The following is a 230686-nucleotide window of genomic DNA, read 5'->3' as shown; positions in this document are numbered from 1 at the left end:
CGAGCAGGAACACGAGCACGGGCGAGAACCAACGCGGGCCGCACCAGATGATCGCGATCGACGCCGCGAGGGTGATCGCCGTGTGGCCACTCGGGAATGTGTTCTCCACGTACGCGAAGTCGCCGAGGTACGGCCTCGGCAGAAGCTCTTTGAGCGCAATGGATGCGACGGCCACGATCCCGACGAGCAGTCCGGAGTAGATGACAGGCTTCCAGCGCCGCTCGAGCATGACCGTGAGGGCGGCGACGAGAGCGCCGACCAGCACCCCGTAGAGGACGATGTCTCGTCCGTCGTAGAACGCGAGCCAGGCGTCGCCGCGGAGCCACCCGAGCACGCCCAGCGAGGCGGCGTCGATGAGCTGCCCGTCGGGAGTGCGGACCGCCGCGAAGTAGAGCGCGACGAATCCCCCGAGGAACGCCGCACTCAGGATCGCGAGGTTGCGAGCGCGCCGAGCGGACTCAGACACGTGCGGCCTCCTCGGCGACGACCGCTGCCAGTCGCGCAGCGAACCGCTCTTCGGAGAACCCCGCTGCGTGCTTTCGGATCGCCCGTTCCGACCACCTGGCACGCAGCATCCGCTCGACGGCGGCGGAGATCGCCGCCGCGTCCGCCGAGTCGAAGAAGACCCCGTTCGTGTTCTCGATCACCGTGTCGAGGTACCCGCCGTCGCGCAGCGCCGCCGTCGGCTTGCCGAAGGAGCCCGCTTCGAGCGGGGACAGACCGAAGTCCTCATAGGACGCCGCGACGAGTCCCGCGCTGTGGGCATAGAGCCACTTCAACTGGGCGTCCGACACCCGCCCGAGGAGATGAGTGCGGCCGGATCTCCGGGCGAGCTCTGCGAGCCTATTCCGCTCGGGACCGTCGCCGACGATGACCAGCTCCACTCCTCCGACGGCCGTCACCGCCTCGATCACGACGTCGACGTTCTTGTAGGGGAGCAGTCGAGCCACGCACAGCAGGAAGGGCGCCGTCACCTGTTCGACCGGCTCGACCGCGCCCTCGGCGGCAATCGGGGCCGGTGGCGGAGCGAGCACCTCCGCCTCGATGCCGTAGACGTCGCGCACCGCCGCCTGTACGACCGTCGAGTTAACGAGGTAGCGATCGGCGCTCCGCGCCGCGGCCTGATCCCAGTCCCGCAGTCCCGGTCCGAGCACGCGGATGGCTGCGCCGACGGCTCGGGCCCGCATCCCGGCGTCCTGGGCGCCCGCATAGCGGTCGGACTGATAGAGCCAGCGTGCCGGGGCGTGGCAGTACACGATCTTCCGTCCGGTGACGGGGATGCCGTGCGCCCAGCCGCTCGAGCTCGCGAGAAGCACATCGGCGTCGACGCGGTGGGCTGACACCGCCTTCGCGAGGAACGGCAGAGCCAGCCGATGGTGACGCCGCAGGAGTCCCCACCTGTTGATCGGCATCGTGCGGATGTCCACGGCTGCGAATTCGGGGAACGTCCCGGCGGGATCGTAGAGGGTGGTATGCAGCGCAGCGCCCGGGAACGCGCGCGTCATGGCGAGTGCCACCCGCTCCGCGCCACCGCGCTGCGTCACATAGTCGTGCGCGAGAGCGACGGTCACGTGGCCACCCTTTCCACGAATGCGTACCGAAGCAGTACGGCTCGTCGGCCGGCAAGCCCCAGGCCGGTCCTCGGTCAGGATATCGGCCTGTCGAGGAGATGCGCATCGCGTCGGCTATTCTTCTGCCACCGGTCGATCGACCGGCCGCGGAACGGCAATGGGGAGCGCCGCATCATGGGAACCAACACGAGGCGCGCTCTCACCGTCGCGGCGTGGATCGTCGTCGTCGCGATCGGCGTGATGCTGAGCATCCAGCGCTTCCGGGATGCCGTCGGCAGCGACATCGGCACCGACCTGCGCACCTTCGTGGCGGCCGCCGAGCACATCCGCAACGGCCGCAGCCCCTACACGGAGTTCGGGTACGTCTACTCGCCGCTCGTCGCGTGGCTGCTGCTTCCGTTCCCGGACTTCGACGCCGCCGTCGGCCCATGGACCGCCGCGTCGATCGCGGCACTGTGGGGCGCTGTGGCCGCCGTCACCGCGACGTTCTGGCGCGCCCTCTCGTGGTGGCAGCGCCCGGTGCTCGCGGGAGTGGGGATCGTCACCGCCCTGTACAGCGCGCTGCTCTCCCTCGACCTCTGGCTGGGGCAGACGGACACGTTCCTCCCCCTGGTGGCGGCGCTCGCCGTGTTCTTCGCCTCGCGCAATCGCCAGATCGCGAGCGGTGTCTCACTCGCCTTCGGCGCGATCATCAAGAGCTGGCCGGTCGGCCTCGGACTGTGGATGTTCCGCCGCGGTGTGCAGCAGCGCGGACGCCTCATCGCGGCGACGGTCGGCACCGGCGCGGCGTTCCTCCTGCTGGCCCTGGTGATCCACGGCCCGCAGATGTTCTCGGAGTGGATCGACCGTACGCTCGTGCTGAGCGAGCAGGACCTCGTCGCCTACTCCGTGTGGGGCGCCGGCCGGCACCTCTTCACCCAGTCGGCCGCCCTGGAGCCGCTGTTCGTGGCTCCGATCGTCGGCACGATCGTCTCGTGGACGCTCGCGGCATTCATCGTCGCCCTCATCGTGATCACCCTGCGGCGCCCCGGCGACGATGCGCTGTCGATGTGGAACATCGCGACCGCCGTCGTCCTGCTGATCCCGGTCTGCCACCTCTGGTACTTCGTGCTCGCACTCCCCCTGCTGTGGACCTGGGTGGCGCACGCCCTCAAGGGCACTCGCCGACTCGAGTCGCTCATCGCCGTGGCCGTGATGGCGGTGTGGTGGGTCATCGTCTTCCGGTTGCCGCCGCTCGACAATCAGTTCGGCGAGAGCACCCCGCAGTACATCGCCGTGGTCGGCTCGTCGCTGGTCGCCCTCACGCTCTCCGTCGTGCTCTCGGCGCGGCGCGACGCGGATCGCGCCGTCGTCGTCCGCGAGGCGGTCCCGGCGTAGTCCGATCAGCTGCCGGCGAGCAGGACGCCGACGCTCGCAAGCGCAGAGATCAGCAGCATCCCGCCGATCGCGAATCCATACGTCCGGGGCAGGGGCTTCCAGAACGCGGAGGTGCGGAACGGGTCCTCGATGTACCGCTTCGAGAGCCAGCCGAGGAGGATCGACGCCGCGACGACGGCGAGCGCTCCGACGGAGCGGACGTTCTCCCCCGTGCTCAGGAGCAGGATGACGTAGATCGGCTGGTGCCACAGGTAGATCCCGTACGACACGTCGCCGACGAATTGAACAGGCGGAAGGGCGCCGTAGCGAGTGGGGCTGAGCCAGGACCGGCGCGTCTCACCCCAGATCACGAGCGCGGCACCGACGACGGGAGCGACGGCGCCCGGAGCGGGGTGCAGGAACAGGTGGGGCACCACGGCCGCACCCACGATGAGAGCGAGGCCACCCCATGAGGCCGCGTAGTGCAGCGCGGCCCGGGCTCGCTCCGACACCGGCAGATCGGGCAGACGCGGCACGAACGCGAGCAGGCCGCCGACGGCGAACTCCCACACCACCGACGGAGTGGAACGCGCGGCGTGCAGCGGGTGCTGCAGAGTGAGCCACAGGGAGTAGAGGAACGACAACGCGAGCGCGCACACCAGCATGATCGCGATGATCTGCAAGCGACCGTGTCGCGTCGACCGCTTCCCGCCGAGAGCCGCCCCGATGCCGAGGGCGGCGAGGATCAGCAGCGGCCAGATGAGGTAGAACTGCTCCTCGACGGCCAGGGTCCAGAAGTGCTCGACCGGGAGCGGGTAGTCGACCCACGGCAAGAAGCCCAGATGGCGGGCGAGCGACGCCCAGTTCTCGACGTACAGTGCGCTCGCCGCCGCCTCGATGAGGCTGGGCGCCCACATCGAACTCGGGAGCACGATCACGACGGCGAGCATCGTGACGATGATGACCACGAACGCTGCGGGGAGCAGCCTCCGGATGCGCCGCGCCCAGAAGTCCAGCAGACGGATCGTGCCGGTGCGCTCGACCTCGCGAAGGAGCTGAGCCGTGATGAGGAACCCCGAGATCACGAAGAAGACGTCGACCCCGATGTAGCCGCTCGGCACCCGCGATTCCCAGAGGTGGAACAGCAGGACCAGCGTGACGGCGACGGCACGGAGTGCCTGGATCTCAGGTCGCACGCCGGCGTGGACGTCCGACTGCCCCTGCGCGGCCCTCGACGGCTGTGCCTCGGCGGTCATCGCGGCCTAGATCTCGCCCGGCTGCATCGCCTGCTCGTCGATCTCCTCCAGCACCTCGCGCACGGCGGACGTGTGCGCTCCCGCCTTCCTGGGCGCGTAGACGACGAGCGAGTGGAAGACGAATCTCACGAAGAACGCCACGACCAGGGTGATCGCCGTGGCCAGCACCGCGGAGATGTGTCCGGAGCTGACCATCAACGCCACGATGGGGATGCGGATCACCGCCTCGGCATTGTTGAAGGCGAACGACTTCGCGAACCGCGACCAGACGCCGGATGCCGCGTGGCGCATGTCGTGGAAGACGAAGTGCTCGATCAGCAGGAAGTTGCCGATGATCGTCACTTCGGCCGCGATCACCGCGGCGACGATGTAGTTCACGCCGACCGCGGTGAGCGCCCACACGATCAGGATGTTCGCGACCGCCCCGAAGCCGCCCACGACTGCGAACAGCGACATCTTGCCGAATCGAAGTGCGGCGAGCTGCGCGAGGAAGTGCATGCCCTGCAGGAAGGAGGCCTTGGACTCTCCGGCGTGCCGATCGCCGAAGTCGAACGGCACCTCGGCGACTCGGAAGACCTTGCGCGCGAGGATCTCGAGCAGGATCTTGAACCCGCGGGGCTTGAGCGTCTCGAGATCGATCGTCCGTCGGTCGACGAGGAAGAAGCCCGTCATCGGGTCGGTGACGTCTCTGAGCTTCACCGGGAACATCGCCTTGGTGACGGCCGTGGACACCTTCGAGACCAGAACGCGCGTGCGGTCGGCGAGACCGTGCGCGGTCCCGCCGCCGACGTAGCGCGAGGCGACCACGATGTCGACGTCCGAGCGGGCGAACCGGTCGAGCAGCTCGGGGATCTTCTCGGGCGGATGCTGCAGATCCCCGTCCATGACGAGGCAGGCGTCCGACTCCGCCGCGCGCATGCCCTCCACCACCGCACCGCCGAGGCCGCCGATCTTCTCATCACGATGGATCAGCCGGACGGGGAGCACGGCCGACTTCGTGACCTCGCGGATGACGTCGGGGGTGTCGTCGGTGCTGTCGTCGACGAAGATGATCTCCGCGCGCCGGCCCTCGAGCGCGGCGGACGCGCGACGGACGAGCTCCGCGACGTTCGGAGCCTCGTTGTACGTCGGCACGATGATCGAGACGTCGATGAGCGTCCCCGTTCTCCCCTGTATGTCCTGCCTACCCCAGGTGACCATGGTGACATAACACCTCATCGGTGAGATAGCACCCTTGCCCGGAGCGAAGCGAATCCTGAGGCGGCCGGTCGGAGGCTGACGCTGCCGGTGCATCTGCGTGCCGCGCCGGCCCGCCGCGTGATGACCGCGGCATCCACCTCCCACCCAGCATCCATCCGCGAGAATGGAGGGATGACCTCCTCCCCCTCGACGATCACGATGTTCGGCGCCGACTGGTGCCGCGACTGCGTCCGCACCAAGCGTCAGCTCGACTCGCTCGGCATCACCTACACGTACGTCGACCTGGTCCAGGACCCGTCGGCCGCGGATGTGGCCCGCGAGATCTCGGGGCGCACCAACATCCCCGTCGTCGTCTACCCGGATGCCTCGCACCACGTCGAGCCGTCGAACGACGACGTCGAGGCCAAGCTCCGCGAGCTCGAGCTCATCTGACGACCGCCCCGGACTCCGGCCGCTCTGCGGCCTGACGTCCGAGGCATCCGCTCGCATAGGCTGACTGCGTGAGCGAAGGCGTCGAACGCAATACCCGGGCGATCGAGGGCACGGTCGTCACCGACTTCGCCGATCGCATGAGCTACGGGGGCTATCTCGACCTCGGCACCCTGCTGGCGGCCCAGCGACCGCTGAGCGATCCCGAGCATCACGACGAGCTGCTGTTCATCATCCAGCACCAGACCACGGAGCTGTGGCTGAAGCTGGTGCTGCACGAGCTGTCCGCCGCCTGCCGGCTCCTGCGCGAAGACCAGCTCGCCCCCGCGCTCAAGTGCATCGCCCGCGTCAAGCACATCCAGAAGACGCTGACCGAGCAGTGGTCCGTCCTCGCGACGCTGACCCCCGCCGAGTACGCGCAGTTCCGCGGCGTGCTGGGCAACGCCAGCGGGTTCCAGTCGGCGCAGTACCGCGCGGTCGAGTTCACCCTCGGCAACAAGAATGCCGCGATGATGCGCGTGTTCGAGGCCGACCCGACGGCGCAGGAGCTGGTGCGGTCGGCACTCGAGGCGCCGAGCCTCTACGACGAATTCCTGCGGATGCTGGCGCGCTCGGGATATCCGATCCCCGAGGCGATCCTCGAGCGCGACGTCACCGAGGCATGGACGTTCGCCCCCGAGCTGGTGCCGCTGTTCGCCGACATCTACGCCGACCCGCAGTCGCACTGGGCGGCGTACGAGACCTGCGAGGAGCTCGTCGACCTGGAGGACAACTTCCAGCTGTGGCGCTTCCGCCATCTCAAGACGGTCGAGCGGATCATCGGGTTCAAGACCGGCACGGGCGGCTCCAGCGGCGTGCCCTTCCTGCAGCGGGCGCTGCAGCTCACGTTCTTCCCCGAGCTGTTCGCCGTCAGGACCGAGATCGGGCGCTGACATGCATGCGGATCCCTTCGCGCTGCGGGCGCTGCTCGGGCCTTCGGCCGCGCTGTGTCGGCGCGCCATCTCGGGCGAGAGCGGCGTCTCTCTGCCGCCGCTGATCGACCACCACGTCCATGTGCACCTGATCGACGAGCATGCGCTCCCGCAGGGCGGGATCGCCGGCGTGCTCGACCTCGGCGGCGATCCCATCGGCTTCGCCCGGCGCAGCGGCGGCGGCATGCCGCGTGTCGCCTACGCCGGCGCGTTCCTCACCGTCCCGGGAGGTTACCCCTCCGGTCGGCCGTGGGCGCCCGACGAGATCGTTCGACTCGTCGCTGACCCGTCGGCGCGCCCCGGGATCGCCGGGGGCGCGGCGACCGCGGTCGACGAGCAGGCCTCGTTCGGGGCATCCGTCATCAAGGCGTCGCTGAACTCGACGGTCGGCCCGGTGTTCGATGCGGCGACGCTCGAGGCGATCGTGGTCGCCGCCCACAGGCACGGGCTGCCGGTCGTGGCGCACGTGGAGGGCGAGGGGATGACGCAGCTGGCGCTCGATGCCGGCGTCGACGCGCTCGCGCACACGCCGTTCACCGAGGTGCTCGACGACGACCTGATCGGCCGGGCGGCCGCAGCGGGACAGCGGTGGATCTCCACCCTCGGCATCCATGACGACCCGGCCGCTGCGGCGAACGCGCTCGCGAACCTCGAGGCGTTCGTCGCCGCCGGCGGCACCGCCCTGTACGGCACCGACCTCGGCAACGGCGAACGCCGCTTCGGAGTGCTCGTCGACGAGGTCGCCCTGCTCGGCCGCGCCGGAGTGCACGGCGAGGCGCTCGTCGAGGCGCTCTGCGACCCGTGGCCGGCCGACGTGCCCGCCGGCGTCTCGACCTTCATCCCCGGTCCGCCCCCGATCTCGCTCGACGATGTCGTCGCGTGGCTCGGGCGGGCGACCGTCGTCCCCTCCGAGGAGCTCATCCATGACGACCACTGAACCCACGGCACCGCCGACGGCGGCCGACCTCGAGGCCGAGGCATCCGCCCTCGACGCGGCCGATCCGCTGCGGCACCACCGCGACGCGTTCGTGGGGGCCGAGACGTCGCTCGTGTACTTCGACGGCAATTCGCTCGGGCGCCCGCCGCGGGCGAGCGTCGAGCGACTGGCCGCCTTCGCGCGCGACGAGTGGGGCGGGCGCCTCATCCGCGGGTGGGACGAGTCGTGGATGCAGCTGCCCTTCACGATCGGCGACACCATCGGACGTGCGGTGATCGGCGCCGCACCGGGGCAGACGGTCGTCGGCGACTCGACCACGGTGCTGCTGTACAAGCTCGTGCGTGCGGCGTTCGACGCCCGGAACGCGGCCGATCCGGCGCGGGTCGAGATCGTCGTCGACCGCGACAACTTCCCCACCGACCGCTACCTGGTCGACGGCATCGCCCGCGAGCGGGGCGGGGTCGTGCGCTGGATCGACGTCGATCTCGACGCCGGAGTGACCGAAGACAGCCTGCGTGCGGCGGTGGGCCCGGCGACGGCGGTCGTGCTGCTCAGCCACGTCGCGTACCGCTCCGGCTATCTGGCCGATGCCGCGGCCTTCACCGCGATCGCGCACGACGCCGGCGCGCTCGTCGTCTGGGACCTCTGCCACTCCGCGGGCTCCGTGCCGGTGCTCGCGGACGAGTGGGGCTTCGACCTCGCCGTGGGATGCACGTACAAGTACCTCAACGGCGGGCCGGGCTCGCCCGCCTTCGCCTACGTCGCGACCCGGCACCAGGATGCGCTGGCGCAGCCGATCCAGGGGTGGATGGGCACGGCCGACGTGTTCGCGATGGGCCCCGAGTACCGCCCGGCCGAGGGCATGCGACGCTTCCTCTCCGGCACTCCGCCGATCGTCGGCATGATCGCGATGCAGGACACGCTGGCCCTGATCGAGGACGCCGGAATCGATGCCATCCGCGCCAAGTCCGTCGCCCTCACCGGCTTCGCGGTTCACGCGGCCGATGAGCTGCTCGCGCCGCTGGGCGTGACGGTGGCCTCCCCGCGCGACGCGGGAGCGCGCGGCGGGCACGTCACGCTGTCGCATCCGGCGATGCGGGCGGTCACGGCGCGGCTCTGGTCCGAGGACGTCATCCCCGACTACCGCGACCCCGACGGACTCCGCATCGGGCTGTCGCCTCTCTCGACCAGCTTCGCCGAGACGCTCGCCGGGATGCGGGCCGTGCGGGCCGCCGTGGCCGACCTCGCCTGACGCGCTCGCCACGGCGCCGACGCCGGTCGGTGGGTCCCCGGGTCGGAGGCGTTGTGCACAGCGGCGCGGCGGTCGTGAGCAGCTGACCTACACTGGCGCGATGAGCACCGACGCTCCCGACGCCGGCGCGGCCGAGGCAGCCTCCCGCGCCCCCCACGACCGCCTGAGCAAGGGCACCATCGCCCGCTATGCCATCGGATCGATCGGCACGGGCGGGTTCGCGACGCTGCCCGGCCTCGTCCTGACGTACTACCTGACCGACTCGCTCGGCGTCGCCGCGCTCGCGGCGGGCGTCGTCATCACGCTCGCGAAGGTCTGGGACGTCATCGTCGACCCGATCATCGGAGCCCTGACCGACCGCGATCTCGCCCGGCACGGCACGCGGCGACGGCTGATGCTCATCGGCGCGTTCAGCATCCCGGTGCTGTTCGCCCTGACCTTCGCCGTGCCGCCCGCGCTCGGACCCGCGGTCGCAGCCCTGTGGGTGTTCCTGGCCTTCACCCTGACGGCCACCGCGTTCAGCCTGTTCCAGGTGCCCTACATCGCGCTCCCGGCAGAGCTGACCCCGGACTACGACGAGCGGACGCGTCTGCTCACGTGGCGCGTGGTGGTGCTGACGCTGGCGATCCTCCTGTTCGGAGCGGGGGGCCCGGCGCTGCGTCGCGCGGCCGACGACCCCGTGGCCGGCTACCTCGTGATGGGCATCGTCGCCGGCCTCGTGATCGGCCTCGGCATGCTCGTCGCGACGACGGTCGCCCGTCGGCCGGTCACGCCGACGACCCTCGGCGCCACGACGGACGCGCCCCTGCCGGCCGCCGCGCGCGCGAGCCTGCGCGAGCACTACGCCGACGGCATCCGCGCCCTCCGGCGGAGCCGGCCGTTCCGCACGCTGCTGTCGACCTTCGTCCTGCAATCGCTCGCGACCGGGCTCATGCTCGCCGGAGCGCAGTACGTCGCCACGTGGGTGCTGCACTCCGAGGCGGCCGTCGAGCTGCTCTTCGTCGCCCTCATCGCCCCCGCGCTGTTCGCGGCGCCGGCGTGGGGCGTGCTCGCGCGGCGCATCGGCAAGGAGCGGTCGTTCACCATCGCGAGCACCGTCTTCGGGGCCGCGGCGCTGTCGATCCTGGGCGTGCTGTGGGCCCCCGGCGACTGGATCTACGTACCGGTCGGCATCGCGGGCATCGCGTACGCGGGCATGCAGTCGCTCCCGATGGCGATGCTCCCCGACGTGATCTCGCACGATGAGCGCACGCACGGCGCTGGACGCGCCGGGTCGTTCAGCGGGGTGTGGACCGCGGGCGAGACCGTGGGCTTCGCGCTGGGCGCGACCGCGCTGTCGATCATCCTCGCGGTCACCGGCTACATCTCGTCGACGGCGGATCAGACGGTGGTGCAGCCGGATGCCGCGGTCACCGGCATCGTCGTCAGCTTCAGCCTGGCTCCGGCCGTGCTCATCGCACTGAGCCTCGTCGGCCTCGCCCGCTATCCGCTGCGTCGCCGCGACATCGAGTCGCAGCCTGCCTGAGATCGCGTTCCAGGCGAGCGACGTACACTGAGAACCCCGCCCGAAGGAGAGCGCCCGTGCCCAAGGCCGCCCCGGCAACCGCCGCCCCTGCTCGCGCGAAGGCGCCCGCCCTCCCCGAAGAGGTGAGCGGCCCGCTCGACATCGCGATCGCCGACCTCGACGTGGGCGCCCGCACGTGGAGCCACCTCACGCTCGACCAGCGAGCGCGTCTGCTCGATCGCATCCGCGCGTCCGTGGCCGCCGTGGCGGAGGAGTGGGCAGACGTCGCCTCGACGTCGAAGGGGATCGAGCCGGGGCATCCGCTCCGCGGCGAGGAGTGGCTGTCAGGACCGTACGCGACCCTCGTCGCGCTCGACTCCTACCGCTCGACGCTGGCGGCGCTCGCGAAGGGCGAGAGCCCGTTGAAGGGCGTGAAGACGGATGCCGCACCCGGCGACCGCGTGCGCGCCCACGTCTTCCCGCTCACGCCCGTCGACGGAATGCTGCTGTCGGGCTACACCGGCGAGGTGTGGTTCGAGCCGGGCGTGACCGACGCCGAGGCGCGCCGCGGGGCCGGCCTCGCACAGCTGACCCCGACCGAGGCCGGCGGTGTCGGGCTCGTGCTCGGCGCGGGCAACGTCACCTCGATCCCGGTGCTCGACGTGATGTACGAGCTGCTCGCGCACAACCGCGTCGCGATCCTGAAGGTGAACCCGACTCAGGACGCCCTCGTGCCCGTGTACGAGCGCGCGCTCGCCCCGCTCATCGAGCCCGGGTTCCTGCGAATCGTCCGAGGAGGCGGAGATGTCGGCGGCTACCTCGCCGAGCACCGCGGCATCGCGCACGTGCACATCACCGGGGCTGCCCCCACGTTCGACGCGATCGTCTGGGGTCCCCCCACGGGCTCGGGTGCGGCGGCCACCGCGCGTCGCAGGCGCGAAGACCGCCCGAAGCTCAAGAAGCCGATCACCGCCGAGCTCGGCGGCGTCTCGCCGATCATCGTCGTACCGGGCGAGTGGAGCGATGCCGATCTCGCCTTCCAGGCCGAGCACGTCGCGACGATGCGGCTCTACAACTCCGGCCACAACTGCATCGCCGGCCAGGTCGTGCTCCTCAGTGCCGAGTGGCCGCAGCGGGAGGCCTTCCTCGACGCGCTGCGCACGGCGCTCGACGCGGCCCCGGCACGGCCGGTCTGGTATCCCCGGTCCGACGCGAAGCTCGCGGCCGCGGCATCCGACTACCCCGCCGCGGAGCGGTGCGGCGACGGCACACGCATGCTCGTGGAGGTCGAGGCGGGCGGTGACGCCACGGCGCTCGAGACGACGGAGTACTTCGCCCCCGTGCTCGGGGTCGTGGCGCTGCCCGGCAACGGGCAGGAGTTCCTCGACGGCGCCGTCGCCCACGCGAACGACCGGCTCGTGGGCACCCTCGGCGCCAACGTCATCATCGATCCGCTCACCCAGGCCGCGCTCGGCGACGGCTTCGAACAGGCGATGGCCGACCTCCGGTACGGCACGGTGTCGATCAACTCGTGGACGGCCTTCGGATTCCTCACCCCGACGCTCCCCTGGGGCGGATTCCCCGGCGCGACGCTGCAGAACGTCGAGAGCGGCATCGGGGTCGTGCACAACGGCCTCCTCCTCGATCGCATCGAGCGGTCGGTGACCCGTGGCCCGTTCCGGCCGTTCCCGCGCTCGGCGGCGCCGCGTGCGCTGGGCGCATCGAAGGGGCGGTCGTTCTCTGTGCTGCCGAAGCCGCCGTGGTTCGTGACGTCGCGCACCGGCGCGGCCGTGAGCGAGGGCTTCACGCGCTTCCGCATGGACGGCAACTACGCCAAGCTCGCGGCGACGCTCGTGCAGGCGTTCCGCGCATGACCACCAGCCCCCCGCTCATGTCCCACTTTGCCCCGCTATCCGAGGCGCAGAGCGGTTCAAACCGGGACATGATCGAAGACGAAGTGGGACACGCATGACCCGGCGAGGGCGGGGCGCCGCACCCCGAGGCACACGCGGGGCGACGGAGCTGACAGCGGACTATATCGTCGTCGGAGCAGGATCGGCCGGAGCCGCCCTCGCTGCGCGCCTCAGCGAGGACCCCTCGGTCTCGGTGCTGCTGCTCGAGGCGGGCGCGCCCGACACGGCGCTCGAGCTGCACGTGCCGGCCGCGTTCTCGAAGCTGTTCCGCGGTCCGTACGACTGGAGCTACGACACCGTCCCCCAGGAGAAGCTCGAGGGGCGCACGATCTTCTGGCCCCGGGGCAAGACGCTGGGGGGCTCGTCGTCGCTCAACGCGATGATGTGGGTGCGCGGCTTCGCCGCCGACTACGACGAGTGGGCGGATGCCGCGGGCCCGGCCTGGTCGTGGGACTCGCTGGTGCCCTACTTCCGCCGCGTCGAGCGCACGCAGGATCCGGCCGACGCGACTCAGGGGTCGGACGGCCCGCAGTCCGTCGAGCACCAGCGCGACCCGAGGCCGCATACCGCGGCGTTCCTCGCCGCGGCGCGTGAGGTCGGGCATCCGGTCACCGCCCCCAACCTCGCCGAGGGTCAGGGTTTCAGCCAGACGATGGTGTCGCAGCAGCGCGGCGCGCGGGCCTCGACCGCCGACGCGTACCTCCGGCCCGCCCGGAAGCGCCGCAACCTGCGGGTGGTCACGGGGGCGCTGGTGCGGCGGGTGACGTTCGCCGGCTCGGGTGCGGCCACCGAGCCCGCCGAGGCTCCCGCTGCCACCGGCGTCTACGTCGAGATCGACGGCGTCACCCGGCACGCACGCGCCCGGCGCGAGGTGATCCTCTCGGGCGGCGCCATCAACACGCCGCAGCTGCTCATGCTGAGCGGCATCGGCCCCGCCGAGCACCTCGCCGAGCACGGCATCCCGCTCCTCGTCGACGCGCCCGACGTCGGGGCGAACCTTCAGGACCACCTCGTTGCGGGGCTCGCACCCGAGGCCGACGGCGGCACGCTGTTCGGCGCCGAGAGCCCGGCCCAGCTCGTGCGCTACCTCACGAAGCGCACCGGGATGCTCACCTCCAACGTCGGCGAGGGCTGCGGGTTCGTGCGCACCGACGTCGCCGACCGCGCCGGCATGACCGATGGCCTGCCCGACATCGAGATCATCTTCGCCCCCGTCCCCTACGTGGGCGAAGGGCTCATCCCGACGCCCGGCGAGGGCATCACGCTCGGCGCGATCCTGCTGCGGCCGCGCAGCCGCGGGACGATCCGCCTGGCGTCGGCGGACCCGACCGCGAAGGCCGTGATCGACCCGGGCTACCTCACCGACCCCGAAGGGATCGACGAGGCCACGATGCTCGCAGGCCTCGCCGCGTGCGAGCGCCTGATCGACACCGACGCTCTGCGCGCCGTGACCACGGGTCGCTGGATCCAGCCCGACGGCGGCGAAGCCATGACCCCGGGCGAGCGCGCCGAGCTGTCGCTGCGCCGCTACTCGCACACGCTGTACCACCCCGTCGGCACGGCCCGGATGGGGACGGATGCCTCCTCCGTCGTCGACCCCGAGCTCCGCGTGCGCGGGGTCCGAGGTCTGCGCGTGGCCGACGCATCCGTCATGCCCACCGTGATCCGCGGCCACACCAACGCCCCCGCGATCGTGATCGGCGAGGTCGCCGCCGACCTCATCCGAGGTCGCTGAGCCGATCCGTTCGCCCGACACGTCCCCGGTGAGACCGGGTTCGGGGCGCACCACGTCATACGGGGCGTCCCGGGCGCACCACGTCATTCGGGGCGCGTCCCGGGTTCGGGGCGCGCCACGTCATTCGGGGCGTGCGACACCCGCCCCAAAGACCGAAACACGCCCCAAACCCCCGCCAGGCCGGGACCGGGCCACCCGGACCCCCGGCACCCCGGACCACGCCGCGCCGGGCGCGGGAACGCCGAAGGGCAGGCCCCGCGGATGCGGGAGGCCTGCCCTTCGAGAAGACGTGCGGAGTCAGCGACCGCCGGCGCGCCGGTTGCCGCCGTTCTGACGGACGACCGAGCCGACCATCAGCTTGCCGCCGCCGGCGCCGCCGCCCGAAGCGCGACGGTTCGGCGTGCGCGGGTTGCCCTGCGCCGGCTGAGCCGAACGGGTGTGCCCGGCGCTCTGGTCGGCGCGCTGGTGCCCGCCCTGCGCGCGATCCGACGCCTGGCCGCGACCTGCGGACTGACCGCGGCCCGCGCCCTGGCCCTGCGAACGACCGGAGGCCGAGGCATCCGATCCGCGGCGCTGGCCGTTGCCACGACCGCCGCCGCCCTCGCGCGCGGCGCGCTTGCGCTGGGCGTTGGCGCCCTGGCTCGTCCCGCCGCCACGGGTGGGGTGCTGGACGGGCTCGGGCTTGACGTACGCGGCGACCTCGCCGACGAGCGCGGCGACCTCGGCCGACTTCGCCGTCACGCGGACGGGCGTGACCGTGATGGCCGCCTTGCGCAGCAGCTGCGCGACGTCCTTGTCCTGGCCCGGGAGCACAAGGGTGACCACGGCACCCTCCGCCCCCGCGCGGGCCGTGCGGCCCGAGCGGTGCAGGTACGCCTTGTGCTCGGTGGGGGGATCGACGTGGATGACCAGCTCGACGTCGTCGACGTGCACGCCGCGGGCGGCGACGTCGGTCGCGACGAGCACCTTGGCGGTGCCGGCCGAGAACGCGGCGAGGTTGCGGTCGCGCTGCGGCTGCGACAGGTTGCCGTGCAGGTCGACGGCGGGGATGCCGTCGGCGGTGAGCTGCTTCGCGAGCTTCTTGGCGTGGTGCTTCGTGCGCATGAACAGGATGCGGCGGCCGGTGCCCGAGGCGAGCGCCGTGACGACGTCCTTCTTCGAGTCGGTGTCGCTCATCGTGAAGACGTGGTGGGTCATCGCGGCGACGGGCGAGTTCGCCTCGTCGACGGAATGGAGCACCTCGTTCTGCAGGAAGCGGTTGACGAGCTTGTCCACGCCGTTGTCGAGCGTGGCGCTGAAGAGCAGGCGCTGACCGCCCGACGGCGTCGCGCCGAGGATGCGGGTCACGACCGGCAGGAAGCCGAGGTCGGCCATGTGGTCGGCCTCGTCGATGACGGTGATCTCGACGGCGTCGAGGTGGGCGTAGCCCTGCTTCATGAGGTCTTCGAGGCGGCCAGGGCAGGCGACGACGATGTCGACGCCGGCGTTGAGCGCCTGCACCTGGCGGCTCTGGCTCACGCCGCCGAAGATCGTGGTCGTGGTCAGGCCGTAGGCCTTGGCGAGCGGCGCCAGGACGGCGTCGATCTGGGTCGCCAGCTCGCGCGTCGGGGCGAGCACGAGTCCGAGCGGGCGGCCCTTGCGGCGCGAGCCGCCGGCGAGCTTTCCGCCCAGGCGCGCGACCATGGGGATCGAGAAGGCGAGGGTCTTGCCCGAGCCGGTCTTGCCGCGGCCGAGCACGTCGCGGCCTGCGAGCGTGTCGGGGAGCGTGTCGACCTGGATCGGGAACGCGGTGGTCTTGCCCTGGGTCGCGAGGACGGCGACGAGGGGCTGGGGCACGCCGAGCGTGCTGAAGGAGACGTCAGTCATTGAGGAGTTTTCTCCGGGCGCGCATACGCACCCTGGTCGGTGGCCGGTGGCGTATCTCGCCCACGGGTCGCCGTACGAAAGTTTTCAGCCGACGGCATCTGGTCGGGCATGGCCCGGAGACGGCGGCGAGGGAAGCGTTCTACGACGCAAGAAGCGCATGATGCGCTGCAAGTGCTTCCACCCTACCAGGGCTGGGGCGCCGCTTCCTGGGCGACCGCCTCGCCCGGTTCGTCCCCCGTGTCGTCGGCGGACTCCTGCTCGTCCTCTTCGCCCGTGTCGGAGCCGGATGCCGCGAACCGGTCGGTTGCGGCGCGCAGCGCGGCGGCGATCCCCGGCTCGGACGCGGAGTGTGAGGCATCCGGAACTATCACGAACTCGGCCTCCGGCCACGCGCGATGCAGATCCCACGCGGTCATCGGCGGCGTGCAGACATCGTAGCGGCCCTGCACGATGACCGCCGGGATGCCTCGGATCGCGTCGACGCCGGCGATGAGCTGGCCGTCCTCGAACCATCCGCCGTGCATGAAGTAGTGGTTCTCGATGCGCGCGAACGCGGTCGCCGCGGCCGGCTCCGTCATGTCGTCGACGAGCCCCGGGTCGGGGAGGAGGGTCAGGGTCGACGCCTCCCAGCGCGACCACGCGATCCCGGCCTGCGTGTGGACCGCCGGGTCGGGGTCGAAGAGCCGGCGGTGGTACGCCTCGATCATCCGCGACCGCTCGAGCACCGGGATGGGCGCGATGAAGTCCTCCCACAAGTCGGGGAAGATCGCCGAGGCTCCGCCCTCGTAGAACCACTCGAGCTCGTGGCGGCGCAGGGTGAAGATGCCGCGGAGCACGAGCTCGGACACCGATTCGGGGTGCGCCTGTGCGTATGCGAGCGCCAGGGCGCTGCCCCACGATCCGCCGAACACCTGCCACTGCGCGATGCCGAGGTTGCGGCGCAGCAGCTCGATGTCGGCCACCAGGTGCCACGTCGTGTTGTGCCGCAGGTCGGCGGTCGGCTCGCTGGCGTGAGGGGTCGAGCGGCCGCACCCCCGCTGGTCGAACAGCACGATGCGGTAGCGCTCGGGGTCGAAGTACCGGCGATGCCACGACGACGTGCCCGCGCCCGGGCCGCCGTGGAGGAACACGACCGGCTTGCCGTCGGGGTTGCCGCTCTGCTCCCAGTAGACCCGGTTGCCGTCGCCCACGATGAGCTCGCCGGTCTCGTGCGGCTCGATGGGCGGATAGAGGATGTCGTCGAGGTGTTCGTTCACAGGCTTCCCCCCGGAATGCCGAATGTCTCGCAGGCGCTGACACCGCTCTGCATGCCCTTCTCGAACCACCGCTGCCGCTGTGCGCTCGAGCCGTGCGTCCAGCTGTCGGGATTCACGACGCCGCCGGACTCCTGCTGGATGTGGTCGTCGCCGACCGTCTGCGCGGCGTTGATCGCGTCGGCGATCTGCTGCGGGGTCGGCGCTTCAAGGAAGGGTACGCCGTTCTCGTCGACCTGGTTCGTCATGTCGCCCACGAACGCGCCCGCGAAGCAGTCCGCCTGCAGCTCACGCCGCACGCCGTTGCTGTCGGGACCGGTGCCGTTGTCCGGATGGTCCTGGATGATCCCGGCGATGTTCTGCACGTGGTGCCCGTACTCGTGGGCGAGCACGTAGAGCTGCGCGAGCGGACCCGCGGTCGCGTCGAACTGCTGCCGGAGCAGGGCGAAGAACGTCGGGTCGACGTACACGGTCTGCTCCGGCGGGCAGTAGAACGGACCGGTCTGATTCGACGCGGTGCCGCACTGCGTGCCGGTGGCACCGTCGACCACGATCAGCTGGGGCGGGGTGTAGCCCTGCACCTGGCTGTCCCAGAACTGGTCGAGGACGACCTGTCCGGCCGCGAGCCGGCAGTCGTCGCGCTCGTTCGCGTCGGCGCCGGTCTGGCACTGCTCGATCGTCGACTCGTCGCCGTTTCCCGTCGTCGCTCCGCCTCCGAGGAGACCCGAGAGGTCGGTGCCCGTGAACAGCTGGAACAACAGCACCGCGATCGCACCGATGCCGGCGATGCCACCCCCGGCGAGCGCCGCGCCGCCGCCCCGACGCCGCGCGGTGCTCCCCCCGACGCTGGCGTTGTCGTTGAACGTCATGGCCTCACGGTACCCCCGGCACCCATTCCCGGCGAGGAGCCTTGACACGGCAATAGGCTCGGAACATGGCGAGCGCACCCACGACCGTGACGATCACCGGCGCCGGCGGGCAGATCGGCTACGCCCTGCTCTTCCGCATCGCGGCCGGCGACATGCTCGGCGCCGATCGTCCGGTCCGGCTGCGCCTGCTCGAGATCCCGCAGGGCATGCGCGCGGCCGAGGGTGCCGCGCTCGAGCTGCAGGACTGCGCGTTCCCGCTGCTTCACGGCGTCGAGCTGAGCGACGATCCTCGTGTGGCCTTCGACGGCTGCGGCATCGCCATGCTCGTCGGCGCACGCCCCCGCGGACCGGGGATGGAGCGGGCCGACCTGCTCGCGGCCAACGCCGGGATCTTCGGCCCGCAGGGCGCAGCGATCGGCGAGGTCGCCGCAGACGACGTGCGCGCGGTCGTGGTGGGAAACCCCGCGAACACGAACGCGCTCATCGCCGCGGCATCCGCTGCCGGCGTTCCCGCCGACCGCTTCACCGCGCTCACCCGCCTCGACCACAACCGGGCCGTCGGACAGCTCGCCGAGGCGCTCGACGCCAACCCCGGCGACGTGCGCGGGGTGGCGATCTGGGGCAATCACTCTGCGACGCAGTTTCCGGATGTCGCGCACGCGGCCGTCGGCGGCGCACCGGTCGTCGAGGCCCTCGCCGAGCGACTGGGCGGGCACGACGCCGCCCTGGCCTGGCTCGACGACGTGTTCATCCCCCGCGTCGCGAAGCGCGGGGCCGAGATCATCGAGGTGCGCGGCTCGTCGTCGGTCGCCTCGGCGGCCAACGCGGCCATCGAGCACGTGCGCGACGAGCAGCGCGGCACAGGCGGCGCGACCACCTCGGCGGCTGTCGTCTCGCGCGGCGAGTACGACGTTCCCGAGGGCCTCGTCTGCTCGTTCCCGGTCACGTCCGACGGCGCCGGCTACCGGATCGTCGAGGGTCTCGCGCTCGATGACCGGTCCCGCGCCCGCCTCGACGCGTCGGTCGCCGAGCTGGTGGCCGAGCGCGACGCCGTCCGGGCGCTCGGAGTGCTGTAGGCCATGGAGTACCTGGTCCTCGCGATCCTGGCCGTCGTCGTGATCGCGCTGGGCACGGCGATCGCGCCGAAGCTCAACGTCGCCGGTCCGCTGGTGCTCGTGCTGATCGGCGTCGGGGTCGGGCTGCTCCCCTTCATCGACATCCCCGAGATCGACCCCGAGTGGATCCTCGTGGGCGTGCTGCCGCCGTTGCTCTACTCCGCGGCCGTCGCGCTTCCGGCCATCGAGTTCCGCCGCGACTTCGGTCCGATCGCCGGACTGTCGTTCCTGCTCGTGATCATCAGCTCCATCGTGCTCGCGTTCTTCTTCGTGCTCGTCATCCCCGGCCTGAACCCCGCGATCGCGGTCGCCCTGGGCGCGATCCTCAGCCCGACCGACGCCGTCGCGACATCGATCGTCAAGCGCCTCGGCGTCTCGCGGCGGGTCGTGACCATGCTCGAGGGCGAGAGCCTGCTCAACGACGCGACGGCCCTCGTGCTGCTGCGGACCATGGTCGCGGCCGCGGCTCTCGCGACGGCCGGCATCGCGGCCGAGGACGGCGTGGGCGTCGGCTTCCTCCCGGCGTTCGCGTGGGGAGTGATCGTGGCCGTCGTCGTGGGTGGACTCGTCGGCTACCTGAACCTCCGCTTCCGCTCGCTGATCGGGCACTCCGCGGCGAACACCGCGGTCGGCTTCGTCATCCCCTTCGTGGCGTACCTGCCGACAGAGGCCCTCGGCGGCTCGGGACTCGTCGCGGCGGTCGTCGCCGGCATCGTCACCGGCCAGGGCTCGGCTCGGTGGTTCACGCCCGAACAGCGGATGTCGGACGAGCACAACTGGCGCACGATCGAGCTCATGCTCGAGGGCGCGGTCTTCCTGCTGATGGGCCTCGAGCTCAAGCAGATCGTCGAGGGAAACATCGAGAACCACAGCGGCATCGGCACGGGGATCGGCATCGCGCTGGGCGCCTTCGCGATCATCGTCGTGGTCCGCGCCGCGTACGTGAGCGTGCTGGTCTGGCTGCAGAGCCGCCGCGCGCGCGGACGACAGCGCCAGCGCCTCGAACAGATCGGGGAGCGCATCGACGAGATGGCCAGCGGGGCTGCCGCGGTGATCGACTCGCGGCTCACCGGCCGACGCCGCGGCCGCGATCGCCGCGGCGAGGCATCCCCCGACGACCCGCGCACGCAGCGGCGAGTCGCCTCGATGCGCACGCGGGTCGCGCGCGCGATGAGCGACCTCAACTACTACCAGGCGTCACCCCTCGGCTGGAAGCACGGCGCGGTGATCGTCTGGGCGGGGATGCGCGGAGTCGTGACCCTCGCCGCCGCGCAGACGCTGCCCCGCGACACCCCCGAGCGCGAGCTGCTCATCTTCGTGGCGTTCGCGGTGGCGATCGGCAGCCTCATGCTGCAGGGATTCACCCTCCCCTGGCTCGTGCGGATGCTGCGCCTCCAGACCTCCGGAGACAACCAGCTCGACCGCGCCGAGCAGTCCGCCCTCGACGACGAGCTGCGCGAGGCCGCCGTGGCTGCCATCGCCCATCCGAAGCTGAGGCGGCGCAACGGCGAGCCGTTCCCCGACGAGCTCCTCGGCACCGTCAGCGCGCGGATGTACGACCCGCCCGACGACGACGCGACCACGACGGCTCGCGACTTCCTCGAACTGCGGCTCGTCCTCATCGAGGCCATGCGTCGCCGGCTCAACGAGCTCTCGTCGGGCGGCGAGTTCAGCACGCCGGCGCTCCGCCACGCCCTCGCCGAGCTCGACGCCGACCAGCTGAGCCTCGAGCTGCGCCTCGACGACCAGGACTGACGCGGGCGCCGAGGTTTTCGGGAGAGAATGGGCACGGCGAAGGAGCGTGGCATGAACGGTGCAGTCCCGGGGGACGCGATGGCGACGGATGCCCCGACCCTGCGCGCCGCGTTCACACCCGACTCGGCATCCGCCCAGACGAGCCCCGTCCACCTGCCGCACGCGGCGGCGGAGTGCCCCAAGTGCTTCACCGAGCTGCAGCGCGACCGCGACTGGTGGCTCGCCCGGCCGGCCGGCTCCCGGCTCGTCGGGCTCGTCATCTCGCGCGACGACATGCCCTCGGTGGTCGAGCAGCGCAACGACCTCACACGGTTCGGCGTGCCGATCGAGGGGTTCCGCCACCCCGCGCCCGAGACGCTCGAATCGTGGGAGGAGCGCCTCGTGCGCCTCTTCGGCACCCTCGTGCGCGGAGACGTCCTGGTCGTCTCGAACGTCCATGCGCTCGGCCGCGACATCGACGAGGAGACGCGCACGGTCGCCGAGCTGCATCGGCGCGGCGTCGTCGTCAAGGTCATCAGCCACGGCGGACGCCACCTCTACGACACCGGTCGCTGACCCCGTCGGGCTCAGTCCTCTTCGAGGCTGGCGTTGCGCTCCTGGTCGAGCAGCGGCAGGTCGTCACGCGTGACCAGCCGTGCCGCGATCGCGTGCTCGACCAGGCGCACCCGGCGATTGGTGGCGTAGGAGCTCACCCCACCGCGCAGGCCCGGCACCCCGATGCGGTCGAGCTTGTCGCACACGTTGTCGAGCTTGCGGTTGAAGCGTGTCAGCGTCCAGCCGAGGCGCTCGGCCGCCTGGGCCGAGGTCGGCAGCTCGCTCATGCCGGTGCCTTCGCGCCGGATCACCGGCTCGGCGAGGGCGAGGATCATCACGCGCTGGCTGTGCGTCAGCGGGACGTCGCCGATCGTGCTCAGTCCGTCGTCGTCGCCGAACGTCTGGGTCTCGCGGAACGCCGGCTCGGACACGTTGATGGTGAGCTCGTACGTCGTCGGCCCCGCGCTGAAGATCACGGCCGTCGCCGCGAACACGAGCGGGAGCCGGGCGCCGGGCGCGAGCCAGGCCTGCACGCGCCCGCCGGCGTCGGTGACCGTGGCCGACAGCCGGCTGCCGACGTTCGAGAGCAGCCAGAGACCGTCGATGTTCTCGATGGTCAGGAAGTGGCGATGCAGGAAGAGGTTGTCGTCGATCGCGAGGTCGCCTTCGCGACCGACCGTGAACACGGCGTCGGGTTCGACCGTGAAGGCCTCGCCGGCGAATTCGATCGTCAGCTCGTCGGCCGCACGGGCGGTCATGGCACGCATCCTCTCACCGGATCGGAGGACTGCCCGTTCTCGCGGACGAGCAGCACGTCGATGCACGTGGTGCCCGACGGGTCGGCGGGCACCGTGGCCTCGGTGGCCGTGATCGGCTCGAACTCGGGCTCCTCGTCGGGACGCGTGACGACGCCGACGAGATACCGGTCGCCGTCGCGCGGTTCGGGGTTGGTCCAGGTGAAGGCGACGCCGCCTGTGACGACCGTGCCGGTGACGTCCTCGGGCTCGGGGACGACCGCGGAGATCGGATCCTGCGGGTCGGAGGACGTGACCGGCGTCGGCTGCGTCCCTCCGCCGAGCAGGCCGGGGAGCGAGACGCCCACGACCACCGCGAGGAGGAGCACCAGTCCGCCGGCGCCGAGCCCGATCCACAGGCCCCGGCGCGATCGCGTCGCGGAGGCGGTGGTCGCGGGAGCCGGGACGGGGGCGACGGGGGGCTGGGTGAAGACGGATGCCGGGGCCCGGGCCACGGTCTCGTCCACGGCGGCCGCCACCTCGACGGGCGCCCGGCGGCGGGTCTCCGCCGCCGCCGGTGATGCCGAGGCGCGGATGACTGTCTGGGAATCGGCGGGCTCGTACACGGGCGGCGCGACGGGCACCCGGGCGGCGCTCGGAGTCGTGGCCGCCGACGGGCGGGTGCGGCCCGCGGCCGGCGTCGTCTGCGGCGAGATGCTCACGACGCCGCGGACGCGCGTGAGGCCCTCGTCCTCGTCCTCCACAGCGTCGTCGGCGATGCCGTCGTCGAGGATGTCGATCGGCGTGACCGAATGCGACAGCTCGATCTGCACCTTCTGCAGCGCCCGGGCGAACGCGATCGCGGAGTCGTAGCGGTCGACGGAGGACTTGGCCATCGCACGCCCGAGCGCATGCTCGAGCGACGCGGGCACATCGGCGCGGCCGAGCGGCGGGAGCGGCATCGTCTCGATCCGCTGGATCAGCTCCGCCGCCGTGTTGCGCTGGCCCGGCAGCTCGAAGGGCGAACGTCCTGCGAGCAGCGTGTAGACCGTCGCGGCAAGGGCGTACACGTCCGACTGCGGATCGCTCCGCGGCACGTCGGCGAACGACTCCGGCGGCGACCATGGGATCGACAGGCCCGCCGACTCGGCGGCCGCGCTCGTGGTCGACGCGATCCCGAAGTCGGTGAGCGCAGGGCGGTTGTACTCGGTGACGAGGATGTTCGCCGGCTTGATGTCGCGATGGAGCACACCGGCACGGTGAGCGGTCTCGACGGCGGCCGCCACCTGCACGCCGACGCGAAGTGACTCGGCGATCGAGAACGGCTCCCGCCGGTACCGCACCTGCAGGTTGGGCTTGGGGCAGTACTCCATCACGAGATACGGCCGGCCGTCACGGGCGACGCCCGCCTGGTAGATCGTGACGATCGCGGGGTGCGTCGAGAGCATGGCCATGACGTTCGCCTCGGCGGTGAACTCGCTGACCGACCCGCTCGACATCCGCTCGGTGAGCAGCACCTTCACGGCCACCCGGCGCTTGGGCAGCGCCTGCTCGTAGAGGTACACGTCGGCGAAGCCGCCCGAGCCCAGCACGTCGACGTAGGTGAAGCCGGGCAGGTCCGGCGGCGCCATGGGCGCGCGCTTGGAACTCACGGGAGATCCTCGATCGCCACAGTGATGCCGTCGCCGAGATCGATGACGTCACCGGGCACGACGACGGTGCCCTCGCCCGGGTGCAGGCGCATCGGATCGACGCCGGGGCGGAGGAGGGTCGTGCCGTTGGTCGTATGCAGGTCGGTGGCCAGGATGCTGTCGCCCTCGACGCGCAGCTCCACATGGCTGCGCGAGATGTCCTGCTGCGGGCTGTCGACCGCGACGAGATGCGGCAGGTCGGTGCCCGACACGCGCGTCGACCGCGGCCGGCGGCCGATGACGACCGTGCGGTCGAGCGTCATCACCTGACCGGTGGAGACGCGGATCCGCCCGGGAGCGGGTGGGCGAGGCGGGGCGAGAGGCGGGGGCGCCGAGTCGCCGTTGCGCTGCGCGCGGGCCTCGGCCAGCGAGATCGTCTCGCCGTCGTGATCTCCCTGCACGATCGCGGCAGGCTCGTCTCCGCGGACGATCGTGGCCTCGAGTGCCGGATCCGGCGCGGGCACGGGCGCATCTGCATCGGGCTGCGATGTCATGGTCGAGTCGGCCGGCAGGAGCGTGTCGGCGAGCGACATCACGGCCGCCGAGTCGATGAGCCCGGGTGTCGTCGTGATCGGCGTCGCCGTGTCGGCTGGCGCCGGGGAGGGGACGGATGCCACGGCCGACGCTCCCGGCACGAAGGCCTCGCGGCCACGGCCGGGTGAGGCGGCGGCTGCCTTCGCCGGCGGCTCGGGTGCGGGATCGGGGTCCACGGCGGGCTCGGCGCGGAGCGCGGCGACATCGGGCCCCACGTCGTCGGGCTTCGCAGGCTCGGCCTTCGCGGGCTCGGGCTCCGCGGGCGCGGGCTTCGCAGGCTCGGGCTTCGCAGGCTCGGGCTTCGCAGGCTCGGCCCTCGCGTGGACCGGGCTCACGACCACGTCGGCCGCGCGCTCGGCGAGAGCCGCCCGGGTCGCGCCCGGAACCCACACCAGACCGGCGGCGAGCACGACGCCGTCGGCCACGGGGAACTCGGCGGGCGCGGCATCCGCTTCGCCCACGAGTGAGACCCGCGATGCCTCGGCGATCACCCGCTCGGTCCACGTGGTGACGCCCTCGCCGGAGACGTGCTCGGGAGTGGGCGCGTCGACGTCCAGCGCGAACCCGCCGCGCACGGCCAGGCGCACCGAGCCTCGTTCGGCCAGCGCGACGGCGAACGGCGGCACCGCGGACAGCGACGTGCCGTACGCGCCGGTGAGCGCCTCGAGCACGCCTCCCAGACCACGGCCATCCGCCACGAGCGCGTGGATGCGCGCCGCGAGAGCGGGCGACGTGTCTTCCGCCAGCACCACGATCCCGTGCGGGGTGACCGCGACGGGGTGCGCGCCCGGCGAATAGTGGACGGACATCAGTACCCTCCTGCGGCGACGACGCGGGGAAGCGTGTCTCCGTCGATCTCGTCCGCGACGATCGCCGACGGCGCCGTGTGGTCGCCGGGACGGCTCGCGCGCGAGCGGACCGCCGTCGCATCGACCACCAGCGCCGTGATGTTATCGCGTCCGCCCCGGAGCATGGCTTCGTGGACGAGGCGCGTGGCGGCCGACTGGGGGTGCGTCTCGGCCACGAGGATCGCGTGGATCGCCTCGCCGTCGAGCTCGGTCGAGAGGCCGTCCGAGCACACCAGGATGCGGTCGCCGGCCTCGGCGGGGATGAGCCAGTAGTCGGCGTCGGCGTCGCTGCCGGCGCCGATCGCACGCGTGATGACGTTGCGACGCGTGTCGCGCGCGGCGGCATCGGGGTCGAGCTGACCGGCGTCGATGAGCTCCTGGACGACCGAGTGGTCGACGCTGATCTGCTCGAGGTGCCCCTCGCTCAGGCGGTACGTGCGCGAGTCGCCGAGGTTGATGGCGAGCCAGTAGCCCTCGCCGTCGACGTCTGCGATCACCACGCCGGTGAGCGTGGTGCCGGCTCCCGCGCCCTCGCCGGGAGGGAGGCCCTCCACGCGACGACGTGCCCGCGCAAGCGCGGCGCGCACGTCGTCGATTCCGAGGCTCGCGCGACCGGCGAAGCCTGCGAACTCATCGATCACGGTCGCACTGGCGATCTCGCCCGCGTGGTGACCGCCCATGCCGTCGGCGACGAGGAACAGCGGCGGCGCCGCGATGTACGAGTCCTCATTGATTCGACGACGAAGACCCGGATCGGTCGCCGACCCGAACGCCACCGTCATCGGCGCGGTCATGATCCGGTGCCGATGATCGCGGTCCGGTCGCCGAGCTCGAGGCGGTCGCCTGCCCGGAGGAGCGTCGGAACTCCGGCGGTGAGCGGATGCCGTCCGCCGTCGCGCACGAGCACGGTGCCGTTCGTGGAGTGCCGGTCGGCGACCCACGCGCCCGACGCGTCGCCTCCGATCTCGAAGTGCGTCTTCGACAGCGACAGCGTCTCGTCGCGAACCGGCACGCTCACGATCCCCGGCTCGACCGCGGGGTTGCGGCCGTACCGCGTGCGTCCGTACACGGCCATGCGCGTGCCGTCGTCCCAGGTGAGCACCGCGATGACGGGCGCGTCGTCGAACAGGGCCGCGCGCTGCGCCGGCGGCGGCGCGATCGCCGCGGTCCGGGGCTGGTCGACACGGCCGACGGTCGTCGCGATGGGTCGCGTGGCAGGACCGGGCACCTGCGGGATCAGCACCGCAGGTGGAGCGGATGCTGGGGCCACGGCGACCGCGGACGGTGCTGTGTGAGCCGGCGCCGCATGTGCCGGCGCCGCGTGGGCCGGAGCGGAGGTGAACACGCGGGACGGCGCGGGCGCGGCGATCGACGGCGCCGGGGCGGGCACGGCGTGCGCCGGTGACGGGGGGGTGTGGACCGGGCGAAGCGGGGCCGGAGGCAGCGCCGCATGTGCCGGAGCCGCGTGGGCCGGCGGGGCGAGGAACCACGGGTGTGGCTCGAGGGCGGGCGACGCCGCGGCGGTCGGCGGCGCGGCCAGGGCGGGGCGCGCTGACGCACGGGGCGAGGCATCCGTCCCGCGCATGTCGACGACGATCGCCCCTCCGGCGCTGTCGTGCCAGCCCTGGCGGCGCGGGGTCGCGTCGAAGAGCGGCGTGAACCAGCCCACGAAGATCGCGCACGACAGCACCCACACCACATTGCGCCAGAGGGCGCGCCAGAATCCGACCACGACCGGCGCGGCCGAGTCGAGGAGCCGCAGGTCGAGCGCGCGCTGTCCGACCGAGCCCCGACCGCCCTGCATCGCCGTGCAGACGACGGCCCAGGCGAGCATCCCCGCCCAGGCCGCGACCAGGGCGAGGGCGAGCGCCAGGCCGAAGGTGCGCGGAGCGGCGGCCGCGCCCATCGCGAGGGCGACGCCGACGGCGACTCCGGCGAAGGCGACGCCGACGCCGTACGCGACGGCGAGATCGATCGCGCAGGCGCCCGCGCGCCTGCCGATCGACGCCGACACGGCGGCGAGGGGTGGGCTCGTGGTCATTCGCTCTCCTGGGGGGCGTGGGGCTCGGGTGCCCGACTGGACGACTTCTCACCGCGCTCGCGCGGCGCGCGGGCGGCCCGCGGCTCTCTCGGCGCCCGGGCGGGGAGCGCGAACCTGGTCCCGGCGAGGAGCGACCGCACGTTGAGGCGGGCGGTCACGCGGTTCCACACCGAGCGTCCTTCGCCCATGTCGCCGACGATGTCGTCGACCTGGCGCCAGAACTCCGCGACGTCCTCGGGGGTGGGATCGGCGGGGCCGAAGACCTCGAGATCCGCCCGCGCCGCGAGCGTGACCACACGCGGCTCGGCGAACGCCGTGCCGACCGCGCCGGCGTCCTCCGCACGCGTGCCGCCGGGGCGGACCGCAGTGCCGTAGTCGGTGGCGCGATCGACGAGCTCGTCCCACCCGCCGCTGATGCGGTCGGCCGCGCGCTCCGCCTCGCGGCGACGGCGGCGGCGGGCCGCCTTGAGGGCGCCGATCACGACGAAGGGCGCCGCGAGCAGGGCCAGGAGTCCGAGCACGCCGACCCCGATCGCCGCGATCAGCGCGAGGAGGGCGGCATCGAACCCGCTCTCGTCCTCGGACTCGCGATCGTCGGGCACCGTCGGCGGCAGATCGACCGGCTCCTGCGGCGGAGGCGGCGGCTGCAGCACCTGCGGCTTGGGGTCGGCCCGCGGCTTCGTCGTCTGGTCGTTCGGCACCTGGTCCTCGGGCGGCGTCGGGTCGAAGGTCACCCAGCCGTGATCCTCGAACGCCACCTCGACCCACGCGTGGAGCGTGTCGCCGGTCGCCGTGAACACCGGGTCGCCCGAGGCATCCTCCTCGGGATAGAACCCCATGACCACCCGCGCCGGGATGCCGATCTCGCGGGCGAGGAGCGCCATGGCGGTGGCGTACTGCTCGTCGTCGCCGACCATCTGATCCGATCCGAGCAGCGTCGAGATGCGCTCGGCGCCGTGCCCTGCGCGCGAGAGCACCTCGCCCTCGAGCCCGTGGCTGAAGAACCCGCCCTCGGCGAGCATCGTCTGCAGCGCCCGCACCTGCTCGACCGGCGTCGTCGCCTCGGCGACGGCCTCCGAGGCGATCTCGGCGAAGTCCTGCGGCACGCCGTGCTGGTCGGGGAGCGACACCGGAGCGAAGTCGTCGTCGGCGAGCGCGTCGTCGCTCGGCGACCCCGGGACGACGGTCTCGAGCGTGTACGCGTCGCCCGCACCCAGCTGCTGGGTGACGACGGCCGTCTCGGTGCCCTCGTTGTAGTAGGCCGAGCGCCGCAGATCGTCGGCCCGATCGCCGTCGAACGCGATGGTGCGCACGGCGCCGACCTCGGGCATCCAGACCCCGTCCAGGGCGGCGACCTCGACGCGCACCGTCGCGGGCGTGCCCTCGGCGTCGGCCGACATGTTGCCGCGCACCGGGCTGAACGCGCTCGAGGTGCCGGCGCCGTCGTCCGACACGTTGTACACGGTGCCGTCGTACGCGTCCATCGTGGCGAGGCGCACGCGCGCCTCCTTGGGCATGCCGGAGACGGTGAACAGCGGCTCGTCGGGGAAGTCGCGCACGAACGCCCGGAAGGACTGCATCGGGCTCGGGTACTCACGCACGTCGAACGGCGGGATCACGACGTCGCGCAGCACGTATCGCGGACTCTGCGGCGCGGCCAGCGCGCTCGTGGCCACACCGATGAGCGTCGCCACCACCACCACGGCACCGCCGAGGAGCAGCCGGCGCGCCGCCACACCGCGCACCGGGACAGCGTCCTCACCGAGCGGGACCGCACCGGTGCCGTGCTCCCAGCTCTGACGCACGGCGAGCCACACGGTGGCGACGAGCGCGAACACGACGCCCTGCACGACCGGCGCCGCAGGCTGCGAGGTGCCGAGTGCGATCTGCACGCCGAGGAACGCCCCGGCGGGGAGCAGCGCCCACGCCGGCGAATGCAGACGCAGCGCGAACGACGTCGTCAGCACCGCGGCGACGAGGGCCAGGAGGAACGGCACGACGAGATGGCCGTCGGATGCCGCGACCGGCGCCACGGTCGTGAGCAGCTGCTTCCATGACGTCACGATCCCGAGGCCCAGCTGTCGCAGGGTGTCGAGGGTGGGCACGACGCCGAGCACCGTCGTGTGTGGGAGGGCGAGCGCTCCGCCGAAGACGAAGTACGTCAGCAGGGTGAGCCCCGCGAGGGGGAGGATGCCCCAGCGAAGCCACGTGCACAGAGCGGCGAGCCCCACGCCGATCAGCGCGCCGCCGACGGCGGCGGGCAGGTAGGTCGGTCCGCCGAATGTGGGCCAGAAGCCGATGAGCGGCACGGCGAGGAGGGCGGCGACGGCGCTGAGATCGAGCACCCACCGCCGCGTCGGGAGCATCGCTCGGGCGGTCACGAGAGCACCTTCCGCAGCGCCGCGGGAAGCTGCTCGAGCGAGCCGACGGTCACGACGTCCGCGTCGCCGATCCGGCGCAGCGCCGGGGTCGACCCCGCCTCGGCCACGACCGCGAGGGTGCGGGCCCCGAAGGGCAGTCGCGCGCAGGCCGCGCGGAGGCTGTTGGCGTCGACGCCGCTGCCGCACACCAGCACGACCACGCTCGCCAGGGGCAGGGTCGCCGCCACGTTGCCGGCGAGGTCGACGACACCGCCGGCGCGGGGCCGCGAGTGCACGACCCCCGACAGCGAGTCGAGGAACTGCTTGCCGGTGCCCGACGGCAGCGCGCGCTCCTGCACCCGCACCTCGACCCGCTGCGAGTCGCGCAGGGCGCGCAGGCCCAGCGACCCGGCCGCCGACACCGCGAGCTCGAACTCCTCGTCGTCGCGGTACTCGCCCGGATGCGTCGACAGGCCGATCACGAAGTGCGATCGGCGTGTCTCCTCGTACTGGCGGACCATCACGGTTCCGGTGCGGGCCGTCGACTTCCAGTGCACGTGGCGCAGGTCGTCGCCCGGCTGGTACTCGCGCAGGGCGTGGAACGACACGTCGTCGCGCGACAGATCGGTGGCCGGGAGCCCCTCCAGGTCGCGGAGGAAGCCGAGCGACTGCCCGTCGAAGCGCACCGTGCGCGGGTGGACGAAGAGGTCGACCGGCTCGTCCTTGCGGTGCACGCGCTCGAACAGCCCGAGGGGGTCGCCGCGCACGACGCTCACCGGACCGACGGCGACGACCGCCCGCCGTGTCGTCGGGATGGCGAAGAGCTCCTCGGCCGACGCACCCGGGGCGAGGCGGTTCACCTCGAACTCGCCGCGCCCGGCGCCGACCGGCAGCACCACGCGGGACGGGAGGATGGCGCGACCTCCGGAGTTCGACAGCGTCAGCGCCCCGACCGCCCGCTCCCCCACGATGACGCGGGTGCGCGTGAGGTCGAGGGTCACGTCGTAGGCGGTCCGGCCGATGAGGAACAGCGCGCACAGCGCGAGAAGCACGGTGAGGACGACCGCGGCGACGGTGAGCTCCCACCAGCCGAGCGAAGGCCCCGCGATCCACAGCACCGCTGCACCGGCGATCAGCACCCAGGCGGCAGGGCGGACGACGCCGAGCACGCCGCGCAGCCGTCGCGCGACGCGGGCGGCGATCTCGCCCCACCACTCCCGGCGGTCCTGCGAGCGGACCGCCGAGCCGAGTGCTTCCGTCGTCATCAGGCCGCGGACCTCGCCTGCGGCGCTGCGACGTCCTCCATCACGCGCGAGATCACGGTCTCGGCGGACGTTCCGGCGAACTCGGCCTCGGGGTCGAGCACCAAACGGTGCGTCCACACCGCCGCGGCGAGCGCCTTGATGTCGTCGGGAGTGACGAAGTGACGGCCCTGCGCCGCAGCCCAGACCTTCGCGATGCGGATCATGGCGAGCGAGCCTCGGACCGACACCCCCAGGCGGGTCGCGGCATCCGCTCGGGTCGCCTCGGCGAGCTGCGCCGTGTAGCGCAGCACCGCTGCCTCGACGTGCACCGTCGAGGCCAGGTCGGCCATGTCGGCGACGGCTCCCGTCGTGATGATCGCGGACAGGCTCGCCGACGGGTTGCGGTCGGCCGCCCCGGCGAGGATGCGCTCGGCGGCCGCGAGGTCGGGGTAGCCGATCGACGTGCGGATGAGGAAGCGGTCGAGCTGCGCCTCGGGGAGCTTGTAGGTGCCGGCCTGCTCGATCGGGTTCTGCGTCGCGATCACGAGGAACGGACGGCCCGCCTCGTGCGTGACGCCGTCGACCGTGACACGGGACTCCTCCATCACCTCGAGGAGCGCCGACTGCGTCTTCGGCGAGGCGCGGTTGATCTCGTCCGCGAGGACGATCGACGCGAACACCGGACCCTTGTGGAACTCGAATCGGTGCGAGGTCTGGTCGTAGATCGTCACGCCGGTCACGTCGGAGGGCAGCAGGTCGGGGGTGAACTGGATGCGGCTGCTCGTGCCCTGCACTGTCGCGGCGAGCGCCTTGGCGAGGCTCGTCTTGCCGGTGCCCGGGGCGTCTTCGAGGAGCACGTGACCCTCGGCGAGCATCGCGCTGAGCGCCAGGCCGACCACCTCGCGCTTGCCGAGGAGCGCGCGGTCGACGTTGTCGACGAGCCGGGCGAAGGTCCCCTGGAACCAGGCGGCCTGTTCGGGGGTCATGGTCATCGTGTCGTCCTGTCCGTTCTCGTTCTCATCGTCTGGCCGCTAGTACCAGGTGATCGGATCGGCGGCACCCCAGCCGTCGATCGACACCCACGCCTTGCGGCCGGGGTTGCCGTAGTAGCACGTGAGCTGCACCGTGCCGTTCTCCGGCACCGCGTACGTTCTGGTGCCCCACGTCCCCGAGGCGTCGTCATTGCACCGCATGACGTAGTTGCCCGCCGGGAAGTCCGACACGGTCACCTTCATGTAGGCGCAGGAGTACGTCGTGCACTCGCCGGGCCAGTCCCCGGACTGCCCCTTGCCGGTCACGGCTTTCGGCACGGGCGCCGCGACCGTGGTCGCCTGGTCCGCCACGACGTTGGACCACTGGCCCGCGGCATCCTGCGCGCGAGCCTCGATCCTGTGGGTCTCGCTGTAGCCGTACCGGTTGTCGCGTGACCCGTTGTTGTTCACGTTCTGCCAGTTGCCGCCGTCGATGCGGATCTGCATCTGCGAGATGGCGCGGCCGTTCGGATCGGGAGCCCGCCAGGTGAACGTGATGTCGCGCCCGTCCCCGCTGCGCGCCGCCGTCACCGTCGGGTTGCGCACCGGACCGTAGGGTCGTGCGACGCCCGACGGCGCCGACTCGGCACCGTCGTAGCGGACGCCGTCCAGGGCCGTGTACGCGCGGACGCGGACCGTGTAGTCGGTGCCGTTGTTCAGGCCGCCGATCGTGCGGCCGTCCCAGTTCGCCTGCCAGCCGCCGCCGTTGAGCGAGTACTCGTACCCGAGTTCGCTGGCGTTCGCGCCGTTGCCCGGCGCCGGGTCGTAGGTCACCACGATGGCGCTGTCGCCGCTGGGCGTCGAGGCCTGGACGTTCGTCGGCGCTCCCGGCGGCGTGAAGGCCCGGCGCGGTGCGGACGGCGCGCTGTCGGCGCCCCAGCCCGCCTTGTTGCGGGCCGCGACGGTGAAGGTGTAGTCCGTCGTCGAGGCGTCGATCGCGAGAGCCTGCGACGTCTGGCCGCCGGGGATGCCGGCAATCGTGTTCACCACCGCGCCGCCGCGGATCACGTTCAGGCGGTACTCGGCGATGGCATCGCCGTTGTTGGCGGGAGCGCTCCACGACACGCGCATCTGCGCCTGGGCGCCGACGGGGTCGAGGCGCTCCGTGGTCGGGGCGGCTGCGGCATCCGGTGCCCGCGCGGGGATCTCGGAAGCCGACCACCCGCTCCAGCTCGAGGGGTCGGGCGCGCGGTTGTGCGCCCGTACGCGCACCTGGTAGGCCACGCCGTTCTCGAGGCCGTCCCACACGACGGAGTTGCCCGTGAGCTCGCTCTTCTGCACGATGCCCGACGGCGGGGCCGGCGAGATCTCGAGTGTGAACTTCTCGACGGGCGAACCCGGGGTCGTCGGCGTCACCCACGACACGGTGAGACTCTGGTCGCCGAAGACGAGCGCCGGCGGCTGCGGCGTATCGGGGCGCGCGTCGGGACGTGCGGGCGGCGACGCGGCCGAGGGGTCGGACGAGCCGACGCGGTTGACGGCTATTACGACGAAGTTGTACTCGACGTTGTTCGTCAGGCCGTCGAGGGTGCACGTCGTCGACGCGCACTCCTTCGTGTACGTGCCAGCCGTCGACGACACCTCGTAGTGCGTGATCTCGGCGCCGTTGTTCGCGGGAGGCGTCCACGACAGCACCACCGTGCGGTCCTGCACGCTCGACACGCTCGGCGTGCCCGGAGCATCGGGCCTGCCCTGCACGGTCAGACGGATCCGGCCTTCGACCTGCCGGTCGGGGTCTCCGGTGGCATCCTCCACGCGGTAGCGCACGACCATGGTCCCGAAGAAGTCGGCGTCCGGGGTGACGCGCACCTCGTCGCCGGCGATCTCCGAGGCGCCGTCGCCCGTCTCGGTCTGGACGTCGATGATCTTCAATGGCGTCTCGGGGAACGGGTTGACGTCGTTGCCCAGCACCGGCACGGACACGGTGTCGCCCTGGTGGGCCTCGTCGACGATGTCGTCGTTGGCCGTCGCGAGCTCACGCGTCGACGCGGTCACGCGCACCGTGACAGTGCCCTCGACGGGGTCGGTCTCGCCGTCCGACACCCGGACGGTCAGTCGCTCGATCGTGCCCTTCGGCGTCGCGGAATCGGCGCCGACGCGCAGGTCCTGACTGTCGATCGACGCCGACAGCCCGTCGGGCGCGCCTCCGACGATCTCGTAGCGCATGCCGTCGAGGTCTTCGGGGTCGGGGTCGGTGGTGAGCGCGCGCAGGTCGAGCGAGGTCGGGTCCTCGCCGGGCGCGACCTCCACCGAGCCGTCGGTGAACTCGGGCTGCTGGTTGTCGGGCGGGAGCACGGTGATCGGGAGCGTGAGCGTCGCCTTCCGGCCCTTCGGGTCATCGGGGCCGGTGCCGTCGGTGACCTCGAAAGTGAGCGCGTCCTGACCGAAGTAGCCCTTCTTCGACGTGTACTCGAGCGTCGTCTGGTCCTTGACGAGAGGCGCTCCGTCGGCGTTGACGGCGCTGACCTTGGCCGCCTCGGTGATCACCACGCGTGCATCGCCCGCGGCCTGTACGTACTCGCTGAGCGGGATCTCGATCGTCTCGCCGCTCTTGACCTCGATCGCCTCGGTCGAGATGAGCGTGGGCGGCAGCGACGAGAGCGAGGGGACGTGGATGAAGGCGGATGCCTCGAACCCGTCGCGGTCGGTGATCTTGTACGTCACCAGGCGGTCGGTGTCGTCGAGCGTCACGCGGATCCGGCCGTCGGAGAGCGCGCGCGCCGACGCGTCGTCGACCGACACCGAGAGGTCGTCGACGGTTCCGTCGGGGTCCTCGTCGTTGACGAGCACCTCCAGGTCGACACTGTCGCCGTCGACGTCCGCGGCGCGCACGTAGTCGTCGCGGGCGATCGGCCGGAGCAGAGGAACATCGTCGGCCACGGTGATCTGCAGCACCGCCTTCGCCGTCGCCCCCCGCGCATCGCGGATCGTGTACTGGAGCGAGGTCTCGACCTCTTCGTCCGGCGCGGTGACGATCACGCGGTCGCCGAGGACCTCCGCCTCGAGCCCGTCGACGTCGGGAACGATCAGCCCGCTGCTCACCAGTGCGATCTCATCGCCGTCCGGGTCGGAGTCGTTCGCCCGCACGGGCACCGCGACCGTGCGGCCCGGGCGCATGACGACCGCATCCTTCGCGGCGTACGGCGCCTGGTTGGCGCTCTCGGCGGGGGCGATGCCGACGCGGATGCTCCCGGTGGCTTCGGCGCCGAGCCGATCGCGCACGCGGTACGTGAACGCGTCGACCCCGCCGACCCCGTCGAAGGCCTCGTACACGACGTAGTTGGACCCCACCTCGACCACGCGGCCCTTGCCGGGAGGCGACGCGATGCCCTCCAGCCGGACGGAGTCTCCGTCGGCGTCGATGCCGTCGAGCGGGATCGCGATGCGCACCTGGCTGCCGTCGAGCGTCCGCGCCACGATGTCGTGCGGGCGGGGTGCGGCGTTCGTCTCCTCGTTGACGGGGAGCACCTGGATCGTCACGTACCCGGCGTCCTTCTGGCCGGTGCTGTCGATCACCTCGTAGGTGGCGTAGACGGTGCCCGGCTCATCGGACGCGCGGAAGCGCAGGACGTCCTGAGAGACGAAGATCTCGCCGTCCTGCGGGTCGACCAGCGGAGCGACGAGGTCGGGGGCGACGTGGATCGCGTCGCCGTTCGGGTGGTAGTCGTTGTCGAGCACGGGGATGTTCACGACGTCGCCCGCCCGCACCACGATCTGGTCGTCGTTCGCGACGGGTGGCTGAAGCTTGGTGGGGGCGGGGATCGGGATGACGATCACCTCGCCCTCGGCGGACTTCGAGCCGTTGGACACGCGATAGGTGATCCGCACCTGCGCCCCGAGAGCGGCCTGGTCGCTGATGCGCAGCGTCTCGTGGTTGATCACGGCGACCGAGATGCCGGAGTTCGGCTCGACCGTGACGGACTGGACGACGAGGATTCCGCCTGCCGGGTCCGAATCGTTCACGAGCACGTTGACGAGCACCTCGCCGCCGCTCGGCAGCAGCGCGACGTCGCGCACCGCCACCGGGGGCGCCGTCGAGTCCTTGTCGGGGAGCACCTGGACGCGGACCAGCCCCTCGGCGTTCTTCGAACCGGCGGCGACGAGGTACTGGACGTAGTAGTCGCCCGGGACGTCCGAGACGAACGCGAAGGTCTTGTTGGCGAAGTCGGGGGTGATGGTGGCACCCGGCACCTCGTCGACCCGGACGAGCCGAAGCGGTTCGCGGCCGGAGCTGGTGTCGTTGGCCACCGGCGCCACCGTGGCGACCTGTCCGGCCTGAACGACGACGCGGTCGGCGTTCGTGACCGGGTCGGTCGAACCCACCGGCCGCACATCGAAGCGAACGGTGCCGGATGACGGCTCTGTGCCGTCCGACACGACGATCGGCACGTCCTTGCGTCCCTGGGTGCCGCCGACGGCCCGGTAGGTGATGCGTCCGTCGGCGGTGAAGTCGGCCTCGTCGCCCTCCGCAGGGGCCACCGACAGCAGGAACACGTCGTCGCCGTCTGGGTCGATCCAGTCGGGCAGCACGTTGTACGACGCGACGCCGCCGGCCTCGACCACGACGGTCGTGACGCGCTTCTGCTTCGGGGGCGAGTTCTCGCTCCAGTCGTGCACGTTCAGCGTCACCTTGGCCGTGTCGGTGCCGCCGCGACCGTCGTCGATCTCGTAGGTGAACGAGGTCGACCCGGAGGCGTCCTCGGGAACCGACACCTGCAGCGCGGCCCCGTCGTCGATGGTCGAGACCTCTCCGAACGACGGCCCGTCGTCGGCCACCGCGGCGATCAGCACGTCGCCGTCGGGATCGCTGTCGTTGTCGAGCACCGGCAGCAGGGTGGTGCGGCCGGGACGCACTCCGAACTTGTCGTTCGTGGCGACCGGCGGGGTGTTGACCTCGGAGCGCTCGGGGAGCGTCGTCTCGACGGTCTCCTCGGTGGTCTGCTCGTCCTCTTCGGCCTCACCCTCGGGCGGGGTGATCTCGTTCCAGTTGTCGACGCGCTGCATGCTGTCGCTGGCCATCCAGGCCGCGCCGCCGACGATGTCGTTGAGCACGACGACATCGCGGTTGACGCGGAAGCGGAGCACGGACGAGGCCCGGACGCCCTCGACATCGGTCGCGAGGTCGTCGGCGTCGCCGACGCAGTCGCGGACGAACTTGGCCGACCCGTTCCAGGCGGCGTACGCGCATCCCTCGAGGAAGACGGGGGCCGCCGGATCGCCCTGCGCCCCGGCGGCCTGGACCACCGGGTCGGAGCCGTCGAGGGGTACTCGGACGAGAGCGGAGTCCGTCGCCAGGGTCACAGCGTCGCTCTGCGCGGACGGCTGCTGCAGGACGGCGGTGCGGCCGCCGTCGATCTCGGTGCGCCGGCCGTCGACGAACAGCGCGCCGCCGTCGGCGTCGAGGATGGCGGCACGGTCGCCGACCGCGGAGACCGTGACGGCCGACTTCGGGTCGAGGCCCTCGACCGCGGAGCGGGACGGCTCGGCCGGGGACCCCTCCGCGTCGGTGCGGATCGTCACGAGCTCCGCGTCCTCCGCCGAGACGGCGTAGACGGTGCCGTCGACGCCGGCCGCGACATCCGCTCCCTCGCCGAGGGTCGCGATCGGCTCGGCGCCTTCGACCTCGAACGAGCCCACGGCTGCCGCAGGCACGACCCACAGATCGCCCGCCGACGGGTCGAGGATGGCGACGGTGGACCCGCCGAGCACGACCTTCGCGCCACCGGGGACATCGGCCGACTCGGTCAGAGCCACCATCGCGGGGTCGATCGAGGTGATGCTCGAGTCGGTCTCGTCGACGACGAGGATGTCCGCCCCGGACTGGAGGATGTCGTACTTCCCACCGGTGGTGCGCAGACCCCCGTCGAGCACCTGCGACTCGTGGTTGAAGTGTCCGACGAGGAGCGCGGACTGCTTCGTCACCCAGACGCCGCCGTCATGGAGGTCGACCTCGGTCGTGGGATTGCCCTCGTAGACGAAGGCCATGGTCGTGATGGCCACGGCGGCGGCCGTGAGGACGCTGACCGACGCCACAGCGCGCGGACGCGAGCGGAGCCACGCGAATGACTTCATCGGACCTTCGGCCTCCTCCGTCGGTCGGGGCATGCGTGGCGAGCGCAGCGGCAAGACGTCTCAGCCTAACCCGGCGACCCGGACACCCTCCCCGGCGCGCGTCGCCTCGGAGATCGTATTCCGGGACCGGCCCCGACGCCCATGGGGAGATTCACCCATGGGCGCCGGGACTCAGCGGGCGACGTACTCGCGGAGGTGGTGCGCCGTGAGGCTCTCACCCGAGGCGACGAGATCTTCCGGCCTGCCCTCGAACACCACGAGGCCGCCGTCGTGGCCCGCTCCCGGTCCGAGGTCGATGATCCAGTCGGCGTGGGCCATCACGGCCTGGTGGTGCTCGATCACGATGACGCTGTTGCCGGCGTCGACCAGGCGGTCGAGCATCCCGAGCATGTTGTCCACGTCGGCGAGGTGCAGCCCAGTGGTGGGCTCGTCGAGAACGTAGATCGCCCCCTTCTTCGCCATCGAGATCGCGAGCTTGAGACGCTGCCGCTCACCCCCCGACAGGGTGTTGAGCGCCTGTCCGAGGGTGATGTAGCCGAGCCCGACGTCGATCATGCGCATCAGGGTGGTGTGCGCCGGCCCCTTGGTGAAGAACTCGGATGCCTCGCCCGCCGACATCGCGAGGACCTCGGCGATGTTCTTGCCGTCGAGGCGGTACTCGAGCACCTCGTCGCTGAAGCCGGACCCGTCGCACAGTTCGCACAGCGTCTCGACGGTCTGCGTGAATCCGAGCGTGGTGATGATGACGCCCAGGCCCTTGCACGCCGGGCACGCGCCCTCGGAGTTCGCGCTGAAAAGACCCGGCTTGACGCCGTTCGCCTTGGCGAACGCCGAGCGGATCGCGTCCAGGATGCCCGTGTAGGTCGCCGGGCTGCTGCGTCGCGACCCCTTGATGGGCGCCTGGTCGACCACGACCACGTCGTCGAACGCGGGGACGTTGCCGTGGATGAGCGACGACTTGCCCGAGCCCGCCACGCCCGTCACCACGGTGAGGATGCCCAGCGGGATGTCGACATCGACCTTCTTGAGGTTGTGCTGCTGCGCGCCTCGGATCTCGAGCACGCCCTTCGCGGCGCGGGTCGACTCCTTCAGCCGCGCGCGGTCGTCGAGGTGCCGGCCGGTGATGGTGCCCGACGCACGCAGGCCCGCGACATCCCCCGTGTACTGGATCTCGCCGCCGGCGCGGCCCGCGCCCGGCCCGAGGTCGACGATGTGGTCGGCGATCTCGATGACCTCGGGCTTGTGCTCGACGACGAGCACGGTGTTGCCCTTGTCGCGCAGGAGCTTGAGGAGCGCGTTCATCCGCTGGATGTCGTGGGGGTGGAGCCCCGCCGTCGGCTCGTCGAACACGTAGCTGATGTCGGTGAGCGCCGATCCGAGGTGGCGGATCATCTTGGTGCGCTGCGCCTCACCGCCCGAGAGGGTGCCCGACGAGCGGTCGAGCGAGAGGTACCCGAGGCCGATGTCGACGAAGGAGTCGATCGTCGCGCGCAGGCTGGCCATCAGCGGGGCGACCTCGGCGTCGTCGATCGTGCCGAGCCACTCCGCCAGGTCGGTGATCTGCATGGCCGCGGCATCCGCGATGTTCACGCCCTTGATCTTCGACGAGCGCGCGCCCTCGTTCAGACGGGAGCCCCCGCAGTCGGGGCACGCGGTGAACTTGACGGCCCGGTCGACGAACGCCCGGATGTGCGGCTGCAGGGCGTCGCGGTCCTTCTGCAGCACGGACTTCGTGAGCTTGGGGATGAGTCCCTCGTAGGTCATGTTGATGTTCTGGATCTTGACCTTCGTGGGCTCCTTGTAGAGGAAGTCCTCGCGCTCCTGCGCCGTGAAGTCCTTGATCGGCTTGTCGGGGTCGAAGAACCCGGACTCGGTGAACCCGCGCACCATCCAGCCGTCGACGTTGTAGCCCGGGATCGTGATGGCGCCGCCCGCCAGCGACTTCGAGCTGTCGAACAGCTCGTCGAGGTCGATGTCGCTCGCCTCGCCGAGGCCCTCGCAGCGGGGGCACATGCCGCCGGTGACCTCGAACGAGCGGCGCTCCTTGACGGTCTTGCCGCCCTTCTCGAAGGTCACCGCACCGGCGCCCGACACGGACGGGATGTTGAACGAGAACGCCTGCGGCGACCCGACGTGCGGCTGGCCGATGCGGCTGAACAGGATGCGCAGCATCGCGTGGGCGTCGGTGGCCGTGCCGACCGTCGAGCGCGAGTTGGCCCCCATCCGCTCCTGGTCGACGATGATCGCCGGGCTCACGTTCTCGAGGGCATCGACCTCGGGGCGGTTGAGCTGGCCCATGAACTGCTGCACGAACGTGGGGTAGGTCTCGTTGATGAGCCGCTGCGACTCGTTCGCGATCGTGGCGAAGACGAGCGACGACTTGCCCGACCCGCTCACACCGGTGAACACCGTGAGGCGCCGCTTGGGGATGTCGACGTCGACGTTCTTGAGGTTGTTCTCTCGGGCTCCGACGACACGGATCTGCTCGTGCGAGTCGGCGATGTGGGGGACGGATGCCTCGGCCATGGGGTCCTCTCGATCGAATGCGACCCTACATTCTGGCCGCGATCGCGGACACCGCGCTTCCTGAATCCGGTCAGGACCCGGGTTCGGGGCGGATCTTGTCGTTCGGGGCGCATGACGGCCGCCCCCATCGACGCAGCGCGCCCCGAACCGCCGGCGGCACGGTCAGGCCGCGTCGACCGCCGGCTCGATCGCGAAGTTGTCGCGGAAGACGCACGTCGGATCGACCCGCGCCTTGATCGCGCGCAGCCGCGCGAGCGTCGCGGGCGGGAACGCCTCGCCGATGCGCTCGGGCCGCTCCGACGAGTCGAAGCTCAGGTACATGCCGGCGATGTGCTCGGCGAGCGCCCGCCACTGCGCGTCGAGGCTCGCCGGGTTCGATCCCAGCGCGACGACGGAGAAGTTCGCCGACCGGTGGGCGTAGGCCGTCGCGTCCTCGGGCACGTCGGCCACCGCGCCGCCGACCGCGCGCAGCTGGAAGAAGGGAACGGCGCCGGATGCCAGCATCCGGGCCGCCGCCTCGGCGAATGCGGGCGTCACGTGCTCGATGAGTCCCGACCTCGAGTGCGGCTCGCCCGAGCCGTGCTGCGGACCCAGGTCGGCGTTCGCCATGACCTGGGCGTACGGGGCGACCTGGACGGACTGCTGCACGAGCGGCGCGAGCTCGGCGAAGGGCTGCAGCCGGGCGATGATCGTGTCGGGATCGTCGGAGTCGACCACGCCGTAAAGCTGCACGACCTGCGGCTGTCCGGGGCGCGGGCCGCCGGCGAGGAGGAAGACGGTGAGGTCGCGCGGCGCGTCCTCCACGATCCGCCCGTACCCCTCGAGGAAGCCGGGCAGGTCGTCGACCTGGAACGCGAGCTGCGCCCAGCCGACCTCGCCGACCTCGTCGACCTCGAACTCGAACGACGTCACGACGCCGACGTTGCCTCCGGCGCCGCGGATCGCCCAGAACAGGTCGGCATGGGTGCCGGCGTCGGCGCGCACGATCGAGCCATCCGCCAGCACGATCTCGGCGGCGCGGAGGTGGTCGATCGTCAGGCCGTGCTCGCGGGCGAGGAACCCGATGCCGCCAGCCGTCGCGAGGCCTCCCACGCCCACGCCGCCGTAGTCGCCCGACGACAGTGCCCAGCCGTGCTCGGCGAGTGCCGCCGCGACCTCCATCCATCGCGCGCCCGGCCCGATGCGCACGAGCCGGCGATCCACGTCGAGCACCTCGATCGCGTCGAGTCGGCGGAGGTCGATCACGATCCCGCCGTCGTTCGTGCTGCGGCCGCTGATGCCATGGCCGCCGCTGCGGACCGAGAGCGAGGCATCCGGATGGCGCCTCGCGAAGGCGATCGACTCGGCGACCTGCGCCGGCGAATCCGGCTGCAGGACGAGACCGGGCGAGCCGCCGCGCATGTACGTCGAGCGCACGTCGGCGTATTCGAAGTCTCCGGGCTCGATCGCTCTCACCCCCGCGGGCACGTCGTCGTAGGCGATGCCGTGACGTCGGGCGGCGAGGGCCGCGGATGAGCGGGCGGATGCCGTCGTCGTGCCGCGCTCGCCGCGCTCGCGCGCGACGAGCTCGCGCACGGCGGGAGCCACGTCCGCGCCGAAGGTCTGCAGCAGGCGCGGGTCGTCGCCCGCGAGGATGAACGTGCCGATGCCGTCCTCGATCGCGAGCCGGACGAGGCGCTCGGCGAACTCGCGCGGATCGGCGGCGAGCTGCCCGACGTTGAGCAGGCGGCGGATCTCGCGCGGATCACGGCCGACCGATGCGGCGGCCTCGTCGATCGCGGTGTTGCCGCGGCCGAGGTCGCCGGGCTTCATGTAGCCGAGCGAGGGCAGCCAGCCGTCGCCCTTGCGTCCGGTGAGGGCGAGCATGCGGGGCTTGTAGGCGCCGATCAGGATCGGGATGTCGTGGGCAGGGCGCGGCCCGCGCTTCGCTCCATGGACGCGGTGGTACGCGCCGTCGGTGAAGGCGCCGCGGCGCTCGCTGGTGTTCCACAGCTCGCGGATGACGTCGATCGCCTCCTCGAGCGCGGTCACCGCCTGACCGGGGGTCAGGCGTCCACCGCCCATGGCCTCGATGGCGTCCCAGAAGCCGCCGGCGCCGAGGCCGAGGTCGAACCGGCCGCCCGAGAGCAGGTCGAGGCTCGCCGCGCTCCGCGCGACGACGGCCGGCGGGCGCAGGGGCACGTTGAGCACGTTCGGTGCGATGCGGATGGTGTCGGTCCGCGCGGCGACGAACGACATGAGGGTCCATGTGTCGAGGAACGCGGGCTGGTACGGGTGATCCTGGAAGGTGACGAGATCGAGCCCGGATGCCTCGGCGGCCTGCGCGAGCAGGACGGGGGCGTCGGGGTTCGCTGCGGATGGGGTGATGAACGCGCCGAATTCGAGCACGTGGCCGTAGTCCATGTAGATCCTCCGAGTCCCGGAACGCCTCGGCCGGCCGGATCATTCCGGGCCGAAGGATGCCGCGAGCGCGATCGAGTCGAACAGGCTGAGCATCGCGTGGCGGATCTCGCCGAGCGGCGTCGCGAAGCTCGCGAGCGCGACGTGCTTCGAGCCGGGCACGGCGAACCAGTACTCCGCCTCGAGGCGGGATGCCACGGCTTCGACGCCGTCCTCGGCGACCGTCTCCTCGCGCACGCGGTCGATGCGCAGCATGCTCGCGCGCGGGCCGTCGAGGCGGCGTGCAGTGTCGATGCCCTCGACGCCGAGCACCCGGAAGCTCTCGCGCAGCACCCCGAGCACCGCGTCGGCCGACGTGCCGACCGCCGGCGTCATGCGCATGCCGGCCGGGGAGTGCACGGTGAGCGACGCCGGGGTGGCGAGGTCGGGCACGATCTCGAGGCACAGGAAGATCGCGTGGGCACCGGCATCCCTCCCGGCGTCGACGGCACGGCGGAGGTGGTCGCGCAGGCGCCGCCGGGCTGTCGCCGCATCGTCGGCGGTTCCGACGAGCTCGCGCACCGCGGCATCGACCTGTGCGGCGGCGACCGCCTCGTCCCGGGGATCGACGGCCAGCCACCGCCCGGGCAGCTGGAACGTCAGCTGCGGCGCGGCCGCCGTCGGGGCGTCGGTCGTCACTCGCCCGTGAGCCGGCGGAGGTCTTCGGGCGTCAGCCGAAGAGACTCGCCGGCGCCCGCCGCGATCCCGAGGCTGTCGGCGACCTCCGACGTCACGATCACATCGTCGGCCAGGGCCGACGAACGGGTGTCGTAGTCATCGCGGTCGCCGTCGATGAAGATGAGGCTCACGGGGTTGCGGGACACGGCCGCATCGTCGGCGAGCACCGGCGCGGCGCCGCGGACGGACGCGATGATGCCCTCGTCGGAGGAGTCGTCGAGGAACAGCAGGATGACCGTCGCGGTGTTCCACGGGGCGCCGGAGTGCTGCGTATCCGCGATCGCGCCGTTGATCCCGTCGACCCCGGCGAGCTCCGACTCGAGCCCGCTCAGATCGGGGTCGGAGGTGCACCCCGCGAGGGCCAGCGCACCGATCGCGATCGTCAGGGCGAGTGTCGTCCGCAGCAGTCTCATCGCGCCTCTACGACCCTCTCGTGTACGTGTAGGTGTGCACTTCCTCGTAGCTCGAGCCGCCTTCGGAGGCGAAGAAGATCTCGTCGCCGGGCCGCGGTTCGGGGAGGTAGCGCTCCGCCTCAGCACCATACATGGTCGCATCGTGCATGGGCGTGGTGAGCGGACGGTAGGTCTGCCAGTCTTCGTCGAAGCGCACGTAGTCGACGGGGTCGAGGCCCAGCAGCTCCAGGGTGTGCACCGGATCGATGCCGTTGTTGATCTGCGTGACGCGCACGTCGGGCGGCATGTCGCTGTAGTGCTTGTCGATCGCCGAGCCGGCCGTGAAGACCGACTCCACCCGATCGGCGACGCGCGGGTTCGTCGCGAGCTCCCCCGCCATCATCCCGCCGAGCGACCAGCCCGTGAACATGATGGGCGCGTCGCTCTCGAACACCCCGGCGTCGGTCATCGCGTCCCACACCGCCTCTTCATACTGCGTGGGCACGCCGGGGAACATCGACAGCATCACGTCGGCACGGACGTCGTTGAGCGCGCCGTCGGTGTTCGTGACGCTCCAGTTCTGCGTGCTCGGCAGCTGGATCCGCCACGACACCACGTTGCCCGCCGCGTCGCGGATCGCCACGACGCGGATCTCGGTCTCGGCGTCGAGGCCGTTGGCGTCCTGCTGCGCGAGGTCGACCATGAGCCCCTGGTAGTCGCGCGCCTCCAGATCGTCGAGCGCGGCATCCTTCTCGGCATCACCCGTCGGCGCCGTGTCATCGGTCTGCGAGCCGATGCGCTGGGGACTCCCGACCATCTCGGCGATGGCCAGCGTCAGCAGCGCGGCGGCGAGGAACGCGCCGAGCACGAGCAGCCCGACGACGCCGAAGATGACGAAGACCAGCCCGATCACGAGCGCCGCCGCCAGCAGGATGGCGATCACGACGAGCGCCGAGATCAGCGCGCTCAGTAGCTCCTGCAGCATCTCGACCACCGCGGCCAGCACCTGCGACGCCCACTCGCCGACCATCTCGAAGAAGTCGCCGATCGGATCCCAGAACTGATTCCAGTTGTCGCCGAACGAGTCCGCGCCGTGCTCGACGGCCGTCTCGATGGCGTCGATGGCCCGGTTCGCGGCATCCCAGATGTCCTGCCTCGCCTGGTTCAGCGTGCGGCGAGCGTCCTCGACCCGGCCCGCGGAATAGGCGGCGCCGTCGCTCGTCGACCAGAGCTCCTCATACAGCGCGTCGGTCGGCGCTCCCTCGGCCTCGGCGAGGGTGATATCGTTGCGCAGATCGTCGAGGTCGCCCTGCAGCCGGTAGCTGCGCGCCTGGTGGAAGTCGGCGTCGTCGACCGCGGCCCGCGCGGTCGACTGGATCGGCCCGAGCTCGACGGCGTACGTGGTGAGCGCCGTCGCGGTCCCCCCGTACCGCTTGCGGGCGCGGCGAAGCCCGGCGGCCGCCTCCGTGGCCGACTCCTCGAGCGCGTCGGTCGCCTCGCTGCGCTGGGCGTCGACCAGGTCGCGCAGGGCGTCGGCCGCGCGCTCGATCGCCTCGGCGGTGCTCTGCAGGCGTCGGGCGCGCGTCTCGAGCTCGGACGGACGTCCGGCGAACACGTCCTCGAACTCCCCCTCCAGGCCCGAGGTCACGGGGTCGTCCCGTGGCCCATGGATTCGTCGAGCTCGGTCATCGTCTCGTCGATCGCCTCGAGCCAGTCGCGCACCGTGACGAGCTGCTCCTCGAGCTTGCCGCGGTTGTAGTCCCAGTTGCCGGCGAAGTCGCGCACCTTGCCCGCCAGACGGTGCTCCCCGGTGAGGTCGGCGAGATCGTCGCCGACGCGATCCGCGCTGCGGAAGGTCGAGAGCGCGCCGGCCACCCGCCCCCGTGCGGCGCGGATCCCCTCCAGATCGAGCTGGATGTCGCCCATCGGCCCCCCTCGGTGATCGAATGCGCCGTCATCGCGAGCCTAGGGCGGCGGGCCGAGGCATCCGATGGGGACAATCCCCCATGCGGTCAGGCCGCGCGCCAGCACCCCGCCACGTGATCGTCGACCATGCCCGACGACTGCATGAGCGCGTACATCGTCGTGGAGCCGACGAAGCGGAACCCGCGCTTGCGGAGAGCCTTGCTCAGGGCGTCGGACTCGGCGGTGGTCGCCGGCACGTCGCCGAAAGACGCGGGACGCGCGTGGGATGCCGGAGCGAACGACCACATGAAGGCATCGAGCTCGCCCGGCTCCATGTCGAGCACCAGTCGGGCGTTCGAGATCGTCGCGAGGATCTTCGCCCGGTTGCGGATGATCCCGGCGTCGGCCATGAGCCGCTCGACATCCGCCTCGCCGAACCCTGCGACCGCCACCGGGTCGAACCCGGCGAACACCTCGCGGAAGCGCGGCCGCTTGCGCAGGATCGTGATCCACGACAGCCCGGCCTGGAAGCCCTCGAGGCTCATCTTCTCGAACAGCGCGCGGTCGCCGTGGAGGGGGATGCCCCACTCCTCGTCGTGGTACCGGCGGTACTCGGGGTCGTCGCCGACCCACGCGCACCGCGCGACGTGGTCGGGTCCGGGGCGGGTGTCGGTGGTCACCCGTTCACCCTAGGACCGGCCGCCGACGGTCACGCGCGCGGTTCGCGCAGGTACGCCTGGATCTCGTCCGTCGCGACGGCCTCGCCCGGAAGCGGAGTGCGTTCGCCGTCGGCGCGGAGCCCGTCGAGGAACACGACGATCTGTCGGGCGACGATCCGCTGGCGCGCGACGTCGGGCAGGTAGCCGTAGTCGCCCAGCCCGAAGGCGGCGAGCGAGATGTCGTTCGCCTCGACGTCGGGGCGGAGCATCCCCTCGTCCTGCGCCCGGCGCGTCACCTCGCGGAGCGAGGCGTCCCAGTCCGCGCCGTGACGGATGTCGGGATCGAGCTCGGCCATCCGCCGGATGACTCTCGGCACGGCCGGCCGCGACAGCGTGAGGAGAGCCAGGCCGGTCACGAGCGCGACGACGCCGTCCCAGCCGGTGTCCTGGCTCACCATGTCGTCGATGACTCGCTGCTGCTCCACGGTGTGGCGATCGTAGAGCGCGCGCACGACGTCGTCGACCGACGCGAACCTCCGGTAGAGCGTCGCATTGCCGACGCCGGCGAGGCGGGCGAGCTCGCTCATCGACAGGTCGGGCTCGTTGCGCGCGAAGTGACGCTCGGCCGCGGCGAGGATCTGCTCGCGGCTGCGCTGAACCTCGACGCGCTCCGCGCGGACCCGTCCTGCACCCTCCACGGACCCAACGATACGTTCACGCGGGGCGGCCCGGGGGACGACGCGAAGCCCGGTCACCGCGGTCGGCCTGGATCCCCAGAGGCCGACGACGTCCCACACGTCCGCGTGGCGCCGTGCCGAGGCATCGGCACGGTCGGGCTCCGCGTCGGTTGTCCCCGGGGCGAAGCTAGCGGAGTTCCTATCCGGACACAAATCCCCAGTTAATCGAGGACGCCGGCACCCTCACTTCTTCTTGAGCGACTTCTCCGACACGGGAGCGTCGCCCGACGCGGCGAGCGCGGCGTAGTAGTCGCGCGCCTCGTTCTGACGCTCGAGCTCCGCCCCCGACGCGATCGGCGCGCGCACGTGCTCGGGCGCGAAGCCGTAGGCGTCGACGAGGTCCTGCGCGTGCGGACGCAGGCGGGCGGCGAGGCGGTCGATGTACCGGGAGACGGATGCCGCGCGCTGCGCCGACAGACGCCCGTTGATGAGGTACCAGGCGAGGTGCTTCTCGATGAGGTGCAGGCCGAAGAGGTCGCGCAGCCAGGTCAGGACCTGCTTCGTGCCGTCGTCGTCGACCTTGTTGACGCCGTCGGTGAACGCCTCCCACTGCAGCAGCTCGGCGTGTGCGCGCGCCGCCTCGATGAGTTCGGCCTGGTGGCCGTTGAACAGCGCAGCCGCGTCGGCGGGCGAGAGCTTCGACGCCGGCCGCAGCGCTCCCGCGATATCGGAGACCATCTGCTGCACGCGCCCGGCGAGCAGCTCGTGCTGCTGGTCCTCGCGGAGCCCGAGCTCGACCGAGCGGGCGGTCGAGCCGAGGTCGGCGACCGACTGGCCGAGCTGACGCAGCCCCGCGCCGTGGAAGAGCTTGCCGGCGGTCTGCTTCGCGGCGTAGCGGGCGAGGGCCGCGGCATCCTTCCCCTTGAACTGCTGCGCGAAGTCGGACAGCAGCCGCTTGCCGACCAGCTGCAGGAGGACGTTGTTGTCGCCCTCGAAGGTGACGTACACGTCGAGGTCCTGGTGGAGGCCGACCATGCGGTTCTCGGCCAGGAAGCCCGAGCCGCCGCAGGCCTCGCGCGCCTCCTGGATCGTGTCGAGGGCGTTCCAGGTCGACAGGGGCTTGAGCGCGGCCGCGAGGGTCTCGAGGTTCTCGCGCTCGGTGGACGTGTCGTTGCGTCCCGAGAACACGCCGTCGAACGCGCGCAGCAGCTCGTCGTGCGCGAAGAACTGGGCGTAGTTCTGCGCGAGCAGGGGCAGAAGGCGCCGCTGGTGCTTGCCGTAGTCGAGCAGCACGACCTCGGCCGTCCCGGCGCCGGAGTCGAACTGGCGACGCTGGTTCGCGTAGGTCAGCGCGATGTAGAGCGAGAGCGCGGTGCCCGTGGTCGCGGCGCCGTCGAGCGACACACGTCCCTGCACGAGCGCGCCGAGCATGGTGAAGAACCGGCGACCAGGGGTCGGGATGTCGCTCGAGTACGTGCCGTCGGCGGCGACGTCGCCGTAGCGGTTGAGCAGGTTCGTGCGGGGGATGCGGACGTGGTCGAAGTGGAGGCGGCCGTTGTCGATGCCGTTCAGCCCGCCCTTGACCCCGTCGTCCTCGCCGCCGATGCCGGGGAGGAAGTTCCCCTCCTCGTCGCGCAGCGGCACGAAGAAGCAGTGCACGCCGTAGTTCACGCCGCCCGTGATGAGCTGCGCGAACACGGTCGCCGCCTTGCCGTGGAGCGCCGCGTTGCCGAGGTAGTCCTTCCATGCGCCGCGGAACGGCGTGTGGATGACGAACTCCTCGGTCTCGGCGTCGTACGTCGCCGTGGTGCCGATGGCCGCGACATCCGATCCGTGCCCCGTCTCGGTCATCGCGAACGCGCCCGGAAGGCTCATGTCGATCACGCCGGAGAGCCACCTGTCGTGGTGCTCCTTGGTGCCGAGTTGGAAGATCGCCGAGCCGAACAGGCCCCACTGCACGCCCGACTTGATCTGCAGGCTGGGATCGGCCAGCACGAGCTCCTGGAAGCCGGCGAGGTTCGCGCCGTTGTCGCCGAGGCCGCCGTACTCGGCGGGGAATGCGCGACGCGAGCCGCCGTGCTCGACGAGGAGGTGGAGCTGCGTGAGCGTGCGCTCCCGGTGCTCGGCCATCGGCTGACCGTCGATGCGCCAGAACGCCGGGTCCTTGATCATCTCGCGCGCCTCGCGGCGGGTGTCTGCCCACGTGCCGAGCAGCAGGTCGGTGACGGCGGCGACATCGATGCGGGGATCGGATGCCTCTTCCGCGGTGTGCGGGGCGGTGGGAGCTCCGCCGGCAGGCGTGCGCTTGCTGGTGGCGGGCTTGTGTGAGCGGACGGCGGCGTCGGCCATGTGCGTCACCTCTCGGTGTCGGTGGGCGGAAAAGTCATCTCCGACGGTAGGACTCCCACAATGACCGCCCAAACCGGTTGGAGCACTACGACAACGCGACCGCGTCACGGGTCGCCCCCACGTTGTGCCCTCCCCACACCCGCCCCTCCCTCCCCCGTCGCCCGTTCCCCGTCGCCCATTCCCCGTCGCCCGTTCCCCGTTCGCGTCCCCCGTGCCCCGTCCCCGTCCCCCGTCGGTTTGTGTGGAGAAGATCACGCTTCGACGCTCGGAAAGCGGAACCTTCTCCACACAAACGGACGCGTACGGAGACGGAGGGAGGGGAGGATGGGGGCATGCAGATCACGCTCGAGCCGTGGGGCGAGGGCGACCTCGAGCTGCTCCGCCGCGCGAACACGCCGGAACTCACGCGCTACCTCGGCGGGCCCGAGACCGAGGACGCTCTGGCCGAGCGGCACGCCGAATATACGGACGGCGGCGAGGCCGTCCGCATGTTCCGCGTCGAGGTCGACGGTGCGGCGGCCGGGTACGCGGGCTGGTGGGAGCAGGAGCATGACGGGGCTCCCGCCTACGAGGTGGGGTGCGTGATCGAGCCCGCGTGGCAAGGGCGCGGCGTCGCGTCGACCGTCCTGGCCGAGGTCGTGCGGCGGGCCGCCGACGCCGGCGGCGGGCGCCCCATCGTGGGCTACGGGCACGTCGGGAACGAGGCATCCCATGCGCTCTGCCGTCGCGTCGGATTCACGCTCGAGGGGACCGGCGTGTTCCCCGCGGCCGACGGCGGCGAGCCGACGACCGTGAACGTCTGGGTGATCCGCCCTCGGGGGTGAACGGCGGACGGATGCCTCGCCCGCAGCCGCGTCGGTGTCAGAGGCCCTTCGCACAATGGTGAACGAAGGACGGCGGTGCGATGCAGGTCACGCTCACACGATGGGGTCCCGACGACCTCCCGGTGCTCGAGCGCGCCAACACCCCCGAGATGACCGCGCACCTCGGCGGTCCCGAGACCGACGAGCAGCTGCGCGAACGGCATGCGCGGTATCTGCGGCTCAACGCGAGCCGCGAGGCGTGCATGCTGCGCATCGACGTCGACGGCGTGCCCGCCGGCGGCATCGGGTACTGGCAGGCCGAGCACGACGGCGTGCCCGCCTTCGAGACCGGGTGGAGCGTCGAGCCGGACTGGCAGGGGCGCGGGGTCGCGAGAGAGGCGCTGCGGCAGCTCATCCGGCTGGTCGTCGCCGACGGTCGCCGCGGGCTGCTCGTCGCATATCCGGGCGTCGACAACGCGGGGTCGAATGCGCTGTGCCGCGGAGCCGGGTTCGAGCATCGCGGATCGGCGACCGCGCCCTGGCGCGGCGGCGAGCTCACGTTCAACAACTGGCTGCTCGACGTGTCGCCGCTCGATCTCGCTGGGCGGCAGCCCGGGGTCGACGAGCAGTTCGACGGCGACCTGCTCGATGAGGCGAGGTGGTGGCCGTTCTACACGCCGCACTGGGCGTCCCGCGAGGCGACGCGGGCGCGCTGGAGCCTCGGCGGCGGTGGGCTCGAGCTGCGCGTCGGCGAAGACACCCCGCCCTGGGCGCCCGAGCTCGACGGCGACCTCCGGGTGTCGCACCTGCAGACCGGTCAGTTCTCCGGGCCGGTCAGCAGCGACGTCGGCCAGCACCGATTCCGCGACGGGCTCGTCGTGCGCGAGGAGCAGCCCGAGCAGCGGGGCTGGCTCGTGCGCCACGGTGTGATCGAGGTACGCCTGGCCGCCGTCAAGCACCGCGATGTGATGGTCGCGTTCTGGCCGATCGGCTTCGAGGAGCGTCCCGACGACTGCGGAGAGCTGTGCATCGCCGAGATCTTCGGCGGCGAGCTCGACGACGACGGAGGCTGGGTGGGCGTCGGCGTCAAGCCGCAGAACGATCCTCGACTCCGCGAGGACTTCGAGAAGATCCGGATCGACGGCGACCTGACCGCGATGCACGACTACGCCGTCGAGTGGACGCCCGAGCGGGTGCGCTTCTTCATCGACGGCACCTGGGTGAAGACGGTGGTGCAGTCGATCGACTATCCGGTGCAGTTCATGCTCGACGTCTACGAGTTCCCGCGGCCCGACGGCATTCGCGACACCGCTGCGCTGCCGCACGTGCTCCGGGTCGAGCGGGTGCGTTCGTTCCCGCCCGCCTGACTCTCGCTGTCCACAGGTGGCGAGCGCCGCGACCCCGTTGCCTTAGCCTCTCTGAGGCGAGTCGAAACCGACCGTCGGTGGTGGCGGTCGAGCGGAGACAGCGGATGGCAATGTCGGACAGGTTGAAGAAGGGTCTCGCCGCGGGCGCGGTCTTCCTCGGTGTGGGAATCGGCGGCCTCGTGGTCAACGACGTCGTGAACGGGCCCGACGCCTCGCGCGACGACACGACACAAGAGGTCGTCGAAGCCGGCAACGAAGACGTCTTCGCCCTCCGTGTTGGCGACTGCTTCGACGACGTAGAAGCCGCGGAGTTCGCGAGTCTGCCTGTCATCCCGTGCGACGAGCCGCACACCAATCAAGTCTTCGGCTCCTACGCGCTCCCCGACGGGGACTGGCCCGGCGACGAGAGCATCGGAGAGGGGAGCATCGCCGAGTGCGACGCTCTGTTCGAGAAGTTCGTCGGGATCGGCTACGACGAGTCCGCGCTCGACTGGTGGACCATCAGCCCGACCGAGGAGAGCTGGACCACCGAGGACGACCGCGAGGTCCAGTGCGTGATCTTCGACCCAGCCGGCGAGGTCACCGGCACGCTCGAGGCCGCAGCCCGCTGACACCGGAGGGCGCCGACCCGATCCGGATTGACGCCCTCACCGGTGCGGCCTACATGCTCAGCCCGCGGCCGGGCCTGCGGCAGTGGCCGACGGCGAGCCTGCTGCCCCGCGTCGCGTCCGTCTAGACGTAGCCGAACAGCGTCGGCTGCTCGCGGAACGAGACGGCGTCGGGGGCGCTCCGCGAGACCCCGAGCCATGTCTCGGCCACGACGTCGAGCGCGTGCTCGGCGCTGACCGCGGCGTCGACCAGCTCGACCGCGATCACGTGGGGACCGGGGTCCACCTCGACGACGAGGGCCGCGGCGAACCCGGTCTGCATCCGCGTGCGGGGCTCCAGCTCGGCCGGGAGGGCGTCGTCGACGCGGACGAGGACGCGGGTGCCCTCCCAGCCTTCCTGGAACTCGATGTGGATCGGGATCACTTCTTCGCCGTGCCCTTCCGCGCGGTGGTCGACTTCGCCGCCGGGCGCTTCGGCGTCGCCTTCGCAGCCGACGACGTCGACCTCGTCCCTGCCGACCGTGTCCGCGCCGGCTCGAACGACTCGGCCTTCTGCTCGACCTCCTCGAGCACTCGAGGGAGGACCCCGCGCGCTGCGAACACGTCGTGCATCTCGCGCTGCATCGCCGCGGCCGAGGCATCCGCCCCCTCCCGCGCCGCGTCGGCGGTGATCGAATCGACCAGGCCGTGCATGCGGATGTGGCCGAGCGACTCGGCGGCCGCCGGTGTGACGAGCGCGCGCTCCGACAGCGCCAGGGCCTCGTCGAGGTGAGCCGCTCGCGTGCGGATCGCACCGCCGGCGTCGGCCACCGAGCTCTGCGCGTCGGCCCCCTCGGGGATCTGCAGCACCTTGAAGTCCCGCGCGAGCGGTCGGGCGATCGCCGCAGCCGCGTGGATCGCGATGCGTGAGTCGGGCAGCCGGTCGATCGCCTCGAGGAGCGTGTCGTTCGCGACGGTGTCGACTGCCGTGCCGTCGAACGCCAGCGCACGACCGACCCTCTCGGTGAACACCGCACCCGCGAGCCCGGCCTCCTCGTACGACCGCGGCGACGCGACGCGCAGCGAGAACGGCTCGCTGCGCAGCGGCCGTCCGTCGATCTCGACCACGGCGATCACGTCGTACGAGCCGGGCTCGGAGACGTCCCAGCCGTTGAGGCCCGCGAACACCGGCAGCGACGCGTAGACCGCGCCGCCCGCGGGCAGCACGCTCGCCGCCGCGTCGGCGCAGGTGCGGGCGTACGGCATCCACTGCCGCGGCTCCTTGCCCGGCGACGACACGATCGTGAGCACGTGCTGCGGGTCGAGGAGGTCGGCGTGCACGATCTTCGGCTCGCCGCTCGTGTTCGTGAGCTTCAGCTCGAGCACGACCGGCTCCAGGAAGTCGAACACGGCCGTCTCACGGTTCGCGCGCACCTCGAGCCGATACTCGGCCGGCGGGAGCTCGCTGAACGCCTGCTCGAACGAGTGGTTGTCGAACCAGTCCGCGTTGCCCATCTGCACGAAGCGCGACGGCGCGTGCCGCATGAACAGCAGCTCCTCGTCCGAGAAGCGGTACGCGAAGTCGGAGAAGAACGCGGCCTGACCGCCCGACACGAAGTACGGGTAGTTCATGAACGAGCGCGCCTCCGGCTGGTCGGCCATCGGGATCCATGGCGTCCCCAGAGACTTCTGCCATGCGTGGGCGAGATTGAACGCGTGGCCCATCTCGTGCACGGCCGTCCAGAACCTCATGCGGCTGTCCCACGCCGCGGGCGCGGCATCCCCCGCCGGCACGTCCCTGATGAACGAGTCCGTGAAGATCGCCGTGCCCTGACGATGGTTCGGCCCGATGTCGTCGAACATGATGCCGCCGAGGCTGTGACCCTGATCGTGCTGGCGCGCCCAGAAGGTCCAGAGCGCCCACTGCGGGGCGTCGGCGAAACGCGACCAGTACGTCTGCATCGCGTCGTGCATCTCGGCGTCGCTCCACGTCGTGTTCGCACCGGCGCCGCTGATGGGCACGCTGCCCGCGGCCGCCGTGCTGACGTCGAAGCCCGCCCGCCGGAACACGGTCTCGATCGACAGCGTCTCGGAGGCGAGCGAGGCCGGCCGGTTCGGGTGGTCGTGCGTGCCGATCTGCGTGACCGGCTCGGAGTCGCTGGTCGAGTCGAACTCGAACTGCACCGGGTGGAACGACGCGGTCTCGAACGGATACTTGCGGGTGAGCGACTTCCCCCCGGGACCGGTGAACACGACGGTCGCATGACCGCCGAGGCCGAAGAACGACGGTGTCACCTTGATGTCGACGCGGTCGTACGCGAAGCCTCCGGCACCGAAGCCGTCGGTGTACCAGATGGGTCCGGCGTACCGCCACTTGCCCGTCTTGGCGACCTTCGCGATCCACGACTTCTGCTTCGACAGCAGCGAGATCGTCGTGCCGCTCGCCGTCATCTGCGGGAAGTGACGATCGACGTCGAGCCGGAGCTCCTCGCGGAGCACGAGAGGCGAGAACGCGATCGGCGGCCCCTCGACCGCGTCGGCGGCATCGGCGGTATCGGCGGCGCCGTCGGACTCGGACGTGGTGCGGGTGAACGGCAGGGGCAGCCGTCGGATGACGTAGGTTCCGCTCGCGGACGCGAACCGCCGCGGGAAGAAGTCCAGGTCGTCGGTCGGGATCGGAATCCGATCGAAGAGCGCGGCGTCGATGCCGGACTCGTTGTCGATGATGGTCATGTCTCCTCCTCGGATGACCGGGGGCGGGCGCCCCCTGATGAGGAGGGGCTCCGCTGAGGAGGAGATACATCGCCGACGGATGCCGCAGCCCGCGGCACCGGCCGGTGGCCGCACCCGCGGTCAGGCCGCGCGGATGACCTCGAGCACGGCGTCGCCGTAGGCCTCGCGCTTCTTCGCGCCGATGCCGGTGACTCCGTCGAGGTCGGCGAGGCTCGCCGGGCGGATCTCCGCCAGGGCGCGAAGCGTGGCATCGCCGAACACGATGTAGGCAGGCACGCCGAGCTCCTTCGCGATACCCGCGCGCCACTCGCGCAGCGCCTCGAACAGGCTCCGGTCGCCTTCGGCGAGCGTGTCGGAGGCCGACGTCTTGCGCACCCGCGTGGTCGTGGTGCGCCCGAGCACATCGCGCCGCAGCGGCACTGGCGTCTCGCCGCGCAGCACGCCCCCGGCCGGCTCACCGAGGGCGAGCGTGCCGTACTCGCCGCGGGAGACGAGGATGCCGCGCGCCAGCAGCTGCCGGATCACGCTGCGCCAGTCCTGCTCGCTGAGGTCGGAGCCGAGACCGTAGGTCGACAGCGCGTCGTGACCCTGCTGGCGGATGCGCTCGGTCGACGATCCGCGCAGGATGTCGATCAGGTGGCCGGCGCCGAACGCCTGGTTGCGCTCGCGCTGCAGTCGCACGATCGTCGACAGCAGCTTCTGGGCGGGGACGAGGCCGTCCCACGTCTCGGGGGCCTCGAGGCAGGTGTCGCAGTTGCCGCAGGGAGCCGAGTCCTGGCCGAAGTAGGCGAGGAGGTTCTGGCGGCGGCATCCGATCGTCTCGCAGAGACCCAGCATCGCGTCGAGGTGCTGCCCCAGGCGGGTCTTGTAGGCGCGATCGCCGGGGCTCTGGTCGATCATGCGGCGCTGCTGCACGACGTCGCCGAGGCCGTACGCCATCCACACCACGGACGGGTCGCCGTCGCGGCCGGCGCGGCCCGTCTCCTGGTAGTAGCCCTCGACCGACTTCGGCAGGTCGATGTGCGCGACGAACCGCACGTCGGGCTTGTCGATGCCCATGCCGAAGGCGATGGTCGCGACCATCACGACCCCGTCGTCGCGCAGGAACCGCGACTGGTTCGCGGAGCGGATGGAGGAGTCGAGGCCCGCGTGGTACGGCAGGGCGTCGAAGCCCTGCGTGCGGAGGAACTCGGCCGTCTGCTCGACCGACTTGCGACTCAGGGCATAGACGATGCCGGCCGACCCCTCGGGCTGCGAACGGATGAACGCGGCGAGCTGGCGTCGCGGATCGGTCTTGGCGTCGATGCGGTACTGGATGTTCGGCCGGTCGAAGCTCGACACGAAGTGCCGGGCGCCGGGCAGCCGGAGCCGCTCGGTCATCTCGCGGTGCGTGGCCGGCGTCGCGGTGGCCGTCAGTGCGAGGCGGGGCACGCCGGGGAAGCGCTCGGCCAGGTCGCCGAGCGCGAGGTAGTCGGGACGGAAGTCGTGGCCCCACTGCGATACGCAGTGCGCCTCGTCGATCGCGATGACGCTGAGGCGACCCCGCGCGAGGAAGCGCAGCGTGGCCTCGGTGTTGAGCCGCTCAGGCGCGACGTACAGCAGGTCGAGGTCGCCGGCGAGGTAGGCCTGCTCGACCGCAGCGCGCTCGGGCGGCGACTGGGTCGAGTTGAGGTACGCGGCGCGCACGCCGTTGGCGACGAGCGCATCGACCTGGTCGTGCATGAGCGCGATGAGCGGGCTCACCACGAGGCCCGTTCCCGCACGCACCAGAGCGGGCACCTGGTAGCAGACGCTCTTGCCTCCGCCGGTCGGCATCAGCACGACGGCGTCGCCACCGGCGATCACGTGCTCGACGATGGCCCCCTGCTCGCCGCGGAACGTGTCGTAGCCGTAGACCTCGTGGAGCACGGCGCGCGGATCGGCGCCGGCGAAGTCGCGGCGCGGCGCCGCTGCGAACGCCGGCTCGGGCGCCCCGAGGCTCGGCGCGGGTGGCGCGAACCCGCGCGACGGCTCGACGTAGGGCGGCTCGTCGAACTCGGGCGGCGGAGCGAGCTCGTCGGGGTCCCACACGAGGTCGGCGTACGGGTCGCCCTGCGGAATGCTCATCGCTCCCAGGGTAGCCCGGGCGTCCGACGGCGCAGGCGGCGCCGACCGACTCTCGGACGTCCGCGCGACCCCGCCGTCTGGGGAGGAACCGCCGACCGCTGTCGGGGTTCGGGGCGCCCCACCGGTCACCGCGGTGCCCCCGAGGTATTGTCGGGGTCATGCAATGCCGTTGACCCGCCTCCGCCACCCTGTCAACCGGCGCCGTCGCGCGCCCGCTCGGCCCCGCCGCTCGATGCACTGCCGTCGGCGCGGGACGAGGCATCCGAAAGGCCCTGCATGTTCTCCTCGGCTCCCCTCCCTTTTCACGGGAAGACCGCCCTCGTCACCGGCGTCTCCCGCCGCCGCGGCATCGGCTTCGCCGTCGCCTCGAAGCTCGCCCGCCTCGGTGCGAGCGTGTTCATCCACCACTACAGTCCCCACGATGCCGATCAGCCGTGGGGCGGAGACGATCTCGACGCAGTCCGCGCGGGGCTGCGCGAAGCGCTGACGCCCGAGGCATCCCTCGGCGATCTGAGCGCCGACCTCCGCGACGCCGCCGAGATCTCGCGCCTGGTCGATGCCGCTCGCGGACTCACCGGCCGACTGGACATCCTCGTCTGCAACCACGCGCAGAGCGGCGGAGACGGGTCGATCCTCGACATGACGGCCGAGCGGCTCGACGGCTTCTGGGCGGCGAACACGCGGTCGACCCTGCTGCTGACCCGGGAGTTCGCCGCGTTGCACGGCTCGCCCGCTCCCGGCGCACGGCCGGGCGAGCGCACCGGGCGCACCGAGCCCTTCGCCGAGCCGGTCGGGCGCGTGTTCTGGATGACCTCCGGCCAGATCCACGGCCCGATGCGCGGCGAGGTCGCCTACGCCACGAGCAAGGCCGCGCTCGCCGGCATCACCAAGACGGTCGCCGCCGAGCTGCTCGACCTCGGCATCATCCTCAACACGATCGACCCCGGGCCGGTCAACACGGGCTACCTCGACCCGGAGACGACCGACCGGCCGCTCGAGGAGCTCACCGAACTCGTGCGCGCGACGCCGTTCGGACGATTCGGCCACCCCGACGACCCCGCGCGGCTCATCGCGTGGCTGTCGACGCCGGACGGCGCCTGGGTCGTCGGGCAGGTCCTCAGCAGCGACGGAGGGCTCGGGCTCGCCTGACCGGTTGCCCCGGCCCGAGGTGTCCCTGCGGTGAGCGGGATGCCGCAGCCCCGGGTCGTCCCTGCGGTGATCGGATGCCGCAGCCCCGGGTCGTCCCTGCGGTGATCGGATGCCGCAGCCCCGGGTCGTCCCTGCGGTGATCGGATGCCGCGGCCCCGGGTCCAGCGGACCGGCTCCGGCGTCGCCGCCGCACCCCTGTGCCATGACTCCGCCTGCGCCGCGCCCCGGTGGGGACAATCGGCGTGTTTCCGCACGGGCCCGCCGGCCCGGGGGAAACCAGGCGGAGTCATCGCACATGGCGCCCGCTCGCCGCCCGGCCCGCGCAACCCCGGCGCTCGCCGCCGGGCACGCGGCTACAGCCGCACGACCTCGGTGATCCGCACCACGGCGGTGCCCTCCTCCTCGGACGCGGCGAGGTCGACGACCCCGCGGATGCGCCAGTCGTGGTCGCCCGCGGGATCGTCGATCGTCTGCTCCACCTTCCAGAGACCGGATGCCTCGGCATCCGTCTCGTCGATCGTCACGAGCCGCGGCGACCTCGCCGGTCCGCCCGTGCGGAGCTCGTCGTGCTCGTCGAAGTACGCGTCGAGGGCGGCCGGCCAGTCGACGTCCGGATCCAGGGCGACGAGGTCGTCGTCGCGCTGCAGGGCCGCCAGCTGCACGCGGCGGAAGAGCTCGTTGCGCACGAGCACGAGGAACGCCCGGCGGTTCGTGAGCACCGACGGCGGCGCGGGCGGCACCACGGGCGCCGTGGGGTCGTCGACCGGGTTGATCAGCGCCTCCCACTCGTCGACGAGGCTCGAGTCGACCTGGCGCACGAGCTCGCCGAGCCATGCGACGAGGTCGAGCAGGTCCGGGGTCTGCGCCTCGGTCGGCACGGTCTGGCGGATCGCGCGGTAGGCGTCGCTGAGGTAGCGCAGCACCAGTCCCTCGCTGCGGGCGAGCTGGTAGTGGTTGATGAGCTCGGCGAACGACAGGGCGCGCTCGAACATGTCGCGCACGACCGATTTGGGCGACAGCTCGAAGTCGCGGATCCACGGCTGGCTCGACGCGAACACCTCGTACGACTGCGCGAGCAGCTCCTCCAGAGGCTTCGGATACGTGACGCCCTCGAGCAGCTCCATGCGCTCGTCGTACTCGATTCCGTCGCGCTTCATCGCGGCGACGGCCTCGCCGCGGGCGAGGAACTGCTGCTGCGACAGCACGGGGCGCGGGTCGTCTAGCGTCGCCTCGATCACGCTGACGACGTCGAGCGCGTAGTGGCCGGTGCCGGCGGTTCCGGGCGCTCCGGCGGCCGCCGCACCGTGGCGCAGCTCGACCTCGGGGTCGAAGAGGCCGATCGCGGCGAGCGCGAACGGCGACAGGGGCTGGTTGAGCGCGAAGTTCGGCTGCAGATCGACGGTGAGCCGGATGCCGCCGCCGGGCAGGATCTCGACCACGTCGGCGGCGAGCAGCGTGCGGAAGATGGCGAGCGCCCGCCGGGCGAGCTCGAACTGCCGGGCGCGGGGCTCGTGGTTGTCGCGCACCAGCGAGCGCACGTTGGCGAACACGTCGCCGCCGCGCGCGATGACGTTGATGAGCATCGCCGCGGTGAGCTGCAGCTGCGGCACGAGCGGCTCGGGCTCGGCATCCACGAGCCTCTCGAAGGTGGACTCGCTCCAGTTGACGAAGCCCTGCGGCGCCTTCTTGCGCACGACCTTCTTGAGCTTCTTCGGGTCGTCTCCGGCCTTGGCGACCGCGGCGGTGTTCTCGATCTCGTGGTCCGGCGCCATCACGACGACCGTCCCCGCGGTGTCGTAGCCGGCCCGGCCTGCGCGGCCGGCTACCTGGTGGAACTCGCGGGCGCTGAGCTGCCGCATCCGCTGTCCGTCGTACTTGGCGAGCGCGGTGACCATGACCGTGCGGATCGGCACGTTGATCCCCACGCCGAGTGTGTCGGTGCCGCAGATCACCCGCAGCAGCCCGCGCTGCGCGAGGGTCTCCACGAGACGCCGGTAGCGGGGGAGCATGCCGGCGTGGTGCACGCCGATCCCGGCGCGCACATAGCGCGACAGGGTCTTGCCGAAGGCGGTCGTGAACCGGAATCCGCCGATCGCCTCGGCGATGGCGTCGCGCTGCTCGCGGCTGACGACGCGGGTGCTCGACAGCGCCTGCGCCCGCTCCATCGCGGCCGCCTGGGAGAAGTGCACGATGTACACCGGGGACTGCCCGGTGTGCAGGAGGTCCTCGACGGTCTCGTGCACGGGCGTGCGCGCGTAGGAGAAGTGCAGCGGCACCGGGCGCTCGACGCCGGTGATGCGCGCCGTCGGGCGGCCGGTGCGCCGGGACAGGTCGTCGGCGATCGCGGTGACGTCGCCCAGGGTCGCCGACATCAGGATGAACTGCGCACGCGGGAGCAGCAGCAGCGGGACCTGCCAGGCCCAGCCGCGGTCGGGGTCGCCGTAGTAGTGGAACTCGTCCATCACGACCTGGTCGACGGCCGCATCGGCTCCCTGGCGCAGCGCGAGGTTCGCCAGGATCTCGGCCGTGCAGCAGATGATGGGGGCCTCGGGGTTGACCGACGAGTCGCCGGTGACCATGCCCACGTTCGCCGCCCCGAAGATGTCGACGAGGGCGAAGAACTTCTCGCTCACGAGGGCTTTGATCGGCGCCGTGTAGTAGGAACGCCCCCCTCGCGAGAGCGCGGCGGCGTGGGCCGCGACGGCGACGAGCGACTTGCCCGTGCCGGTCGGGGTGGACAGGACGACGTTCGACCCCGAGACGATCTCGATGACCGCCTCGTCCTGCGCGGGATACAGCGTCAGCCCGCGATCCTCCGCCCACTCGACGAACCCGAGATAGGCGGTGTCGTCGTCGGCGCCGCGCGGCACGGCGTCGAGGAGGGAGAGGGGCATGCCCCGAGTCTGCCAGGCCGACGGCGAGCGGCCCCGCCTTCGATGTCGTTCACCCAGGCCGTGAGCCTCGCCGGACCCGCGCTGGCGGAACACCTGCACCGGCGCCTACGTTGACAATGACGACGAAAGGATGCCGATGCCCGCCTCCACAGATGAGATCACCGTCGTGCGCAACGACGAGGACCGCCGCTACGAGATCCACGTGGGCGACATCCTCGCAGGATTCACCCAGTTCAGGGTGGATCGGCTCGGGCGCTACCTCTATCCCCACACCGAGGTCGACCCGGCCTTCCGCGGCCGCGGCCTCGCCCAGAAGGTCGTGGCCGAGGCGATGGCGGACTCGGCCCGCCGGGGCGAGACCGTCGTGCCGCACTGCCCGGTGGTGGCGAAGTACCTCCACGAGAACGACGTGCCCGGCCTGACGGTCGAGTGGCCGTCTCACGCCCGCCCCGAGTGACGGGTCCGCGATGACGAGGCTCGACACCGACGACGCGGTCGCGACCGAGGCATCCGCCGACTGCGACGGACCTCGCGCTCTGCTGCTCGAGGCCCGCGAGGTTCCCCTGGGCGGCGTCCGGGCGATGTCGGTGCGGCGCGCTCTGCCCCAGCGCGACCTTCCGCTCGTCGGGGCCTGGTGCTTCCTCGACCGGTTCGGGCCGCAGGTCGCGCGCATGCGCGTCGAGCCGCATCCGCACATCGGGCTGCAGACAGTGACCTGGCCGTTCGCCGGAGACGTGCGCCACCGCGACTCGGTCGGCAGCGACGTCACGGTGCGCCGCGGTGCGCTCAACCTCATGACGAGCGGCGCGGGCATCTCGCACTCCGAGTACTCGGTGGGCGAGGATGCCGCGCCCCTCGACGCCCTGCAGCTGTGGGTCGCCCTGCCCGAGTCGCGTCGGCACGGCGCTCCGGCGTTCGAGCAGCATCCGGAGCTGCCGGTGGTGGAGCTGCCCTCCGTGTCTGGTCCACCGGGGGCGGCGGCCGTCGTGCTCGGCGACTTCGCCGGCGTCTCATCGCCCGCCACGACCTACACCCCGATCGTGGGTGCCGAGATCCGCGTGTCCGCCGGATCGCGATTGCGCCTGCCGCTCGATCCGGCGTGGGAGCACGCCGTCGTCGGGATCGATGGCGATCTGGCCGTTCACACGGGGCCGGATGCCGCGACCGCCGTGGACAGTGAGCATCTGCTGTACCTCGGGATCGGCCGAGAGGGCGTGGAGGTCTCCAGCGAATCCGGCGCGACACTGTTCCTCCTCGGTGGCGAGCCCTTCGAGGACGACATCGTGATGTGGTGGAACTTCGTGGGCCGCACGCACGAGGACATCGTCGAGGCGCGCGACGCGTGGGAAGCGGGCGGCGAGAGGTTCGGCCGGGTCGTGGATCACGGCGACGAGCGGATCCCGGCGCCGCCACTGCCTGCGGTACGCCTCACACGGCGTCGCCGGCGGCTCTGACGACCCGGACCACGGGCGGGACGCGTCCGCGCGGACAGTACTCTTGGCAGGTGGCTGCCGCTTCCCGACTCTCGACGAGCGTTCTGCTCACGTGCGCGGCGATCGGCGTCGCCGCGGGCGTGCTTCAGGCCGGTGCCGGCGCGATCAGCGCGCCTGTCTCCGCCGCGGTGCCGATCCTGTACGGACTCGTGCTCGGCGTCCACGTCCTCCCCGGCGTCATCGCGCAGGAGCTGCTGCGCGCGCCCTGGGTCGCGCTGATCACCCACCTCATCGCGGCCCTCGTCGCGAGCGCCGTCGTTCCGGTGTGGATCGGCCGCTACGTCGGAACCGCACTGCTCATCGGCGGCCTGCAGGAGCTCATCGCCGCGGCATCCCGCTACCGCAGATGGGAGCCGTGGCGGTTCTTCCTCTCGGCGGTGATCATCGGCGTCGTCATCGCGGCGGCGATCTGGTTCGCCGCCGACGCAGCGCGATTCCCGCTGTGGGCGCAGATCGTCTACGTCGCGCTGTTCGTCATCGGCCCGGTGCTGTGGACGGCCGTCGGTCTCGCAATCGGCCGTGCTCTGCGTCGGGCCGGCGTCCCGCGGCGTCGAGCGCACTGAGCGCGGCCTCGGTTAGGGTCGGCTAAGTTAGGAGACACTTAGCTCACTCCAGCCAGGAAGCCCCGTGACCGCACCCGAGCGCGACCCTTCCGCCGCGCTCGCGGCGGAAGCCGGCGTGCCCCTGGTGAGGGTCCGCGATCTGGCGATCACGCATGACGGCGAGACGACGGCGGCTCCGGCATCCGTCACCTTCGACATCGCCGCGGGCGAGGTCGTGCTGCTGCTCGGGCCGAGCGGGTCGGGCAAGTCCACGCTCACGCTCGCGCTGAACGGGCTGATCCCGCACGCGGTCCCCGCTGACGTCGACGGCACGGTCGAGGTCGCCGGAGTCGACACCGTCGCGACGACGGTCGCCGAGCTCAGCACGCGGGTCGCGATGGTGTTCCAGGATCCCGACGCACAGCTCGTGACGGGAACCCTGCTCGACGAGGTGGCCTTCGGCCCCGAGAACCTCCGGATGCCGGTGGCCGAGGTGCTCGCGCGCGCCGAGGCCGCGCTGCGCCGCGTCGGGCTGTGGGAGCGTCGCTCCGAGAATCCCGACCGGCTGTCGGGCGGCGGGCGACAGCGTCTCGCCATCGCGTGCGCCCTCGCGATGGGCTCGCCGCTGCTCGTGCTCGACGAGCCGACCGCGAACCTCGACCCGCGCGGGATCGAGGAGGTGTACGCCGCCCTCGCCGAGCTCGTCTCGTCGGGCGACCGTGCGATCCTGCTCGTCGAGCACAATCTCGACGCCGCCGTCGGCTTCGTCGACCGCGTCGTGGTGCTCGACCAGGACGGCCGGCTGGCCGCCGACGGCACCGTCGACGACGTGCTGCGCCGCCGCGCCGACGAGCTCCACGCGATGGGCGTGTGGCTGCCGGTCTCGGCGATCGCCGCGCTGCGCCTCCGCCGCGCCGGGTACGCCCTCGATCCGCTGCCCCTCACGCCCGACGAACTGCGCGCGGCCCTCGAGGGGCTCCCTGCCGCGCCCCCTTCAGTGGTCGAGCGAGCGCCGCGCGACGCATCCTCCCGGGCCGAGGCATCCGCTCCCCTCATCACGGTGCGCGGCCTCACCCTCCGCCGCGGGCGGACCGAGGTGCTGCACGGCATCGACCTCGACATCGCCGAGGGCGAGTTCGTCGCGGTCGTCGGCGCCAACGGCGCAGGCAAGACGACCCTCATCCAGGCGCTCGCGGGCGTCGTGCCGCCGCCGAAGGGCAGCGTGCACGTCGGGGGACTCGACGTCGGACGCTCCGACGCCCGCACGCTGTCGTCGCGGATCGGTTTCGTGTTCCAGAACCCCGAGCACCAGTTCATCGCGCACACGGTGTTCGACGAGATCGCGCACGGCCTTCGGCGGCAGCACCTGTCCGACGATGAAGTCCGAATCCGCACCGTCGCCCTGCTCGAGCGCTTCGGGCTCGACAGCAGGGCCGGCGCCCATCCGTTCCTGCTGTCGGGCGGGCAGAAGCGGCGCCTCTCGGTAGGCACCGCTCTCGTCGCCGGCGCACCGGTGCTGGTGCTCGACGAGCCGACGTTCGGGCAGGATCGCGCCCGCGCCGACGAGCTGCTGAAGCTGCTGGGCGAGCTGAACGCCGAGGGCACCACCGTCGTCGTCGTCACCCACGACATGCAGCTCGTGACCGAGTACACGCATCGCACGATCGTCCTCGCGGACGGACGCGTGCTCGCCGCCGGACCGACTCCCGAGGTGTTCGGCGACACCGAGCTGATCGAGCGCGCCGGCCTGCGGCTGCCGCCGCTCCGGCGAGCGCTGCACGGCATGGAGGGGCATCCCGAGCTCTCGGGTGTCGCGCGCCTCGCCGATCTTCCCGACGGCGTCGGAGGATCGGCATGACCGCGACCGGCCCCATCACGGCGGCACAGGGCCTGCATTCGACGGCCGACCCGTACGCCCCGCGCGTCCCGGCGTCGCCGATGCGGTTCCTTTACGGGATCAACCCGCTCGCGAAGCTCGCCGCGCCGCTTCCCGCGATGGTGCTGCTGGTGTTCGTGCGGGATGCCGCGACCCCGCTCGCGTTCCTCCTGCTGAGCTACGTCGTCCTGCTGATCGGCGTGAGCTTCACGCGGCGCCTCATCGCGATCCTGGTCGCGCTGCCGATCGCGGCGGCGATCATCGGCATCGGCTTCTCGCTGTGGACGGATGCCTCGCGCGTCGACCAGTCCGTGATCGTGTGGCAGATCGGCTCGTGGACCCTGTACGGCGGAGCCCTCGCGATCGGTCTCGCCACCGGCCTGCGCATCGCCGCGATCGTCGCCCTGACGCTCATCGTGGGCCTGTCGACGACCGGCCCCGACCTCGTGCGGTCGACCGTGCAGCAGCTGCGCGTGCCGTACCGCATCGGCTACACCGCCCTCGCGGCGTTCCGGTTCGTGCCGCGGTTCGGGCACGAGCTCGAGGTCATCCGTCAGGCGCACCGCGTGCGCGGCGCCCACGGCGGACGCGGTCCCTTCGCGGCGATCGCGCGCTGGTTCGGCTACATCGTGCCGCTCATGGCCGGCGCGATCCGTCACGCCGAGCGCGTCGCCCTCGCGATGGACGCCCGCGCGTTCGGCGCCCACCCCGACCGCACCGAGCGGCACATCGTGCCGTTCCGGGTGCGCGACGTGGTGTTCATCGTGCTGTTTCTGACGGTCTCGGCCGTCGTCTTCTGGATCTTCTTCCCGTGGGGCCTTGCCTAGTCCGCGCCCCGAACCGATCGACCGACGGAGAAATCGATGGCCCTCGCCAGCAGACTCGTGAAGCCCGAGACCCAGGGACTCGTGCACCTGACCGTCCTGCGCCGCGAGCGGATCGCGCCTCACTGGATGCGCGTCACCCTCGGCGGAGGTGAGATCGACGCGTTCCGTCCGATGGGATTCGACCAGTGGTTCCGCATCTTCCTGCCACTGGGCGGCGACGAGGGGCTCGACCGGCTGCCCGCGAAGGCGAACAAGCTGTTCGGCTACCTGAAGTACCTGCGGATCCCCGACGGCGTCCGTCCCGTGATGCGCAACTACTCGGTGCGCGCGTTCCGTCCGGCGACGGCGGAGTCGGATGCCGAGCTCGACGTGGACTTCGTCCTCCACGGCTCGGCCGAAGACGGCACAGCGGGTCCGGCGTCCCGGTGGGCAGAGACGTGCGCCTCGGGCGAGAGCGTCGTGCTCATCGACGAGGGGCTCGCGTTCAATCCGGAGCGCGGCACCGACCGGGTCGTGCTCGTCGCCGACGAGACCGGGCTCCCCGCGGTCGCCGCGGTGTGCGCCTCGCTTCCGTCGCACACCTCGGGTCTCGCGATCGTCGAGGTGCCGTCGGCCGAGGACGCCCTCGAGTTCGAGCATCCCGCCGGCATCACCGTGCGCTGGATCGTCCGCGACCCCGACGTCAAGCCGGGAGCTCTCGCGCTGCAGGCGCTGCGCGAGGCGTCGCTGCCGGATGACCCGTTCCACGCCTACATCGTGGGCGAGCAGGCGCTCCCGACCGAGGCGCGGCGCCACCTCGTCGCCGAGCGCGGCGTCTCGAAGGATCTCGTCAGCTTCTGCGGCTACTGGCGTGTGGGGGCGGCGTCCCCCACCCCGAAGTCGCAGGCGACCGCGGAGGCCCGCGCATGAGCCGCGTCACGACGGCGTACCTGCTGACGTGCGCCGCGCTGGCTCGTCGACGGAGGGACGTCACATGCTGAAGCAGGTCGCGGAGGGCGTTCTCGTCCACGAGAGCGCGTTCATCCAGAGCAATTCCGTGGTCGTGGAGGGCCGCACCGGCGTCCTGCTCATCGACCCTGGGATCACCCGCGACGAGCTGGCGGACCTTGCCGACGACCTGCGCGAGCGGAACCTGACCGTCGTCGCCGGCTTCTCGACGCATCCCGATTGGGACCACGTGCTGTGGCACGCGAGGTTCGGCGACGCGCCCCGTTACGGCACGGCCCCCTGTGCGGCCGCGATGGACGAGCTGTTCTCGCACGCGGACTGGAGGGACCTCGTCGCCGACGGGCTGCCGCCGGAGCACGCCGACGAGATCCCCATGGAGCTGCTCGGCCAGATCACCGGCCTGCCGGCCGGAGCGGTGCAGGTGCCGTGGGACGGGCCCCGGGTCCGGATCCTCGAGCATCGGGCCCACGCGCCGGGCCATGCGGCGCTGCTGGTCGAGGAGAGCGGCGTCCTCGTCGCCGGCGACATGCTCTCCGACATCCTGATGCCGTTCCTCGACCTTCGGGCCGAGAACCCGATCGACGACTACCTGGCGGCGCTGCGGCTGTTCGACGGGGTGGCCGGCGATGTGGATGCCGTCATCCCCGGTCACGGCTCCGTCGGCGACGGCGCGCAGCTGCGCTCACGCATCGACCTGGATCGCGCGTATGTGGAGGCCCTCCGCGACGGCGACGAACCCGACGACCCGCGCATCGGTCCGTCGGCGCCGCTCGAGTGGCTGACCGACGTGCACGACTGGCAGGTTCAGCGGCTCGCCCAGATGACGGACGACGAGACGTCGAACTAGGGTGAGGCCCGTGAAGCGAATCTGGCCGTTCCTCGTGCCCGGCATCATTCTGAGCGCCGTCGGTCTGGTGTGGACGCTGCAAGGTCTCGATGTGCTTCGGGGTTCGGTGATGAGCGGCTCGCCCCTGTGGGCGATCGTCGGTCCGATCGTCCTCGTGGTGGGGCTCGTTCTGATCGGCATCGCGATCGCCCGGCGACGCCGCAGAGTGCAGTGACCCGCGACTCCGACTCGGCGCCGGGGGCCGGCGATACTCGACCGTCGGCCGGCGCCCGGTGGGTCGTCGTCGCTCTGTTCGAGCCCCTTGCGGTCGGGACGACATTCGATCGGAGCGCGTGGCCCGAGCACGTGACGCTCGCGTCGAACTTCGCCCTGGACGTGCCCGTCGCGTGCCTCATCGACGCCGTGCTGCGCGCGTGCCGGCCCGCGGGACCGCTCCTCGTGGAGTTCGCCGGCGGCGCCCTCTTCGGGCCCGATCGGAACATCCCCGTGCAGCTCGTTCGATCCACCGCGATCGTTGCTCTGCACCACGGCCTCGCCGACCGGATCGAGTCATTGCCGGGATTCGTCGCCGACGCGCCCGGCTATTGGCGTGACGGCTACCGCCCGCATGTCACGCTCCGTCCGTCCACCCGGGTCGCCGAGGGAGACATGTGGGCTGCCACCGGCATCGCCCTCGCGGGACTGCGCGGCTCGACCGCGAGGGTCATGGCATACGCCCGCCATCCGAACGACGGCATCGCTTCGGCGACCGCGCCGGGCTGACCGGGAACGGGACTCCTCCTCCCCGACATCGCCCGCGCCGTCCGCCGGGTTCCCTCCGGTTTCTCCACAGCTGGCCGTAATCACCTCTTCCGAGCACCCCGTCATGAGAGTGTGGCGGCATGCGTGGTGTCACCGGTCCGTCGACCCTGCGGCGCACCGCGCGCGGCTTCACCGCATTCCGTCGCATCGCACTCGGCGAGGGCGCCGCACGATGACGACGCAACAGGACTCGCCCGATGAGCTCACCGAGCTCGCAGAGCTCATGAGCGACGAACGCGAGTTCTCCCCTCGCCGCACCCCGAAGATCCGGCGCGCCCGCCGGCGGCGGGGTCTCATGATCACCGCGATCGTGACGGCCGTCGTACTCGCGGTGGTCGGCGGCTACTCGGGCTGGGCGCTGACCGCTCCGATCGCCGCACCCGTCGAGTCGTCGCACGAGCCCGCGATCCCTACCACCACCGCAGCCGCCCTTCCCCTCCCGCAAGCGGATGCCTCGGCGATCAGCGTCTCCGGCGCCGACCCGTACCTCGGTGCGACCGCCGACGAGATCTGGACGTCGAGCGGAACGGACGAGCCCCTCCCCCTCGCCAGCATCACCAAGCTGATCACGGCGCTCGTCATCCTCGACGCGAGACCACTTGCGAACGCCACCGATCCGGGGCCCACGATCACGTTCAGCAAGGCCGATCACGACCTCTACGACAAGTACTACGTCATGGGCGCCACGATCGCCGAGATGCCCACCGGCAGCGCGATGTCGCAGCATGATGCCCTCTCGACGATGCTGATCCCGTCGGCCAGCAACTACGCCGAGGCCGTGTCGACCTGGGCATTCGGATCGCAGTGGGCATTTCTCGGCGCGACGCGCGAGTGGCTCGCCGCCCACGGGCTCACCGGCACCACCATCGTCGAGCCCACGGGCATCAGCCCGCTGAACACGAGCACGGCCCGCGACCTCATCACGATCGGAAAGCTCGCCGCCGCCGAGCCGACGATCGCGAGGATCGTCGCGACGCCGTCGCTGGGTCTGCCGGGTCCGGGTGCCATGTCGAACACCAACGTCCTGCTGGGCAGCGGTGGGATCACGGGGCTCAAGACCGGCAACCTGGGCGCGGGCCGCTACAACCTTCTGTATTCGGCCTCACTCGACGTCGGTGCCGCCGAGCCGCTCGGCGTGATCGGCGTGGTGCTCGGCGCATCCTCCCGCGAGTCCGTGAATCGTGACGTCCTCACGCTGCTGGACGGCGTCCGCGCCGGCTTCCACGAGGTGCCGCTGGCCGAACGGGGTCAGCGGCTCGGCTCGTACACGACCCCCTGGGGCTCGAGCGCGGAGATGGTCGTGAGCGAGAGAGCGTCGATATTCACGTGGTCCGACACCCCCATCACCGTGACGATGAAGACGGCCACGCCGGCTGCTTACGAGGACGGCGAAGTGATCGGGACCGTGACCTGGACGGCCGGCCCGCACACGGCGACCGCCGACATCGAGATCCAGGGGAGCATCGCCGCACCGACAGCGTGGTGGCGGCTCACCCATCCCTCCGAACTCGGGACCCCCTAGCCCTCCTTGTCGCCCTGCGGAAGACCACCGTGCTCTGCGGGATCAGTCGTGCGGCGGTCGCCGCAGCCGCTTCACATCGGTGCGCTGCTTCTTCGCCTTCAGACGCCGCTCCTTGGCCCCACGGCTGGGTACCGTGGGCCGTCGCGAGGGGGAGGGCGGTCTCAGCGCATCCGCCACAACGGCAGCGAGCCGGGCCCGCGCGGCGTCTCTGTTCCTCAGCTGTTCGCGGTGCTCGGATGCCGCGATCGTCAGCACTCCGTCAACGAGGCGACCGCTCAGCCGCTCGAGGAGCCGCTCGCGCTGGATCGGTGAGAGCACGGCCGAGGACGCGGCGTCCCACGCGAGTTCAGCCCGCGAATCGGCGGTGTTCACGCCCTGACCGCCGGGCCCGGACGATCGCGAGAACCGCCACGAGAGCTCGGACTCGGGGATCGTGATTCCCGAGTCGACCCGGAGGCCGGGACGATGGACGGCAGGCATGGATCCATCATCCTCCCCCGTTCCGTGTGCGCTCGCAGGGGGCTGACCACGATGATCGCGGGTCAGCTCTTCCTGAGCTCCTCGGCGAACATCACGATGATGCCGCTCGGACCGCGGACGTACGTGAGCTTGTAGACGTCCTCATAGGTCGCGACACCACGCAGCGGATGGCAGCCGTGCCGCGCGGCGATGGCCAGGGCTTCATCGATGTCGTCGACGGAGAACGCGACTCGGTGCATGCCGATCTCGTTCGGGAGAGTGGGATCCGTCTCGATCGCATCGGGATGGATGTACTCGAAGAGCTCGAGGCGGCCGTTGCCGTCGGGCGTCTGCAGCATTGCGATCTTGGCGTGGTTCCCGTCGAGACCGACGGCGGTGTCGGCCCATTCGCCGCTGACGGTGTCGCGACCGAGGACCGTGAGCCCGAGGTCGGTGAAGAAGGCGATCGTCGCCTCGAGGTCGCGGACGGCGATGGCGACGTTCTCCAGCTTGATGGGCATGGAGGCATGCTACCGAGCCGGTCCGACGATCAGAGTTCGCGGAGGTAGTAGAAGGCGCGGTCTCCGGTTTCGGGATCGGTGCCGGCGAAACCGTGCCGTTCGTAGAAGCGCTGCGCGTCGACATCCTCCTCATCGACGTTGATCTCGATCGCGGAGACGCCGAAGTCGACAGCGTCCTGGAACAGTCGGAGGATGATCGCCGTCCCGAGGCCCCGCCCACGGTGCGCAGGAGCGACGTACAGCTCATCGAGGAGCGCCACAGGCCCGTCGTACCAGACGTTGCTGCGGAGGGTGATGAGCGCGACGCCGACAGCCGGCTCGCCGGTCAGGTAGGCGACCGTGCCGGGGCCGGCCAGCAGCGACTCCAGGCGCGCGGTCAGCACGACCGGGCCGGGAGTCGCCGTGTCGAACTCCGTGTTGAAGTCGTGCAGCAGCCGGGCGACCTCGTGGGCATCGCCCGGACCCGCACGGCGCACAGCGGCTTCCGCGGCAAGCTCGGACATACCGGCGATGGTACCCGCCGGGGAGCGACCCGTCCCAGCCGCTCCGCCGGTACATCCTCGCGTCAGCCGCGAGCCGGCGGGACCGTCTTGCGCATCACCGTCTTGCTCTTGCCGATGTGCCGCTCGAACGTGAATCCCGCCTTCTCGAACATCGCCCTCGTGCCGTTGTGGAGGAACGACGAAGACGTCTTCTTGCCGGGCACGAGCTCGTTGGGGAACGAGACCACCTCGCCTCCGCCGGCACCGGCGATCAGCTCGAGCGCGCCGTCCAGCGCCTCCCGCGCCACTCCCGAACGGCGATGGTCGCGGTCGACGAAGAAGCACGTGATGCGCCACGGCGCCGGCTGGGTCTCCCCCGCGTCGTACTGCTTGCGGTGGTAGATGTTCGGCAGCTCGATCGGACTCCCGTACTCGCACCACGCGATCGCGTCGTCGCCGTCGAAGACGAGTGCGGCGTGCGCGACCCCCTCCGTCACGAGCCGCTGCTTGAACGTCGCCCTGTCGTAGTCGTCCTTGACGGTGTGCTCGGTGTCGCCGTGGAAGTACGAGCAGAAGCATCCGCCCCAGACCCCGTTGTGCTTCTGAGCGAGCGCCAGCCACGCCGGGAAGGTCTCGGGGGTGAGCGGCTTGATGACGTGCGACGTCGTCACGCTCACGCCGGTCGGAGCGTCTTCATCGGTCATCGCGGACTCCTCGCGTCGGTGCTGCCAGTCTGCCGACCCCCTCCGACTCTCGACAGGCCAGCGCGTGCCGGAGCTCCTCGATCGAGTGATGTAGCGTTCCCCAGACATCGCCGCGCCTGAGATGAGGGAACCGGATGAGAGCCGATCACTACGACGCGTTCGCCGTCAGCTACGACGCCGAGAATGCCTCGAGCCTGCTCAACGAGTACTACGAGCGACCCGCGATGATCGCCCTGGCGGGTGACGTGAGGGGCCGGCGCATCCTCGATGCCGGGTGCGGATCCGGGCCGCTGTCGGCGGCGCTGCGCACCCGGGGCGCCGCCCTGACCGCATTCGACGGCAGCCCCGCGATGGTCGAGCTCGCCCGCCGGAGGCTGGGCGACGATGTGCCGGTGTCCGTCGCCGATCTCGCCGAGCCGCTGCCGTTCGAGGACGACGCGTTCGACGACGTCGTCGCATCGCTCGTGCTGCACTATCTGGAAGACTGGGCCGGCCCGCTCGCCGAGCTGCGCAGGGTGCTCAAACCCGGAGGGCGACTCATCCTGTCGGTCAATCACCCGCTCGTTCGGGTCTTCACCCACCCGGACGAGGACTACTTCGCCACGAGGCCGTACTCGGAGGAGTACCGGTTCGCCGGCGAGGAGGCGATGTTGACCTTCTGGCACCGGCCACTCCACGCGATGACGGATGCCTTCACCGCGGCGGGATTCGACATCGCCGTGGTCGACGAGCCGGCTCCGTCGCCGGACACTCCCGCAGAGCTCCTCACGCCGCGCATCCGCCGCGGCGAGACGACGGCGTTCCTGTCGTTCATCTTCTTCGTTCTCGAGGCACCCGGCCCGCGCCGCGGGTAGGCGAGTGGACGCGGCGCGAATCACACACCCGCGGCGGCGACCCTGCCGGTGAGCTCGTGCCGCACCCGCGAGACCGCATCCGCCGAAGCTCCGGCATGCAGGGCGGCAGCGATCGCCGCCCCGAGGATCGGCGCCGCCGCTGGCAGCACGATCCGCGCGCGCGGCGCGACCCGCGCGATACCCGCGACGATGCGGTCGTCGAGCATCGCATGACCCGCCTGCAGGATGCTTCCGCCCAGGACCACCGGGAATGCGACCCGGTCCAGCCCGAGCCGCGCGACGATGGCGCGCACGAAGGCGACGATCTCGTCCGCCTGCCGGTCGACCAGCCCGCGGGCCACCGCGTCACCGGCGGCCGCCGCGGAGAACACGACGGGGGCGAGCGCGAACAGGTCGGCGTCGTCACGCTCCCCGAAGTGCAGCTGCTCGATGAGCTCCGCGACCGATCCGACCCCGAGCGCTTCGCAGATCGCCGGGGTCAGTGCGGTCCGCTCACCACGGCCGTCGACATCGCGGGCGGCGAGCCACAGCGCCTCCGCACCCAGGCCGGAGCCCCCGCCCCAATCGCCGGACAGCGGCCCGAGAGACGGGAACCGCACCGTCGCTCCGTCGGCCCGCACTCCGACGGCGTTGATGCCGCTGCCGCAGACGACCGCTGCGGCATCCGCTTCGTCCGTCCCGGCACGCAGCAGGGCGAACAGGTCGTTGTCGATCACGAGTCCGCGCTGCGCCCACGAGAGGCCCGACACGGCCGCCCGGTACCGCTCGATCTCGACGGGGAGGTCGAGACCCGACAGGTACAGGTCGACCTGCCCGATCGCCTCACCGCCGGCGACGTCGCGAACGATGGCGTCGACGATCTCGACCGAGCGGGCGAGACCCTCGAAGTGCGGACTGCTTCCCGGGCCGCGTCGACGGGCGACGACCTCCCCGTCGAGAGTCAGGGCGACGGCATCCGTCTTCGTCCCTCCACCGTCGACGGCGACGATGAGCTCGGTCACGATGCCCACTCGAGGAGGTCCCGGTTCTCGGCGAGGAGGAGGTCGGTGAGCTTCTGGGCGCGGTCGTGCTGCAGCACGAGGGGGTGCGCGCGCATAGCCCGCACGACGCGGTCGCGGCCTCCGTGCACCGCGGCGTCGAGGGCGAGTCGCTCGTAGCCGGCGACGGCGGCGACCAGGCCCCGGATGTCGTCGTCGAGCGGAGCGACCGGCTCGGCGACGAACGCCCCGTCGGCGAACCGGGCCGGCACTTCGATCACGTGGTCGTCGGGGAGGAACGGCAGCACGCCGTCGTTGCGCAGGTTCACGACCCGCGACGGTCCTCCGGCGCCCTGGATCTGCGCGAGCAGCTCGATGGCGGCCTCGGAGTAGAAGGCTCCGCCGCGGCGCTCCAGCGCCTCGGGCTTCTCGTCGACGGAGGAGTCGGCGTAGAGCCCCAGGAGCTCGTTCTCGATCGCCCGCACCGCCTCTGCGCGCGAAGGCTCTGCCAGCTGCTCGGCGAGCACCTCGTCGTGCGCGTAGAAGTAGCGGAGGTAGTACGACGGCACCGCGCCGAGCTGCGCCAGCAGCGACGGGGCGAGGTGGACGTCATGGGCGAGGTCACCGAGACGATCGATCAGCAGCCCGGGGAGGATGTCGCGCCCCGCGACCGTGACGCTCCGCTCCCACGTGAGGTGATTGAGGCCGACGTGTCCGAGCGACACATCGTCGGGCTGAACGCCGGCGATCGCGGCGAAGCGGCGCTGGAACCCGATCGCGACGTTGCACAGGCCGACGGCGCGGTGCCCGGCCTGCAGCAGCGCGCGCGTGACGATCCCGACCGGGTTCGTGAAGTCGACGATCCACGCTCCCGGAGCGGCGTGAGCGCGCACAACCTCGGCGATGCCCAGCGCCACCGGCACCGTTCGCAGCGCCTTCGCGAGCCCACCCGGCCCCGTCGTCTCCTGTCCGATGCAGTGCACTTCGTGCGGCCAGGTCTCGTCGGCCTGCCGTGCGTCCTGACCTCCGACCCGCAGCTGCAGCAGCACGGCATCGGAGCCCTCGACGCCCTCGCGCACGTCGCTCGTCGTGACGATGCGCGCGGCGTGCCCGGCCCGCGCGAGCATCCGGCGGGCCATGCCCCCGACGAGCTCGAGGCGGTGCGGATCCGGGTCGACGAGCGCGATCTCCTCCAGCGGCAGCACGTCGCGGTAGCGAGCGAATCCGTCGATCAGCTCCGGCGTGTACGTCGAGCCTCCGCCGACGATGGCGAGCTTCATCCGAGTCCTCTCTGGTGGGGGTGGCCCCCGCGTGTTCAGGCGACGATGGCCGCTTCGAGTCGTGCGCGGATATGGGCGACGAGAACCTGCCGGGCGCCGAGCAGGATCGACTCGCTTCCCGTCGTGCTCGCCCGCACCGCGATGTGGGGCCGCGCGCCGTGTACGTCGGAGCGCGGGTACTGCACACCGTCGATCCGGTGCTGGACCAGGGCGGAGAGTCCGTCTCCGCCTGCGACGCCGGTGGGGCCGCCCAGGACGATGGATGCCGGATCCAGCAGCGCGACGATGGGCGCGAGCGCGAGGGCCACGCGGTCGGCGACGGACGTCCATGCCGGTTCGTCGGCGGCGACGCGGTCGAGCGCCTCCCGGAGCGGCCGACCGGGCGAGCCGACGAGCGCCGCGACCGCCGGCCCGCCGAGGAGGTCGGTGAAGTCGGCGGCATCGGGGTCGAGCGCGGCGGCCGAGCGCGGCACCTCGAGGTAGCCGATCTCGCCGGCGCTGCCGGAGGTGCCGCGCTGGATGTCGCCGTCGATGTCGATACCGACGCCGAGACCCTCGCCGATCCAGAAGTAGGCGAAGCTCTCGGCGTCCCTGGTGACCCCGAGGGCGCGCTCGGCGATGGCCGCCAGGTTGACGTCGTTGTCGAGGATGACGGTCATTCCGGTCGCCTCCTCGATGCGGCGGCGCGCGCCGGACTGCGGCCAGCCGGGAAGCGTGTCTGTGAATGAGAGCTCGTCGGACGCGACATCCACCGCCGCCTGCACACCGACGGCGACGACGCTCACCGACGAGCGGGCCACGCCGGCCGCTGAGCAGGCCGCATCGATCGCGGCGCTCACATCGTGCTCGGGCGACCGTTCGACGCCGGCGACCGGCAGCACGACGACCGGGCGGTCGGAGTCGACCGGGTCGGTCAGCACCGCCTCGATCGTGTCGGCCAGGATGCTGATCGCGACGCCGGTCATGACGTCGCGGCGCACGCCGTACACCGTCGCGTTGGGACCGCGTGTGGCGGCGACCTCACCCATCGCCTCGATGAGCCCCACCTTCTCGAGGCGCTGGATCATCGCGCCGGCGGTCGGCTTCGACAGCCCCGACAGCTTGCCGAGCTTCGAGCGGCTCAGCGGCCCGTGCTCGAGCAGCAGCCGGAACGCGGTCCGGTCGTTGTGGGTCCGCATCCACGTGGGCGTGCCCGGGTCGACGGTGGTCATCGTGATGCGCTCCCCTGTTCCGCGCGAAGGCTGTCGCGACGGACCTCGTCGCGCAGCACGCCGAGCCGATCGGGGTCGGCCGCGGCTTCCCGCAGCGACCGCGTGTACTCGTGACGCGCATTCAGGATCACATCATCCGCGCCGCCGCGCTCGACGATGTCGCCGCGCAACATCACCAGGATCTCGTCCGAGAAGTGTCTGGCCGTCGCGAGATCGTGCGTGATGTACAGCACGCCGAGCCCCTCTTCGCGCTGCAGGTCGGCCAGGAGGTTGAGCACGCCGAGCCGGATCGAGACGTCGAGCATCGACACCGGCTCGTCGGCCACGATGAACCGCGCGCCCGGCGCGAGAGCCCGCGCGATCGCCACCCGCTGCCGCTGTCCGCCCGACAGCTCGTGAGGACGCCGGTCGGCGAAAGTCGCCGCGGGGCTCAGGCGCACGCGATCGAGCAGCTGCAGCGCACGCGCACGCACCTCGGCCGCCGACAGCTGCGGGTAGTGGAGCCGGATGGGCCGCTCGATGTGGTGACGGATCGTGTGGAACGGGTTCAGGGAGGCGAACGGGTCCTGGAACACCATCTGGACCTCACGCCGGTACGCGGCGAGCGCAGCACCCCGGGTGGCCGACGGCTTTCCGTCGAGGAGGATCGTGCCGGATGTCGGATGCTCGAGCTTGGCGATCATGCGGGCGATCGTCGACTTGCCCGACCCGCTCTCGCCGACGAGGGCGATCGTGCGCCCCTGCTCGAGGGTGAACGAGACATCCTTCACTGCGTGCAGCTTCGAGACGGCCAGACCCGATCGGAGGCGGAAGTCCTTGACGAGTCCGCGGGCCTCGAGTGTGCCCCGCCGGGTGTCCTCACTCATGCCGCTCCCTCCGCATTGCCCGCGACAGAGCCGCGGATGAACGCGCCTCGATCCCCGGTGAGACTCGGGAAGCTCGCCAGGAGTCGCTTCGTGTAGTCCTCGACCGGACGCCGGTAGATGTCTTCCGCGGTGCCCTGCTCGATGATCCGGCCGTCGCGCATCACGGCGATCCGATCGCTGATCTCGATGAGGAGCGGCAGATCGTGCGTGATGAAGACGACGGCGAAGCCGAGCCGCTCTCGCAGCCGCATGATCTCGCGGATGATCCCGCGCTGCACGACGACGTCGAGCGCGGTCGTGGGCTCGTCCATGATCATGACCTGGGGGTCGAGCGCGAGCGCCATCGCGATCATCACGCGCTGGCGCATCCCGCCAGACAGCTCGTGAGGGAAGCTCGACAGCCGCGACGGGTCGACACCGACGAGCTCGAGCAGCTCGGCGCTGCGCGCCTCGCGCTGAGCCTTCCGCATGGCGCGGCGGTGGGTCTTGAAGACGTCGTGGAGCTGATGGCGGATGCTCATCACGGGGTTGAGCGAATTCATCGACCCCTGGAAGACCATCGACACCTTGTCCCACCGGAATCGCCGGAGACCCTCGCCCGACAGCCCGGCCACGTCGATGTCGTCGCCCGACGCGTCATGGAAGACGACCCCGCCCTGCGTCATCACCGCCGGCGCCTTGAGGAGCCGGTTCATGCCGTACGCCAGAGTCGTCTTGCCGCAGCCGGACTCGCCGGCGAGCCCGAGGATCTCGCCGCGATGGAGTGTGAGCGACACGTTCTTCACGGCTTCGACGGGCGGGTCGACCTCGTACCGGATCGACACGTCCCGCGCGGTCAGCACTGCTTCACCGGTCATGCGAACGCACCTCCGTCGGCGATGCCCTCGCCGCGGCGGGTCGCGCGACGCTGGCGGCGCGCGGCCTGCGGCGCGAGGCGCAGCTTGGGATTCACGACCTCGTCGATCGCGAAGTTGATGAGCGACAGACCGGCGCCGAGCAGCGCGATGACAGCACCCGGCGGGACGAACCACCACCACGCCCCGGTGCCGACCGCCTGGCCGGTCTGGGCATCGTTGAGCATCGTGCCGAGCGTGATCGAGCCGGTGGGACCGAGACCGAGGTACGAGAGCCCGGCCTCTCCGAGCACGGCGAAGATGATGCCGAAGATGAACTGCGCGGCGATGAGCGGCACCAGGTTCGGGAGGATCTCGACGAATATCACCCGCCAGGGCTTCTCGCCGGCGACCCGGGCCGCGGCGACGTACTCGCGCGTGCGGAGCGACTTCGCCTGCGCTCGCAGGACCACGGCGGACCCCGCCCATCCCGTGATGCCGAGGACGATCGCGACGAGGAGCGAGCTGCGCGCGAGCGGTCCGAGCCCCGGGGTGTTCTGCACGTAGGCGGCTATCACCATCACGAGAGGAAGGCCGGGGATGACGAGCATGATGTTCGTGATCACCATGAGGATCTCGTCGAGCACCCCGCCGAAATACCCGGCGAAGATGCCGAACAGGATCGCGAGGATGAGTGCGACGAGCCCTGCGACGATGCCGACGTAGAGCGACTCGCGCGTGCCGTAGACGAGCTGGGCGAAGACGTCGTAGCCGAGCTTCGTGGTGCCGAGCCAGTGCTCCGCGCTCGGCGGTTGCAGCGACGGGTTGTCGGAGTTGCGGGGGTTCTGCGAGATCAGCGGGCCGACGAGACCCAGCAGTGTGATGAACCCGACGATCACGATGCCCCACACGAGCTTGGCCGACCAGCGCGGGAGCAGGTGGCTCACACCCGCGAAGCGCGAGGTGGCCAGGGTCGCGGTCGACATCTCGACAGCGTGGGTCTCGCGCCCGGTCTCACGCACGGCCTCGACAGCGGCCGGAGACCCGAACGGGGTGTCGGCGACGAGCTCTTCGGTCTCGGTGGGCTCAGCCATTGTGTCTCACTCGGGGATCGATCAGACCGTAGAGCAGGTCCATGATGAAGTTCGCGGCCAGCACGGTGAGCGTGATCACGAGGAACACGCCCTGCATGAGGGCGTAATCGAGGCCCTGGACCGCCTGGATCATGAGCTTCCCGATGCCGGGGTAGCTGAAGACCTGCTCCATGACGATCGAGCCGGCGACGACGAACCCGAGCGCGATGCCGAAGCCGGCGAGGCTCGGGATCGCCGCGTTGCGGGCGGCGTAGCGGGTGCGGATCCTGCCCGCGGTGAGGCCCTTCGCCTCTGCCGTGACCACGTAGTCCTCCGACATCGTCGACACCATCATGTTGCGCATGCCGAGAAGCCAGCCCCCGATGGAGGAGAGCACGATGGTCGTCGCGGGGAGGATCGCGTGCTGCACGGCGCTCACGAAGAACGCCCAGCTCCACTCGGGCCCCGCGGGGAACTCGAACACGTCGTAGCCGCCGACGATCGGCAGCAGGCCGAGCTGTACCGAGAAGACGGCGACGAGGACGAGCGCGAGCCAGAAGTACGGGATCGACTGCAGGAGCGTCGTCGCCGGGACGAGATGGTCGAGGGCCGTGCCGCGCTTCCATCCCACCCAGGCTCCGATGAAGAGCCCGAGTCCGAACGAGATGACGGTCGCCGTCCCGACGAGGATCACCGTCCACGGCAGGGCGCTGGCGATCAGGTCGCCCACTGGGGCCGGGTACCGCGTCGACGAGACCCCGAGGTCTCCGTTCAGCAGCCGGCCCCAGTAGGCGAGGTACTGGTCCCACAGCGACATGCCCTTCTCGGCGCCGAGGATCGAGGTGATCGTCTGCACGGTCTCCTCCGAGAGCGGCCGTCCGCCGTTGGCGCGCCGCAGCTTGCCGAGCATGATGGCCGCCGGATCCCCGGGGAGCATTCGCGGGAGGAAGAAGTTGAGCGAGATGGCCGCCCACAGCGTCACGATGTAGAAGGCGACGCGCCGTACGTAGAAGTTCATCCCGCCTCCTCTCGCGGCCGATCCGGGCATGTCGTCACGGTGCGCTCCTACTCGACCGGCTCGAGGTTCGCCAGCACGACCGCCGACGCCACCGACAAGTAGGGCAGCGGGTTCGCGTACAGGTCGGACTCGCTCGGCCAGCCCGAGAACTTCGTCACGTTGAAGAAGGCCTGCGAGGCGTTGAGAACCACGGGGATGTACGGCAGGTCGCTCGCGATGTGCTCCTGGATGGTCGCGTAGGCGGCCTTCTTGGTCGCCTCGTCCTGCGTCCCGGCGGCGGCCGCGATCGCGGCATCCACCTCGGCGTTGCTGTAGCGCGAGTAGTTCTGACCCGCGATCGGGCTCTCGCCGACCTTGGCCGTCGACTTCCCGAAGAAGTACTGGTCGTAGTTCGAGTACGGGTCGGGCACGAGCGACTGGGTCAGCCCGTACAGCGCCATCTGGAAGTCGCCGTTGCCGATGGGGGTCCAGTACTCGGCATCCGAGACGGTCCGGGCATTGATCCGGATGCCGGCATCCGCAGCCGACTCGCTGATGAGCTTGGCGGTGTCGTTGTAGTCCGTCCAGCCGTCGGGCGAGAACAGATCGAGTTCGATGGTCGTGCCGTCCTTGCCGTAGAAGCCCTCGGCGTCCTGCGTGTAGCCGGCCTCCTCGAGGATCGCCTGCGCCGCCGTGACGTCCGGCGACTGCGGGCTCTCACCGTTCGCCGGGTCGCCGAGCCACTGCTCGTCACGAGGCAGCAGCACGAACGCGGGGTTGCTCTCGGCCGGAAGCCCGGCGAATGCCTTCTCGGCGATGGAGGCGCGGTCGATGACGAGGTTGATGGCCTGACGGACGGCAGGATCCGTCTGCGGTCCCGTGCAGCCGAGATCGGCGTTGGAGCACGTGATGATCGTGGTCGGGTCCTGCTGGTTGTTCATCGTGACGATGTCGCCGCTGGCCGTGACCGAGTCGGGGTTCGCGATGAACTGGCCGACCCAGTCGATCTTGCCGGTGGTCAGCAGGTCCTGGGCGGACTGGTTCGAGTCGAGGCCGACGTACTGCACCTCCTTGACCGCCACCTCGCCGTCGCGGAACTCGGGATTCGCCTCGACCGTGTACGCGGCATCCGAGAAGTCCTTGACCATGTACGGTCCCGAGCCGACCGGCTCGGTGTTGGTCTCGGCGACGTAGTCGTCGATGGACTCCCAGATGTGCTGCGGGATGATCCAGGTCGAGCCGAGCGTGAGCGACGCGGAGGTGAACTGCGGCTCGGTGTACGAGAGCACGACGGTGGTCTCGTCGGATGCCTCGGCCGACACGAGCTTGTCGCTCTTGTTCGAGCCGTACCCGAAGGTGAACACGACGTCGTCGGCGGTGAGCGCCTCGCCGTCGTTCCACTTCAGGTCGGGCTTGATCTTCACCGTGAGGACGGTGCCGTCCTCGTTGAACTCGTAGCTGTCGCCGATCATGCCGACCGGGGCGTCGCTCGAGAGCTGGTTGAAGAAGAACAGCGGCTCGTAGATCGCGCCGAACGTGGCGTGGACGGCGGTGTCCACGGCGAACGGGTTGAAGTTGTGGTTGATGGGCGTGGCACTGCCGGCCCAGACCCGCAGCACGGCATCGCCGCCCGACGACGCCTGCGACGACGGGGAGCAGCCCGCAAGGGCGAGGGACAGTGCGACGGCGCCGGCCGCGATCACGGCCGTTGCCTTGCGCATTTCACGTCTCATGTTTCCGGCGTTCCTTTCGACTCTTTGGTTCGGGGGGAGGTGCGCCGGACGGGAACATGCTCCGGTGCATCGCGGAACACGTTATAGGAAAGACACTTACCAATAACAGTCTTTATTGTTACGGTCTGATGAAGGTGAGGCAGGCGCGCGAACGCAGACGCCGCAGGCCGAGAGGGCGTGCGGCGTCTGGCGGAGCTGAGCTACCGCGTGAGGTCTTCGAAGCGGGCGAGCGGCACGATGCCGTCGGCGGCTGCGCGAAGCGCCGGATCTTCGGCGATCAGGGCGTCTGCCTGCAGCGACGCCACGGCGAGGTACTCCGCCGGCGCCGTGTCGTCGAGCCCGAGCTGGAGCGCGAGCTTCCATGCCACCGAGCGGGACACGCGATCGCCGAGCAGTCGGATCCTGACGCTCGCCAGCTTCTCGAGCTGCGCGCGGGCGCTCTTCTCGTCGAGCTCACCCTGCCGGACATCCCGGTAGAGGAGCGCCAGGGCGTCCGACCGGAGCGCCGCCGGGCCGACCAGTCGGTGGTGCTCGGCGATCTCGAGATCTTCGCGGATGATCCGGAGGGCCGTGGCCGCGTCGATGCTGAACCTCGTCATCGGCTCATCGTGACAGAGGGGGCGGACACCCCGGACCCGGACGACGTCCCCGGGGTGTCGCACTGTCGGCGGCGCGTCCTAGGCTCTCGTCGTGGCCGACCTGGATGACCTGCGCCGCACCGCCGGCGGACTGCCCGGCAGTGAGGAGCGAGCGACGACGGGCGGCGCCGCGTGGTTCGTGCGCGGCAAGCTGTACGCGTGGGAGTGCCATCCGTGGCCGAGCATCCCGGACGACATCCGCGCGATCATCGCGCGGGAGCTCGTCGTCGGCGTCAAGGTCGCCGACCGCGTCGACGCGCTCGCTCTGGTCGAGATGGCGCCCGACGTGTTCCTGCGCACCACGACCCCGTGGAGCGAGCCGAAGGTCGCGTTCCGCATGTCCGGCATCGACGACGACCACCTCGCCGAGCTCGTGACCGAGGCGTGGCGCGTGCAGGCTCCGAAGTACCTGCGTCGCGAGCTCGACGACGGGTCGTGAACGACGGATGCCGCGACCCCCTCGCTCCGAAGAGGCGGGGTCGCGGCATCCGGCGCACTGAGTCCGCTCTTAGCGCTTGCCGACGATCTGTCGGCTGACGAGGTCGCGCATGATCTCGTTCGTGCCGCCGTAGATGCGGTGCACACGGGCGTCCAGGTAGGCGCGGGCGATCGGGTACTCGGTGATGTAGCCGTAGCCGCCGTGCAGCTGCACCCCGACGTCGAGCAGCTCCGCCTCGCGGTCGGTCGTCCAGAACTTGACCTTCGCCGCCTCTTCAGGCGTGAGCTTCTCGTCCTTGTAGAGCTGCATGGCGCGGTCGACGTAGGTCCACATGACGTCGACCGTCGTGGCCATGTCGGCGAGCTTGAACCGGGTGTTCTGGAAGTCGGCGATGCGCTCGCCGAACGCCTCACGGCTGAGTGTGTAGTCACGCGTCCAGACGTAGGCCGCCTCGCCGGCCGCGGCCGCGGCGACACCGATCGACAGGCGCTCGAGGGGCAGGTTCATCATGAGCTGGATGAAGCCGAGGCCCTCCTTGCCGCCGATGAGGTTCTCTTCGGGGACGAAGACGTCGACGAACGACAGCTCGGCCGTGTCCCAGCCGTGGAAGCCCATCTTCTCGAGCTTCTTGCTGTGGTCGAAGCCTTCCATGCCGTCCTCGAGGATGAGGAGGCTGAAGGCGTCGGGACGGTTGCCCTCGCCCGTCTTGACGAAGGTCACGACGATGTCGGCCGTCTTGCCGCTGGAGATGAACGTCTTGGCGCCGTTGACGATGTAGCCGCCGTCGACCTTCTTCGCCGTGGTCTTGATGCCGCGGAGGTCGGAGCCGGCGCCCGGCTCGGTCATCGCGAGGGCGCCGAGGATCTCGCCGGTCGCCATGCCGGGGAGCCACTTCTCCTTCTGCGCCTGCGTGCCCATGTGCACGATGTAGGGCACGGCGAGGTCGTCCTGGATGCCGAACGCACCCGCGAGCGAGCCGTGGCCGGCGCCGATCGTCTCCTCGAGCACGATCGCGCGGAAGCGATAGTCCTGCAGCATGCCGGCGCCGCCGAACTCCTCGGGGACCGACAGTCCGATGAGGCCCGACTCCCCCGCCGCGAGCATGGTGGCGCGATCGATCTCGCCGTCCGCATCCCACTGCCTGCGCTTCTCTTCGGTCGCGTACCGCTTGATGAACTCCTTGACGACGTCGCGGAACGCCTCGTGGTCCTCGTCGTAGATGTCGCGCTCCATGTGCGCCTTCCTCTCGTCTTCGAGCGTTTCGCCGGCGGCAGGTCGCGTGCGACGTCACCGGATGGCCCGACTCGATCATACCGGGTGCAACATTTTCAGACCGGCTGGTATGTGAGATCCGATCCTAAGTATCGTGAAACTGCGTCCCGCGCTTTGTGGGATGCCTCAATCCGGCCGTCGCGGGCCGTCGCAGCCGGGTCGGATCGCGCGTCAGCCGACGTAGCCGGGCGCCGCTTCGAGCCCGAAGAAGTCCTCGAGCGAGGTCCACCCGCCGTCGTGATAGGCCCGTGCGAGCTCGGGTCCGATGTACCGCAGGTGCCACGGCTCGGGCGAATACCCGGTGACATCGGTCGCCCCCTCCACGTACCGGACGATCCAGCCGTGCTCCCAGGCGTGCGCGGCGACCCACTCGCCCTGCGGCGTCGCGGCGAGGTCGTCGAGGGTCCCGCAGCCGCCGGCGCAGGCGACCACATCGCCCGCCAGGCCAGACTGATGCTCGCTGAAGCCGGGCCGGGCGCTGACGAGGTCGGCCTCCTCGACCCCCTTCGCGTCGACCTGCCGCCCGTACGAGCCCTCCTGCGTCTGGTACGAGCGGAATCCGCTCTCGAGCGCCACCTCGCCGACGCCGGCCTCGCGCGCACCGGTGACGAGCGAGGTGAGCGCGGATGCCGCATCCGACCGCAGCGACCCGCCCTCGACGCTGCGCACACCGTCGGGCATGACCAGGTCCGAGGGCCGGTAGTCGACCGGCGTGTAGGGACGTGCCTTGTTGACGACGGTCCACACGCGCGTCGGATCGGAGAGGTCGACGCAGGGCGCGTGCCCCTCGGCCACGGCGATGCGGAACGCCTCGGCGCCGCCCGCCGCCGCGATCGCGGCGGCGTCGTCGTGCGCCTCGAGAGCGGTCATGACCTCGTGTTCATCGCAGATGTCGATCGACACCGCCGTCTGCTCCACGACCGGCACGGGGAGCGCAGCCACAGGCTGAGGTCCGGCGTCCATGCGGGTCGCGGAGTCGTCGCCGGCGGCATCGGGCGCTCCCGAGACCATCGCCGTCATCGCCGCCGCCGACCCGAGGAGGAGCATCCCGCCGACGGCGATCAGCGCGACGACGCCGGTGCGGGCGAGGCGACGCGGGCGCGCATGTCGAGGCGCCGGGCCGTCAGTCTCCTGGGCCGAGAGCAGCAGCTCGGCCCGCGCCGCTCGGCGTGCACTGTGACCGCGGTCGGGCCGCTGCCGGGTGCGACCCGGACGGGGGCGGGGCTGCTCCGACGCGGACGCCGGAGGAGCCTGCCGTGCCGCGCTGGCGGCGACCGCCGCTCGAAACTCGGCGGGGAGGTGGAAGGGACTCGCGGCCGCGAGGGGCATCGCGAGCTCGAGCGCGGTCGGGTCGTCGGGCGGCACGAACGATGCGCCGTCGTCGGCGCCCGCCTCGCGGGCGCGACGATCAGCCTCCTCGCGCAGCGCGCGGGCTGCGCGACGAGACATCGGGGGGTTTGACGATCCGGGCGCCGTCACGGTTCCATTCTCACCTGCGCGGCACCCAGGCGGCGAGAAGCCGCGGCATCCTCGCCGCGTGTTCGATGCGGATGTGTCGAATCTTGACAGAGACTCGAACATCTGTTCCCATTGATGCATGCGATGGCAGGGTCAGGAGCTGGGCGTGGCGGATGCCTCCGCCCTGCCCGGCCTTGAGCACCTCAACGGCCTCGTGCAGTCCGTCACCACTCCCGAGTTCGCCGGAGTCACCTTCCACGAGGTGCTCTGCAAGACCGCGCTGAACCACGTGCCGGGAGCGTCGGCGATGCCGTTCGACTGGACGGTGAACCCCTACCGCGGATGCAGTCATGCCTGCGTCTATTGCCTGCACCCCGACACGATGATCTTGATGGCGGACGGTCGGAGCAGGAAGCTCCGCGAGGTCTCCGTCGGCGATGTCGTCGTCGGCACGACGCGAGAAGGCGCCCACCGGCGCTACTCGCCTGCGACCGTCTCGGCGAAGTGGTCCACTCGCAAGCGTGCCCATCGGGTCACGCTGGCCGACGGCACACAACTCGTGGCGAGCGGCGACCACCGCTTCCTCACCGAGCGAGGGTGGAAGTACGTCAGACCTGCCCCGTCGGGCAGTCCCCAGCGCCCGTTCCTGACGACGAACAACAAGCTGCTCGGATTCGGCATGGGCGGCGCGGTTGTCGAACGTGTGGAGACAGACGACTTTCGCCGGGGTTATCTGTGCGGGATGATCCGCGGCGACGGGATGATGCTGAAGCGCGAGTACCGGCGTACCGGCAGCGAGCACACCTATGTCGCGCACCGCTTCCGGTTGGCTCTCGCCGACAACGAGGCCCTCGATCGCTCGCGCAGGTATCTCGCGCTTGCCGGTGTGGAGACGACGACGCGGAGCTTCGCTCCCGCGACGCCGACCCGACGCGCCATGGAGGCGATCTTCACCTCGCGCGCCGCCGACTTCGCCACGGTCGGCTCGGTCGTCGCGTGGCCCGACGTCGCCTCGGATGAATGGCTACGGGGATTCCTCAGCGGGATCTTCGACGCTGAGGGAAGCTGCAGTCGGGGGATCCTCCGCATCTCCGACAAGGATCCCCGAATCCTCGCCATGATCGATGCCGCGCTGCGCACCCATTCCTTCGACTTCGTCGCCGAACCGGCGCGGGCGAACGGAGTGGTCGCCATCCGGCTGCGCGGTGGTCTGGGCGCACGTCGCCGGTTCTTCGAGCTGACGCAACCGTCGATCACGCGAAAGCTCGGTCTGCTGGGTGCTGCGGTGAAGTCCGATGCCCCGCTGAGGGTCGTCTCGATCGAAGACCTCGAGGAGCCCATCGATCTGATCGATATCACCACTTCCACCGGTGACTTCATCGCGAACGGCGTGGTCAGCCACAACTGCTTCGCCCGCGGAACGCACGAGTATCTCGAGCTCGACGCCGGACGGGACTTCGACACCCAGGTCGTCGTGAAGATCAACGTCGCCGAAGTGCTCGAGAAGGAGCTCCGGCGCGGCTCGTGGGCCCACGAGCCGGTCATGCTCGGCACCAACACCGATCCGTACCAGCGGGCCGAGGGCCGCTACAAGCTCATGCCGGGGATCGTCGGGGCGCTGACGGAGTCGGGCACGCCGTTCTCGATCCTCACGAAGGGCACGCTGCTGCGCCGCGACCTGCCGCTGCTCCGCGACGCGGCCCAGTCCGTGCGGGTGTCGATCGCGATGTCGATCGCCGTGTTCGACGACGCGCTGCAGCACCTGATCGAGCCCGGCACGCCCACGGCGGCCGCGCGGCTCGACACCGTCCGCGCCGCAACGGAGGCCGGGTTCCGCGTCACCGTTTTCCTCATGCCGATCCTCCCGCACCTCACCGACTCGATCGCGGCGATCGACGATGCCCTCACCCGCATCAAGGCGGCAGGCGCGACCCGGGTCGTGTACGGCGCGCTCCACCTGCGTCCCGGCGCGAAGCAGTGGTTCATGGAGTGGCTCGGGCAGCAGCATCCCGAGCTCGTCTCGTCGTATCTCGGTCTGTACCCGGGCGCTTCGACCACCGCACCGAAGGCCTACCGGGCCTGGCTGGCCAAGCGCGTGCGACCGCTTCTGCGCGTGCACGGCCTCGACGGGCACGCCGAAGACGACCACCCGCGCGGCACACCGGTGGCCGGACTCGCCGCGCGGGCCGACGCGCGCGCCGTAGGGATCGTCACGACGTCGCGTGGTCGCGCCGCGACCGCTATGGCGAGCGAACCCCGGCTGTTCTGACGGCGGAAGTCGACGCGTGCGGAGCGACCGGCCACGAACGTCAGGCCGCGGACTCCGAGAGTGCTGTCGACACGGCCGACGCGGGGGCGACCGACTCGCCGACGAACTCCAGCACCGCGTCGAGGACGACGTCGGCCTCGAGCACGCGATTGTGGCCGTACCCGCGCGTGGTGACGAGGCGGGCACCCGGGTTCGCACCGGCGACGCGGGCGAGCTCGCCGAAGGGCACCACGCGATCCGCCTCGTCGTGAACGGCGAGCAGCGAGACCCCGGACGGGAGCGGCCGCGCCACGGGCGAGAGCCTCGCGAACGGGTCGGACTCTCCAGGGAAGTAGCGCTCGGCGAAACGCGTGCGAAGTGCCGCCGCCGTCGAGTCGCCGTAGCGGAGCATGCCCTGGAACTGCGCCAAGAGCAGGTCGGCGTCCGCCGGCGCCGCGATCGTGACGACCCGCTCCGCCGCAAGTCCGCCTGCTCCGGCGACCAGGCCCGCAAGACCGCCGAAGGAGTGACCGACCACCGCGCGCAACCGGCCATGGCGACACTGGACCTCGGCAAGCACGTCGGTCCAGTCGATCAGGTAGGTGCTCCGGCCACCGGAATCGCCGTGGGCGGGCGCGTCGAAGGCGACGACCCGATAGCCCTCTGCCACGAGCTCGCGCACGAGCACCGCGAACTGACTCGCCCGCCCGTTCCAGCCGTGGACGAGCACGACGACCTCGTCGCCGTGCCCCCAGTCGTAGACGACGACGTCGGCGCCCGCGCGGGCCAGCCCCGGGATGCGGACCGTGGAGCGGGAGGCGCTCCACATCGTCGGCAGCTCGGCGACGCCGACCGGTCGAGGCCTGGCGACATGGCCGAACATCGGCAGCGCCACGGCGGCCCCCCACCGCGGCGAGATCGATCCGGCCACGCGGACAGCGGCTCCCGCCGCGGAGAGTGAGAGGCTCACAGCTGCTCCGATCACCGAAGGAACGAGAAATACGAACGATCGTACGTATGAATACGAACGATCGTACGATAATCTGGAGTCATGGCGCAAGAGCAGCTCGACGGCCGCCGCGCACGGGGCGACGAGTCTCGTCGCGTGATCCTCGCCCATGCGATCGACACCGCGTCGGTCGACGGCCTCGAGGGACTCACGATCGGTCGCCTGGCGGATGCCGCGGGGCACAGCAAGAGCGGCGTCGCGACCCTCTTCGGCTCGAAGCAGCAGTTGCAGCTCGCGACGGTCGCCGCCGCCCGCGAGGTCTTCATCGAGCGGGTGATCGTCCCCGCACGAGAGCGATCCGAACGAGGGCTGGCGCGGGTGTGCGCCCTGATCTCGTCCTGGCTGGACTACTCCGACGAACGCGTGTTCCGCGGCGGATGCTTCTTCGCTGCGACCTCGGTCGAGTACGACGCCCGGCCGGGCCCGATCCGCGATGCCGTCGTCGCGGCGTCGAGCGACTGGGAGGACTACCTCGCACTCTCGATCGAACGCGCGATGGCCGCCGGCGAGCTCCCGGGACTCGATGACGCCCGCCAGCTGACGTTCGAGATCGTCTCGTTCCTCGAGGCCGCCAACACCCGCTCGCTCCTCTACGCGAGCGTCGAGCCCTACGACCGCGCCGCGACCGCTCTGAGGTCACGACTGCTCGGCCTCGGCGCCGATCCCGCACTGGTGGCCAGGGTGACTCGGATCCCGGCCACGGCCTGACAGACCCCGGTCGCACCGCCGAGCCGCTCGTGCGGCTCGTCTGGCGACACCATACGACGGAGGGCCCGGTCCGCCAGGACCGGGCACTCCGTTCCGACGGCTACGCGTCGACGTTGGACAGCTGACGTCCGGAGATCTCCTCGATCAGGTCGTCGCCGGGACGGACCTCCTCGAAGGGCGCGTCGATCTCGGCGCGGTCGAGCATCTCGGTCATGCGGCGGCGGCGCTGACGCGTGATGAGCGTGACGACGGTGCCCGAGCGACCGGCGCGGCCGGTGCGGCCGGAGCGGTGCAGGTACGTCTTGTACTCGTCGGGCGCGTCGGCCTGGACCACGAGATCGATGTCGTCGACGTGGATGCCGCGTGCCGCGACATCCGTCGCGACCAGCACCTGGACGCGACCGGACGTGAGCTTCTCCAGGTTGCGCGTGCGCTTCGCCTGGTTGAGGTCGCCGTGAAGGGCGAGCGCGTGGATGCCCGCGTCGTCGAACTGCTCGGCGAGCATCTCGGCGTACGCACGCGTGCGGGCGAACACCAGGGTCTTGCCCTCGCGTGCGACGAGCGAATCGAGGATCTCGGCCTTGTCTCGGTGCTCGATCACGAGCACGCGGTGCTCGATCGTGCCCGAATCCTGGTCTTCACCGGCGACCTCGTACACGGCGGGCTCGACGAGGAACTCGTCGACGAGCGCGGCGACCTCACGGTCGAGCGTCGCCGAGAAGAGCAGCTTCTGGGACCCGTCGGCGGTGAGGCGGAGGATCCGCTGCACGGGCTCGAGGAACCCGAGCTCGCACATGTGATCGGCCTCGTCGAGAACGGCGATGCGGATCTCGGACAGGTCGAGCTTGCCCTGCTTGACGAGGTCCTCGATGCGGCCCGGGGTGCCGATGATGATGTCGACGCCCTTGCGGAGAGCGCCGACCTGGCGTCCCTGGGGCACGCCGCCGTAGATCTGCGTGGTGAAGAGGCCGACGCTGCGCGCGATCGGCTGGATGGTGCGGTCGATCTGCAGCGCGAGCTCACGCGTCGGCGCGAGGATGAGCGCCTTCGGCGCGCGGGCGAACTCGCGGCGCTGGCCGCGCTGCGAGCGCAGGACGCTCTCGACGAGCGGGGCGCCGAACGCGATGGTCTTGCCCGAGCCGGTGCGACCGCGGGCGAGGACGTCCTTGCCTTCCAGGATCGACGGGATGGTCGCGGCCTGGATCGGGAACGGGCTCGCCGCACCGAGGTCGGCGAGGACACCCACGATGTTCTCACCGAGGCCGAGGTCGCCGAATGTCACATCCGCGACCTCGCCGGCCTGGACGGCCTCCGCCTGCAGGCGCTCGTGGACGACGTCGACGTGCGCCTCGTGGGCCGCAGTCCGCGCAGGGGCGTTCCAGTCGGAGCGCGTCGCACCGTCGTTGCGGCGGGGCCGGTCGTCGCGCTTCGGACGGTCGTCGTAGGAGCGCTTCGGACGATCGTCGTACGAGCGGGCCGGACGGTCGTCGCGCTTGGGGCGGTCGTCGTAGGAGCGCTTCGGACGGTCGTCGTACGAGCGGGCCGGACGGTCGTCGTACGAGCGGGCCAGACGGTCGTCGCGCTTGGGGCGGTCGTCGTACGAGCGGGCCGGACGGTCGTCGCGCTTGGGTCGGTCGTCGTACGAGCGCTTCGGACGATCGTCGTACGAGCGGGCCGGGCGGTCGTCACGGCGGTACGACGGACGCGCGTCTCCGAAGGAACGGCGGTCGTCGCGGTCGACGCGGTCGAGGTGCGACGGGCGCGCGGGACGGTCGCCGTACGAACGCTGGGGGCGATCGTCGAACGACCGAGCCGGACGGTCGTCACGCTGCGGGCGATCACCATACGAACGCTTCGGACGATCGTCGAACGACCGAGCCGGACGATCGTCACGCTGCGGGCGATCACCATACGAACGCTTCGGACGATCGTCGAACGACCGAGCCGGACGATCGTCACGCTGCGGGCGATCACCATACGAACGCTTCGGACGATCGTCGAACGACCGAGCCGGACGATCGTCACGCTGCGGGCGATCACCATACGAACGCTTCGGACGATCGTCGAACGACCGAGCCGGACGATCGTCACGCTGCGGGCGATCACCATACGAACGCTTCGGACGATCGTCGAACGACCGAGCCGGACGATCGTCACGCTGCGGGCGATCACCATACGAACGCTTCGGACGATCGTCGAACGACCGAGCCGGACGATCGTCACGGCGAGCCCGGTCGTCGCGACCCCCGTGCGCATGGGTGCGGATGCCGCGCGACTCGTCGCGACCGGCGCGCTCCTGCGCGGTCCAGCGACGCTTGGGGGCAGCATCCGTCGCCTCTTCGGCACGGTAGCCGCGGTGACCCGCGCTCTTGCTGCCCGGCTTGCCCGCAGAGGCCTCACCCGGACGGCGCTTGCGGTCCTGGAAGCTCGTCTTCGCGGCGTAGCGCGGCTCGAAGTTCTTGGCGGGGCGGCCGCCGGCCGCCTTCTTGTTCTTGGGCATGGTCGTGTCCTTCTGGGTTGTTCTGTGAGAACAGCACTCCGAGGGATCGCACGCGTGCGAGGCCGCCGTGGCGGCGTGGAGTAGCCCGGACTATCGTCGGCCGGGGGCCATTCAACTGATGGTCGTCGAGACGGAATCGTCTCCACCATCGGCCCCTTGGACTCACAAACCCATCCGCGCGCAGCGCAGTGTCCAGAGCCGACCGCTCCAGGCTAGCGGACGCTCCTGAGAACTCGCCCGCCCCTGAAAACCTCGCACCCTGTAGGTTCTCATCAGGAGAGCGTTATCATAGTGCCCAGCGGCCCTGTCCGCTGATCTGGGGATCCCGTCCGAGCAGCGCGCGACGATCTCCGAGGCGTACGGCTTGGGGGGTCGGCGTGGTCGGAGTATCGACGCACACACAGAACGTGAGCCCGTTGACCCTCCTCGCCCTTCCCGAACGCTCGGGCGTCACCCAGCACCCACGGCCGGTCGCCCGACCGGTCCCGCGGCATTCCGCCCATCACTTCAGCCATGGCGCCATGGCGGCTCTCGCCGTCGGCGTGGCGATCGCCGTCGTCACCACGCGCGATCCGCAGTGGTGGCAGCTGCACTTCTCGCAGCTCGGCACCTTCGACGACTTCTCCGCCCACGTCTTCAACTCGACCGCGATCGTCGCGGGATTCCTCCTGGCGACGTACGGGGTCGTCGTCGTCACCGTCCTGCCCTCCGCGACCGGCCGCCGCACCGCGCGCGCGTTCCGCGTGTCGGTGATCTCCGCCGGACTCCACCTCACCGTCGTCGGCCTCATCCCGATCCCGGTGAGCGTCGAACTCCACGACCTCGCCGCGGCCGGGCTCGGTCTGTCCCTCCTCGCGCTCGTGGCGACGAGTCTGGGCATCCCCGGGTTCCGCCGTCGCTTCCGCGCGTCCTCGATCGCGTGCGTCGTGCTGCTCGCCGCCGGCATGGTCCTGCTGACCGTCGGCGTCATCACGCTCGCCTGCTTCGAGTTCTTCGGCTTCGCGTCGGTCGGTGCATGGCTGACGGTGCTTCCGCGCGCTCTGGCGGCGTGCCCGCACCCCGCCCCCGCCCCCGCCGCCGCCGAGCCGCAGGCGACGCCTGAGCCCCATGATCGTGTGGAATGGATGACATGGCAGAACCCGTGGCCCACCCCATCACCGTCGCGATCGAACGACGGATCGACCCGTCCCGCACTGTCGAGGCCACGAGTTGGATGCAGGCGGGCACCGACCTCGCGACCGGCTTCGCAGGCTTCCTCGGCTCGGGCTGGGTCCGCGCCGGGGAGGGGAGCGACCTCTGGTACATGCTCTACCGCTTCCGCGACATCCCGACCCTCGAGGCGTGGGAGCAGTCCCCTCAGCGCTCGTGGTGGCTCGACTCGGGCCGCGCGTTCGCTGACGAAGTCCGCGTCGAACGCCGCACCGGCATCGAGGGATGGTTCGACGCTCCCTTCGCGACACACATCGAGACTCGCGATTCCGGCGGGCAAGCGGATGCTTCGGCCCCGACCGGCCCGATCCAGCAGCCGATCCCCGCTGCGCCGCCGCGCTGGAAGCAGGCCGTCGCCATCTGGCTCGGATTCTTCCCGACGAACCTGCTCGCGTCGTGGCTGCTCGGCTTCGTCCCCGGTTTCGCCGACTGGCCGCTCGTCGTCAGAGTGCTCTTCGCCACGGTGCTGCTGACGCCGATCATGACGTACCTCGTGCTGCCATGGGTGACGCGGATGCTGCGCCCCTGGCTGCACCGCGCCCGCTGAACCTGCGCCGTGGCGCGCCGCGGGGACGCGGCATCCGTCGGTCCTACACTGGCGCCATGACCTCGCCCCGCACGGCGGCTCTCCCCGACGGAGCCGCGCCAGCCCCCACCCGCCGCACGGAGTCGGAGGCCGTCTACCTCTCGCTCGGCGCGGGGGTTCTCGGCGCGGTGTACGGCTTCGTCCTGTCGCTGCTCGCAACGAACCTGATGCTCGCCGACGACGACCCTTTCGCGCTGTGGGCGGCGATCGGCGCGGCCGTGGTGGCGATCCCGGCATCTATCGCCGGGTACTGGCGCGCCCGGGGGCGACCGGGCCAGGAGTGGCGCCGCTCGCTCCCCTCGTGGAAGTTCATCGTCAACACGGTCTCGGTCGTGATCGTCCACACCGTGCTCGCGTTCCTCGCGACCTACGCCCTCTTCCGGGTGCTCGCCCTCGGCTTCATCGGGCTCCCCGTCATCACGTTCTGGGCGGTCGTTCTCATGGCCGTCACACTCGGCATGACGACCTACATCGTGTACCTCTCGGTGTCGAGCATGACGACGCAGCGCATGTCGTCGCTGCTCATGGCGTTCATCGTCATCGGCACGCTCACGGCGATGGTGACGACACCCGACCCCGAGTGGTGGACGATCCACTTCAGCCACCTCGGCTCGTTCGACGCGCTGTCGAGCTGGGTCTTCAACGGCACGCTCATCGCCGGCGGCCTGCTCGTCACGACCTTCGCCGTCTACATCGCCAACGACATGGAGGCGCTCACCAAGGCGGGCGTCCTCACGAATCCGCGCGGTGAGACGGTGGTCCCGGCGCTGTTCGTCGTGATGGGGATCATGCTGGCGTGCGTCGGAATCTTCCCCGTCGACGTGAACCTGGCGCTCCACAACATCTCGGCCTCGGGCATGGCGGCGATGTTCCTCGTGCTGCTGATCGGCGGACCGGCGCTGCTTCGGGGGATGCCCCGCACCTACTTCGTCTCGTCGTGGGCCTTCCTCGGCGCCCTGATCGCATCGATCATCCTGTTCATCCCGGCGGTCGGGTACTTCTCGCTCACCGCTTTCGAGATCATCGTGTTCGCGCTGATCTTCGGATGGATCTCCGTGTTCATCCGCTTCCTCGGCGCCGCCGGCCGGACGGACTGACCGGCGCCGCTCCAACGCCAAGACCCCCCGACGCCGGCGTGAGCCGGCCGGGGGGTCTTGCGTCGGGGATGGGAGTCATCCCGCGAAGGGTCAGTCGCGCCCGCGGTCGCCCTCTTGGTTGTGGTCGGAGTGGTCTTCCGAGTCATCCTCGCCGGAGTGGTCGTGGTCGGAGTGGTCGTGGTCGTGGTCGGAGTGATCCTCCGTCGCATCGACGTCCTCCGCAGCCTCGCCGGTGTCGGAGTTCTCGTCGGCATCGCCTCCGTCGTCGACCGTGGCGTCATCGGAATCGGTGTCCGTGTCCGCGCTGCCGTCGTCGTCGGCGGGCTCCGCCTCCTCCGCGTCGACGCCCGGGTCGTGCTCGGCCGTCGGGTCGTCGGCGTGTTCAGCGGCCGGATGGTCGGTGTGGTCGACGGTCACGGCGTCGGTCGCGAGTTCGCCGCTCGCACCCGCCTCGTGCGACGAGTCCTCGCCCTCGGCCTCGGATGCATCCGCGACGTCGGACTCGCTCGCGACCTCGTCGCTCGCCGTGACGGCCACGTCGGCGTCCTCGGACGCCCGTGCTTCGCCGTCGACGAGCCCCTCGGCGGAGGCATCCTCCGGCGAGGCGTCGACTTCGCTCGCGACAGCAGTGTCGACGTCGGCCGCCGGCTCGCCGTGCACGGCGCCTCCGTCGGCCTCGGAAACCTCGATGTCGGGGCCCTCCTCGATGACGGGCACGGCCACGCCCGCGAGCGCGGCGGCCGGCACCGCTCCGGTCGACGACTCGAGTTGACGACGCTCTCGGCGGGTCAGGACCGCGCCGGCGGTGGCACCGACGAGCACGGGCTCGGCCGCGGCATCCGCTCCGTCAGGGCTCGGCGCAGCGATCGGGCCACCGGCTCCGCCGCCGTCACCGTCGTCCCCGCGACGGCGCGCGGCACGGCGCTCCTTGGCGCCCTCGACGAGGTTGTAGAGCGTCGGCAGCACGAGCAGTGTGAGGACGGTCGACGACACGAGGCCGCCGATCACGACGATCGCGAGCGGCTGCGAGATGAAGCCGCCCTGGCCGGTGATGCCGAGGCCCATCGGGATGAGCGCGAAGATCGTCGCGAGAGCCGTCATGAGGATCGGACGGAGTCGGCGCGAGCCGCCGGCGACGGTGGCGTCATGCGCGGTCAGACCCTTGACGCGGTACTGGTTCACGAGGTCGACGAGCACGATCGCGTTGGTCACCACGATGCCGATGAGCATGAGCACGCCGATCAGCGACGCGACGCCGAGCGGCACGCCGGTGACGATCTGCAGCAGGATCGCGCCGGTGGCCGCGAACGGCACCGAGATGAGCAGCAGCAGCGGCTGTCGCAGCGACTTGAAGGTCGCGACCATCACGATGTAGACGATCAGGATCGCCGCGAGCAGCGCGAGTCCGAGCTGCGAGAACGCGTCCTGCTGCTGGGTGACGACGCCGCCGAGGGTCGCATCGGCCGAAGCGGGCAGGTCGGCGTCCGCGAGCGCGGTCGTCACCGAGCCGCTCGCCGCGGCGAGGTCGTCGGTCGACGGCGTGACCGTGACCGTGGCCGTGCGCTGGCCGCCTTCGGTCGTGATCGACGTCGGTCCCTCGCTCTCCTCGACGGTCGCGACATCCTCGAGCGGGACAGGACCGGCGGCGCTCGGCACGGGCAGCTGGCGCAGCTCCTCGAGCGTCGCCGGAGTCTCGGAGGCGGCGAGGTACACGGTCAGCGACGTGTCGTCGATCTCGACCGATCCGATCGACTGCGGCTGCATCGTGTTCGAGACCAGCGCACCCACAGCGACCTCCGACAGGCCGAGCGACGCTGCCTTGTCGCGGTCGACGACCACGGCGATGAAGGGCAGCGAGGCCGAGAGGTTGCTCGAGACCTGGCCGACCCCGTCGGCGCCCTCGACCGCGGCGACGACGGAATCCGTCGCCTCCTGCAGCGTGGCCGAGTCCGGAGCGGTGACGTCGATGGCGATGTCGCTCGACCCGAACCCGCCGCCGGACGACGCGACGGTGATCGTGCCTGCGTCGTCGAGATCGGCGACGGCCTCCTGGACCTCTTCGCGCAGGGCGACCTGGTCGACGTCGGGGTCGGTGGTGATCGAGTAGGTGATGCCGCTGCCGCCGCCCGAGAAGGCGTCGCGCAGCGCGGAGCCGCTCGACCCGATCGAGACCTGCACGGTCTCGATGCCGTCGATGCCCTCGAGCGCGTCCTCGACCTGCTCGGCGGCGGCGCTCTCGGCCTCGAGGCTCGGCGCGGAGCCGATCGACTGGGTCATGGTGAACGTGTTCTGGCCGGAGTCGCCCAGGAAGTTCGTCTTCAGGAAGCCCTGCTGCAGGCCGATGCCCGCCAGCACTCCCGTGCCGACGAGCACGAGCAGGGCGAGCGAGAGGGTGGTCCACGAGTGCTTGAGCGTCCAGCGCAGGATCGGCAGGTAGCTCTTCTGCAGCCGGCTCGGCGGAGCGTCGGGGTGCTCCGGGTCGATCGCGTCGCCGTTGGCGTCGAGCAGCGGCTTTCCGGGGCGGAGGAACCAGTAGGCGAGCACCGGCACGATCGTGAGCGCCACGAAGAGCGATGCCGTCATGGCGATCGTCACGGTCATCGCGAAGGGCCGGAAGAGCTCGCCCGTCACATCGCCGACGAAGGCGATCGGGAGGAACACGGCCACGGTCGTGATCGTCGAGGCGGTGATGGCCGCGGCGACCTCGCGAACGCCGAGCAGGATCGACGACATCTTGCTCGCGTCGCCCACGTAGTGGCGCTTGATGTTCTCGATCACGACGATGGAGTCGTCGACGACGCGTCCGATCGCGATCGTCAGGGCGCCCAGAGTCAGGATGTTGAGCGAGTAGCCGAACGCCTGGATGCCGATGAAGGTGATGAGCACGCTCGTCGGGATCGAGATCGCCGTGACGAGGGTGGCCCGCACCGACATGAGGAAGATGAGGATGACGAGCACCGCGAAGAACAGGCCGAGCAGACCCTCCTTCGCCAGGGTGTCGATCGACTCCTGGATGTAGGGGGCCTGGTCGAACACGACCGTGAAGGTCGCTCCGTCGAGGGAGTCCTCCAGCTCGGGAAGGATCTCGAGCACGCCGCGCGACACGTCGACGGTGTTCGCCGCCGGCAGCTTCGTCACCGCGATGGTCAGGGCGGGCTCGCCGTTCACACGGGAGACCGTGGTCACCGGGTCGGCCTCCTGCGCGACGGTGGAGACGTCGCCGATCGTGACGGTCCCCTCCTGGAACTGCTCCGCGTCGGAGGGCACCAGCGGCAGCGCGGCGATCTCGTCGACCGACTCGATCTTCGTGCCGGTCTGGACGGTGAGCGTCTCGCCGTCCTCGGTGATCTGGCCACCGGGGAAGAGCACGCCGTTCTGGTCGAGGGCGTCGCGGATGTCCTGCTGCGTGTAACCCGTGGCCGCGAGCTCGGCCTGATCAGGCGTGATCGTGACGCGCTGGCCGACGCCGCCGACGATCGCGGCGGCGTTGACACCCGGCACATCCTCGAGGTCGGGGACGACGGATGTCTCGAGCTGCGCCTGGATGGTCGATTCGTCGTCGTAGCCGGTCACCGCGATCTGGATGACGGGGAAGTCGTCGATGCTCGCCGAGATGACGTTGGGCTCGACCCCCTCCGGCAGCTCGACGCGGTTGATCGCCTGTGTCAGCTTCTGCTCGGCGGTCGCGAGGTCGGTGCCGTAGGTGAACGACGCCTGCACGATCGATGCGTTGGTGGTGCTGGTCGCGGTGCTCGATTCGAGCCCGGGCACTCCCTGGATCGCGTTCTCGATCGGGGTCGACACGTCGTTGTTCACGACCTCGGGCGACGCGCCCGGGTAGGTCGAGACGACGATCAGCGCAGGGAACTCGATCGACGGGATCAGCTCCTGCTTGAGGTTCACGAGCGCCAGGCTGCCGAAGATGGCGGCGACGATCGTGATGAGCGCGATGAGCGCGCGGTTCTTGAGACTCAGGACGGCGAGGTTCGACACGGATGCCTTCGCTGGAATGGGAGCACGGGATGCACGCCGGAGCGCGACGGATACGGGAATGTATCGGCTCAAGTATCTCATCCGGAGCCCGGTACGCCGCCTGCCTCCGTCCGGTCAGCCGGACAGCCCCCCAGCCGCCCACAGCCCGATCCCGACGCCCGCAGCGGCGGCGGCCACCGCGAGCGCGAGCGTGCCGATCAGGTTCGCCGCGGCATCCCTCCACCGGCGACGTTCGGCGAGCAGGACGGTATCGACCGAGACCGCGCTGAAAGTGGTGTAGCCGCCGAGCAGGCCGGTGCCCAGCACGACAGCGGCCTCGGGCGCGACGACGGCGCCCAGACCGGTCAGCAGGCCGAGCGCGAACGAGCCCGTGACGTTGACGACGAGGATCCCGAGCGGGAAGCTGCCGGGGCCCCGCGTACCGATCAGCCGGTCGATGATGTAGCGCAGCCCGGCGCCCGCGCCGCCCGCCAGGGCGACGACGAGCAGAAGCAGCGGCCGGCTCATTCCGCCTCTCCCTCCTCGGGCACGCCCAGCGGGCGTCGCGCGATCCGGCGTCCTGCGAGCAGTCCGGCGAGCGCGCCCGCGACGCCGGCGGTGACGGATGCCGCGGCCAGCGCCACCGCGAGCCACGGTGTCGTCAGCCACAGCGCGGTGTCCACCGCGAACGCGCTGTACGTCGTGAACCCGCCGAGCACGCCCGTGCCCAGAAACGCCCGCGCGTGCGTTCGGCGGCCGTCGAGCGCTCCGACCACGAGGCCGAGGAGGAACGACCCGATGCCGTTGACGGCGAGTGTCACCCACGGCACGAGATCCGCGTCCTCCACCGGTGCGAGCAGCGCCGCGCGCGCCAGAACGCCCAGCGCACCGCCGGCCACGACGTACCCGAGGGTGCGCTGATCGACGGCCTGCCGCATCCCCTCACGCTACCCCGCCCCCCTCCCCCCGCCCCCCTTCCCCCCTCGCGCCGTTTCCGTTTGTGTGGAGAAGACGCGCATTCCGGGCCGGGGGTAGCGGCGTGTTCTCCACACAAACCGAAAACGGGGGCGGAGCCCGGGGGCGGAGCCCGGGGGCGGGGGTCAGCGAGTCGGCTGGATCAGAGCCAGGATCGCCGACTCCGGCGAGACAGAGAGGTCGAGCACGTGCCCGTCGCGGTAGCGGGCGAACACGCGCGGATCGATGTACGAGCCTCGGGCGACGGCGGGGGTGTTGCCCAGCGCCTCGGCCGTCGCCCGCACGGCAAGCTGCTCGGCCCGCTTGCGCTCGGCGGCGGTGCCGACCGTCCCGATGCGGGAGAGCGCCTCCGCCGCGAGGATCGTGCCGCGCAGCGTCCGGAAGTCCTTCGCGGTGAAGCGGCCGCCCGTCAGGGAGCGGACGTAGTCGTTGACCTCGGTCGGGGCGAGCGGCACCCTGCGTCGGCCGCGATCCCACGCGAGGAGGGCAGAGCGCGGGCGGCCGGCGGCGAGCAGCTCCACGACGACCGCGAGGTCGTCGTCATCGATCTCGAGCAGCTGCCTCTTGCCGCTCTTGCCGGGGAACGTGAGGGAGACGACGGATGCCTCGACCGAGGCGTCCCGGCGCTGCAGGGTCGTGAGACCGCGGCTGCCGTGCGCGGCGAGGTAGCGCTCCGATCCGATGCGGGGTGCGGCCTGATCGAGCAGCCGGAACGCGACCGCCAGCACGCGCTCGCGGTCGAGCGCGCTCCGTCGCAGCGACGTCGTCACGCGCGCCCTCGCACGGGGGAGCGTCTCGGCGAGCTTGAGGGCGCGTGCGTACTTGCGGCGGTCGCGCCCGGCGGTCCAGTCCTGGTGATAGATGTACTGGCGCCTGCCCGCCTCGTCGGTGCCGACGGCCTGGATGTGCCCGTCCTGCCGGACGCTTATCCACACGTCCTCCCACGCCGGAGGGATCACCAGCGCGCGGATGCGCTCGACGTGGCGCTCGGTCACGGCGGCGCCCTTGGCGTCGACGTAGCGGAACCCCTGGCCCGCGCGCACCCGCCGGAAGCCGGCGTCGTCAAGAGGACGCACGCGCGTGAGCTTCGGCATCCGTCCCCCTCGTGCTTTCGGTGTTCGCGGCCGCGTCGGGCGCGCCAGATGCGGTCAGTGGTTGCGGAGCATATCGATGAGCTCCGACTTCTTCTTGCCCGAGTATCGGGTGAGGCCGAGCTCCTTCGCCCGCTTGCGCAGGTCGTCGACCTTCCAGTCGTCGTACGACCCGGACTCGCCGCCTCGCTCGCCGACCTTCTTCTGGCCGTCACGCGCCGCCGCGTTCGAGATGCGCGCCGCCTTCTCCTTGGAGGCCCCGTCATCGCGGAGCTCCTCGTAGAGCTCCGGATCCTTGAGGCTGTTCGAACCGCGTCCGCTTGGCATCGCCCCTCCTCGATCGGTGTGTCGACGTCACGCTAGATCGACCGCCGGACCGCCCCGGGGGGCTTGACAGAGCGGCGAGCGAGCCCTACATCTCTCCCCGATCACGCGGCTATCACCGCCGAGGAGGGGCCGTCAAGCCCCTGCCTGCGCGGAATCACCGGTGCCAAAGTGTTGTGCGTGCCCACAAGGCATCCGATGCGCCACCCCCGCGCATCGACGAAGGAGAAGGAGAACCTCCATGAACCTCGCCCTGATCATCATCATCGTCGTCGCCGTCGTCCTCGCGATCGTCGGTGGCCTCAACAGCGCCCTCAGCTGGCTGCTGTGGGTTGCGCTCATCGTCGGAGTGATCGCGCTGATCGCGTTCCTCTTCCGCGTCATCAGCGGCAGCAAGCGCGTCTAGCCCGAACCCCCGGAGCCATCCCTCCGGAAACACGGATGCCGCGGCCTTTCCGGCCGCGGCATCCGCGCGTCTGCGTCCTAGAGGTTCGCGTCCGCGAAGACGCGCAGCGCGTCGCGGACGAACTCGGCCCCGGCCGTGCCGCCCTCGCTCGTCGCGTAGTTCGCTCCGAATCGCGGGTCGGCCACGTACATCTCGCCGAGGCCGATCACGTAGCCCTTCACGTCGCCGCCCGGCGCCGCGGCGGGCGTGCCGGGGATACCGGTCAGCCACTCCACGTGACGCCCGGCGATGGCCTGGGCCTCGTCGCTGTCGGGCGCGATGCCGCTCTCGGCGGCCGCGATCCAGTCGCGGCCGAGGTCCGAGACCTGCTGCTGCCACGCCTTCTTCGCATCGGCGCTCATGCCGCGCCACCAGCGGTCGCTGTCGGCGTAGGCCTTCTTGCCCCAACGCTCCTCGACCTCCTCCTTGTACCGGGTGTGGTCGAAACCGTCGAACATGTTCTCTGCCATCAGTCGTTCACCTCCTCTCAGTGCTGTGATGGTGCTCTCGACCGACGCGACCTGTCGCGCCAGTCGGTCCTGCTCCTGCCGCAGCCACGCGAGGTGGCTCTCGAGCGCGTGGGCTTCGGATGCCTCCCGCCCGAGCACGTCCGCGATCTGCGGCAGCCCGAGACCGAGGTCGCGCAGCAGCAGGATGCGCTGAAGTCGCACGAGCGATGCCTGGTCGTAGTAGCGATAGCCGTTGTGGCCGACGCTCGACGCGGGGAGCAGTCCGATGTCTCCGTAGTGGCGGAGCGTGCGGCTGGTGGTACCGGCGATCTTGGCGATCTGCTGGATCGACCACTCCTGCTGTTCCTCGTTCATGACGACCTCCTTCCCTGTCTGCGTCGTCGTCATCACCACGCTAGAGGTTGACGTTGCGTCAAGGTCAAGGCGCCTTCACCGATTCTCTGTGCGAAGTACTTGACACAGACGCGATATATCGTGTTAGCCTGGATACACGCGATATATCGCGATCACCCTCAACCCCTGGAGTACACCATGACCCTGGAGAAGTGGATCATCCACCCGGGCGAGACGCGCGTCATCGACATCGAGACCGTGAGCAAGCTCAAGGTCGGCCTCGTCGGAGGCCAGATCGACGTCATCGCCCACGACGAGCCTGGCGCCCGCATCGAGGTGCACGGCGTCACCATCAAGGACCTCCGCATCGAGGTCACCGGCGATGTGGTCGAGATCGACCACCCGCAGCTGCGCTGGGACAACTTCCTCGAGGTGTTCCGCAACTTCGGCGACGGTGGGCCCAAGGCCGAGATCAGCGTCGCCGTCCCCCGTTCCGTCGCTCTGACCCTGGGCGTCGTCAGCGCCAGTGCGCTCGTCGCCGGCCTTCGCACCGACGCCCGACTCAACACCGTCTCGGGCGACATCATCGTCGACGGCCTGAACGGCGACCTGACCGTCAACGCGGTGTCGGGCGACGTGCAGGTGCGCGAGCTCGTCGGATCGCTCAGCGCCAACAGCGTGTCGGGCGACGTGGCAGCGACCGGCTCGCTGCGCAAGGCGGCGATCGACACCGTCTCGGGCGCGATGCTCATCGACTCCGAGGGCGACGTGCACTCGGTGAACCTCAACACCGTGAGCGGCTCGACCACGATCCGTCTCGATGACGGATACCCCGCCAACTATGCCGTCCGCACAGTCAGCGGCCGGGTCCAGGTCGACGGAGTCGTGCGGTCGGGCAAGGGCATGGGCCCGACGACGAACTTCGTCGGTTCGGTCGGAGAGCTCAGCGGCAGCTTCGCCGACGTGCGTGCGAACTCCGTCTCAGGTGAGATCACCGTGCTCCGCCGCCCGGCGGTCGACGCCGCCCCGACCGCTCCCGCGTCGGGCGCCGAGACGGCGACCGACACCGGAGAGGAGTGGTGATGAGCCCCGTCTTCTCCCACGGCGATCTGCGCCTGTACCTGCTGAACCTCCTCGACGAGGGCCCGCGGCACGGCTACGACATCATGCAGGCCCTCTCCGACCGGACCGGTGGCACCTACACCCCCAGCGCCGGCACCATCTATCCGCGCCTGGCGAAGCTCGAAGAGGAGGGTCTCGTGACGAAGTCGGTCGACGGTCGCAAGACCGTCTACGAGATCACCCCCGCGGGACACGCTGAGGTGGCCGCCCGCGCAGGAGACCTCGAGGGCATCGAAGCCGGCCTGGCCGATTCTGTGCGACTCATAGCCGACGAGGTGCGCGGCAGCGTCCGCGAGGCGATGAAGAGCCTGCGCGCCGACCTCGCCGCTGCGAGCGCCGACCAGCGACAGGCCGCGTCGCAGCAGCCCGCGAGCGACGACCCGCGCGTGCTCAGCCGTGAGCAGCTGCATCGGGCGGATGCCGTGATCAGCGAGTTCCGTGCTCGCCTGCGCAGCGACCTCCGCTCGCACGTCGCGCGCGGCGGCGACCTCGCGACGTCGTTCGTCGACGGTCTCACCGACGACCTGGACCGCATCGCCCGCGACGTCACCCGCACCCTCCGCGGCTGACCGCGAGAACACAGAAGGGGCGGGATGCCGGTCGAACCGGCATCCCGCCCCTCTCAGTGTCTGTGCTGCCGTCTACGCGGTGGGCCAGATCTCCTCATCGTCTGGCACGGGCTCGCCGAGCGGCACCACGAGGATGGAGCGGTGCTGGCGATGCGCCAGTCGAGCGGCCACAGATCCGGTGAAGAACTCTCGGATCGACTCGCCGATGCCGCGCTTGCGGGTGCCCACCACGATGAGCTTCGCGTCGACCTGCTCGGCGAGGTGCTTGATCGCCATCGCCGGGTCGCCGACGAGCTGGCGCACGCTCCACTGCACGTCATGACCGGCGAGGAATGTCTCGGCCGTCGCCGTCACCTTGTCGAGGTCGCCCTCGCCCGCGGCGATGTTGATGTCGATCGGTGCGGAGTGCACGTAGCCGTCGGGGTCCTCGTAGGTGACGAACCGCGTCACGTCGACGTGGACGACCAGCAAGGGTGCGCCCAGCAGCTTCGCATAGCGCGCGCCTTCGCTCAGGACACGCGTCGGCTGGCCGGGGATCACGCCCACGATCACCGCGCCGGTTGCCGCCTCGCCGGCCGCAGCGGCCTCAGTCGCGTCCGATGCCTCGTCCGTCATACGTCTTCGCTCCTCTTGCGCCCGATGCCGCATCAGATCCCACAACCATGGAGGAGCCGCCGGGGCACGGAGGCTCCGTGTTATCCTGAATGCTACTCTTACCGGCCTCGAGCCGGCGTCGTTGCGGCGGGCTCTCCGAAGTCCGCGACTCACATATGAGGGGGTCTCGCATGGGGCGTGGCCGTCAGAAGGCGAAGCACACCAAGATCGCCCGCGAACTCAAGTACGACGTGCACAGCGTCAACTACGGTGCACTCGAGCGCGAGCTCGGGCATCCGTCGGATGACGCGTACGTCGACAAGTGGGCGGACCAGTACACCGACGAGGACGAGGACGAGCCCTCGACCGTCTCGTCGTCTCAGGCGTAGACCTCTGCGCATGCCCTGACGTCGTGGCTTCGGCCGCGGCTCCGCGTGCCCGGCGCACGCCGGGGACCCGACTCAGTCGAGTGGATGCCTCACCACGCCCCGTGGCGACGCTCCCAGTCGTCCTCGACCGTGTGCGGGCGAGCCGCCACGATCCCGGCGGGGCTCGCCGCAGCGATCACCACCCCGACGAGGATGAGCGGCAGCGTCCACGAGTCGGTCCAGCCGTGGATCAGCCCGATGCCGAAGGGGAAGAGGGCGACGATCGCGTACCCGATGCTCTGCACGAAGGCGCTCAGCGCGACGGCCGTCTCATGCGAGCGCGTCCGGAGGCCGAGCAGCACCAGCGTCAAGGGGAACATGAGCGACGCCGTGCCGAGCAGCACGATCCACAGCCAGGGCACCGCCTGCGGGGCGAAGAGCAGACCGGCGATCCCCAGGAGTCCTGCGACGACGGCGACGCCGAAGAGCGCGCGGGTGGCGTTGTAGCGCACCACCAGCACCGGCACCAGGAGCGAGGACGGCAGGCCCATCGCCGCGAAGAGCGACAGCAGCGCGCCCGCCGCGGCCGGGGTCACCCCGGCGATGTCGACCAGGATCGCGGGCATCCACGCGAACGACGTGTAGGCCAGCACGCCCGCGGCGGTGAACCCGACCACGAGCGCCCACGAGAGCGGCAGCCTCCACAGGCGGCCGAACGCACGCGGACTCGCCGCCTCGATATCGGCGTCGGGATCATCCGAGCGCCGACGCACCAGGATCACGACCCAGGGGATCATCGCGACGAGCGCGAACACCGCCCACAGCCCCAGTGAGACGCGCCAGCCCGCGGCATCCGCGACCGGAACCGCGACCAGCGGCGGCAGGAAGGTCGCGACCGCGAGGGTCGTGGAGTAGATCGTCGTCATCAGGCCGATGCGGTCCGGGAAGTACTTCTTCACGAGCGGCGGGAGGAGGATGTTGCCGACGCCGACCGCCGCGAAGATCACGGCAGTCGACAGCAGGAGCGTGGTCGCGTCGGATGCCAGTCCGCGCCAGGTCATACCCACGACCGCCACTGCCATGGCTGCGAGCGCGAGCCGCTCGAGCCCGAACCGCCGCTCGAGCTGCGGCGTCAGGATGCCGAACACGGCGTAGCAGGCCGGCGGGGCGGTTCCGATGAGTCCGATGACCGCCGAGGGGACGGTGAATCCCGCTTCTATGAAGCCGAGGACGGGCGAGAGGGAGGCGACCGCCGTCCGCAGCGAGAAGGCGAAGAGGACGATGCCGATGACGGCGAGAGTCCTCCCCTGCCACAGCGGGCGGGAGGGAGGTGTGCTCACCGGTCAAGCCTAGGTGCGTGCCGGCAGGCGGGGGTCAGGACTCCTGCGATCCCTCGACCCACGCGAGGTACTCGTCGGTGACGGTGCCGGTGACGTAGCGGCCGTCGAAGCAGCTCATGTCGAGGTCGTCGACGTCGGAGCCCTCGAGGATGGCCGCCTTCAGGTCTTCGACCTCCTGGTAGACCATGTAGTCGGCGCCCAGCTCCTGCGCGATCTCGGGGATCGTCCGGCCGTGGGCGACGAGCTCGTGGCGCGACGGCATGTTGATGCCGTAGACGTGCGGGTACCGCACGGGCGGCGCGGCCGACGCGAACGTCACGCTCTTGGCCCCGGCATCCCGCGCCATCTGGATGATCTCCTTCGACGTCGTGCCGCGCACGATCGAGTCGTCGATGAGGAGCACGTTCTTGCCCTTGAACTCGCTCGACATGGCGTTGAGCTTCTGCCGCACGCTCTTCTTGCGCACCGCATGGCCCGGCATGATGAACGTCCGGCCGACGTAGCGGTTCTTGTAGAAGCCCTCGCGGTACTCGATGCCGAGCTTGCGGGCGACCTGCATCGCGGCGGGCCGCGAGGAGTCGGGGATCGGCATGACGACGTCGATCGAACCCATCGGGGTGTACTTCGCGATGGTGTCGGCGAGGCGCTCGCCCAGGCGCAGGCGCGCCTCGTACACCGAGATGCCGTTCATGATCGAGTCGGGACGCGCGAGATACACGTACTCGAACGAGCACGGCACGAGCTTCGGGTCGACCGCGCACTGGTGGGTGTGGAGGTGCCCGTCGAGGTCGATGAAGACGGCCTCGCCCGGGTCGACGTCGCGGACGACCTCGAACTCGCCGTTCTCGAGCACGAGCGACTCGCTGGTGACGACCCACTCGTAGCTGCCGTCCTCGTTCTTGCGCGTGCCGAGGATGAGCGGACGGATGCCGAACGGGTCACGGAACGCGAGAAGACCGTAGCCGGCGATCAGCGCGATGGCGGCGTACGAGCCCTCGACGCGCTCGTGCACGCGGCTCACGGCCTGGAAGATCTGCTCGGGCTCGAGCTCGACGCCCGAGATCGACCCCTGCAGCTCGTTGGCCAGCACGTTGACGAGCAGCTCGGTGTCGGACGACGTGTTGAGGTGACGGCGATCCTTGTGGAAGAGCTCCTCGGTGAGCTCTCGCGTGTTGGTGAGGTTGCCGTTGTGCACGAGGACGATGCCGTACGGCGCATTCACGTAGAACGGCTGCGCCTCCTCCTCGTTCGACGCCGTGCCCTTGGTGGCGTACCGCACGTGGCCGAGACCGAGGTTTCCGAGGAGCGCCCGCATGTCGCGCGTGCGGAACGCCTCGCGCACCTGCCCGCGCTCCTTGTGCACGTGGAAGACGCCGCTGGTCTCCGCGGTCGCGATGCCCGTCGAGTCCTGCCCGCGATGCTGCAGGAGGAGCAGCGAATCGTAGATCTCCTGGTTGACGTTGCCCCGACCGACCATCCCGACGATTCCGCACATGGGGTGTTACTTCGCTCCGTTGTTCTCGGCGTATGCGCCGACGAGACGCACTGCGCCGCCGTCGACGCCCTTCGCGCCCTGCTCGAACTCGCCGGCGGGGCGCGATCCGCCGCGGACCACGCCGACCTGCCAGGTCGCGATGCCTTCGCGGGAGAGAGCGGATGCCGCGGCATCCGCCTTCTCGGCCGCCACGACCGCCAGGAATCCGATGCCGAGGTTCCAGGTGCCTTCGGTCGCCACGAGGTCGAGGTCGCCGAGGTCGGCGAGAACGCGGAAGACCGGCGGCGGAGACCACGTGGAACGGTCGACCTCGACCCACACGTCCTGCGGGAGGACGCGCGCGAGGTTGGCGGCGATGCCGCCGCCGGTGACGTGGCTGAGGGCGTGGACGGCGTCGCCCGTCTCGGCGATGAGGCGCAGCAGCGGCTGGGTGTACAGACGCGTCGGCTCGAGCAGGGCCTCGCCCCACGTGGTGCCGTGCGCGCCGAGGTCGGGAGCGCGGTCGCCGTACTGGATGCCCGCCCCGGCGACGATGTGACGCACGAGCGAGTAGCCGTTGGAGTGGAGTCCGCTCGACGCGAGCGCAAGCACGACGTCGCCGTCGCGCACACGGTCGGCGCCGAGGACGCGATCGGCCTCGATGACGCCGGTCGCCGCGCCGGCCACGTCGTAGTCGTTGACTCCGAGGAGTCCCGGATGCTCGGCGGTCTCGCCGCCGACGAGTGCGGTGCCGGTCTCGTGGCATCCGGCGGCGATGCCGCGGACGATGTCGGCGATCCGCTCGGGGAAGACCTTGCCGCACGCGATGTAGTCGGTCATGAAGAGCGGCTTCGCGCCGACCACGACGATGTCGTCGACGACCATGCCGACCAGGTCGAGCCCGATCGTGTCGTGCTTGTCGATCGCCTGCGCGATCGCGACCTTGGTGCCGACGCCGTCGGTGCTCGTCGCGAGCAGAGGCTTGGCATAGGCGCGGAGCGCGCTGGCGTCGAAGAGTCCGGCGAAGCCGCCGACGCCGCCCAGGACCTCGGGCCCGTGCGTGCGGCGGACGGCCGACTTCATCAGCTCGACGGCGAGGTCGCCGGCGGCGGTGTCGACCCCGGCGGCGGTGTAGGGGTTCACCGGCGGGTTGACGGAGGAGGGGGCATCGGGCGAAGAGGAGGCCACGACTCCAGCCTACCGGCGGCACGCCGCCGCGGATGCCGCGTGATCCGCGTGCGCACGTCCGGCCCGGTGGGGGTCCCCGGTTCTACAATGTCGGCATGGGCAGCGCCGGTGCTCCGGAGTGGCTGATCCGCGAAGACGCAGGTCAGCCCGTTCTGCTTGCCCTCTACGTGCGACAGGTGCTGGGCATCCGCTCCCCCGACGAACTGCCGTACCTGCGAGGCATCCCTCCCCGCACGAACGACCGGACCGAAGACGCCCAGGCGCTCCTGGAGCGGCAGTGGCGCGAGTACTGGGCCATGACCGTCGAACCGCAGGCCCATCCGTCGCCGGTCCCGCTCGACCTGGTCGACGGGTACGACACCCTGCTGGCGCTGCCGTCCGAGGGGGCGGACGAGCTGCGGGCCGCGCTCGCCCCGCACGGAGCCGAGGCGCTCGCCTTCACGCAGTCGGCGCATGCGCGCTACCGCCGCGACGCCAGCCCCGGCACCGGCACCGCCTACCGCGCGTACGCGAGCGCGATCGCCGAGCACGAGCGCCAGGTGGGCCGGAGGGCGCACTCGTTCGAGCTCAACGTCCAGGTGCTACCGCTGAACCAGCGCGGCGTCTGGTGGATCGGTTCGCTCACGATCGCGGTGACCGACGGCCTGCGGGGGGATGTCGCGGCGTTCGACGCGGCGATCCACCCGATCATCGCCGAGCTCGCCTAGGGCGGAGCTACGGGAGTTCGTCCTCGTCGATCTGCACGGACTCGTGGTCGACGGTCACCTCGCGCGTGTGCCGGCGGGAGCGTCGATCGAACGCGAGCGCCACGACGGCCGCGAGTGCGAGCCCGGCGGGGATGCAGACGAGCAGCAGGAATCCGAAGACCTGCCCCTGCGAATAGACGAGACCGGTGTTGGGGCTCTTGTCCGCGGAACCGTCGAACGCGAACGTGAGGATCATCGCGACGACCACCCCGAGCGCGGCGCCGACGATCATGAAGACCGAGATCTTCGGCGCGCGGCGGACGCGCACGGTCTCGATGTGGTCGTCGACGTGCTCGGGCATGTCTCCATTCTCCCACCCCGCACGCGGGCGCGGGCACGACTCCGACTCGCGGTCAGGGACGCAGCGGCAGCAGGTCGGAGATGTCGGCCCGTGTGCCCGACGCCGCGATGCGGCCCTGGGCCGCGGCATCCGCCCATGCCTCCTGGCCGGTGGCGAGCGCGATCCACGTGGCGGCGTCGGTCTCGACGACGTTCGGCGGCGTTCCGCGGGTGTGCCGCGGGCCCTCGACCACCTGTACGGCGCCGAAGGGCGGCACGCGCACCTCGACCGAGTTGCCCGGCGCCTTCTCCGCGAGGAGCTGGAGGAGGTAGCGGACGGCGGTCGCAAGGTCGGTGCGGGAGGGGAGGGATGCCTCGCCCGCCGCGCGCACTCCTTCGAGGGCTGATCGCCCTTCCTCAGTCGTGATCCTGCGCGGCATGCGTCAACGCTACGCCGTGCAGAACTCCTTCGATCCGGCCACGCCGCGCGAACGGATACGCGTGATCGCGCGCCCGGAAGGCGGTCCCGGTCGATTATGGCGGAGTTCTGCCCACCGCTCGGCCGGCACTCGGGGCACGGGCGCCGCCGAAACGCGGCGCACACCCCTCGGTAGGCTGGACGGGTGAAGATCCTGGTTCTCGGCTCGGGCGCGCGCGAGCACGCCATCATCCTCGCGCTCCGCTCCGAGGAGGCCGCGCACGAGATCTTCGCCGCGCCGGGCAACGCCGGCATCGCGCAGGACGCGACCGTCGTCGACCTCGACGCGAACGATCCCGCCGCGGTCACGGTGTTCGCGAACGGGAACGCGGTCGACCTCGTCGTCATCGGGCCCGAGGCGCCGCTGGTCGCCGGCGTCGCGGACGCCCTTCGCGAGCGCGGCATCCCCGTGTTCGGTCCCGGCCGGGCCGCCGCGCAGCTCGAGGGCTCGAAGGCGTTCGCGAAGCGGATCATGGATGTCGCGGGTGTCCCGACCGGACGCGCGCTGCGCGCTTCCACCCGCGTCGAGCTCGAAGCCGCCCTCGACGAGCTCGGTGCCCCGTACGTGGTCAAGGCCGACGGGCTCGCCGCCGGCAAGGGCGTCATCGTGACGGGCGACCGCGACGAGGCGATCACGCACGCCGAGACGTATCTCCCCTCGGGCCCCGTCCTCGTCGAGGAGTTCCTCGACGGCCCCGAGGTATCGCTGTTCTTCCTGAGCGACGGCGACCACGTCCTTCCCCTGAGCCCCGCACAGGACTACAAGCGCCTGCTCGACGCCGACGCCGGCCCCAACACCGGCGGCATGGGCGCCTACTCGCCGCTGCCGTGGCTGAGCGAGCGGTTCGGCGGCGAGGACGAGTTCGTCGACCTCGTCACGCGCGAGGTCGCCGAGCCGGTGATCCGCCGGCTCGATGCCGAGGGCACCCCGTTCATCGGGCTCCTCTACGCGGGCCTCATCCTCACCGAGTCCGGCGTCAAGGTGATCGAGTTCAACGCGCGGTTCGGCGACCCCGAGACCCAGGTCGTGCTCCCCCGGCTGGTCGACCCGCTGTCGGAGCTGCTGCTGGCCGCGGCATCCGGCAATCTCGAGAGCCACCCTCGGCCGGCGTTCGCCGACGCCGTCGCGGTGACGGTCGTGCTCGCGAGCGAAGGGTACCCGCAGGCTCCGGTCACGGGTCGGCCGCTCACGGGACTGGATGCCGCAGCCGCCGTCGACGGCGTGCACGTCGCGCATGCGGCCACCGCCGAGTCCGACGCAGGCCTCGTCGCGACCGGCGGCCGCGTGCTCAGCGTGGTCGCGCTCGGCACGACGTTCGCCGAGGCGCGCGGCCGGGTGTACCGGGCCGTCGCCCAGATCGGCCTCGACGGCGGGCAGCATCGGACCGACATCGCCGCACGCGTCGTCGAGGACTGAGCCCGACTCGCGGCCGCACTCCCGCACAGCGGCCGTCAGGTCGAAGCCGTCAGGTCGAGGCCGCGAAGACGAGGACGAGCGCGAGCACGCCCACCAGCCACACGAATGCGGCGACCACGAACAGGAGATGCGCATCGGGTGCCGCCTCTTCGATGCGGCCGGTGAGCACCCGCGCGAAGCGCAGGTAGCGCGCGTGCGCGCGCACCCAGAGCCAGACGGCGAAGGCGGTGCCGAGCAGGCCCGGCAGGATCCACAGCGCCGATCCCATCACCTCAGGGAGCACCCGGATGGTCAGCAGCGACCCCACGCCGATCGCGAGCGCCGTGCGTCGCCATGCGAGCTCGGTGCGCTCGGGCTGGATTCCCGGGTCGAAGAGCGACTCCGCTGCGCTCATGGCACGAGCACGCCCAGCAGCACGAGCACCCCGACCACGATCACCACGACGGCGAGAACGGCGCTCGTGCGCGCACCCGGCAGTGGCCGCGCCAGGCGCAGCGCGCGCTCGGCCGCCATCCACTCGAACCACGAGAGCATCGGGATCACGATCCCGGCGACGATGAGGGTGATGGATGCCGCGAGCCGCAGCGCCTCGTTGAGCCCGAGCTCGAACCCTTCCAGGACGACCCCGCCCGCGAGGAGCGCAAGCGCCGTGCGGGTCCAGGCGAGAAACGTCCGCTCGTTCGCGAGGCTGAAGCGCGGGTCGGGGTCGGTGCCGATCTCGTAGACCGATCGGGGGAACCGTGGGCGCGTCACGCGGTCAGTCTAGGACCGGACCGCGCGAGTCACACGGCGTCTTCGGCCGCCCGCCATTCGGCCGTCGGGGTCGGCACGGGCTTGCGCAGGAACAGCACCGCGACGACTCCGACGAGCATGACGGCCGCCGGCAGCAGGATCGACTGGGCCATCGCCGTCGAGAACGCCTCGGCGATCATCGGCGGCAGCTGACCCCCGCCGAAGCTCGCGTCGGCGTCGGCCGCGCCCGGGATGTTCGCCTCGAGCCGGTTCTGCATGAACACGGCGATCGCGGCGGAGCCGAGCACCGAGCCGATGGTGCGGGTGGTGTTGTAGATGCCTGCGCCGGCTCCGGCCTGCCGGGGGGCGAGGTTGCGGGTCGCCGTGGTGGCGAGCGGACCCCACATCCCGGCGTTCCCGACACCCATGATGAACGACGGGATCAGGAACATCCAGATCGGGGTGTCGAGGTTCATGAGGAACGAGTAGAGGACGAGCGAGCCGGCGACGAGCAGCAGTCCGGGCACGAGCAGGACCCGCGGGTCGGTGTGGTCGAGCCAGCGTCCGGCGAGCGGCGAGAGCACTCCGGCGGCGACGGCCATCGGCACGAGCAGGAGGGCCGCCTCGGTCGGCGTCAGGCCGCGGCCGAGCTGGATGAAGAACATGAGCGGCAGCGACATGCTCGTCACCGTGAAGCCGACCGTGGCGATGCCGATGTTCGCGACCGAGAAGTTGCGGTCGCGGAACAGCTCCATGGGTACGAGCGCCTCGCTCTTGGTCTTCGCCTGCTGCCAGATGAACAGACCGAGCACGATGACGCCGGTGATGATGAGGCCCCACACGGTGATCGGGCCCCAGATGACGCCCCAGTCGTAGGTCTCGCCCTCCTGCAGGCCGAACACGATCAGGAACAGCGCGGTGGCGCTCAGGAAGACGCCGACCAGGTCGAACTTGTGCGGGTGCGTCTCGAGTCTGGGAACGAGGATCCAGGCGAGGACGAAGCCGACGATGCCCACGGGGATGTTGATGAAGAAGATCCACTCCCACCCGAGGCCGTCGACGAGCAGGCCGCCCGCCAGCGGGCCGACGAGCATCGCGACGCCCGAGGTCGCGCCCCACAGGCCCATGGCCGCACCGCGCTTGTTCGGCGGAAACGTGCGGGTGATGACGGCCATCGTCTGCGGGGTCATCATCGCCGCGCCGAGGCCCTGCACCGCTCGGAACGCGATGAGCGCGCCGAGTGTCGGCGACAGCCCGCACGCGAGCGACGCCAGGGTGAAGACGGCGAGGCCGATCAGGTAGATGTTCTTCGGACCGAAGCGATCGCCGAGGCGGCCGGTGATGAGCAGCGGCACGGCGTACGCGAGCAGGTACGCCGAAGTGACCCACACCACGTTGTCGAGGTTGTTCGTCTCGGGGTCGAGCGCCGCCTTGATCGCGGGGTTGGCCACCGACACGATCGTCGTGTCGACGAGGATCATGAAGAACCCGATGACCAGAGCCCACAGCGCGGGCCACGGGCTGCGCGGTGCCTTGTCGGGGCGAGCGGATGTCGTCGCCCGGGTGGTCTGTTCCGTCATAGCCGTGCGGCCTTTCGTTGGGAGAGATAGCGTTCCGAGGGCTCCCCGTGGGGGCCCCAGAGGAAGTCGGGGTGGACGAGCCGGGTGAGCAGGCCGTCGAGCCAGTCGAGCTCGGCCGACAGGAGCGTCAGCTCGCGATCGACCTCGAGCAGGTACTGGGCGGGCACGCCCTTCGCACAGGCGAGGTCGTGTCCGTCGGTGAGGGCGGACTGCGCGGCGGCGAGGGCTTCGCGGCGGCCGCGCAGCAGGTCCACCACCTCGCCGCGCTCGAGGTTGTGCGCCTCGGCGAGCGCGACGCGGAACTCGGCGGGGTGGTCGACGCGGGGAAGCTCTCGCCGCACCCATTCCGTCACGGCGGCGGCTCCGGCATCCGTCACCGTGTACGTCGTGCGCTCGGGCCGGTTCCCGGCGCGGTCGACACCCACCTCGGCGAGGAGGCCGGCCCGTTCGAGCCGCCCGACCGTGTGGTACATCGTGCCGTTCGTGATCGCGACGAGGCGGTCGTCGCGGCGGATCCGCAGCAGTCGGATCATCTCGTACGGGTGCATGTCGCCTTCGGCGAGCAGCGCCAGCACCATCACGCCGAGCGGCGTGAGGCGATCGACCGCGTCCTTCATGGTTACTCCGAGCTGGTTAGTCCACATGGACTATACACCTCGCCGGCGTTCTCGACGTCGGATGCCGCGGCTACGGTGGCGGTCATGACGGATGCCGCGGCCGTGGCCCAGGCCCACACGATCTTCGATCCGCTCGCCGACGAGTACCTGTCGCGGCCGGGGGTCGACATCGGCCCCATGTTCGGCAGCGAAGGTCTGCGGATCCGCGGGAAGGTGTTCGCCTTCGTCGGGTACCGGGGTGCCCTGGTCGTCAAACTCCCCGCCGCGCGGGTGGACGAGCTCGACGGAGTCGACGGCCTCGAGCGCATGGTCATGCGCGAGCGGGCGATGAAGGAGTGGATGCTCGTGCCCGCCGGCGCAGCCCCACGCTGGGAGCCCCTGCTCGCAGAGGCCTTCGGCTACGTCGACGAGATCACGCCGTGATCCGCGGCGACCGGCCCGCGCCGGGATAATGGGCAGGGTGACGACTCCCCTCGAACTCTCCGGCTGGCGCCATGTCTACTCGGGCAAGGTCCGCGATCTGTACATCCCGGCCGACGCCGCCGACGCCACGACCGCGGAGCGCATGCTCGTCGTCGCGAGCGATCGTGTGAGCGCGTTCGACCACGTGCTGTCGCCCGGCATTCCCGACAAGGGCGTGCTGCTGACGGCGCTGAGCCTGTGGTGGTTCGACCGGCTGGCGGGCACCGACGGGGGGCGCGGCATCCCGAACCATCTCGCGGCGTCGCACGCGCTGACCCTCGGCCCGGACGGCGAGGCGAACACCGCCGACGACCTGCGATCTCTCATCCCAGCCGAGGTCGTCGGGCGATCGATGGTCGTGAAGAGCCTCGACATGCTGCCGGTCGAATGCGTCGTCCGCGGCTACCTCACCGGCTCGGGCTGGGCCGAGTACCGCGCGAGCGGCACGGTGTGCGGCATCGCGCTCCCCGCCGGCCTCGCGAACGGCGACCGCCTGCCCGAGCCCATCTACACGCCGGCATGGAAGGCGCCGATGGGCGAGCACGACGAGAACATCTCGTACGAGCGCACGATCGAGCTCGTCGGGCCCGAGCGCGCGGCCGAGCTGCGCGACCTGTCGCTCGAGATCTACGCCCGCGCGGCGCGCACGGCCGAGGAGCACGGCGTGATCCTCGCCGACACCAAGTTCGAGTTCGGCGTCGACGACGACGGCGTGCTGACCCTGGCCGACGAGGTGCTCACGAGCGACTCTTCGCGGTACTGGGATGCCGCGGCCTGGGTCTCGGGCACGACGCCCGAGGAGCGCATGGCGAGCTTCGACAAGCAGATCGTGCGCGACTGGCTGGCCGCGAACTGGGACAAGCAGGGCCGGCCCCCGGCGCTGCCGAACGACATCGTGGAGCGCACGGCCGACCGCTACCGCGAGCTGCTCGGGCTGCTCACCGCCGGCTGACACGGCCCACGTCCTCGCGTCCGGTGGATGCCGAAGGGAATGTGGGCTCGACGCCGGGTGTTCCCATTCACATGAATGAGACGCTCGCGACCGCCGGCGACAGGCTCGCGGCCGGCACCGCCATGGGCGCGGTCACTCTGCTGGTGGGAGACCTCGACGGCATGACCGCGTACTACCGCGACGTCGTGACCCTCCAGCTGCTGCACGCCGACGGCGACATCGTGACGCTCGGCCGGGCGGGCCGGCCGGTCGTCGTGCTCCGGCACGAGCCGGCGCTGCGACACGCGACTCCCGGATCGGCAGGCCTCTTCCACACCGCGATCCTGTTCGAGACGCAGACGGCCCTCGCGGCCGCCCTCTACTCCGTGGCCCGCCACGCGCCGGGAACGTTCACCGGTTCCGCCGACCACCTCGTGAGCCAGGCGTTCTACTTCACCGACCCCGAGGGCAACGGCATCGAGCTGTACTGGGACCGCGCGCGCACCGACTGGTCGTGGACGCACGGCCAGGTGGAGATGGCGACCCTCTATCTCGACCCGAACGCGTTCCTCGGCGAGCATCTCACCGAGGAGGCCGCGCTCGGAAGCACCACAGGGGACGCGGCATCCGTCGGTCACGTGCATCTGTCGGTCGGAGATGTCGCGACCGCCCGCGCCTTCTACGTCGACGCGCTCGGGTTCGACGAGACGGCCGGGCTCGGCGACCAGGCGGTCTTCGTCAGCGCCGGCGGCTACCACCACCACATGGCGATGAACGTGTGGAACTCCCGTGGCGCGGGCCCGCGCATGCCGGCGCTCGGCCTCGGCCGCGTCGACCTCTCGCTGCCCGACGCGGACTCCCTCGGCGAACTCGCGGAGCGGCTGCGTCACCACGGCTTCGCGGTGCGCGACGACGGCCGCACGCTCTCGTTCGACGATCCCTGGTCGAACCGCCTCGTCGCCGAGGTCACGCCTTAGTCGGCTCCTGGATCGGTCCCGCGACGCCGAACGGGCGTTCGCGGCACGAGCGGGCAGCCTCATCGCGGGCGGACCATGCCCGCTCGTGCGAACCATGCCCGCTCGGCGTTTCGTGCAGGCGAAGGGTGCGGGGTCAGACCGACTCGCGGACCACCAGCTCGGTCTCGAGGATCGTGACGTGCCGCGGATGCCGCCCCGCGAGGAGGTCGAGCAGCACCGTCGCCATGCGCTCCCCCTGCGCGAAGGACGGCTGGCGCATCGTCGTCAGCTGCGGGGTGACGGATGTCGCGACCGGCGAGTCGTCGAACCCCATGATCGCGACGTCCTCGGGCACCCGCAGACCGGCGCCCGCCAGGGCACTCAGCGCTCCGCGCGCCATGAGGTCGCTCGCGACGAAGACCGCGTCGGGGCGGTCGCCCGACTCCAGGATGCTCCGCATCGCCTCGGCCCCGCCGTCTGCCGTGAAGTTGCCGTCCACGATCGCCCCTTCGGGCAGCTCCCACGCGCGCAGCGCGTCGCGGTATCCCTGCAGACGGTCGACCCCCGCCGGCATCGTGAGCGGACCGGTGATCGTCGCGATGCGGCGGTGGCCGCGCTCGATCAGGTACGTCGTCGCGTCGTGTCCACCGCGCACGTTGTCGACGTCGACGTAGTAGTCGCGCTCGCGCTCGCGCACGGGCCGACCGCCGTAGACGACCGGGACGGCGTTGGCGATGCGGTCGATGAACGTGTCGCTGGTGTGATGCGACACGATGATCGCACCGTCGACCGCGCCGCTGCGAACGTAGCTCGTCGTCTTGTCGCCCGGGTCGTCATTCGCGATGAAGAGGTTGAGCACGTAGTCGGACCGACTCAGCCGCGCGTTGATCCCCGAGACGATCGCCGCGAAGAACGGGTCGCCGAAGAAACGGGTCGTGTCCTCGGGGACGACGAGGGCGATCGCGTGCGTCTGCCTGCTCGCGAGGGAGCGGGCAGCGCGGTTGGGCACATAGTTGAGATCCGCGATCGCGCGCGTGACCGACTCGAGCGCTTCGGGGCTCACGGCCGTCGAGCCGTTCACGACGCGGGACACCGTCGACCGGGATACGCCCGCCGCAGCGGCGACCTCCTCGATCGTGACCGATCCGCGCATCGCGTCCGCCGTCATGCCCCCTGCCCTTCTCTTCGGGATGCTACGACCCGACGATCGCCGTGTCGCGATCGAGCGACCGCGCGGCGATGATCCGGCTGTACTCGCGGCCGCTGTCCTTCACCGACCGCAGCTGGGTGTCGTAGTCGACCCGGACGATCCCGAACCGCTTCTCGTACCCCCACGCCCACTCGAAGTTGTCGAGGAGCGACCAATAGAAGTATCCCCGCACATCGACCCCGGCCTCGACCGCGTCGAGGATCGCCCCGAGGTGGGAGCGCACGAAGTCGACGCGCTCGGCGTCGTGCACGCGCACCTCGCCGTCCTCGACCACGCGCTCGTCATCGTAGGCAGCGCCGTTCTCGGTGACGTAGAGCACGGTGCCTGCGGGTTCGGCGAACTCCTCCCACACTCGGCCGAGGAGTCGGGTGAGCCCCTCGGGCTGCACCTCCCACTGCATGGGCGTGCGGGGCAGCCCGCGCTCGTGCCAGTGGATGCCCTCGTGGGAGGGGAACGGCGATGCACCGGGACGGTCGGTCGGGGCGTCGCCGCCCCGGGGCGCGACCTCCGGCTCGCGGCCGCCGACGAACTCGCCGTGGTAGTAGTTCACGCCGAGCGAGTCGAGGCGCGTCGACATCGCCTCGAGGTCGCCGGGGCGGATGGCCGCCTCGAGCGACTCGATCGCGCGCGGGTCGACGGCGCGGATGTCCTCGACCACGTCGGCCGGGTACTCGCCTCGGAAGATCGGGTCGAGGAACCAGCGGTTGAACTGCCCGTCGATACGGCGTGCGGCGTCGAGGTCGGCGGGGTCGTTCTCGTCGACCGGGTCGGCGACCGTCAGGTTCAGGGTGATGCCGAGCGTGAGCGACTCGTCGCGCTTGCGGAGCTCTCGCACCGCCTGGCCGTGGCCGAGCATGAGGTGGTGCGCGGCGAGCACGCCCTCCTCGATGCTGTAGTGGCCGGGCGCGTGGAGGCCGGCGGTGTAGCTGAGGAACGACGAGCACCACGGCTCGTTGAGCGTCGTCCAGACGTCGACCCGATCGCCGAGAGCGTCGTGCATGTCGAGCGCGTACTCGGTGAACAGGTCGGCCGTGTCGCGGTTCGTCCAGCCGCCCTTCTCCTGCAGCGCCTGGGGAAGGTCCCAGTGGTAGAGCGTGAGCCAGGGCAGGATGCCGGCATCCAGCAGCTCATCGGTCAGCCGCTTGTAGAAGTCGACCCCCTGCAGATTGAGCGCGCCGCCGTCGGGACGGACCCGCGACCACGACGTCGAGAAGCGGTAGGTCTGGAGCCCCATCGACTTCATCAGCGCCACATCCTCGCCGTAGCGGTGGTAGTGGTCGCACGCCACATCGCCGTTGTCGGCGTTGATGACAGCCCCCGGGACGCGGCAGAAGGCGTCCCAGATCGAGTCGCGGCGGCCGTCCTCGTGAGCGGCCCCTTCGATCTGGAAGGCCGCGGTGGCCGCCCCGAAAAGGAAGTTCGACGGGAATTCGCGCGCAGTGGTCGCGGTCATGCGGACAGCGTCCTCTCTGGGTTCTTGGGGTTCGGAATCGATGTTGCCAGGGCCGCGCAGCGCGCGTCAGCCCTTGACGGCGCCGGCCATGATGCCGCTGACGAGCTGTTTGCCCGCGAAGGCGAAGAGGATCAGCAGCGGGATCGTCGACAGGAGGACGCCTGCCAGCACGACCGAGTAGTCGACGAAGTAGTTGGACTGGAGGAGAGACAGGGCGACCGGCAGGGTCGGGTTCTGACGGTCGAGCACGATGAACGGCCAGAAGAAGTTGTTCCATGCACCGACGAAGGTGAAGAGGAACAGCATGGCCGCGGCCGGGCGGGCCGCCGTCACTCCGACGACCCAGAAGGTGCGGATCATCGACGCGCCGTCGACGCGAGCGGCCTCGATGAGCTCGTCGGGTACCGACTGCTGCAGGTACTGCGTCATCCAGAACACGCCGAACGCGCTCGTCAGCGCCGGGATGATGATCGCGCCGATCTGCCCGGTCCAGCCGAGGTCGGCGAAGAGGATGTACAGCGGCACGACGCCGAGCTGCATCGGAACGGCCATCGTCGCGACGACGAAGACCAGGAGCGCCTTGCTTCCCGGGAAGCGCAGCTTCGCGAATGCCCACCCCGCCAGCGTCGAGGTGATCACGACGGCCGCGGCGATCAGGGTCGAGCTGTAGATCGAGTTCCACAGCGCCGGCCAGAAGTTCACGGCCGGGTCGTTGACCACCGACGACGCATTGGCGATGAAGTTGCCGCCGGGGATCCACGACATGTTCGGGTCGTTGATCGTCGACGCGTCGCCCGAACCGATGAGGAAGGACCAGTAGTACGGGAAGACGGCCGACAGGAGCACGACGCCGAGGCCGGCGTAGACCCAGAAGCCGGGGCGGAACCCGCGGATCTTGGTCGTGCGGTTGCGCTTGCGGTCCGAGGTCTGCGGAATGCCCTCTTCGATGATCGCGAGCGGAGGAGGAGTGCTGATGCTCATCGGCGGAATCCCTTCTTGCGCGGCGACACGACTCCGCGGCCGCCCTCGTCGCGGACGAGCCGGCGGGTGACCAGCAGGTTGATGAGGCCGATCACGAGGATGATCAGGAACAGGATCCACGCGAGCGCGGCCGCCCGCCCGAAGTTCCATTCGCGCCAGCCGATGTTGTAGAGGAACAAGGTGATCGTCAGCCACTGCTGCGCAGCGCCGCCCTCACCGGTGTTGTCGTACATGCGCGGCTCGTCGAAGATCTGCAGGCCGCCGATGGTCGACGTGATGATCACGAAGATCAGGGTCGGGCGCAGCGACGGGACGGTGATCGAGGTGAACTGGCGGAACGCGCCGGCCCCGTCGACGGTCGCGGCCTCGTAGTAGTCGCGAGGGATCGCCTGCATCGCCGCGAGGAGGATGAGGGCGTTGTACCCCGTCCATCGGAAGTTGACCATCGTGGCGATGGCGACGTGGCTCCAGAACGGATCCTTGTGCCACGGGATGGGCTGCAGGCCGATGTCGGTGAGGATGTTGTTCACCAGGCCGTGGTTGTCGCCGAACATGTTGCTGAAGATCAGCGCGACGGCGACGGGGGCCATCACGTACGGCAGCAGCACGCCCATCCGCCAGAACGTCTTGGCGCGGATGTTGCGGTCGAGCATCGCGGCGATGAAGATCGCGAGGACCAGCTGCGGGATCGTCGACAGCAGGAAGATGCTGAACGTGTTGCGCAGGGCGGTCCAGAACTGCGGGTTCTCGAGGATCCAGATGTACTGCTGGAATCCGACGAACTCACCGGAGTTGCGGACGAGGTCCCAGTCCTGGAACGAGATCACCGCGGTGTACGCGATGGGGAAGAGCCCCACGATCGCGAACACGATGAAGAACGGCGAGATGTAGAGGTACGGGGAGAGCTTGAGGTCCCACTTGCTCAGCTTGTGGGAGAACGACAGCACGCGGGGTGCGCGCTCGGGAGAGGGCCGGCCGGCCGGCCCGGATGCCGTGGGGCGGGTTGCGGTCGAGGTCACCGGTGGCTCCGATTCGATGTCGAGTGATGAGAGGCGGGGGGTGAGGAGGAGTGCACGCGTGCCGGGAGCGGCACACGCACACTCCTCCTCGTGTCAGACCACGGCCGGGCGAGCGGCCATGGCGTCTAGACGTCGCCGATCAGAAGGCCTCGACCTCGGCGACCCAGGTGTCCCACGAGGTCTGCTGGTCCTCGACACCGTCGAAGACTCGCGTGACCGCGTTCTGGAGCGCGTCGTGGTACTTGAAGTAGCTCGCGTCCTTGTACGGGGCGACCGTGACGGCCTCGGCACGCGTGCTGAGGATCTGTCCGGTGGGAGCGTCGTTGAAGTACGGGTTGACCGCGTCGGTGAGCGCCGGGTCCTCGTACGCCTCGAGCTGGCTCGGGAACGTGCCGGCCGCGGTGAACGCCTTGACCTGCTGCTCGGGAGCCGTCAGCCAGTCGGCGAGCGCGAGGGCCGCGTCGACGTTGGCGCCGTTGGCGGGGACGGTCAGGTACGAGCCGCCCCAGTTGCCGCCGCCGTTCGGGAAGACGTCGGCGATGTCCCAGCCGGTGACCTCGGGGGCGCCGCCCTCGATGACGCCGAGCATCCAGCCCGGGCAGAGCATCGTGGCGAACTCGCCGTTGGCCATCGACGCGAACCAGTCGTCCGACCACTGCCCGGCGTACGCCGAGTTCGGCACGGCACGCTCGGTGACCAGGTCGTACGCGGCCTGGATGTCGGGGTTCTCGGTCGCGATGACCGTGCCGTCGGGCTCGGTGTACGTGTACTCGATCTGGTTCACGATGCCCTGGAGCACCGAGTTCGCCGAGTCGATCATCGGCTTGCCGGTGGCTTCCTTGTACTGGTCGGCGACGTCGAGGTAGTTCTCCCAGTTGCCGTCGAACAGGTCGGCGACACCCTCGCGGTCGCTGGGCAGGCCGGCGGCCTCGAAGAGGTCGGAGCGGTAGCAGATGCCCTGCGGGCCGATGTCGGTGCCGAAGCCGACGAGACGGCCGTCGGGGTCGGTCGCGGCTGCTTCCTTCCAGTCGAGCCAGCGGCCCTTGACACTGTCGGGCGCCTCGGCCAGGAGGTCGGAGTACTGCATCGCCTCGGCGAACCAGTCGATCTCGACGGCTTCGATGTCGGCGAGGCCTTCCTTGCCCAGCTTCTGGAAGTAGTTCGCGCGGGCGTCGCCGGACTCGGCGGCGCGGTTGTGGACGATCGTGACGTTCGGGTTCTCGTCCATGTACTCCTGGAGGAGCTCATCGGTGTAGCCGAAGTCGTTGAACGTGGCGATGGTGAGCGTGATGGGCTCATCGGGGTCGGCCGACGGCTGGTCGCCGCCACCGCCGGCGCAGCCGGCGAGGACGATGGCCGAGGCCGAGAAGGCGGCGACCGCCACGGCGCTTCGGCGGAAGGCACGTGAGTTCACTGTCACTCCTTTGTGTTTGCAGGGTCGGATGTGTGTTGCAGGGTTTGCGGCGTGAGACGGGTTCTCGGCCACGGTGCCGTGGGAGCGTTCCCACCGGACGAAGAGTCACGCTATGGGATCGCTCCCACGGATGTCAAGGGAGCGCTCCCACGATGTGGTCACGGTTCCATCACGACACATCACGGAAGCCCGGCGGCGAGCGGATGCCTCGGCCCGTAGACTGGGGGCGACCCCTTCCCGCGACATCCGGAGCTCTCGAATGCCCACCATCGTCGTCGACGTCATGCCCAAGGCCGAGCTTCTCGACCCGCAGGGGAAGGCCGTGTCCGGCGCCCTCGCGCGTCTGGGTCAGGACGCCTTCACGTCCGTCCGCATCGGCAAGCGCTTCGAGCTCACCGTCGAGGGCGAGGTCGACGACGAACTCCTCGCGACCGCACGCAGGGTCGCAGACGAGATCCTGTCCAACTCCGTGATCGAGGATGTGGTCGGCGTCGAGGTGGTCGAGTGACCACGCGCATCGGGGTCATCACCTTCCCCGGATCGCTCGACGATCGCGACGCGCAGCGCGCCATCGCGGTCGCCGGCGCCGAGCCCGTCGCGCTGTGGCACGGGTCGCACGACCTGGAAGGAGTCGACGCGCTCGTCCTTCCCGGCGGCTTCAGCTACGGCGACTACCTGCGCGCCGGCGCGATCGCCGCTCTCGCGCCGATCATGTCGGAGGTGAAGGATGCCGCGGCCCAGGGCATGCCGATCCTCGGCATCTGCAACGGCTTCCAGATGCTCGTCGAGGCGCACCTGCTGCCCGGCGGACTCATCCGCAACGCCCACCAGCAGTTCATCCGCCGCGACCAGCGCCTGCGCGTCGAGAACGCCGACACGGCGTGGACGAGCGACTTCGCGGATGGCCAGGAGATCGTCATCCCGCTGAAGAACGCCGACGGCGGCTACATCGCCTCGGAGTCCGAGCTCGACCGTCTCGAGGGCGAAGGGCTGGTCGCGTTCCGCTACCTCGGCGTGAACCCGAACGGGTCGCTGCGCGACATCGCCGGCCTCACGAACGAGCGCGGCAACGTCGTGGGTCTCATGCCTCACCCCGAGCATGCGGTCGAGGAGGGCTTCGGCCCCGATACCGCCGCGGCGATGCGTTCGGGCGTCGACGGCCTGCCGTTCTTCACGTCGGCGATCGCCGCCGTGGTGGCCGCCGCGGCCTGAGCCGCGGCATCCGCTCGGTTCTTCCGGCCCGGAGGCGCGCGTCAGACGGTGCCCGCGGGGGGCCAGACGCCGATGATGATGGCCATGACCACGATCGTGACGAGTTCGTGGGCGATGTTCATGACGGTGAGCGAGGTCGGTCGCCCCTCGAACGCGTCGTGGGTGATGAACCGTGCCGCAGTGAAGCCCGCCCACAGGATGACAGCCGTGCCCAGAGCAGCGAGCAGATAGCCGCCGCCGTAGAAGTGCCAGGCGATGTTCATCGCACCGGCGAGCACCCATGCCGTGATGAAGCTCACGATGACCGTGACCACGATCGGCAGCACGGCGCTGGCACCCGGCCGGTCCATGTCGACGTTCGCGAGCTTCGCCCAGCGGGTGCCGAAGACTCCTCTGGCGTACCAGATCGAGCCGACGACCATGCTCGAGGCGGTCGCGATCAGCACCGCCCAGTAGTTGATCTCGGGGACCATCTTCGCCTCCTCCGTATGGCGGCTCAGCGCGCGGCCGCCGCTCGTCGCGAGCGTAGCGCCGCCCGGCGACGCCGGGGGGCCACCGCGCCGATAGCGTTGAAGCGTGAGCCTGATCGTGAGTGTTCCGACCGAGAGACTGGCCGCCGATCTCGGCCCTCTGCCCGACGACGTCGAGGTCGTCGTGTGGCCCATGGACGGACCGTCGCCCCGACCGGGCTACGACATCGTGGTGCCCCCGTACATGCAGCTGGCGAAGGTGCTCGAGCGGCTGGAGGGCGTGCCGACTCGTCTCGTGCAGAGCCAGTCGATCGGCTACGAGGGCGTCGAGGACCTGCTGCCCGACGGGCTGCTGTTCGCCAACGCCGCGAGCGTGCACGAGACCTCGACCGCTGAGCTCGCGGTCGGCCTCGCGATCGCCGCGCAGCGGCATCTCGACGCGTTCGCGGTCGACACCGCCGCCGGGCGATGGGCTCCCGCGTTCACGCAGAGTCTCGCCGATCGCCGGGTGCTGCTGCTCGGCTACGGCGGCGTCGGCAAGGCCGTCGCCTCCCGTCTGGCTCCGTTCGAGGTGCACCTCACGGTGGTGGCACAGCGGGCGCGCGTGGAGGACGGGATGCCGGTGCACGGCGTCGACGATCTGCCGGCGCTGCTCGGCGACGCCGAGATCGTCATCCTGACTCTTCCCGGAGGCGACAGCACGCGGCGCATCGTCGACGACGCCTTCCTGGCGGCGCTGCCCGACGGAGCACTCGTGGTGAACGTCGGCCGCGGTTCGCTCGTCGACACGGATTCGCTCGTCGATCACGTGCGGCGTGGGCGCGTGCGTGCGGCGCTCGACGTCACCGATCCCGAGCCGCTCCCCGCGGATCATCCGCTCTGGGCGCTCCCCGGTGTGCTGATCTCGCCGCACGTCGGCGGTGCGTCGAGCGCGATGGGTCCGCGGATCGCACGACTCGTGCGCGAGCAGGTCGAGCGGTTGCGAGACGGGCGCGAACCGATCAACGTCGTGATCGGCGGCTCGTCCCTCCGCTGATCACCCTGGTCAGCGGCACTTTCCCGCGAGACCAGCTCTCGGCGAGGACGACCCCTGCCCGGGAGAAGATGACTTCGCCCGCGCGCTCATGCAGTCCGTGGCATATGACTTTTGTCGATCGTTGATGAAAGTTGCATGAGGGGTGCCCCTCTTTTGCTTGACGCGGATCGCCTAGAGGGATAGCGTCCGAGGCAGATCGCTTGACGATCGAAAGGGCACGTCGACGTGCCGCGGCCCCCCGCAACGCGTCGAGGCGGGGGAGCGGCGGGTGCTCCCCACCCCTGGGCGGAAAACGCCCGAACACCCCCAATGAAGGATCCGTGTTAGGGAGCATCATGGACGATCTCACTCATCAGGCCGAAGAGGACGCTCGCGTCCTCGGCAACAAGCTCGGCCTCAGCCGGCGGCAGCTGCTGGCCGCAACGACGGGCATGGCGGCCGCCGCCATGTTCGGCCTCGGCACCGGACACGCGCACGCCGGATCGGGAGCCGCCGCGGCCGGCCTCGCCGCGGCGAAGGGCGGTGGAAACGGCGTGCTGGTGCCACCGGGCAAGCGCGGCATCATCCTTTACACCGTCCGCGACGCCATCGGTCGCGATCCCCTGCTGACCGACCTGCCGTCCGGCTTCAAGGAGGTCCTCAAGCAGCTCTCCGCGATCGGCTACAAGCAGATCGAGTTCGCGGGCTACAACCAGCACGCCAACGCCGAGGGCGGCAACGTCAACAGCGTCGCGGGCGCGCAGCTGCTGCGCACGTGGCTCGACGACTTCGGGCTCGAGGGCGAAGGCAACCACGGCTCGATCCCCTCCACGATCACCGAGGCGACAATCGCGCAGTTCGACGCGGCGTGCGAAGTCGCCAACATCCTCGGCTTCGGCCACATCGGCACCGGCAACGACCCGACCTCGAGCTCGTATCTCGCGGACTGGCAGGCGGCCGCCGATCGCTGGAACTTCTTCGGCGAGCGTGCGGCGACGCACGGCCTGAAGCTCTACACGCACAACCACGACGCGGCCTACAGCTTCCTGCTCGACAGCGGGCCGCTGGACGCCAACGGCCGGCCGACGCGCTCGAGCGGCGCACGTCGACTGGAGTGGTTCCTGCAGAACACCGACCCGAACTACGTCTACCTGGAGATGGACGTCTACTGGGCCCACGTCGCGCAGCACCGCTTCCGCAGCTTCACCGCTCCGGACGGGTCGCTGGTCGACGACGTGTTCGATCCGGCAGGCCTCGTGGCGGCGCAGACGACGCGCTTCCCGCTGTTCCACGCCAAGGACGGCGCCGCACGGCCCGACCTCGCGGCCGGCTACTCGATCGCACCGTTCGGCCAGGGAGACATCGACTACACGACGTTCTTCCAGCGCATCGGCGCGAAGGGGTATCACAACTCGATGTACGAGCAGGACAACGCCAGCTCGGTCCCGACCGCGTCGCCCTCGATGTCGCTCGAGAACGCCGCGACGTCCTACAGGCACATGGCTTCGCTTCGCGGCTGAGCCACCGACCCGGAGAGGGGTGCCGAACAACCGGGTCCAACACGCTCCTCTCCATAGTCGTCCGCACCATGCGTGACGCGACAACCGGGCCGTGTCCTTCGGGGCACGGCCCGGTTCTTCGTTCGCGCGGACGGGATCAGGCGGTGAAGACCGCGTGCACGTCTCCGACGACCTCGCGACCCCCGAGGGCGGACAGCTCCATGAGCACGGCAGTGCCCACGACGACACCGCCGAGCGAGGCGACCAGCCCGTGCGCCGCGACGAGGGTGCCTCCGGTGGCGAGCACGTCGTCGACGAGCAGCACTCGCATGCCGTCGGTGATGTCGTCGTGCGCCTCGATCGTGGCGGTGCCGTACTCGAGTGCGTAGTCGACGGATGCCGCGGGCCGCGGAAGCTTGCCCGCCTTGCGGATCGGGATCAGCCCCGCTCCTGCCTCCATGGCGGCCGCGCCGGCCAGCAGGAACCCGCGCGCCTCGACGCCGGCGACGACGTCGAAGTCGCCGTCGAAGGGCGCGATCAGCGCATGGATCACGGTGCGGAGGGCCGAGGCATCCGCCAGCAGGGGCGTGATGTCGCGGAACAGCACTCCCGGTTCCGGGTAGTCGGGGATCGTGCGGATGAGCGATTCGGCACGGGTGAGGGCTTCGGACACCGCCTCACGATACCGCCGGCATGGTTCGCAGCTCCTTCGAAGGACTTGTTCGACGCAATCGCATCGCGAATGTAAGCGCTTGCACTATCCTGTAACGATGACTTCGTCGCAGACCGCAGAACGCACCGACGCGCCCGCCTCTCGCGTGGGAGCGGAGTGGTGGCGCACCGCCGTCATCTACCAGATCTACCCTCGCTCGTTCGCCGACAGCTCGGGCGACGGCATCGGCGACCTGCCGGGCATCACCTCGCGGCTCGACGACCTGCGCGACCTCGGCGTCGACGCGATCTGGCTCAGCCCCTTCCAGCGCTCCCCCCAGAAGGACGCCGGCTACGACGTCGCCGACTACTGCGACGTCGACCCCCTCTTCGGCACCCTCGGCGACTTCGACGACATGCTGTCGGCGGCGCACGACCGCGGCATCCGTCTGATCGTCGATCTGGTCCCCAACCACTCGTCCGATCAGCACGTGTGGTTCCAGGAGGCCCTCGCCGCCGCCCCCGGCAGCGCCGCCCGCGCGCGCTACATGTTCCGCGACGGACAGGGCGTCGAGGGCGAGCTGCCGCCGAACAACTGGGACTCCGTCTTCGGCGGTCCCGCGTGGACGCGCGTCGTCGAGTCCGACGGCTCACCCGGCCAGTGGTACCTGCACCTGTTCGACTCGTCGCAGCCCGACTTCGACTGGTCCAACGACGAGGTCCGCGAGGAGTTCCGCCGCATCCTGCGCTTCTGGCTCGACCGCGGCGTCGACGGCTTCCGCGTCGACGTGGCGCACGGACTCGTCAAGGCCGACGGGCTCCCGGACTACACGCCCGATCCCGAGGCGGGATCGATGGGCGGCGAAGAAGCCGACGTGCCGTACTGGGGGCAGGACGGCGTCCACGAGGTGTACCGCGACTGGCACACCCTCCTCGCCGAGTACGACGGCGACCGAGCCCTGTGCGCCGAGGCGTGGCTGCCCACCCCCGAGCAGACCGCGCTGTGGGTGCGTCCCGACGAGATGCACCAGGCATTCAACTTCGCCTATCTCGAGACCGCGTGGGACGCGTCGGCCCTCCGCTCCGTGATCGCCGAGTCGATCGCCGCCTACGCCGCCGTCGGCGCGCCGAGCACCTGGGTGCTCTCGAACCACGACGTCGTCCGCCACGCCTCGCGCCTCGCGCTGACCGCCGAGAACCCGCAGGGCCACGGCATCGGCCCGGACTCCCCCGGCAAGCCGATCCCCGAGGTGGGCCTGCGCCGCGCCCGCGCGGCGACGACGCTCATGCTCGCACTGCCCGGCTCCGCCTACCTGTTCCAGGGCGAGGAGCTCGGCCTGCCCGAGGTCATCGAGATCCCCGGCGAGGCCCGTCAGGACCCGACGTGGTTCCGGACGAACGGCGAGCGGTACGGCCGTGACGGCTGCCGCGTGCCGATCCCGTGGACCGCGGATGCCCCGGCCTACGGCTTCAGCACGACCGGCGACGCATGGCTGCCGCAGCCGGCGGAATGGGCCGGACTGGCCCGTGACGTGCAGGCCGGCGACCCCGACTCGACTCTGTCGCTCTACCGCTCGCTGATCGCCGCCCGCCGCGCCCAGGGCCTCGGTGCGGGCACGCTCGAGTGGCTCGAGGGCTTCGGGACGGATGTCGTGGCCTTCCGCAACGGCAACGTCACCGTCGTCGGCAACACCGGCGCGACGTCCGTCGCACTGCCGGACGGTATCGTGATCGCGTCGAGCGGTCCGATCCCGGGCGGCGAGCTCCCGGCAGACACGACCGTCTGGCTCGCGAACGACTGAGATCCGCCCGGCGCGGCGACGCGCACGGACGAGAGGTGGGGACGACGTGGTCAGCATCGACGAGGTGGCACGGCATGCCGGTGTCTCCACGGCGACCGTCTCCCGCGCCCTGAGCGGCCGGGGCCACGTCTCCGATGCGACCAGGGCGCGGGTCGAGGTCGCCGCGAAGAGCCTCGGCTACGTGGTGTCGGCGTCGGCGTCGAGCCTCGCGTCGGGTCGCACCCGCAACATCGGCGTCCTCGTGCCGTTCCTCGACCGGTGGTTCTTCTCGACCGTGCTCAGCGGCATCGCATCCGCCCTCATGCGGCGCGGGTACGACATCACGCTCTACAGCCTCACCGCCGACCGCGCCGAGCGGCGCGACGTGTTCGACACGTTCCTGCGCCGGCAGCGGGTCGACGGCGTGATCGCGATCTCGATCGAGATCGGCGAGGAGGAGACCGAGCAGCTGTTCGCGCTCGACCTCCCGGTGATCGCGATCGGCGGCCCGAACCCTCGGCTCACGACGCTGACGGTCGACGACACGGCGGTGGCGCGCCTCGCGACGGAGCACCTCCTCGCCCTCGGGCACCGGGAGATCGCGCACATCGGCGCGAGCCCGGAGTTCGACATCGACTTCCACATCCCGACGCATCGGCGGCAGGGCTTCGAGCAGGCGTTGGCGGATGCCGGCATCCCGGTCAAGCCCTCGCTGTTCGAGCCCGCCGACTTCACCATCGAAGGCGGGTTCCGCGCGGCGAAGCAGCTGCTCGGCAAGCCGGGCGGCCGGCCGACGGCGATCTTCGCGGCATCGGACGAGATGGCCATCGGCGCACTGCTGGCCGCTCGGGAGCTCGGGTACCGGGTGCCCGAGGATCTGTCGGTCGTGGGCATCGACGGACACGAGCTCGGCGAGTTCTTCCGTCTCACCACCGTGGATCAGTTCCCCCTGGGTCAGGGCGAGCGCGCGGCGGAAGCGATCCTCGCCGAGCTCGAGGCGAAGGACGTCGCCCCGGTGCACCAGCCCGGAGACCTCCCCTACGAGCTCATCGTGCGCGGGTCGACCGCACGGCTCCCCTCCTGACCCCCTCCTCCCCGCCCCTCCCCTCCTCCCCTCCTCCCCTCCTCCCCGCCCTCCTCACGTTTGTGTGGAGCAGGTCCCGGAAACATCGTGTGAGATACGGGACCTACTCCACACAAACCGACGGGTCGAGGGGCGCGAGGGGCGGGAGGGGCGAGGGGCGGGGGGCGAGGGGCGAGGGGCGGGGGACGCGAGGGGGCGCGGATAGGCTCGGGGGCATGACGATCGACCTCGAAGCCCTCTACATCGACCTGCACCGGCATCCCGAACTGTCGTTCCAGGAGACGCGGACGGCGGGGGTCGTCGCGAAGCACCTGACCGACCTGGGCATCGAGTTCGAAGAGGGCGTGGGCAAGACCGGCGTCGTCGGCATCGTCCGCAACGGCGAAGGACCGGTCGTCTGGCTCCGGGCCGACATGGACGCCCTCCCGGTTCCCGAGCAGACGGGGCTTGCGTACGCCAGCACCGCGCGCGGCACCGACCCGTCCGGCACGGACGTGCCCGTCATGCACGCGTGCGGCCACGACATGCACGTCGCATCGCTGCTCGGCGCCCTGGAGCGCCTCCTCGCGACCAAGGACGAGTGGGCCGGCACGATCGTCGCCGTGTTCCAGCCCGCCGAGGAGTACGGCGCCGGGTCGCAGGCGATGATCGCCGGCGGTGTGCTCGACCGCTTCCCCAAGCCCGACATCGTGCTCGGCCAGCACGTCACTCCGCTCCCCGCCGGCACGATCGGCGTGCGCAGCGGCACCCAGATGGCCGCGTCCGACGGGCTCACCGTCACCCTGCTCGGCCGTGGCGGACACGGTTCGCGCCCGCACTCGACGATCGACCCCGTGGTGATGGCCGCCGCGACCGTCATGCGCCTGCAGACGATCGTGTCGCGCGAGGTCGATCCGCGCGACGTCGCCGTCGTCACGGTCGGCTCGATCCACGCCGGTCTCAAGAACAACATCATCCCGGCCGAGGCGAAGCTCGAGCTGAGCCTGCGCTACCCCGACGACGACGCCCGCGCACGCGTGCTCGAGAAGGTCGAGCGCGTCGTCCGCGCCGAGGCCCAGGCATCCGGTGCCGAAGAAGAGCCGGTCATCGCGATCGACCACTCGCTCCCGCCGACCATCAACGACGTCGACGCCACCGCGCGCCTCCGCCTCGCGTTCGACACGGCGTTCGGCGAGGGCACGGTCATCGATCCCGGCATGTTCACCGGCAGCGAAGACGTGTCGTGGTTCGCGCGCGAGTCCGGCGCGCCGCTCGTGTTCTGGTTCTGGGGCGGCGTCGATCCCGACGCGTACGCGGCGGCCGTCGCGGCCGACACCGTCGAGCGCGACATCCCCACGAATCACTCGCCGTTCTTCGCGCCGGTGCTGCAGCCGACCCTCGGAAACGGCGTCGCGAACTTCGTGGTGGCCGCGCGCGAGTTCCTGGGCACCCCCGACGCCGCCTGATCGGATGCTGCGGCCCGCCCGCCGCGGTCGTCAGCGCCACCTCATCGATATCCGCGGGACGAGCCCGTCCGGATCCGGCGGCTCCCGTTCGTCGACGAGCCGCTGCGCGGAGAGGATGCCCGGCAGCCCGCGGTGGTCGCGTGTGGCGAAGACGACGATCACCGACACGAGCGTGAAGATCCACCCCGCGAAGTCCCACGCGCCGGGGAGGGCGAACAGCACCAGGAACGTCCCGATGCCACCGGCGTAGCGGAGGAACCGGGCGAGCGGGATCGGCAGGCCGCCGCCTTCGTAGCGCAGGCGGATCGCGACATCGCCCACGGTCCGGCCCGTCACGAGCACGAAGACGAGCCAGAGCACGATCGGCGCGGCCGCCGCCACGACGCCGGCTGCTCCGCCGTCCCGCACCTCGCGCTCCGCCCCGAGCGCCAGGAGCCCCAGCTGGAAGAAGACGCCGACGGCCAGTGACGTCAGCCACGCGCCGACGACGTCGCAGGTCATCGCGAGTACACGGCGGGCGCCGGTCACCCTCCGTGGCCGGTCCGCGTCGTCGAGGCGTCCCGATCCGCGATGCCGGCGGGGCACCGCGAGGGCCAGCACCGAGCCGATCACCGCCCCGAGCGTGTTCGCGAGCAGATCGTCGACGTCGACCACGCGATAGGCGCAGGGAGCGAGCCCCCAGACACCGGTGAGCTGCGTCAGCTCGACGACGGCCGACACCCCGAGGCCCGCGAGGGCGGCCACGACGATACCGCGGCCGCCCAGCACGCGTACGAAGAAGCCGAGCGGCACGAACATCAGCACATCGAGGAGAACGTGCAGCACGGCGGGGTCGGTGATCGCACCCGCCGGCAGGAGGCTCTCGTCGCGGATGCCCGCCGCGAACGCGAAAGGTCTCAGGTTCGCGCCTGCGCAGCTCACCGCAGCGGGATCGGGCAGGGGCAGGACGGTGTACGCCCAGATCGCCACGAAGGAGACGAGCGCGCCCGCCCACAGCGCGAGCCGCCCCTTACCCAGCCCTCCGCGGCGCCGGTGGCTGAGTGCCACGAACGGGGCGAACAGCAGGGTACCGGCGACCACGCCGAGGGCGATCGCCAGCGCACCGAGAAGGATCCGTTCCTCCACGGGGAGAGTCTGGCAGACCCGACACCCGTATGGATTTCGTTAGGACGCCCCTCTCGATGCGGCTCCCACGCCCGGGCGAGCGTATTGTCGCCTGCCGTGACAAGTGGACCCCGAGAGCCAGGCGCAGAGGCGCCGCGGGCCAAGCGCCTCATCCTCGGCGACCCCCTCACTTCCGAGAAGCTCGACGAACAGCTCCTGCCGAAGAAGCGCGCCCTGCCGATCTTCGCGTCGGACGCACTGAGCTCCGTGGCCTACGCGCCGCAGGAGCTGCTGATGATCCTCCTCATCGGCGGGACCGCGTTCCTCGCGTTCGCGCCGTGGGTGGCCGCGGCCGTCGTCACGCTGCTCATCGTCGTGGTCGCGAGCTATCGGCAGCTGATCAAGGCGTACCCCTCCGGGGGCGGCGACTACGAGGTGGCGCGGAAGAACCTGGGCGAGGTGCCTGGCGTGGTCGTCGCATCGGCCCTGCTCGTCGACTACGTGCTGACGGTCGCGGTGTCGGTCGCGTCCGGCGTCGACAACATCATCTCGGCGATCCCCGAGCTCGACCCGGGCCGGATCGAGCTCGCGGTCGGGTTCGTGATCCTCATCGTGATCGTCAACCTGCGCGGCGTGCGCGAGGCGTCGTTCGCCTTCGCGGTCCCGACGTACGTGTTCATCGGGTCGGTGGGCGTGATGATCGTCGTCGGCCTCACACGCACCTTCATGGGCGACCCGCCCGTGTCGTCGAGCGCCGACTACGCGGTGCAGGCCGAGTCGCTCACACAGGCGGCCGTCATTCTGCTGGTGCTGCGCGCATTCTCGAGCGGATGCTCCGCCCTGACGGGCGTCGAGGCCGTCTCGAACGGCGTGCCCGCCTTCCGCAAGCCGAAGGTGCGCAACGCCCAGATGACGCTGACCTTCATGGGCGGCATCGCCATCCTGCTCTTCTCCGGCCTGACCGCCATCGCCCTCGTCTCGGGCGTGCACTACGCCGAGAACCCCTGCAGCCTCATCGGCTTCGACTGCTCCAGCCAGGTCCAGCCCAGCCTGATGGCGCAGGTCGCCGCGGCGACGTTCGGGATGGGATCGATCCCGTTCTACGTGATCCAGGCGGCGACCGCGTGCGTCCTGCTGCTGGCGGCCAACACGGCGTTCAACGGATTCCCCCTGCTCGGCGCCGTGCTCGCCCGCGACGGCTTCGCGCCGAAGGCCCTCAACACCCGCGGCGACCGCCTCGTCTACTCGAACGGCATGATCATCCTCGGCGTCGCCGCCATCGTCGTGCTGATCGTCTACCAGGCGAACCTCACCACGCTCATCCAGCTGTACATCATCGGGGTGTTCGTGTCGTTCTCGATCGGGCAGATCGGCATGGTGCGACACTGGCGGCGGTCGCTGCGCGAGATGGCGGCGCTGCCGCCGGATGCCGCGGCCGAGGCATCCGCCCGCCACGAGCGCCGATCGGCCTACATCGGGCTGGCGATCAACGCGCTCGGCGCCGCGATGACGATCTCGGTGCTGCTCATCGTGACGATCACCAAGTTCACGCACGGCGCCTGGCTCGTCTTCATCGCGATCCCCATCCTCGCCGTCCTCATGGTGGGTGTGAACCGCTACTACCGCGATGTCGAGCACGAGATCGCCGTCGACGACACCACTCATTTCGGCGCCGAGGGCGACCTCGCCATCGTCCTCGTCAACCGTCTTCAGAAGCCGGTCCTCAAGGCGATCGACTACGCGCTGGCGGCGAAGCACGACAAGACGATCGCGGTGCACGTCGCGGTGAGCGACGAGGAGTCGACCGCGCTGCAGAAGCAGTGGGAGGAGCACCGGGTTCCCGCGAAGCTCGTGATCATCGAGTCGCCGTACCGCTCGTATGCGTCGCCGATCGCGCGGTTCATCAAGCAGTACCGCGAGAAGTTCGGGTCGTCCGTGGTGACCGTGTACCTGCCGCAGTACATCGTCGGCCACTGGTGGGAGTCGCTTCTGCACAACCGCCGGTCGCGCCGCATCGCCCAGCAGCTCATGCTCGTCCACGGGGTGTCCATCACCCTCGTGCCGTGGCTGCTCGACTCTTCGGAGCTCATCTACGGACGCCGGTCGCGTCCCCTTCCCGGCGACGAGCGCGCCGGGCGGCCGGGGCCCGAGATCCAGACGAACGGGCGCCGCGCGACCCGCCCGGCGGGCCCGCCCGTGGCCGACGAGTCGCACGCGGCGGAGGCTGCGTCGAAGGTCGGCCAGCCGGCACCCTGAGGCTCGCCCGCGATCGGAGCGACGCGGGTTCGCGCGCGTGACGTGGTCGCACCCCTCCGACCCGGCGGACGTGACGGGGCGGAGGGGTGCGGGTCGGGGAACGCGCGGCTCAGCCGCCGTAGGTCTCGAACTCGGCCACGCGCGGAGTGCCCGTCGCGCCGGTGATCTCGAAGTTGATCTTCGTGAGAGAGGTCGGGGCGAAGGCGATCGTGCCCGCCCCGCTGCCCGAGGCCAGGACGGCGCCGGTGTCGTTGTCCACGACGCGCCATGCGCCGATGACTCCGCCGCCGCTGGTGTCCTCGCGGATGACGACCGACGACACGGTCTTGGCCGAGCTCCACTTGACCGAGATGCGGCCCGTCGAGCCGATCGGCGACCAGTACGTGCCCGTCGAGCCGTCGATGACGTTGCCGTAGCTCGTGCCGCCGGCCTTGCTCGAGCCGTCGGCAGCTGCTCCGAGGCTGAGGTTGGCACCACCGGGCGCCGGAGTCGTCGGCGTCGGCGTGGGTGTCGGCGCCGGGGTGGTCGGAGTCGGGCTGGGCGCCGGCGTGGTCGGCGCCGGGTCGGGGTTCTGCGGCGTGCAGGATCCGTCCGACACCTTCAGGCCCCGGTTCGCTCCCGCGGTGGCCGCGACGACGCTGGGAACGCAGGATGCCGCGTCGAGGCTGTACGCGTAGGGGATCGAGACCGTCGTGGTGGACGCCATGCCCGGTCCGGCGGGGTTGTAGTCCGTCCCGGCGGCCGACCAGGTCACGTTGTCGAGGATGTTGCCGCTGGTCTGCCACGTCCCCGCGGCGTCCGTGTAGAACGTGCCCAGCACGTCCTTCGAGTCCTCGAAGTAGTTGTTGTCCACCTTGGCCTTGGCCCCGGCGCGGGAGTTGATGCCCGACTCGTTGAGGCTCACGTAGTGGTTGTTGTAGACGTGGGCGATCCCCCCGCGCAGCAGCGGGGCCCGCGAGTCGATGTTCTCGTAGTAGTTGTGGTGGAAGGTGACGAACCCGTTGTCGAGGTCGCTCTCGCTCGATCCGATCAGCCCGCCGCGGCCCGAGTTGCGCAGGACGCTGTACGACAGGGTGACGTACTGCGTGCCGCTCTTCATGTCGAACAGCCCGTCGAATCCCTCGGACTCGCCGCCGGACGCCTCGAGGGTGACGTGGTCGACCCAGACGTTCCGCACGTCGCTCTCCATGCCGATCGCATCGCCGCCGTTGGATGTCGGCGAGCCGGACTTCTTGACGTTGCGCACGGTGACGTTCTGGATCACGATGTTGTGCGATCCGCGGATGTGGATGCCGACCTGGTCGAAGACGGCACCCGCTCCGACGCCGACGATCGACACGTTGCCGATGTCCTTGAGCTCGATGACGCCGTCGGCGGTGTTGCAGCTCTCGCCCGACACCTTCGCGGTGTTGGCGTGGGTGATCGTGCCCTCCACCTCGATCGTGAGCGGCGTGTCGACCGCGGCGCGTGCGCACAGGGCCGCGTGGAGCTCGGTGCCGGTGGTCGCACGGACCGTCTGACCGCCGGCGCCGCCGGTCGTGCCTCCGTTCTGGGTCGCGAATCCGGTGGCGCTGCCGGTGGCGGCCTGTGCTCCGGGAAGGGCGAGGCCCATCACTCCGAGGGCGGCGACCAGGGCTCCTGCGGCCGTCGTCGCGACGGCTCGGCGAACGTGGTTTCGTCTCATGTGCTTTCGATCCTTCTCATCGTTGAGTGGGGACACTCGTCATCGAGTCCGGGCGAGCGCGCGCGCACGCCCGTGGGCCGTGATCGACCCGGGCCTGCTCGGCGTCCGCTCCGAGAAAGCGTTTTCTCGCTCATCGTAGGGTGAAGCATCGCCGGCCTCAACCCGCCGTTCGGGGGACAGCGTCCACGTGCACCCGGACCGGCGCGTCAGCGCACCGCGGAACCCCGAGCCGTACCCGGCCAACCCGCGTAGCCTGGAAGGGTGACTTCCCCCGCGCCCGTGCTCGACCTCGCGGCCATCCGCGCCGACTTCCCGCTCCTCGGCGAGCGCATCGGCGACGCGCCCCTCGTCTATCTCGACTCCGCCGCCACCAGCCAGAAGCCGCAGGCCGTGATCGACGCCGAGGTCTCGTTCCTCACGCGCTCCAACGCCGCCGTGCACCGCGGCGCCCACACCCTCGCGGCCGAGGCGACCGAGCTCTTCGAGGACGCCCGGGCGGCGGTCGCCGGCTTCGTCGGCGCGGAGCCCGAGCAGCTCGTGTGGACGAGCGGCGCCACCGCGGGGCTCAACCTCGTCGCCTACGCCATCGGCAACGCCACGGCCGGCCGCGGCGCCCCCGAGAGCGCACGCTTCGCCCTGCGGCCGGGAGACGAGCTCGTCGTCACCGAGAGCGAGCACCACGCGAACCTCATCCCGTGGCAGGAGCTCGCCGCCCGCACCGGCGCCGTGCTGCGCCACATCCCCGTACGGGACGACGGCACGATCGACCTGGATGCCGCGGCATCCGTCATCTCGGACCGCACGCGTCTCGTCGCCTTCCCGCACGTGTCCAACGTGCTGGGTATCGTCAACCCGGTCGCCGAGCTCGTCGCCCTCGCGCAGGGAGTGGGCGCGATCACCGTGCTCGACGCGTGCCAGTCGGCACCGCACCTGCCGCTCGACCTTCCCGCCCTCGGCGTCGACCTGGCCGTGTTCTCGGGCCACAAGATGCTCGGACCGTACGCGATCGGCGGGCTCTACGGCCGGTCCGACGTTCTGACCGCCCTGCCGCCTTTCCTCACCGGCGGCTCGATGATCACCACCGTGACGCTCGACGAGGCGAACTACCTCCCGCCGCCGCAGCGGTTCGAGGCCGGCACCCAGCCCGTCTCGCAGGCCATCGGCCTCGCCGCGGCCGTCCGCTATCTCGACGGCGTCGGGATGGACGCCGTCCACGCCCACGAACGCGCGCTCGAGGCCCGCATGGGCGAAGGGCTGCGCGGCATCCCCGGCATCCGCCTCCTCGGTGATGCCGCCGGCGTGGAACGCGTCGGACTGTGGGCGTTCGACGTCGACGGCGTGCACGCGCACGACGTGGGCCAGTTCCTCGACGCGCGCGGCATCGCGGTGCGCGTCGGACACCACTGCGCCCAGCCCCTCCACCGCCGCCTCGGCCTCACCGCGTCGGTGCGGGCCTCGGCTGCGCTGTACAACACCGCCGACGAGGTCGACGTGTTCCTCGACGCCGTCGCCGGCGTGCGGTCGTTCTTCGGAGCCGGCTCGTGAGCGGTCTCGAGTCGCTGTACCAGGAGCTCATCCTCGACCACTCCAAGCGGCCGCACGGAAAGAGCCCGGTCGCGGAGTCCGGCGCGGCCGAAGGCGCCCGGGTCGCGACGTCCTACCAGCGCAACCCGATATGCGGCGACGAGATCACCCTGCGCGTCCGTCTCTCCGACGACGGAGCGACCGTGGAAGAGGTCTCGTGGGACGGCGCCGGCTGCTCCATCTCGCAGGCGTCAGCCTCGATGCTCGTCGCGCTCATCGAGGAGGAGGAGGGGATGCCTGTGGGCGAGGCATCCACCCTGGTCGGAGGGTTCCGCGAGGCGCTGCGATCGCGCGGTGAGATCGCGCTCGACGAAGAGGTGTTCGGCGACGCGGCCGCCCTCTCAGGCGTCTCGAAGTTCACCGCCCGCGTGAAGTGCGCCATGCTCGCGTGGGTCGCGTTCGAGGACGCCGTCGCCCGCGCCTGATCCTCGCTTCACGCGTCAGGGGATCGTGAGGGTCCGCATGCGGGACGTTCGGATTCCGTGAGGACGGCGTGAGTTCCGCGCGTGGCGGAGTTGCATCGAATCCGAGTCCGCCGCACCGCGGACTCGCCGCGCGGCCGTCGCCGCCGGAACGCACCCACCAGGAGTCCTCGTGCTCGATGTCATCTACCTCGTCGCCACGCTCGCGCTGTTCGCGCTCGTCGGCCTGATCGCGAAGGGGGCGGAGAAGCTGTGATCGTGTTCTCCCTCATCGCGGCGGCCCTCGGGCTCGCCGCCGTCGTCTATCTCGTCATCGCCCTCGTGAAGCCGGAGAAGTTCTGATGGACGCCGCCACCACGTGGACCGGCATCCTCCAGATCGCCACGGTCCTCCTCATCCTCGCGCTCATCTATCGTCCCCTCGGCGACTGGATAGCCCACATCTACACCACCCCCAAGAACTGGCGCGTCGAGCGCGGCGCGTATCGACTGATGGGCGTCGACCCGGGCTCCGAGCAGACGTGGCAGGCCTACACCCGTGGGGTGCTCGCGTTCTCTCTCATCGGAGTGCTCTTCGTCTACGCTCTCCAGCGCTTCCAAGCCGTGCTGCCGTACTCGCTGGGGCTGCCCGCCGTTCCTGAAGGCCTGGCGTTCAACACCGCGGTGTCGTTCGTGACCAACACGAACTGGCAGTCGTACTCACCCGAGCTGACGTTGGGATACACCGTGCAGCTCGCAGGCCTGGCGGTGCAGAACTTCGTCTCGGCGGCAGTGGGCATCGCAGTCGCGGTCGCGCTGGTGCGCGGGCTCTCGCGCCGTGGGTCGGCGACCATCGGAAACTTCTGGGTCGACCTCACCCGCGGCGTCACCCGGCTGCTGCTGCCGCTGGCCCTGCTCTCGGCCGTCGCGCTGATGATCGCGGGAGTGGTCCAGAACTTCAACGGCTTCACCGAGGTGGGGACGATCACCGGCGGAACGCAGCTGATCCCGGGCGGACCTGTCGCTTCCCAGGAGGCCATCAAGGAGCTCGGCACCAACGGCGGCGGCTTCTTCAACGCGAACTCGGCGCACCCGTTCGAGAACCCCACCGCGTGGACGAGCGTGCTCGAGATCCTGCTGCTCCTCGCGATCCCGACGGCCATGCCGCGCGCCTTCGGCAAGATGGTCGGCGACAACCGCCAGGGCTACGCGATCCTCGCCGTGATGGCTTCGATCGCGGTCGTGTCGATCGCGGCGGTGACCTGGCTCGAATCGCTCGGACTGGGCACAGCCCCGCAGCTGGCCGGCTCGGCGATGGAGGGCAAGGAGGTGCGCTACGGCATCTTCGGCTCGACGCTGTTCGCCGGCGCGACGACGCTCACCAGCACCGGCGCGGTCAACTCGATGCACGACTCGTACACCGCCCTGGGCGGCATGATCCCGATGATCAACATGATGCTCGGCGAGATCGCCCCCGGCGGCGTCGGCTCGGGCCTGTACGGCATGCTCGTGCTCGCCGTGATCGCGGTCTTCGTCGGCGGACTCCTGGTCGGCCGCACGCCCGAGTATCTGGGCAAGAAGATCGGCCCGACCCAGATCAAGCTCGCGAGCCTGTACATCCTGGTCACCCCGACTCTGGTGCTCGCCGGCACCGCGCTGAGCTTCGCGATCCCCGGGATCCGCGAAGACGTCGAGTCGACGTCGATCTGGAACCCAGGCGTGCACGGCCTCAGCGAGGTGCTCTATGCGTTCACCTCGGCTTCGAACAACAACGGATCGGCCTTCGCCGGGCTCACGGCGAACACGCCGTGGCTGAACACCGCGCTCGGCGTCGCGATGCTGCTCGGCCGGTTCATCCCGATCGTCCTCGTGCTCGCACTGGCGGGATCTCTCGCCAGGCAGGAGACGGTGCCCTCCACCGTGGGCACCCTCCCCACATACCGCCCGCAGTTCGTCGGCCTGCTCGCCGTCGTCGCGGTCGTCATCACCGCACTCACCTATTTCCCCGTTCTCACGCTGGGCCCCCTGGCGGAAGGGCTCGTCTGACTCATGTCCACCACACTCACCCCCGGAACGTCCTCCGGCACAGGCCCGATCCCGGGCACCATCCCTCCCAAGCCCTCCCGCACTCGCGCGTTCAGCTGGGCCCAGCTGTGGGCCGCCCTTCCGGGTGCGCTGCGCAAACTGAACCCGATCGCGCTCTGGCACAACCCCGTCATGTTCCTGGTGTGGGTCGGTGCTGCCCTCACCACGGTGATCGCGATCGCCGAGCCGTTCCTCGGCGGCCCGGAGTCCTCGGGCGGCAGCACCGTGCCCTTCGGGTTCACGTGGAGCATCGCGTTCTGGCTGTGGCTGACCGTGCTGTTCGCGAACCTCGCCGAGGCAGTGGCCGAGGGCCGCGGCAAGGCGCAGGCCGCATCGCTGCGCAAGACGCGGACGTCCACGATGGCGCGCCGAGTGACGGCGTACGACCCGTCGGATGCAGCGGCCGAGCGCGGAGAGACGGTCGAGGTCTCCTCGGCCGACCTGCGCCTGGGCGACGTCGTCATCGTGGCGGCCGGAGAGCTGATCCCCGGTGACGGCGACATCGTGTACGGCATCGCCACGGTCGACGAGTCGGCCATCACCGGCGAGTCCGCACCGGTCGTGCGTGAGTCCGGCGGCGACCGCAGCGCGGTCACCGGCGGCACCCGCGTCCTGTCGGACCGCATCGTCGTGCGCATCACCTCGAAGCCAGGGGAGACGTTCGTCGACCGCATGATCTCGCTCGTCGAAGGCGCAAGCCGCCAGAAGACGCCGAACGAGATCGCGCTGAACATCCTGCTCGCGAGTCTGTCGATCGTGTTCGTGATCGTGGTGCTCACGCTCAACCCCATCGCGTCGTACGCGGCGTCGCCGGTCAGCATCCCGGTGCTCGTGGCACTGCTCGTGTGCCTCATCCCCACGACGATCGGCGCGCTGCTGTCGGCGATCGGCATCGCCGGCATGGACCGGCTCGTTCAGCGCAACGTGCTGGCGATGTCGGGACGCGCTGTGGAGGCCGCCGGAGACGTCACGACACTCCTGCTCGACAAGACGGGGACGATCACCTACGGCAACCGCCGCGCGTCGGACTTCGTCACGATGCCGGGCGCATCAGGCGATGAGCTCGCCCGCGCCGCTGCGCTGTCGTCACTGGCCGACCCCACCCCCGAGGGTGTCTCGGTGGTGGAGCTGGCTGCGGTCCGGGGCATCCATGTCGCGGCGCCGGACGGCGCTGTCAGCGTGCCGTTCACGGCGCAGACCCGCATGAGCGGCGTCGATCTGGCCGACGGCACGCAGGTGCGCAAGGGCGCCGGCTCCGCGGTGCTCGCGTGGCTGGAGGCATCGGGATCGTCCGTGGTGCCCGCGACCCGCGCGCACCTGATCAGTGAGACCGACGCCATCGCCGAGTCGGGCGGCACCCCACTGGTGGTGGCGACCCTCGGGGCGGACGGCGCCGGGCGAGTGCTCGGCGTCGTGCACCTGAAGGACATCGTCAAGGACGGCCTGCGCGCCCGATTCGCCGAACTGCGCTCGATGGGCATCCGCACCGTCATGATCACGGGTGACAACCCGCTGACGGCACGGGCGATCGCAAAGGAGGCGGGCGTCGACGACTATCTCGCCGAGGCCACCCCCGAAGACAAGCTCGCGCTCATCAGGCGCGAGCAGGCGGGCGGCAACCTTGTCGCGATGACCGGCGACGGCACCAACGACGCACCAGCGCTCGCGCAGGCGGACGTCGGAGTGGCGATGAACACGGGCACGTCGGCCGCAAAGGAGGCCGGCAACATGGTCGACCTCGACTCCGACCCGACGAAGCTCATCGACATCGTGCGCATCGGCAAGCAGCTGCTCATCACGCGCGGCGCGCTGACGACGTTCTCGCTCGCCAACGACATCGCCAAGTACTTCGCGATCATCCCCGCGATGTTCATGGGGATCTTCCCGGGGCTCGCGGCGCTGAACGTCATGCAGCTCAGCTCCCCGGCATCCGCCGTCACGAGCGCCATCATCTTCAACGCGATCATCATCGTGATCCTCATCCCGCTGGCGCTGCGGGGCGTGAAGTACCGCCCGGCGAGCGCCTCGCAGATCCTCAGCCGCAACCTGCTCGTCTACGGGCTGGGCGGCGTGATCGCACCCTTCATCGGCATCAAGCTCATCGACATCGTCGTGAGCCTCATCCCGGGCTTCTGAGCCCGACAGGAGACGCACATGTCCACCACCACCCGCACCACTCTTCGCACGACAGGTGTGGCGCTGCGCGCCATGCTCGTGTTCACCCTCGTGCTGGGCGTCGGCTACACACTGCTGGTCACCGGCATCGGTCAGCTCGCCCTGCCCTGGCAGGCCAACGGCTCGGTCGTGACCGCCGGCGACGAGTCCGTCGGTTCCGCACTCATCGGGCAGTCGTTCACGGATGCCGACGGGAACGCCGTTCCCGAGTACTTCCAGTCCCGCCCCTCGGCTGCCGGCGCCGGGTACGACGGCGGCGCATCCAGCGGCTCCAACTGGGGTCCCGAGAACACCGACCTGATCTCGGCGATCGAGGAGCGCCAGCTCGCGGTCGCGGAGCTCGAGGGAGTCGACGTGTCCGAGGTCCCGGCGGACGCCGTCACCGCGTCGGGCTCGGGCCTGGACCCGCACATCAGCCCGGCGTACGCGCTGCTGCAGGTTCCGCGAGTCGCGGCCGCACGGGGACTGGACGAGTCCGAGGTGCGCGCCGTGGTCGAGGACCACATCCAGCAGCGCGACCTCGGCTACCTCGGCGAGCCCCGCGTGAACGTGCTGGCGCTCAACCTCGCGCTCGACGCGATCGACCGCTGAACACGCGCCGGTCACGACTCCGGTCGTGACCGGCGCGTGCCCGTTTCCACGGAAGACATAAGGTGACGACATGAAGCGCGGCAAGCTGCGGGTCCTCCTCGGCGCAGCGCCGGGAGTGGGCAAGACCTACGAGATGCTCGAAGAGGGCAGGCGTCTGCTCGGCGACGGCAAGGATGTCGTCGTCGCCGTCATCGAGACCCACGGGCGCGCAGCGACCGCAGCACTGCTCGAGGGCCTTCCCGCGGTCCCCCGCCGCACGGTGTCGCACCGCGGTGTCGAACTCACCGAGATGGACCTCGACGGCGTGCTCGAGCGTTCCCCGCAGATCGCTCTCGTCGACGAGCTCGCCCACACCAACGCCCCGGGCTCGCTCCACGCGAAACGCTGGCAGGACGTCGACGTGCTGCTGGACGCCGGGATCGACGTGATCACGACCGTCAACGTCCAGCACATCGAGTCCCTCAACGACGTCGTGGAACAGATCACCGGGGTGGCCCAGCGCGAGACGGTTCCGGATGCCGTCGTCCGCAGCGCCGACCAGGTCGAGGTCGTCGATCTGTCGCCGCAGTCGCTGCGAGACCGTCTCTCGGCCGGGCTCGTGTACCCGGCGGAGCGGATCGACGCGGCCCTGTCGAACTACTTCCGGCTCGGCAACCTGACGGCGCTGCGCGAGCTGGCGCTGCTGTGGCTGGCCGACGAGGTCGACAGCGCGCTGAAGTCGTATCGGGCCGAGCACGGCATCGAGGGTGTCTGGCAGGCGCGCGAGCGCGTCGTCGTCGCTCTCACCGGCGGGCCCGAGGGGGAGACGCTGATCCGCCGGGCGGCGCGCATCGCCGCCCGCTCCGCGGGCGGCGAGCTGTTCGCCGTACACGTGTCGGGCCAGGACGGCCTGCGCGCGGGCGACCCAGGATTGCTCGCCGCGCAGCGAGCACTGGTGGTATCGCTCGGGGGGACGTACCGCCAGGTCGTCGGCGACGACATCCCCCACGCGCTGGTGGACTTCGCGCGCTCGGTGAACGCGACACAGCTCGTGATCGGCGTGAGCCGGAGAGGGCGGCTCGCCGCCGCATTGACCGGGCCCGGCATCGGCGCGACGGTGATCCGGGAGTCGGGCGAGATCGACGTTCACATCGTGACCCACGCCGCGGCGGGCGGCCGGTTCTCGCTGCCTCGCATCAGCGGCGGGGCGCTGAGCGTCAAGCGCCGGGTGCTCGGCTTCGCACTGGCACTGGTCGGCGGGCCGCTGCTGACGTGGCTCCTGGTCTCGATCCGCAGCGAGGAGACCATCACCAGCGACGTGCTGGCGTATCAGCTGCTCGTCGTGCTCGTCGCCCTCGTCGGCGGGATCTGGCCGGCGGTCTTCGCAGCGGTGATGTCGGGACTCACCCTGAACTACTTCTTCGTGCCGCCGTTCTACACGGTGACCGTCGCTGATCCGCGGAACGTGTGGGCGCTCGTGCTGTACGTCGTCATCGCGATGCTGGTGAGCTTCATCGTCGACCGGGCGGCGCGGGCGGCGCGGGCGGCACGGCGCGCCGAGGCGGAGGCGGAGCTGCTCGCCAACGTCGCGGGCAGCGTGCTGCGCGGCGATTCAGCGGTTCCGGCGCTCATCAGCCGCACCCGCGAGTCTCTGGGCCTGGCGGGTGTACGGCTGGTCGACGCCGACGGGTCGATCCTGGCCACCGACGGCGAACCCGTCCGCGATGGACGGTTCGACGCCGTGACGGTCGGCCGCCGCAACGGCGGCCCGCCGGCGATGCTCGAGCTGCACGGACATGTGCTCGACGCGTCGGAGAGACGCCTCGTCGATGCGGTGACCGCGCAGCTCTCCGCCGCGCTCGAGCACACCGATCTCACCGCGACCGCTCGGGAGGCGGGGGTGCTGGCCGAGACCGACCAGGTGCGCAGTGCTCTGCTTTCGGCCGTCAGCCACGACCTGCGCCGCCCGCTCGCGGCCGCCGTCGCCGCCGTCGGCGGACTCCGTGCGGCCAACCCGAACCTCTCTCCCGAAGACCGCCGCGAGCTCCTCGCGACGGCCGACGAGTCTCTCTCGACGCTGTCGGCGCTGGTCACCGATCTGCTCGACGTCAGCCGCGTGCAGGCCGGTGTGCTCGCCGTCTCGCTGCAGCCCGTCGACAGTGCCGGAAGCGTGCTCGCAGCGCTCGACGAACTGGGAGCAGGTCCGGATCGGTTCGAGGTGGCACTGGATCCGGATCTCCCCTTGGTGCAAGCCGACCCGGTGCTGCTGCAGCGGGTACTGGTCAACGTGCTCGCCAACGCATCCCGGCACTCTCCGCCCGGCCTGCGCGTGCGGGTGTCGACGAGTCGGCTGGGCGCCATCGCCGAGATCCGTGTCGCCGACCACGGCACCGGGGTCTCGCCCGAGCGCCGTGACGACATGTTCACGCCGTTCCAGCGGCTCGGCGACACCGACAACACGACGGGACTGGGTCTCGGACTCGCGTTGTCGAAGGGCTTCACCGAAGGGATGGGCGGTACGCTCGCCCCCGAGGACACCCCAGGAGGAGGGCTGACGATGGTGATCGCGCTGCCGGTCGCCGACGCGACCATGCCCGACGGGAGGATGCAGCGATGAAGATCCTCATCGCCGACGACGACCCGCAGTTGGTGCGTGCCCTCCGCATCACCCTCGCCGCGCACGGGTACGAGGTCGTCGCAGCGCCCGACGGCGCCGCGGCGATCGCCCTCGCGGCGAAGGAGCACCCCGAGATCGTCATGGTGGACCTCGGGATGCCGCGGCTCGACGGAGTTCAGGTGATCGAGGCGCTGCGCGGCTGGACCACGGCCCCCATCATCGTGGTGTCGGGCCGCACCGGCTCCGCCGACAAGGTGGAGGCGCTGGATGCCGGGGCGGACGACTACGTCACCAAGCCTTTCCAGATCGATGAGCTCCTGGCTCGGCTCCGAGCGCTCTCGAGGCGGATCGGTGCGACGACCGGTGCGCCGGTCGTCCGATTCGCCGACGTGAGCATCGATCTGTCGACGAAGTCGGTGATGCGCGCAGGTGAGCGCGTGCACCTCACACCCACGGAATGGCGGATTCTGGAGTTCCTCGCACGGAACCCAGGCTCGCTGGTGACGCGGCAGGCCCTGCTGAAGGACATCTGGGGCAGCGATCAGGTGACCGACACCGGCTATCTCCGTCTGTACGTGTCGCAGTTGCGGAAGAAGCTCGAAGCAGACCCGTCGCATCCTCAAGCCCTGCTCACCGAGTCGGGCATGGGCTATCGGCTGATCGCAGACGCCGAGGCGTGAGCCCGGCCGTGGCGGGGCGTGAGCGGATCGTGAGCGGCCCCGGAAACCGCGTGCGGATTCCGTCAGGATCGGCGCGAAACCCGGACGGCAGGGCGATCGTGGTGACATGTTCCCTCATCGCCACCCCACGACGCCCGCCTCGCCACGCGGCTCGTCTGACGCCCACGCGGCGTGCAGCCCGTCGAAACGCCGGGCGCGCGCGGACGCTAGGCGGCGAGCGCGTCCGCCACTGCCAATGCGCCGCTCCCGGCGATCAGGCAGACCGCACCGAGGGCCAGGAAGATCGGTGTGGCGAGGATGCCCGCCCAGAAGCTCGGCGCGGCGATCCTCTGCGGCAGGAAGGCCGCGGCGACGCCCGCGGCGGTGAGCAGCACCGCCGCCACCAGGAGGATCCACTGGGCGAAGACGAAGGCCAGCGGCACGAAGTGCAGTCCGACGACCGTGAGCACGAGCGGCGCGATCAGGGCGGAGCGGCCGGACTTCACGAAGTAGACGGCGAACCCGGCGATCGCGATGACCTCGACCCAGAAGGTCACGATGTACCAGACGAGGGCCGTGCTCGCCGACTCGATGGCGGTGGGGGTGTTCCAGTACTCGATCGCGATCGGGATGCCGAAGCCGAGGAGCGCGAGGCCCGCGAGCTGGAGCAGCACGAGGACGATCCGCCAGACGACGCCCTTCGGAGGCCGCTCATGCGCCCACCCGGCCCAGACGAACGCGACGGCGCCGAAGATGAGGCCGATCACGACGAGGTCGCGGCCGTACTCGAGGTTCAGGATGGGGACCACCTCCTGCGCGCCACGCTAGCGCGGGTCTGCAGCGCGGTGCGAGCGCAGGAGCGGAGTCGGGATCAGCCGAGTCCGGCGCGCTCGTCATCGGCGGGCGCGGCATCCCCCGCCACCGGCTTGCTCGACAGGCCGACCGAACCGCCGCTCGCCCCGCCCGACAGGGCCGCGGCGACGGCGACGGACTCGTCGACGTCGGGGTACGTCGGGCGCAGCTGCACCGCGTGCTGACGGGTCTTGTCGCGCTTGGCCTTGCGCGACGCCGCCCAGAGGTTGAGGCCCTCGACCAGCACGGCGAACGCCATCGGCATGTAGATGAGCGCCTTGTCGACGTGGACGCCGAAGCCCTCCGCGACGAGGAACACGCCGATGAGCAGCAGGAACGACAGCGCCAGCATCTTCACCGTGGGGTGCTTGTTCACGAACGTGAAGATGAAGCGCGACGCGAAGAGCATGATGCCGAACGACAGCACCACGACGGTGATGATCACGATCATGTTCTCGGTCATGCCGACGGCGGTGATGACGGAGTCGAGCGAGAAGACGATGTCGAGCAGCAGGATCTGCGCGATGACCGAGCCGAAGGTGATCTGGGCGACCTTCTTGCCCGATCCGTGCTCCTCCTCGGCGCCCTCGAGCTTGTGGTGGATCTCCGTGACCGCCTTGTAGACGAGGAACAGACCGCCGGCGATGAGGATGAGATCCTTCCACGAGAAGCCGAGGTCGCCGATGAAGAAGACGTCCTCCTTCAGCGTGATGATCCAGCCGGCGAAGAACACCAGGACGACACGGATCAGCATCGCGAGCGTCAGACCCAGGTTGCGCGCCTTCGCCTGCTGCTCCTTCGGGAGCTTGGAGGCGAGGATCGAGATGAAGATGACGTTGTCGACGCCGAGAACGATCTCGAGCACGAACAGCGTCAGGAACACCGCGATCAGGTCGGGCGTGAAGGCGAAGGAGAAGTCCACGGTGCCATCGTAGGCGGCGGGCCGTCGAGCCGCAGATCGTGCGGAGACTCCGTTCTCGCGCTGGCCGTGAGTGCCATCGGAACCCCCTGTGAATACGAGGTGCATTCCGGAGCGGCAATATGCCGGGGCGTACTGTGAGTTAAGCGATCGGCACCCGCCTGTGGCTCCGCGTCGGCCCAGCGTCGGCATCCGACCAGAGAGTTGCGCGATCATCGCCACCGTCGCCCTTGAGGCCACCCTCGGACCGGTTCGTCAGACCTACGCCGACTCGAAGTCCTTCCCGCCGATCACCAAGGCCTACACCGAGGTGTCGAACGTCGTGAAGGAGACCGGCCTGCTGCGCCGTGCTCCGCTGTTCTACGCCGCGGTCGGCGTAGCGCTGATCCTCGCGTTCGGCGGCATCGTGACCGGCTTCATCCTGCTCGGCGACACCTGGTACCAGCTGCTCATGGCGGCGGCGCTCGGCATCGTGCTGACGCAGGTGGCGTTCCTCGCCCACGAGGCCGCGCACCGGCAGATCCTGAGCTCCGGCCCGGCCAACGACCGCCTCGGGCGGATCCTCGCGGCGGGCATCGTCGGCATCAGCCTCTCGTGGTGGACCACCAAGCACAATCGCCACCACGGCAACCCGAATCAGGTCGGTCGCGACCCCGACATCGAGATCGACACGATCTCCTTCACCGAAGAGGATGCCGCGTCCGCACGCGGCCTCCGCCGGCTCATCACCCGCAAGCAGGGATGGCTGTTCTTCCCGCTCCTCACCCTCGAGGGCCTGAACCTCCACGCACTGGGCTTCAAGCACCTGTTCTCCCGCGGTGAGGTCAAGGGCCGCTGGGTCGAGATCTCGCTCGTGCTCGTGCGCTTCGCGCTCTTCCTCACGCCGCTGTTCCTCTTCCTGCCGGTCGGCATGGCGTTCGCCTTCATCGGCGTGCAGCTCGCGGTGTTCGGCGTCTACATGGGAGCGTCCTTCGCTCCCAACCACAAGGGCATGCCGATCATCGCGCCCGGCGCGCGGCTCGACTTCTTCTCGAAGCAGGTCCGCACATCGCGCAACATCCGCGGCGGCTGGTGGGCGACCGCCCTCATGGGCGGCCTGAACTACCAGGTCGAGCACCACCTCTTCCCGAGCATGGCTCGCCCGCACCTCGCCAAGGCGAGCGAGATCGTCCGCGATCACTGCCGCACGCTCGGCGTGCCGTACACCGAGACCAGCCTGGTCGAGTCGTACGCGATCGTCATCGCGTACCTCAACCGCGTCGGCCTCGCCGCCCGCGACCCGTTCGACTGCCACATGGTCAGCCAGTTCCGCAGCGTCTGACGCGCGCGACAGCGCGCTCCCGCGCGCAACTAGACTGGACGGGTCCGGCCACCCCCGATTCCTGGAGCTCAGCCGCGTGACCACCCCCTCTCCGACGCCCGCAGCCGCACGCCCGGCCGCCGACACCGTCGACAACGCCGCCGCCACCCCCGAGAAGGAGCAGCCGTACGCGGCTCTCGGACTCAAGGACGACGAGTACGCGAAGATCCGTGAGATCCTCGGCCGCCGCCCCACCTCGGGCGAGCTGGCGATGTACTCCGTCATGTGGAGCGAGCACTGCTCCTACAAGTCGAGCAAGATCTACCTCCGCAAGTTCGGCGAGAAGGTCTCCGACGAGATGAAGACCCGCCTCATGGTCGGCATGGGTCAGAACGCCGGCGTCGTCGACATCGGCGAGGGCTGGGCGGTCACCTTCAAGGTCGAGTCGCACAACCACCCCAGCTACATCGAGCCGTTCCAGGGCGCCGCGACGGGCGTGGGCGGCATCGTGCGCGACATCATCTCGATGGGCGCGCGCCCGGTCGCCGTCATGGACCAGCTGCGCTTCGGCGCCATCGACCACCCCGACACGGCCCGTGTCGTGCACGGCGTCGTCAGCGGCATCTCGTTCTACGGCAACTGCCTGGGCCTCCCCAACATCGGCGGCGAGACGGTCTTCGACGCCGTGTACCAGGGCAACCCCCTCGTCAACGCGCTCGCGGTCGGCGTCCTCCGCCACGAGGACCTCAAGCTCGCCAACGCGACCGGCGCCGGCAACAAGGTCGTGCTGTTCGGCGCCCGCACCGGCGGAGACGGCATCGGCGGAGCATCCATCCTCGCCTCCGACACGTTCGCCGACGGCGGCCCCACCAAGCGCCCCGCGGTGCAGGTGGGCGACCCGTTCGCCGAGAAGGTGCTCATCGAGTGCTGCCTCGAGCTGTACAAGGACGAGCTCGTCGAGGCCATCCAGGACCTCGGCGCGGCCGGCATCTCGTGCGCGACCAGCGAGCTCGCGGCGAACGGCGGTTCGGGCATGCGCGTCGATCTCGAGAACGTGCTGCTGCGCGACCCCACGCTGACGCCCGAGGAGATCCTCATGAGCGAGAGCCAGGAGCGCATGATGGCGATCGTGGCTCCCGAGAAGCTCGAGGCGTTCCTCGCGGTGGTCGGCAAATGGGATGTCGAGACCAGCGTCCTGGGCGAGGTCACCGGCGACGGCCGCCTGCAGATCTTCTGGCACGGCGAGGAGATCGTGAACGTCGATCCCTCGACGGTGGCCGTCGACGGCCCGGTGTACGAGCGTCCGGTCGCCTACCCGACCTGGATCGACGCCCTGCGCGACGACTCGGCCTCGGCGCTCACGCGCGACGTCGACCCCGACACGCTGCGCCGTCAGTTCACCCAGCTGGTCGCGAGCCCCAACCTCGCCGACACGTCGTGGGTCACGAACCAGTACGACTACTACGTCATGGGAAACACGGCACTGTCGTTCCCCGACGACGCCGGCATGATCCGCGTCGACGAGCACTCCGGTCTCGGCTTCGCGATCGCCACCGACTGCAACGGCCGCTTCTGCCAGCTCGATCCGTACGAGGGTGCGAAGCTCGCCCTCGCCGAGGCCTACCGCAACGTCGCCGTGACCGGCGCGGTGCCGACGGCGGTCACCGACTGCCTGAACTTCGGCTCGCCCGAGAACCCCGAGGTCATGTGGCAGTTCTCGCAGGCCGTCGACGGCCTGTCCGACGGATGCCTCGAGCTCGGCGTGCCCGTGACGGGCGGCAACGTCTCGTTCTACAACCAGACCGGCGACCAGCCGATCTTCCCGACCCCGGTCGTCGGCGTGCTCGGGATCATCGACGACGTCGCCCGGCGCATCCCCTCCGGCTGGCAGGACGCGGGCGAGAACATCTACCTCCTCGGCGTGACCGCCACCGAGCTCTCGGGCTCGCAGTGGGCGGGCACGATCCACGGCCACCTCGGCGGACGCCCGCCGGCCGTCGACCTCGGCCAGGAGAAGAAGCTCGCCGAGCTGCTGCACGCGGCGGGCCAGCAGTCGCTCGTCTCGAGCGCGCACGACCTGTCGTCGGGTGGCTTGGCGCAGTCCCTGGCCGAGGCCGTCATGCGCTTCGGCGTCGGCGCGCGGGTCTGGCTCAACGAGATCATCGAGCGCGACGGTGTGGATGCTGCGACCGCCCTGTTCTCGGAGTCCACGGGTCGCGTCATCGTGAGCGTTCCGCGCGAGGACGACGTGAAGTTCCGCGGCCTGTGCGAGGGCCGGGGCTACCCGGTGCTCCGCATCGGCGTCACCGACGCGGCCGCCGACGGCGACGCTCCGGCGCTCGAGGTGCAGGGGCTGTTCACCGTCCCGCTCTCCGAGCTGCGCGACCTCTCGAACGCCACTCTTCCGGCCGCCTTCGGCGCAACGGTCGCCGAGCCCGTCGCCTGACCGACTCCCGGCCTAGGATTGGGATCATGGCGGCGGACGAAGACGAGTACAGCGGGATGAACGACACCCGGCAGAAGCGCATCAAGGTCGTCGCGTGGGTGACGATCGTCGCCCTCATCCTCGTCGGCGGCGGCGCGACGGTCTTCGCCCTCCTGTTCGGCTGATCGCCGGCACGCTCCCCGTCGCACGGGTGCACAGGAGACTCCCGGGACGCCGGCGGCATCGCGCGGCTACCATGGCAGGGTGGAGCCGATCCTCCTCTTCGTCACGAGCTGGTGGTGGATCGCCCCGGCGGCCGCAGGCGCCGCAGGAGCGACCTACGCCGGCCTGACCACGCGCACGCGACGGGCCCGCCGGCTCGAGCTCGATGCGGCGCGCCACGAGGAGAGGCAGGCCTACCGCGATCTCGTCGCGGCGAAGGCGCGCGTGCGCACCGCCCAGGCCGACGCGCTCACAGCGAAGTCGCGCGGCGCGTTCTCGCCGGGTGCCCTCGACGCCAAGCGCGAGCTGCAATCGGCGAGGCTGACGGAGAAGACGGCGTCGCTTCAGCTGCGCGCGACCCGCTCCCGCGTGAAAGCCGGCTACACGCAGTACCGCGCGGCGTCGTCGACCGACCCGCTGCCGATCGAGCGGCTCGTCGCCGTGCACGACGCCGTGAACGCGCGCTGGCTCACCTACGAGACCGACATCGACAAGGCGCTGGCGTTCCCGAAGATGACCGATCCGCGGCAACCGGCCACCGTCGTCTTCCTGCTGGCGCAGCGCGACGCGCTCGCGAAGCGGCCCGTCCTGCGCGAGCGCGCGACCCCTCAGCAGTTCGCGGAGTACCGCGCCGCAGTGCGGGCGCTCGAAGTCGCGCTGATCGATGCGGAGCGGCAGGCGGGGGTCCACGGAGCCCTGCCGCCGAATCCCGGAGCCGCGACCGCGGCCGCGACGGTGTCCGCGGCGGCGACGGCGATCGCCGAGCTCGCCGATCGGCTCCCGGCGCTCATCTCGCGCGTGCAGTCGGCACGGCACGCCGCGCCACCGCCTGACAGGGCGCCTTGAGCCCGGCGCACCTGCGCCGTCGGCCCGTTAGCATGACAGGGTGGAGCCGATCTTCGAGTTCCTTCGGGACTACTGGTGGCTCGTCTTCCCGCTCTTCGGTGTGATGAGCGCGGTCGGCGGCGCCTGGGAGCGCGGCGCGCGCCGACGGCACAAGCGCCGCCTGGAGGTGCTCCACGCCAAGGCCGAGCTGAAGGCCGCCGCTCGCGGCCAGGCGGTGGCTGCGGCATCCCTCCCTCCCGTCACCGCGCCGACGGCGGTCACCATGGGCTCCGGGCCCGCGACGCGCGAGACGCAGGCCACCCAGCTCGAGCGGCTGTTCGCCACCCACGACGGCGTGACCGCGCGGTGGCTCGACTACGAGCTCGACGTCGCGAAGATCATCGCGTTCCCGGCCATGAGCGACGGGCGCCAGCCGCTGACCGCGGCGTTCCTGCGGGCGAAGCGCATCGCCGACGGTCTGCGCCCCGCTTCGGCGAAGGCTCGGCTCACGAAGGAGCAGCTCGCCGAGTACCGCAGCGCCGTCGCCGACTTCGAGGTGGCCTTCGACGTCGCCGAGCGCGATGCCCGTCGCATCAAGGACTCGAGCTTCACCGAGGTCGAGCGCAAGCGCCTCGATACCGCGAAGCAGCTGCTGACCGTCGCGATCGACCAGGCGGCGACCCCCGCCGAGCGGCAGCTGGCCTACCGACGCGTGCGTCAGGAGCTCGACGGGCTCATCTCGCTCTCGGATGAGGCGATCACGGTGCTCGAGTCCCAGGTGTCGCTCGAACTGCCGGCCGGCGGTCCCGCCGCGTCGACGACGGATGCCGACTCCCCTCGCGTCTCGACCGCCCCGCCGGCACCACCCGCCGCGACGCCGGGCACGGCGCCCGCGACCTCCCCGGCCGCCGGCGCGGCGGCATCCCGTCCGGCGCCCCAGCCGCAGCCCGCGCCGTGGCCGGTGCCTGCGCGCAACGCCGGCGATCCTGCGCCCGGGCGCGTGATCCACCCCAAGTCACACTCCTGACGCGGCCGACCCGCCCTCGTCCGCCTCGGGCGCCGGCTCGTGCGCCTCGATCCACGCGTCGATGCGCTCGAACCAGTCGAACAGCCACGACGCCTGGGCATCGCGATCGGCCGGGATCTCCGTGCGTGCGACACGCCAGGCCCGCATCGCGATCGACTTGTCCATGGGCAGGGCCCGCCAGATGTCGCGCATGGTCACGAGCCGATCCAGGCCGGTGTGCGCCACGAACACGACGTCGGCGTCCGGCGCCGCGTCGAGCGCGACGTGCACACCGCCGGGCTGCGGAGCCATGACGTGCTCCAGCGCTTCGGCCCGCGCCGCCAGGCCCTCACGTCCCGCGTCGCGCAGCCGCGCGATCCGGCTCAGGCGGCGCGTGCGCGAGAAGTTGCCGCCCTCGGGGAAGATCACGAACGCGTCCTCGGGACCGAGTCCTGCGGCGAGGTCGCCGAGCGCGCGCTCCACGCCGCGCCCGCCGCCCTTCGCCCGCGGGCCGAACCCGGAGGGCACGATGAACCGGGTCGGGATCCGGTGCAGGAGGATGTCGACGGCCGGGTCCCACTGCATCGTGTACTTGAGGACGATCCGCGGTCGACGGTCGACCCCGTTGAGCAGCGTGTGGATCAGGATGAACGAGTCGCCGGGTCCGGCATGGCGACTGGCCACCACGAGCGGCGTGCCCGGGGTGAACAGCGCGTCGAAGGCTCTCCGGGCCTCCGACGGGTCGTCGGCGTCCGAGCCGGTCGTGGTGATCGTCAGGCGCAGGACGCCCCCGAACACCCAGAACAGCACCTTCAGCGCCCATGCTCCGAGCCGGTAGTGCGCGCGCTCGAACGACGGGGACCTCAGCGCGAGGCCGAACCCCGACCCGATCCACAGCACGAACAGCACGACGACGAGCGCGGCATCCCACAGCAGGTAGACCGTGACGAGCCACAGGACACGGGGAAGCCGGAACCTTCCGGGGACGAGCGAGGTCAGCGCCAGCGCGACGATGAGCCACACCGGGGTGAGTGCGAGCATCACGACGGCGACGACGATCACGAGGGGCGCGAGCACGATGCGGCGCACCCAGGTCGGCGGCAGGCGCATCAGGACTCCGTGCTCGGATCGGGGGCGCCGAGGTCGCGCGCCTCGAGGAAGGCGCTGCTCGCCGCGTAGGCCTGGTCGATCCGGGTGCGCACGGTGTCCATGCGTCGGTACGAGCGGAGCGAGTCGTCGCCGTCGAGGCCGCCGCCGCTCGGGAGCACGTGCAGCACGACTCCGTCGGGAAGGGTGGCGAGGTCGCGGGCGAAGCGGTGCCTGCGAGCGACCTCGAACGCGACCCGCGCCGTCTCGACCGCCGTGCGCGGCGCGACGAGGGGCGACTCGATGCGTCCGACCTGCAGCACGAACACCGTGCGGGCCCCGGCGGTCACGGCCTGCTCGATCGGGATCGAGTTCACGATGCCGCCGTCGATGTAGTGCTCGTCGCCGATCCGTGTGGGCGGGAGCAGCCCGGGCACCGACGCCGAGGCGAGGATGGCGTCGATGAGCGGGCCCGAGTCGAAGACGCGCTCGGCCGCCCGCTCGACGCTCGCCGCGACGACCTGCAGTCGCACCGGGAGGTCCTCGAACCGCGTGTCGGCGCCCAGCGCGCGCTCGAGCAGGCGTCGGAGCGGCGCGGGCGAGTTGAGATGCGTCTTGGTCTTGACCAGGCGCGTCAGCTGCACCGCGATCGAGTCGCCGTAGACCGAGTTCGCCTCCGGCGACATCCATGCGTCCATGAGCGGCCGGATCGCCCCGAGGGTGGGATCGCGCGCGACGAGCGCGCCGTTGATCGCGCCGATCGAGGTGCCCACGACGAGGTCGGGTCGGATGCCGCGCTCGAGCAGGGCGCGCAGCATCCCGATCTCCACGGCGCCGCGCACGCCGCCTCCGCCCAGGACGAAAGCGATCGGATGCTCCACCCCGCCTCCTCTCGCCGGCTCCCCCATCTTCGGGGGCGGCGGCCATCGGCGCCAGGGCGGCCCGCCGGAACGACGCAAGAGGGTGTTGACAGCCGCTCGGTTCCATGGTTACTTAGTCGAGTAACTAACCAAAGAAGCGGGGTCGATGTGATCGAAGAAGGCAGGGCGCTGTTCCTCCAGATCGCCGAGAGCGTGGAGGACTCCATCGTCGAGGGGAGCCTGCCCGAGGAGGGCCGTGCTCCGTCGACGAACGAACTCGCCGCCTTCTACCGCATCAACCCCGCCACGGCTGCGAAGGGAGTCGCCATGCTCGTCGACAAGGGCGTGATCTACAAGCGTCGCGGGATCGGCATGTTCGTTGCGCCGGGCGCGCGCGAGCAGCTCCTGGCCGAGCGGCGCGCCGCGTTCGCCGACCGCTTCGTGGAGCCGCTGCTGGCAGAGGCGCGCAAGCTCGGGCTCGGCCCCGAAGATCTCACCACCCTCATCCGCGACCGGGCTTCGCTCCCGGCCGCGGCCACCCCCGAAGGAGACGCACGATGACGCACGTGATCGAGGTGAACGGCCTCACCAAGCGCTACCGCGACACTGTCGCGGTGGACGACGTGAGCTTCACCATCGAGAAGGACACGATCTACGGCCTGCTGGGCCGCAACGGCGCCGGCAAGACGACGGTCATGTCGATCCTGACCGCGCAGAACTTCGCCACCGAAGGCGATGTCCGGGTGTTCGGCATGCACCCGTACGAGAATGCGAAGGCCCTCTCGCGCATGTGCTTCGTGCGCGAGAGCCAGAAGTACCCCGACGACGCGCTGCCGCGGCACGCGTTCGCTGCCGCTCGCCTCTTCTTCCCGAACTGGGACCAGGAGCTCGCCGAGCGGCTCATCGAGGAGTTCCAGCTCCCCGCGAAGCGCCGGATCAAGAAGCTCTCCCGGGGGCAGCTGTCGGCGGTCGGCGTCATCATCGGAATCGCCTCGCGCGCGGAGATCACCTTCTTCGACGAGCCGTACCTCGGGCTCGACGCCGTCGCACGGCAGATCTTCTACGACCGGCTCCTCGAGGACTACACCGAGCACCCGCGCACGATCATCCTCTCGAGCCACCTGATCGACGAGGTCTCGAACCTCATCGAGCGCGTGCTCGTGATCGACCGCGGTCGCATCGTCATGGACGAGTCGACGGATGCCGTCCGCGACCGGGCCGCCAACATCGTCGGCGACGCGTCCGCCGTCGAGGCGTTCGTGAGCGGCCGCCGGGTCATCCATCGCGAGAACCTGGGCAATGTGGCATCCGTCACGGTCCTCGGCGCTCTCACGCTCGCCGACCGCGAGCTCCTCGCCGCCGCCGGCCTCGAGGTCGCCCCCGTCTCGCTCCAGCAGCTGATCGTGCGCACCACCCAGCATGCCGCCGACGAGGCATCCGCACTCGACGAAGGAGTACTCCGATGAGCCGCACCGTCAACGTCGTCCGTCTCCAGCTGATCAACAAGCAGACCTACCTGTGGGTCCCGCTCCTGGTGCTCGGCGGCTCGCTGCTGATCACGCTCGCGATCTATGCTCTCCTGCGCGCCTCCGACATTCCGCCCGAGCCGCTCTACGGCGGCGGCTCGCAGGCGCCGCTGTGGCTCTTCCTCTTCGTCGGCATCCAGGCGCTCACGCTGAGCTTCCCGTTCTCTCAGGCGCTGAGCATCACTCGGCGGGAGTTCTACCTCGGCACCCTCCTCACGGCGACCCTCGCGTCGCTCCTGCTCGGGACGGTGTTCGTCGTGGGCGGATTCGTCGAGCAGCTCACCGGCGGGTGGGGGTTGAACGGCTACTTCTTCCGGCTCGACTGGGTGTGGGAGGACGGCGCTGCCGCAGCCGGGCTGTTCTACTTCATGCTCGCCATGATGTTCTTCGTCGTCGGGTTCTGGTCGGCGACGATCTACAAGCGGTTCGGAGCGCTCGGTCTCACGACCGTGCTCGTCGGGCTCGGGGTGCTGCTGGTCGGCGCGCTCTTCGTCATCGGTCAGGCCGACGCCTGGGCGCGGGTCTTCATCTGGTTCGCCGAGTTGGGCGCGCTCGGCATGTCGCTGTGGGGACTCGTGGTCGTCGCGGTGCTCGCCGGAATCTCGTACCTGACGCTGCGGCGCACGGTGCCGTAGTCGGGAGTGCTCATGCGGGGGTGAGCGGATGCCCCGGCACGGCCGCCCCGCGCGGACCGGGTCGGGGCATCCGTCGTCGTGACCGGCGGGTCGGGCCGACCGGCGTCAGCGGCTGTCGGCGGCCTCGGTGTGGTGCCGGATCACTTCCGCGACGACGAAGTTGAACCACTTCTCGGCGAACGCCGGATCGAGCTCGGCCTCCTCGGCCAGACGGCGCAGGCGAGCGACCTGCTGCTCCTCGCGGGCGGGGTCGGATGCCGGCATCCCGTGCTCCGCTTTGAGGTGACCCACCTGCTTCGTGGCCTTGAACCGTTCGGCGAGGAGATACACGAGCGAGGCGTCGATGTTGTCGATGCTGCTGCGAAGGCGCCGCAGCGTCGTCGTCGGGTCCTCGGTCATGGGTGTCCTCCTCGCCATCCGACGATACCCGAGCCGACCGCACCGACGCGGCGCCGGCGCCCTCGCCCGAACCGGGTGAAATCGGCGACGCCATCGTCGGGGCGGACTGCGCGCCCCTAGAGTGTGACGCATGACTGACGCCACCTCGTCGACCGGTGCCGGCGGCACCGGCGCCTCGACGCCCCTCGCAGCCGACCCGGGGGCCGGGACCGACGCATCCAACGACACGACGACGGTGAGCGACCGCACGGCCGCGGCCCTCGCTCTCGCCGAGAATCAGCCGGGCCGCCCGTTCTGGGCGCGACTCGACAATCCCTTCACCGTGGGTCTCCTGCTGACACTCGGCGGGCTGGTCGCGCTGCTCCTCGGAATAGCGCTCGCCAACATCTCGACGATCCTCGTGTACATCGGGCTGGCGGCCTTCGCGGCCCTGGGCCTCGATCCGGTCATCAAGTGGCTGGGCAGGCACGGCGTCAAGCGAGGATGGGCGATCGCCATCCTCTTCCTGGGCTTCGCCATCATCGGCGCCGGACTCCTGTGGCTCGTCGTGCCGACACTGGTCGACCAGATCTCGGCGTTCGTCACCGGCATCCCCGACACGATCGACAACTTCGAGAAGTCCGACTTCTACAGCTGGCTCGAGGGCATCTTCGGCCCGGGTCTCACGACGCTCGTGAACGATCTGGAGAAGTTCATCACCGATCCCGCGAACATCGCGGCGATCTCCGGCGGTCTGCTGAAGGTCGGTGCGGGCATCGCCACGGCCGTCTCAGGCGCCCTGATCGTCGTCGTCCTGACCCTGTACTTCGTCGCGTCGCTCCCCGCGATCAAGGACTCGCTGATGCAGTTCGCTCCGGCGCGCCGTCGCCCGGGTGTGCGGGCCATGACCGACCAGATCACCGACTCCGTCGGCGGCTACCTCATGGGAATGGTCATCCTGGCGTTCTTCAACTCGGTGATCGCGACTCTGCTGCACGCCGTCCTCCAGCTGCCGTATCCGCTGCTCATGGGCGTGCTGGCGTTCTCGATCACGATCATCCCGTTGATCGGACCGGTGCTCTACTGGATCGTCGCGACGGTGATCGCTCTGTTCACCAGCCCGATCGCGGCGCTGATCTTCGCCATCTGCTACTTGATCTACATCCAGATCGAGGCCTACGTGCTGACCCCCAAGGTCATGAACAGGGCGATCGAGATCCCCGGCTCGCTCGTCGTGATCGGCGCTCTCATCGGCGGCACGCTGCTCGGCTTCATCGGAGCGCTGGTCGCGATCCCGGTGACGGCATCGATCCTGCTGATCATCAAGCAGGTCTTCTTCAAGAAGCAGGACGCAAAGGTCTAGCGTCTCGGCGGGTGATCGCCGGCGCCTCAGGCGATCGGCAGCAGGCAGGTCGGCGACGGGGCGGCCGCACGGTGCCGCACGCGTCCGGGGACGCCGGTGCGCAGGTCGAGTGTGAGCGACGCGATCTCGTCGGACAGCTGCCCGGCGACGACGAGCGTGTCGCGGACGACGACGTGGTGCCTCGGCCAGTTCACGCCGGAGTCGACGAGCGCGACGGGGCTCAGCGTCTCACCCGCGCCCCGCACGCGGACCGTCGCGATCGTGTTGCTCCCGCGTACGCCGGCGTAGAGGAACTCGCCGTCGCGCGAAGCGGCGAGCTCGGCGGCGGCATCTCCGGGCAGCACGCCTCCGGCGCCCACCGGCGCGCCGCCGACGATGCGCCAGGTGCCGTCGGCGGATGGGGCGAGGGCGAAGACCTCGCACGAGAGCTCGGCGACGACGTAGAGGTGACCGCTCGGGTGGAAGACCATGTGCCTCGGGCCGCTGCCCTTCGGGAGGGCGAGCTGCTGACCCGGGCGCAGCCCGTTCGGTGTCGCGTGCCAGAACCGCACGAGGTCGAGCCCCATGTCGGTGGTGGCGATCACTCCGCCCGGCAGGAAAGCGGTCTCGTGCGCGCGTGACGGGCGAGCGGATGCCTCGGCCTCCGGCTCCGCGGGCGCCTCGTCGTGCGCCGGCACGAGGTGTGCGTACTCCGCACCAGCGGCCTCGCGCAGCGCGCGCGAGGCGGCGGCGAGGTCGAGCCCGAGTCCGAGGTCGGCGCGTTCCTGGGGCGCATCGGGACCGTAGGGGTCGGCGGCGGCGGGCGCGATGGCGGGCGACGAGGGCAGGCCCGCGGCATCCAGTGTCATGCGCACGACGCGACCGTCGCCCCAGCATGCCGCCACGAGCGAGCCGCCGTCGGGCGCGACGGCGATGTGGCACGTCGCCTCGCCGGCGGGCACGGCCGCGCCGAGGGGGACGAAGGATGCCTCGCCCGTGCGACGGAACGCCTGTACGGCGCCGCGTGCCTCGAGGGCGGCGTAGACGACGTCGAGCGAGGGATGCGCGGCCAGCCAGGACGGGGATTCGGCCGCCGCGACGTCGCCGGCGAAGGAGAGGGAGCCGCCGGCGGAGGCGTCGTCTGCGGCGCCCGCGAGCAGCATCCCGATCCCGCTCGCGGAGCCGTCCATGTCGGCGGTGTAGCCGCCCAGCAGGAAGCGCACCGTCAGTCGTCGATGAGGTCGTGTCGCACGATGACGGCGTCTCGGGATGCCCCGACGCCGATGACCGAGATGCGGGTGCCGCTCATCGCCTCGAGGGCGAGCACGTACTCCTGGGCCTCGAGCGGAAGCTCCTCGAACGTGCGGGCGGTCGAGATGTCGTGCTTCCAGCCCGGGAAGTACTCGAGGATCGGCTTGGCGTGGTGGAAGTCGGACTGGTTCACGGGGACCTCGTCGAACCGCTCGCCGTCGACCTCGTACGCGACGCACACCGGGATCTGGTCGAGGCCGGTCAGGATGTCGAGCTTCGTCAGCACGAGGTCGGTGATGCCGTTGATCCTGGTCGCGTAGCGCGTGATCGGGGCGTCGTACCATCCCACGCGACGCGGGCGACCCGTCGTCGTGCCGAACTCGAATCCGCGCGAGCGGAGGAAGTCGCCGTTCTCGTCGAAGAGCTCGGTCGGGAACGGACCCGAGCCGACGCGAGTCGTGTAGGCCTTGACGATGCCCACGATGCGGTCGAGACGGTTGGGGCCGACGCCCGAGCCGGTCGCCGCGCCGCCGGCGGTCGCCGACGACGACGTCACGAACGGGTAGGTGCCGTGGTCGACGTCCAGCATGGTGGCCTGCCCGCCTTCGAAGACGACGACATCGCCGGAATCGAGGGCCTCGTTGAGGAGCAGCCCGGTGTCGGCGACCATCGGGCGCAGGCGGTCGGCGTAGGACAGCAGGTCGTCGACGACCTCGTCGACGGTGATCGACCGGCGGTTGAAGATCTTCACCAGCAGGTGGTTCTTCTGGTCGAGTGCGCCCTCGACCTTCTGGCGGAGGATGTTCTCGTCGAAGAGGTCCTGCACGCGGATGCCGACCCGGTTGATCTTGTCGGCGTAGGCGGGACCGATGCCGCGGCCGGTCGTGCCGATCTGGCGCTTTCCGAGGAAGCGCTCGGTGACCTTGTCGAGCGTGCGGTGGTACTGCGTGATGATGTGGGCGTTCGCACTGACGCGCAGGCGCGAGGCGTCCACGCCCCGCGCGTGCAGGGCATCGAGCTCGGCGAAGAGCACCTCGAGGTCGATCACGACGCCGTTGCCGATGACGGCGTTCACGCCCGGCGAGAGGATGCCGCTCGGGAGGAGGTGGAGCGCGTACTTCTCGTCACCGATCACGACCGTGTGACCGGCGTTGTTGCCGCCGTTGAACTTGACGACCCAGTCGGTCCGGTCGCCCAGGAGATCGGTGGCCTTGCCCTTGCCCTCGTCTCCCCACTGGACTCCGACGATCACGATGCCTGGCATGGGCTACTCCCCCGTTTATCGGACGGTTACACCCCATCCTATCGGCGCGTCGCGTCGTCCCGCCGATATCGTGAGGCCCATGCGAACGAAGGCATGGGCTCTCACCTGGTCGGTCATGCGTCTTGCCGTGGCGGCGCTCATCGCCGCCGCGATCATCGCGCAGCTCTCGAAGTCGATCGGAACCGCTGCGGAGCTGGGGAGGGATGTCGCGACCACCGTCGCCAACTTCTTCAGCTTCTTCACGATCCTCTCCAACGCCGCCGCCGCGGTCGTGCTGGTGTGGGCGGCGGTCTGGTTCTTCATGAAGGGACGCCACGCCGAGGCGGAGCCGCCGGCGCTGGCCATGTCGCTCGCGTGCGTCACGACGTACATGGTGATCACAGGCATCGTCTACAACCTGCTGCTGCGCAGCATCGAGCTGCCGCAGGGCAGTGCGCCGATCCCGTGGTCGAACGAGACTCTGCACCTCATCGCTCCGCTGTTCCTGCTCGCGGACCTCTTCTTCGGCCCGCTCCGCCGCGCGCTCCCGTGGCGTGCGGTCTGGGGCATCATCGTCTTCCCGCTCGCATGGTGCGCCTACACGCTCCTGCGCGGACCGTTCGTCACGAACCCCGTCAGCGGCGACCCGTACTGGTACCCCTACCCGTTCCTGAACCCGAACGGGCCGGGCGGATGGGGCTCCGTGGCGTTCTGGATCGTGGCGATCTCCGTGACCTTCCTCGCCGTCGCGACGCTGGTCGTCTGGTGGGGACGCCGCGTCGGCCAGGAGCGCGAGCTCGACCACGAGTCCGGCGACGAGCTCGAGGCCGAGTGGGAAGAGGCGCGCGAAGCGCAGACCGACTGACTCCGACGTCGAAGGGGCGGGTCCGCGACGGCGGGGCCGCCCCTTCGTCGTGAGTCAGGCGTCGCGGCGGCGGCGAGCCCCGACGACCGCGAGCACGCCGGCCGCGATCACCAGGAACGCGATCCCTCCGACACCCGCGAGGTGCGTCGAGTCGGACCCGGTCGCGGGCAGCGGCGGGTCGAACCGGTTGTCGACGTTGACGGATGCCTCGGCAGCCGCCTCGATCGTCACGATCGCCGTCGACGGGTCGTCGGATGAGGCGGGCGTCAGCGTCACCGCATCCGCGTCGCCGGCATCGGTCTCCGTGACCGCGCACTCCGCTCCGACCGGCAGGTCCTCGTACAGCGCGGGCTCGGCCGCGGTGACCGGGCGCACCGCACCGCCGGGCACCTCGATCTCCTGGCCGTCCCAGATGCACGCGACCGAGACCTCGAACACATCGTCTTCGTGGGCTGCGGCATCCCCGCCCGAGACGGTCTTCGTCACCGCGAGCGATCCGAGGTCGAACGTGTTGGTCACGGTGACCGCGACGTCGTCGGCGGGGACCTCGATCACGTCGATCGGCTCGCCCTGCGCGTCGGTGACGATCGTCGAGGTCGCACCACCGGTGTCGGTCTCGGTGACGGTGCAGTCGAGGCCGATGAGCAGCGGCTCGTACGTCGTCGTGTAGCCGGGGGCGGCGAGCTCGCGCACCGGATCGAAGGGCAGATCGACCGCGAGGCCGAGCGGCGTCGTGCACGCGAGGGTCACCTCGAAGGGCCCCGCGCCCCACAGGTCGGCTCCGTCGCCCACGATCTCCTTGGTCACCGTGATCGAGCCCGCGTCGAACGTGTTGGTGACGACGACGGTGACCGGCGTCCCGGCGTCGCCGATCGTGACCTCGCCGGGCTCGACGGCGACGGCCGTCGCGCCACCCGTGGTCACCTCGGCGACGGTGCATGTCGCACCCGTGGCGATGTCCTCGATCTCGGATGCGTAGCCGTTCTCCGCATCCAGCGTCACGAAGCCGGCCCAGACGCGGGCAGGCCCGCTGCCGGTGTCGAACGTGCAGTCGACCGCGAGTCGGAACGGACCCTGCCCGTACTCCTCCCACGCCTCACCGTCGCGGACCTTCTCCAGGATGAGAGACCCGGCGGTGAACTCGTTGATCGCCTCGACGTCGACACTCGCCCCGTCGACGACCGTGACGGTCACCTCGGTTCCCTCCACGGGCTCCTGCGCTTCGCCGTCGACGCTCACCACGAACGAGGTGGCCACGGCATCGAGCGTGTCGTCCTCGGTGACGACGCACTCCGTGCCCACCGGAAGTCCGGCGAGCGCCCAGGTCTCGTCGGTGGTCAGCGATTCCGCCATCGGGTTGTCGGCGTCGTAGCCGGTCGCCCACACCTCGACGCCGTCGAACGTGCAGCTGACACTGAAGGCGAACGGCCCGTACACGACCGGATCGCCGAGGGCGTCCTCGCCGCCGCCGTCCACCGTCTTGCGAATGGTGAGGGCCGAGACCTCGTACACGTTCTCGACCGAGATGAGGCCGATCTCGTCCTCCGGTCCGCCCACGATCGCGGTGCCGATGATCGTCGACGTCTGGCCGTACTGGCCCTCGCTCGCGGTGCATTCCGACCCCCATGGCAGGCGATCGACGACGACGGGATCGGCGCCGGGCACGAGCACCAGTTCGGGCAGCGACAGCACCTCGACGCCCGCGCTCTCGCATGTCAGCTGCACGGGGAACCCGTCCGGCGCGAACTCGGCGGCGGGGCCTGAGACGATCTTCTGCAGCTCGATCGGGCCGGTCGGGTGGCTGACGCCGACACGTCGACCCTCGGTGGCGGGAACGACGGTCGGGGTGGCACCGATCGCGGAGCCGCCTGTCGAGACCGTGTTGTACGCGATCGGGAAGTCCGACGCGGCGCGCGCCTCGGGCGTCGTGCGGGTCTGGAACTGGATGTCGAGGGTCTCGGCCGGCTGCAGCGGGTCGGCGTCGGGGAACTCCACGACGAACTTCAGGCTGCGCACCAGCGCCGGGTCGACGGAGCCGTCGAGCGGCAGCCACGCGCCCGCGCCGCAGGGCGCGCCGAGAGGATTCAGGTCGGCCGTGCAGGGCACCGCCGAGGTCGAGTAGTACGTGGTCAGGACGGCGCCTGCCGGCGTGGTGGCCGTCGGCACCAGTTCGACGGCGCCGACGAAGGTCGGCTCCCACTCGCTCTCGCGGGGCAGCTGCACGATGAGGCCCTGGTCGCCCGGCGTCGGGAGGTTGTCGATCGAGACGACCTGATCGAGGGGCAGGGTGCCTGCGTTCACGACGCGGAACCGCCAGGTCTCGGTGCCGCCGGGGAGTGTGACCGGGATGCAGGGCGCGCGGTAGAACCGGCCCGCGACCGCGGTGCCGTCGCATTCGTAGCCCTCGATGGTGGAGAACACCTCGGGGATCCCCGGCTGGCCGTGGTCGACATCCGACCGCACGTACTTGATCGTGCTGAGCGCGGGGACCGCGAGCGGCGAGACGATCGCGTCGTCCATGCACTCGCCGTCGGGTCCAGTGGTGGGGACGCAGTCGTCCAGCGGCTCGTCGACACTGACGACCGCCCAGTTCTGCACCTGCGTCCCGGCGGGGAGGCCCGGCCGGAGCATGAGCTGGATCGTGATCGTGTACGTCTGACCCGGCTCGAGGACGCTGCCCCCGGGCATCCGGAAGAAGATCGTGTCGTCGAGGACGTCGACGTCGACCTCATCCGGATCGGTGGGCAGCGCGGTGCCGTTCGGCGGAACGGGTGCGGCGCCGGTCAGCGCGAACGCGTACGGCGAGACCGTCGGATCGCGATCGGGATCGAGCACGAGCATGATGCCGTCCTCGTCCGTCGGCAGGCGATCCTCGAACAGCGGGTCGTGCAGCGGGGCCTCGCCGCTGTTGGTGAAGGTGAGCGTGAACGGCACGACGGCGCCGGGCCGGATGTCGCCGTTCGGCGACTTCGTCACGGTGATCGCCGCCTCGAGATGGAGGTAGCGGTACTCGGCGTCGGCGGTGTCGCTGTCGGTCAGCGGCCCCGAGCCGACGTTGGCCGACTCTCCGTCGACCTCGACCGTGTTCCAGAAGATGCCCGCGTCCTCCTCGCCGGGAGACGGGACCTGGTCGGCGCGGGTGGTCGGCACCGGACCGCCGCTGCGGAGGTCTGTGCGGCGCTCCAGAAGCACGGGCACGCTGACGACCGGGTTCGACGGATTCTGCCACCCGAGGTCGTTGGCCTGGGCGAACGTGAAGCGCACGCCGTGGAGGTCGTCCGGCGCGGCGTCGAGGAACGCCGTCGCCGTCGCGGTCGTCATCGAGCCCGGCGTGATCGGCTGGCACGTCCACGTGCCGCCGACGCTGTCGGCCTCGACGTTCGCCGCACTGAAATCGCCTCCTGACAGGTAGCACGCGCGCACCTGGCCGACCGGGACGGGCAGGGTCCACGTGGGAGCCATTCCCGCGAAGTCCATCGCGTTCCAGAACGTCGGGTCCTCGTCCGTGATCGTCATGAACCGCGGCCGCGCGGACCCGCCGGGCTGCCCCGTGAGGGTCATCGTGATCTGACCGGTGTCGCCGTCCTTCTGAGACGCCGGAGAGAACGACTTGCCGGCGGTGACCGAGAAGGTCGGCTCCTGCAGCTGGATCAGCGCCGTCTCCTGGTCGCACGCATAGCGGGAGTCCGCCGGCGGCGGGCAGGCGCCGATCGGCTCGATGTCGGCGACGATGCCCTGGGCCGTGTTCGAGATCGGCGAGTCGGCGACCGACACCCGTTCGGTGGTGCCCCGCCAGTACGGACGCAGCCGCACGTCGAAGGCGACCACTCCGGCGCCGTTCGCGGCGATCCGGCCGTCGAAGGTCACCTGGATGCCCGTGACGTCGCACGGCAGCGCGGCGGGGACGAGCGCGAGCGCCTGGGCGACGGTGTAGTCCGCGGGCGCCTGTCCGCTCGGGCAGAAGAGCCGCACGCTGGATGAGGTCGTTCCGGCCGGAACGGTGATCGAGGAGAAGTTGTTGAACGTGAACGCCTCGAACGGGTCCTGCCGCCGGTTCGTCGCCGAACCGGGCGCGGGGTCGTTGATCACGAGCTGATCCACGCGCGCCGGCGTGGTGTTGCGCGTCGTCACCGTGATCCGGCTCAAGGGATACTGGCCGGCCGGGATGCTCGGATCGGTCGGCACCGCGAGGGGCCCGCCCTGCCAGTTCTTGTCGGTCGTCGTCGTGATCGGCACATCCACGATGACGACGTCGTCCGAGGCATCCGAGCCGATCGGGTCGCCTTCGGCGGGGAAGCCCTCGGCGCGCGCGGTGTTGCGGACCACCCCCGGCTGGGCGAGGTTGTAGACGACGTCGCCCAGCACGGGCACGCCGTCGGACCGGCGCTCGTCGCGCACCTGCCACACGAGGGTGACCGGACGCGTGTTGCCGAACGACCGTGCGACGCCCGATCCGACCGGCGGGGCGTCGGGGCTGCCCGCCGAAGCAGCGGCGCGATCGGGGCTCTCGGCGAAGATCAGCCGCACGCCGGTCGTGCTCGCCTGCTCCGCGGCGGTGAGGTTCACGCCGGGGAACTGCCCGACGCAGCCCGCCGGGCACGGGTCGTTCGTCGCGTCGACCCACGCGGTCCCGTTCCACAGCAGCACCTCGAGCACCTGGTCGTACACGATGAGGGGATCCGTGGCCGGGGTGATCGCCTGCACGCGCGTGAGGTTGAACGCGTCGTACATGCTCGCCGCGATCGGCGTGTCCGATGGTGCCGCGACATCGGTGATCTGCACCGTCTCGAGCCCGGAGTAGCCGCCGGTCGACCACGACAGCGTCGAAGGGATCGTGTCGCCTGAGCGGGCGATGACCGACTTCAGTCCGCCCGAGCTCGACGTGCCGAACGCCTTGTCGATGAGGTCCGCGTTGCCGGGATCGGCTGGGATGAGCTCGACTTCGGGGCAGTCCTCGGTCGGCATCGTGGCCGACCCGCCGGGCACACCCGGGGTGATCGCCTCGGCCGACGACTGGGCGCAGTTCGGGACGAACGTCGACTCGTCGTCGGAGAACGGCGGTGTTCCGGTGTAGCGGCCGGTGGGGCGCAGCTCGCTGGTGAAGTTCGGGGCCAGGTCCGTCCCGGGCGGGAAGCCCAGGCCGTCGTCGCCCGTGTACGTGTAGGTGAAGCGGATGCCTCCGGCCACGGCCGAGATCGTGGGATCGATCGGCGCGGAGTAGATCTGCGGGCCGTCGATCCCGGCGGTGAGCACCTTCCACTGCCCGTCGGTCGTGTCGTAGTACTCGATCGTGAGCGACGACTGCGCCGGTACGGGCGTCTGCGTGATCGCGGTGATGTCGAACGCGTTCCACCACACGTCGCCCTCGATCGGGTCCTGAGGGTCCTGGATCACGATGACCTGAGCGTTGCCGGTCGACCCGGTCGTGGTGTCCGGCGGGTTCGGGCGATCGGTGAGACCGCCCGCCAGCGACACCGTCACGATCTGGCCGGGCACAGCGAGGATCTGCGACGGGCGCACCTGCTTGCCGATGTACGGCTCGACGACCTCGTCGTAGATGTAGAGATCGGCCGAGGCATCCGCGTCGCCGGTGACGCCCTGGTTCTCGCCCTGCACGCCGACCACGTTCGTCACGGTGAGGGGAAGCCCTGCGAGGTCGGGATCGGTCGCGACGTCGAAGACGACGGATGTCTCGGCGCCGGGCTGGATCGTGCCCTCGAAGACCACCTCGAACCAGGCCACCAGCGCCGGATCGCCCTCGGTCGCAGGAGGCACGGCCCCGTCGACGAACGACTCGGACTGCTCGCCGCCGCCGATCAGGTGGTAGACGATCGTGCCGGACGTCGCCCCGGCGGGGTAGTCGACGGGGCTCGTGACGCCCGCGAACGTGTACTCGGCGGGGAAGTCGCCGACGGCGGGCTCGCGGATCGTGAGCTCCTCGAGCGGGATCGTGGACTCGTTCGTCGCGCCGATCGTCACTGTGCTGGGCTCGCCGGCGACCACGAGGTTCGGGTCGAACGACTTCGTCGCGCCGACCTGGACGTCGTTCGCAAGGATCGTGAAGTCGGCGCTCGTGTCGGCGGTCGCGCTCTCGCCGTCGAGCGCCACCTCGGACGACACGGTGTTCTCCACGACCGTGCCGTCCGACTGCGCGGCGGCGAGGTCGGTCGTGGCGAGGTCGAGCTCGACAGACGCGGTGGCGCCGGCCGGGATCTCGCCGTCGAACGTGACCCGCGTGCCGCGGACGTCCTCGGCGTCGACGCCCGCAGGGAGCACCCCGCCGGGCGCCGCCACCCACGTCGGCGGCACGTAGACCTCGTATGTCGTCGTCGTCGTGCCCGCCGGCGGCGCGACCGTGCCGAAGCCGGCGAAGCCGAGGTACTCGAAGGGGTTCGGCGACGCGGTCTCGACGGCCGGATCCTGGATCACGAGCGTGTCGACGGTGGCGTTCGAGTCGTTGCTCCCGCCGAGCGTCGCGGTGACCGGGGTGCCGGGGGTGGCGATCGCCGAGCCGGGCGCGATCGTCTTCGCGGGGGTCGTGGCCAGGTCGAGCGGGATGACGGGGGTCACGCCGGCGGATGCCGGCACGTCGACGAAGTTCGCGCCCTCGATGTACGCCTCGTTGAAGACCTCGACACCGTTCGCGTCGTACGACGCGTCGGCGGGAAGCTGCGCGGTGATCTCGACGACGCCGGTCGTGGCATCCAGGATCCCGACCTCATCGCCCGAGGCGCCGTCGAGGTCGGTGACCCAGGTGACGGTGACGGTGTTTCCCGAGATCGCCGGCTCGAGCGCGGTGTTCACACCCGCGCCCACCACGGCGTCGACGACCACGAACGGCGCCGGCACCACGTCGGTGAGGACGGCGTCGCGGCAGCCGACATCGGTGATCGACGAGCATCCCACCGTGAGCGTGTAGGTGAACGTCTCTCCCGGCGCGATGACGTCGACACTCGCATCCTTGGTGAGCGAGGCGACCGCGGTCACATCGCCGGGGGCGGGGTCGGGGAGGACGGGTGCGGCGAACGCGGTCGGCGAGACGGCCAACGAGAGGGTGAGCATTGCCGCGACAGCCAACGCCGCCGCTCTCAGACGCGCCGTGAACTGCACCAGAACCCCCGTTGCGGTCGCTCGTGCGCACTACCCGTTGACCCAGCTGGCGGTGCGCCGTTCGGTCAGCCTAGCCACCGACCCAACCGGACACCAGTGTTGCTGGTGTGCAAGGAGTGCACCGTGGGGGCACCCGAGCGGGTCAGTCCTCGTCGGGGGGCGGGGCGTCCGCGTCGGATCGCACGTCGCCGGACGGCGCCTCGGGCGACCCGACGGAGGGTGCATCGGACGGTTCGTCGGAAGCCAGGTCGGACGGCTCGACCGAAGGCATGTCGACGGGCTCCGACGCGTCCGGGGAGGTCGCCTCGGGATCGACGGATGCCGCACCGTCACCGGACACGACGAAGGCAGCGGCCGCGTCGGCCCCGACCGGCGCGTCTTCAGGACCGCTCTCCGCCTCGGCCGGGTTCGCGGCCGCGAACTCGGCCTCGCGGTCGCGCCGACGGACCAGATCGGGCACGTGCCACTCGCCGTCGGCGAATGCCGGACGCGGCCGGTAGAGACGGATCAGGTAGTTCCAGCCCTCGGGGAGCGGGATGCTGTTCGGCTCGGTCGCGCCGCCCGGAGGTGTGAAGTGCACGGTGACCGCGCCGTCCTCGTCGCGCACGCCCGTGACGCTGTTGACCGTGTAGCGGGCCTCGGGGGTGGGCTCGAAGTATCCGGCCGCGTTGTAGACCGAGACCGACCAGAACGCGTCGACCGGCACATCGTGCATCGTCAGGTCGTAGAAGCCCACGGGAAGCTGCGGGTCGACGCCGACATACGACGCCTCCGAGACGGGCAGCCCGCCCCAGCCCGCCGCCGTGCCGATGAGGTGCCGGACGGGGTCGACCTCGTCGCGGGCGCCGAACGTGCGGTCGAACGAGCGCAGTCCTGCGGCGAGCGCGAGCAGCGCGTTGCGCGTGGCGTCGAGCGACCCCGGGTCGTACTCGGGGCTGACGAAGTCGACGGCTGATCCGACGTCGAGGCGAAGCGCGTCCTGGATCTCGGCGACGTTCGCCAGGTCGGCGGGATCGTCGGGGTCGACCAGGGTGCGAGCGGCGACGAGGACGTAGTCGGTGTCGGGCGCCAGCGCGACGATGTCGTGCTCGCCGGCCTCGTGGATGACGCCGCGGACATAGTGGTCGTGATCGACGATCATCACGGAGAGGTAGCGGTCGCCGGCATCCGGCACCACCACCGTCGCCCCGTCGGAGAGGTCGACGATCGCGAAGCTGTACAGGGTGTCCCGGTTGAGCCGGATCACGGTCTGCGCGTCGATCGACGCCGGCTCACGGTTGTGCCGGAACGTGTTCACGCCGCCGGCCTCGCGCTGGATGTCCGCGAACATCCGGTCGGTTTCAGCGCGCGCGAAGTTGTCGGCGTTCACGTGGATCGTCATGGTTCCACTCTGGACCACCGACCGCCCGGGCGCCATTCCACGCCGTCACAGCGGAAAAGGGTTGACAACCGCCTCAGTAGACTGGAGTCATGTCGAAGGTCCTCCAGTCACTGCCCGTCGGCGAGCGCGTCGGCATCGCCTTCTCCGGGGGCCTGGACACCTCCGTCGCCGTCGCGTGGATGCGCGACAAGGGCGCCGTCCCCTGCACCTACACCGGCGACCTCGGTCAGCCCGACGAGGACGACATCGCGTCGATCCCCGATCGTGCGCTGCAGTACGGCGCCGAGATCGCGCGCATCGTGGACTGCAAGCCCGCACTCGTCGAGGAGGGCTTCGGCGCCCTGGCGTGCGGCGCGTTCCACATCCGCTCCGGCGGCCGCACCTACTTCAACACGACGCCGATCGGCCGCGCCGTCACGGGCACCCTGCTCGTCCGCGCGATGAAGGAGGACGGCGTTGACATCTGGGGCGACGGGTCCACCTACAAGGGGAACGACATCGAGCGGTTCTACCGCTACGGCCTGCTGGCCAACCCGGCGCTGCGCATCTACAAGCCGTGGCTCGACGCCGACTTCGTCACCGAGCTCGGCGGGCGCAAGGAGATGAGCGAGTGGCTCATCGAGCACGGCTTCCCCTACCGCGACTCCGCGGAGAAGGCGTACTCGACCGATGCGAACATCTGGGGCGCGACGCACGAGGCGAAGACGCTCGAGCACCTCGACGTGTCGCTCGAGACGGTCGAGCCGATCATGGGCGTGCGCTTCTGGAACCCGTCGGTCGAGATCGAGACCGAGGACGTCACCGTCACCTTCGAGGCCGGTCGCCCTGTCGCGCTCAACGGCGTCGAGTTCGATCCGGTCGCGCTCGTCTTCGAGGCGAACCGCATCGGAGGCCGTCACGGCCTCGGCATGAGCGACCAGATCGAGAACCGCATCATCGAGGCGAAGTCGCGCGGCATCTACGAGGCGCCGGGCATGGCCCTCCTCTTCATCGCGTACGAGCGACTGCTCAACGGCATCCTCAACGAGGACACCCTGGCCACGTACCACGAGCAGGGCCGCCGACTCGGCCGTCTGATGTACGAGGGCCGCTGGCTCGAGCCGCAGTCCCTCATGCTCCGCGAGTCCATCCAGAAGTGGGTCGGCTCCACCATCACGGGCTCGGTGACGCTGCGGCTGCGCCGGGGCGAGGACTACACGATCCTCGACACCTCCGGGCCCGGCCTGTCGTATCACCCGGAGAAGCTTTCGATGGAGCGCGTGGGCGACGCCGCGTTCGGCCCGACCGACCGCATCGGCCAGCTGACGATGCGCAACCTCGACATCGCCGACTCGCGGGCCCGCCTCGAGCACTACGCCGCGCAGGGCATCATCGGCGGCGCCGCGGGCGACCTCGTCGGGCGCGTGACCGCGGGCGAGGCCGACGAGATCACAGAGCGCGCCGAGACGCAGGATGCCGCCACCGATGCCCTCGACGACGCGATCGAGGCGGCATCCGAATCGGCGATGTACGACGCCGGAACGGACTGACGCCCCGGTCTTCGGACCGAGTGCCGTGGGTCGCGGGTCGCCGCGACGAGACACCCGCTGCGGCATCCGTCCCCAGGTGATTCGCCGCCTGACCGGGGGCGGGTTACGATGCCAGACGGTGCACGCGACCCGAAAGCGCGACACCGAGGACCGCGGCGCATGACATCGCGTTCCGCCCTCTCGCCGATCTGAAAGACCTTCAATGTCGAAGCCCTCCACCGCGCCCGCAGACAGCGTCGACACGGCCGAGACCCCGCGACGCTCCCTAGGGCGCAGGATCGGCATCACGCTGTTCAGCGTGGCCGCCGGCGTCGTCGTGATCGCCCTCATCGCCACCGGATTCGTCGCGTACACGATCCAGCGGTCGTTCCCTCAGGTCGACGGTGCGGTCGCCGTCGGCGGGCTCGGCGAGGAGGTCACGGTGCAGCGCGACGCGCTCGGCATCCCGACGATCACAGCCGGCACGGCCGACGACCTGTTCTTCGCCCAGGGCTACGTCCACGCGCAGGACCGCTTCTGGGAGATGGACTTCCGTCGCCACGTGACCAGCGGTCGCCTGTCGGAGCTGTTCGGCGAGTCACAGCTCCCGACCGACCGGTTCCTCCGCACACTCGGCTGGCGCGAGATCGCCGAGCGGGAGGTCGCGGCGCTCGACGACACCACTCGCGCCTACTACGAGTCCTACGCCGACGGGGTGAACGCGTATCTCGCCGAGCACCAGGGTGCCGACGTCTCGTTCGAGTACGCGGTGCTGGGCCTCCAGAACGACGGTTACGAGATCGAGCCGTGGACGCCCGCCGACTCGGTCGCGTGGCTCAAGGCGATGGCATGGGACCTCCGCTCCAACATCGAGGAGGAGACGGAGCGCGCCGTCATCGCGCCCCACTTCACCGCCGACCAGATGCGGGAGCTCTACCCCGCGTACCCGTTCGACCGGAATCCGGTCATCGTGCCGTCGATCTCGTCCGTTCCGGCCGTCGGCACCGTCGCCGACGTGGCCAAGGACGGCGAGGCCGATGCCGCCACCGCCTCGATCGAGTGGTCCGAGGTCGACGGCGTCGTCGAGGCCGTGAGCGAGCTCGTCGGAGGCGTGGGCGAGGGCATCGGCTCGAACTCGTGGGTGGTCTCGGGACACCTCACCGACAGCGGGAAGCCGCTGCTGGCCAACGACCCGCACCTGGGCGCCTCGCTGCCGAGCGTGTGGCATCAGGTGAACCTGAAGTGCCGCGTCGTCTCGGAGGACTGCGCGTTCGACGTCGCCGGATTCGGCTTCTCGGGCGTTCCCGGAGTCATCATCGGCCACAACGCCCGCATCGCGTGGGGCTTCACCAACCTGACCACCGACGTGACCGACCTCTACCTCGAGAAGGTCGAGGGCGACAGCTACTGGCGCGACGGCGAGCTGGTGCCGCTCGACGTCCGGACGGAGACGCTGAAGGTCGCCGGCGGTGCCGACGAGGAACTCGTCATCCGTTCGACGGGCCACGGGCCGATCATCTCCGGCCTCACCGACGACTACACGGCCATCGCCGATGCCCCGTACACCGGCACCGGCGGTTTCGTCGAGCAGTCCGCGGACGCCCCCACCGGCCAGTACGCGGTGAGCCTGCAGTGGACGGCGCTCTCGCCGGCGTCGACGCCGTCGGCGATCTTCGCCCTCAACCGCGCGCAGGACTTCGACGACTTCCGAGGCGCCGCACAGCTGTTCGCCGTGCCGGCGCAGAACCTCATCTACGCAGACGTCGACGGCAACATCGGCTATCAGACGCCCGGAAGCCTCCCGCTCCGCGGTGCCGGCGACGGCTCGATGCCGCAGCCCGGCTGGGACTCGGCGTACGACTGGCAGGGCTACATCCCGTTCGAGGACCTGCCCGTCTCGTACAACCCCGACGAGGGCTACATCGTTACGGCGAACAACGCCATCGTCGCCGAGGACTATCCGTACTTCCTCACACGGGACTGGGACTACGGCTGGCGCGCGGCGCGGATCGTCGACCTCATCCAGCGGAAGTCGGCGAACGGCTCGCTGACGGCCGACGACATGCGCGACATCCAGGCAGACAACGGCTTCTTCCTCGGCATGCGGCTCTCCGGCGCGTACCTCGAGATCGAGACGGGCGACGAGGGGACGGATGCCGCGCTCGACCTGCTGCGAACCTGGGATGCCCAGAACGACGCCGACTCGCCGGCCGCCGCGTACGCGAACGTGCTGTGGAGCGAGCTCGCCGACAACCTGTTCGTCGAGGGCCGTGAGCACCCGGTGCCGCTGTCCGATCAGGCGCGCCTGTTCCTCGTCGTCGACAGCCTGCTGCGCGACCCCTCGTCCGAGTGGTGGACGAACGAGTCCCTCGGCGTGACCTCGCAGGAGGAGATGCTGACGCGCTCTGCGATCGACGCCCGTGCGCGGCTCGCGGAGCTGCAGGGCGAGAACAGCGCGAAGTGGAACTGGGGCTCGCTGCACGCGCTGCCGCTCATCAGCGACACGTTCGGCGCGTCGGGTATCGCCCCCATCGAGTGGCTCTTCAACCGCGGGCCGTTCCCGGTCGGCGGCGGCTCGTCCGTCGTCAACGCGACGGGCTGGACGATGGACGAGGGCTTCGCGACCGTGACCGTGCCGTCGATGCGCATGGTGGTCGACCTGGCCGACTTCGACGACTCGCGCTGGAACCACTTCACCGGCACCAGCGGCCACACGTTCCACCCGAACTACATCGACCAGACGGCGACGTGGCAGCGGGCCGAGATGACGCCGTGGGCGTTCTCGCGGGATGCCGTGGCCCGGTCGACGTCGAACACCCTCACTCTCGTCCCCGCGCCCTGACCCCCCCCGGTCCGCGCCCCGGTCCGGCGGCCGAGGTCCGCGCCCCCGGTCCGCGCCCCCGGTCCGCGCCCCCGGTCCGCGCCCCCGGTCCGGTCCGCGCCCCCGGTCCGCGCCCCCGGTCCGCGCCCGCGGTCCGGCGGCCGGTCCGGTCCGCGCCCCCGGTCCGGCGGCCGGTCCGGTCCGCGCCCCCGGTCCGGCGGCCGACCGGCGGCGAGAGTGCACGAACGACGGCGGCGGCGTTCCTGCCTCGGCGATTCATGCCCTCTCGACCACAGTCGGCGTTCACGCCAGGAGTCTCCGGACGTGGGCGCTGAGGAGTCGAAGGCCGTCGCTCGAGAGATCAGCGGCCCCGACGAGCACGACCCTGAACCCCTGGTCTTCGAAGAGCCGCACGCGTTGCAGATCCTGCAGCCACGTGCGGCGATCGGAGCGATGGACGTCACCGAGGTACTCCAGCAGCACGCGCCGTTCGATGTAGCCGAGATCGGGATGCCGCACGCCGGCAGCGGTCAGGACCGCGGGCTGCACGGCGGGCTCCGGAAGCCGCTCCCGGACCAGCCCGAGTCGGAGGAGGGTCTCCGGGGGAGAGTCCACCGGAGTCCGCACGCGGGGCAGTGCCCACCGGAGGAGCGCCGCACCGCGCCGTGAGCCGTGCGTACGAAGGGCAGCGGCCAGATCATCCATGGTGGCGAGCGCCGCCTCTCGGCCGAACCTCGTCCGCCGACCGGAGACCAGGAAGTCCGCGGTCGCGACGAGCCACTCGCGACCGACGCTGCGCCCGCGACCCGCCGTCATCGTCGCGAGCGAGACCCAGGTGTCGGCCGGGGTGGTCACCGGCAGACCATGGACGATCGCGGCCGACCCCTGCGGCGAGCTGCGCCTCCAGCCCACGACCCCGCGCCGGCGGACCGCGACGGTTCCTTCCGTGAGAACGTGCAACTCATCCGGAATACCCGGGGGAAGAGGCATCCCCCACAGCCGCGCGGCGGTGGCATGGCTCAGCAGGGCGTCCGGCGGCAGGGCGACGCGCAGCGACCAGCACCGGTCGACGAAGTCGTCGCCGCTTCGCCCGCCCGCGCCCGCCACGCGCACGCCCCAGTGCGGACGTTCGAACCCGCGACGTCGCATGACGGCATCCGACAGCCCGGCCTCGCGCCCCTGCGCGAGGGAGAACGGAACACCGTCCATCCACGGCGGGAGCGCGACCATGGATCGACGATGCCCTCCGCGGCGCTCAGCCGCTGCCCGCGCGGGCCTTTCGGGGAACGCGGCCGCCGGCCCGCACCCTGTGGAGAAGCCGCGGCGCCGCGCAGAAGTGCCCCGAAAGCGCACAATCGACCGTGCAGTGCTTGGGTGGACCGTCATTCGTGCACTCTCGCCGGGGACGGGCGGGCGCGGGCGGGACGGCGGGCGCGGGGCGGGACGGGCGGGCGCGGGACGGGACCGGCGGGCGTGGGACCGGCGGGTGCGGGGCGGGGCCGGCGGGCGCGGGACGAGACCGGGGGGCGTGGGACCGGCGGGCGCGGGGCGGGACGGACTGGCGCGGGGCGGGACCGGCGGGCGCGGGGCGGGACGGGCGGGCGTGGGTCCGGCGGGGGCGGGACGGGCGGGCGCGGGGCGGGACGGACTGGCGCGGGCGGGACGGGCGGGCGTGGGACCGGCGGGTGCGGGGCGGGGCCGGCGGGCGCGGGACGAGACCGGGGGGCGTGGGACCGGCGGGCGCGGGACGGGACCGGCGGGCGCGGGACCGGCTGGGGCGGGACGGGACGGGCGGGCGCGGGACGCGGGGCGGGCGCGGCGCGGAACGGGAGTCAGCCGCCGGCGGCGGGGGGCGTGCGGCGCGAATCGGCGAGCTCGTCGACGAGCAGCGCCGTCTCGTCGATCGTGCCGTTGCGGTAGGCCTGGCGCCCGACCATGTGCGCCGAGAGCGGCGCGGTCGCGAGCTGGATGAGCACGATCGGCACGAGGAACGCCACCACCGGCCACGACCGCAGCGACAGCGCGATCGCGAGGCAGATGAGGACGAGCCCGAGCACCTGCGGCTTCGTGGCCGCGTGCAGGCGGGTCGGCACGTCGCGGAACCGCAGCAGGCCGATCGCGGCGGTGAGGCACAGAACGCCGCCGATCAGGATCAGGATCAGCGCGGCGAGGTCGAGCCACTGTTCGATGGTCATCGCTCCGTGTTGTCCCTTCGTGCGACGAACCGGGCGATCGAGATCGACCCGAACACCCCGACGGCGGCGATGATCAGCAGCACCGGCAGCGACCGGGTGTGGTGGTTGATCGCCATCTCGGCGCCGAGCACGCACATCACCTCGGTGAGGAGCACATCGGATGCCACCGCCCTGTCGAGGATCGACGGCCCGATGATGATGCGCCACAGGGTCAGCAGCGCGGCGACGCCGAACACGACGTAGATGGCGATGAGCAGCACGTTCACGAGGCGTCCTCCCCTGCCCGGGCCGAGGCATCCGCTCGCACCAGCTTCACCTGCGCCGGCGAGCCGACCGCCATCACGATGCGCCGCTCCCAATTGCGCACGCTCTCGCGCTGGCGCTCCACATCGCGGGCGGTGCGGACGCCGATGACGTGGAGGTAGAGGATGCGGCGGTCGCGATCGGTGTCGACGATGAGCGAGCCGGGGATCAGGGATGCCGTCACCCCGGTGTGCGTCATGATCAGGTCGTCGTCCGTCACGAGCGGCACAGCGATGATCGCCGTGCCGGGCTGACGTCCGAAGTTCAGCACCTGCGCGGCGACGGTCAGCGACCCGTGCACGAGCGCGACGATGAACTCGAGCACGAAGACGAGGCCGTACCAGAGGTTCACACGGCCCGACAGCTCGACCGGAGGCAGGCGGAAGACGCGGGTGACGACGACCGCCGCGACCAGGCCGGTGAGGAACGCCACCCACGTGAACTGGCCCCACAGCAGCATCCACAGCGCGATGAGCCATACGAAGAACGGCAGCTGACGCCAGACGCGCGTCAGGAGCATCTTCTTCTCGCCGCCGGCGGCGGTCTGGCGCATGTCGGTCACGGCTGCACCTCCTCGGAGCCGCCGGTGCTCACGTCGTGCTGCTCCTGCAGCTGCACGAGCGTGACCGGTTCGAGCAGCGCTGCTCCGATGCGCGTGCAGACGTCGTAGAGCGGGCCGGCGAAGATCGTCAGCGCGACCGTGATCGCGACCATGCCGGCGGTGGACGCGGTCATGATCCTCGGGATGACGCGGCGCTCGGTGTCGACGCCCCCGGGCGATGCGCCGAGGTACGAGATGCGCGCCTCGGTCTCGGCGGAGTCGTCCTCCTCGCGCCAGAAAGCGAGGTTCCACGCGCGCATCAGCGCGTAGAGGGTGAGGAGGCTGGTGAGGATGCCGCCCACGATGAGCACCATCATGATCGGCGTCCCGACCTCGGCCGCCGCGTCGAACAGTGCGAACTTGCCGATGAACCCCGAGAACGGCGGCAGTCCGCCGAGGTTCACCGCCGGGATGAAGTACAGGATCGCGATGACGGGGGCCGCGCGCATGAGGCCCTTGACCCGGAGGATGGAGGTGCTGCCCGCACGGCGCTCCACGAGGCCGACGGCGAGGAAGAGGGTCGTCTGCACCACGATGTGGTGGACCATGTAGTAGATCGTCGCGCCGATCGCCGCGGGTGTCGCGATCGCGAGACCGAAGATCATGTACCCGACGTGGCTCACCAGCGTGAACGACAGGATTCGCTTGAGCTCGGCCTGCGCGACGGCGCCGAGGACGCCGACGATCATCGTCGCGAGCGCCACCACCATGAGCAGGAAGTTCACGTCGTTGTCGAGGAACAGCTCGGTCTCGGTGCGGATGATCGCGTAGACGCCGACCTTGGTCAGCAGGCCCGCGAACACCGCCGTGACGGGTGCGGGCGCGGTCGGGTACGAGTCGGGCAGCCAGAAGGACAGCGGGAAGATCGCGGCCTTGATGCTGAACGCCAGGAGCAGCATGAGGTGCAGCACGAGCTGGGTCTCCTGCGGGAGCTCGCCCATGCGCTGCGAGATCTGCACCATGTTGACGGTGCCGAGCGCGCCGTAGATCATCGCGATCGACGCGAGGAACAGGATCGACGACACCAGCGAGACGACGATGTAGACGACGCCGGTGCGGATGCGCGACTCGGTCGAGCCGAGGGTGATCAGCACGTACGAGGCCACGAGAAGGATCTCGAACCCGACGTAGAGGTTGAACAGGTCGCCCGCGATGAACGCGTTGAAGATGCCTGCCGCGAGGATCAGGTACGAGGGGTGGAAGATCGAGACGGGCGTCTCGTCGTCGCCGTCGGCGGCGCCCTGGCCGACCGAGAAGAGCAGGACCGCGAGCAGCACGATGCTCGAGACCACGACGAGCAGCGCGGCGAGCCGGTCGACGTAGAGCACGATGCCGAACGGGATCGGCCAGCCGCCGACCGAGACGGCGATGGCCTCGTCGCTCGTGTCGACGACGTAGAGCAGGATCGCCGCGATCACGCAGACGACCGACAGCGTGGCGACCGACACCACGACCTGGGTGCGGCGGTGACGACCGGCGATGAGCGCGATGGCCGCGCCGAGCAGCGGCAGCGTCACCAGCAGCGGGACGAGCGCGGGGGCGAAGGAGATCATGCGTCGTCACCGCCCTTGCTCCCGGGGTCGGCGGGACGGTCGACGGGGGCGTCGTCGCGCAGCCCGGCGAAGTCGCGGCTGCCGAGCACCGTGATCGGCGAGGTGTCGAGCCCGACGAAGTCCGTCGTCGCGTCGTCGTCCTCGTCCTCGATCTCGATCTCCTCGTCCATCGTCTCGTCGACGTCGGCGGTGCCCTCGCGCACGGCGCGGTCGGCCTCGTCGTCCTCGACCGTGTCGGCCTGACCGAGCTGCCACGACCGGTAGATGAGGGCGAGGAGGAACGCCGACACGGCGAAGGTGATGACGATCGCCGTGAGGGTCAGCGCCTGCGGAAGCGGGTCGGACATCTCTTCGGGGCTGCTCGCCGCTCCGAAGAAGGGGGCCACGCCTGGGGCGCCCATCACGATGAGCAGCAGCAGATTCGTGGCGTTGCCGAGCAGCAGGAACCCGATGAGCACGCGAGTGAGGCTGCGCTCGAGCATGGCGTAGACACCGCACGCGAACAGCACGGCCATCACGACGACGAGGACGACGGAGACGCTCACGAGACGCTCACCCCCGGCCGCTGCCCGTCGCGGGCCTCGTGGGCCTGCCGGTCGACCTCGGCGCCGAGGCTGCGCAGCACGTCGAGCACCAGCCCGATCACGACCAGGTAGACGCCGACGTCGAACAGGGTCGACGTCACGAACTCGACGTGGCCGAGCACCGGGATGTCGGCCTCGAAGTAGGTGCTCGTGAGAGGGGCCGCGCCGAAGAACAGGGGCACGATCGCGCACGCGACGGCGATCGTCATCCCGACTCCGAGCAGGCGTCCGGCGTCGGTCGGCGCAGCCGCGCCGAGCTCGTACCGCCCGCCGGCGACGTAGCGCATGACCAGCGCCATGCCGGCGACGAGACCGCCCGCGAAGCCGCCGCCGGGGAGGTTGTGCCCGGCGAACAGCAGGTAGAGCGACACGATGATGATCGTGTGGAAGAGGATCCGCACGATGACCTCGAGCATGATCGAGCGGTTCTCGGGCCGCACGCGCTGTCCGCCCACGAGCCACGCCATACGACCCCGCCCCTCGCCCCGTGGCTTGACGCCCTCCTCGGTCTCGACGAGCGGGCGCCGCGTGCGCGCGGCGGCTGCCGGGAGCGGGGCGATGAACCGCGACAGCGTATCGGAGCGGTGCGTGACGAACACGAGGGATGCCACGCCCGTCGCGGCGAGGATGAGCACCGACAGCTCGCCCATCGTGTCCCATCCGCGCAGGTCGACGAGCGCGACGTTCACGACGTTCTTGCCGTGGCCGAGTTCGTAGGCGAGCTCGGGGAACCGCTCCGAGATGGGCTTGTAGCTGCGGGCGGAGGTCGCGACGAGCGCGACGGCGGCCATCGTCGCGCCGACCGCGGCCGCGAGCACGGCGCGCGCGACCGGCCACACCGAGGCGTTGTGCTCGCCGAGACGCGCGGGGATCCGGCGGAGCACGAGGGCGAAGGCGACGAGCGTGACCGTCTCGACGAGGATCTGGGTGAGCGCGAGGTCGGGCGCACCGCTGGTCGCGAAGAGCATGACCATCCCGAGGCCGGTGGCCGAGACGAGCACGACGCCGGTGTAGCGCTTGCGCGCCCGCACCGCGACGAGTCCGGCGATGATCATGATCGGGGCGACCACGAGCTGCATCGGCGTGTGGAACGCGTCCAGCTCGAGCTTCCACTCGGGACTCGCGAGCAGCGCTGTTCCCTCCGCAGCGACGAACACGACGAAGATCGTGCCGACGTAGACAGGAAGCGATCCGCGCTGGGTGAAGCTCGTCGTGATCACCGAGAGCCGCGCGATCCCCCGGAGCGCGGCGTTGTACACGTCGGCCGCGCTGAAGGGCAGCACCCGCTTCGACCAGCGGGTGCGCGCCGTGAACCAGAACACGACGGCCCCGACCGCGATCGTCGCGAGCGAGATCCACAGCGCCGGCTCGAAGCCGTGCCAGAGGGCGAGGTGGGCAGGATGCTCCGCCGCGCCGAGCGGGGCCAGGTCGGCGTAGCCGGCGAACGCGACGTCGAGCTGGGGCGCGGCGAATCCTGCGATCACCGTGAGCCCTGACAGGAGCACCGGTGCGCCGAGGAATCCGATCGGCGGATCCGGCCATCTCGTCGGCGGCAGCGGCCGGCGCGCGTCATCCCGCTTCGTCCAGAATGCGCCCCAGATGAATCGGATGCCGTAGCCCGCCGTGAGGACGGATCCCACGACCATTCCGGCGAACGCGACGATGCCCCACGGCGCACCGGACAGCGCCTCGTCGAGGAGGGCGGTGAGCGCCCCCTCCTTCGCGACGAAGCCGATGGTCGGGAAGACGCCGACCATCGAGCACACGGCGATGATCGAGAAGGTCGCCATGACGGGGGCTTGGCGGCCGACGCCGCTGAGCTCGCCGATGTCGCGGGTGGACAGCTGTCGGTCGATCACGCCGACCACGAGGAAGAGGGCGGACTTGAACAGCGCGTGGCTGAGCAGGAGCGCGAGCCCGGCGAGCGCGGTGTCTCGCGTGCCGTAGCCGAGGACGACCGCGAGGAGTCCGAGCTGGCTGACGGTGCCGAACGCGAGGATGCGCTTGAGGTCGGTCTCACGCAGCGCCTGGAACCCGCCGAGCAGCATCGTGAAGACGCCGAGCGAGATCACGATCGGGCGCCAGGTCGGCGCCACCGCGAAGACGGGCGCGAGCAGCGCGATGAGATAGATGCCCGCCTTCACCATCGCCGCGGCGTGGAGGTAGGCGCTGACCGGCGTCGGCGCCGCCATCGCGCCGGGCAGCCAGAAGTGGAAGGGGAAGATCGCGGACTTGCTCAGCGCGCCGACGAGCAGGAGCACGAGCGCGGCGTCGACGATCGGACCGGCGGGGGCCTCGGCGAGGATCGTCGAGATGCTCGACGTGCCCGCGTCGACGACGAGCAGCACGACGCCGATCAGCATCACGAGACCGCCGAGGGTCGTGACCAGGAGTGCCTGCAGTGCGGCGCGGCGGCTCGCCGCGCGCCGGTTGTAGTACCCGATGAGCAGGTACGACAGCACGCTGGTGATCTCCCAGAACATCACCAGCACGACGAGGTCGTCGGTGAGCACCAAGCCGTACATCGCGCCGGCGAACGCGAGCAGGACGGCGGAGAACTGGCCGAGGCCCTCGCTCTTCCCGCGGAAGTACCAGCGGCAGTAGACCATGACGAGCGCGCCGACGCCGGTGACGATGAGGGTCATGAGCCACGCGAGCGTGTCCATGCGCATCGACAGCTCGATCCCGAGCGGCGGGATCCAGTCGTACGACTCGAACGGGGTGTCGCCCGACAGCACCGCAGGGGTCAGGACCGCGGCGTACGCGAAAGCCACGATCGGCAGCACCGCGGCGACGTAGAACGCCCGGGGGCCGATGCGGCCGGCCAGCCACGGGAGCAGCAGCGGAACCACCGCGAACGCGCCGAGGAGAAGCAGCATCCGCGGCCTCCTCGTGGTCGTCGGCCGGGGGCTCACGCGCGCGGCTCGGGCGATCAGGGTGTCGGGTCGAGTCTACCGGCGCTGTCGGCCGACGCGGCCGCCGCGTCCGGTCGAGCGGATGCCGCGCCCGCCGTCCGTGCGAGAGTGGACGTCGTGATGGCCGATGACACGGGCCCACGCGCGCCCCGCTGGCCGCGGGAGCTCGCAGGGTGGACGACCGCCCTCGCGATCGCCGTCGTGGCGGTCGCCGTCGTGGCCTCGTCGGCGCGCTCGGAGCTGCTCTTCCGGGACGGCGACTCGCTCGTCACGACACTCGTCGTGCGTTCGCTCGCGTCGGGTCAGGCCCAGGACTGGGCGTTGTCGACCGTGCTCTTCCTGCCGGAGATCGCCGTCCTCGCGATGCTGTCGGCCCTCGGACTCGGAGCGGCCGCGACGCTCGGCCTCGCAGCGGTCGTGAACCTCCTCGCGCTCTACGGCGCGCTGCGCGCAGCGGCGGGGTCGGCCGCGCGCACCCCTGCGCCGGTGGCCGGCGCGCTGCTCGGCTTCACCGCCTTCGCCGTACTGGCGGCGACCGAGGCGTCACCGAGCCGCGATGCCCTCGAACCGGCGTCCCTGCTCCTGACGACCACGTACTACAGCGCGACCGTCGTCGCCGCGGTGCTGGTCGTCGGAGTCGCCCGACGCGGGGTCGAGGCGCCCGCACGCCGATGGCCGGCGTGGACGGCCGGAGCGGTGGCCGCGGCATCCGTCCTCACCAACCCGCTCTTCGCCGCGTGGGCGGTCTTCCCTGTGGTGCTCGTTCTCGCCGTCGTCGCGATCCGCACGCCGCGCTCCCGCGGCGCGGCGCGGTGGCTGATCGTCGCGCTGGCCGCGGGCTCCGCGGCGGGATTCGCCGGCCGGATCCCGCTGGCCCGGCTCATCGCGAACACCGGAGCCGGCTACGCCGATCCGTCGCAGTGGCTCGCCTCGGCCGGGTACTACGCCGGCCTCGTCGCGGAGCGATGGACCGGGCCCGGCGGAATCGTCGGGATCATCCTCGGGCTGCTCCTGTTCGCCTGGTGCCTCGCCGCGACGGTGGTTTTCGCACGGCGCGGCGACGTGGGTCCGGCGGTGGTGGCGGCATGCGGCTGGCTCATGCCGGTGCTCGTCGTGATCGGCGCCGTCGTACTGGGCACTCACGCGGCGCGGTACCTGCAGCCGATCGCGTTCGGGCCGGTGCTCGGGCTCGTCGTGCTCCCGGCGCTCGTGCGGAACGCGGCATCCCCTCGAGTCGCTCCGGTCGTGACGGCGATCGCGGCCGCGGGAGCGCTCGTGCTCGCGGGTGGGATCGCGGTTCCGCGGATCACGACCGCCGCGCAGGCGCCCGACGCCGATCTCGACTGCGTCGTGGCATGGACGGATGCCTCGGGCCGCACCGGCGCCGGCCAGTTCTGGACCGTGCGGCTGCCCAAGGCCCATCTGGCCGACCCGGCTCGGCTGGTGCAGGTCGACCATGAGCTGCGCGGCTACGCGTGGCTCGTCAATCGCGAGGACTTCGCCGTCGGCGAGGTCTCGTTCCTCGTCCTCGACGACCAGACGGTGACGTTCGCGCTGCCCGGCGGCGTGACGATGGCGGATGCCGAGCTCGTCGACTGCGGCCGGTACACGATCGCCGACTTCGGCGACCGCGGACTGCCGCTCGGTCCGCAGCGCTCCTGACGTCGCGGCGTCAGTCGGCCGGTGCGGCAGCCGTCGTGTTGCCCTCGCGGAACTCGCACGTGAAGCTGATCGATGCGGCGTCGCCGCCGTCGAGCATCGCCGCGACGGCACGTCCGGCCGCGCGGCCCTTCTCGGCCGCGGGCTGCACGAGCGTCGTGAGCTCATAGGGCGCGAGACCGTCGACGACGATGCCGTCGAAGCCCGTCACGCTGACGTCGCCGGGAACCCGAAGCCCCGCCTCCTCGGCAGCCCGGATCACCCCCGCGGCCAGCAGATCGCTCTGCGCGATGACGGCGGTCGGGCGGTCGGCGGGGTCGGCGAACAGCACCCGGCCGGCCGCCAGCCCCTTGTCGATGAAGCTTCCCGCCGCGGCGTAGGCCTGGGCGTCGGGGAACACGTCCCTGGCGCCGGCGAGTCGCTCGCGGGTGACGTCGATGGTGATCGCCGTGCCGTCGAGGATCCAGCCCGCCTCCCACCCCGCGCGGGCCGGAAGGGCGACGATCGCGACACGACGGTGACCGAGGGCGCGGAGGTGGCTCGCCGCCTGCCGCTGCGCCTCGCGGTTGTCGAGGCCGATGCGCGGCACATCCTCTCCCGCGTCGCCTTCGATGACGACGACGGGGATGCCGCGCGCCCGGACGGCGTCGAGCGACTCGCGGAGGTGCCCGCTGCAGCCGACGAGCACGGCGGCGTCGAGCGGAGCGGTGGTCAGCGATGCGCCGGCACCGCTCGGGTCGTGGTCGCGAAGAAGGAGCAGCCCGGCGCCGAGCGGGGCGACCACGTCGGACAGACCGTCCATCATGAGCGTCTTCACCGGATCGAGGAAGGCCGTGCCCAGGTGCTCCTCGAACACGACGCCGACGATTCCCGATCGTCCGCGCCGCAGCGACGCCGCTCGCGGGTCGGGCCCGGTGTAGCCGAGCGCGGAGGCGGCATCGAGAACGCGGCGGCGCGTGGCGTCCGACACCGGGGTCTTGCCGCTGAAGACGACCGACGCGGTCGACGGCGAGACGCCCGCTTCGCGCGCGACGTCGGAGATGGTGGCCCGGCGTGTGCTCATGTCCGAATGATGGTAGCGCGTTGCGATAGCGGACGTCGAATCGATTCGACAGCACTCGAATCGATTCGGTAAAGTGTGCGCATGGAACTCGTCCTCACTCGACCGCAGTACGTGCGCTGGCGCACGGCGATCTTCGCGATCTTCCTCGCGAGCGGCCTCAGCATCGCCACCTGGGCGTCGCGGGTTCCGACGATCAAGGAGACCCTCGGGGTCGACAACATCCAGATCGGCCTCATGCTGCTGGGAGCCGGCATCGCCTCCATCGTCGGCCTGTCACTCGCGACGCCGGTGCTCGCCCGGTTCGGTGCGCGCAAGGGCATGCTCGTCGCGATGATGGTGTTCGCGGCGGGCGTGCTGCTGATCGGCGTCGGCACGGACGTCGCCCACAGCTTCGTCGTCGTGGTGGCGGGGCTCGTGATGTTCGGCCTCGGCAACGGGGCGGTCGACGTGATGATGAACGTCGAGGGCGCCGCGATCGAGAAGCAGGGGAGCAAGACGATCCTTCCCCTCTTCCACGCGTTCTTCAGCTTCGGCACCGTGATCGGCGCCGGGATCGGCGCGTTCGCGGCATCCCAGCACATCAACGTCCTCGTGCACACCGCCGTCATGTCCGTCGTGATCGTCGTCATCGCGTTCGCGGCCTACGCGAACGTCCCGGCGCGGGAGATCACGGGCGACACCGAGGCCGAGGCCGACAAGCCCCACTGGCGCGAGCGCCTCCACACCTCTCTCGAGGCGTGGCGCGAGCCCCGCACCTACGCGCTCGGCGTGATCATGCTCGGCATGGCGTTCGCCGAGGGCGGCGCGAACGACTGGCTCGCCCTCGGCATGGTCGAGGGACACGGCGCCACCGCGGCCGTCGGTGCGCTCGGCCTCACCGTCTTCTCCGTCAGCATGACCGTCGTGCGCGTCTTCGGCGGCCCCCTCGTCGACCGCTTCGGCCGCGTGAACACCCTCCGCGTGCTGTCGGTCCTCGCAGCCGGGGGACTGCTGCTGTTCATCCTCGCCCCGACGATCCCGCTCGTCTTCGTCGCCGCCGCCCTGTGGGGCGCCGGGGTCTCGCTCGGGTTCCCGCTCGGCATGTCGGCCGCCGCCGACGACCCGGCCAAGGCCGCGGCCCGCGTGAGCGCCGCCGCGACGATCGGGTACATCTCGTTCCTGTGCGGTCCGCCGATCCTCGGGTTCATCAGCGAGCAGATCGGTCTGCTCAACACGCTGTACATCCTGGTCGCGCTGGCCGTGGCATCCGGCATCGCGTCGCCCGCCGCGAAGCCGATCGCCGGATCCACCGTCGGCGCCGGGCACCCGCACCGCTGAGTCGGACTCGACGCGGTCGCACCAGGGGGAGGGCCCCGGGCTAGGCTCTTCGGGTGCGTCTCGTCATCGCCCGCTGCTCCGTCGACTACACCGGACGGCTCACGGCCCATCTGCCCCTCGCGACGCGCCTGCTCGTCCACAAAGGCGACGGGAGCCTGCTGGTCCACTCCGACGGCGGCTCCTACAAGCCCCTGAACTGGATGAGCCCGCCCTGCCGGCTCGACGTCGAAGAGCCGGATGCCGACTCCCAGGCCGCGGGAGTGCTCGAGCACTGGCGCGTGACGCACGCGAAGACGGGCGACGCCCTCCTCGTGCGCATCTACGAGGTGCTCCACGACTCGTCGCACGAGCTCGGCATCGATCCCGGCCTGCAGAAGGACGGCGTCGAGGCCGACCTCCAGCGGCTCCTCGCCGAGCAGGTCGACGTGATCGGCGACAACCTCACGCTCGTCCGCCGCGAGTTCCCCACGGCCATCGGACCGGTCGACCTGCTGCTGCGCGATCCGGCCGGCGGCACGATCGCCGTCGAGGTCAAGCGCCGGGGCGACATCGACGGTGTGGAGCAGCTGACGCGATACCTCGAGCTGCTCGGCCGAGACCCGCACCTCGCGCCGGTCACGGGCGTGTTCGCCGCCCAGGAGATCAAACCTCAGGCCAAGGTGCTCGCCGCCGATCGCGGCATCCGATGCGTGACCCTCGACTACGAGGGCATGAAGGGCATCGAGTCCGGCGCCCCGCGCCTCTTCTGACCCGGGTCTTCGTTCGCCGGAGCCGGTGCCGGGGCCGAATAGGGTGGGAGGCATGCCGAGACGATCTCCCTGGACGTGCGTGCTGTGGGATGTCGACGGCACGATCGTCGACGCGTCCGACGGGATCCTTCGCCGGCTGACGGTCGCCCTCGAGCACTTCGGCAAGCGTCCGCCGACCCGCGCCGAGCTGGTCCACTGGATCGGGCCGCCCATGTACGAGTCGTTCCAGGTGAACGTCGGCATGACGCCGGACGAGGCATCCGAAGCCGTCGCCTTCTACCGCGCGATGGGCAAGGCCGACGGGTACACGACGGGCGCGAGGCTGTTCGACGGCATCGCCGACCTGATCCGGGATGTCGCGGCCGCCGGGATACCGCAGGCCACGGCCAGCTCGAAGCCCGAGGTGCAGGTCGTCGCACTGATGGACCACTTCGACCTCTCGTCCTCGCTCACCGCGATCGTCGGCGCGACGCCCGACGAGAAGACGCTCAGCGCCAAGTCCGACATCGTCGCCGAGGCTCTGCGCCGGCTGCAGTCGGCCGGCGTCGACACGAGCCGGCCGGTGCTGATCGGAGACCGCCACCACGACGTCGAGGGCGGGGCTGACCAGGGCGTTCCGGTGATCTTCGTCCGCTGGGGATTCAGCTGGCCGCACGAGGCCGATGGTGCGCAGGCCGCGGTCGACGACGCCGCACAGCTCCGGCGCCTGCTGCTCTTCGAGGACTCGGATGGCTGAGATCGTCGGCTCGGTCCTCGCGTGGCTCGTGCCCGCGGTGGTCGTGTTCGGCGTGGCGGCGATCCTGGTCGCGGTCGCGGCGTGGGCGGTCCGCCGCGCCCGCCGATCGCCGCGCGCCCGGGCAGCCGCCGAGCGGGCCCGGGTCGCCGCCGGAGCCGCCCTGGTGCGCCTCGACGACGAGGTGGCCGAGCTCGACCTCGAGGTGGGCCTCTCTGGAGCGCTCTACGGCGGCGGAGCGCCGGTGTCGCTGCGACGGGCGCGACTGAACGGACAGCACGCGCGCGACCGGTCGTTCGACGAGTACCGGGCGATCAGCCGGGCGGACGTCGCTCCCGACGAGGTGCGCCGCGCGGCCGCCGCCATCGACAAGCGGACGACCGACGCACTCCGGTCCATCGCGGCGGCGCGGTCGGAGCATGCGGCGTGGGTGGCGGCGAACGTCTCGGCGGCCACCCAGATCGACGCCGCCCGCGAGCGCCTGGCGGAGCTGCGCGCATCGATGGGCGATCCCGACGCACTCGTCTCGGAGCTCTCCGCCCGCTTCGCGGACGAGGAGTGGCGGGACGCCGCGCACGCCGCGCACGCCGCGCTGGCGGAGGCCGACGAGGCGGCGCGGCAGCTGGACGCCGCCGCCGCGCGCGCCGCCGATCCGTCGCAGAGCGTCCTCGCGCAGCTGGGCGCGGCCGAGCGGTCGCTGCGCCAGGCCGAGGTCGACGCCCGCATCCTCGAGGAGTCGCACCGGCTCGTGCTCCAGGCCGCGCAGGCCGTCCCCGGAGAGATCGACGCCGCCCGCACCGCGCTGCGCCAGGCCGGCGTCATCCGCGAGCACCTCGACGCCGACGACGCCGGGAGGCTGGGGGAGGAGCTGCGGGCGATCGAGGCCGAGCTGTCCGTCGTCGAGGCGGATGCCGACCGCAGACCCTCCCGGACCGTGGACCGCATCGCCCGCCTGCGTGGTCGGCTCGACCTCGCGCTCGGCGACGCCCGCACCGCGCAGCAGCGCCTCCGAGGGGCGCGCACCGCCCTGCCGGGGACGCTCGCGGCCGCCCGGAGCGCGATCGCGCAGGCCGAGGCATCCGTCGCCCACGCGAAGGGAGGAGCCGATGCGCGCACTCGACTCCTCTCCGCGCAGCACGAGCTCGCGCGGGCGCGTCAGGCGCAGGATCCGGTGGGTGCGCTCGACTCCGCGAGGCGCGCGATGCGGGATGCCGAGGACGCCAAGGCACTGGCCGACTACGCGAGGATCGACCCGTCCTGACCCCGGGAGCGTCGCTATCGTGAACCCATGACCGACGCCCCCACGCGATCGCGCCACCCCGTCGTCGCCGCTGCCGCGCGCATCCCGGCGACACTCTCCCTCGTCGCGCTGATCCTCGTCGTGGGCGTCGTGTTCGGCGGGCTGTGGAGCCCCTTCTCGGAGAATCCGCTCTTCGACGCCGTTGCCTACGGCCTGCCCGCCCTCATCGAGGGCCGCTGGTGGACGCCGGTCACCGGCACGTTCTTCGTCGACCATCCGATCGTCTACCTGTTCGTCATCCCGAGCTTCGCGGGTCTCGCGTACCTCGAGCTCCGCCGCGGCTCGGCCGCCGCCCTCGGGTACTTCGGCGTCGGGCAGCTGTTCGCGATCTTCGCGAGCGCGCTGTTCCTGTGGGTGGCGGCGTTCCTGCCGTGGCCGTGGGCGCAGGTCGAGTCCACGATGCTCGATGTGGGCCCCTCCGGAGGGACGATGGCGGGCATCGCCGCCGCCGCCGGGCTGCTCGTCTCGCCGTGGCGCGTGCGCGCGTGGCTCGTCGTCCTGGGCTTCTCGTTCGTGACGCTGTTCTTCTGGGGATCCCTCGCCGACCTCGAGCACGCGTTCGCGGTGCTCCTCGTCCTCTTCGTCGACCGGTCGCTGCGGGTGCAGCGCACGACGGTCCGCGAGCAGCGGCTGATCGCCTTCGTGTCGGCGTTCGTGATCCTCGCCGTGGACGTGCTGACCTTCGTCATCCCCACGGACGGGCCGTTCGGCCACACCGCCGCGACCGACGGACCGCCCATCGACATCGCGATCGACGTCATCGTGATCGCCGTGCTCGCCGACGGCCTGCGGCGCGGTCGCCGGTGGGCCTGGGTGTGGACGATCGTGCTCGCCGCCTTCAACATCTTCACGGGGCTCGTGCTCGTCGTCGCGGTCGCGGTCGTCGGGGCCGATGCGATCGATGAGCAGGTCGGCGACTTCAACGTCTCCATCGCGCAATCCGCGATGTGGCTGCTCATGCTCGTCTACCTCGTCTGGGTGCGCGGGGCCTTCCGTGCCCGACGCCGGAGCACGCTGGGATCGATGCCGGTCCCCACCGTCGCCGACGTGAAGGCCGCGCTCCACGCCCACGGCGGCGGGACGCTGTCGTGGATGACCACGTGGGACGGCAACAGCTATGCGCGCACCCGCGCCGGCGGCATCCTGGCGTACCAGCGACGAGCCGGGGTGGCGATCGTGCTGGCCGACCCGCTCGGGGCCGAGGCATCCCGGGCGCAGTCCGTGTCGGAGTTCATCCACGCGGCGGAGAGCGCGGGCCTGGTGCCGTGCTTCTTCAGCTCGAGCGAGGCGACGAAGGCCGCGGTGCCCCCCGGGTGGCGCAGCCTCGTGGTCGCCGACGACACGATCGTCGACCTGCCGGGCCTGGAGTTCACCGGCAAGCGGTGGAACGCCGTCCGCACGTCGCTCAATCGCGCGGGGCGCGAGGAGATGACGTTCCGGATGACGCGGCTCGGCGACGAGCCGTGGGGCATCCGCCAGCAGCTGAGGGCCATCTCCGAGATGTGGGTCGGCGACAAGGGGCTGCCCGAGATGGGGTTCACGCTCGGGACGCTCGACCAGGCGGAGGATCCCGAGGTGCGCCTCGCCCTCGCGATCTCACCGGACGGAGACGTCGACGGATTCCTGTCGTGGCTGCCGGTGTACGGCGACGGTGGCGGCGAAGCCACCGTGCGCGGATGGACGCTCGACCTCATGCGACGGCGCGACGGCGGATTCGGCCCGGTGATGGAGTACCTCATCGGATCCTCCGCCCGCCTGTTCTCAGAGGAGGGCGCCGAGATCATGTCGCTGTCCGGGGCGCCGCTGGCTCACGAGTACCCGCCGGATGCCGGATCCATCGCATCGCTTTCGGACCGGCTCGCCGGCATGCTCGAGCCCGTCTACGGCTTCCAGTCGCTCCACCGGTTCAAGAGCAAGTTCCACCCGCGCTACGAGACCATGTACCTGCTCTTCCGCGACGAGAGCGACCTCACCCGCATCGGCGCGGGGCTCACCCGCGCGTTCCTGCCGGACGCGACGCTGCGCCAGTTCGCCGGCGCCGGACTCGAGCTCGTGCGCGGCGATCGCGACTGAGACGCGAAAGCGCCCGGCCCCCTGGCCGGGCGCGACTGTGCCGCGGCATCCACTCGACGCCTCGGGCGCAGAGGAGGTGCCGCGGCGCAGCTCCGCTGAGACGGGCCCGAGGGCCCGCGGGTTCAGATGGGGCGGATGTTCTCTGCCTGCAGGCCCTTGGGGCCCTGGGCGATCTCGAACTCGACCCGCTGGTTCTCCTCGAGCGAGCGGTAGCCGCTCGCCGAGATGGCGGTGTAGTGCGCGAAGACGTCTGCGCCGCCCTCGTCAGGAGCGATGAAGCCGAAGCCCTTCTCCGAGTTGAACCACTTGACGGTGCCCTGCGTGCTCATTACTTGCCGTTCTACTGGGGTGCTCGCGCTCATGCCACGAGTCATCTCCACGGTAATGGTGTATGGGCGGTGCCGCGATGCGGGTTTCGGATGGTGACGAAAACGTTGCACATCGTCCGGCCGCGAGGTTCCGCGGGCCCATCGGACGCCCGGGCTGAGCAGTGCTCGAAGCCCGGGCGTCGACGGATCCCCCCGGATAGGCCACGCCTAAGCGTGACACGCACATGCTACCGATATATCGGCGTGACGGCGAGGGTGACGACGCTGTTCGACGCACCCCGGATCAGCCCCTCCGTGCGGCGATCCGGACGGTTTCGTCCACCGGCCGGGGAGCGGTATATGCAGATGAATCGGCAGCCGTACACTGGTCCCACTCATGGCCATTCCGCTCACCCCGGTCGTCCCGCGCGGCACCGTCCTCGGCGACGAGGTCTACACGCGCCTCGGCGAGGCGATCCTCGACGGAAGCCTCGCCCCCGGCGAGCGCCTGCGCGACCACGACCTGGCCGAATGGCTGGGTGTCTCGCGGACTCCTGTGCGCGAGGCACTGCAGCGACTCGAGCGGGTCGGACTCGTCGAGGTGTCGCCGCATCGCTACACGCGCGTGTCGACGCCGAACAGCAAGGCACAGGCCGACACCCTCGAGTTCGTCGCATACCTCATGGGCAACGCCGTGCGCATGGCGGTCGTCCACGCCCCCGACGAGGTACTCGACGACGCCGTCGCCGAGCTCGGCGACGTGATCGCGGCTTCCCGCGACGACGACTACGTCCGGCTGATGAGCACGAGCCACGTCTTCTTCGCCAAGCTGACGAAGGCCACCGGCAACGTCGCGATCATCCGCTTCATGCGCGAGGCCGAGCTGGCCATCCGACGCAACGTGGCGACCTGGCGCCCGCTGATCGAGTGCCCCGTCGGCCGCTCCGCGACGTACGAGGAGTTCCGGGATGCCCTGACCCGGCGCGACGGCGTGCGGGCCGAGGCTCTCCTGCGCGAGCTGCACGGCCTCACCTGAGTCGGCGCCTCTCGCTACGGTGGGCGTGTGAACCACATCGAGCTGAGGAATCTCGACGACGACGACCTCGACGCCGTCTTCGAGATGATGCGCGACCCCGAGGGCGTGGCGATGGCGGCCTTCACCGCCGAAGACCCAGGCGACCGCGAGGCGTTCGACGCGTGGATCGCACGACAGCGCGGCGACGCCGAGGTCCTCTACCAGGTGGTGACCGAGAACGGCGGCTTCGCCGGCACGGCCGCAGCCTTCACGGTCGACGGCGATCGGGAGGTGAGCTTCTGGATCGCCCGTCACGCATGGGGCCGGGGCGTCGCGACCGAGGCGCTTCGCCACCTCGTCTCGCGCGAGCCGGTGCGGCCGCTGTTCGCGCGCGCCGCCGCCCACAACGCCGGATCGATCGCCGTGCTGACGAAGGTCGGGTTCACCGAGGTGTCGCGCAACGTCGACTTCGCACCGGGGGCCGGGCGCGACGTCGAGGAGATCGTGTTCACGCTGGTGCCGACCCTCGAGTAGGCCGCCGGACGAAGAAGAAGGCCCCCGTCACCGGGGGCCTTCTGCGCTCTGTGACTCTGTTCGTAAATCCCAGACCCCTTGAGTCTCAAGGGATCGCGAGCACGCTTTACTTCCGATTCCGCGCCAAGCCCCGAACTTTTCCAGGCGGATCTACTTCCTCCAGGTCAGGCGGGGTTTCGGGTTGCCGCTTTTCGTCCCCTTCTAGGGGCTTTTCTGACACGCTTTCTGGACCCTCAGCGGGGCCGCCGGTGCTGGCTTCAATCGACATGTGAAGCACATGCGCGGCCCTCCGCTCCCGGCATGCCTCAGCCGACGTAGGGCCTCAGCGCCCGCTTCACCGGTCTCAAACCAGGCAGGTGCGAAGCAGCCTCCACCCGCAGAGCCGCTCGCTGTCAAGCGTGACCGGTGCCCCTTCGAGTACCGGCAGCTGGCGTATGCGGCATTCATGTCTCGGATCCGGATACCTCGTGCACTCCGCTGATGACCGGCAAGCGCTGGCGCTCGAGGCGCCTAGTCAGCACCAGCGCGATTGTGAGCGGGATCGCAGCCAGCAAACCGAAGCTTATGTCGATGAGCTGCCACCCGAGCGGCAGACCCCTCACCGTTCCGGCAATCAACGCGAGCGGCACGATGCCTGCGCACGCGATGAGCCCCCATTGTGTAACCCAGATGTTGCGCACCGGGTCCCGAAACGGCCCGACGAAGGCGACCGCTATCAGCAGGTGGGCAAACGCCAACCAGTCTGTTCCGTAGGCGAGGAACGGGTACTGCTCGCCGGTGGCGGCGAGCGCGTCGGCAACTCGGTCCACCCACCCGGCCAACCCAGGCAACCACGACGCGGCACCGATGGAGCGCAGGAGTTCTGAGCCCAGGGTCAGCTCTTCACGGAGCGGGAACGCGGTCACCCCGCTGATCACCAGCCCGGCAATCACCACTCCGAGACAGACCCGTATGACAGTCATGGCGCGCTTCGCTGGCGCGCCTACCGCGTTCGCATCGACGTCCACATCCCGCCTTCTTTCCGGTCACCTCGCCCCATCCGAACATGATCCTCGAGCTAGCCCGAGTGCTCCTTGCGGTAGCAGTCACTCTCCGAGGTCAGCAGCAGAGCATGCGAGGTGAGGTCGATACTCACCCTCACCTCCGGTCTTTCACTGACTACGTCGCCGGTGCTAGCCAGGACACGGTCAGTGCTCGCCAACACCCCGGGCTCTTCGCCAATGATTCTCCAGCCGTCCCGCGCCTTGTACGCGGCAACGATCCGGTCGAGAGTCGATTGTTCCGTACCGGCTTGAAGGGGAACGGAGGTCGTGAGGTACCACTTGCCGTACGGGTTGTACGAATAGTCCACCGATGTGCAGACCCCATCTCGCGCCGCCGCTACAGGCTGGGACCCCGGCAGCCCGGCGGACTCGATGACGTCGGCCAGATTCCGCTCCGCGACTGCTCGTGCCGCGTCAGAGTTGGCACGCGCCTCTTTCGCTGTGACCGGAGTTCCAGAGCACCCCGCCATCACCACCAGCAGAGCCGCCGTAGCCAGCGTGAGGAGAACACGACGAGGGCTGCACGGCGCGATGAGAGGCGACGACCTCTTGTCCTCATTCGGTCGCTCCCATCGTCGGACACACGGCTCAGCGGAAGGAGTTCTCGGGTTCCCGCGCCTGTGAAGGATCAGTGTCCTGTTTTGCTGGAAGCCGTCGGGGTCCGACGTCGAGAGAGGGAAACACGGACTGACGACGCCCCCGGAATCGCGCCAGGGGTAGGCCTGCGGTGTCCCGTCCGGGCAGACGTCGGTGGGCGGAGCGAGTCTTGGTGTAATCAGAGGCACGCGGCAATGTCTCGCTCGCTGTCGTCGACGTCGAGATTGAGATTCAACACCTGGCCCGGCACCAATTCATCGCCGGGCACGGACTGGGGGATTTTCAAACACATCGCGAGATCGCCGCCCACACTGCGCCAGACGTAGGCCATAGAGCCACCGAGGGGGCAGACGTCGTTGTCCAACCAAAGCGTGACCACGTGGCTCACTTCGTCGGTTCCGGCCTCCCACGTCCCGGAGACGTCAAGGCGCTCAGATTCGGGCAAGTCGTCGACAGTATCGGCGTCGTTGTCCTGGCAGTCCAGGCTCGCGGGCCAGTCAGTGGCACTCAGCGTGCCGTCCTCACTCAGTGTCAGTCGAGTGTCGAGTTCGCCACCTGCACTCCAGGTACCAACGAGCTGTTCAGCCGTCACCCCGAACGCGAGGTTGCCCCCGGAGCACGCGGTCAACACGAGCAGTGCGGCGGTTAGTGCTACCAACGAAAGCGATCTCTTCACGATGTACCTGCTCACTCTTCCTCGTCGCACGACCATCCGTCCGTCTCAGGGTTGCGTACAAGGGTCCGACTCGGTGGCCCCGGTCGGTGACAGCCACGCCCGATCTGAGGCGTCGCCGAGAGTGCCTGGCTCGAATGCTGCAGTCCAGCTGATGTCGTCGGAGGCTTCCCCCGCACTGGCGAAGACTCTCGCGGACTCCTGGGGGGACGGCACCAGCGCCGAGGTTGTGTAACGAAGCTCACCCGGTGGCGATTGGGTTGAGAATCGATCTCCCTTGCTTAGGGTGAATGTGCCACGGCCCTCGGCCGCGACGCCCTCCTCGCGGGGGTCAGAGAACACGATGTACTCGACCCTCATGTAGTCATGCGGCGACGTGGGCTCACCGCACCATAGGAACTCAGCCACTCCATCTTCGATTCTCATCCAAAGGGGCACTCGTTCGGGAGCCACCGGAACCAAGGGCACTCCGCAGGCGGCAATCGCCGCGGCGAATCCGAATAGGAGGCACGCAATCGAGAGAGCGCGGACCGTTCGGACCGAGGCGAAGGGCATCCTCGCTACCAAACGCACGGTTGCTCTGTGAGGTCGCCGTCACCGGTCACCCACTTGCCTTCCGGGAGCGACTGGAGGTCCACGTCATTGAAGGCGGATCCGCACCACTGGCCGGAATCACCGTCAGATGCTAACTGGACATAGATGCTCGTCCCATCGGCGACCGGAATTGAGCCCTTGGCAGAGTAAGAAGCTAGACGCACGAGTCGTCCGAACCTGGCCCAGTGTCGACACCGGTACCGAGGATGAGCATCCGATCCTTCCGAAACGCGTCGGGGTCGAGGGTGCCAAGTGGGAAGCACAACTTGAGATTGTTGTCAGCGCTGCGCCACAGGTAGGCGCGCGGACTATCGTCCGGGCACAGCTCGGCAGGCGGGCTGAGCTTGACGTCGGGCAGATTGCTTCCGGACTGCCCGGCGTTGAACGTCCACACACCCTCGAAGTCAATTGTCGGCGCACCCGGCAGCTCGTCGGAGTATTCCGCACCTGCACCAGAGCACATTACATTCCGAGGCCACGAAGTCGCCACAAACGTTCCGTCAGCCTCGAGTTCAACGCTTGCTTCGAGGTCAGCGCCCGCGCTCCAGGTGCCAGCGAGGTCGTCTTCGCTCAGCCCGTAGGCGTAATCACCGCCGGAGGTGCAGCTTGTGAGTAGCGCTCCCAGCGCTAGCAATGGTCCGATAGCCATCCACGGTCGGCCATTCACCATGTCCTGATTGTCTCCGTCCAGGTGAAGTGTTGTGTGACTTCGGAGAAAGGCCCCGTATCCCCGGGCAAGGAGTCAAGAAGCGGTCGCCAATCGTCTCCAGGAAGAGGTACGGCGGATCCGAGCGTGGTCGAGTTAGTTGCCGTGTACTGGACCACCAGGACGTTGCCGTCACGTTGTGCAACGACTGCGTCAAGGCTATAGGAGCCGATTACAAGCGCGGATCTGTTCGCGTCGCTCGCCGATCCGTAAGTTGCCAAGGTGAATCCATCGTTGTAGAGGACCGCATTTGTGAGGCTCAGCTTCCCAGCCGACTGCCATTCCGGGCCCGGAAGCTCCCCGCCCGACCGCAGGGCGGCATTCACCTTCTGGCGATAGACCGACGCGAGAGTCCCATCTCGAAGACCCTGCGTGATGCGCGAGTCGGGTCCGAACGTCTTGGACTTCGTCTTCCAAGCACCGGATGCCCATCCGTAGACGAGTGCTCCTTGCTCGCTCTGAAGGAAGTTGGCGGTGTTGATGTACCCGTACGCATCGGCGCGCGCTCGCAAGTCTGCCTCGAGCTGGCCCCACCCCGTCGTCCAAGGGTTACGCGCAGGGATCGCGGCGAGTAGTTTCTCACCCTGCGCCCGCGCCCAAGATCCCGCGGCCATCGACTGGCTATAGCCCGGCGGCTTTGATGAGTTGGAGGACCTTGTCCCTCCCCCACAGTTCCCGCTGCATTTGTCGGGGATCACAAACTTGGGTGCAAGGCCGGTGGGGTCAGGAGCCGATAGCGGGTTGTTCCATCCGTACGCATACCCGGTGTTCTGCTGCGGGTTGCTTGCATCCGTAATCGGATCGACACTGAGGAACTTGCCGAGAAGCGGGCTATACGTGCGCGCTCCGAGCGTCGTCAGGCTAGTGCTCTCTGTTCCCGGCTTGTTGAGGTAGCCATTTCCGTTCTCCCAGAAGCCGCTCGCTCCTCCGAGCGGGTTCCCGAACGGGTCCCGGAACTTCTGAACGGTCGTACCCGTCGACGCGACTGTCTGGGTGTCGACTGCCCCCGCAACGTCCGCGAACAACCACGTCACAACCGACCCGGTGACGTCGGTGTTCGCTTTTCGCTCCGCGACGGGGACGTCCTTCACCCCGGCGTATGTACGGACGCCGTACACAGTCGCGCCCGTCGCCTTCTTCGTTAGCACCGTGTCCCCGAGGAAGAGCGCGGCGCCTTCCGATGAGCTGACCCTAAGCAGGAGGTTGCCGGAGGCGTCGTAGATCTGAGTTTGGGTCTCAGTGCCCATCGTGACGGTCTCCAGTTTCCCGGTTTCGTTGTAGGTGAGCGTCTTTCCGGGCATCTCGGTGAAGTTGCCGGCTTCGTCTGTGTCATACGCGCCGGCTCCCAGGCTCGCGTCACCGGCGAGGGACGTCACCGCGTGCGGTTGCGCGCTGCCTGCGGCGGGGTAGGAGTACGTTGCGGACTTGGTCGTGCCGTCTGCCGCGTGCGAAGTCACGGAGGTCCGGTTGCCGGTCTCAACGTCGTACGTGTAATCCAACCAAAGGGGGGCCGGTCCTCCGAGTGCTGCTGCGCTCGGCGCAGTCGCGCAAGGTGTCGGGTCGGCGGGCGACCATGCCGCGGTCAGCTGCCGCAGCGCGTCGTATTCGTAGCAATACTTCTGGGTCCGTGGCGTCGGCAGTACCGACGACGTGGAGGCCGAGGTGATGTTGCCAGCGTCGTCGCGAGTGTAGGTGCGGTCTGCGACGTAGTGGCCGGAGCCATCGAAGACCGCGTTGTCTTTAATGGTGAGAAGGGCACCGGTGACGGAGTCGTAGCCGTAGCTCGAGTACGCCTCTGCGCCCAGGTTCAGGCGGTTGAACTGGGCGAGCTGGCCAATGGGTGAGTAGACGGTGCCGTTGAGGATGCCGCCGTTGCCGCGCACGCTGCTGAGACGGCCCAACCCGTCGTACGAGTAGAGGATCTGTTCTGCCGGTAGTCCACCGATGGCGGGTACGTTCCTCACGGACACGGATGAGTCGGCGTAGTACCCGGCGGTGGTGGTGTAGGTGGTGCCTCCGAACGCCGGCGCCGTGGAGGGTATGGACACCGTGGAGCGTGTGACGTTCCCGGCGGCGTCGTAGCTGACCACGGTGTTGCTGTACTTGTCGCCTGGTGTTCCGGGGACGGAGCCGACGTACGAAGAACTGGTGGTCACCATGCCCTTCTTCACAGTGTCGTACGTCCACGAGGCGAGCATCGCACCGCTGGCCGATCCAGCGTAGGACGCGGTCCGTCGGTTGAGCTCGTCGAACGTGCTGGCGACGGTCTGGCCGCGCGCATCGGTCGTGGTGAGCATGTTGCCTGCGTTGTCGTATGTTGCCGAGGAGGTTCCCGCGTCGGGGTCCGTAGTGCTGGTGCGGAACCCTCGCAGGTCGTAGGTCCAGCCCCAGTCATTTCCCGCGGGGTCGGTCATCGACGTGAGGTTGCCTGCGTGGTCGTAGCCGTAGATGGTGGCTTGCCCGGTGGTCGTGATCTCGGACGAGAGATGCTGGACGAGCTTCGTCTTCTGGCCGAGTGAGTTCGTGAATGTGCTCGTCGGTGTGCCGCCCTCCGGTGGCACGCTGTCCACACGGTCACCACCGAGGTAGGCCGTCGTGGTCGCGAACTTGAACTGTCCGAGGCCGTTGGTCGACGACTTGGTGATCCGGCCCGCCGCGTCATAACTCGTCGTGACCTGAGACGGAATCGCGTTCTGACTGTCAGGAACGAACAGTCCGGCGCTTGGTGTGACGGAGGTCGTCCAGTACGGATTGTCGACCCAGTAAGCGCGGCCTTGGTCGTCGTAGGCGGTGGTGCTGATGACGGAGCCGCCGCCGGATGCCGAGGTCTGAGTCTGAACAGAGCGAGCGAGCCCGTCGAACAGCTCGAACTGCGTCACATTGTTGCCGGCCCTGTACGTCGTCGTCTTGATGGCGTTCGGCGTTGTCTGCGACAGCGTGTACTCGTACGCCATCGAGGGGCTGGTCGGGTTTGCGGACTTCGGCCGAAGCGGTAGCCAGACCTTCGCCGTGCGGCCGAGCGCATCAACGGTCATTGAAGTGAGCGCTCCGTTGGGGTCTGTCATCGAAGATTGAGTGCCAGTAGTGGGTTCGAAGGTCGTGGTGATTGCCCACGAAAACGGAGCGGTGTTAGTGGCAACCGTGCTGGTCAATGGGAGTGTCGCCGCCGGCGTGTATGCCGTGGTGCTCGTTCGTCCGAGCTGATCTGTCACGGCGAGCGGTCGGCCGAGCGCGTCATACGTGCTCGTGGTCACGGGGGCCCAATGCGGTTGTCCACTGACGTACTTGTCGACGGCTTCGGTGGCCGTGGGTCGACCCTTTGTTGGAGCGGCGCCCCAGGCGAGCCCATCGTAGGCCGTGCGCTGCTGTCTAATGAGGTCCTCGGGGAACTGAGCAGAGCCGAGATCCGCGCATGCTTTGGCAACGGTGCGCGTCTCGGACGGCAGCCCGATGATCCAAGCAGTCGTGTTTGCGCTGGCGTACGTCGTGGTGGTGCACTTGGTGTCCGCGTCGGACGGGATGACCGACTCGCTGGTAGGAAGACCGTACGTGCCTTCATAGGTGGTCTGTGTGTCGAGGGTGCGGTTGCCGCCGGCGGAGACCGGCTCGGTGACTACCGTGCGACCGACTCGAACCATCCGAGCTTGGACAGTGCCGTCGTTCGATGTGACTGCGGACGCCCATGGAGTCGAGATGCTGTCGTTGAGAACAGCGCCGCCGACACCGAGAAGGGATTGCTGGCGGTGCAACTGCCCGGCGAACCAGCGCTCGTCAGGGATGGAGGTGCCCGTAACGGTGCCGGTCTTGCTCCCGCCCGAAGCGTTCGCCCTGTCGCCGTTGATCCCTTGGTAGTACCAGCTCTTGGTCACCTTTTGTTTCGTCGGCGTGGCCGGGTCACCCTCACGCACCTCCACGGTGTCGACGCCAGCGAACTGGTTCCAGGTCCGCTTGTTCTTCGGGGTGAGTGGCGAGTCGTTGTACCGCCACTTCGGGGTCCCGTAGATGTACTGCGACTTGGTCACCTTGCTCAGCGCGCTTCCGGTACGGGCGTCGACGTTCACAGATGTGACGGGGTACTTGTGGAACAGGTCCAGCTTGGCGGGCATAGGCGGGGTGGTGTCAGGTGACCACCATTCGGGGAAGCACCAGCGCGTATTGGATTGCGGGCTTGCCAGGAGCGTGGACGCTTCGCTGGGTGTGCAGTCGGCAGCGGCATAGTTGACGCTGACGACCGCGCCCAGGGTCGTCTTGATCGAGCTGAGGCGCCACTTCGTTAGCGGGGCCAGACCGTCTACCACCCAGACGCGGTTCTGCATGGTAGTTCCGGAGAACTCGGTGGCGGGCTCGTTGATGGCTGTCTGACCCGCCTTGGACCCTGCGTGCTGCACTTTCGTCATCCACAACGCGGCGCTTCCGCCGTCACCGGGCGCCGGGTACGAGTGAGAAAGCGTCCAAGTGTCGGTGGTGGAGTATGCACCGGCGACCAGCACCTGGGCTTGAACCTTGCTCAGGCGGGCATTGGTGAAGAACGTGGGCGCCTTCTGAGAGCTCGAGCAGGAAGTTGCGGTGCAGAACTGGTCCCAGGGAACGTCAGGGTAGGCGCTGGGCGTGGTCGGCTTCGTGGTGCCGGTCAGCGACATCGTGGTGCAGGTCGTGCCGGACGCGTCGGCGCAGCGGCCCTTGCCGTCGTAGGTGAAGTTGACCTTGAAGCCGGCGCTGGTGGTGTTGAAGAGGTTGTTCGACCGGAGTCCGTACTCGATGCGGGAGAGCACACCGCCGCGGGTGTAGGACGTGGCGCCCGTCCCGTTCTTTGCGTACTTGTTGGGCTCAGCTGTGTAGTACCTGGTCTGCGCGTTGCCGCTCACGTCGACGACGTAGTCGAGGTTCCACCGCCACGCCTGCATGCAGGAGGATGCTGCGAACGTGGATGCCTTGCAGGGCTCTCCGGGGTCGTTACCGAAGACCGGGACGGTCCAAGTCGAGTTCGTCTCCGCCTTGCCGGTCACCCAACCGGGGAGTCGGTTCAGGCCGAAGAAGTACTGCGTGCCGTCGGTGGTGGTCATCTTCCAGCAGTCGGTGTTCACCGTGCCGTTGCTCGCGCAGCCTTGGGCGGTGCCTTGCAGGTGTTCGAACCGGGTGCCGTCGTCGTTGGCGAGACGCCACCTGCCGCTGGTGGTGTCCTTGACGAGCGGGCCGGAGTGGCCGGCCATGGAGATGGTCGCGTTGTCGGTCTTCCAGCAGAGGTCTCCCGATGTCGTAACCGCGCCGGTTGATCCGTCGTCAACTGCGCACCCGACGAAACGGCGTTCGATGAAGGCACTGCCTTCCAGCTCCCATCCCTCACCAACCGCTGAAGGCTGGTTGTTGGTAGAGCCCGTCTGCCCGTCGACGGATTGTGAGTTGTACGACAGCCCTAGGGCAGGCTGTGGCCCAACGCCCGCGGGTGGAAGTGCCATCTCGTAGGCCCAGGTGAACGCCCCGGTCTGCTCCGCGACATCCCACGTTGACGAGGACTTCAGCGGAGTCGCGGCGTAGGTTCCGGTGCCCGACGTCGAGGATGCCGCTGCCATAGCAACCAGCAGCGTCGGTTCACCTGAGACGACGGGCGTAAGCACGATTGCGCCCTCGGTGGCGGCAGCGGCGACCGGTTTCGCCTTCTTCAGGTCTGCCTTCTTAGCTTTGTCGCCGGAGACAGGAACCTGGACCCAGGAGAGCCGGCCAGCGAAATCTGCGCCGAACTGGGCAGTAAGAGCATCGGTCGGGACCCTCACGGCGACTACAGCAGCGTCATCCTTCTCGTCACCGCGTGCAAGCTCGATGGCCAGAGGCACGGACGAGACGCCTTTGACGTCGGCCGGATCGACGACACGCACCTCGACGGCCGCCGCGGTGCCCAGGTCACTTTCGGCTGCCGCGATGTCAATCGGCTGACCATCGATCTCCTGCCAGCTGCCGGCCACCCTGCCCGCCTCGGAGCCCTTCGGTCCGCGTGTCTGGGTCTTCGCCTTGCCCTCTGCTGGCGTCTCGATGCGCACGGACTCCGCCGGCCGCAGCGGCGGCGAGGTGACCGGCTTCACGTTCGCCGACGAGTTCGGCGCCATACCGCCACCCACCTCATCGGCCGTGCTGCCAGGTACAGGGTCCCCGAAGTCTGGCGTGGGCGCCTCGTTCGGGGCGACCGGAGGCTTCAGCGCTGCTGCAGCGGCCGGTTGCATCCCGGTGACAACCAGGCCCCCGCAAACGAGAGCAGCAATGAGGATCCGCAGTCCCCGATTCCGTCGCGTCATGATCGCGCGTTTCCTCTCGACTCAGAACGTGAACGGGGTGCTGAAGTCGCGGAGTGATCCCCGCTGACGCGAATCCATGACGCCAGGCACCACGACCGGGTTAGCCACCAGCCCGCCGAAACGGAGCGATGTGGGCGGCGGACCAATCATGAACTCGCCAGGGGGGTAGGTTCCGGTCGCGGTCGAGAGCTTGTGTGGGGTGACGGAGTCAGGTGCCATGGAGCCGTCGACGTACAGACGAAGTTGCTGGTTCGTCGCATCCCACACACCGGTGAGGAAGGTCCACTGGTCCTGTACAGCGTTCGTGGGGGCGACGGCGCACCCCGATACAAGCGAGGCCGTGTCCGCGCTTCCCGCGGCGCTCATTACGCAGAAGTAGTACTTCCCGTTCTTGAGCTCAAGCGAGACGTCTCGGTTTGAACCCGACTGCACCGCAATGTACTGCTGCGCCGGAGAGGTCGTGTTCCACGGGTTGACCCACATACTGAGCGAGAAGCTCGCCTTCGCATCAACGGCCGGGCCCGGAGTCATCATGGCCTCACTCGGGTCGGCTGGCTCGTGCGGCTGCAGCACTGGCACTGTGTACCCAGGGCGCAACTCGTTTACGGACTGCCAGGTCGCGCTATCGGTCGGCAGGGACAGAGGGAGCGGAGTGTTGTAGTTCGCGTCCTCGATTTCCGAGGGCAGGGGGTCCATCATCGAGGTGGTCATCCAGGCGTGGCCAGTGTCGACGCGCGGATCGCGCGCAGCGGGAGTTCCCTCCGACGTGAAGAGCGGCAGCGGTGTCGCAGTGGAGACATTTCCCGCCTTGTCATACGCGGCCACCCACAACACCGAGAGGGCATCCACTGGGGCCATGGTGATAGAAACCGGCGTTGCGCCGGTCGCGCATGCGAACCTCGTACCGCCGACGCGCTTCTGACAGTCGGGCAACGCGGCCGTGCGTGACACTGCGACGGGAGCGGCCTGAGCTGGCGAAGTCGACCCGGAGTACGCCAACCAGTACTGATATCCCGCGGCATCCGCGACTGATGCGAGGCTGACCGAGACCGGTTGTCCGACGGTGAAGCTGCTCGCCGTCGTCGTGACAAACGGAAGTGCCGGAGCTTGGTTGTCGACCCGGAAGTAGCACCAGGCGCTATACCCCGCACTGTTCAGTCTGCCGTCCCAGCCCCGCGCCCTCCAGGCGTAGTCACCGTCGGCAAGCCCCGTGAACGTCACCGACCGAGGACCGTCCGCCAGACTGCCAGAGGACTTCGTCTGAAGTGCGGTGAGAGCGGGAGCCGAGGCTAGCGTGAAGTTCGTGTCCACAGTGCCGGCATCTGGGTCGCTTTGGCTCACGCTGACGACGATGGACGTGCCGGACACATAGGCGGGGCTTGAGGCCGAGCCGCAGTCCCGCACTGGGCTGGTGATCTTAGGCAACGTGGGGTTGCTGGGCGCGGAGTTGTACGTGACGATGAGCGTCGCGTCGTTGTCGAAGTGCCGGCGCGACTGTGCGCTCGGGTTCTGCGGAATGAACCCGAACTGCACTGCTGAGCTCCCGCCAGCCACCCGTGTCTTCACGCCGGCCGTGACGTTCCATCCAACAGCGACTGCCGGACCGCCCCAGGTGCCCGGGTTCTTGGTATCCAGGAGCGCACCCCACAGGGAGTTGTTCTGCTGATTCCATGTGAAGCCCGGCGCCTGGTATCCCCTCAGCCGCACCTCCAACGGGTTGTTCGGTGACGCTGCCAACTGCAGTTGCGTCGTGTTCAACTGCGCCGTGACGATGTCCTTCCCAGCCAAAGCGGAGATCGGGAACTCCATGTACATCCGGCTGTCGTAAATGTCGAACTTCCCCACTCGCTGGGTCGCCGCATTCAGGTAGGACGCGTTGGGGTAGGCGATGTCGGTGTACCAGGAGGCGTTCTCACCGGAGGACCATTCCGGGTCAATGAAGATCGGGTAGGTGACCTGTTCGCCGTCAATCGTCTCGGCCACATCCAAGTTGATGCTGGAATCGGTGTGACTGTGCTCGACGGGCTGGGCGGGATCGTCTCCCGGCTCAAGGAACGTCCCGCCATCGGACGAATCCCACCACAGCGGCATTGAGCTGACCACGGTCTCGCCGGCCTCGGTTTCGGCCTCGAAATTGCCGTTGGCATCCCGGGAGATGTCCGCGCCCTCCATCTCGACGTGAAGATCCTCGAGAGCGAGGTTCGATGCCGCGGCGGGCGACTTTACGACGTACACCGACGCCATGCCGATGTCAGTCGCGGTGAGTTTGAGGTCGACGCCGGGAAACACTTGCGGGTAAGTCGCCGTCGCGCCGTCAATCAACGGCGCGGGCAGGAGTCCGTGCGGCCAGCGTTCCGTAATCCACTCGCCGCCAGCTGTCTGGACCTCGTCGAGGATGTCCGACCCGCCAGCACCGAACCGAACGGGTGTGGCCGATGCGGCAGGTTCCCACCACTCGCCGGCCTTCTCGAGATTCAGGTCGATGTCCACCCAGTTCCCGTTGTCGTCGGCGACCCTGACGGGGACAGTGGAGACCTCGTACTGCATCGTCCCGTCCGGGAGCGCGAGCAGGCGCTCGGTCGGGGTCGTCTCGGAGACTATCTCCACCGGCTCTCCGGTCTCCGAGGCGGCTACCGAGGCGGACATACTGGTCGCCACGGGCATCGTCACCTGCGGACCGGCGGCGAATGCCGTGGTCGGTGCCAACGAGGCGAGGATCAGAGCGAGCCCGGACAACGCGCCGAGCGCCGCGTTTCGGCGTTTGCCCGAGCGCCGCTTACGCGAGGCCCATCCCGTTCGTCGCTGTGAAGTGCTGGTTGCGTGCGTGCTCGAGTGGCCGGACGGGGTGAAGGGCATGGTGACCTTTCGGCGAGGTGGCCGGCGTCCATTGCCGGCGTCATCCATGAAGTCGCCGCAGCCGCGTATTCCTTACACAAGACTTTGCGAACTTTTCGAGGCGTTCGAGAAGGTCGCGCGTGACCACGGTCGGCGCACCGATGGGTACAGAAAGTTCGTACGGATCTGCGGTCGTCGACGACTACCAAAGTGAAGCAGTCATCCACGACAGGAGCCGTCATGCGCGTGCCGCCGTATCACTCCATCAATCCCACTGACCCGGACGTGCACCACACGTTCGACAACTGCCCCAGCGGGCAGCAGATCCCGTTGCGCAACCGACGTCAGGGCGCCAACGGATGGCCGCTCTGCAAGCACTGTCGCGACATGTAACTCCAACGTGCCGTGAGCGCGGCGGGTCTACTCGAGGCAGCGAATGTTCGTCGTCGTGCCGGTGACGTTCGTCGAGGTGCCAGAACTCGCGGACGCGAGAATCGTTGTGCCATTGCGAGCCTGGGCGACGCTGCCTGCGGCGCGAGCGTTGGCCACGGACCGAGTGACGAAACTGCCAGGCACCGTGTGAGTGGCGCAAGTTCCCCACGACAACTTGGTTCCGCTCAGCCCGATTGCCGTGTAGGCGCAGATGGAGCCGGTGGCGCAACTGCCTACTGAGCGCGCAAACGGGTTGGGCACGGTCATCGTCATGTCCAGATCTGCCCAGTACGCCTCGTCGAAACTCAAGACGGTACCCCCCGGCAACTCCGCAAGCATGGCTTCGATCTCTGGGTGGACGTCAGGTGTGGCGTTCGCGGGCGACGCGATGGCGAAGGTGAGGACGGCTGCGGTGGCGAGGGTGGCGAAGCGCTTCATTGCGGTGATAGGTCCCAGATTCTGTAGGAGACGATTGCGTTGGCGGGGAATGGGTGGTCGGCTTCCAGGGTGTAGGTCTCGGCTCCCACGATGCGACCGGTGTCTTGCGAGACCAGCAGGTGCAGTTCGGCGGATCCAGAGGGGAGCGTAGCGGCAATCCCCGCGATTGGCCTGCCGGCGCGGTCGGTGGCGGAACCGAGCAGACGCGCGTCGTCAGTGCGCAGAATGGCCTGCAGCAGTGCTTGATGCTGGTCGTTGGTGAGGGTCCAGTACTGCAGTGCCGTCTCTGTGGCGTTCATTACCTCGAACGCCGAGCGCTCACTTTCAAGCCCGTAGGCCCTCAGCATTGCGAGAACCTCGGTGTCACCCGCGCCAGGCGCAGTGACCACCGGGGACTGAAACTCGCCTGGTGCGAAGTCGACCTCCCACAACAGTGTCCCCGGTGTAGCAGTGGACCGCGGGAAATCACCCTGTCCGCCGTCAGCCCAATAGGGTTTCCCCGCCACCGTGCGTGTGGACCCCGAGAGGTCCTCGTTCCATTCCAGCGTGGTGACCTCGGGGCTGATGACCCGGCGGGGTGCGTCGGAGTCGACGGCGTCGACCTGGTAGTACCAGCCGGTCGATTCCACTGCCCGCTCGGGATGCACCGGTCCGCCGGATCGGGCGAGGTTGCGTTGCGCGGTTTCAGTGACGTCTTCCAAGGTCTTCCCTTCGTCGCGGAAATCGAGTGGTTTGGGGGTGGTGACCGCTCGTGCTTCCTCGGCTGGCGGGACAGTCAACACGACAGCGATGACGACGGCGAGTGCCGCCAGCGGCGCCCACAACGCCGCCCACGCACGGCTGCGCGGGACACGGCGCCGCGCTGCCGGGCGCATGATCTGATCCCGCAACGCGAGCTGACGCAACGTCGGCGCGGGCTCCGCCTCCGGCGGCACGGGGTTTGCGCGGCGGATGAAGGCTTCGAAGTCTTCGTTGTCCCAGTTCACGGTCGACCTCCCTCCACCGGTGCGGTGTCGCGCATCGCGACCCGCAACTTCTCCCTCGCCCGCGTCATGAGCGTCCACACCGTCCCGGGTGCGCAACCGAGTACCGCTCCGACCTCCGCCGCAGAGAGCCCCTCCCAGTAAGTGAGCAGCACGGCTTCCCGCTCGCGCTCGGAGAGGAACTTCATCGCAACGCGCAGCGCAAGCAGATCCTCTACCTCGGCTCGCGCCGGAGCTTCCTCGATACGACGCTGCAACGCCGCCTCGGCTTTCGCGCGCCGCGATCTGCGGCGGTAGTGATCTCGCAGCCGGTTCATCGCGGTGCGGAACAGCCACGGCCTCCCGAACGGGTTAGCGGGGTCCTGCTTCTCCCACGCGATGCGGAACACGTCGGCGGCGATCTCCTCGGCCTCACCAGCGTCCCCGACGCGTCGACGCGCGTAGCTGTACACCGCTGGCCATTGCTCAGCGAAGAGCGCGCGGAATGCGTCTTCTCGCGTGCTCATCGCTCACTCTCCAACGGACTGATCCACCGATCTCACTCTGTGAGTGGACGTCGATGGCGAAACCTTACAAAGTCAAGGCACTAGGGGACGGCTCCGCCGGTCCGAGAAGCAAGCGGTTGAGCGACTGCTCGGCCCACGCTTCCGACGACGGTACTGTCCCGCGGAGAGAATCCGTCACGCCGCTCGGTGAAGCAGTCGGTAAAGCAGAGCATCCTGCCCGTGGTCCGAGCCTTGCTCCTCCAAGAGCACCATGCCCGCGACGAGGACCTGGTCGGCGAATAGGGCCCCGCTGGTGACCGACGTGTCGGTGTCGTGATGTCATACGGCACCATCGGATCCCCGGAAGCGGTCACTACTGTCCAGCCGACCGCTTCGCCGCCGCCTCACGAGGAATCTTCAGCCCGTCGAGGTGCGTCTGGCGGTGGGCCGTCGTCGCCGTAGAGACTCATCTCGATTCCGTCGCCGGCAAGAAGCTGCCGCAAGACGATCTCTGGGATCTTCTCCGTTGACTGAAGGCGCTCCCAGATCGGCGCATCGACGAGCACTCGTAACGCGCGGGCGGCGCGACCGTCCTTGAGAAGCGGCTCGCTGTCCGGGTGCCGGGCACGGAACTGAAGTGGCGTGTCCACTCTGAGCACCTGCCTCCCGGTCGAACTCGTCGACGGTAAGCGTCACACGGGTGACCCATGCGGGGAACAGAAGAGCCGGTCAGTTTTCGCCTGACCGGCTCTTCTATTTACGAACAGATGGGCCTGTATTTACGAACAGGGCCCTCTGTGCGCGAGGGGGGAGTTGAACCCCCACGCCCTTTCGGGCACTGGCACCTGAAGCCAGCGCGTCTGCCTATTCCGCCACTCGCGCGAGCCGCAGCATCCGAAGACACCGCGAAACTCAACTTCCCGAGGATATCACGCACCGAGCGCGCGCCCGAACCTGGCAATGTCGGTGGAGCGTCCCCGACTGATCCAGGGTGTGCAACTAGCATGTACCAACCGGCACCCCCCGTCCGAGGAGCTCCGTGGGACTACTTGACAGCTTCGAGAAAGGTCTCGAGCGCGCGGTGAACAGCGCGTTCGCGAAGACCTTCCGCAGCGGCATCCAGCCCGTCGAGATCGCCTCCGCACTGCGCAGCGAACTCGACAAGAAGGCGGCTGTGGTCAGCCGCGACCGCATCCTCGCGCCGAACACCTTCACCGTGAGGCTCTCACCCGCCGACGACGACAAGATGGCCGCGCTCGGCGATGCCCTGGGGCACGAGCTCGACACGCTCGTCCAGAAGCATGCGAAGGCGCAGGGCTACTCCTTCGCCGGCCCGGTCTCGATCGCACTGCAGCGCGACGACCAGGTGTCCACCGGCACCCTTCGCGTCGAGTCGTCCACCGCTCAGGGCGGTCAGGTGTCGTGGCGCGGCGTCGTCGACATCGCCGGGAAGCGGCATCCGCTCGTCCGGGGGCGCACGGTGATCGGCCGCGGGAGCGATGCCGACATCACGATCGCCGACGCCGGAACCAGCCGCAAGCACGTCGAGATCCTGTGGGACGGCGAGCGCGCGATGGTCCGCGACATGAACTCCACCAACGGCACCCAGCTGAACGGCCGCAAAGTCACCGAGGCGGCTCTGCCGCCCGACTCCACGGTCACGATCGGCCGCACCGACATCGTGTTCCACGTCGTCGCGCAGGCCGCACCGCCGCCGAAGCCGACGATGTCGGCCGACGACGCGACGCGGGCGTACGACCTGCGCGACGGAGGTCCGTTGTCATGAGTGAACTGACTCTCCTGCTCCTGCGGATCGGGTTCCTGGTGCTGCTGTGGGTCTTCGTCTTCGCCGTGGTGTACTCCCTGCGCGCCGACCTGTTCGGGGTGAAGGTGAGGCGGATGCCGGAGGCGGCACCCGCGGGCGCCGCGCCGGCAGCGGCATCCCGGGCGGGCGGCGCCACCGCGCCGGTCGCGCCCACCGCGGCCGCGGTGCCGGCATCGGGTCCCAAGGGCGGACCGGCGACGGCCGCGGCCGTCTCGCGCATCGTGATCACGAGCGGACCGAAGGCGGGCATCGAGCTCCCGCTCGGCAACGAGCCGCTCACGATCGGGCGATCGAGCGAATCCGCGCTCGTCATCCGCGACGACTACACCTCCAGCCATCACGCCCGCCTCGTCCTGTGGGGCGACCAGTGGATGATCCAGGACCTCGACTCGACCAACGGCACCTGGCACGACGGCGCACGCGTGACCGCTCCGGCACCCGTCACGGTCGGCGCGCCCATCAAGGTCGGCGCGACGACCTTCGAGCTGCGGAAGTAGCGGGCGGACCCACCACCTATGGTCTTCCAGGGCTCGAGCGCCGCCATTTCGCACACCGGCAAGGTGCGCTCCAACAACCAGGACTCCGGCTATGCCGGCTCGAACCTGTTCGTGGTCGCGGACGGCATGGGAGGCCACGCCGGCGGCGACGTGGCCTCGAGTCTCGCGATCGCACGACTGGAGAGCCTCGACCGGCCGTTCGAGTCGACCGCGGCCGCCGAGAAAGAGCTGCGCGATGCGATCGGGGATGCCGCGACCGAGCTGATCGACACGGTCCACCTCCGTCCCGAGCTCGCCGGCATGGGCACCACGGTGAGCGCTCTCGTCATGGTCGACGACTACGCGGTCATCGCGCACATCGGCGACTCGCGCATCTACCTCTTCCGCGACGGCGCCCTCACTCAGATCACGACCGACCACACCTTCGTGCAGCGACTCGTCGACTCGGGCCGCATCACCCCCGAAGAGGCGCGGTACCACCCGCGCCGTTCGGTGCTCATGCGCGTGCTCGGCGACATGGACCCCGATCCCGAGCTCGACACGTTCATCATGCCGACGCAGCCCGGCGATCGCTGGCTGCTCTGCTCCGACGGACTCTCGGGGGTCGTCGACGATCCGCACACGTCCAAGGCGCTCGCCCTCGGGCTCGCGCCCGGACGCACGGCCGACAACCTGCTGAAGCAGGCGCTCGACGGCGGCGCCCCCGACAACGTCACGATCGTGATCGTCGACGTCGGGGGGCAGCATCCGCTCTTCTCCGGCACGCCGACCGTCGTCGGCTCCGCGTCGAACCCGGTCGGGATCGAGGTCCCCGCGGCCCGTCCCGGCCGCACGAGCTGGCTGCATCCCAACCGCCAGGCGGCGAACGAGCCCACGCACTTCGAGCCGGCCGCCGAGTTCCTCGAGGAGCTCATCGAGGAGGATCGCCGCCGCGTGCGGCGACGGCGCATCGGCTGGATCGCCGGGTTCGCCCTCGTGCTCGTCATCATCGCCGGCGCGATGTGGATCGGCTACCAGTGGACCCAGACGCGCTACTTCGTCGGTGCTGACGAGGACACCGTCGTGATCTATCAGGGCGTGCAGCAGGGGATCGGGCCGATCTCGCTGTCGACCCCGTACGAGGACACCGAGATCCCACTCGATTCGCTCTCGGACTTCGCGCGCGCGACGGTGGAGCAGACCATCTCGGCGAGCTCCCTCTCAGACGCGCGCCGTATCGTGCAGACCATCAGCGAGACCGCGGGAGGAGGCGGATGAGCGGCAGTCCGACGAGCGCCTCGACCGAGGCGGTCTCGACCGATACCGCGGTCGTGCGCGCCCTGCGCCGCATCCGCGTGCCCCAGACGCAGCGCAACCGCGAGCTCGCGCTGCTCGTCTTCGCTTTCGCGATCAACGGATCCGCGGTCGCGCTCGTGCAGCTCGGGGCGATCGGCGCGATCGACTGGACCTTCCTCGTCTACTGCGGCGGACTGACGGCACTCGTGGTCGCGCTGCACATCGTCCTGCGACTGCGGGCGCGCGACGCCGACCCGTTCGTCGTACCGATCGCCACGCTGCTGACCGGCCTCGGCCTGGCGATGATCTACCGCCTCGACATCGCGATGGAGCGTCACGGCTGGGAGGCGTTCTCGACGCGTCAGCTCGCGTGGGCCGCCATCGCGCTGATCGGCGCGGTGCTCGTGGTGCTGCTGCTGAAGAACTACCGGGTGCTCTTCCGCTACACGTACATCTTCGGATTCGTCGGCATCGGCTTGCTGATCCTGCCGATCATCCCGGGCCTCGGCACCGACGCGAACGCCGACGTCTGGGTGTCGCTGGGCTTCTTCTCCTTCCAGCCTGGCGAGCTCGCCAAGATCGCCCTCGCGATCTTCTTCGCCGGCTACCTCGTGCGCACGCGCGAGAGCCTGACGTCCGTCGGCACGCGATTCCTCGGCATGACCTGGCCCCGCGCGCGCGAGCTCGGCCCGCTGGTCGTCATCTGGCTGGTCTCGCTGGGGATCATCGTCATGCAGCGCGACCTCGGCACGGGCCTGCTGATCTTCGGCATGTTCGTCGCGATGCTCTACGTCGCGACGGGGAAGACGAGCTGGGTCCTCATCGGCGTGGCGCTCGCGGCGATCGGCGCGGTCATCGCGTCGCAGGTGCTGTCGTACGTCAACGGCCGTTTCACGAACTGGCTGGATGCCTTCAACCCCGAGGTCATCGACGCGAACGGCGGCAGCTATCAGCTCGTCCAGGGCATCTTCGGTCTGGCGCAGGGCGGGCTCATCGGCACCGGCCTCGGCCAGGGACGCCCTTACCTGACGCCGGTCGCGGAGAGCGACTACATCCTCCCCGCGCTCGGCGAGGAGCTCGGCCTGATCGGCGTCTTCGCCATCCTGTGTCTGTACATGGTGTTCACCAGCCGCGGCATCCGCATCGGTCTCGCCGGCCAGGACGACTTCGGCAAGCTCCTCGCGACCGGCCTGTCGTTCACGATCGCGCTGCAGGTGTTCATCATGGTCGGCGGCGTGACGCGCATCATCCCGCTCACCGGCCTGACCACGCCGTTCCTCGCGGCCGGCGGCTCGTCGCTCGTCGCGAACTGGATCATGGTGGCGCTCCTGCTGCGGATCTCGGATGCCGTCCGCAGCCGCCCGCGGGTGGTGATCGGCTGACATGACCAGAGAGCACACCCCGAAGAGCGTGCCTCCGGCACGCGTGTCGCCCGAAGGGGGCGACTCATGACCAAAGAGCTCAGACGCCTGAGCATCCTGATGCTCATCATGTTCCTCGCCCTGTTCGGCTCGACGAGCTGGATCCAGGTGATCAACGCCGAGGAGCTCGCGCAGAACCCGCGCAACACGCGCGCCCTGTACGACTCGTACGAGGTGCAGCGCGGCTCGATCATCGCGAGCGGGGCGGCGATCGCGTCGTCCGTGGCCTCCAACGACGTCTACAGCTGGCAGCGGGTCTACACCGATGCCGACATGTGGGCGCCGGTCACGGGCTACATCAACCCCGCGCTCGGCCAGGCGACCGGCATCGAGCGGGCGATGAACTCGTATCTCAGCGGCACGGCGGGCTCGCAGTTCCTCTCGCGCATCGAGCGCCTCTTCACGGGCCAGCCGCCGCGGGGATCGAACGTCGTCCTGACCCTCGACGCCGACGTCCAGCGAGCGGCGTACGAGGCGCTCGGCGATCTCCAGGGCGGCATCCTCGCGATCGAGCCGTCCACCGGACGTGTGCTCGCGATGGTCACGAGCCCCAGCTACGACACGAACCTCCTCGCCTCGCACAACACGGTCGAGGTCAACGCGACCTATGACGCGCTGGTCGCCGACCCGGGCAAGCCCCTCTCCGATCGCTCGATCGCCGGCGACCTCAACCCGCCGGGATCCACGTTCAAGCTCGTCGTCGCGTCGGCAGCGCTCGCTTCCGGGGACTACACGCCGACATCCGCACTCCCGAACCCCGCGACCTACACGCTCCCGCAGTCTTCCAGCGTCGTACACAACGCCAGCGGGGGCACCTGCGGTCCGGGCGCCACGGTGACGATCGCCGACGCCCTCCGGCTGAGCTGCAACATCCCGTTCGCGGAGCTCGCCGTCGAGCTGGGCGACACCGCGATCCGCGAAGAGGCCGAGAAGTACGGCTTCAACCGGCCGTTTGAGCTGCCGCTCGTGTCGACGCCCTCGAGCTACCCCCGCGGCCTCGACGACGCGCAGACCGCTCTGACCGGCTTCGGCCAGGGTCAGGTCACCGCGACACCGCTGCAGATGGCGATGGTGTCGGCCGGAATCGCGAACGGAGGCGTCGTGATGAACCCCATGATGGTGGACCGCGTCATCGGTCCCGACCTGTCGGTCCAGCAGACGTTCGACAGCACCGAGTTCGGTCGAGCCCTCGACCAGGGGATCGCCGACGAACTGGTCGCCATGATGGTCGCGAATGTCAGTGACGGTGCGGCATCGGGTGCAAGAATAGACGGGGTCGACGTGGCCGGTAAGACCGGGACATCGGAGAACGGGCCGGACGAGCCGTACACACTGTGGTTCACGGGATTCGCTCCCGCCGACAACCCAGAGATCGCCGTGGCGGTCGTCGTCGAGGACGGCGGCGGGCAAGGTCAGTCCGGAAGCGGGAACACCATCGCGGCCCCGATCGCGAAGAAGGTCATGGAGGCGGTGCTGAGCAGATGAGACCGACGCAGGGTGTGACCTTCGGCGGCCGCTACGAGCTTGATTCGCGGATCGCGATCGGCGGCATGGGCGAGGTGTGGGAGGCGACGGACCACGTCATCGGACGTACGGTCGCCATCAAGATCCTCAAAGACGAGTACATGGGCGATCCCGGCTTCCTCGAGCGCTTCCGCGCCGAGGCCCGGCACGCGGCCCTCGTGAACCACGAGGGCATCGCGAGCGTCTTCGACTACGGCGAGGAGAACGGCAGCGCGTTCCTGGTCATGGAGCTCGTGCCCGGCGAGGCGCTTTCGACCATCCTCGAGCGCGACGGATCGCTCTCCACCGACAAGACCCTCGACATCGTCGCTCAGACCTCTGCGGCCCTGCAGGCGGCGCATGCGGCGGGGCTCGTGCACCGCGACATCAAGCCCGGCAATCTCCTGATCACACCCGACGGCCGCGTCAAGATCACCGACTTCGGCATCGCCCGCATCGCCGACCAGGTGCCGCTCACCGCCACCGGACAGGTCATGGGCACGGTGCAGTACCTGTCGCCCGAGCAGGCATCGGGGCACCCGGCATCCCCCGCCACCGACACGTACTCGCTCGGCATCGTCGCGTACGAGTCGCTGGCCGGCAAGCGCCCCTTCACGGGCGAGTCGCAGGTCGCGATCGCGATGGCCCAGATCAACGAGCAGCCTCCGCCGCTGCCGCCGACGGTCGCCGTGCCGGTCCAGAACCTCGTCATGGCGATGATCGCCAAGAAGCCCGAAGACCGACCCGCGTCGTCGGCCGCGGTCGCGCGCGCCGCGACCGCCCTGCGCCGGGGGGATGTCGCCGCAGCGGCGGCGGCCGTGCCCGCGATCGCCACAGGCGCTGCCGTCGGCGACGACATGACGCAGATCCTCACCGCGGGCGGCGCGACCGGCACCGCGACCATGCTTCTCCCCGCGGCAGACGGCGAGGTCGTCGACGGCGAGGCCGAAGCCGAGAAGAAGAAGCGCAGCCCCTGGACGTGGCCGCTCATCGCGCTGATCATCCTGCTGCTCCTTGTGCTCGGCGGAACGATCTGGGCATTGCTCGCGAACCAGGGCGGCCCCGAGCCCGGACCATCCACCCCGTCCGCCTCGGATACGCCGAGCCCGACGCCGTCCGACACCCCGACCCCGACCCCGACGGTCGAACTGGTCGATGTCGGCGCCCTCGGTCTCACCGGCAAGACGTGCGAAGACGCGAGCGCCATCCTCGTCGACGCAGACCTCGTCGCGACCTGCGCGACGGGCAACGCCGCTCCGACTGCCGACGATGTCGGCATCGTGTACAACGTCGACCCCACCGGCCGCGTCGAGACCGGACGCACGATCACCCTGACCGCATACGGCCCTCAGATCGAGATGCCCCCGCCCGGGGCACCGGCGTTGAACAACGCGACGGTCGCTCCCGGTGAGACGCTCGAGGTGAGCTGGCCCGGCTACAGCTGCCCCGCCGGCGAAGGATCCGTGAGCTCCTACAACCTCACCGCGACGAACGGCACCTTCTCGAACGGCCAGTCCACGTCGGCCTTCGGACCGTCCGACCGCACCGCGCAGGTGACCGTGCCGACCAACGCGACCGGAAGCGTCATCGTCACGTACACGGTGACCTGCACCGGAGGTCCCTCGGGAGAGCGTCCGTCTCCGGCATCGCCCGAGGCGACCGCGACCATCCAGGCCGCCGACGCCGGCGACGACGGCGGCGAAGACGGCGAGACCACGCCCTGATGAGCGTGAGCGGGGGCGCCGGAATCGGCTCCCCGCTCACGCTCGGCTAGTCTGGCTCTTGTTCCACGCAGGGAGTGACTGTGACAGCTGAGCCGCGCGTGCTTTCGGGGCGCTATCGCATCGACGAGCCCATCGGACGCGGCGGCATGGCCAGCGTGTATCGCGGCTACGACCTGACGCTGGGACGCGCCGTCGCGATCAAGATCCTCGATCGCGAGCTCGCCGGCGACAATGCGTTCCGCACGCGATTCCGCCTCGAGGCGCAGGCCGCGTCGAGGATGGCGCATCCGACGATCGTCCGTGTGTACGACGCCGGCGAAGACACCGACACGAACCCCGACGGCACCGTCCGCCCTGTGCCCTTCATCATCATGGAGCTGGTCAAGGGTCGCCTGCTGAAGGACATCATCTCCGCCGGCCCGGTTCCCGTCGACGACACCGTGCGATACGTCGACGGCATCCTGGAGGCACTCGAGTACTCGCACCGCGCAGGCGTCGTGCATCGCGACATCAAGCCGGGCAACGTCATGGTGACCGACGCCGGGCAGGTCAAGGTCATGGACTTCGGCATCGCGCGTGCGGTGTCGGACACTTCGTCGACCGTGGCCGAGACCACCGCGATCATCGGCACCGCGGCATACTTCTCACCAGAGCAGGCCAAGGGCGAACCCGTCGATGCCCGAGCCGATCTCTACTCCGCGGGCGTCGTGCTGTACGAGCTCCTCGCCGGTCGTCCGCCGTTCCGCGGGGAGTCCCCGGTCGCCGTCGCGTACCAGCATGTGAGCGAAGCGCCGCTGCCTCCGTCCGAGATCCGCGAGACCGTGCCTCGGTCGCTCGATGCCGTCGCACTGCGCGCCCTTGCGAAGGACCCCTTCCAGCGCTATCAGGATGCAGCGGGATTCCGCGAGGCGCTCGACGCGACCCTCGACGGGCGCTCGCCGTCGAAGCGTCAGGTCGGCGCACTCACGAGCGAGCTCTACGGTCCCAACCCGAAGCAGGCGGCCGAGACCGCTCGATCGCTGCGCCAGCTCAGCACCGACACGACGATGAAGCGCACGCAGGCCGGTCCGCCGGTCGCGTGGATCTGGGCGGGTGTGGGGCTGCTCGCGGTCCTCCTCATCTCCGTGATGTTCTGGGTCTTCACGGTCCAGCCCACCAAGACGGTGCCGTCGACCGCTCGCATCGTTCCGGACGTCGCGGGCATGACCTACGATCGGGCCAACGAGGAGCTCCTCGACGAGGAGCTGGGCGCCTTCCGTGTCGACGAGGAGAGCTCCGACGTGCCGGAGGGCATCGTGATCCGCACCGATCCCGCCGCGGGAGAGTCGGTCAATCCCGGTCAGCAGGTCGACGTGTACGTGTCGATCGGCCAGGAGTTGGCAACGGTGCCCCCGTTGACGGGGCTGGGGCAGCCCGCGGCCACCGATGCGCTCGAAGCCGCGGGGCTGACCCTCGGGTCGGTCACACAGCGCAACGATCCTGCCCTCGCGTCCGGCACGGTGATCTCGACCGACCAGACGGAGGGCGCCAAGGTGCCGACCGGCACGGTGGTGAACCTCACCGTCGCTTCGGGCAAGGTCACGATCAACGACGTCACCGGCTACACCGTCGAGGCGGCGCAGCGCGAGCTCGAGACGCTCGAGCTGACCGTGACCACCAAGGAGGACACCTCCTGCACCGCGGCCGCGCCGCCGACGGTCTCGACGCAGTCCCTGCCGCCGGGCGACGTCGCGATCCACTCCGCCATCGAGCTCGGGTTCTGCTCCGGGCCCTAGCCGACCGCGAAACGTCGGCTCGCCGGGCGTCGCTTGCCGGGCGCCGATCGCGGCGTGGGCTCAGCGACGCGGGCTCAGCGACGCGGGCTCAGCGACGTGGGCTCAGCGACGCGCCCCGGGCCGCGGCATCCGGGAATCCCGCTGTGGTCAGCCAGTTGCCGAGCAGTCGGTGCCCGCCTTCGGTGAGCACGCTCTCGGGGTGGAACTGAACGCCGACGATCGGGGCGGTGCGGTGCGCGACGCCCATGATGACTCCGCCGGCCGTGCGACTCGTGACGACGAGCTCGGCCGGGAGCGTCTCCGGAACGATCGAGAGCGAGTGGTACCGGGTCGCGGGGAACGGGTCGGGCAGCCCCGCGTAGAGCGCGCTGCCGTCGTGGTGCACGAGAGAGGTCATGCCGTGCATGAGCTCGGGGGCGTGGTCCACCTTCGCGCCGAAGGCCTCGGCGATCGCCTGGTGGCCGAGGCAGACGCCGAGCAGAGGGATGCCTGCCACCGACGCCGTGCGGACGACCTCGATCGACGCGCCGGCGTCCGCAGGCGCGCCCGGCCCCGGCGAGATGAGCACGGCACGGTACGGGGCGATCAGCCCGACGGGGTCGTGCACGGCGTCGGCCTCGACGAGATCGGTGTCCGCCCCGAGCTCGTGCAGGTACCCGGCGAGGGTGTGGACGAAGCTGTCGTGGTTGTCGACGACGAGGACCCGCGACCCGCTCATCGGCGCGACGTCACTGGACCGTGACTTCCTGCGGGTTCACGAACTGGCTCACCCACGGGAAGGCGTAGAAGACGAGGCCGTACAGCGCTGCCGCCACGAGGACGAGCAGGATGAGCACCCGCACCCACCAGGGTCCGGGAAGGACACGCCACAGCGCCGCGTACATCAGACCGCCGCTTCGTCGAGGGATGCCGGCGGCCCGGCCGTCCGCGGCGTGAACGACTCGAACACCCCGTACGCGACGATGCGCTCTGCCATCGAATACATCGGACTGCAGCTGGTCATCGTGATGTATGCGGTGCCGGGCGGCACGTCGAGCTCCTGCGGCACCGGCAGCAGTACCTCGACCGCGTCGGGGGTGACGTACTCGAGGGTGCGGAAGCGGTAGGTGTACCAGCCGTCCGGCGTCTCGACCACGATCGCATCGCCGACCCGCAGCTCGGCGATCCGGTTGAACGGCTTGCCCCAGGTGGTGCGGTGCGCCGCGACGGCGAAGTTGCCGGCCTCACCGGGCATGCTCGTGCCGGGATAGTGCCCGATCCCGATCGGGTCGAGTGTGTTGGCCCGCGTGATGCCGCCGGCCATGGGCACGGCGTAGTCGGAGCCGAAGCGCGGGATGTGCATGACACCGAACTGCTCGGCATCCGCGGGCTCGGCGAGGATGATCGGCTCGGCCGTGACAGGATCGCCCTCGGGAGCGGCGGCGTCCGGTTCGCTCGTGCTCGGATACGCATCGGCCCACTCCTGCGAGAGCTCATGGCCAGTCGCATTCCGCTCTGCGCCGTAGATCATGTCGCCGACCCACAGCTGCCACACGACGTACAGGAGCGTGATCACGCCGGCAGTGATGAGGATCTCTCCGATGACGCCGACGACCGACGTGCGACGCTTCGGGAGCGCGCGCGAACGGCGGATCCCGGCGTCCCCCGCGTTGCCGGCCAGAGCTTCCTCCACAGGTGGATTCTAGTCAGCGCACGCTGAGGGCCGGCTGGCAGTTAGACTTCTGCCATGGCACGACCCGGCAAAGATGACGACTCGCTCGTCGAGCGCGCAGAAGGCGAGGCCGCACCCAACCCGGTGTGGTTCAAGCCGATCATGATCGGCCTCATGCTGGTCGGCCTCGTATGGGTGCTCGTCTTCTATCTGAGCGGCATGGCGTACCCGATCCCCGACATCGGCGCCTGGAACCTCGTGATCGGCTTCGGCATCGCGTTCCTCGGCTTCCTCATGACCACGCGCTGGCGATAAGACCGCGCCATATTCGAAACGAAAGCCCCGGTCAGACCGGGGCTTTTCGTTTGCATGGGGTTGTTAACAACGTTGTTAACACCTGTGAATTACACGCGTGTGATTCATCCCCATATGTGGATGAACCTGTGGATAACTCTCAGCCGAACACCAGCGCGGGAAAGAGCGCGGGCACGAACAGGAGTCCGATGAGGCCCGCCGTGACCGCCGCGAGCAACCAGATCTGCAGCGTCCGCTGCCGCGCGGATCGCGTCCGCGTGTAGATGAACGCGACGAGGAGCCCGACGAGGAGCCCGCCGAGGTGGGCCTGCCACGAGACGCGCACCGCACCGCCGAACACGAGCGGCAGGAAGGTGATGACGAGGTTGATGCCGAGGATCACCGCGATGCCCGTGATGTTGGCGCCGATGTGGCGGCCGACGATCAGCAGCGCGCCGAACAGACCGTAGATGGCACCGGATGCCCCGACCACCGGCGTGCTGAAACCGAGGAGTGCGACGGCGACCGACCCGCCCAGCCCGCTCAGCAGGTAGAGCGTGATGAACCGCCAACGACCGAGCAGGGGCTCGAGGCTGCGCCCGATCATCCAGAGTGCGAGCATGTTCAGTCCCACATGCAAGATGCTGGATGCGTCGTGCACCAGGAGGACGGTGAACAGGCGCCAGGGCTCGAACGTCCCCGTCAGTCCCGGGTACAGGTACGGCGCCCACAACAGGAGCGCGTCGGTGACAGTGGAGCCGAATCCGGGGATCAGCTGCAGGAGAAAGAAGAACAGGGTCACGCCGATGATGGCGTACGTGACGATCGGGCGGGAGTCCGCGACCGTCACGGCGCGCGGACGTGACCACCGACGCTCGGCCTTCCGCTGGGCGGGAGACACGCTCTTCTGCTGGTCGCGCATGCACTCGGGGCAGATCACGCCGACGGCGGCGGGGGTCTGGCACTCGGGGCAGATGGTGCGCAGGCACCGCTGGCAGAGCACGAAGCTCTGCCGGTCGGGATGCCGGTAGCAGAAGTTGTCGCTGTTGCGACGGAAGTCGTCGGTGGTCACGAGGCGGCGGAGCGCCTAGGCCGCGACGATGTCGATCGACTGCAGGACGACGGGCTCGATCGGCCGATCGCCCGCAGCCGTCGGCACGTCGCTGATCGTGTCGACGACGGCCTTCGAGGCGTCATCGGCGACTTCGCCGAAGATCGTGTGCTTGCCCTGCAGCCACTCGGGGCCGCGACCGCCCTGGCCGGGGACGGTGATGAAGAACTGCGAGCCGTTGGTGCCCTCGGCCTGACCGGTGATGGCGTTGCGACGCAGACCGGCGTTGGCCATCGCGAGCTTGTACGGCTCGGTGAAGGTGAGCTCGGGGCTGATCTCGTCGTTGAACGTGTAGCCCGGTCCGCCGACGCCCTGACCGAGCGGGTCGCCGCCCTGGATCATGAAGCCGGAGATGATGCGGTGGAACACCACATCCTTGTAGAGCGGGCCCTCACCGGGCTTGCCCGTGGCGGGGTCGGTCCACGAACCCGTGCCGTCGGCGAGGCCGACGAAGTTCTTGACCGTGGTCGGTGCGTGGTCACCGAAGAGGTTGACGACGATGTCGCCGTAGTTGGTGTGGAAAGTGGCGACAGCGGTGGGAATCGGCATTGCTACATTCTTCCAGAGTTCTGTGCAACCCCTCCCGCCTCCGCGCAGGTCTGGCAAGATGGGTCGAACCACTTCCCCGGTTCGATCAGGAGGGCACCGTGAGCCTCAGCCGCAAGCGCAAGAAGGAACTCCGCAAGCTCCAGACCCAGGCGAACAGCCTCTGGGAGACGCAGCAGGTGCTCGTGGGTGAAGCCGCGAGCGTGGCTCGCGAGGCGGGGCGACAGCTCGGCCACCTCCACCGCGAAGAGGTCAAGCCTCGTGTGGCCGCCGGGTACGAGGCGTACGCCGCGCCATACGTCGATCGCGGACTCAAGGTCTCCAAGAAGGTCGTCAACGACACGGTGATCCCCGCCGCGGGAGCCGTCGTCGGTTCCGCGCTGTCGGTGTGGGATGCCGCGAACGACACGCGCTCGCGTCTCGCCTCCGGGCGGGGGCTCAACCTGCCGGCCAGCTGGGCGAAGTCCGCACCGGTCCCCGTCAAGCGAGGCATCGGCGCCGGCGGCGTCATCGCGATCATCCTCGGCGTCGCCGCGGCGCTCGGCGTGCTGTATGCGGCATGGCAGACCCTGCGCGCCGACGATGAGCTGTGGGTGGCCGACGACCCGCTCCGCGCACCGGATGCCTGATCCCCTCGATCGGGTGAAGGATGCGGCATCCGCTCGCGATCTCGACATCGAGGTTCGCGAGCGGCCCGTCGCGAACAGTCTCGCCGAGGCGGCCGAGATCCTCGGGATCCCGGCCGCGGGGATCGTCAAGACGCTGGTCGTCAAGCGCAGTGACGACACGTTCCTGTTCGCACTTGTGCCGGGTGACCGGGCGATCTCCTGGCCGAAGCTTCGTGCGGTCGTCGGCGTGAACAAGCTCCAGCTGCCCGATCAGCAGCGCGCGCTCGACGCGACCGGATACGAACGGGGGACGATCGTGCCGATCGGCAGCTCCCACGATTGGCCGGTCTACGCCGACGAGCAGATCGTCGGCCGGCGCATCGCGATGGGGGCGGGTGCTCACGGCTACAGCCTGTTCGTCGAAGCCGACGACTTCATCGCCGCCTACGGCGCGACCGTCGCCGACATCTCGCAGCCCGCGGGGTAGCGGCATCCGTTCTACGGAGCCTGCGCCATCTCGAGGGCGATGTCGACGAGTTTGACCCGCTGCAGCTTCGGCACCTCGGCGAGTGCGAACCACTGCGCCCGGTCGGTGGAGCCGCCGATCTCGTTGCGGAGCTTCCCCCCGACGACGTGCGCTCGGTAGACGATTCGCAGCGTGTGCAGCGGATCGGTCACTCCGGGCGTGAGGCGCCGGCCGGGCGGGATGACGCGCGAGTGGATGCCGAGCAGCCCGTCGATCGCCACCTTGAAGCCGGTCTCCTCGCGAACCTCGCGGCGGGCGGCACGTTCCGGCTCCTCACCGGGTTCGAGCCCTCCGCCGGGCATCGTCCAGGCCGCACGACGGCCCTCGTTCCAGTGGGCGAGGAGGATTCGGTCGTCGGCGTCGATGACGACGGCGTATGCCGCGACGCGCAGATCCATGCTTCACCCTATCGGCGGTCCGTCCTCGGACACGAGGACGGCAGACGCCCTGTGCTGCATCGCCGACACGATCATGAAGGGCTGAGAAAGCGAAGAGGACCGATCCGGATGGATCGATCCTCTTCTCGCTGTGGAGCCTAGGAGATTCGAACTCCTGACATCCTGCTTGCAAAGCAGGCGCTCTACCAACTGAGCTAAGGCCCCGGGGCTGTGTTGTGGGGCTACCAGGACTTGAACCTGGGACCTCTTCATTATCAGTGAAGCGCTCTAACCGCCTGAGCTATAGCCCCGCCTGCTGCGACGCTTTCGCGTCGATCAACCTCCAAGACTTTACCCGACGTGCGCGCATTTCACGAATCGAGGGGCCGCGGCATCCGCTCGTCGTCGACCGTGCCCGACGCGCCTGCGCCCGCGCACCCGCACTGGTTGCTTGACTGGGGGCATGCACGCGAGCACACACCCCGGGGAACCGCACGGCGCCCGCCTCGGCCAGCGACTCAACTGGCTCAGGGCCGGGGTGCTGGGAGCGAACGACGGCATCGTCTCGGTCGCCGCACTCGTGGTCGGCGTAGCCGGAGCCACCACCGCCACCGCGGCCCTGTTCACCGCGGGCATCGCCGGCCTCGTCGGCGGCGCCGTCTCGATGGCGCTCGGGGAGTACGTGTCGGTCAGCAGCCAGCGCGACAGCGAGCGCGCGCTCATCGCGAAGGAGTCGCGGGAGCTCAGCGAGATGCCCGAGGAGGAGCTCGACGAGCTGACGCAGCTCTACCGGGCACGTGGCCTGTCCGACGCGACCGCGCGCCGCGTCGCGGAGGAGCTCACCGCCCACGATGCGCTGTCGGCTCACCTCGAGGTCGAGCTGCACATCGATCAGGACGACCTGGTGAACCCCTGGCATGCCGCCCTGTCGTCGGCGATCGCCTTCACGCTCGGCGCACTGCTGCCGCTGATCGCGATCCTTCTTCCGCCGCCGGAGTGGCGGGTGCCCGTCACCTTCGTCGCGGTGCTCGCCGCACTCGCGATAACCGGCACCGTCTCCGCGTATCTCGGCGGAGCCTCGAAGGTCCGAGCGGCCGCAAGACTCATGATCGGCGGCGCGCTCGCGCTGACCGCCACCTGGCTCATCGGCACCCTGCTGGGCACCACCGTGGTGTGACGGATCAGTTGGAGGTGAAGCCGACGAGCAGTCCGCCGGTCACCTTCACCGCGAGGTTGTAGATGCCCGCGAGGACGGCGCCGAGGACGGTGACGACCACGAGGTTGAGGATCGCGACGATCGCCGAGAAGGCGAGCACCTGCGGCAGGCTCACGAACTGCGACAGCAGGATCGTGCCGTCGGTGAAGTTGCCGAAGAAGTCGTCGGCGCGTGCGATCAGACCCGTGGTCTGCACCACGAGGAAGACCAGGACGAACGACACCACCGTGACGACCGCCAGCGCGATCGCGGCGAGGAACGAGAGCTTCACGGCCGACCAGAAGTCGACGTAGACCAGACGCAGGCGGACCTGCTTCGCGCTCGTCTTGTGACTGGACTTCTTGGCCAGCTTGTCGGCTACCGTGCTCATGCGTCAGTACTCTCTTCGGGGGTCTCGGGCGAGGCCTCGGGGGTGCCGGACTCCTCGTCGGCGGCCTCTGCGTTCTCGGCCAGGCCCCGCTCTCCGTTCCGCGCGATCGCGATGATGCGATCCTCGTCGGCGGCCCGGGCGAACACGACACCCATGGTGTCGCGGCCCTTGGCTGGGACCTCGGCCACGGCAGAGCGTACCACCTTGCCGCTGGCAAGAACCACAAGGACCTCGTCGTCCTCGGAGACGATCAGACCGCCCGCGAGTACACCCCGATCCTCGTTCAGCTTGGCCACCTTGATGCCCAGTCCGCCACGGTTCTGCACCCGGTACTGGTCGACGGCGGTGCGCTTCGCGTACCCGCCCTCGGTGACGACGAACACGTACTCGTCGTCCTGAGCGACGGATGCCGACAGCAGGCTGTCGCCCTCACGGAAGTCCATGCCCTTCACGCCCGAGGTCGACCGGCCCATGGGCCGCAGCGCGCCGTCGGTCGCCGAGAAGCGGAGCGACATGCCGCGGCGGCTGATCAGAAGGATGTCGTCGCCCTCGTCGACCATGAGCGCGCTGACGAGCTCGTCGGATCCCTCGCCGGCGTCGCCGTCGGGCGAATCGTCGGCGGCGTCGCCGCGCAGCTTGATCGCGATGATCCCGCCCTGGCGGTTCGTGTCGTACTCCTCGAGTCGCGTCTTCTTCACGAGACCGTTGCGAGTGGCGAGCACCAGGTACGTCGCCACCTTGTAGTCGCGGATGTCGAGGATCTGCGCGATCTCCTCGCCCGGCTGCAGCGCGAGCAGGTTGGCGACGTGCTGACCCTTGGCATCGCGCCCGGCCTCGGGGACCTCATAGGTCTTGGCGCGATACACGCGCCCCTTGGTCGTGAAGAAGAGCAGCCAGTGGTGCGTAGTGGTGACGAAGAAGTGCTCGACCACGTCGTCGGCCCGCAGCTGCGCGCCCTTGACACCCTTGCCGCCGCGATGCTGCTGCCGGTAGTTGTCGCTGCGCGTGCGCTTGATGTATCCGTCGCGGGTGACGGTGACGACCATCTCCTCTTCGGGGATGAGGTCTTCGATCGACATGTCGCCGTCGAAGCCCGGCAGGATCTGCGTACGCCGATCATCGCCGAACTTGTCGACGATGCCCGTCAGCTCGTCGCGGATGATGGTGCGCTGGCGGATGGGGTCGGCCAGGATCGCCTGGAAGTCGGCGATCTGAAGCTCGAGCTCGTTCGCCTCGTCGATGATCTTCTGGCGTTCGAGAGCCGCGAGGCGACGGAGCTGCATCGTGAGGATGGCATCGGCCTGGATGTCGTCGATGTCGAGGAGCGACTTCAGCCCGTCGCGGGCGTCGTCGACGGTGGGCGACCGACGGATCAGCGCGATGACCTCGTCGAGCGCATCGAGCGCCTTGAGGTAGCCGCGCAGGATGTGCATGCGCTCCTCGGCCTTGCGGAGGCGGAAGCGCGTGCGGCGGACGATCACCTCGATCTGGTGGTCGATCCAATACGAGATGAAGCCGTCGAGAGGCAGCGTGCGCGGCACGCCGTCGACGATCGCGAGCATGTTCGCGCCGAAGTTCTCCTGCAGCTGAGTGTGCTTGTACAGGTTGTTGAGCACGACCTTGGCGACGGCATCCCGCTTCAGGACGATGACGAGTCGCTGACCCGTTCGTCCGGACGACTCGTCGCGGATGTCGGCGATGCCCGTGATCTTGCCCTCACGGGCGAGGTCGCTGATCTTGACCGCGACGTTGTCGGGGTTCACCTGGTACGGGAGCTCGGTGATCACGAGGCAGGTCCGGCCTTGGATCTCCTCGACATTGACGACGGCGCGCATCGTGATCGAGCCGCGACCCGTGCGGTAGGCATCCTTGATCCCCTTGGTGCCGAGGATCTGCGCGTGGGTCGGGAAGTCGGGCCCGGGGATGCGCTCCATGAGCGCCTCGAGGAGCTCTTCGCGGGTGGCATCCGGGTTCTCGAGCGCCCACAGGGCACCGCTGGAGACCTCGCGGAGGTTGTGCGGCGGGATGTTGGTCGCCATGCCGACCGCGATGCCGACGGAGCCGTTCACCAGAAGGTTCGGGAACCGCGCCGGGAGCACGACGGGCTCCTGGGTCTGGCCGTCGTAGTTGTCCTGGAAGTCGACGGTGTCTTCCTCGATGTCGCGCACCATCTCGAGCGCGAGCTGGGCCATCTTGGTCTCGGTGTACCGGGGGGCGGCCGCGCCCTGGTTGCCGGGGGATCCGAAGTTGCCCTGACCCTG

192 protein-coding genes, 3 tRNA genes and 1 pseudogene (2 of these 196 running past the window's edge) are annotated in these 230686 nt (G+C 70.1%); 88 read left to right on the top strand and 108 right to left on the bottom strand.

Features of this window, described 5'->3' with window-relative positions; all coding sequences use genetic code 11:
* Together EER34_RS07060 and EER34_RS07055 are read right to left on the bottom strand one after the other, a co-directional pair.
* Nucleotides 1-466: the 5' portion of a phosphatase PAP2 family protein gene (locus EER34_RS07060; RefSeq protein WP_127473793.1), read on the bottom strand. The gene continues 383 nt to the left of window position 1, outside the view; the window shows 466 of its 849 coding nt (coding positions 1-466); the start codon lies at nt 464-466; its stop codon lies beyond the left edge, outside the window.
* Nucleotides 459-1571 (bottom strand): glycosyltransferase, encoded by a 1113-nt coding sequence (locus EER34_RS07055; RefSeq protein WP_240642165.1) that lies wholly within the window; start codon nt 1569-1571, stop codon nt 459-461. Before EER34_RS07055 ends, EER34_RS07060 begins: the two co-directional genes overlap by 8 nt.
* A 174-nt stretch (nt 1572-1745) precedes the next feature.
* Here EER34_RS07055 and EER34_RS07050 point away from each other — a divergent pair, with 174 nt between their 5' ends.
* Complete coding sequence (locus tag EER34_RS07050) at nt 1746-2948, top strand: glycosyltransferase family 87 protein (protein ID WP_164743471.1); 1203 nt, start codon at nt 1746-1748, stop codon at nt 2946-2948.
* Nucleotides 2949-2953: 5 nt separating this feature from the next.
* On the opposite strand, the gene EER34_RS07045 is transcribed toward EER34_RS07050, so the two are convergent.
* Together EER34_RS07045 and EER34_RS07040 are read right to left on the bottom strand one after the other, a co-directional pair.
* The gene (locus EER34_RS07045) at nt 2954-4183 is read right to left on the bottom strand and encodes an acyltransferase family protein (RefSeq protein WP_127473790.1); all 1230 of its coding nucleotides are present in this window, start codon (nt 4181-4183) and stop codon (nt 2954-2956) included.
* 6 nt (nt 4184-4189) lie between these two features.
* The gene (locus tag EER34_RS07040; RefSeq protein WP_127474328.1) at nt 4190-5335 is read right to left on the bottom strand and encodes a glycosyltransferase; all 1146 of its coding nucleotides are present in this window, start codon (nt 5333-5335) and stop codon (nt 4190-4192) included.
* A gap of 219 nt (nt 5336-5554) precedes the next feature.
* Here EER34_RS07040 and EER34_RS07035 point away from each other — a divergent pair, with 219 nt between their 5' ends.
* From EER34_RS07035 to EER34_RS07005, 7 genes are all read left to right on the top strand, one after another.
* On the top strand, nt 5555-5815 hold the full coding sequence (locus tag EER34_RS07035) for a glutaredoxin family protein (RefSeq protein ID WP_127473789.1): 261 nt from the start codon (nt 5555-5557) through the stop codon (nt 5813-5815).
* 68 nt (nt 5816-5883) lie between these two features.
* Nucleotides 5884-6744, top strand: a complete 861-nt coding sequence (kynA, locus tag EER34_RS07030; RefSeq protein WP_240642164.1) for a tryptophan 2,3-dioxygenase — start codon at nt 5884-5886, stop codon at nt 6742-6744.
* A gap of 1 nt (nt 6745) precedes the next feature.
* Nucleotides 6746-7720, top strand: coding sequence for an amidohydrolase family protein (locus EER34_RS07025; RefSeq protein ID WP_127473788.1), 975 nt, complete (start codon nt 6746-6748; stop codon nt 7718-7720).
* Nucleotides 7707-8972, top strand: a complete 1266-nt coding sequence (locus EER34_RS07020) for a kynureninase (RefSeq protein WP_127473787.1) — start codon at nt 7707-7709, stop codon at nt 8970-8972. The genes EER34_RS07025 and EER34_RS07020 overlap by 14 nt, the downstream gene beginning before the upstream one ends.
* A 100-nt stretch (nt 8973-9072) precedes the next feature.
* Entirely contained in the window at nt 9073-10497 is a 1425-nt protein-coding gene (locus tag EER34_RS07015) for an MFS transporter (RefSeq protein ID WP_127473786.1), read from the top strand.
* Between the two features lie 56 nt (nt 10498-10553).
* Nucleotides 10554-12350, top strand: coding sequence for an aldehyde dehydrogenase family protein (locus EER34_RS07010; RefSeq protein WP_127473785.1), 1797 nt, complete (start codon nt 10554-10556; stop codon nt 12348-12350).
* A 94-nt stretch (nt 12351-12444) separates the two neighbouring features.
* Nucleotides 12445-14124 carry a GMC family oxidoreductase gene (locus EER34_RS07005; RefSeq protein ID WP_127473784.1) on the top strand — a complete coding sequence of 560 codons (1680 nt, stop codon included), beginning with the start codon at nt 12445-12447 and terminating at the stop codon, nt 14122-14124.
* A gap of 297 nt (nt 14125-14421) precedes the next feature.
* Here the strand turns inward: EER34_RS07005 and EER34_RS07000 are convergent, their stop codons facing one another.
* From EER34_RS07000 to ypfJ, 3 genes are all read right to left on the bottom strand, one after another.
* Nucleotides 14422-15990 carry a DEAD/DEAH box helicase gene (locus tag EER34_RS07000; RefSeq protein ID WP_127473783.1) on the bottom strand — a complete coding sequence of 523 codons (1569 nt, stop codon included), beginning with the start codon at nt 15988-15990 and terminating at the stop codon, nt 14422-14424.
* 182 nt (nt 15991-16172) lie between these two features.
* On the bottom strand, nt 16173-17246 hold the full coding sequence (pip, locus tag EER34_RS06995; protein WP_127473782.1) for a prolyl aminopeptidase: 1074 nt from the start codon (nt 17244-17246) through the stop codon (nt 16173-16175).
* Entirely contained in the window at nt 17243-18112 is an 870-nt protein-coding gene (gene ypfJ / locus EER34_RS06990) for a KPN_02809 family neutral zinc metallopeptidase (RefSeq protein ID WP_127473781.1), read from the bottom strand. Before ypfJ ends, pip begins: the two co-directional genes overlap by 4 nt.
* A gap of 65 nt (nt 18113-18177) precedes the next feature.
* Between ypfJ and EER34_RS06985 the strand changes: the two genes are divergently transcribed.
* The 3 genes from EER34_RS06985 to EER34_RS06975 are packed head-to-tail and all read left to right on the top strand — an operon-like array spanning nt 18178 to nt 21537.
* Nucleotides 18178-19188 (top strand): malate dehydrogenase, encoded by a 1011-nt coding sequence (locus tag EER34_RS06985; RefSeq protein WP_127473780.1) that lies wholly within the window; start codon nt 18178-18180, stop codon nt 19186-19188.
* A 3-nt stretch (nt 19189-19191) separates the two neighbouring features.
* A complete protein-coding gene (locus EER34_RS06980) occupies nt 19192-20982 on the top strand; it encodes a cation:proton antiporter (RefSeq protein ID WP_127473779.1) in 1791 nt (596 codons plus the stop codon).
* A gap of 51 nt (nt 20983-21033) precedes the next feature.
* Nucleotides 21034-21537 (top strand): recombinase family protein, encoded by a 504-nt coding sequence (locus EER34_RS06975; RefSeq protein ID WP_420845964.1) that lies wholly within the window; start codon nt 21034-21036, stop codon nt 21535-21537.
* Nucleotides 21538-21548: 11 nt separating this feature from the next.
* On the opposite strand, the gene EER34_RS06970 is transcribed toward EER34_RS06975, so the two are convergent.
* The 18 genes from EER34_RS06970 to EER34_RS06885 all read right to left on the bottom strand — a co-directional run bounded on the left by EER34_RS06970 (nt 21549) and on the right by EER34_RS06885 (nt 49696).
* Nucleotides 21549-22283, bottom strand: a complete 735-nt coding sequence (locus tag EER34_RS06970) for a hypothetical protein (RefSeq protein WP_127473778.1) — start codon at nt 22281-22283, stop codon at nt 21549-21551.
* Complete coding sequence (locus EER34_RS06965; protein ID WP_127473777.1) at nt 22271-23902, bottom strand: serine/threonine-protein kinase; 1632 nt, start codon at nt 23900-23902, stop codon at nt 22271-22273. The genes EER34_RS06970 and EER34_RS06965 overlap by 13 nt, the downstream gene beginning before the upstream one ends.
* Nucleotides 23899-25284: an FHA domain-containing protein gene (locus EER34_RS06960; RefSeq protein WP_127473776.1), complete on the bottom strand. Its 1386-nt coding sequence runs from the start codon at nt 25282-25284 to the stop codon at nt 23899-23901. Before EER34_RS06960 ends, EER34_RS06965 begins: the two co-directional genes overlap by 4 nt.
* Nucleotides 25284-26117 carry a PP2C family protein-serine/threonine phosphatase gene (locus EER34_RS06955; protein WP_127473775.1) on the bottom strand — a complete coding sequence of 278 codons (834 nt, stop codon included), beginning with the start codon at nt 26115-26117 and terminating at the stop codon, nt 25284-25286. The genes EER34_RS06960 and EER34_RS06955 overlap by 1 nt, the downstream gene beginning before the upstream one ends.
* Nucleotides 26114-27364: an RDD family protein gene (locus EER34_RS06950; RefSeq protein WP_127473774.1), complete on the bottom strand. Its 1251-nt coding sequence runs from the start codon at nt 27362-27364 to the stop codon at nt 26114-26116. The genes EER34_RS06955 and EER34_RS06950 overlap by 4 nt, the downstream gene beginning before the upstream one ends.
* Nucleotides 27361-29745: a transglutaminase TgpA family protein gene (locus EER34_RS06945; protein ID WP_240642163.1), complete on the bottom strand. Its 2385-nt coding sequence runs from the start codon at nt 29743-29745 to the stop codon at nt 27361-27363. Before EER34_RS06945 ends, EER34_RS06950 begins: the two co-directional genes overlap by 4 nt.
* Entirely contained in the window at nt 29742-30989 is a 1248-nt protein-coding gene (locus tag EER34_RS06940) for a DUF58 domain-containing protein (RefSeq protein WP_127473773.1), read from the bottom strand. The genes EER34_RS06945 and EER34_RS06940 overlap by 4 nt, the downstream gene beginning before the upstream one ends.
* Nucleotides 30989-31960 (bottom strand): AAA family ATPase, encoded by a 972-nt coding sequence (locus EER34_RS06935; protein ID WP_127473772.1) that lies wholly within the window; start codon nt 31958-31960, stop codon nt 30989-30991. Before EER34_RS06935 ends, EER34_RS06940 begins: the two co-directional genes overlap by 1 nt.
* 39 nt (nt 31961-31999) lie before the next feature.
* Nucleotides 32000-38071 (bottom strand): Ig-like domain-containing protein, encoded by a 6072-nt coding sequence (locus EER34_RS06930; protein WP_127473771.1) that lies wholly within the window; start codon nt 38069-38071, stop codon nt 32000-32002.
* 171 nt (nt 38072-38242) lie between these two features.
* The gene (locus EER34_RS06925; RefSeq protein WP_127473770.1) at nt 38243-40597 is read right to left on the bottom strand and encodes an ATP-binding cassette domain-containing protein; all 2355 of its coding nucleotides are present in this window, start codon (nt 40595-40597) and stop codon (nt 38243-38245) included.
* Between the two features lie 162 nt (nt 40598-40759).
* Entirely contained in the window at nt 40760-43000 is a 2241-nt protein-coding gene (locus tag EER34_RS06920) for an LLM class flavin-dependent oxidoreductase (RefSeq protein ID WP_127473769.1), read from the bottom strand.
* 39 nt (nt 43001-43039) lie between these two features.
* Nucleotides 43040-43675, bottom strand: coding sequence for a hypothetical protein (locus tag EER34_RS06915; RefSeq protein ID WP_127473768.1), 636 nt, complete (start codon nt 43673-43675; stop codon nt 43040-43042).
* Nucleotides 43672-44127 carry a hypothetical protein gene (locus EER34_RS06910; RefSeq protein WP_127473767.1) on the bottom strand — a complete coding sequence of 152 codons (456 nt, stop codon included), beginning with the start codon at nt 44125-44127 and terminating at the stop codon, nt 43672-43674. The genes EER34_RS06915 and EER34_RS06910 overlap by 4 nt, the downstream gene beginning before the upstream one ends.
* Before the next feature lie 7 nt (nt 44128-44134).
* A complete protein-coding gene (locus tag EER34_RS06905) occupies nt 44135-45754 on the bottom strand; it encodes a hypothetical protein (RefSeq protein ID WP_127473766.1) in 1620 nt (539 codons plus the stop codon).
* Nucleotides 45751-46032 (bottom strand): hypothetical protein, encoded by a 282-nt coding sequence (locus EER34_RS06900; RefSeq protein ID WP_127473765.1) that lies wholly within the window; start codon nt 46030-46032, stop codon nt 45751-45753. The genes EER34_RS06905 and EER34_RS06900 overlap by 4 nt, the downstream gene beginning before the upstream one ends.
* A gap of 86 nt (nt 46033-46118) precedes the next feature.
* The gene (locus EER34_RS06895; RefSeq protein ID WP_127473764.1) at nt 46119-46691 is read right to left on the bottom strand and encodes a DNA-3-methyladenine glycosylase I; all 573 of its coding nucleotides are present in this window, start codon (nt 46689-46691) and stop codon (nt 46119-46121) included.
* 29 nt (nt 46692-46720) lie between these two features.
* Nucleotides 46721-47368 (bottom strand): TetR/AcrR family transcriptional regulator, encoded by a 648-nt coding sequence (locus EER34_RS06890; protein WP_164743470.1) that lies wholly within the window; start codon nt 47366-47368, stop codon nt 46721-46723.
* 222 nt (nt 47369-47590) lie between these two features.
* A complete protein-coding gene (locus EER34_RS06885; RefSeq protein ID WP_127473762.1) occupies nt 47591-49696 on the bottom strand; it encodes an acyl-CoA dehydrogenase family protein in 2106 nt (701 codons plus the stop codon).
* A gap of 332 nt (nt 49697-50028) precedes the next feature.
* Between EER34_RS06885 and EER34_RS06880 the strand changes: the two genes are divergently transcribed.
* The 3 genes from EER34_RS06880 to EER34_RS06870 all read left to right on the top strand — a co-directional run bounded on the left by EER34_RS06880 (nt 50029) and on the right by EER34_RS06870 (nt 52477).
* Nucleotides 50029-50520 (top strand): GNAT family N-acetyltransferase, encoded by a 492-nt coding sequence (locus EER34_RS06880; protein ID WP_127473761.1) that lies wholly within the window; start codon nt 50029-50031, stop codon nt 50518-50520.
* Between the two features lie 80 nt (nt 50521-50600).
* Nucleotides 50601-51866 carry a GNAT family N-acetyltransferase gene (locus EER34_RS06875; RefSeq protein ID WP_127473760.1) on the top strand — a complete coding sequence of 422 codons (1266 nt, stop codon included), beginning with the start codon at nt 50601-50603 and terminating at the stop codon, nt 51864-51866.
* A gap of 104 nt (nt 51867-51970) precedes the next feature.
* Nucleotides 51971-52477, top strand: coding sequence for a septum formation family protein (locus EER34_RS06870; protein ID WP_127473759.1), 507 nt, complete (start codon nt 51971-51973; stop codon nt 52475-52477).
* A gap of 121 nt (nt 52478-52598) precedes the next feature.
* Here the strand turns inward: EER34_RS06870 and EER34_RS06865 are convergent, their stop codons facing one another.
* From EER34_RS06865 to recQ, 3 genes are all read right to left on the bottom strand, one after another.
* On the bottom strand, nt 52599-52898 hold the full coding sequence (locus tag EER34_RS06865; protein ID WP_127473758.1) for a hypothetical protein: 300 nt from the start codon (nt 52896-52898) through the stop codon (nt 52599-52601).
* A complete protein-coding gene (locus EER34_RS06860; protein WP_127473757.1) occupies nt 52895-55186 on the bottom strand; it encodes a zinc metalloprotease in 2292 nt (763 codons plus the stop codon). The genes EER34_RS06865 and EER34_RS06860 overlap by 4 nt, the downstream gene beginning before the upstream one ends.
* Nucleotides 55187-55306: 120 nt before the next feature.
* Entirely contained in the window at nt 55307-57292 is a 1986-nt protein-coding gene (gene recQ / locus EER34_RS06855; protein ID WP_127473756.1) for a DNA helicase RecQ, read from the bottom strand.
* Between the two features lie 276 nt (nt 57293-57568).
* On the opposite strand from recQ, the gene EER34_RS06850 reads away from it, so the two are divergent.
* The gene (locus tag EER34_RS06850; protein ID WP_127473755.1) at nt 57569-58441 is read left to right on the top strand and encodes an SDR family oxidoreductase; all 873 of its coding nucleotides are present in this window, start codon (nt 57569-57571) and stop codon (nt 58439-58441) included.
* Between the two features lie 353 nt (nt 58442-58794).
* On the opposite strand, the gene EER34_RS06845 is transcribed toward EER34_RS06850, so the two are convergent.
* Nucleotides 58795-61335 (bottom strand): DEAD/DEAH box helicase, encoded by a 2541-nt coding sequence (locus EER34_RS06845; RefSeq protein WP_127473754.1) that lies wholly within the window; start codon nt 61333-61335, stop codon nt 58795-58797.
* Nucleotides 61336-61471: 136 nt separating this feature from the next.
* On the opposite strand from EER34_RS06845, the gene EER34_RS06840 reads away from it, so the two are divergent.
* From EER34_RS06840 to EER34_RS06795, 10 genes are all read left to right on the top strand, one after another.
* Nucleotides 61472-61792 (top strand): GNAT family N-acetyltransferase, encoded by a 321-nt coding sequence (locus EER34_RS06840; RefSeq protein ID WP_127473753.1) that lies wholly within the window; start codon nt 61472-61474, stop codon nt 61790-61792.
* A 10-nt stretch (nt 61793-61802) separates the two neighbouring features.
* Complete coding sequence (locus tag EER34_RS06835) at nt 61803-62789, top strand: pirin family protein (RefSeq protein WP_127473752.1); 987 nt, start codon at nt 61803-61805, stop codon at nt 62787-62789.
* A 50-nt stretch (nt 62790-62839) separates the two neighbouring features.
* On the top strand, nt 62840-63391 hold the full coding sequence (locus EER34_RS06830; protein ID WP_127473751.1) for an ECF transporter S component: 552 nt from the start codon (nt 62840-62842) through the stop codon (nt 63389-63391).
* A gap of 64 nt (nt 63392-63455) precedes the next feature.
* Complete coding sequence (locus EER34_RS06825; RefSeq protein WP_127473750.1) at nt 63456-65228, top strand: ABC transporter ATP-binding protein; 1773 nt, start codon at nt 63456-63458, stop codon at nt 65226-65228.
* A complete protein-coding gene (locus EER34_RS06820) occupies nt 65225-66073 on the top strand; it encodes an energy-coupling factor transporter transmembrane component T (protein ID WP_127473749.1) in 849 nt (282 codons plus the stop codon). Before EER34_RS06825 ends, EER34_RS06820 begins: the two co-directional genes overlap by 4 nt.
* Before the next feature lie 36 nt (nt 66074-66109).
* Entirely contained in the window at nt 66110-66982 is an 873-nt protein-coding gene (locus EER34_RS06815) for a siderophore-interacting protein (RefSeq protein WP_127473748.1), read from the top strand.
* A gap of 64 nt (nt 66983-67046) precedes the next feature.
* Nucleotides 67047-67868: an MBL fold metallo-hydrolase gene (locus EER34_RS06810; RefSeq protein WP_127473747.1), complete on the top strand. Its 822-nt coding sequence runs from the start codon at nt 67047-67049 to the stop codon at nt 67866-67868.
* Nucleotides 67869-67878: 10 nt separating this feature from the next.
* Complete coding sequence (locus EER34_RS06805; RefSeq protein WP_127473746.1) at nt 67879-68082, top strand: hypothetical protein; 204 nt, start codon at nt 67879-67881, stop codon at nt 68080-68082.
* Complete coding sequence (locus EER34_RS06800; protein ID WP_127473745.1) at nt 68079-68630, top strand: 2'-5' RNA ligase family protein; 552 nt, start codon at nt 68079-68081, stop codon at nt 68628-68630. Before EER34_RS06805 ends, EER34_RS06800 begins: the two co-directional genes overlap by 4 nt.
* 211 nt (nt 68631-68841) lie before the next feature.
* Nucleotides 68842-70191, top strand: a complete 1350-nt coding sequence (locus tag EER34_RS06795; RefSeq protein WP_127473744.1) for a D-alanyl-D-alanine carboxypeptidase family protein — start codon at nt 68842-68844, stop codon at nt 70189-70191.
* 42 nt (nt 70192-70233) lie between these two features.
* Here EER34_RS06795 and arfB read toward each other — a convergent pair whose 3' ends face one another.
* The 4 genes from arfB to EER34_RS06775 form a co-directional block, all read right to left on the bottom strand.
* Nucleotides 70234-70671, bottom strand: coding sequence for an alternative ribosome rescue aminoacyl-tRNA hydrolase ArfB (gene arfB, locus EER34_RS06790; protein ID WP_127473743.1), 438 nt, complete (start codon nt 70669-70671; stop codon nt 70234-70236).
* 62 nt (nt 70672-70733) lie between these two features.
* The gene (locus EER34_RS06785; protein ID WP_127473742.1) at nt 70734-71171 is read right to left on the bottom strand and encodes a VOC family protein; all 438 of its coding nucleotides are present in this window, start codon (nt 71169-71171) and stop codon (nt 70734-70736) included.
* Between the two features lie 29 nt (nt 71172-71200).
* Complete coding sequence (locus tag EER34_RS06780; protein ID WP_127473741.1) at nt 71201-71674, bottom strand: GNAT family N-acetyltransferase; 474 nt, start codon at nt 71672-71674, stop codon at nt 71201-71203.
* Nucleotides 71675-71736: 62 nt separating this feature from the next.
* A complete protein-coding gene (locus EER34_RS06775; protein ID WP_240642162.1) occupies nt 71737-72357 on the bottom strand; it encodes an N-acetyltransferase in 621 nt (206 codons plus the stop codon).
* Between the two features lie 134 nt (nt 72358-72491).
* On the opposite strand from EER34_RS06775, the gene EER34_RS06770 reads away from it, so the two are divergent.
* The gene (locus EER34_RS06770; RefSeq protein WP_127473740.1) at nt 72492-73211 is read left to right on the top strand and encodes a class I SAM-dependent methyltransferase; all 720 of its coding nucleotides are present in this window, start codon (nt 72492-72494) and stop codon (nt 73209-73211) included.
* Between the two features lie 20 nt (nt 73212-73231).
* Here the strand turns inward: EER34_RS06770 and EER34_RS06765 are convergent, their stop codons facing one another.
* The 9 genes from EER34_RS06765 to EER34_RS06725 form a co-directional block, all read right to left on the bottom strand.
* Nucleotides 73232-74212, bottom strand: coding sequence for an N-acetylglucosamine kinase (locus EER34_RS06765; RefSeq protein ID WP_240642161.1), 981 nt, complete (start codon nt 74210-74212; stop codon nt 73232-73234).
* A complete protein-coding gene (locus tag EER34_RS06760) occupies nt 74209-75468 on the bottom strand; it encodes a family 4 glycosyl hydrolase (protein ID WP_127473738.1) in 1260 nt (419 codons plus the stop codon). Before EER34_RS06760 ends, EER34_RS06765 begins: the two co-directional genes overlap by 4 nt.
* A 35-nt stretch (nt 75469-75503) precedes the next feature.
* Nucleotides 75504-76679: an ROK family transcriptional regulator gene (locus EER34_RS06755; protein WP_127473737.1), complete on the bottom strand. Its 1176-nt coding sequence runs from the start codon at nt 76677-76679 to the stop codon at nt 75504-75506.
* The gene (locus EER34_RS06750) at nt 76676-77545 is read right to left on the bottom strand and encodes an ABC transporter ATP-binding protein (protein ID WP_127473736.1); all 870 of its coding nucleotides are present in this window, start codon (nt 77543-77545) and stop codon (nt 76676-76678) included. Before EER34_RS06750 ends, EER34_RS06755 begins: the two co-directional genes overlap by 4 nt.
* Nucleotides 77542-78402 carry an ABC transporter ATP-binding protein gene (locus tag EER34_RS06745; protein WP_127473735.1) on the bottom strand — a complete coding sequence of 287 codons (861 nt, stop codon included), beginning with the start codon at nt 78400-78402 and terminating at the stop codon, nt 77542-77544. Before EER34_RS06745 ends, EER34_RS06750 begins: the two co-directional genes overlap by 4 nt.
* Nucleotides 78399-79472 (bottom strand): ABC transporter permease, encoded by a 1074-nt coding sequence (locus EER34_RS06740; protein WP_127473734.1) that lies wholly within the window; start codon nt 79470-79472, stop codon nt 78399-78401. The genes EER34_RS06745 and EER34_RS06740 overlap by 4 nt, the downstream gene beginning before the upstream one ends.
* Nucleotides 79465-80469, bottom strand: a complete 1005-nt coding sequence (locus tag EER34_RS06735; RefSeq protein WP_127473733.1) for an ABC transporter permease — start codon at nt 80467-80469, stop codon at nt 79465-79467. The genes EER34_RS06740 and EER34_RS06735 overlap by 8 nt, the downstream gene beginning before the upstream one ends.
* Before the next feature lie 47 nt (nt 80470-80516).
* The gene (locus EER34_RS06730) at nt 80517-82169 is read right to left on the bottom strand and encodes an ABC transporter substrate-binding protein (RefSeq protein WP_127473732.1); all 1653 of its coding nucleotides are present in this window, start codon (nt 82167-82169) and stop codon (nt 80517-80519) included.
* 212 nt (nt 82170-82381) lie between these two features.
* A complete protein-coding gene (locus tag EER34_RS06725) occupies nt 82382-82780 on the bottom strand; it encodes a hypothetical protein (protein ID WP_127473731.1) in 399 nt (132 codons plus the stop codon).
* 91 nt (nt 82781-82871) lie between these two features.
* Here EER34_RS06725 and EER34_RS06720 point away from each other — a divergent pair, with 91 nt between their 5' ends.
* Entirely contained in the window at nt 82872-83258 is a 387-nt protein-coding gene (locus EER34_RS06720; protein ID WP_127473730.1) for an MmcQ/YjbR family DNA-binding protein, read from the top strand.
* A gap of 69 nt (nt 83259-83327) precedes the next feature.
* Here the strand turns inward: EER34_RS06720 and EER34_RS06715 are convergent, their stop codons facing one another.
* Both EER34_RS06715 and EER34_RS06710 read right to left on the bottom strand, forming a co-directional pair.
* A complete protein-coding gene (locus EER34_RS06715) occupies nt 83328-84491 on the bottom strand; it encodes an acyl-CoA dehydrogenase family protein (protein WP_127473729.1) in 1164 nt (387 codons plus the stop codon).
* 210 nt (nt 84492-84701) lie between these two features.
* A complete protein-coding gene (locus tag EER34_RS06710; RefSeq protein ID WP_127473728.1) occupies nt 84702-85979 on the bottom strand; it encodes a M15 family metallopeptidase in 1278 nt (425 codons plus the stop codon).
* 148 nt (nt 85980-86127) lie between these two features.
* Here EER34_RS06710 and EER34_RS06705 point away from each other — a divergent pair, with 148 nt between their 5' ends.
* Entirely contained in the window at nt 86128-88257 is a 2130-nt protein-coding gene (locus tag EER34_RS06705; RefSeq protein ID WP_127473727.1) for an intein-containing Rv2578c family radical SAM protein, read from the top strand.
* Between the two features lie 40 nt (nt 88258-88297).
* On the opposite strand, the gene EER34_RS06700 is transcribed toward EER34_RS06705, so the two are convergent.
* A complete protein-coding gene (locus EER34_RS06700) occupies nt 88298-89206 on the bottom strand; it encodes an alpha/beta fold hydrolase (RefSeq protein ID WP_164743469.1) in 909 nt (302 codons plus the stop codon).
* A gap of 81 nt (nt 89207-89287) precedes the next feature.
* Here EER34_RS06700 and EER34_RS06695 point away from each other — a divergent pair, with 81 nt between their 5' ends.
* Nucleotides 89288-89953 (top strand): TetR/AcrR family transcriptional regulator, encoded by a 666-nt coding sequence (locus tag EER34_RS06695; RefSeq protein ID WP_127473725.1) that lies wholly within the window; start codon nt 89288-89290, stop codon nt 89951-89953.
* A gap of 100 nt (nt 89954-90053) precedes the next feature.
* Here the strand turns inward: EER34_RS06695 and EER34_RS06690 are convergent, their stop codons facing one another.
* Nucleotides 90054-92453, bottom strand: coding sequence for a DEAD/DEAH box helicase (locus EER34_RS06690; RefSeq protein WP_127473724.1), 2400 nt, complete (start codon nt 92451-92453; stop codon nt 90054-90056).
* Nucleotides 92454-92974: 521 nt separating this feature from the next.
* Here EER34_RS06690 and EER34_RS17885 point away from each other — a divergent pair.
* From EER34_RS17885 to EER34_RS06675, 3 genes and pseudogenes are all read left to right on the top strand, one after another.
* Nucleotides 92975-93424 (top strand): annotated as a pseudogene (locus EER34_RS17885) (DUF998 domain-containing protein); the annotation flags it as partial.
* Between the two features lie 149 nt (nt 93425-93573).
* A complete protein-coding gene (locus EER34_RS06680) occupies nt 93574-94209 on the top strand; it encodes a putative antibiotic biosynthesis monooxygenase (RefSeq protein ID WP_127473723.1) in 636 nt (211 codons plus the stop codon).
* Between the two features lie 56 nt (nt 94210-94265).
* Entirely contained in the window at nt 94266-95345 is a 1080-nt protein-coding gene (locus tag EER34_RS06675) for a DUF998 domain-containing protein (protein WP_127473722.1), read from the top strand.
* Between the two features lie 90 nt (nt 95346-95435).
* Here the strand turns inward: EER34_RS06675 and EER34_RS06670 are convergent, their stop codons facing one another.
* The 5 genes from EER34_RS06670 to EER34_RS06650 all read right to left on the bottom strand — a co-directional run bounded on the left by EER34_RS06670 (nt 95436) and on the right by EER34_RS06650 (nt 101710).
* The gene (locus EER34_RS06670) at nt 95436-99338 is read right to left on the bottom strand and encodes an efflux RND transporter permease subunit (RefSeq protein WP_420845963.1); all 3903 of its coding nucleotides are present in this window, start codon (nt 99336-99338) and stop codon (nt 95436-95438) included.
* Nucleotides 99339-99452: 114 nt separating this feature from the next.
* Nucleotides 99453-99845: a fluoride efflux transporter FluC gene (locus tag EER34_RS06665; RefSeq protein ID WP_127473721.1), complete on the bottom strand. Its 393-nt coding sequence runs from the start codon at nt 99843-99845 to the stop codon at nt 99453-99455.
* A complete protein-coding gene (locus EER34_RS06660; protein WP_127473720.1) occupies nt 99842-100255 on the bottom strand; it encodes a fluoride efflux transporter FluC in 414 nt (137 codons plus the stop codon). Before EER34_RS06660 ends, EER34_RS06665 begins: the two co-directional genes overlap by 4 nt.
* 162 nt (nt 100256-100417) lie before the next feature.
* Nucleotides 100418-101386: a DNA topoisomerase IB gene (locus tag EER34_RS06655; RefSeq protein ID WP_127473719.1), complete on the bottom strand. Its 969-nt coding sequence runs from the start codon at nt 101384-101386 to the stop codon at nt 100418-100420.
* A 54-nt stretch (nt 101387-101440) separates the two neighbouring features.
* Complete coding sequence (locus tag EER34_RS06650; RefSeq protein WP_127473718.1) at nt 101441-101710, bottom strand: DUF7218 family protein; 270 nt, start codon at nt 101708-101710, stop codon at nt 101441-101443.
* Nucleotides 101711-101948: 238 nt separating this feature from the next.
* Here EER34_RS06650 and EER34_RS17450 point away from each other — a divergent pair, with 238 nt between their 5' ends.
* Nucleotides 101949-102113 (top strand): hypothetical protein, encoded by a 165-nt coding sequence (locus EER34_RS17450; RefSeq protein WP_164743468.1) that lies wholly within the window; start codon nt 101949-101951, stop codon nt 102111-102113.
* A 77-nt stretch (nt 102114-102190) separates the two neighbouring features.
* On the opposite strand, the gene EER34_RS06645 is transcribed toward EER34_RS17450, so the two are convergent.
* Nucleotides 102191-102976, bottom strand: a complete 786-nt coding sequence (locus EER34_RS06645; protein WP_127473717.1) for a MerR family transcriptional regulator — start codon at nt 102974-102976, stop codon at nt 102191-102193.
* 177 nt (nt 102977-103153) lie between these two features.
* On the opposite strand from EER34_RS06645, the gene EER34_RS06640 reads away from it, so the two are divergent.
* Complete coding sequence (locus EER34_RS06640; protein WP_127473716.1) at nt 103154-104038, top strand: DUF4097 family beta strand repeat-containing protein; 885 nt, start codon at nt 103154-103156, stop codon at nt 104036-104038.
* Complete coding sequence (locus tag EER34_RS06635) at nt 104038-104646, top strand: PadR family transcriptional regulator (protein ID WP_127473715.1); 609 nt, start codon at nt 104038-104040, stop codon at nt 104644-104646. Before EER34_RS06640 ends, EER34_RS06635 begins: the two co-directional genes overlap by 1 nt.
* Nucleotides 104647-104718: 72 nt before the next feature.
* Here the strand turns inward: EER34_RS06635 and EER34_RS06630 are convergent, their stop codons facing one another.
* A complete protein-coding gene (locus EER34_RS06630; protein ID WP_127473714.1) occupies nt 104719-105261 on the bottom strand; it encodes a universal stress protein in 543 nt (180 codons plus the stop codon).
* A 170-nt stretch (nt 105262-105431) separates the two neighbouring features.
* On the opposite strand from EER34_RS06630, the gene EER34_RS06625 reads away from it, so the two are divergent.
* Nucleotides 105432-105629, top strand: coding sequence for a DUF3073 family protein (locus EER34_RS06625; RefSeq protein ID WP_127473713.1), 198 nt, complete (start codon nt 105432-105434; stop codon nt 105627-105629).
* An 89-nt stretch (nt 105630-105718) separates the two neighbouring features.
* Here EER34_RS06625 and EER34_RS06620 read toward each other — a convergent pair whose 3' ends face one another.
* Genes EER34_RS06620 through purM form a run of 3 tightly spaced genes read right to left on the bottom strand, consistent with a single transcriptional unit; the run spans nt 105719 to nt 109610 of the window.
* Nucleotides 105719-106948: an MFS transporter gene (locus EER34_RS06620; RefSeq protein ID WP_127473712.1), complete on the bottom strand. Its 1230-nt coding sequence runs from the start codon at nt 106946-106948 to the stop codon at nt 105719-105721.
* Between the two features lie 34 nt (nt 106949-106982).
* Nucleotides 106983-108443, bottom strand: coding sequence for an amidophosphoribosyltransferase (gene purF, locus EER34_RS06615; RefSeq protein WP_127473711.1), 1461 nt, complete (start codon nt 108441-108443; stop codon nt 106983-106985).
* A gap of 6 nt (nt 108444-108449) precedes the next feature.
* Nucleotides 108450-109610: a phosphoribosylformylglycinamidine cyclo-ligase gene (gene purM / locus EER34_RS06610; protein ID WP_276317244.1), complete on the bottom strand. Its 1161-nt coding sequence runs from the start codon at nt 109608-109610 to the stop codon at nt 108450-108452.
* 95 nt (nt 109611-109705) lie between these two features.
* Between purM and EER34_RS06605 the strand changes: the two genes are divergently transcribed.
* Nucleotides 109706-110317, top strand: coding sequence for a zinc-binding alcohol dehydrogenase (locus tag EER34_RS06605; RefSeq protein ID WP_127473710.1), 612 nt, complete (start codon nt 109706-109708; stop codon nt 110315-110317).
* A gap of 7 nt (nt 110318-110324) precedes the next feature.
* On the opposite strand, the gene EER34_RS06600 is transcribed toward EER34_RS06605, so the two are convergent.
* Nucleotides 110325-110657, bottom strand: coding sequence for a potassium transporter Trk (locus EER34_RS06600; protein ID WP_127473709.1), 333 nt, complete (start codon nt 110655-110657; stop codon nt 110325-110327).
* Between the two features lie 52 nt (nt 110658-110709).
* The gene (locus tag EER34_RS06595) at nt 110710-111075 is read right to left on the bottom strand and encodes a sterol carrier family protein (RefSeq protein WP_127473708.1); all 366 of its coding nucleotides are present in this window, start codon (nt 111073-111075) and stop codon (nt 110710-110712) included.
* Between the two features lie 183 nt (nt 111076-111258).
* On the opposite strand from EER34_RS06595, the gene purD reads away from it, so the two are divergent.
* On the top strand, nt 111259-112530 hold the full coding sequence (purD, locus tag EER34_RS06590; protein WP_127473707.1) for a phosphoribosylamine--glycine ligase: 1272 nt from the start codon (nt 111259-111261) through the stop codon (nt 112528-112530).
* Between the two features lie 49 nt (nt 112531-112579).
* On the opposite strand, the gene EER34_RS06585 is transcribed toward purD, so the two are convergent.
* From EER34_RS06585 to EER34_RS06570, 4 genes are read right to left on the bottom strand one after another with little or no spacing between them, the layout of a single operon-like run.
* On the bottom strand, nt 112580-112924 hold the full coding sequence (locus tag EER34_RS06585) for a DUF202 domain-containing protein (RefSeq protein WP_127473706.1): 345 nt from the start codon (nt 112922-112924) through the stop codon (nt 112580-112582).
* Nucleotides 112921-113283, bottom strand: coding sequence for a YidH family protein (locus EER34_RS06580; protein ID WP_127473705.1), 363 nt, complete (start codon nt 113281-113283; stop codon nt 112921-112923). Before EER34_RS06580 ends, EER34_RS06585 begins: the two co-directional genes overlap by 4 nt.
* A 29-nt stretch (nt 113284-113312) precedes the next feature.
* Nucleotides 113313-114842: a DHA2 family efflux MFS transporter permease subunit gene (locus tag EER34_RS06575; protein ID WP_127473704.1), complete on the bottom strand. Its 1530-nt coding sequence runs from the start codon at nt 114840-114842 to the stop codon at nt 113313-113315.
* Nucleotides 114839-115459, bottom strand: coding sequence for a PadR family transcriptional regulator (locus tag EER34_RS06570; RefSeq protein ID WP_127473703.1), 621 nt, complete (start codon nt 115457-115459; stop codon nt 114839-114841). The genes EER34_RS06575 and EER34_RS06570 overlap by 4 nt, the downstream gene beginning before the upstream one ends.
* An 84-nt stretch (nt 115460-115543) precedes the next feature.
* Between EER34_RS06570 and EER34_RS06565 the strand changes: the two genes are divergently transcribed.
* From EER34_RS06565 to EER34_RS06555, 3 genes are all read left to right on the top strand, one after another.
* A complete protein-coding gene (locus EER34_RS06565; protein WP_127473702.1) occupies nt 115544-115882 on the top strand; it encodes a hypothetical protein in 339 nt (112 codons plus the stop codon).
* 28 nt (nt 115883-115910) lie between these two features.
* Nucleotides 115911-116873 (top strand): phosphoribosylaminoimidazolesuccinocarboxamide synthase, encoded by a 963-nt coding sequence (locus EER34_RS06560; RefSeq protein ID WP_127473701.1) that lies wholly within the window; start codon nt 115911-115913, stop codon nt 116871-116873.
* Between the two features lie 71 nt (nt 116874-116944).
* Entirely contained in the window at nt 116945-117829 is an 885-nt protein-coding gene (locus EER34_RS06555; protein ID WP_127473700.1) for a VOC family protein, read from the top strand.
* Nucleotides 117830-117962: 133 nt separating this feature from the next.
* Here the strand turns inward: EER34_RS06555 and EER34_RS06550 are convergent, their stop codons facing one another.
* From EER34_RS06550 to EER34_RS06530, 5 genes are all read right to left on the bottom strand, one after another.
* Nucleotides 117963-118976: a LacI family DNA-binding transcriptional regulator gene (locus EER34_RS06550; protein WP_127473699.1), complete on the bottom strand. Its 1014-nt coding sequence runs from the start codon at nt 118974-118976 to the stop codon at nt 117963-117965.
* 25 nt (nt 118977-119001) lie between these two features.
* Entirely contained in the window at nt 119002-120471 is a 1470-nt protein-coding gene (locus EER34_RS06545; protein WP_127473698.1) for a glycoside hydrolase family 1 protein, read from the bottom strand.
* 66 nt (nt 120472-120537) lie between these two features.
* Nucleotides 120538-121452, bottom strand: a complete 915-nt coding sequence (locus EER34_RS06540; protein ID WP_127473697.1) for a carbohydrate ABC transporter permease — start codon at nt 121450-121452, stop codon at nt 120538-120540.
* Nucleotides 121449-122471 carry a carbohydrate ABC transporter permease gene (locus EER34_RS06535; RefSeq protein WP_127473696.1) on the bottom strand — a complete coding sequence of 341 codons (1023 nt, stop codon included), beginning with the start codon at nt 122469-122471 and terminating at the stop codon, nt 121449-121451. The genes EER34_RS06540 and EER34_RS06535 overlap by 4 nt, the downstream gene beginning before the upstream one ends.
* A 139-nt stretch (nt 122472-122610) precedes the next feature.
* Nucleotides 122611-123885 (bottom strand): ABC transporter substrate-binding protein, encoded by a 1275-nt coding sequence (locus tag EER34_RS06530; protein WP_127473695.1) that lies wholly within the window; start codon nt 123883-123885, stop codon nt 122611-122613.
* Nucleotides 123886-124144: 259 nt separating this feature from the next.
* On the opposite strand from EER34_RS06530, the gene purS reads away from it, so the two are divergent.
* Nucleotides 124145-124393 (top strand): phosphoribosylformylglycinamidine synthase subunit PurS, encoded by a 249-nt coding sequence (gene purS / locus EER34_RS06525; RefSeq protein ID WP_055962022.1) that lies wholly within the window; start codon nt 124145-124147, stop codon nt 124391-124393.
* A complete protein-coding gene (purQ, locus tag EER34_RS06520) occupies nt 124390-125097 on the top strand; it encodes a phosphoribosylformylglycinamidine synthase subunit PurQ (RefSeq protein WP_127473694.1) in 708 nt (235 codons plus the stop codon). The genes purS and purQ overlap by 4 nt, the downstream gene beginning before the upstream one ends.
* Nucleotides 125098-125138: 41 nt before the next feature.
* On the opposite strand, the gene EER34_RS06515 is transcribed toward purQ, so the two are convergent.
* On the bottom strand, nt 125139-125570 hold the full coding sequence (locus EER34_RS06515) for a DUF1761 domain-containing protein (protein ID WP_127473693.1): 432 nt from the start codon (nt 125568-125570) through the stop codon (nt 125139-125141).
* 103 nt (nt 125571-125673) lie between these two features.
* Here EER34_RS06515 and EER34_RS06510 point away from each other — a divergent pair, with 103 nt between their 5' ends.
* Nucleotides 125674-126603: a 2-hydroxyacid dehydrogenase gene (locus EER34_RS06510; RefSeq protein WP_240642158.1), complete on the top strand. Its 930-nt coding sequence runs from the start codon at nt 125674-125676 to the stop codon at nt 126601-126603.
* A gap of 335 nt (nt 126604-126938) precedes the next feature.
* Entirely contained in the window at nt 126939-128102 is a 1164-nt protein-coding gene (locus tag EER34_RS06505; RefSeq protein ID WP_127473692.1) for a sugar phosphate isomerase/epimerase family protein, read from the top strand.
* Between the two features lie 136 nt (nt 128103-128238).
* Here EER34_RS06505 and EER34_RS06500 read toward each other — a convergent pair whose 3' ends face one another.
* A complete protein-coding gene (locus EER34_RS06500; protein WP_127473691.1) occupies nt 128239-128754 on the bottom strand; it encodes an adenine phosphoribosyltransferase in 516 nt (171 codons plus the stop codon).
* 97 nt (nt 128755-128851) lie between these two features.
* Here EER34_RS06500 and EER34_RS06495 point away from each other — a divergent pair, with 97 nt between their 5' ends.
* From EER34_RS06495 to EER34_RS06485, 3 genes are all read left to right on the top strand, one after another.
* Nucleotides 128852-130534, top strand: coding sequence for a glycoside hydrolase family 13 protein (locus tag EER34_RS06495; RefSeq protein ID WP_127473690.1), 1683 nt, complete (start codon nt 128852-128854; stop codon nt 130532-130534).
* A 46-nt stretch (nt 130535-130580) separates the two neighbouring features.
* Nucleotides 130581-131597: a LacI family DNA-binding transcriptional regulator gene (locus EER34_RS06490; RefSeq protein ID WP_127473689.1), complete on the top strand. Its 1017-nt coding sequence runs from the start codon at nt 130581-130583 to the stop codon at nt 131595-131597.
* Nucleotides 131598-131812: 215 nt separating this feature from the next.
* Nucleotides 131813-133042, top strand: coding sequence for an amidohydrolase (locus EER34_RS06485; RefSeq protein WP_127473688.1), 1230 nt, complete (start codon nt 131813-131815; stop codon nt 133040-133042).
* 30 nt (nt 133043-133072) lie between these two features.
* Here the strand turns inward: EER34_RS06485 and EER34_RS06480 are convergent, their stop codons facing one another.
* Nucleotides 133073-134167, bottom strand: a complete 1095-nt coding sequence (locus EER34_RS06480) for a VanZ family protein (protein ID WP_240642156.1) — start codon at nt 134165-134167, stop codon at nt 133073-133075.
* 96 nt (nt 134168-134263) lie between these two features.
* On the opposite strand from EER34_RS06480, the gene EER34_RS06475 reads away from it, so the two are divergent.
* Nucleotides 134264-136402, top strand: a complete 2139-nt coding sequence (locus EER34_RS06475) for an APC family permease (RefSeq protein WP_205791399.1) — start codon at nt 134264-134266, stop codon at nt 136400-136402.
* A gap of 109 nt (nt 136403-136511) precedes the next feature.
* Here the strand turns inward: EER34_RS06475 and EER34_RS06470 are convergent, their stop codons facing one another.
* The gene (locus EER34_RS06470; RefSeq protein WP_127473686.1) at nt 136512-138086 is read right to left on the bottom strand and encodes a pectate lyase family protein; all 1575 of its coding nucleotides are present in this window, start codon (nt 138084-138086) and stop codon (nt 136512-136514) included.
* A 261-nt stretch (nt 138087-138347) separates the two neighbouring features.
* Between EER34_RS06470 and EER34_RS06465 the strand changes: the two genes are divergently transcribed.
* The 8 genes from EER34_RS06465 to EER34_RS06430 all read left to right on the top strand — a co-directional run bounded on the left by EER34_RS06465 (nt 138348) and on the right by EER34_RS06430 (nt 148197).
* Nucleotides 138348-139631 (top strand): SufS family cysteine desulfurase, encoded by a 1284-nt coding sequence (locus tag EER34_RS06465; protein WP_127473685.1) that lies wholly within the window; start codon nt 138348-138350, stop codon nt 139629-139631.
* Nucleotides 139628-140095 (top strand): Fe-S cluster assembly sulfur transfer protein SufU, encoded by a 468-nt coding sequence (gene sufU / locus EER34_RS06460; protein ID WP_127473684.1) that lies wholly within the window; start codon nt 139628-139630, stop codon nt 140093-140095. Before EER34_RS06465 ends, sufU begins: the two co-directional genes overlap by 4 nt.
* 249 nt (nt 140096-140344) lie before the next feature.
* On the top strand, nt 140345-140434 hold the full coding sequence (locus EER34_RS06455) for a potassium-transporting ATPase subunit F (RefSeq protein WP_127473683.1): 90 nt from the start codon (nt 140345-140347) through the stop codon (nt 140432-140434).
* Complete coding sequence (gene kdpA / locus EER34_RS06450) at nt 140434-142116, top strand: potassium-transporting ATPase subunit KdpA (RefSeq protein WP_127473682.1); 1683 nt, start codon at nt 140434-140436, stop codon at nt 142114-142116. Before EER34_RS06455 ends, kdpA begins: the two co-directional genes overlap by 1 nt.
* A 3-nt stretch (nt 142117-142119) precedes the next feature.
* Nucleotides 142120-144291 carry a potassium-transporting ATPase subunit KdpB gene (gene kdpB, locus EER34_RS06445; RefSeq protein WP_127473681.1) on the top strand — a complete coding sequence of 724 codons (2172 nt, stop codon included), beginning with the start codon at nt 142120-142122 and terminating at the stop codon, nt 144289-144291.
* Between the two features lie 18 nt (nt 144292-144309).
* The gene (kdpC, locus tag EER34_RS06440) at nt 144310-144921 is read left to right on the top strand and encodes a potassium-transporting ATPase subunit KdpC (protein WP_127473680.1); all 612 of its coding nucleotides are present in this window, start codon (nt 144310-144312) and stop codon (nt 144919-144921) included.
* 70 nt (nt 144922-144991) lie between these two features.
* Nucleotides 144992-147517 (top strand): sensor histidine kinase, encoded by a 2526-nt coding sequence (locus EER34_RS06435; protein ID WP_127473679.1) that lies wholly within the window; start codon nt 144992-144994, stop codon nt 147515-147517.
* Nucleotides 147514-148197: a response regulator gene (locus tag EER34_RS06430; RefSeq protein ID WP_127473678.1), complete on the top strand. Its 684-nt coding sequence runs from the start codon at nt 147514-147516 to the stop codon at nt 148195-148197. Before EER34_RS06435 ends, EER34_RS06430 begins: the two co-directional genes overlap by 4 nt.
* 206 nt (nt 148198-148403) lie before the next feature.
* On the opposite strand, the gene EER34_RS06425 is transcribed toward EER34_RS06430, so the two are convergent.
* The gene (locus EER34_RS06425) at nt 148404-148985 is read right to left on the bottom strand and encodes a hypothetical protein (protein ID WP_127473677.1); all 582 of its coding nucleotides are present in this window, start codon (nt 148983-148985) and stop codon (nt 148404-148406) included.
* A gap of 62 nt (nt 148986-149047) precedes the next feature.
* Nucleotides 149048-149950, bottom strand: a complete 903-nt coding sequence (locus tag EER34_RS06420; RefSeq protein WP_127473676.1) for a TerC family protein — start codon at nt 149948-149950, stop codon at nt 149048-149050.
* A 187-nt stretch (nt 149951-150137) separates the two neighbouring features.
* Here EER34_RS06420 and EER34_RS06415 point away from each other — a divergent pair, with 187 nt between their 5' ends.
* The 5 genes from EER34_RS06415 to EER34_RS06400 all read left to right on the top strand — a co-directional run bounded on the left by EER34_RS06415 (nt 150138) and on the right by EER34_RS06400 (nt 155746).
* Complete coding sequence (locus tag EER34_RS06415) at nt 150138-151268, top strand: fatty acid desaturase family protein (RefSeq protein WP_338067943.1); 1131 nt, start codon at nt 150138-150140, stop codon at nt 151266-151268.
* 76 nt (nt 151269-151344) lie between these two features.
* Nucleotides 151345-153693 carry a phosphoribosylformylglycinamidine synthase subunit PurL gene (gene purL / locus EER34_RS06410; protein WP_127473675.1) on the top strand — a complete coding sequence of 783 codons (2349 nt, stop codon included), beginning with the start codon at nt 151345-151347 and terminating at the stop codon, nt 153691-153693.
* Between the two features lie 26 nt (nt 153694-153719).
* Nucleotides 153720-153857 carry a hypothetical protein gene (locus tag EER34_RS17445; RefSeq protein ID WP_164743467.1) on the top strand — a complete coding sequence of 46 codons (138 nt, stop codon included), beginning with the start codon at nt 153720-153722 and terminating at the stop codon, nt 153855-153857.
* A gap of 79 nt (nt 153858-153936) precedes the next feature.
* On the top strand, nt 153937-154740 hold the full coding sequence (locus EER34_RS06405; RefSeq protein WP_127473674.1) for a hypothetical protein: 804 nt from the start codon (nt 153937-153939) through the stop codon (nt 154738-154740).
* A gap of 40 nt (nt 154741-154780) precedes the next feature.
* Entirely contained in the window at nt 154781-155746 is a 966-nt protein-coding gene (locus tag EER34_RS06400) for a hypothetical protein (RefSeq protein WP_127473673.1), read from the top strand.
* Here EER34_RS06400 and EER34_RS06395 read toward each other — a convergent pair.
* Nucleotides 155735-156835: a 1-acyl-sn-glycerol-3-phosphate acyltransferase gene (locus EER34_RS06395; protein ID WP_127473672.1), complete on the bottom strand. Its 1101-nt coding sequence runs from the start codon at nt 156833-156835 to the stop codon at nt 155735-155737. The genes EER34_RS06400 and EER34_RS06395 overlap by 12 nt on opposite strands.
* On the bottom strand, nt 156835-157692 hold the full coding sequence (locus tag EER34_RS06390; protein ID WP_240642154.1) for a patatin-like phospholipase family protein: 858 nt from the start codon (nt 157690-157692) through the stop codon (nt 156835-156837). The genes EER34_RS06395 and EER34_RS06390 overlap by 1 nt, the downstream gene beginning before the upstream one ends.
* 147 nt (nt 157693-157839) lie before the next feature.
* On the opposite strand from EER34_RS06390, the gene EER34_RS06385 reads away from it, so the two are divergent.
* From EER34_RS06385 to EER34_RS06375, 3 genes are read left to right on the top strand one after another with little or no spacing between them, the layout of a single operon-like run.
* A complete protein-coding gene (locus EER34_RS06385) occupies nt 157840-158232 on the top strand; it encodes a GntR family transcriptional regulator (protein ID WP_127473670.1) in 393 nt (130 codons plus the stop codon).
* Nucleotides 158229-159137: an ABC transporter ATP-binding protein gene (locus EER34_RS06380; protein ID WP_127473669.1), complete on the top strand. Its 909-nt coding sequence runs from the start codon at nt 158229-158231 to the stop codon at nt 159135-159137. The genes EER34_RS06385 and EER34_RS06380 overlap by 4 nt, the downstream gene beginning before the upstream one ends.
* Nucleotides 159134-159832: a hypothetical protein gene (locus EER34_RS06375; RefSeq protein WP_127473668.1), complete on the top strand. Its 699-nt coding sequence runs from the start codon at nt 159134-159136 to the stop codon at nt 159830-159832. Before EER34_RS06380 ends, EER34_RS06375 begins: the two co-directional genes overlap by 4 nt.
* A gap of 105 nt (nt 159833-159937) precedes the next feature.
* Here EER34_RS06375 and EER34_RS06370 read toward each other — a convergent pair whose 3' ends face one another.
* Nucleotides 159938-160231, bottom strand: a complete 294-nt coding sequence (locus tag EER34_RS06370; protein ID WP_127473667.1) for a chorismate mutase — start codon at nt 160229-160231, stop codon at nt 159938-159940.
* Between the two features lie 130 nt (nt 160232-160361).
* On the opposite strand from EER34_RS06370, the gene EER34_RS06365 reads away from it, so the two are divergent.
* On the top strand, nt 160362-161573 hold the full coding sequence (locus EER34_RS06365; RefSeq protein WP_127473666.1) for an AI-2E family transporter: 1212 nt from the start codon (nt 160362-160364) through the stop codon (nt 161571-161573).
* Nucleotides 161574-161599: 26 nt separating this feature from the next.
* Here the strand turns inward: EER34_RS06365 and EER34_RS06360 are convergent, their stop codons facing one another.
* Nucleotides 161600-162775 (bottom strand): lactonase family protein, encoded by a 1176-nt coding sequence (locus tag EER34_RS06360; RefSeq protein ID WP_127473665.1) that lies wholly within the window; start codon nt 162773-162775, stop codon nt 161600-161602.
* 2 nt (nt 162776-162777) lie between these two features.
* Nucleotides 162778-164067 (bottom strand): adenylosuccinate synthase, encoded by a 1290-nt coding sequence (locus tag EER34_RS06355; RefSeq protein ID WP_127473664.1) that lies wholly within the window; start codon nt 164065-164067, stop codon nt 162778-162780.
* 79 nt (nt 164068-164146) lie between these two features.
* On the opposite strand from EER34_RS06355, the gene EER34_RS06350 reads away from it, so the two are divergent.
* Complete coding sequence (locus EER34_RS06350) at nt 164147-164911, top strand: Pr6Pr family membrane protein (protein WP_205791395.1); 765 nt, start codon at nt 164147-164149, stop codon at nt 164909-164911.
* Between the two features lie 54 nt (nt 164912-164965).
* Here EER34_RS06350 and EER34_RS06345 read toward each other — a convergent pair whose 3' ends face one another.
* Together EER34_RS06345 and EER34_RS06340 are read right to left on the bottom strand one after the other, a co-directional pair.
* Nucleotides 164966-171988 carry a DUF5979 domain-containing protein gene (locus tag EER34_RS06345; protein WP_164743466.1) on the bottom strand — a complete coding sequence of 2341 codons (7023 nt, stop codon included), beginning with the start codon at nt 171986-171988 and terminating at the stop codon, nt 164966-164968.
* Between the two features lie 175 nt (nt 171989-172163).
* A complete protein-coding gene (locus tag EER34_RS06340) occupies nt 172164-173402 on the bottom strand; it encodes a DUF1254 domain-containing protein (RefSeq protein ID WP_205791393.1) in 1239 nt (412 codons plus the stop codon).
* 89 nt (nt 173403-173491) lie between these two features.
* Here EER34_RS06340 and argG point away from each other — a divergent pair, with 89 nt between their 5' ends.
* Together argG and EER34_RS06330 are read left to right on the top strand one after the other, a co-directional pair.
* Entirely contained in the window at nt 173492-174931 is a 1440-nt protein-coding gene (gene argG / locus EER34_RS06335) for an argininosuccinate synthase (protein WP_127473662.1), read from the top strand.
* Nucleotides 174932-175133: 202 nt separating this feature from the next.
* Nucleotides 175134-177752, top strand: a complete 2619-nt coding sequence (locus tag EER34_RS06330; RefSeq protein WP_127473661.1) for a penicillin acylase family protein — start codon at nt 175134-175136, stop codon at nt 177750-177752.
* A 282-nt stretch (nt 177753-178034) separates the two neighbouring features.
* Here EER34_RS06330 and EER34_RS06325 read toward each other — a convergent pair whose 3' ends face one another.
* The 7 genes from EER34_RS06325 to EER34_RS06295 all read right to left on the bottom strand — a co-directional run bounded on the left by EER34_RS06325 (nt 178035) and on the right by EER34_RS06295 (nt 185846).
* Complete coding sequence (locus EER34_RS06325) at nt 178035-178961, bottom strand: hypothetical protein (protein WP_127473660.1); 927 nt, start codon at nt 178959-178961, stop codon at nt 178035-178037.
* A 602-nt stretch (nt 178962-179563) separates the two neighbouring features.
* Complete coding sequence (gene mnhG / locus EER34_RS06320) at nt 179564-179926, bottom strand: monovalent cation/H(+) antiporter subunit G (protein WP_420845962.1); 363 nt, start codon at nt 179924-179926, stop codon at nt 179564-179566.
* Nucleotides 179923-180192 (bottom strand): MrpF/PhaF family protein, encoded by a 270-nt coding sequence (locus tag EER34_RS06315; RefSeq protein ID WP_127473659.1) that lies wholly within the window; start codon nt 180190-180192, stop codon nt 179923-179925. The genes mnhG and EER34_RS06315 overlap by 4 nt, the downstream gene beginning before the upstream one ends.
* Nucleotides 180189-180782: a Na+/H+ antiporter subunit E gene (locus EER34_RS06310; RefSeq protein ID WP_240642244.1), complete on the bottom strand. Its 594-nt coding sequence runs from the start codon at nt 180780-180782 to the stop codon at nt 180189-180191. The genes EER34_RS06315 and EER34_RS06310 overlap by 4 nt, the downstream gene beginning before the upstream one ends.
* A 5-nt stretch (nt 180783-180787) precedes the next feature.
* Entirely contained in the window at nt 180788-182383 is a 1596-nt protein-coding gene (locus EER34_RS06305; protein ID WP_127473658.1) for a Na+/H+ antiporter subunit D, read from the bottom strand.
* Nucleotides 182380-182928: a Na(+)/H(+) antiporter subunit C gene (locus tag EER34_RS06300; protein WP_127473657.1), complete on the bottom strand. Its 549-nt coding sequence runs from the start codon at nt 182926-182928 to the stop codon at nt 182380-182382. Before EER34_RS06300 ends, EER34_RS06305 begins: the two co-directional genes overlap by 4 nt.
* Nucleotides 182925-185846 (bottom strand): Na+/H+ antiporter subunit A, encoded by a 2922-nt coding sequence (locus EER34_RS06295; protein WP_127473656.1) that lies wholly within the window; start codon nt 185844-185846, stop codon nt 182925-182927. Before EER34_RS06295 ends, EER34_RS06300 begins: the two co-directional genes overlap by 4 nt.
* Nucleotides 185847-186002: 156 nt before the next feature.
* On the opposite strand from EER34_RS06295, the gene EER34_RS06290 reads away from it, so the two are divergent.
* Nucleotides 186003-187544, top strand: coding sequence for a hypothetical protein (locus EER34_RS06290; protein WP_127473655.1), 1542 nt, complete (start codon nt 186003-186005; stop codon nt 187542-187544).
* Between the two features lie 10 nt (nt 187545-187554).
* On the opposite strand, the gene EER34_RS06285 is transcribed toward EER34_RS06290, so the two are convergent.
* Nucleotides 187555-188604, bottom strand: coding sequence for a LacI family DNA-binding transcriptional regulator (locus tag EER34_RS06285; protein ID WP_127473654.1), 1050 nt, complete (start codon nt 188602-188604; stop codon nt 187555-187557).
* A gap of 81 nt (nt 188605-188685) precedes the next feature.
* Between EER34_RS06285 and EER34_RS06280 the strand changes: the two genes are divergently transcribed.
* The 5 genes from EER34_RS06280 to EER34_RS06260 are packed head-to-tail and all read left to right on the top strand — an operon-like array spanning nt 188686 to nt 194776.
* Complete coding sequence (locus tag EER34_RS06280; protein WP_127473653.1) at nt 188686-189921, top strand: MFS transporter; 1236 nt, start codon at nt 188686-188688, stop codon at nt 189919-189921.
* Between the two features lie 53 nt (nt 189922-189974).
* Nucleotides 189975-190670, top strand: a complete 696-nt coding sequence (nucS, locus tag EER34_RS06275; RefSeq protein WP_127473652.1) for an endonuclease NucS — start codon at nt 189975-189977, stop codon at nt 190668-190670.
* A 52-nt stretch (nt 190671-190722) separates the two neighbouring features.
* Nucleotides 190723-191406, top strand: a complete 684-nt coding sequence (locus EER34_RS06270) for an HAD hydrolase-like protein (RefSeq protein WP_127473651.1) — start codon at nt 190723-190725, stop codon at nt 191404-191406.
* On the top strand, nt 191399-192664 hold the full coding sequence (locus tag EER34_RS06265) for a hypothetical protein (RefSeq protein ID WP_127473650.1): 1266 nt from the start codon (nt 191399-191401) through the stop codon (nt 192662-192664). Before EER34_RS06270 ends, EER34_RS06265 begins: the two co-directional genes overlap by 8 nt.
* A gap of 27 nt (nt 192665-192691) precedes the next feature.
* Nucleotides 192692-194776, top strand: a complete 2085-nt coding sequence (locus EER34_RS06260) for a bifunctional lysylphosphatidylglycerol flippase/synthetase MprF (RefSeq protein ID WP_127473649.1) — start codon at nt 192692-192694, stop codon at nt 194774-194776.
* Between the two features lie 122 nt (nt 194777-194898).
* Here the strand turns inward: EER34_RS06260 and EER34_RS06255 are convergent, their stop codons facing one another.
* A complete protein-coding gene (locus EER34_RS06255) occupies nt 194899-195105 on the bottom strand; it encodes a cold-shock protein (protein WP_127473648.1) in 207 nt (68 codons plus the stop codon).
* A gap of 376 nt (nt 195106-195481) precedes the next feature.
* Between EER34_RS06255 and EER34_RS17835 the strand changes: the two genes are divergently transcribed.
* Both EER34_RS17835 and EER34_RS06245 read left to right on the top strand, forming a co-directional pair.
* A complete protein-coding gene (locus EER34_RS17835) occupies nt 195482-196120 on the top strand; it encodes a GntR family transcriptional regulator (protein ID WP_127473647.1) in 639 nt (212 codons plus the stop codon).
* Nucleotides 196121-196147: 27 nt separating this feature from the next.
* Entirely contained in the window at nt 196148-196633 is a 486-nt protein-coding gene (locus EER34_RS06245) for a GNAT family N-acetyltransferase (RefSeq protein ID WP_127473646.1), read from the top strand.
* Between the two features lie 443 nt (nt 196634-197076).
* Here EER34_RS06245 and EER34_RS06240 read toward each other — a convergent pair whose 3' ends face one another.
* From EER34_RS06240 to EER34_RS06195, 9 genes are all read right to left on the bottom strand, one after another.
* The gene (locus EER34_RS06240) at nt 197077-197640 is read right to left on the bottom strand and encodes a hypothetical protein (RefSeq protein ID WP_240642152.1); all 564 of its coding nucleotides are present in this window, start codon (nt 197638-197640) and stop codon (nt 197077-197079) included.
* Between the two features lie 811 nt (nt 197641-198451).
* Nucleotides 198452-198964, bottom strand: a complete 513-nt coding sequence (locus EER34_RS06235; RefSeq protein WP_127473645.1) for a hypothetical protein — start codon at nt 198962-198964, stop codon at nt 198452-198454.
* A gap of 1239 nt (nt 198965-200203) precedes the next feature.
* Nucleotides 200204-206347, bottom strand: a complete 6144-nt coding sequence (locus EER34_RS06225; RefSeq protein WP_164743465.1) for an RHS repeat domain-containing protein — start codon at nt 206345-206347, stop codon at nt 200204-200206.
* Between the two features lie 207 nt (nt 206348-206554).
* Nucleotides 206555-209389: a LamG domain-containing protein gene (locus tag EER34_RS06220; protein WP_164743464.1), complete on the bottom strand. Its 2835-nt coding sequence runs from the start codon at nt 209387-209389 to the stop codon at nt 206555-206557.
* A gap of 399 nt (nt 209390-209788) precedes the next feature.
* Nucleotides 209789-210238: a hypothetical protein gene (locus EER34_RS06215; protein WP_127473641.1), complete on the bottom strand. Its 450-nt coding sequence runs from the start codon at nt 210236-210238 to the stop codon at nt 209789-209791.
* Nucleotides 210235-211224, bottom strand: coding sequence for a hypothetical protein (locus tag EER34_RS06210; RefSeq protein ID WP_127473640.1), 990 nt, complete (start codon nt 211222-211224; stop codon nt 210235-210237). Before EER34_RS06210 ends, EER34_RS06215 begins: the two co-directional genes overlap by 4 nt.
* Nucleotides 211221-211727: an RNA polymerase sigma factor gene (locus tag EER34_RS06205; RefSeq protein WP_127473639.1), complete on the bottom strand. Its 507-nt coding sequence runs from the start codon at nt 211725-211727 to the stop codon at nt 211221-211223. The genes EER34_RS06210 and EER34_RS06205 overlap by 4 nt, the downstream gene beginning before the upstream one ends.
* Nucleotides 211728-212110: 383 nt before the next feature.
* On the bottom strand, nt 212111-212356 hold the full coding sequence (locus EER34_RS06200; RefSeq protein WP_127473638.1) for a hypothetical protein: 246 nt from the start codon (nt 212354-212356) through the stop codon (nt 212111-212113).
* Nucleotides 212357-212504: 148 nt separating this feature from the next.
* Nucleotides 212505-212588 (bottom strand) — tRNA-Leu (locus EER34_RS06195).
* A gap of 157 nt (nt 212589-212745) precedes the next feature.
* On the opposite strand from EER34_RS06195, the gene EER34_RS06190 reads away from it, so the two are divergent.
* The 7 genes from EER34_RS06190 (at nt 212746) to pknB (ending at nt 221726) form a co-directional block, all read left to right on the top strand.
* Nucleotides 212746-213492 carry an FhaA domain-containing protein gene (locus EER34_RS06190; protein ID WP_127473637.1) on the top strand — a complete coding sequence of 249 codons (747 nt, stop codon included), beginning with the start codon at nt 212746-212748 and terminating at the stop codon, nt 213490-213492.
* Nucleotides 213489-214028, top strand: coding sequence for an FHA domain-containing protein FhaB/FipA (locus EER34_RS06185; RefSeq protein ID WP_127473636.1), 540 nt, complete (start codon nt 213489-213491; stop codon nt 214026-214028). The genes EER34_RS06190 and EER34_RS06185 overlap by 4 nt, the downstream gene beginning before the upstream one ends.
* Before the next feature lie 18 nt (nt 214029-214046).
* Nucleotides 214047-215285 carry a PP2C family protein-serine/threonine phosphatase gene (locus EER34_RS06180; RefSeq protein ID WP_127473635.1) on the top strand — a complete coding sequence of 413 codons (1239 nt, stop codon included), beginning with the start codon at nt 214047-214049 and terminating at the stop codon, nt 215283-215285.
* Entirely contained in the window at nt 215282-216685 is a 1404-nt protein-coding gene (locus EER34_RS06175; protein WP_127473634.1) for an FtsW/RodA/SpoVE family cell cycle protein, read from the top strand. The genes EER34_RS06180 and EER34_RS06175 overlap by 4 nt, the downstream gene beginning before the upstream one ends.
* Before the next feature lie 66 nt (nt 216686-216751).
* Nucleotides 216752-218209: a peptidoglycan D,D-transpeptidase FtsI family protein gene (locus EER34_RS06170; RefSeq protein WP_127473633.1), complete on the top strand. Its 1458-nt coding sequence runs from the start codon at nt 216752-216754 to the stop codon at nt 218207-218209.
* On the top strand, nt 218206-219951 hold the full coding sequence (locus EER34_RS06165; RefSeq protein WP_127473632.1) for a serine/threonine-protein kinase: 1746 nt from the start codon (nt 218206-218208) through the stop codon (nt 219949-219951). The genes EER34_RS06170 and EER34_RS06165 overlap by 4 nt, the downstream gene beginning before the upstream one ends.
* A gap of 80 nt (nt 219952-220031) precedes the next feature.
* Nucleotides 220032-221726 (top strand): Stk1 family PASTA domain-containing Ser/Thr kinase, encoded by a 1695-nt coding sequence (pknB, locus tag EER34_RS06160; RefSeq protein ID WP_127473631.1) that lies wholly within the window; start codon nt 220032-220034, stop codon nt 221724-221726.
* 88 nt (nt 221727-221814) lie between these two features.
* Here the strand turns inward: pknB and EER34_RS06155 are convergent, their stop codons facing one another.
* From EER34_RS06155 to EER34_RS06150, 3 genes are read right to left on the bottom strand one after another with little or no spacing between them, the layout of a single operon-like run.
* On the bottom strand, nt 221815-222444 hold the full coding sequence (locus EER34_RS06155; RefSeq protein WP_127473630.1) for an anthranilate synthase component II: 630 nt from the start codon (nt 222442-222444) through the stop codon (nt 221815-221817).
* Between the two features lie 10 nt (nt 222445-222454).
* Nucleotides 222455-222610 carry a hypothetical protein gene (locus EER34_RS17440; protein ID WP_164743462.1) on the bottom strand — a complete coding sequence of 52 codons (156 nt, stop codon included), beginning with the start codon at nt 222608-222610 and terminating at the stop codon, nt 222455-222457.
* On the bottom strand, nt 222610-223398 hold the full coding sequence (locus tag EER34_RS06150) for a class E sortase (protein WP_240642150.1): 789 nt from the start codon (nt 223396-223398) through the stop codon (nt 222610-222612). Before EER34_RS06150 ends, EER34_RS17440 begins: the two co-directional genes overlap by 1 nt.
* 54 nt (nt 223399-223452) lie before the next feature.
* Here EER34_RS06150 and EER34_RS06145 point away from each other — a divergent pair, with 54 nt between their 5' ends.
* The gene (locus EER34_RS06145) at nt 223453-223692 is read left to right on the top strand and encodes a cell division protein CrgA (protein ID WP_127473629.1); all 240 of its coding nucleotides are present in this window, start codon (nt 223453-223455) and stop codon (nt 223690-223692) included.
* 139 nt (nt 223693-223831) lie between these two features.
* Here the strand turns inward: EER34_RS06145 and EER34_RS06140 are convergent, their stop codons facing one another.
* Together EER34_RS06140 and EER34_RS06135 are read right to left on the bottom strand one after the other, a co-directional pair.
* Nucleotides 223832-224743 (bottom strand): rhomboid family intramembrane serine protease, encoded by a 912-nt coding sequence (locus EER34_RS06140; RefSeq protein ID WP_127473628.1) that lies wholly within the window; start codon nt 224741-224743, stop codon nt 223832-223834.
* A gap of 15 nt (nt 224744-224758) precedes the next feature.
* Nucleotides 224759-225331 (bottom strand): peptidylprolyl isomerase, encoded by a 573-nt coding sequence (locus EER34_RS06135; protein WP_127473627.1) that lies wholly within the window; start codon nt 225329-225331, stop codon nt 224759-224761.
* Nucleotides 225332-225429: 98 nt separating this feature from the next.
* On the opposite strand from EER34_RS06135, the gene EER34_RS06130 reads away from it, so the two are divergent.
* Together EER34_RS06130 and EER34_RS06125 are read left to right on the top strand one after the other, a co-directional pair.
* Entirely contained in the window at nt 225430-225957 is a 528-nt protein-coding gene (locus EER34_RS06130; RefSeq protein WP_127473626.1) for a DNA helicase, read from the top strand.
* Nucleotides 225950-226423 (top strand): aminoacyl-tRNA deacylase, encoded by a 474-nt coding sequence (locus EER34_RS06125; protein WP_127473625.1) that lies wholly within the window; start codon nt 225950-225952, stop codon nt 226421-226423. Before EER34_RS06130 ends, EER34_RS06125 begins: the two co-directional genes overlap by 8 nt.
* Nucleotides 226424-226434: 11 nt before the next feature.
* Here the strand turns inward: EER34_RS06125 and EER34_RS06120 are convergent, their stop codons facing one another.
* The 3 genes from EER34_RS06120 to EER34_RS06110 all read right to left on the bottom strand — a co-directional run bounded on the left by EER34_RS06120 (nt 226435) and on the right by EER34_RS06110 (nt 227150).
* Complete coding sequence (locus tag EER34_RS06120) at nt 226435-226860, bottom strand: NUDIX hydrolase (RefSeq protein WP_127473624.1); 426 nt, start codon at nt 226858-226860, stop codon at nt 226435-226437.
* 131 nt (nt 226861-226991) lie between these two features.
* Nucleotides 226992-227064 (bottom strand) — tRNA-Ala (locus EER34_RS06115).
* Nucleotides 227065-227076: 12 nt separating this feature from the next.
* Nucleotides 227077-227150: transfer RNA gene (locus EER34_RS06110), tRNA-Ile, on the bottom strand.
* Between the two features lie 152 nt (nt 227151-227302).
* On the opposite strand from EER34_RS06110, the gene EER34_RS06105 reads away from it, so the two are divergent.
* Complete coding sequence (locus EER34_RS06105) at nt 227303-228016, top strand: VIT1/CCC1 transporter family protein (protein WP_127473623.1); 714 nt, start codon at nt 227303-227305, stop codon at nt 228014-228016.
* Between the two features lie 4 nt (nt 228017-228020).
* Here the strand turns inward: EER34_RS06105 and EER34_RS06100 are convergent, their stop codons facing one another.
* The gene (locus EER34_RS06100; RefSeq protein WP_127473622.1) at nt 228021-228425 is read right to left on the bottom strand and encodes a DUF3566 domain-containing protein; all 405 of its coding nucleotides are present in this window, start codon (nt 228423-228425) and stop codon (nt 228021-228023) included.
* Nucleotides 228422-230686, bottom strand: the 3' portion of a protein-coding gene (gyrA, locus tag EER34_RS06095; protein ID WP_127473621.1) for a DNA gyrase subunit A. Its footprint extends 336 nt past the window's final position; the window shows 2265 of its 2601 coding nt (coding positions 337-2601); its start codon lies off the right edge, out of view; the stop codon is at nt 228422-228424. The genes EER34_RS06100 and gyrA overlap by 4 nt, the downstream gene beginning before the upstream one ends.

Source organism: Microbacterium sulfonylureivorans, from assembly GCF_003999995.1.
Taxonomy (GTDB): Bacteria; Actinomycetota; Actinomycetes; order Actinomycetales; family Microbacteriaceae; genus Microbacterium; species Microbacterium sulfonylureivorans.
The sequence above is the reverse complement of the archived record's forward strand: the minus strand, read 5'-3'. Positions and strand labels throughout refer to the sequence as shown.

Excerpts from the sequence above, each read along its gene's own strand:
- EER34_RS07050 (WP_164743471.1), top strand. The coding sequence starts at position 1,746 with ATGGGAACCAACACGAGGCGCGCTCTCACCGTCGCGGCGTGGATCGTC.
- EER34_RS07045 (WP_127473790.1), bottom strand. The coding sequence starts at position 4,183 with ATGACCGCCGAGGCACAGCCGTCGAGGGCCGCGCAGGGGCAGTCGGAC.
- EER34_RS07035 (WP_127473789.1), top strand. The coding sequence starts at position 5,555 with ATGACCTCCTCCCCCTCGACGATCACGATGTTCGGCGCCGACTGGTGC.
- EER34_RS07025 (WP_127473788.1), top strand. The coding sequence starts at position 6,746 with ATGCATGCGGATCCCTTCGCGCTGCGGGCGCTGCTCGGGCCTTCGGCC.
- EER34_RS07020 (WP_127473787.1), top strand. The coding sequence starts at position 7,707 with ATGACGACCACTGAACCCACGGCACCGCCGACGGCGGCCGACCTCGAG.
- EER34_RS07015 (WP_127473786.1), top strand. The coding sequence starts at position 9,073 with ATGAGCACCGACGCTCCCGACGCCGGCGCGGCCGAGGCAGCCTCCCGC.
- EER34_RS07005 (WP_127473784.1), top strand. The coding sequence starts at position 12,445 with ATGACCCGGCGAGGGCGGGGCGCCGCACCCCGAGGCACACGCGGGGCG.
- EER34_RS07000 (WP_127473783.1), bottom strand. The coding sequence starts at position 15,990 with ATGACTGACGTCTCCTTCAGCACGCTCGGCGTGCCCCAGCCCCTCGTC.
- ypfJ (WP_127473781.1), bottom strand. The coding sequence starts at position 18,112 with ATGACGTTCAACGACAACGCCAGCGTCGGGGGGAGCACCGCGCGGCGT.
- EER34_RS06985 (WP_127473780.1), top strand. The coding sequence starts at position 18,178 with ATGGCGAGCGCACCCACGACCGTGACGATCACCGGCGCCGGCGGGCAG.
- EER34_RS06980 (WP_127473779.1), top strand. The coding sequence starts at position 19,192 with ATGGAGTACCTGGTCCTCGCGATCCTGGCCGTCGTCGTGATCGCGCTG.
- EER34_RS06975 (WP_420845964.1), top strand. The coding sequence starts at position 21,034 with ATGAACGGTGCAGTCCCGGGGGACGCGATGGCGACGGATGCCCCGACC.
- EER34_RS06970 (WP_127473778.1), bottom strand. The coding sequence starts at position 22,283 with ATGCGTGCCATGACCGCCCGTGCGGCCGACGAGCTGACGATCGAATTC.
- EER34_RS06960 (WP_127473776.1), bottom strand. The coding sequence starts at position 25,284 with ATGTCCGTCCACTATTCGCCGGGCGCGCACCCCGTCGCGGTCACCCCG.
- EER34_RS06955 (WP_127473775.1), bottom strand. The coding sequence starts at position 26,117 with ATGACCGCGCCGATGACGGTGGCGTTCGGGTCGGCGACCGATCCGGGT.
- EER34_RS06950 (WP_127473774.1), bottom strand. The coding sequence starts at position 27,364 with ATGACCACGAGCCCACCCCTCGCCGCCGTGTCGGCGTCGATCGGCAGG.
- EER34_RS06940 (WP_127473773.1), bottom strand. The coding sequence starts at position 30,989 with ATGACGACGGAAGCACTCGGCTCGGCGGTCCGCTCGCAGGACCGCCGG.
- EER34_RS06935 (WP_127473772.1), bottom strand. The coding sequence starts at position 31,960 with ATGACCATGACCCCCGAACAGGCCGCCTGGTTCCAGGGGACCTTCGCC.
- EER34_RS06930 (WP_127473771.1), bottom strand. The coding sequence starts at position 38,071 with ATGAAGTCATTCGCGTGGCTCCGCTCGCGTCCGCGCGCTGTGGCGTCG.
- EER34_RS06925 (WP_127473770.1), bottom strand. The coding sequence starts at position 40,597 with ATGGCCGAGGCATCCGTCCCCCACATCGCCGACTCGCACGAGCAGATC.
- EER34_RS06920 (WP_127473769.1), bottom strand. The coding sequence starts at position 43,000 with ATGGACTACGGCCACGTGCTCGAATTCGGCGCGTTCATCACCCCATCC.
- EER34_RS06910 (WP_127473767.1), bottom strand. The coding sequence starts at position 44,127 with ATGAGACTGCTGCGGACGACACTCGCCCTGACGATCGCGATCGGTGCG.
- EER34_RS06900 (WP_127473765.1), bottom strand. The coding sequence starts at position 46,032 with ATGGGCGACATCCAGCTCGATCTGGAGGGGATCCGCGCCGCACGGGGG.
- EER34_RS06885 (WP_127473762.1), bottom strand. The coding sequence starts at position 49,696 with ATGGCCGACGCCGCCGTCCGCTCACACAAGCCCGCCACCAGCAAGCGC.
- EER34_RS06880 (WP_127473761.1), top strand. The coding sequence starts at position 50,029 with ATGCAGATCACGCTCGAGCCGTGGGGCGAGGGCGACCTCGAGCTGCTC.
- EER34_RS06875 (WP_127473760.1), top strand. The coding sequence starts at position 50,601 with ATGCAGGTCACGCTCACACGATGGGGTCCCGACGACCTCCCGGTGCTC.
- EER34_RS06870 (WP_127473759.1), top strand. The coding sequence starts at position 51,971 with ATGGCAATGTCGGACAGGTTGAAGAAGGGTCTCGCCGCGGGCGCGGTC.
- EER34_RS06860 (WP_127473757.1), bottom strand. The coding sequence starts at position 55,186 with ATGACCATCATCGACAACGAGTCCGGCATCGACGCCGCGCTCTTCGAT.
- recQ (WP_127473756.1), bottom strand. The coding sequence starts at position 57,292 with ATGAGCATTCCGCAGGGCGACCCGTACGCCGACCTCGTGTGGGACCCC.
- EER34_RS06850 (WP_127473755.1), top strand. The coding sequence starts at position 57,569 with ATGTTCTCCTCGGCTCCCCTCCCTTTTCACGGGAAGACCGCCCTCGTC.
- EER34_RS06845 (WP_127473754.1), bottom strand. The coding sequence starts at position 61,335 with ATGCCCCTCTCCCTCCTCGACGCCGTGCCGCGCGGCGCCGACGACGAC.
- EER34_RS06840 (WP_127473753.1), top strand. The coding sequence starts at position 61,472 with ATGCCCGCCTCCACAGATGAGATCACCGTCGTGCGCAACGACGAGGAC.
- EER34_RS06835 (WP_127473752.1), top strand. The coding sequence starts at position 61,803 with ATGACGAGGCTCGACACCGACGACGCGGTCGCGACCGAGGCATCCGCC.
- EER34_RS06820 (WP_127473749.1), top strand. The coding sequence starts at position 65,225 with ATGACCGCGACCGGCCCCATCACGGCGGCACAGGGCCTGCATTCGACG.
- EER34_RS06815 (WP_127473748.1), top strand. The coding sequence starts at position 66,110 with ATGGCCCTCGCCAGCAGACTCGTGAAGCCCGAGACCCAGGGACTCGTG.
- EER34_RS06810 (WP_127473747.1), top strand. The coding sequence starts at position 67,047 with ATGCTGAAGCAGGTCGCGGAGGGCGTTCTCGTCCACGAGAGCGCGTTC.
- EER34_RS06795 (WP_127473744.1), top strand. The coding sequence starts at position 68,842 with ATGACGACGCAACAGGACTCGCCCGATGAGCTCACCGAGCTCGCAGAG.
- arfB (WP_127473743.1), bottom strand. The coding sequence starts at position 70,671 with ATGCCTGCCGTCCATCGTCCCGGCCTCCGGGTCGACTCGGGAATCACG.
- EER34_RS06785 (WP_127473742.1), bottom strand. The coding sequence starts at position 71,171 with ATGCCCATCAAGCTGGAGAACGTCGCCATCGCCGTCCGCGACCTCGAG.
- EER34_RS06780 (WP_127473741.1), bottom strand. The coding sequence starts at position 71,674 with ATGTCCGAGCTTGCCGCGGAAGCCGCTGTGCGCCGTGCGGGTCCGGGC.
- EER34_RS06775 (WP_240642162.1), bottom strand. The coding sequence starts at position 72,357 with ATGACCGATGAAGACGCTCCGACCGGCGTGAGCGTGACGACGTCGCAC.
- EER34_RS06770 (WP_127473740.1), top strand. The coding sequence starts at position 72,492 with ATGAGAGCCGATCACTACGACGCGTTCGCCGTCAGCTACGACGCCGAG.
- EER34_RS06760 (WP_127473738.1), bottom strand. The coding sequence starts at position 75,468 with ATGAAGCTCGCCATCGTCGGCGGAGGCTCGACGTACACGCCGGAGCTG.
- EER34_RS06755 (WP_127473737.1), bottom strand. The coding sequence starts at position 76,679 with ATGACCACCGTCGACCCGGGCACGCCCACGTGGATGCGGACCCACAAC.
- EER34_RS06750 (WP_127473736.1), bottom strand. The coding sequence starts at position 77,545 with ATGAGTGAGGACACCCGGCGGGGCACACTCGAGGCCCGCGGACTCGTC.
- EER34_RS06745 (WP_127473735.1), bottom strand. The coding sequence starts at position 78,402 with ATGACCGGTGAAGCAGTGCTGACCGCGCGGGACGTGTCGATCCGGTAC.
- EER34_RS06740 (WP_127473734.1), bottom strand. The coding sequence starts at position 79,472 with ATGGCTGAGCCCACCGAGACCGAAGAGCTCGTCGCCGACACCCCGTTC.
- EER34_RS06735 (WP_127473733.1), bottom strand. The coding sequence starts at position 80,469 with ATGAACTTCTACGTACGGCGCGTCGCCTTCTACATCGTGACGCTGTGG.
- EER34_RS06730 (WP_127473732.1), bottom strand. The coding sequence starts at position 82,169 with ATGCGCAAGGCAACGGCCGTGATCGCGGCCGGCGCCGTCGCACTGTCC.
- EER34_RS06725 (WP_127473731.1), bottom strand. The coding sequence starts at position 82,780 with ATGACGAGGTTCAGCATCGACGCGGCCACGGCCCTCCGGATCATCCGC.
- EER34_RS06715 (WP_127473729.1), bottom strand. The coding sequence starts at position 84,491 with ATGGAGCGCGACATCTACGACGAGGACCACGAGGCGTTCCGCGACGTC.
- EER34_RS06710 (WP_127473728.1), bottom strand. The coding sequence starts at position 85,979 with ATGTCTCGTCGCGCAGCCCGCGCGCTGCGCGAGGAGGCTGATCGTCGC.
- EER34_RS06705 (WP_127473727.1), top strand. The coding sequence starts at position 86,128 with ATGCGATGGCAGGGTCAGGAGCTGGGCGTGGCGGATGCCTCCGCCCTG.
- EER34_RS06695 (WP_127473725.1), top strand. The coding sequence starts at position 89,288 with ATGGCGCAAGAGCAGCTCGACGGCCGCCGCGCACGGGGCGACGAGTCT.
- EER34_RS06690 (WP_127473724.1), bottom strand. The coding sequence starts at position 92,453 with ATGCCCAAGAACAAGAAGGCGGCCGGCGGCCGCCCCGCCAAGAACTTC.
- EER34_RS06680 (WP_127473723.1), top strand. The coding sequence starts at position 93,574 with ATGGATGACATGGCAGAACCCGTGGCCCACCCCATCACCGTCGCGATC.
- EER34_RS06675 (WP_127473722.1), top strand. The coding sequence starts at position 94,266 with ATGACCTCGCCCCGCACGGCGGCTCTCCCCGACGGAGCCGCGCCAGCC.
- EER34_RS06665 (WP_127473721.1), bottom strand. The coding sequence starts at position 99,845 with ATGAGCCGGCCGCTGCTTCTGCTCGTCGTCGCCCTGGCGGGCGGCGCG.
- EER34_RS06660 (WP_127473720.1), bottom strand. The coding sequence starts at position 100,255 with ATGCGGCAGGCCGTCGATCAGCGCACCCTCGGGTACGTCGTGGCCGGC.
- EER34_RS06655 (WP_127473719.1), bottom strand. The coding sequence starts at position 101,386 with ATGCCGAAGCTCACGCGCGTGCGTCCTCTTGACGACGCCGGCTTCCGG.
- EER34_RS06650 (WP_127473718.1), bottom strand. The coding sequence starts at position 101,710 with ATGCCAAGCGGACGCGGTTCGAACAGCCTCAAGGATCCGGAGCTCTAC.
- EER34_RS17450 (WP_164743468.1), top strand. The coding sequence starts at position 101,949 with ATGAACCTCGCCCTGATCATCATCATCGTCGTCGCCGTCGTCCTCGCG.
- EER34_RS06645 (WP_127473717.1), bottom strand. The coding sequence starts at position 102,976 with ATGAACGAGGAACAGCAGGAGTGGTCGATCCAGCAGATCGCCAAGATC.
- EER34_RS06640 (WP_127473716.1), top strand. The coding sequence starts at position 103,154 with ATGACCCTGGAGAAGTGGATCATCCACCCGGGCGAGACGCGCGTCATC.
- EER34_RS06635 (WP_127473715.1), top strand. The coding sequence starts at position 104,038 with ATGAGCCCCGTCTTCTCCCACGGCGATCTGCGCCTGTACCTGCTGAAC.
- EER34_RS06630 (WP_127473714.1), bottom strand. The coding sequence starts at position 105,261 with ATGACGGACGAGGCATCGGACGCGACTGAGGCCGCTGCGGCCGGCGAG.
- EER34_RS06625 (WP_127473713.1), top strand. The coding sequence starts at position 105,432 with ATGGGGCGTGGCCGTCAGAAGGCGAAGCACACCAAGATCGCCCGCGAA.
- purF (WP_127473711.1), bottom strand. The coding sequence starts at position 108,443 with ATGTGCGGAATCGTCGGGATGGTCGGTCGGGGCAACGTCAACCAGGAG.
- EER34_RS06605 (WP_127473710.1), top strand. The coding sequence starts at position 109,706 with ATGGGCAGCGCCGGTGCTCCGGAGTGGCTGATCCGCGAAGACGCAGGT.
- EER34_RS06600 (WP_127473709.1), bottom strand. The coding sequence starts at position 110,657 with ATGCCCGAGCACGTCGACGACCACATCGAGACCGTGCGCGTCCGCCGC.
- EER34_RS06595 (WP_127473708.1), bottom strand. The coding sequence starts at position 111,075 with ATGCCGCGCAGGATCACGACTGAGGAAGGGCGATCAGCCCTCGAAGGA.
- EER34_RS06585 (WP_127473706.1), bottom strand. The coding sequence starts at position 112,924 with ATGAGCGCAGCGGAGTCGCTCTTCGACCCGGGAATCCAGCCCGAGCGC.
- EER34_RS06575 (WP_127473704.1), bottom strand. The coding sequence starts at position 114,842 with ATGACGGAACAGACCACCCGGGCGACGACATCCGCTCGCCCCGACAAG.
- EER34_RS06570 (WP_127473703.1), bottom strand. The coding sequence starts at position 115,459 with ATGAAGGACGCGGTCGATCGCCTCACGCCGCTCGGCGTGATGGTGCTG.
- EER34_RS06565 (WP_127473702.1), top strand. The coding sequence starts at position 115,544 with ATGACGGATGCCGCGGCCGTGGCCCAGGCCCACACGATCTTCGATCCG.
- EER34_RS06560 (WP_127473701.1), top strand. The coding sequence starts at position 115,911 with ATGGGCAGGGTGACGACTCCCCTCGAACTCTCCGGCTGGCGCCATGTC.
- EER34_RS06555 (WP_127473700.1), top strand. The coding sequence starts at position 116,945 with ATGAATGAGACGCTCGCGACCGCCGGCGACAGGCTCGCGGCCGGCACC.
- EER34_RS06550 (WP_127473699.1), bottom strand. The coding sequence starts at position 118,976 with ATGACGGCGGACGCGATGCGCGGATCGGTCACGATCGAGGAGGTCGCC.
- EER34_RS06545 (WP_127473698.1), bottom strand. The coding sequence starts at position 120,471 with ATGACCGCGACCACTGCGCGCGAATTCCCGTCGAACTTCCTTTTCGGG.
- EER34_RS06540 (WP_127473697.1), bottom strand. The coding sequence starts at position 121,452 with ATGAGCATCAGCACTCCTCCTCCGCTCGCGATCATCGAAGAGGGCATT.
- purS (WP_055962022.1), top strand. The coding sequence starts at position 124,145 with ATGCCCACCATCGTCGTCGACGTCATGCCCAAGGCCGAGCTTCTCGAC.
- EER34_RS06515 (WP_127473693.1), bottom strand. The coding sequence starts at position 125,570 with ATGGTCCCCGAGATCAACTACTGGGCGGTGCTGATCGCGACCGCCTCG.
- EER34_RS06505 (WP_127473692.1), top strand. The coding sequence starts at position 126,939 with ATGGACGATCTCACTCATCAGGCCGAAGAGGACGCTCGCGTCCTCGGC.
- EER34_RS06495 (WP_127473690.1), top strand. The coding sequence starts at position 128,852 with ATGACTTCGTCGCAGACCGCAGAACGCACCGACGCGCCCGCCTCTCGC.
- EER34_RS06485 (WP_127473688.1), top strand. The coding sequence starts at position 131,813 with ATGACGATCGACCTCGAAGCCCTCTACATCGACCTGCACCGGCATCCC.
- EER34_RS06470 (WP_127473686.1), bottom strand. The coding sequence starts at position 138,086 with ATGAGACGAAACCACGTTCGCCGAGCCGTCGCGACGACGGCCGCAGGA.
- kdpA (WP_127473682.1), top strand. The coding sequence starts at position 140,434 with ATGGACGCCGCCACCACGTGGACCGGCATCCTCCAGATCGCCACGGTC.
- kdpB (WP_127473681.1), top strand. The coding sequence starts at position 142,120 with ATGTCCACCACACTCACCCCCGGAACGTCCTCCGGCACAGGCCCGATC.
- kdpC (WP_127473680.1), top strand. The coding sequence starts at position 144,310 with ATGTCCACCACCACCCGCACCACTCTTCGCACGACAGGTGTGGCGCTG.
- EER34_RS06435 (WP_127473679.1), top strand. The coding sequence starts at position 144,992 with ATGAAGCGCGGCAAGCTGCGGGTCCTCCTCGGCGCAGCGCCGGGAGTG.
- EER34_RS06430 (WP_127473678.1), top strand. The coding sequence starts at position 147,514 with ATGAAGATCCTCATCGCCGACGACGACCCGCAGTTGGTGCGTGCCCTC.
- EER34_RS17445 (WP_164743467.1), top strand. The coding sequence starts at position 153,720 with ATGGCGGCGGACGAAGACGAGTACAGCGGGATGAACGACACCCGGCAG.
- EER34_RS06395 (WP_127473672.1), bottom strand. The coding sequence starts at position 156,835 with ATGCGCCTGCCGCCGACCTGGGTGCGCCGCATCGTGCTCGCGCCCCTC.
- EER34_RS06380 (WP_127473669.1), top strand. The coding sequence starts at position 158,229 with ATGACGCACGTGATCGAGGTGAACGGCCTCACCAAGCGCTACCGCGAC.
- EER34_RS06375 (WP_127473668.1), top strand. The coding sequence starts at position 159,134 with ATGAGCCGCACCGTCAACGTCGTCCGTCTCCAGCTGATCAACAAGCAG.
- EER34_RS06370 (WP_127473667.1), bottom strand. The coding sequence starts at position 160,231 with ATGACCGAGGACCCGACGACGACGCTGCGGCGCCTTCGCAGCAGCATC.
- EER34_RS06365 (WP_127473666.1), top strand. The coding sequence starts at position 160,362 with ATGACTGACGCCACCTCGTCGACCGGTGCCGGCGGCACCGGCGCCTCG.
- EER34_RS06355 (WP_127473664.1), bottom strand. The coding sequence starts at position 164,067 with ATGCCAGGCATCGTGATCGTCGGAGTCCAGTGGGGAGACGAGGGCAAG.
- EER34_RS06350 (WP_205791395.1), top strand. The coding sequence starts at position 164,147 with ATGCGAACGAAGGCATGGGCTCTCACCTGGTCGGTCATGCGTCTTGCC.
- EER34_RS06340 (WP_205791393.1), bottom strand. The coding sequence starts at position 173,402 with ATGACGATCCACGTGAACGCCGACAACTTCGCGCGCGCTGAAACCGAC.
- argG (WP_127473662.1), top strand. The coding sequence starts at position 173,492 with ATGTCGAAGGTCCTCCAGTCACTGCCCGTCGGCGAGCGCGTCGGCATC.
- EER34_RS06330 (WP_127473661.1), top strand. The coding sequence starts at position 175,134 with ATGTCGAAGCCCTCCACCGCGCCCGCAGACAGCGTCGACACGGCCGAG.
- EER34_RS06325 (WP_127473660.1), bottom strand. The coding sequence starts at position 178,961 with ATGGTCGCGCTCCCGCCGTGGATGGACGGTGTTCCGTTCTCCCTCGCG.
- mnhG (WP_420845962.1), bottom strand. The coding sequence starts at position 179,926 with ATGACCATCGAACAGTGGCTCGACCTCGCCGCGCTGATCCTGATCCTG.
- EER34_RS06310 (WP_240642244.1), bottom strand. The coding sequence starts at position 180,782 with ATGCGCCAGACCGCCGCCGGCGGCGAGAAGAAGATGCTCCTGACGCGC.
- EER34_RS06305 (WP_127473658.1), bottom strand. The coding sequence starts at position 182,383 with ATGATCTCCTTCGCCCCCGCGCTCGTCCCGCTGCTGGTGACGCTGCCG.
- EER34_RS06295 (WP_127473656.1), bottom strand. The coding sequence starts at position 185,846 with ATGCTGCTTCTCCTCGGCGCGTTCGCGGTGGTTCCGCTGCTGCTCCCG.
- EER34_RS06290 (WP_127473655.1), top strand. The coding sequence starts at position 186,003 with ATGGCCGATGACACGGGCCCACGCGCGCCCCGCTGGCCGCGGGAGCTC.
- EER34_RS06285 (WP_127473654.1), bottom strand. The coding sequence starts at position 188,604 with ATGAGCACACGCCGGGCCACCATCTCCGACGTCGCGCGCGAAGCGGGC.
- EER34_RS06280 (WP_127473653.1), top strand. The coding sequence starts at position 188,686 with ATGGAACTCGTCCTCACTCGACCGCAGTACGTGCGCTGGCGCACGGCG.
- EER34_RS06270 (WP_127473651.1), top strand. The coding sequence starts at position 190,723 with ATGCCGAGACGATCTCCCTGGACGTGCGTGCTGTGGGATGTCGACGGC.
- EER34_RS06265 (WP_127473650.1), top strand. The coding sequence starts at position 191,399 with ATGGCTGAGATCGTCGGCTCGGTCCTCGCGTGGCTCGTGCCCGCGGTG.
- EER34_RS06260 (WP_127473649.1), top strand. The coding sequence starts at position 192,692 with ATGACCGACGCCCCCACGCGATCGCGCCACCCCGTCGTCGCCGCTGCC.
- EER34_RS06255 (WP_127473648.1), bottom strand. The coding sequence starts at position 195,105 with ATGAGCACGCAGGGCACCGTCAAGTGGTTCAACTCGGAGAAGGGCTTC.
- EER34_RS17835 (WP_127473647.1), top strand. The coding sequence starts at position 195,482 with ATGGCCATTCCGCTCACCCCGGTCGTCCCGCGCGGCACCGTCCTCGGC.
- EER34_RS06225 (WP_164743465.1), bottom strand. The coding sequence starts at position 206,347 with ATGGCGCCGAACTCGTCGGCGAACGTGAAGCCGGTCACCTCGCCGCCG.
- EER34_RS06220 (WP_164743464.1), bottom strand. The coding sequence starts at position 209,389 with ATGCCCTTCACCCCGTCCGGCCACTCGAGCACGCACGCAACCAGCACT.
- EER34_RS06215 (WP_127473641.1), bottom strand. The coding sequence starts at position 210,238 with ATGAAGCGCTTCGCCACCCTCGCCACCGCAGCCGTCCTCACCTTCGCC.
- EER34_RS06205 (WP_127473639.1), bottom strand. The coding sequence starts at position 211,727 with ATGAGCACGCGAGAAGACGCATTCCGCGCGCTCTTCGCTGAGCAATGG.
- EER34_RS06185 (WP_127473636.1), top strand. The coding sequence starts at position 213,489 with ATGAGTGAACTGACTCTCCTGCTCCTGCGGATCGGGTTCCTGGTGCTG.
- EER34_RS06180 (WP_127473635.1), top strand. The coding sequence starts at position 214,047 with ATGGTCTTCCAGGGCTCGAGCGCCGCCATTTCGCACACCGGCAAGGTG.
- EER34_RS06175 (WP_127473634.1), top strand. The coding sequence starts at position 215,282 with ATGAGCGGCAGTCCGACGAGCGCCTCGACCGAGGCGGTCTCGACCGAT.
- EER34_RS06170 (WP_127473633.1), top strand. The coding sequence starts at position 216,752 with ATGACCAAAGAGCTCAGACGCCTGAGCATCCTGATGCTCATCATGTTC.
- EER34_RS06165 (WP_127473632.1), top strand. The coding sequence starts at position 218,206 with ATGAGACCGACGCAGGGTGTGACCTTCGGCGGCCGCTACGAGCTTGAT.
- EER34_RS06155 (WP_127473630.1), bottom strand. The coding sequence starts at position 222,444 with ATGAGCGGGTCGCGGGTCCTCGTCGTCGACAACCACGACAGCTTCGTC.
- EER34_RS17440 (WP_164743462.1), bottom strand. The coding sequence starts at position 222,610 with ATGTACGCGGCGCTGTGGCGTGTCCTTCCCGGACCCTGGTGGGTGCGG.
- EER34_RS06145 (WP_127473629.1), top strand. The coding sequence starts at position 223,453 with ATGGCACGACCCGGCAAAGATGACGACTCGCTCGTCGAGCGCGCAGAA.
- EER34_RS06135 (WP_127473627.1), bottom strand. The coding sequence starts at position 225,331 with ATGCCGATTCCCACCGCTGTCGCCACTTTCCACACCAACTACGGCGAC.
- EER34_RS06125 (WP_127473625.1), top strand. The coding sequence starts at position 225,950 with ATGCCTGATCCCCTCGATCGGGTGAAGGATGCGGCATCCGCTCGCGAT.
- EER34_RS06120 (WP_127473624.1), bottom strand. The coding sequence starts at position 226,860 with ATGGATCTGCGCGTCGCGGCATACGCCGTCGTCATCGACGCCGACGAC.
- EER34_RS06105 (WP_127473623.1), top strand. The coding sequence starts at position 227,303 with ATGCACGCGAGCACACACCCCGGGGAACCGCACGGCGCCCGCCTCGGC.
- EER34_RS06100 (WP_127473622.1), bottom strand. The coding sequence starts at position 228,425 with ATGAGCACGGTAGCCGACAAGCTGGCCAAGAAGTCCAGTCACAAGACG.